Genomic DNA, 215,343 nt, shown 5'->3' with positions numbered 1-215,343 from the left:
AAGAAAAATGCCGGTCAGCTTAACTGACCGGCATTAAGCGAATTCGCTGCCTTTTTCCTATTATAAGCTGGCGTTACTTTGCCAGCTTTTGCTGCATGGCAGCAACCACAGATGGAATATCCAGCATTTCTTTTTCGCCTGTGCGACGGTTTTTGTATTCTACCTGTTGGTTGTCGAGGTTACGCTCGCCAACGACGATGCTGTGCGGAATACCCATCAGCTCCATATCGGCAAACATCACGCCGGGCCGCTCTTTACGATCGTCAAACATCACTTCAAAACCGGCGGCAGTCAGTTCGTTGTATAACCGTACTGTGGCTTCTTCAATCCGCACCGATTTATGCATATTCATTGGTATTAATGCAATTTGAAATGGCGCTATCGCATCCGGCCAGATAATGCCGTAATCATCGTGGTTTTGCTCGATAGCGGCGGCAATAATGCGCGATACGCCGACACCATAGCAGCCCATGGTCATGATCTGGTGTTTGCCTTCTTCGTTTAATACGCCGGCTTTTAAGGCCTGAGAGTAGCGATCGCCTAATTGGAAGATATGGCCGACTTCTATACCGCGCTTAATCACCAGTGTACCTTTGCCGCAAGGGCTGGCGTCACCTTCAACGATATTACGCAAATCTGCCACGCTGTAATCTTTAATATCACGGTCCCAGTTAACACCGGTTAAGTGGTAGCCGTCTTTATTGGCGCCACAGATAAAATCTGCTAAATGCGCCGCGCTGCGATCAACAATAACCGGCAGTGGCAAGCCCACCGGCCCCAGTGAGCCCGGGCCTGCGCCGATAGCCGCGCGAATTTCTTCTTCGCTGGCAAACACCAGCGGGCTTTGTACCTGCGGCAGCTTTTCGGCTTTAATTTCGTTCAGTTCGTGGTCGCCACGCAGTACCAGAGCAACAAGAGTCTGTGGTGCCTTGTCATCGGCTTTGGCGGCATAAACAATCAGGGTTTTGCTTACCAGCGCCATATCCTGCTTTAGCAGAGCTGCAACATCCGCCACGGTTTTGGCATTGGGTGTGGCAACTTCTGCCAGAGTTTGTGTCGCAGCACCGCGTTCACCTTTAGGTGCTAAGGCTTCGGCCATTTCAATATTGGCGGCGTAATCACTTTCGTCGGAAAATGCGATAGCATCTTCGCCGGACGCGGCCAGCACATGGAATTCGTGTGACATACTGCCGCCGATAGCACCGGTGTCGGCCAGTACCGGACGGAAATCCAGGCCTAAACGGGTAAAAATATTGCAGTACGCCTGATACATGGCGTCATAAGTTTGCTGCAGGCTGTCCTGGCCTAAATGAAACGAGTAGGCATCTTTCATTAAAAATTCGCGCGCGCGCATGACACCAAAGCGTGGCCGGCGTTCGTCACGGAACTTAGTCTGAATTTGATACAGGTTCAGTGGCAGTTGCTTATAGCTGGTGATTTCGCGCCGCACTAAATCTGTGATCACTTCTTCGTGGGTCGGCCCCAGCACAAAATCACGGGTGTGGCGGTCTTTAAAGCGCAGTAACTCGGCGTCCATTTTGTCCCAGCGGCCGGACTCCTGCCACAGCTCCGCCGGTTGCACCATCGGCATTAATACTTCAATAGCGCCGGCTTTGTTCATTTCTTCGCGCACAATTTGCTCAACTTTACGCAGTACCCGCACGCCGGTAGGCAGGTAAGTGTACATGCCGGAGGCAACACGACGCACCATACCGGCGCGCAGCATAAGTTTGTGGCTGATAACTTCGGCATCGGCCGGGGTTTCTTTTACGGTAGATAGTAAGTACTGACTGCTGCGCATCGTATTCTCATATGTCGTGCTGAAAAATTGCCGCCATTCTAGCAAGGCGGCAGGGGCAATTCTATTGGAGTTTTATCTGGTGTTTAATCAGTTTGGGGCTGACTTGCCGGCCCTGTTGCATGCCGCCAACCGAATAGATGTCGCCATCTATATCCACAAGACCGCGTAAGTCCATTACAGCTGTGGTATCAGCCGCTTTAAGCCAGCGTTGCTCTGCTAACGAAAATACCCATACCTTGCTGTCAGGCTCTGACGGTGTGCCATTGTAGCCAATACCATTGTAGTTATACGGGTTAGTGGTGCCGCCGATAAACACCAGCATATCTTTGCCATCAATTTTGGTGTTAATACCAGCCATACGGTAACGAGCAGTGCCGGTAGGATGCGGAATGATACGCCAGTCGATTTGGTTAGCATTGCTGCCTACTGTGCCGAGGTAACAGGCCGGTTCACTTTTATATTCACGTTTTTTATCAGCGTAATATTGCAATGCCACACCATCACAGACCAGCATCCGGTTATCAGCCATAGCACCGGCTAAGCCAAATACCGATTTGCCGGGAAACGGCGTGGCCTGTGACCAGCGCTGGGTAAAGTTATCAAATACCTGTACCAGGTTGACATTGCCATGATCGCTCCGGCCGCTGACAAGATAGATGTAACGGTTCTGGTAGGTTAACGCGACAGCGTCATCTACCGGTACCGGAATATCATTCAGTTTGGTGTAGCGTTTGGTTACCGGATCAATACGGTAACTGTCTACCGCGGTCTGCTCAGAGCCATCAGCATTAACGCTAAAACCGCCAAAGATAAAAAAGTTATTGTTAAGCGCTACTGCACTGGCAGCAATACGGCCGTTCACTTTTTGGGTGCTGGGCACGGCCGGCAGACTTTGCCAGTTAAATTCGCCCACGGTGTGCATCCAGACTTTATTGTGCACGTCGCTGTGTTGTTTACCCGGGCCTATGCCCATAAAGCTGGCAATATAGGTTTTACCGCGCACCGACGTTATCGCAACGGCGTTATTACTTACCGGCTCGGGTAAGTCGGGTAGTGTAGTGGCGGATACGGCAACACAGGTTGCTGCAGCTGCCAAACTACTCAGGTAGCTGATGGATTTCAGTAACATGGTTATGTTCTCCGTTTACGGTCCATTTAATATTGTAGTTATACAGTGTCATGCCGTAACTTTGTTCACCTTCGCGTTGTTTTTTATACGACGGGCGTGGATCTTGTTTTAGTACCTTTTCAATAAATACTTGTAAATCAGGATATTGGATTTGTTTTAGGCAGAACAGACTGGCTTGCTCAGCAAAGCTAACTGTCATCGCGGTTTGTGGTGCGGCATCGGCAAAACCGCCGGCTGCGTTTGGCAAGGCATCAGAATAAGGCAGGTAAGGCTTAATATCGATTACCGGCGTGCCATCAAGCAAATCAATACCACTGATTTTCAGCATCAGCTTACCGTTTTTGCGCTCAACGCCTTGCAGCTTTACCACTGACAGACCCACCGGGTTGGGCCGGAAAGTAGCGCGGGTGGCAAACACGCCTTTACGGGCATTACCACCCAGGCGTGGCGGACGCACCATAGGCGACCAGCCTTTATCTGCCGTCTCGTGAAACACAAACAGCAGCCATAAATGGCTGAAACTGTCGATACCGCGCAGAATAGCTTCATCGCTGTAGTCATCTTCCAGCACCAGATAACCGCTGGCCTCAGGAATAAGCCCCGGTTGGCGCGGAATCGCAAATTTTTGCTTGTAGGGCGACTGAATATAACCCACCACATTAAACTGATAAGACGCCATAAACTCCCGTGCAAACGCAGACAAAGCTAATCTGCGGTATTATGCGGCTTTTTGTCGAAACAACAAGTTAAGTCGAAGACATCTAAATGTCTTTGACGCCAGAGCACCATATGCGGTAAAAACTAACCAAGTATGAATAAGGTATACACAATATTATGGAACGTAAGGTCTTACTGACAGAATGCCCTGACTCCAAAGGGTTGATCGCGCAAATCACCAATATTTGTTATAAACACCAGTTAAATATCATCCGCAACACAGAATATGTTGACCCGGTTAGCGGCCAGTTTTATATGCGCACTGAACTTGAAGGCGTATTTAACGACGCTACGCTGTTGTTTGATTTAGACCGTGCTTTACCGCCGGGATCCGAGCGCAGCTTAGTCAGCCGTCGCGCCAAGCGCGTTGTAATCTTGGTAACCAAAGAAGCGCATTGCCTGGGTGATATTCTGATCAAAGTATTTGACGGCTCGCTGGCACTGGATATTGCTGCTGTTGTGGGCAACTACCCGCAGCTGGAGCAACTGGCGGCGCGGTTTGATTTACCCTATCACTATGTCAGCCATCAGGGCTTAAGCCGCACAGAACACGAAGCAGCGCTGCTGGAAGTGATTAAGCCTTATCAGCCGGAATATCTGGTACTGGCTAAATTTATGCGTATTTTAACGCCGGCCTTTGTAGCGCAGTTTCCGGATAAAATTATTAATATTCATCATAGCTTTTTACCGGCCTTTATCGGTGCTAATCCTTACCGGCAAGCGTTTGAGCGTGGGGTGAAAATTATCGGCGCCACGGCGCATTTTGTGAATGACGATTTGGATGAGGGGCCGATTATTCAACAAATGGTGGCACCGGTCGATCATAATTTCAGTGCCGACGATATGGCCCGCGCCGGTCGTGATGTAGAGAAATCAGCTCTGAGTAAAGCACTGCAACTGGTGGTTGAAGACAGGGTGTTCGTGCATGGCAATAAAACCGTGATCCTGTAACGGTTGATTTTACATTGCGGTGCTTTTCTCTGATACTTGACACAACATCATTGAGAGAGTATTAGCATGAAAACAGTATTGTTTTGGCTTAGTGTGCTGCTAAGTACCGCCGTTTTTGCAACTGAGCAAGGAGAGCTGCATCCAAAGCTGGAACCACTGCGGCCTTACCTTAATCAGCATTGGCAGGGAGATTTGACACAGCCTGGCGCTCAGACAACAGTGATTGACCGTTCGCTGTGGAGCCGTGCCTTAAATGGCCAAGCCATCAAGACGGTGCATTCGATTAATGATGGCCAATATGGTGGTGAGTCATTTATCTTCTGGGATGAAAACCAGCAAAGCTTGGCCTATTACTATTTCACCACCGCCGGCTTTTACACCCACGGCACTATGGAGTTTGATGCTCGGGTGGGTGAAATTATTGCACTGGAAAACGTTGAGAATAACCAAAACGGTATTACGCAGGTAAAATCATTCAGCCGCATTATGCCCGATGGTACTTTAGAGACGAAATCCAGCTACCTGCAAAACGGCAACTGGGTTGACGGCCACCGCGCCACCTACAAACCGGTAGCGCAGCAGCAGATTATTTTTAAATAGTTATTTTTCGCTAAGGCCGGAGTCAGTCAGATCTAAAGTGTAGATATCGTCAATTTTATCGGCACAGGAATGACTGACGCGCAGGTCTTTAACCCGACCATTGCGCAAACTGTACACCCAACCATGAATAGTCAGCGGCTGACCGCGCTCCCAGGCTTCCTGCACAAAACTGGTATGACACAAATTACGCACCTGCTCCATCACGTTTAACTCAATCAACCGGTTTAACCGTTCGCTGTCATCAGCGACCTGTTCCAATTCATCGCGGTGCATGGAATACACGTCTTTGACATTGCGCAGCCAGTTGTCGACAAAGCCGACACGCTGCTTGGTCATGGCGGCTTTTACACCGCCGCACCCGTAGTGGCCAACAACCAAAATATGCTTAACTTTCAGAATATCAATAGCGTACTGCAATACGGATAGACAGTTCATATCAGAGTGCAATACCAGGTTAGCAACATTGCGATGCACAAATAACTCGCCCGGTAACAAGCCGACTATTTCATTAGCCGGCACACGGCTGTCAGAGCAACCAATCCACAAATATTCCGGCGCTTGTTGCTCAGACAGTTGCTTAAAAAAGCCGGGTTGTTCTTTCTCAATCCGGTCGGCCCAATTTTTATTATTGATAAACAGTTGTTTAAAATCCGGCATAGTCCACCCTGATCAGAAAAAGTGCGCCAAGATAGCCGATCTTAGCCACTTTTAGAGCACCGACCAGCTGAAATTTGCTAAATTGGGCAAATTTCACTGCGCTTATTTAAGTTAACACAAACAGCTGACGGCCGGCTGACATTCTGACTATACTGTGGCGAGCATTGTTTCAAAACGGAATTTTACCTTGAATGGAGTCAAAATGATCCCTGTTATCCTGTCAGGCGGCTCAGGCACCAGATTGTGGCCTTTGTCCCGCGCCAAAAAGCCTAAGCAGTTTTTACCGCTGTTGAACGAAAAAAGCATGCTGCAAAATACGCTGTTGCGCCTCAAAGGCCTGACAGATATACAGCCGCCGATGATTATTTGCAATGAAGATCATCGTTTTATGGTGGCCGAGCAATTACGCGAGCTGGCAACGGCGCAACCGACTATTTTGTTGGAACCGGTCGGCCGCAATACGGCGCCGGCTATAGCCGTTGCTGCGCTGCAAGCCATGAGCGACGGCACTGATCCGCTGCTGCTGATATTGGCGGCAGATCACGCTATTAAAGATATTCCGGCCTTTCATCGGGCTGTTGAGTTGGCTATTCCTGCCGCAGAGCAGGGCAAACTGGTAACTTTTGGCATAGTCCCGACCTGTGCCCACACCGGCTACGGCTATATTCGCCGTGCCGACAGTGCTAAAGATGCGTTGCCACCAGAGGTTGCTGCGGTAGCGCAGTTTTACGAAAAGCCGGATCATGCCACCGCCAAACAGTTTGTCGACTCAGGCGATTATTTTTGGAACAGCGGCATGTTTTTATTTAAAGCCAGCCGTTTTCTGGCGGAGTTGCAGCAGTTTGCTCCGGCAATTATCAGCGCGGCAGAGCAGGCTTTGGCCGCGGCGGCCAAAGATTTGGATTTTATCCGGCTGGATAAAGCTGCCTTTGCTGCCAGCCCGTCCGACTCGATTGATTACGCCGTGATGGAAAAATCAACCAATGCCGCTATGGTAGCGTTGGATGCGGGGTGGAGTGATGTCGGCAGTTGGGATGCATTGTGGGACGTCATGGCCAAGGACGAGCGGGGTAACGCTTGTCGCGGTGATGTGCTGCTGGAGCAATGTAATAACAGCTATGTAAATGCTGAAGAGCGGCTGGTGGCGGTTATCGGGCTGGACGATGTGGTGGTAGTGGAAACCAAAGATGCGGTATTGGTAGCCAGCAAAGCCCATATCCAGGGGGTTAAGAATATTGTTGCGAAGCTGCAGAGTTATGGCCGCAGCGAGGTCGATTTGCACCGTGAGGTATTCCGGCCCTGGGGCAAATATGACGCTATAGATCACGGTAACCGCTATCAGGTTAAACACATTACCGTAAAACCCGGGGCCAAGCTGTCGGTACAAATGCATCATCATCGTGCTGAGCACTGGGTAGTGGTAAGCGGCTCGGCATTGGTCAGAAATGGCGACAAAGAGTTTATGGTAACTGAGAATGAATCTACTTACATTCCGGTAGGGGTGATCCACTCATTGGAAAACCCCGGCAAGATAGCGCTGGAGCTGATTGAGGTGCAATCAGGCAGCTATCTGGGTGAAGACGACATAGTGCGCTTTGAGGATAAATATGGCCGCAATTGATGATCCGCTTAGCTGTTTTAAAGCCTATGATATTCGCGGCAAGTTAGGCGATGAACTGAATGAGCATATTGCCTGGTGTATTGGCCGCGCCTACGCACAGATAGTAAAGCCAAAAACCGTTGCTTTAGGCGCTGATGTGCGGGCGACGTCAGAGCCATTAAAATTGGCACTGGCTTTGGGGTTAATGGCTGAGGGCGTCGCGGTAATCGACCTTGGTATGACTGGCACTGAAGAGGTGTATTTCGCTGCTCAGCATCTGGCTGTTGATGGTGCTATTGAAGTGACCGCCAGCCATAACCCGATTGACTATAACGGCATGAAACTGGTGCGGCATAATGCCAGGCCAATTAGCGGTGATACCGGACTGGGCGATATTAAAGCCGCTGCCGCTGTATTGCTGGCACAGCCGTTTCCCGAGCAGTCTTACCGGCAGTTTTGTCAGCAGAGCGCAGCGTTGGCGCAAGAGGCAAATCTGACGAGTAACGGTGTGCTGTACCGCAAGCTGTGCATCTTACCGGCGTATACAGCCCATATGTTGAGCTACATCGACATTAAAAAGCTTAAACCGATGCGACTGGTCGTCAATGCCGGCAACGGTGCTGCAGGTCATGTTATTGATGCAATTGAAGCGATATTTCAGCAGCAACACATTCCGCTACAGTTTATTAAAGTGCATCATCAAGCGGATGCAACATTCCCCAATGGCATTCCCAATCCGTTATTAACTCAAAACCGGGCAATAACCGCTGCTGCAGTGGTGGAAAATAACGCCGATTTTGGTATTGCCTGGGACGGTGATTTTGACCGCTGCTTTTTGTTTGACCAGCAGGGAAGCTTTATTGAAGGTTATTATATTGTCGGCTTGTTAGCGGCCGCTTTTTTACAGAAATACCCCGGCCAGAAAGTTATTCATGATCCGAGGTTGTACTGGAATACCCTGGCCATAGCACGACAACATGGCGGTGTAGCGGTAATGAGTAAAACCGGCCATGCCTTTATTAAAGAGCGCATGCGGTTGGAAGATGCGGTTTATGGTGGTGAAATGAGTGCGCATCATTATTTTCGTGACTTTGCTTATTGCGACAGCGGCATGATCCCCTGGCTGCTGATAGCTGAACTTATGTCGGTAACGGCAAAACCTTTGGCTGTATTAGTACAAGATATGATAAAGGCTTATCCTTCTTCCGGTGAACTGAATTTTCACATAGCGCAGCCGCAGCGCGCAATAAATCTGGTTAGATTAAGGTATATCTCTGAGGCGGAGTTAGTTGATCACACCGATGGTTTGAGTATGGAAATGGCTGATTGGCGCTTCAATATCCGTTGTTCGAACACCGAAAACGTGCTTAGATTGAACGTAGAATCAAAAGGTGAAGTACTATTAATGGAACAAAAAACCACCGAAATAGTATCAATCTTAACAGAAGCTGAATGAATGATATTATTTTAATGTGATCAGGCTTTATTATATCTTTCTTTTATGCAGTTAATTGCTTATCCTGTTACAACGAATTATTAAAGGAGATGGCAATGTCGATTTTATTAGAAAAGCGCGAATTGAAAAAAGCAGCAAAAGAGCTAACCTTAGGCAAGCTTACCGATGTAATTGATACGCTTAACAGCGTACTGGCGGAGCGTCAGAAAGAGGTCGAGTTGATTACTCAGTTGGAGCAATTGGCTAAATCACAAGGCTTTACGCTGGAGCAGTTGGGTTACAAACTGAATAATGAAATGGTGCTTGAATCAGCAGATCCTGCGGTACGTTCAGATAAAAGACCAACTAAGCCAAAATTCAAAACAATTAATAAAGACAGCCAGTACTTTTATGTAGAAAATGGTCAATTGCAGTTATTACGCACTCATACCATGAAGAAAGGGTTGCAAGACCGTGGTATTGACGTAGTGCCGGTGACAAAAGTAGATAAAAAGTATGCTAAGCAAATTGACAGCCTGATTACTGACGCTACAGCGCAGGCGGTAGAGAACTTTAACGCTAAAGTGGATGCCTGGAACGAGTGGGCGGCAGCGAACGGCGAAGAAATTCTGAGTAAAAAATAAGCGCTGCCAAATAACAAAACCCGGCAACTGCCGGGTTTTGTTATTTGGGCTTGGTATATTATTTGGGCTGAGCATCTAATGACTGACCATTCACCGTAATACTGTCGTCACTCATCAGGTACAGATATAACCACATTAAATCAGCCGGTGTTTTCAATAAATTGACATCTTCGCCCGGGTAAGCGCGACTGCGCATCTTAGTGCGGGTGGCACCCGGGTTAATGCAATTCACGCGGATACTGCTGTTATCGTATTCATCGGCTATTACCTGCATTAAGCCTTCAGTGGCGAATTTCGACACAGCGTAAGGCCCCCAGAAAGCACGGCCTTTACGGCCGACACCGGAAGAGGTAAATACTACCGAAGCATGCGGCGACAGTTTTAGTACCGGTAATAATGCCTGAGTCATCAGCATAGGTGCGGTGACATTCACTTGCATAATGTCCTGCCACGTGGGCAAGTCAATATGGTCAAACGGGCTTAGCACACCCAAAATACCGGCATTGTGTAATACGCCATCTAATTTACCGAATTCAGCTTGAATAGTGGTAGCCATATCACGATAGTGTTTGGCGGTAGCACCTTTTAGATCGAGCGGGATAATAGCCGGCTCTTTACCGCCGTTTTTGATTATTTCGTCATACACTGCGGTAAGCTTGTTAACAGTCTTACCTAACAGAATGACGCTGGCACCATAACGGGCATAGGTTAATGCTGCTTCTTTCCCTATACCGTCGCCGGCACCGGTAACTAATATCACTTTATCTTGGAGTGCGTCACTAGCTGCTTGATAACTTTGCATAAAATCTCACTTATTGCCGCAAAAACGGCGCCAGCATACGCGCAAATGATGAAATTTGCACCTTTCTTCGTTGGAACTGTATTTTTCAGCTAGCGATTTCTTTTAGTTTGAGTTAACTTTAACTGGTCGTAGCTGTTACAGGCTATAAGCACAACAGATTTCCAATAAGCAAGGTAACTATTTGCTTTGCAATAAAAAATAAAGTCAGGATAGGGGAGAAACTATGAACAAGCTGGCACTAAGCTTAGCTGTTGCACTCGCGTTGGGGTTAACCGGGTGTGGTGGCGAATCGTTAGATGATATTAAACAAGAAGAGCAGGGTAGCGTTAAGCCATTATCCCGTGTGGTGTTTGACCCCGCAGCTTCCACACCACGCTTATCTGTTCCAAATGATTTATTATTCCAATTTCCGGCAGAATTGCCTGACGGTACCAAACTCTATACTGACGGCACTTTATATATGCCATCTGAGCGTAATGCCTTGGGTTTACCGTTAGAAGCACCGGAATACGGTAGCGATCCATCCACAGCAATCGGCGCTTTAGATGGTTGGTCAACACAGCATCCGTACCCTATAGAAGTTGATCTAATTGGCGGCGCAGAGTTAGTTTTGGCATCTGTTCAGCAACCCGGTGCTGTACGTGTGTTTGAAATGGTAATGCAGGACCCGAGATCTACGGATGAAGATTGTGCCACAGCGAACCGTGGCTTTGCCTGTAAAGTGGTGGCTGAACTTACCTTTGGTGTCGATTTTGTTACTACGGTCAGTGGTAAAAATGTTGTTGTTGTGCCTTTAAAGCCTTTAAAAGCCAAAACGACTTATATCACTGCATTAACGTCATTAATTCAAGACGACAACGGCAATTCACTGGCACCGTCAACGTCATATGAATTAGTGAAACAAGATATCACTACTTTACCATTGAACACCCCTGCACAACGCGGTTTACAAGGTTTAATTAACAGCTTTGAAAACGTACTGGCCGCTGAAGGTGTTGATAAAGACACTATCGTTTACACTGCAGCTATGACAACACAATCTACTCTTGATGTACTGGCTACACTGAAGTCACTGATGGCAGCAGCAGGCTCACCTTATAATCCCGGTAGTATAGTTGTGGCAAATGAAGGTGCATTGTCTGACAGTGTGGGGCGCCCGGGCATCTCTGGCAATCCTATGTTTGCTAATGTCATTGAGTATAGCGGTACTGTTGACTTGCCGTATTATCTCGGTGTGCAAACTGCAGAAGCGCCAAAAGCACCATTAGAGACACGTTGGACTGCGCTGTGTGACAGTGGTGCTATTTTAGCGTCTCTACCTGAAACTGAAATTCCGGCAGCGGCGGTATCTGTGACTGATGGCCTGTGTGCACAATTAACTGCAAATCAGTCAATTCAATTACGTGATCTTGGTAAAGATACCCAAAAACACTTAACGAAATTTAATCCGATCCCTAAAGTTAACTCATACCAAACGGTTGACGTTATTATGACAGCGCCGAATGGTGCGGCACCGGCGGATGGTTGGCCGGTGGTTATACTGTCGCACGGTATTACCTCATGCAAAGAGAATATGCTGGCCGTTACTGCTGCACTTAGTCAGGCAGGTTTTGCTACGGCAGCAATAGATCAACCGTTGCATGGCTCACGTGGTTTTGCTGGTATTAATGCCTCAACCGGTTGCAACATTCAGGGCGGTAACGCTACTGTGTATATGAACCTGTCTAATTTATTAGTTACCCGCGACAATTTGCGTCAAAGCGTTGCTGATACATTGGCACTGCGGTTAGCACTGAATGATGTTACCGGTCTTGACCTTAACACGGCCAACGTGCAATTGCTGGGTATGTCATTAGGCTCTATTACCGGCGCTTCTGCAGTAGCATTAGCCAATATGCCAAGTGGCACAGCTATGGATGCGGCATACCGTATGAAATCAGCCGCGTTATCCGTACCGGGCGGTGCTGTTGCTAACTTCCTGCTGGAGTCAGCCAGTTTTGGCGCGCTAATCCGCGCCAGTATTGTGTTGGGAGCTGAAAAGTTGAAACCAGATTTTTTAACTTATCTTGGTGGAAATTCTAATTGTCTTGATGACGTAGATGATGCTGCAGCTTTTACTAACTGCGCTGCAGGTCAGATAGATGCTTATATTGACGGCGCTGCAGCACCTGTTAAAGCTGCCATCAGTGGCACTTTGGCGCAATTTGCTTTCGCTGCACAAACTATTACAGATGCCGGCGATCCAAATAACTATCTGCAATTGCTGGCCAGTACGGAAACACCGGTATATGTTGCAGAGGTAATAGGCGCTGATGTGAACTCAGCAACTTCTGACCGTGTAATTCCAAACCAAACGGTTGGCATGCAATTAGGCGGCACTGAACCATTCGCCCGCTTGTTGGGTGCTACTGCTATTAACAACGTTGCCGGACCACAGGCGCTGGCTGGTAATGTGATTGCCCGCTTTACTGCAGGTACTCATAGTTCGTTGCTTGACCCAACAAGCAGCGGTGCTGCCACTCAGGAAATGCAAACGCATATTGCTACTTTCCTTGCAAATCAGGGCGCTGCTCTGGTTGTGGCAAATCCGGCAGTGTTAGCGCCGGCGAACTAATCCATAGTAACAAACCAAAAGCCCGGCTCGCCGGGCTTTTTCTTTTGTGATAACTGGTTACAATGCTTAAAATCGTTTTGAGGACACAATATTGGAATTTTTATACGAATACGGTTTATTTCTGGCCAAGGTAGTAACCTTTGTTGTTGCAGTAGCCGTAATTATTGGTTTGATAGCCGGCGCGGCATTGAGTAAACAGCGGCCGAAAAAAGGCCAGCTGCAATTTACTGATATTTCCGCACAGTACCGCCGGCAAACTACAGAGTTACAGCAGCATTTGCTGGATAAAAAGCAATTTAAAAAGTGGCGAAAAACGCAGGCAGAACCCGGCGATCAGCACAAGCCGCGTTTATTTGTGGTTGACTTCAACGGTAGTATGGATGCCAGAGAAGCAGAAGCCTTGCGCGAAGAAGTTACGGCAATCTTGGCGGTTGCCGACAAAGCTGATGAAGTGCTGCTGCGGCTGGAAAGCGGCGGTGGCGTGGTGCACGGCTATGGTCTGGCGGCGTCACAGTTGGATCGCTTGCGCAAAGGCGGTATCAGCTTAACGGTAGCAGTAGATAAAGTGGCGGCAAGTGGTGGCTATATGATGGCTTGTATTGGCAACCGGATTTTAGCTGCGCCTTTTGCCATTGTTGGTTCTATTGGTGTTATCGCGCAATTGCCTAACTTTAATAAGTTGCTGAAAAAAAGCCACGTCGACTTTGAGCAGTTTACCGCCGGTGAGTATAAACGCACGGTAACCTTATTTGGTGAGAATACTGAGAAAGGCCGGCAGAAGTTCCAACACGAGCTGGAACAAACACATCAGTTATTCAAACAGTTTGTGCAGGATCACCGGCCACAGTTGGATATTGACGCCGTCGCCACCGGTGAGCATTGGTTTGGTTATCAAGCTTTGCCATTGCAACTGGTCGATATCATTCAAACCAGTGATGACTATATGCAGCAGCAATTGCCGCAGCGCAGATTATTTCAGGTGCAATATCAGTTGAAAAAAGGTATCGCAGAAAAAGTGGGTATGGGGTCGGCTAATATCGTGTCGCAGTGGTGGCAAAAAGTGCTGCAACACAGCTGGTTGCGTTAGCAATAGCAGGTAACAAAAAGCCTGCAACAGCAGGCTTTTTACTTAGTGAGAAATGAGTTAGCGCAGGTGGTGAAAATCGATATTTTCTTCTTTGCTACCGGCGTTTACATCGTCAAATACGGCTTGATCAAACGCCTTTTCACTTTTACCGACAATACAGGATACCATGGCATCGCCGGTAACATTTACAGCGGTGCGGGTCATATCTAACAAGCGGTCTACGCCGATAATCAGTGCGATGCCTTCCACCGGCAAACCGACCTGTTGCAACACCATCGCCAGCATAATAAGGCCAACGCCGGGTACGCCTGCGGTGCCTATAGACGCCAGAGTAGCGGTTAGCACCACCATCAGATAATCACCTAAGGTAAGGTCGACAGCAAATACCTGAGCGATAAATACTGTTGCTACTCCCTGCATAATGGCTGTGCCGTCCATATTAATAGTGGCACCCAGTGGCACTGTGAAAGAGGCAATACTGTTTTTAACACCTAACTTATTGGTTACGGCTTCCATAGTTACCGGCATGGTGGCATTGCTGCTGGATGTGCTAAAGCCAAACAGCGCAGCATCCTGCATTTTTTTGAAAAAAATCAGCGGGTTTAGTCCGGATAGCAGTTTAAGAATAATGCCGTAACTAACGATACCATGGATTAGCAAAACACACATGACGACGCCAAAATACTTTGCCAGACTGGCGATAGTCTCAAAACCCAACGTAGTAAACAGCTTTGCCATCAGAAAAAACACGCCATAAGGTGCCAGGTTCATCAACAGCGTAACCAGCTTCATAATAACGTCGCTAAGATCAGTAAATACTGCTGACAGTCTTTCGCCGGTTTTACCACTCATTGCCATCGCCAAACCAAATAACACAGCGAAGACAATAATTTGCAGCATATTGCCTTTCGCCATGGATTCGATAGGGTTGCTGGGAAAAATATTAATAAATACCTGCGACAGTGCCGGTGCTTCGCTGGGGTTAAACGTAGCGTCGGATTGCATTTGCACGCCTTCACCCGGAGCAATTACCAGCGCAGCAAAAATAGCCAGACTGATGGCAATAGCTGTAGTAATGAGGTACAAACCTATGGTTTTTCCACCAAGGCGGCCTAAACTGGAAGTGTCTGACAATGAACAGGTACCACAGACCAGAGAAACAAACACCAGCGGCACCACCAGCATTTTTAAGCTGGCTATAAAAATTTCACCACCGATATGAAATAGGCCATCAATAAACAGTGCTTTTAATGGTATATCTAAACCAAGCAGGTGCAATACGCGTTCATCCTGACCGGCTAACAGCCATTTAAAGAAAAAACCTACCGCTATACCTGCAGCCATACCTATTACAATGCGGGCGGTTAACCCCAGCTTCTTATTTCCTGTCATCACATCAAACTATTTGTAAACTTATAATGAGCTTAAGCCTAACAGGTTGGGCTTGTGAAAGGCAGCTACTGCTAATTTTTTTTTCAAAATTGCTGTGACGTTTGCCGGATTAATGGTTTAAGATACAGAAATAACAAAACTATATAATAAAAACAGCTAGGGAGAGTTTTCATGCGAAACATCCGGCAACTTTTTGTTGCGCTAATCGTTACAACACTGGCGGCGTGCGGCGGCGGCGGTACTTTAGATTCAGATGGTGGGACAGGTGGTGGTAATACACCGGTATACAGTTTAGCCCTGACGTTGGCTGATGCCAGCGGGACTGCTTCGTCAGATTTAGCTCAGGCGACCCCTTTAACGTTGACGGCAACATTAAGAGCAACTAACGGAGGAGTGATTTCAGGCCAAGTGATTAACTTCGCATTGAGTGACGAGCAACTGGCTACGTTTGGTAATGCTGCGGGAACTGCATTAACTAATGATGCCGGCGTCGCGTCTTTGCAATTATTAGTTGGCAGTAGAAGCGGCGCAGGTAATGTCACTGCCACTTATGAATCTGCAACTGCTGCTGCAGGTTTTGTGTCTTTAGGCGGTGATGGTGCCGTAACCTTAATTGCCGATACATTGCAGTTAGGTTCAGGAGCATCCGGCAAAGTAGAGTTAACTGCATTAGTAAGAGATAGCAGTAATGTTGTGGTGTCTGGTGTGCCGGTGGTTTTCTCCAGTGATTCAGGAGAGCTGGATCAGCTTGATACGACTACTGTTAACGGTATTGTCAGAGCTGTACTGACCACACAAACTGATAAAAATAACCGTGATATTGTTGTTACAGCAAAGGTACAGCAACAAACATCTGAGATTACCATTTCAGTGATCGGTACTTCGATTGAAATTGCGTCCCCGGGTTCAGTAGTTTTGGGCGACACAGCTACTATAGATGTGTTTCTAACTGATTCAAATGACAGCGGTATTGCCAATACCACCGTTGAAGTTACTTCGGCTCTGGGTAATACAATAATTAATCGCGCTCCGGTAACTGCCGGTGCTGCCGGAAAAGCAACTTTTACGTATGAAGCAGATAATCCGGGCGCTGACACAATAACTGTTTCTGCCTTAGGTACTTCTAATTCTGTTACGCTGAATGTTAGCCCTGACGAATTCGCTTTTCTTGAGGCGGTTGACGAAGGCGATAATGTTCTGGAAGTCAATTTAAATACTGCACAAGCGCTGGATGTTGAGTGGTTGGTAAGTGGCGCAGCTAATGCCGGTGAAAATGTTACTTTTAATACCACCCGCGGTGCTATTGCTGATATAGCTGCAAACTTAGCCAATAATGTTACTGCACAAGACACAACTGATGCTGCAGGCCGCGCGCAAACAGTGGTTCGCTCGCAGTTTGCCGGGCTTGCAACTATTAGTGCCACCGGCGGAACCGGTGCCGGTGCAGTCAGTGCTAAAAAGGTCGTAGAGTTTGTTGCGGTTAATCCGACTAAGATTGAGGCTCAGGCTTTTCCGACTCAAGTGGGGGCGGGTGAATCCAGTGCTATCCGTGCCATAGTACGAGACGCCAATAATAACCCGGTAAAAAATCAGACCGTAGTATTTTCTGTAGATAATGCTGCAGGTGGTGTTATTAGCACAGGTACAGCTGATACAAATTCACAAGGTATCGCCTCGACGGTGTTTACTGCGGATAATACAACCGGCGCAGGTGTCAATGGCCTGAATTTGGTTGTTAAAGCCGCACTGGAAGATAACAACGCTATTTTTGATGAAGCAAATATTGCTGTCGGTGACAGAAGCTTGTTTTTCCGGTTTGGCACGGGCAATACAATAACGAAGCCATCAGACAGCACTTATTCAAAACAGTTTTCTATTATTGTTACGGACAGCTCAGGCAATCCGGTGGCGAATCAAGCGCTTAACGTTGCAGTATCTCCGGTAGCCTACCGGAAGGGCGTTTGGGTAGAATCTCCTCCTGCCCCTGCCGCCTTTAAATCTTGGGCCACTCAGGTCTCAGTAGTTGATGGCTTTGGTAATCCGGTTAATTGTGTCAATGAAGATGCTAACTTAAACGGGGTTCTGGACGCTGGTGAAGATATTAATGCTGACGGCATTTTGACTCCGGGTAACCCGGTTGCAGTGCCCGGCACAGTAACTGCGAATGATACTGGTATAGCTGAATTTGTGATCACTTATCCGCAGGATGTGGGTGGCTGGTTAGATGTCCGGCTACAAGTATCAGGTTTCGCAGCCGGTACAGAAAACGTAGCGCATCGTGTTTATAGCTTACCGGTATCATCTGAAGATATTACGGATGAGAACTCACGTCCGCCGGCAAATCCTTATGGTTCTGCAGCCAGTTGCGCTATTGCAGATTAATGAAAATTAGAAAGAAAAAGGGAGCTGATTCAGCTCCCTTTTTTTACGCCAATTTTATTATTTATACTTGCTGGAACTGATATACCGAGCCCAGATCGAGGATTTGGGTTAATTCATCCAACGCTGTGCGTGATTCCAACAGTAATTGCGGATCAGCTAAATCAGCTTCGCTAACCTGGTCGCGATAGTGCTTATCTACCCACTGATTCAGTGTGGTAAACAACATATCGCTCATCAGTACATTTTGGTTAACGGCTTGCTTTTCCTGCTCACTCATTGCTACACGCAGACGCAGGCAGGCAGGGCCGCCGCCGTTTTGCATGCTTTGTTTCACATCATAGTAATGAATTTGCTTTATCGGCGTATTACGCTCTGTCAGCGCCGCCAGATAAGACGATACTGCTGCGCTGTCCTGACACTCTGTAGGGGCTATGATGGCCATTTCGCCATTGGCCAGTGTAATCACCTGGGTATTAAACAGATAGGTTTTAATCGCCTCTGCCACTGATACTTCACTGTTGAGTACTTCTATCAGATGCAGCTCGCTGTCGTTACCAAACTTACGTTGCAGTTCGTTGAGTTTGGCTTGTGAGTCGACAAAGGCTTGCTGGTGGTAAAACAGTACGTTTTGGTTACCTACTGCAATAACGTCGTTATGAAACACGCCCTGATCGATAACATCCGGGTTTTGTTGCATATACACCACATGCTCGTCACTTAAACCATGCAACCGTGCTACGGCTTCACAGGCTTCCAGTGTATGGCGCGCCGGAAAGCGCTTTGGTGCCGGTTTGCTGCTGTCAAACGCATAACGGCCAAATACAAACAGTTCTACGCCACGCTTACCATAAGCGCTGCAAAGTCTGGTATGATTCGCGGCGCCCTCATCACCGAAGTGATCATTGTCGGGTAAATGTGTATGATGCGCGAAATGCTCGGGGTTGCGGAACATGGCCTGTAAAATTTTGCCGGTGGTAACCGGCTCCAACGAGCGGTGAAACTTGTTGGTCAGGTTAGCAGGGGTAAAGTGCACTTTGCCATCAATGGTATCGGCAGACGGCGATATGGTTGCTGCATTAGCGGTCCACATGCTGGAAGCTGAGCATACTGCTCTGAGTACCGCTGGCGCCTGTTTGGCCGCTTTTTCTATTACCTGTGCATCTGAACCGGTAAAACCGAGACGGCGTAAGGTATAGACATCAGGGCGCTCTTGCGGGGCTAAAACACCCTGCACCATGCCAAGGTCATGCAAAGCTTTCATTTTGCTTAAGCCTTGCTTTGCAGCCTGACGTGGGCTGGAGCTGTTTTTAGCGTTAGATAACGAGGCAACATTGCCGATAGATAAACCGGCATAGTTATGAGTTGGCCCTACCAGGCCATCGAAGTTTGCTTCAAAGAATTTCATTTTTGCTTTATATCCTTTATTTGGAATGGGCACTGTTTTTATTATTTTTGCGGCCGCTGAGGATGCTTCATTCGGTCTGGCGAACCTTTCGCCAGACAGCTCTTAAATTGAGCTGGTTTGCATAATAATGAGTTTATTCACTTGTCACAACTGCGGTTTACGGATATACGTTAAAAAAGCAGCATAATTGACATGCATAAAATGTTAGGGATCTCGGGATTAAGATGGCGAAATCACTGGTTATAGTCGAATCACCGGCAAAAGCGAAAACGATCAACAAATACCTTGGCAAAGACTTTATCGTTAAGTCCAGCGTGGGCCATATTCGCGATTTGCCCACCAGCAGTACTAAAGACAAGGCTGCTGCGAACAAAACGCTGAGCAAAGAAGAAAAAGAATACCAGGCGCTGGTAGACCGCATGGGTATAGACCCTGCGCATGGTTGGAAAGCGCGCTATGAAGTTTTGCCCGGTAAGGAAAAAGTGGTTAAAGAGCTCAAAGCGCTGGCTGAAAAAGCTGAAACCGTTTACCTGGCAACGGACTTAGACCGTGAAGGGGAAGCAATAGCCTGGCATTTACAGGAAATTATCGGTGGTGATGAGCAGCGTTTTAAGCGGGTTGTGTTTAACGAAATTACCAAAAATGCCATTCAGAATGCCTTTGAAGAACCCGGTGAAGTAAATGTAGACCGCGTAAATGCACAACAAGCCAGACGGTTTCTCGACCGTGTGGTCGGCTTTATGGTATCGCCGCTGTTGTGGAAAAAAGTCGCCCGTGGTTTGTCTGCCGGCCGCGTGCAATCTGTCGCAGTGCGTTTAGTGGTAGAGCGTGAGCGCGAGATCAAAGCCTTTGTGCCGGAAGAATACTGGACAGTTGCCGCAGATACCTTAACAGTGGCCAAACAGGCGTTGCAACTGGATGTAACCAAGCAACAGGGCAAAGCCTTTAAACCGGCAAATAAAGCCGAAGCAGATGCCGCCTTAGCCGTGCTGAATAAGGCCGGTTATAAGGTACTTGAGCGTGAAGACAAACCCAGCAGCAGCAAACCGCAAGCACCTTTTATAACGTCCACGTTGCAGCAGGCGGCCAGCACGCGACTGGGCTATGGTGTAAAGAAAACCATGATGCTGGCACAGCGTTTGTACGAGGCCGGCCATATTACGTATATGCGTACCGACTCGACGAATTTAAGTGCGGATGCGGTAAGCGCTTGCCGCGACTATATCAGTGCACAGTTTGGTAAAAAGTATTTGCCGGAACAACCGCTGAGTTACGGTAGCAAAGCTAATGCGCAGGAAGCGCACGAAGCAATCCGGCCTTCAGATGTAAACGTATTGGCCGGTAGTCTGAGCGATATGGAAGCCGATGCGCGTAAACTGTATGAATTAATTTGGCGCCAGTTTGTGGCGTGCCAGATGCCGCCGGCATTGTATGACGTCAGCAATATTATTGTGCAGGCAGCAGACTTTGAATTAAAAGCCAAAGGCCGTGTACTGCGCTTTGATGGTTGGACTAAGGTGCAGCCGGCAGTTAAGCGTAAAGACGAAGAAGACAGCTTGCTACCGGACGTTAAACCCGGTGAAATGTTACAACTGCAGCAATTAAACAGCGCGCAGCACTTTACCAAGCCGACAGCTCGTTTCAGTGAAGCCAGCCTGGTCAAAGAGCTGGAAAAGCGCGGTATCGGCCGGCCATCTACTTACGCTTCTATTATTTCGACCATCCAGGACCGCGGTTATGTGCGGGTAGAGAATAAGCGTTTTTATGCCGAAAAGATGGGCGAAATTGTTACCGACCGTCTGGTTGAAAATTTTAACGACCTGATGAACTACGACTTTACCGCCAACATGGAGCTGAAGCTGGATGACATTGCTAATGGTCAGGCGCAGTGGCGTAAAGAGTTAGACAGCTTTTACGGTGATTTTTATCAGAAACTGAAAACTGCAGAAAACGATCCTGAGCAGGGTGGTATGCGGGTAAATCAGTTTGTGTTAACTGACATTGTTTGCCCGACGTGTGGCCGGCCTATGGGCATCCGCACAGCCTCTACCGGGGTGTTTTTAGGCTGCTCGGGTTACAACCTGCCGCCGAAAGAACGTTGCACCACCACCATGAATCTGGTGTCCGGCGATGTGGCAGTCAATGTCAGCGATGAAGATGAAATGGAAACCGAGGCGCTGCGACAGAAAAAACGTTGTGCCAAATGCGGCACAGCGATGGACAGCTATCTCATTGACGAGCAACGTAAATTGCACGTATGTGGTAATAACCCGGCATGTGATGGTTACCAGGTAGAGCAGGGTAGCTTTAAAATTAAAGGCTACGACGGCCCGCTGATCGAATGTGATAAGTGTGGCAGCGATATGCAGTTAAAATCCGGCCGCTTCGGTAAGTATTTTGGTTGTACCAATACCGACTGTAAAAATACCCGCAAGCTGCTGCGCAGTGGCGAAGCTGCACCGCCAAAAGAAGATCCGGTGCATTTGCCGGAGCTGAAGTGCGAAAAGTCAGATGCTTACTTTGTACTGCGTGATGGCGCCGCCGGTTTATTCCTCGCTGCGTCTACCTTTCCGAAGTCACGCGAGACACGGGCGCCGTTGGTGGCGGAACTGGCGAAGTACCGGGCTCAGTTATCACCTAAGTTCTATTACCTGGCCGATGCGCCGGTAAAAGACCCTGAAGGTAACCCGGCGGTAGTGCGCTGGAGCCGTAAGACTAAGCAGCAGTATGTGATGTCGGAAAAAGACGGCAAAGCTACCGGTTGGTCTGCATGGTATGAGGGTGGTAAGTGGGTTGTCACTAAAGCCTGATGTTGCGGTAATGGCGAAACAAAACGGGCCGCTATTGCGGCCCGTTTTTAAATTGGTTGCACTACCATTTGCGTTTGGGTGCAAACAGCTCGTCCAAATCTTTGTTTTCTTTTTCTTCTTTTTTCTCGCGATCTCTTACATTGCCTTCTTTCAATTGGCTGGCAATGTCTTCCAATCCCTGCATAATTTCTGATTTACGCATCAATACATAGTCGTCCTGATGCGGGGTGCTGCTGAGGGCTGTCAGGGCTTTTTCGAAATACTGCCTGGCAGAACCGAGCATATTGTTGGTTCTGGCCTGATTGCCGCGTTTAACTTGGCTTTCAACATTAATACGCAGTTGCAGCACTTCAAGCCGTTTATCTTCCTGAATTACCATCTGCGTGTCGATATTGCCTCTGGCATGCTCACCGCGCAGCACGGTGCGCAAGCGCTTAATGCCTTTGATCATAGCAATAAGCTGTTGGTCATTGTCCGGTAAGGTCACCGTTTCTGCCACCGGGCTGCTATCGGCGCTATTGTCTGTCAGGCGGCTCTCAGTATCCTGCAAACGCTGTTTAATATCGCGCGCGCCGGGCTCCAGTTCAACCATAGCTTTGAGCGCTGTCGCGGTGCGTTTCAGCAACATTTGTTGCAGCGCAGCAGACAGCGGCACATTGGCGGCGTTCACCATCAACTCTTCGGTGTCTTCCAGCATGGCGCGCAATTTACTGAACTCAGCACGTTTTAACGTGGCCAGACGCTCTTTATGTTGTTGAATAGCATTCACTATTACCGCTATAACAACCAGAGCAACGACCAGCGTTATTATTAAGGTTAACAGCATTGAAACCTCATTAAGGACAGAACCTGACTGTCATATTAATCATAAAACCGCTGAAATAACAGTTAACTGTATACTTCATGGCAAAGTTAACCGGAACACACCACCACCGTATCTGCCGCCATTACGCAGTTCAACCGTACCCCGCACGCCTTTATTGTTGTGCGCACGTGCAATAAGCTTAGCAAAAAATATTCCAAGTCCGGTGTGATTGTTGGCCAAATCCGGCGTATTCATATCAATAGCATCGCTGTTAAGCATAAACTGCGGAAAACCGCCGCCATCGTCATGCACTTCCAACACCAGTAGCTGTTGCTGTTGGCTAATGCTAAGCAAAATACGCCGGTTACAATAGCGCAGTGCATTAGCTACAGCGTCATTAAGCAGGTTCATCACCAGGTCATAGTCAAAAAACCAGTGCAGGTTATCCGCCAACTCTGTTTGCAATTGCAGCTGACGTTGTTCGGTGTAAAACTGATTTTTCAGCACCAGCTCTTCTGCGATATCGGCCAGATAGTGCTGATCAATCTGCACCGGTAGCTGATTACGTTCCAACCGATACAGCGACAACAGTTGCAGCAGGTTGGAGTTCAGCCGGTTGGCTTCATAGTTCAGCCGTGCCAGTTCATCGCGGGCGTCGCCGGACAGCTGAGCACTTTCCTGCTGGATCAGTTCAGTAGACTGGATCAGCATGCACAATGAGTTCTTCATATCGTGAACAGTTGAAGCCAGCACTGAAGCAAAATCAATGGCCGGTACAGTTTTACTCATTTGGGCTCCTTAGGATAACAACGCTATGGTCACAAAAGTGGCCGGCAGCCACTATAGTTTTAGCTACCATTAGTTATAGCGGCAAGGAAATTAAAAATAAGTTGGAATATCTTGCCAGACAGGTATATTGAGCAATGATATGCCATTACCGGATCTGTGACACATGAAATTGCAACAGCTGCGCTATATCGTTGAAGTGTTGAACCATAACCTGAATGTTTCTTCAACTGCTGAAAGCCTTTATACCTCGCAGCCGGGGATCAGTAAACAAGTGCGCATGCTGGAAGACGAGCTGGGTATCCAGGTGTTTGGCCGCAGCGGCAAGCATTTAACCCACGTTACCCCGGCCGGTCGCGATGTAATTGACATTGCTCAGCAAATTTTGGCGAAAGTCGAAAGCATTAAAGCAGTAGCAAAAGAGCACACCTTACCTGATCAGGGTAAGTTAAATATCGCCACTACTCATACCCAGGCCCGTTATGCGTTGCCGCCGGTGATCAGCGGTTTTATGCAGAAATATCCCAAAGTATCTTTGCATATGCACCAGGGCACGCCACAGCAAATTTCTGAGGCAGCTTCGCGCGGTGATGCCGACTTTGCCATTGCTACCGAAGCCCTGCATTTATATAACGATTTGGTTATGTTGCCTTGTTACCACTGGAATCGCAGTGTCATTGTGCGTAAAGATCACCCGTTGCTGCAATTGGGCCGCAAAATCGCAGTGGAAGATGTTGCACAGCACCCTATTGTTACTTATGTATTTGGTTTTACCGGGCGTTCTGAATTAGACAGAGCTTTTGCCGCTAAAGGGCTTGAGCCGAAAATCGTGTTTACCGCCACCGATGCTGATGTGATTAAAACCTATGTCCGGCTTGGTTTGGGTGTGGGGGTTATTGCGTCTATGGCAATGGATAAAGAGCTGGATAAGGATTTGGTCGCTATTGATGCCAGCCATTTATTTGATGCTTCCACCACTAAAATCGGCTTTCGTAAAGGTGCGTTTTTACGTACTTATATGTATGATTTTATTGAGCGTTTTGCGCCACATTTAACCCGTGACGTGGTCGAAAAAGCCAATATGCTGCGCAACCAGGAAGAAATCGATCGCATGTTTGCCAGATTCGAATTACCGGTGCGCTAACCGGAGCAATATAATGTATGCACTGTTCGGGTAATTGCAGATGATCCCTGTAGAGCTGATTTTACTGCTGTTAAGTCCGTTGTTTGTTGGCTTTATTGCCTGGGAATGGTATCACAGCAAACAAGCGGTACCGGCCCGTTACCGTTGGCAGGACACGCTGGCCAATGCCGTGTTGGCGCTGTTGCATCAGGGCAGTGATATGCTGGCATTGTTATTGTTAATGCCATTTTTTCTCTGGCTGTATCAATTCCGCTGGTTCGATATTGAATTAACCGCCGGCACAGTTGCGGTAGCTTTTTTGCTGCAGGACTTTCTCTACTACTGGTTTCATCGCGCCTCACATCACATCCGCTGGCTGTGGGCCTCGCATGTAACCCATCATAGCTCAAGGTTGATGAACTTCAGTACGGCGCTGCGGCAAAGCCTGACTTATCCGCTGTCCGGTATGTGGTTGTTCTGGACGCCGATGATCATCGCCGGCTTTTCGCCCACTACTGTGTTTGCGGTAGTGGCGCTGAACCTGGCCTTTCAATTTTTTGTTCATACTCAGGCGGTGCGCTCATTGGGGGTATTAGAGTGGCTGTTTAACACACCATCGCATCACCGGGTGCACCATGCCTGTAACCCGCTTTATATCGATAAAAACTTTGGTGGCGTACTGATTATCTGGGATCGGCTGTTTGGCAGTTTTGTTGCCGAGCTGGACGACGAGCCTTGTCGCTATGGTATTACTGACGATTTTCAATCTGATAATCCGTTAACTATTACCTTTTATGAATGGCGCCGTATGTGGCGGGATTGTTTGGCGCAGCCGTCATTAGGCGGTATTGTCCGTACCTTGTTTGGTGCGCCGGTGAAACCACCGCCGGCAACAGCGCAAAAAACGTTATCCGGTGGTTAAATTCTGATTTTTTCGGCTGCTTTTTTGTTTAACCGGCAAAAGCAGCCGTTATGCACTAAGCTTGAGGCAATCTGATAACGCCTTGAGGTTTAATATGAAAACTTACACCTTGTTAGTCGTTGTACTGTTTTTGACTTTAACCGGCTGTAAACCCGCCATCCAAGATGCAGCACCACCTGCCACAGAAACCGCAACCGTCGTAGAACAACCGAACTGCAATATGACCATGGGCATGGATGCATGGGAGCCTTACCAATATGTCTCTGTCGGCAATACGGTTACCGGATTAGATGTCGAGTTGGTTCAGGCCGTAGCCGAAGGTATGCAATGTAAACTCGACGTTGTACAGGGCAGTTGGCTGGAATTACTTACCTTGCTGAAAGAAGGCGAAGTGGATTTTGTGCTTGGCGCATCAAAAACGCCGGACCGGGAAGAGTTTGCCTATTTTTCGGAGCCTTACCGCGAAGAGCGTTTTCAGCTGTATGTACGCAAAGGCCAGTCAGATTTACCCTTTACTGATTTGAAAGCCTTTATCGCGGCCGGCCATAAAGTCGGCATTGTCAATGAGTATTTTTATGGCGATGAAGTGGCGGCGTTATATGCTGATGAGGCACACAAAGATAAATTTGTCGGTGCCATTATCAGTGAGCTGAATATGGCCAGATTGCTGGATGAGGAAATCGATGGCTTATTGGAAGACAGCTTTGTCGGCGCTTCCATTTTACGGCGTAAAGGGCTGGATAAGTATATTCAGCCACACAGTATCAGCCTGGGGGCGTCAGATGTTTATGTAATGTTCAGCAAAAGCTCGGTAACAGAGCAACAGGTGCAGCAGTTTAACCTGGGCCTGCAGCAACTGCGCGACAATGGCAACTACAACCGTATTGTCGATAAGTACCGCAATTAAACAGATTGAAATTGTTGTTGTAACAAGCCGGCGGTGAAGCCGGCTTTTAAGTAAAAGCCCCGTGGCAAAGTACGGATTGGTTCGCCTTCAGCGCCGACAGCCGCAGTAAGTGCCTTACTGTTAGCTGCTTTGGGCCTTAACTGCAAAATTTTGCCCTGAGCCCCGCGAATAGACGCAATGCCCCCTAAACTGATTTGTTCCATCAGCTCTTCCCAGTCCTGCTGCAGCGCAAGTTGTTGCTCAGCATTGGGTTGCCATAAAAACGCCGTACCTACCATGCGCTCTGCCAGCGGGATGTTGCGCTCAGCCAGAATAGGCACCCACAACACACGTTGCAATTTTTGGCACACCCAGGACTCATGCCATTGCTGACCGGCAATACCCGTAAGCGGTGCAACACACACATAAGTGCTTTCCAGCGGTTTACCTTGCTGGTTAACCGGCAAGGTTTTCAGTTCAACAGCTAAATGCGGGAAATCCGGCTCGGCTTTTGAGCCGGCACTGGCGCCTAAGATTTGCTCTAACAATTGGCCGACCCAGCCTTTATCTTTTTGCAGGTTTTGTGGCACTGTCAGCTGCAATTGCGCGGCAAGCTGGCCTAATGTCATCCCGGCCAGAGCGGTGCTGCGGGCCAGCAATTCGTCAAGTGTTGCAGGAGAAGCAGGCATAATAGTCATTTAAAGCAAACGTTGGAATACGCTAGCATTTTTTCACTTAATTTACTGCTTAAAAACGCAGCAAACTAACTTACTCACAGCAAAAACCAGATTGGTGTTGTGTCAGTATTCCTGTAATTCATTGAAATAGTTTGAAAAAGTAAGATAAAAACCCGGGTGCTGCCTGGCATATTCAGAGTTATGCAGTGGTTAAACTGATAGTGTGCACAGTTTTATCAACAGTCTCTGTGAAAAAGTGCACATTGCCTGATGTTCTGCAGTGCTTGCTGTGGATAACTGTGTACAACCGACGTTGAAAATACCGTTTGCCCAAGTCCTGACTTTATGAAAGAATCTTTGACATATTGTTTTAAGATCCGCCAGAGGTTTGTGTGATCGATGCCGAAGGTTTTCGGGCCAATGTCGGCATAGTGATTTGTAACCACCAGGGACAGGTGTTTTGGGCAAAACGGTATGGTCAGCATTCCTGGCAATACCCACAGGGTGGCATTGATGACGGCGAAACGCCGGAACAAGCAATGTTTCGTGAATTACATGAAGAAGTGGGCCTGACGGCTGAAGATGTGGAAATTATTGCCACAACGAAGCATTGGTTAAGGTATAAACTGCCGAAACGGTTAATTCGCAAAGACAGTAACCCTGTGTGTATAGGCCAGAAGCAAAAGTGGTTTTTGCTGCGTTTGACCTGCGCTGACGAAGATGTAAATTTACTTAAAACCACGCATCCTGAATTTGATAGCTGGCGCTGGGTCAGTTATTGGTATCCGGTGCGCCAGGTTGTAGCGTTTAAGCGTGAAGTTTACAGAAAAGTCATGAAAGAGTTTGCTCCGGTCGCTTTGCCGTTTATCCGCCGTGAAGGCAAGAAAAAGAGTTAGTAAAGCAGGTTAACCGCTGAACTGAAGATGGGGCTCTTATGTTAGGCCAGTTAAGGCGAATAGTTCAGGATGTAGCACAAGAGCCGGTGCTTCAAAACGCATTAGCCGGTTTAGTCTCAAGTGTTAAGCAGGCACTGGCAACCGAATGTTGCTCAGTGTACCTGGCTGATTATGAACAACAGCACTTTATGCTGATGGCTACTGACGGCCTTAATCCTGATGCTATCGGCAATATTGCTATTGGCTTTTCTGAAGGCTTAATTGGCTGGGTAGGCCAGCGTGAAGAGCCCATCAATCTTGCCAAAGCGCATTTACATCCACGGTTTAAAGTTACCCCTGAGGTAAGTGAAGACCGTTTTTCTGCCTTTTTAGGCTGTCCTATTATTCATCATCGCAAAGTGCTGGGCGTGCTGACTATCCAGCAGGGCGCAGACCGTGTTTTTAATGAAGATGAAGAATCGTTTTTAGTTACGCTTGGGGCCCAGCTGGCATCAGTGCTGGCCAATGCTGAGATGCGTCAGGCCGTCAGTGAAACAACCGCTGGCCATACTCAAACCGGGCAGCTTAAAGGTTTACCCGGTGCGCCCGGTATCGCCATCGGCGAAGCCTTTGTACTGGAACCGGCAAATGATTTTAATGCCATTTCGCTCAAGCGCTCAGAAGAGCCGGAAAAAGAACTGGCGCATTTTTATCGTGCAGTAAAAATAACCAAAGCAGAGTTTAACCGGCTGGCCGAGCGCATGAGCGGCCATTTACCGCCGGACGCACTGGCTATTTTTGACGTATATCATCAGTTACTTGATGCCGCCAGTCTCGGGCGGGAAATAGAGCAACAAATTGCTCAGGGCTGGTGTGCCAAAAGCGCATTAAAACGGGTGGTAGAAAAGTTTGCCCGCCAGTTTGATGATATGGACGACCCTTACTTGCGCGAGCGCGGCACTGACATCCGGGATTTGGGCCAGCGGGTGTTAAATAATTTGCTGGATACCGAGCAGCGTAAAATTAAGCTGCCGGCCAAAGTGGTGTTGGTAGCCGACAATGTTACCGCAACTATGCTGGCAGAAGTGCCGCGCGAGCAATTGGTGGCAATAGTGTCGCTTAAAGGCTCGGTTAACTCGCATGCGGCTATTATGGCGCGTGCGCTGGGTATTCCTGCGGTAATGGGCGTAGACGAGCTGCCACTGCTGCATTGGCAGAGCCAGCGCTTGATAGTCGATGGGTACCAGGGGCATATTTTATTGTCGCCGGTAGAGGCGATATGCGCCGAATACCAGCGTTTAATCAGTGAAGACGCGGCATTAAATGCCCGTTACCTGGCCGAAATAGCCCTGCCGTCGAAAACCTTGTGCGGCGCCGGGTTTAACCTGATGGTAAATTCCGGTTTAGCCATAGAACTGGAAACCACAGAGCCGCAATACACCGGCGGCGTGGGTTTGTATCGCACAGAGTTTCCTTTTATTATGCGCAGCCGGTTTCCGACGGAGCAGGAGCAAATAGAGCTGTATCGTAAGGTGCTGGAGAATTACCCTGATAAACCGGTGATAATGCGCACGCTTGACGTAGGCGGCGATAAGGCTTTGCCTTACTTTAGTATTATGGAAGAAAATCCGTTTTTAGGCTGGCGCGGTATCCGTTTAACGCTGGATCATCCGGAAATTTTCCTGGTACAAATCCGCGCCATGTTAAAAGCTAATCTGGCGCTGGATAACCTGCATATTTTACTGCCGATGATCACTGACCTGGCCGAGGTGGACGAGTCAATTCGCTTAATTAAACAAGCCAGTTTTGAAGTCAGTGACGAGTTAGCGATTGATTTACCCAAACCGAAAATTGGCGTAATGATTGAAGTGCCGTCGATTATGTATCAGTTGCCTGAGTTAGCGCGCAAGGTAGATTTTTGCTCTATCGGTACCAATGATCTAACCCAGTACTTATTAGCAGTAGATCGCAATAACCCCAGAGTGGCCGGCTTATACGATGCTATGCATCCTGCGGTATTGCGTGCGCTGCATCAACTGGCACAGCAGGCAAACGGCTTGCAGTTTCCCATCAGTGTTTGCGGGGAGCTTGCCGGCGAGCCGGCAGGCGTGTTGCTGCTGGCGGCGATGGGGTATGAGAGCTTTAGTATGAACAGCAGCAATCTGGCAAAAATAAAATGGCTGCTACGCCGGGTAGAAATGTCTGAGCTGGCCTTATTGCTGCCTGAAGTGTTGGCCTGTCCGTCGGCTAAACAGGTGCGCGCGCATATTCAACGCTTTTTAGAGCAAAAACAATTATTAAGTCAGTTACGTGCCTGATGCTGTGCCGGTTACAATAACAGCTTACTACACCGGCTGGCGTTTTCCGCTTACAGGAACATTGTGTTAACCATTACTCTGCTTGCTTTGTTAGTTGGTGCTTTAGTTGGCTTTCTGGCCGGACTACTTGGAATTGGCGGTGGCCTTGTTATAGTGCCGGTACTGGTTATGCTGTTGCCGGCCTATGGCGTTGTGCCGGCTGAGCAAGCCATTCTGATTGCCGTGGCCACTTCGCTGGCGTCTATTATTGTTACCGCGACATCATCGGTTTTAGCACATCATCGCTGGGGGGGCGTGCCCTGGTCGGTAGCAGGCGCTATTATGGCCGGTGCCGGCATCGGTGCCTGGAGTGTCGGTTATCTGGCACATAATATCAGTGGCGCTTTATTACAGCTGATTTTTGGTGGCGCAGTGTTATTGTTAGCGCTGCGAATGTTGGGCTCACGTTCTACTGTTGGTAAAAAGCCGCTGCCCGGCAAAAGTGTTTTGGTAATGATTTCCGCCGTGTTAGGCGGTATTTCCAGTTTACTGGGCATTGGCGGCGGTGCTTTGTTTGTACCTGTGCTGAACTACTTTTCTGTTGATATGCGCCGTGCCATTGGCTGTGCCGCCGCCAGCGGTATTGCTATTGCGGTGTTCGGTACACTTGGCTACGTTATTGCCGGCTGGCAACACTACCGGTTGGCGGATGGTTTTATCGGTTATATTTATTTGCCGGCGTTGCTGGGTATAGTGGCCACATCGGTATTTACGGCTCCGCTTGGCGCCAGGTTAACGCAAACTTTGCCGGTGCTTACAATTAAGCGGGTGTTCGGGGTTTTCTTACTGCTGGTATCAGCAAAAATGATGTTTAGTTAAGGGTAGTTATGGCTTCTGGTTTTATAACATTTCCGCAGATAGACCCGGTGATTTTTTCTATCGGTCCGATAAGCCTGCGTTGGTACGGGTTAATGTATCTTATCGCTTTTGCTATTGCCTGGTGGTTGGCAAACCGCGCCGCTAAAAAGCCGGGCTCCGGCTGGACAGAGCAGCAGGTCAGCGATTTATTGTTTATCGGCTTTCTCGGCGTGGTGCTGGGCGGCCGTGTTGGTTATGTCTTGTTTTACCAGTTTGAACTGTTTATCAGTGAGCCGTTATATTTATTTAAGATTTGGACCGGAGGCATGTCGTTTCACGGCGGTTTACTGGGCGTATTGCTGGCCATGTTCTGGTTTGCCAAACGTAACAATAAGCCTTATCTGCAGTTGGGCGATTTTGTGGCACCGTTAATACCACTTGGCCTGGCGGCCGGGCGTTTAGGTAATTTTATCAATGCCGAGCTGTGGGGGCGGCCAACCGACGTGCCTTGGGCGGTATTGTTTCCGGGAGCCGGCCCCTTGCCCCGTCACCCATCGCAGTTGTACGAGTTTGCACTGGAAGGTGTGTTGTTATTTATCCTCGTCATGCTATACCGCCGCTTTAATCCGCCGGCCGGCAGTTTAGGTGGCTTATTTTTAGCCGGATATGGCGCCGCCAGATTTAGCGTAGAGTTTTACCGTGAGCCGGATGCACACCTTGGCGTATTATCGGCAGGCATGTCGATGGGGCAGTGGCTGTCCCTGCCAATGATTATTGCCGGGGTAGCACTGATAGTGTATGCCAATTTCAGCAAGACAAAACTGACGAAGCAGGGTAGTAAAGCATGAAGCAGTATCTTGATTTAATGCGCCATGTGCTTGAGCATGGCCATAAAAAAACCGATCGCACCGGTACCGGTACCATCAGCGTGTTTGGCTACCAAATGCGCTTTGATTTGCAGCAGGGTTTTCCGCTGGTGACCACCAAAAAATGTCATCTGCGCTCTATCATTCACGAATTGCTGTGGTTTTTAAAAGGTGAAACCAATATTGGTTACCTGAAAGACAATGGCGTGTCTATTTGGGATGAGTGGGCCACAGCCGACGGCGAGCTGGGCCCGGTGTATGGTGCGCAGTGGCGCAGCTGGCAGGCGGCAGATGGCAGTGTTATTGACCAGATAAGCCAGCTAATCAGTGATATAAAACGCACGCCGGACTCCCGTCGTCTAATCGTCAGCGCCTGGAACCCGGCAGTGCTGCCGGATACTTCGGTGTCACCCAAACAAAATGCCGCCCTTGGCAAGCAGGCATTGCCGCCGTGCCATACCTTGTTTCAGTTTTACGTTAACGACGGTAAGTTGTCTTGTCAGTTGTATCAGCGCAGCGCAGATATTTTTCTTGGCGTACCCTTTAATATTGCCAGCTATGCGCTGTTAACGCTGATGGTCGCGCAGGTATGCGATTTAGCGCCGGGTGATTTTGTGCATACCTTCGGCGATGCGCATTTGTATTTAAATCATTTGGAACAGGTTAATACGCAGCTGGCAAGAGAGCCTTACCCACTGCCGCAAATGCAGTTAAATCCTGCTGTTAAAGATATTTTTGGCTTTAGCGCTGCTGACTTTACGCTGCTGAATTATCAGGCCCACCCGCATATTAAAGCACCGGTGGCGATTTAACGCCAAAACCCCGCCGCTGTTTCTGGCCCGTAATTTGCTTAAGCATTGCAGGTCAGAAGCAGAGGTTGCTCATGAAAGTCATAATTTACCGTGTACTGGCAGTATTGCTTGCCGGTTGCAGTGTTGCAGGTTGCAGCAGTGTAACGCCGGCGGGGCAGGCGGCAAAGCAGCCTGCGCTTAGCGAATACCCCTTGCATTATTATACCCAACAGTTAGCCGACAGCCTGTTTACTCAGGTGCCGGCACAAAGCACGTTGGCCCGGCCGGCAGCAGAAATTGCGGTAGCAACGTTTTTGCCGGTAAACAGTTTATCCCTGATTGCGGCCGACGACGCACAAATACAGCTGGCGAATCAGCTTAGCGAAAGTATGCTTACGCATGCGCGCCAGCGCGGTTTTGTCGTTTATGATTATCGTCTGCGCGAGCAACTGCTATTACAGAGCGATCATGAACAGGCACTGTCGCGGCAACTGGCCGATATCGGCAACCTCAGTGATGCCGACACCTTACTGGTGGGTACCTATACCGTAATGGAGGACGGGATGCTGTTAAATGCCCGGCTGATCAGTATCCGTAACAAACAAGTATTGGCAGCGGCCAGCGGCTTTGTACCGCACAATGTGCTGTGGAGCCGGCAACAGGTTGGTAAACGTGGCGATAAGCTATACCGGCAACGATATACAGGAGAACAACGATGAAACAGATATTACCTGTGTTAAGCATACTGCTGTTGGCAGCTTGCGCCCGTAACACCACAGAGCAAGCGGTAGTGATGGCACAGCCCGAGCGAGATCAACGCCTGGCCGGCGTATCGCACTTTCAACGCACCGCAGCTGATACCTCAAGCCATGCTTTGCCATTACTTACTGCCAACGAGTATTCGCGGGTATTGGTGCATGAATTAATGTCAAACCACCGTGCCGCAGAAGAAACCGGCATGGTTGGTGTCACCGATTTTGCTTATGTCGATACCGCGCTGGATCAAGGCTCAGTGCTGAGTAACCATTTAAGTGAAGCTATAATGTACGACTTGCATAAGTTTGGTGTGGCAGTGCTGGACTATAAAGTGACCGACTATATCCGTGTTACACCAGGCGGTGATTTCGCGCTGAGCCGTGATTTCACCGAGTTAAACGCAGAGCAACCCATTCGCTTTGTGGTTACCGGCACCATGACAGCACATAAGCAGGGTGTGCTGATCAACGCCAGATTAATCCGTATTGATAACAAACAGGTTATTTCTGCAGCCAGGACTTTTATGCCGGAGCAGGTAGTGCGGGCAATATTAAGCCAGCGTGGCGAAGACCGGCTGAAACTGAAGCAAGGTTAACGCATTTTCAGCTAAAGAAAGTCGCTGTTGCCGCCGATAGCTTACTGAATAAGGTATTCAGTAAAGGCAGAGGTAGCAATGAAAGTATATGCAGTATTGGCGGGACTGTGCTGTTTGGCCGGTTGTCAGGTATTTAGCCCCACAGCGCAGCCGGTTACTTGTCAGGCTTGCTCCTCACCAGACGCAGAGGCTGAAGCGGCTACAGCGTTATTAACGCAAGAGCAGCAACTGCAGCAGTTAGCCGGCGGCAATTATCTGCCGGCGGCAATCGCCAGACCCACTAAACCGTTGTCAGATTACGCCGCCGACCTGGCGCTGCAACTCATGTTGTCCATGCAGTACGATACAGCAGAACCTACCATCGCCATCAGCTCCTTTGTATTATTTGACGCAAACCTGGATGATAGTAACGCCCTGGGCAATCAACTGGCCGAACATCTGTATATGCAATTGCAACGCTTAGGCGTGAAAGTCGCCGATGTTAAATTGGCACGGCAAGTTCGTGTTACGCCGCGCGGTGATTTTGTCTTCAGCCGCGGAGACTATCTGGACATGCAACAACAGGCCACTTATGTACTCAGCGGCACTATGCTGCAGGACAATGCCGGTACAGTAGTAAACGCCAGGGTTATGCATTTAGTGTATAAAACCGTGATCGCCAGCGGACAAATTCATATCCCGCAATTTGTATTGGCTGCGTCCTTCGCACGGCAAACTATTTAGTTTAAGCCGCTGCAATGCCGGCCGGAATAGTTTGGAGTTGAAAATTAACAGGATTCATTCGGGGGCGGAATGTTAGTTAGCAACAGAAAGTTGAGTTTTGAAACGCCTAAACCAAATGCTCCGGATAATGCAGCCGGGGCGCCGGTTAATAACAGTAAAAATGACGCTAAGGCCGCTGAAATTGGCCTGAGCCAACAAGGACAGAATCTGAATTATTTGTATCAACAGTCACTTAGTTCAGCTAAACAAAACCCTTCCCCTGTTTACATTAGTGTAGATAAACGCGTTGAATTAGTTACTGAGTCGGTAAATGAAATTGCCGGGCAGTCAGGGTATGAATACACACCAGAGCAAATAAAAAGAGTAGTAGAAGATGTTGTTAAAGAGATTAACATCAAAGAGCTGCCGCGCGGGGATGTAAATGCGGGCAGCGGTTCAGTGTATGCGTTTCTTAGTGGCACCGATAAAGCTACATTGGCAGATGCCTATCAGCATGCGTTGGATAATAACAGCAGTTTAGACGATGTACGTTTTGCTGCGTTCAGTTTGGCAAGAAGCAGATTTATAGAGGCAAAAATAAACTCCGGAACAACCTGGGCTGTACATAATCCGAATGAAAGTACGGGTACAGTCAAGTCTGACGATGTTGAAAAGGCAGCCCTACGGGAGGAAACAATAAGGTCCGGATCTGATTACGTTAAATCACTACCTGAACAGCTAAAAAAGCGCGGGTTGTTTCAGTCTAACCCTTTTTTGCAAAGTCCGTTATTGCAAGATGTGTCATCTGCTCAGCTGATGCATAAAGTACCTTCCTTTCTTAGTGGAAAAGTAACCGAAGTAAACTATAACACAGCGTACAGCAGAATTTGACACTGGCAGTGGTAATGCACTGCCAGTGCTCAAATGGTAAGAGTTACGCAAATTTATTACCTCTGATTTATATGGCGTTATGTGTAGCTATGATAAATTGAACCCTGCTAAAACAGGCTTGAAATGCGCGGCTTTGCTCTCCGGTATCAGCCAGGCACAGACCTGAACAGACAGCGCAGGATAAATCTTATGACTACACCCGTTAAGCATGCCGAACTTACCGCTCAACAAGCCATGCGCTATAGCCGGCAGCTCATGTTGCCGGCGTTGGATTTTTGCGGCCAGGAGGCGTTACTGGCCAGCAAGGTATTACTGGTTGGTATGGGCGGTTTAGGCTGCGCCGCCGCGCCATATTTAGTGGGCAGTGGTGTTGGTAGCATAACACTGGTAGACAATGACACTATCGACAGCAGCAATTTACAGCGACAAATACTGTACCGTGAANTCGACAGCAGCAATTTACAGCGACAAATACTGTACCGTGAAGCTGATATCGGCCAGAGTAAAGCCGGGCAAGCGGCAGCTGGCTTGCGTCAGTTAAATTCTGAAATTGATATAAATGCTTTGCAACAGCGCTTAACTGCTGATGACTTAGCGCAGCTGGTGCCGCAGTTTTCAGTGGTACTTGACTGCAGCGACAACCTCACTACCCGCAATGCCATTAACGCCGCCTGTGTTAAAGCCAAAGTGCCGCTGGTCTCCGGCGCCGCTATTCGTTTTGAAGGCCAGGTTGCCAGCTTTAGTATGCAAGGCGACGGCGCCTGCTATTACTGTTTAAGCCAACTGTTTGGCGATCAGCAGTTAAGCTGCATGGAAGCCGGTATTTTAAGCCCGGTAGTGGGTATCATCGGTACTATGCAGGCGCTTGAGGCAGTAAAAATTCTCGCCGGTGTCGGTACACCGCTGTATGGTAAGTTACAGCTGTTTGATGGGTTAACCAGCCAATGGCGCCGGTTTAACCTGGCTAAAGATCCCGGCTGTAGTGTATGCGGTAACCAGAGCCAAGATAACGCTGTATAGCCGCTGGCAAACTCAAAAATTGGATTGAGATGAAACTACGACGATTGATAAAACCGGTAGCCATAGTAGCCAAATTGGCTTGCCTGCCTGGTATTTTTCCGGCCCTTTGTGTAGCGCCGGCTTTGGCTGACACAGTGTATTTAGTACGCCATGCTGAAAAACACATTGCAGACAAAGATCCGGCGCTTACTGCCTGTGGTCAGGCGCGTGCCGAAGCCCTGGCGACCAGCCTGGCGGGCGTTAAATTGGCCGCAGTTTATGCCACACCCTATCAGCGCACACAGCAAACTGCCGCTGCAGTGGCTCAACAGCAGCAGCTTGATATAACGCAGTACGATCCACGTCAGCCAGAGGTTTTGCTATCGCAGTTAAAGGCGCAAACCTTGCCGGTATTAGTGGTCGGGCACAGCAATACGGTGCCTGAGTTAGTGAAGCAGTTAAGCGGTATCGCCATGGCTGCGCTGACAGAGCAAGACTATGATCTGTTATATCAGGTTAAACTGACTGCACCGGCCAGTGTCAGCATCAGCAGGCAGAGTTTCCGCTGTAAACAGGTGGAATAAGGCTGAAATAATCAGCTTAGCTAAGCTATTCCGCCCGTTGCCACTAAAACGTTTTGCTGCAAAGGTGTGGTGTGCAGATACTCCTTCGTTAAGCTGCGGCAGATCAAAGTTAACACGCTAAACCGGCTCTATACTAGCGCTTTGCAACCTTAGCTAAGTGTAATAACAGAGGTACAGATGGCGCCGGATATAAACAAGCTGCAGTGGGACCCACAGTTAATTGGCAAGTACAATATTAACGGCCCGCGTTATACTTCTTACCCCACCGCGCTGGCACTAAGCACCGATTTTGAGCAAACACAGATCCAAACTGCCATCAGCCAAAGCTTAAACGAGCTAAGCCTGTACCTGCATATCCCGTTCTGCCATAAGCTGTGCTACTACTGCGGCTGCAATAAAGTAGTGACCCGACATCAGCATAAAGCTGATACTTATCTGGATGCGTTAGCTCAGGAGATGGCGTTTTATGCGCCGTTGCTGGACACTAAGCGTATTAACCAACTGCATTTGGGCGGCGGCACGCCGACATTTTTAACCGAACTGCAGCTAAGCCGCTTAATGGCATTGTTGCACAAGTACTTTAGCATTAACCCGGATGCTGAAATCAGTATTGAAATAGACCCTCGCAGTTGCAGTGACGCTAAGCTGCGGCATTTACGCACGTTGGGGTTTAACCGGGTCAGCTTTGGCGTGCAGGATTTGGACGAAAAAGTGCAGATTGCCATTAACCGCGTGCAGGATACCGACCTTATCCGCCATCAGGTGCAGCTTAGCCGAACGCTCGGCTTTAGCTCAATTAATCTTGACCTGATTTACGGCCTGCCGTATCAGCAAGCAGTCAGCTTTAGCGAAACAATAGAGGAAATTATCCGTTTAAACCCGGATCGTATCTCGTTATTTAGCTATGCGCATCTGCCGCAGCGCTTTGCTGCTCAGCGTAAAATAAGCGATGCCAGCCTGCCGGATGCGCCGTTAAAGCTTGAGCTGATGCAGCTGGCGATAAACCGCTTTGTCGGCGCAGGCTATCAGTTTATTGGTATGGATCACTTTGCAAGGCCGGACGATGCACTAGCCAAAGCGCAACAGGCCGGTAAGCTGCAGCGTAATTTTCAGGGCTATACCAGCGCCGGCCAGGATGCGCTAATTGCCCTGGGCGTTTCCGGCATCAGCCAGGTAAGCGGGGTACTGTGGCAAAACAGTAAAGACTTGCCAGCCTACTATACGGCGATTAGTGCCGGCGATTTGCCTGTAGAGCGCGGCTTTAGTTTAAATGCCGACGATAAACTGCGCGCCGCGTTAATCAGCCAGCTTATCTGTCACTTTGAGTTGAACATCGAAGCTTTTAGTCATAAATGGCGGGTGAATGGTTTTTGGCAATATTTCGCCGATGCCTTAGCACGCTTGCAGCCGTTTATGGAGGACGGTCTGGTTGAGATATACGCTGAGCGTATTAAAGTTACCCACGCAGGCCGGCTATGGGTTCGCAGCATCTGTGCTTGTTTTGATGCATATTTAGCGCCGGGAGGGCAACAGTACTCTAAGGTAGTTTAAGACGCTGTACAGGTAAGTCCGGCAGAAACTTTTCTGCCGGGAGCACGCAAACGCTGCTATGCACAACAAGCTTTGCATGGAAAAGTTGTTTGAGAAAGCGGCGGAAACAATTAAAGGTACACGTGGTTTTCAAGAGAATCAGACCATATATGACGGGGATGTACTGTCTTTTGGCTGCCCCAGCAGGAATCGAACCTGCAACTGCCCCTTAGGAGGGGGCCGTTATATCCATTTAACTATGGGGCAACGGCGCGAAAGTGTAGCAGAGAGCGCCGGCGTTGGGAACCTGAGCTGTTAATAACCGCTGCTTTTCCGTACACTTACCACATCACCCGGTTGAATATGTTGCAATAGTTGTTGCTCTGTACTGACGGCCTGCGCGTTACGATCGTTCAGGTTTGTTACCTGCAACTTAACCGGGCTTTGTAACAGGCGTTTTATCTGCGGACTGCCGGGGTTGCGTTGCAACTGAAACAGCTGCAGTTCGTCACCTTGCTGTAAACCATGCATTTCGCCCAGTGCCAGTGTGATCTGGTTGTTTTTTACCTGAACTACCGTGCTGAGTAGCGGTTCGCATTGCAGCTGTTGCTGTACATCTTCAGCCACGGCTTGCAGTACCTGGTCGATTTTTTGGCCATAGGGCATTTGCCAGAATGCCTGACTGTGGCTAAGCGGAGTATTGTTGCTTTTATAAGGCCAGGAGGCACTGGTACGGTACTCCTGCTGATGCACTGTACTTTGCTCGAATAAGTCATACAGTGTGATTTCTATCGCGAAGAAGCGCTCTTTCTGATCTTGCTGCCAGAAGCGGCTGGTGGTTTGGCCGAGCGATAAATCGTTGATAGCGGCACTGAGCACATAACGGTGGCCGTCGTTAAATAAACGGTCAGTATCCGGGTATACCAGTTGCTGTGGCGTTATGCTGTGGCTAAAGCGGGTTACCAGTGCGGTTGGGCTGTAGTCACGTAAATGGCGCTCCAGTTGCGTTGTGGCGTCGATACCTAATTCGAATAGCCGGCCATAAATAGCATCTTGCCTGGCGCGCAGTTGCACCTCGCCCAGCAATAAGGGTTTGCGGTAAGTGTTGCCAACGCAGCCGGACAACTGGGGTTCTATATCTACCCGTATGCTAACGCTGATGACATTGCCGCTGCGGCTTTCTGACAGCAGTTGCAACTGCTTAATTTCGCCGTTACTAACTACGCCAAGCTGCTCTGTCTGCAACACGCCGTTAAGCATTTGCTGCGTGCTGCTGAGGCTGGCGCCGGCAAACAATGCGGCGCGTTTTACCGCATCATCAATAGCGGCTTGTCTGGCGGCTTCGGTATTGCCTTGCTCAACAATGGCCTGGCCGGTGGCTTCATACCAATCAGCACTCAGGCCGGTACTGAAAAGCGTCCAGGCAAGTACACTGAACATAACATGATTTTTCATAACTTCCTTAGCCATAGCCAGCGTTTTAATCTTGATAATTAAATAAGCAAAATACATGCCTGAATGCTGGCGCGGATTTTGCTTTTAGTTAAAGAGAACTAAAGAGAACCATAAAGAGCACTGGTTTAACTCAAGGTACCATCAGGGGAAATATTATGAAGCTGTTACTAAGTGCCGGTATCGTTGGCGTTGTGCTGCTTGGCGGCTGTTCACCCTTATATAACCGCCATGTGGAGTATGCCGATGTCAGGCCGGAAGCCTTTCCGCTGATACGTGCGGTAGGGTATGCACCTATCAGTGCGCAACACGGGGCAAATGCCGAACACAAAATGCTGGCAGCGATGAAAGCCTCTAAGTTAGACGCCTACCGTGAGCTGACTGAGATTGTGCATGGCCAAAAAATTGACGCCGGCAATAAATTGCAAAATATGGTGTTGCAGGACGAAAAACTGTCAGCATCTGTACAGGGCGTGATCACCGGAGCTAAGGTCGTTAAAACCTATGCGGTGGATGATGTCTATATTACGGAGCTGGAGTTGGATTTTGAGCAGGTGTATCAGGTGTATCAAAACACCAAACCAAGACAAACCATTAAAAGTGTGCGGTACTATTATTAAAAAACGTATTAAAAAGGGAATTAAGCTGGGGGGCTAAGTAAGGCGGGAGCGGCTGATGCAGCGGGCTGTTCCAGCTTTGCTGCTCAGGCTTTAATACCCTTACCTTTATTCTCTACTGCAGGTTTGCCTTTGCTGGTATAGGTTAAGCCTGCTTTGCCTCTGCTGGATAATAATTCTGTTTTAAACCGCGCCAGCGTCAGTTGACTTTGCTCTAATGTTTGCTGGTTAATATCGTTTTGGCGTTTGCACTCGTCTAACAAAACATCCAGTGCGGCGACTTTTTCTTTAAACCAATCCTGCTGTTTGTGCTGTTCTAACTCCGGTGCTGCAGCCAACCGCCTGTCGGTTTGTTGCAGTTGGTTCAGCGTGTCAGCTTTAGCGTGGGTTAATTGTTCCAGCGTGGCGATGTCACGGGCGGACAGGGCGGCAAGTTCTTGCCGTAACAACAACAGCAGCTCATCCAGATGCTGCTGTTGCTGGTTTAACAGGGTGATGATGGCACTGGCAGTGTCGGTCATTTTTTGCTGAATATTTCGCTTTCAAACTGCACAATACGGCGCGCCAGTTGCTCAACATTAATTTTGTACTTACCTTCAGCAATTGCCTGCTTAATTTTATCGACCTTTTCCTGGTCAATGCCACTGCTGTTACCGGCTTTTTCAGTCAGTTTAGAAAACTGCTGCGCTTGCGGGGTAATAGACACAGAATCTTGTTTCTGGTTAGCAGCCTGGCTGGCATTTTGCTGCACAGTCGCCTGCTGACGCTGAACATTTTGTTCAACTTTGTCAGTTTTAACTTGCGGCGTATTTTGCAAGTTGTTGATATTAATAGCCATGTTCGGACCTCATCACCTTAATACAGTTCCTTATGTTCAGGTTAACGGCGTTAAACAGCAAAACTTTAGTAAAATAATCAAAATTTAACGCTGACACGGTTTACGGCAGTTACCTCGGCAATTATTGCCCGCTTCGACTGACGATTTAACACGCTGATGGTATCACCAAGGCTGCCATCATTTTGTGCTATGCCGGTTGCCGCTACCTGCAGTCCGTTGTCGCTTACTGATATTGTAACAACATCTCCCTTACAGACAAGGCAAAGATCCTGCAAGGTGATAATTTGACCTAAAGACAGCGATTTTTTGCTTTTTGCACCAATAATCAGGCTTTCGTCGCTAACCAGGCTGCCGCGGACAAAGCGTCGTTCACGGCTGTCTGTTGTCAACATATCGGCACTGATCAGTGTACCGGTAGTAATATTTTGCGTCATCACCACGGTACGGACAATTTCGTCTATTCTTACCGGAACATACAGCAGCCAACTTTGTTCTGTATTGCAACGCAGTTGGATGGTATTTTGCCGCTGAGTGATATCTTGCGACAAACTCAGTTGTAGCGGGTTACTGCAGTGCTTGTCACCGATACGGTTATCCAATGGTGTTATGTTTATCTGCAGCTCCCCCAGGCGTTCCTCTACCTGTTGTTCCAGCCAGGTTGCGGCAAGCTCAGTCAATTGACCCGGAGTATAACTTTGCGGGTCGGCGGCGCGCACTGTATTGCTAAAGCATAATGCGGCAACAGTAACGGTAAGTGTCTGTTTAAATAAATTTTCGTACTTTTTCATAAGGTTTCGGCTATGCTTTATTGGCCAGGGGTTATAACATAGCGCAAAAAGTTGACGCTATAGCTAGATAACCGCTTTGTGTTGTGACACTAAGCAAGAATCGATCCTGAATGTATATAGAGGAGTTGCCGATGGCGAGTATTCTGGACTCGGTAAACCAGCGCACCCGGTTAGTCGGGCAAAACCGGCTTGAGTTGTTGCTGTTTAAGCTGGCAGGCCGTCAGCGCTACGGTATCAATGTGTTTAAGGTGCGCGAAGTGTTACAGTGCCCGCCGTTAACGGCTATTCCGAGGCAAAATAAGTTTGTGCGCGGTATTGCCCATATTCGTGGCCAGACTATTTCAGTTATTGATTTAAGCCTGGCCACCGGCGGCAAGGCCATTGAAAATACCAAAGACAGTTTTATTGTGATTGCAGAGTATAACCGTTCGGTTCAGGGCTTTTTGGTTAATTCGGTCGAACGCATTATTAATATTAACTGGGAAGCTATTATGCCGCCGCCCAAGGGCACCAGTGGCAAGCAGAGCTACCTTACTGCGGTAACCGAGATAGACAAAGAGCTGGTTGAAATTCTTGACGTGGAAAAAATTCTGGAAGAAATTTCGCCGTCACCTACCGCTCTTACCAAAGAGTTAGACACGCAAAGTATTAGTGCTGACCTTGGAGAAAGGCTTATTTTGATAGCAGATGACTCTGCTGTAGCTCGTAACCAGGTAAAACGAGCGCTTGAGGTGTTAGGTGTAAAGATGCACCTGGTAAATAATGGCCGCGAAGCGCTGGAGTATTTGCAGCAAGTGGCAAAAGAGTGCAAGGAGTCGGTAACGGAAAAAATCGGTTTACTGATTTCTGATATAGAAATGCCGGAAATGGACGGCTATACCCTGACAGCCGAGATTAAGCTGGAGCCGAAATTAAAGAAATTGCATGTCATTTTGCATACTTCGCTCAGCGGTGTATTTAATCAGCAAATGGTACAAAAAGTTGGCGCAGATGATTTTATCGCTAAATTTAATCCGGACGAGTTAGCCGGTTCTGTAGAAAAGTGGCTGCATGCTGATTAATCGTTAAGGATAACCGGTGCCAAATAAAGACCTGCAAGATAAAGAATATGTGTTGTTCCGCGATTTTCTGGAGCAACAGTGCGGTATTGTGTTGGGTGAAAACAAGCAGTATCTGGTAAAAAGCCGGCTTGGTCCTTTGATGCAACGTTTTTCTGTGGCGTCACTGTCTGAGTTGGTCAGTAAGACGTTAAGCCCGTTTGAACGTCAGCTACGGTCTGCTGTTATTGATGCCATGACGACCAATGAAACATTATGGTTTCGTGATACCTATCCGTATGAGCTGCTAAAAAAACAAATTTTGCCGGAGCTGGAAAAAACTTGCCGCACCGTCAAAATTTGGTCAGCTGCCAGCTCCAGCGGCCAGGAGCCGTATTCTATTGCTATGACGGCAATGGAATATCAGCAAGCCCGGCCCGGCGCCTTTAGTCTGGGGGTTAATATCCTCGGCACCGATATTTCCAATACCATGCTCGAACACTGCCAGCGCGGTGAATACGACGGCCTTGCGCTATCACGCGGTTTATCGCCGGAGCGGCGCAGTAAGTTTTTTGAAGACAGTGGCAAAGGCATGATGCGGGTAAAAGACCCGGTGCGCAAAAACGTCAGCTTTCGTCATCTTAACCTGTTGGATAGTTACACTCTGTTGGGTAAATTCGACATTATTTTTTGCCGCAATGTGCTTATTTACTTCTCTGCTGATGTAAAAGCAAAAATTATCCGCCAGTTCGCCCAATCACTGAACCCGAAAGGCTATTTATTTCTCGGTGCGTCCGAGTCCTTATCTAGCGTTAACAGCGATTTTGAGATGATCCGCTGTAATCCGGGTATTATTTACCGTAAAAAGACCTAGCATGCTCCCTTCTTAAAATATTTGGCCTGAGTTTTGCATTTGTTTTGCCATCGGTAATTCAGAGGTGGCAAAAAAATGGCAATCAGTTTTGAAAAAGCATTTGGTATGCACCCTGAAGCCATGCTGGTTCGTGATCGGCGGGCTCAGGTATTAGCAGAAAATATCGCCAATGCAGACACGCCCGGCTATAAAGCCAAAGACGTGGATTTTCAGCAAGCGCTGAATAATGCCAAAGCACGTCAATCCGGCGCTATGGCGCGAACCCATGAAAAGCACTTTCATATCTCTACCGCCGCACGGCACGAAACCCAATTTCGCAACCCGGATCAACCCGACACCGGTGATGGCAACAGCGTAGACATTCATCGCGAGCGTAACGCCGTGATGCAAAACAGTCTGGAATACCAAACCAGTATGAGCTTTCTTAATTCCCGTATCAGTGGCCTGAAAAAAGCCATTACCGGCGGAGGACAATAATCATGAGTGCATTCAATATTTTTGATATCAGTGGCAGCGGCATGACAGCCCAGTCGGTACGGATGAATACCACCGCCAGTAACATTGCCAACGCTAACAGTGTCAGCAGCAGTGTGGACCAAACCTATCGTGGCCGTCACCCGGTATTCGCTGCCGAGTTGTCAGAGGCTAAGCGGCAACAGGGTGATGCCAGCGTTGGTGTTAAGGTGTTAGGTATTGTTGAATCCGATGCGCCGTTAAATGTGGAATATGCGCCCAATCATCCGCTGGCGGATGAAAACGGCTATATCTACAAGCCCAATATCAACATTATGGAAGAGATGGCGAACATGATGTCGGCATCGCAATCTTATGAAACCAATGTGCAAACCGCCGAAGCGGCCAAGCAAATGGTCATGCGCACCTTGCGCTTAGGCCAGGCAAACTAAGGGCACGATCATGACCACTAATGTAAATAACAATACTGCCCTGGATGGCATGTATTGGGATAACAAAGATAAAACACCGGATAAAAATAACGGTGCTTTAACGCAGTCAGATTTCTTTGCTTTGCTAACGCAGCAACTGGCGTTTCAGGATCCAACCAAGCCGGTAGAAAACGATCAGATGATTGCTCAGATGACCAACTTTACTATGGCTGACGGTATTGGATCTTTGAACGAGAGCTTTAAAGGCTTCGCCGAGAGCATGTCGTCAAACCAGGCGCTACAAGCTTCGTCTTTGGTTGGACGCAGTGTCTTGACACAATCAGACGAAATTGTGTTTACCGGTGAAACCCTGGCGCGCGGCAATATCGAACTGGATAAACCGGCCACGCGGATGAAAATCAGTATCGAAAATGAAAAAGGCGAACTGATCCAGAGTTTTAGCGTTGATAATCCGAAAGTGGGTAAAAACGAATTTATCTGGGATGGTACTCATACCGGCTCCGGCGCGTCATCTGGTGGCAGCTCAGCTGAGGGTGATGAGATCCCGGCTGATGGCGATGATGAAGAGGTTATCGACAGGGTTAAAGCCGGTGTCTACAAAATTAAAGTTGATGTTAGTTATAGCGATGGTACCAATGCCAGTTTACCGGTGAATGTCTATACCCCGGTAGGCAGCGTTAGCATGAACGGTACCGGTGGCGGAATTATGTTAAACCTGATTGGCCTTGGCGCCGTGAAATTAGGTGATGTGTTAGAAGTTTCTTACGGTTAACAGTGAGCTGAGGTGAATTATGAGTTTTAATATCGCATTAAGCGGCATTGCCGCAGCACAAAAAGATTTGGATACGACGGCGAATAATATCGCTAACGTTAATACTACCGGCTTTAAAGAGTCACGGGCAGAATTTGCCGATGTGTATGCCACATCCATTTTCGCCTCCGGCCGCACTAAAGTGGGCGACGGTGTAACTACCTCTGTAGTGGCGCAACAGTTTAGTCAGGGCTCGTTACAATTTACCAATAACTCGCTTGATATGGCGATAACCGGCGAAGGCTTTTTTGCTTTAACGCCGGATATTCAATCGCGGGATTTAACCTATACCCGTGCCGGCGCCTTTAAACTAAATAAAGATAATTTTATTGTTGATAATAACGGCAATTTTTTGCAGGGCTTTGCCGTCGACCCGTTGGATGGTGACAACCAGTCTGTTAGCTTAAGCACTGCTGCACCGATTACCATACCCACTACCGCCGGCGCACCGCGGGCAACCAACAATATTTATATCAATATGAATCTGGACTCGCGAAATGTACCCACAGATGCGTTACCTTTTGATGCGACTGATGATGCAACCTACAATGATTCTACTTCTATAACGGTGTACGACAGCTTGGGCGAGTCTCATACCGCCACTATGTATTTTCGCCGTACAACTACTACGCCACCGGCCAACTCCGAATGGGAAACCTTTGTGGTATGGGATAATGTAACTGCAGCGCCGTTTCAGGGGGATAATTTAGAGTTCGACTCCAGTGGTAACTTGGTTGGGGTTGCTCCGACATTGGTTATGCCTTTTGCTGTATTAAACAACCCGTTAAATGGTTATCTGAAAAACGGTGCGCAGTTCCAGGCAGATGTGGTAGTCAACTTTCGTGATGCGGCCGGTACCAGCAGGCCTACCCAGGTAGCGGGCGACTTTGCCCCTACCAGCTTAAGCCAGGATGGTACTACAGTCGGTAGCTTAACCGGGGTGGATATTGATGCTTTTGGTCGCGTATTAGCCAGTTACAGCAACGGTGATTCAGCTTATTTAGCCCAGGTAGCATTGGTGCGTTTTGCCAATGTGCAGGGCTTAAAGCAGGTAGGTAATACCTCATGGAAGCAAACCATTACTTCCGGTGAGCCTATCGGTGGCCAGGCCAATACCAATACCTTTGGTGCTATTAATGCCTCGGCATTGGAGCAGTCTAACGTTAACCTGACGACAGAGCTGGTGGATTTAATCAGCGCGCAGCGTAACTTCCAGGCCAACTCACGGGCATTAGAAGTTAACAGCACCTTACAACAAACTGTACTTCAAATCAGATAATTAAATTTTAATATTTATTTAATTGTCATTTGTTTCTGTTTTGGTTAACCTCCTGTTTCTTTAAATAGGAGGTTTTATGCTTTTTATCAGATACTTAATATTAGTTACTTCTTTTTTATCTGCTTTGGCAGTAAAAGCTGAAGAGATTGTCGATATTGTTAATACACATAGTTATACCCTGTACAATAAGGCTACTACGGTAGTCAGAGAGTTTAATATTGCCCCGCAACCGGGGTTTGCTAACCTCACTATTGCCAGTGCTACATTTTGGTCAGATAGTCCGTTTGTTATATGCAGCATGAGAGTTTATCATCCTGGCGGCGGGCTGTTGCAAAGGGTAAGCTGCCAAGGTCAGGGAAATGATACCCGTATTTTATCGCCGTCTGTTGATGCCAGTAGCGGGTTAAGAGTGGAAGTTGCGCTGCAGTACTTTGATAGTGAGCTGCCGGCTAATGTGACAAAAAATTATAGCTTCAGCAGCCGGTTCCGCTTTTCAGATACGGTAGATACCGGTGAGGTCATTGAGCCGGAGGAACCTGAAGAGCCGGTGGAGCCTACTCCGCCTGCCTTTTTATCGGATTATCAGTCTAAGAATAGCTCTATGGGGCCAAGCAGCTATGCGACCCAATCTTTTATGTTCCGCCGCGATGAAGCCTACCCGGCACTGGTGGGGTTTAAACTCACAAGTAGTTACACAGCTACCGTGGTTACTTGTACGCTTCAGGTTATTGGCTACAAAACAGTTGATGGTATCCGGGTTGGAGAGTCGCTATTATCGGATAATTGCAGTAACCGCAACCGCAAGTTATATCTGATAAAGACGCCGGATAATCCGACAGATTTTGAACAAGTTAACGTGACGGTGAGATTTCATAACCGGCATGTAAGAAACTCTGCTTTTCCCCTAAGTACGTTTGAGCTTATAAAAGGCGCTATTGATGATACAGATGCTGATGGCTTGCCTGCCTGGTATGAGGAATACTTCAATTTATCTGACAATGATTATAACGATGCTTTTATAGACAGTGATGGCGATGGCTACAGTAATATTGATGAGTATTCAGGTGGTTCTGATCCCACAGATGCTGCCAGTATTCCTGCGATGTAACTGAAAAACGTGTTTAAAAAAGGCCTGCATGATGCAGGTCTTTTTTTTGGCCTGGTTATTGCTAGATAAAACACATAGTTTTTATCTGCGGAGCACGTGATGGATCGTCTGTTATATATCGCCATGAGCGGTGCCAAAGAAAATATGAACAGTATTGCGGTACGGGCCAATAACCTGGCCAATACCGGCACTGTAGGCTTCAAAGCCGATTTTGAACAGGCCAGATCGATGCAGGCCTTTGGTGAAGGTTTGCCCACCCGCGTGTTCTCGTTGACGGAGCAACCAGGTCAAAACTTTGACGCCGGCGCAATTATTATGACTGAACGCGAGTTAGACGTTGCCATTCAGGGCGATGGCTGGCTGGCTGTACAGGCACCGGACGGTAACGAAGCCTACACCCGCGGCGGCAATTTGCAGATCAGTGCTACCGGCATGTTGGAAACCTCATCCGGTTTGCCGGTAATGGGCGATGACGGCCCGATCCAGTTACCGGTACCACTGGCAAAAGTGGAGATTGCACTGGATGGCACCATCAGTGTGTTACCGCAAGGCGCACCTGCTGATGCTATTGTGCCGGCCGGCAGAATTAAGTTGGTACGGCCGCTGAACAGCGAGATGGAAAAAGGCAACGACGGCTTGTTCCGGCGTAAAGACGGCCAGATTGCGGAAGCTGCAGTGGATGTCAGCCTGCTTAAAGGCGCCATTGAGAGCAGCAATGTCAATGCGATAGGCGAGATGACTTATATGATAAGCCTGCAGCGTCAGTTTGAGCTGCAGGTAAAGATGATGAAAAGCGCTGAAGAGATGGACCGTCAGCAAAATCAGTTACTCAGAATAGTCGGCTAATAAGCTGAATAAGCGAAGGGCGCAGGCCCCGGGAGGCACACATGCATCCAGCATTATGGATCAGTAAAACCGGTTTAGACGCCAAACAGCGTGATATCTCGGTGATTTCAAACAACCTGGCAAACGCCAGTACTGTTGGCTTTAAAAAGAGCCGCGCGATATTTGAAGACTTGCTGTATCAAAACGTTAATCAGCCGGGTGGGGCATCATCGCAAAATACCGAGTTGCCTAACGGTTTAATGATTGGTGCCGGTACCAAGGTGGTGGCAACACAGAAAAACTTTACCCAAGGCAATATGTTAACTACGGATAACAGCCTGGATATGATGGTACAGGGCCATGGTTTCTTTGAAATCCTGATGCCGGACGGCACCATATCTTATACCCGCAACGGTCAGTTTACTGTAGATGATGAAGGTAACCTTGTGACATCAGGTGCCGGCTATCAGGTACAGCCAAACATTGTTATCCCGCCGGATGCGCGCAGTATTACCGTGTCACAAGATGGTCAGGTGTCTGTGCAACTGCCCGGGCAAGGAGAGCCTGCAGTATTGGGCCAACTTACGGTAACCAATTTTATTAACCCGGCCGGTTTGGAGCCGATAGGGCAGAACTTGTTTAATGAAACCGGCGCCAGTGGCGACCCGGTGCAGGGGATTCCCGGTTTGGAAGGCCTGGGTATTATTGTGCAGGGCGCGCTGGAAACTTCAAACGTGAATGTTACTGAAGAGCTGGTAAGTTTAATTGAAAGTCAGCGGGTGTATGAGATGAACTCCAAAGTGATTTCGTCGGTAGACCAAATGCTTGGCTTTGCTATTCAGCAGCTGTAACAGGAGGCTTTATGTTACGCATTATTACCGGATGTTGTGTGCTGCTGTTGGCAGGCTGTGCTTCATTGCAGGAGCCTCAAGCCGACGACCCTTACTTTGCGCCGTTAATGCCCGAACCGCCATCGCGGCCACTGGTGCAAAACGGCTCGTTGTTTGCGCAAAATCACTCCAACAGCCTGTATTCGGATAATAAAGCGCGGCATGAAGGCGACATTATTACCGTGGTGTTAAAAGAGCGCACCCAGGCCAGTAAAAATGCCAAAACTGAGATGAAAAAAGACAGCTCTGCCTCGTTTGAGCCAATAATCGGCCTTGGCGGGCGCAATGTATCGGCGGCCGGCAATGTGCTGCAGTTTGGTGCCGATTCGTCATCAGATTACAAAGGCGATGCTAAGGCCGATCAAAGCAACAGCCTGGTCGGCGATATCTCGGTTAATGTGTTACAGGTACTGAATAACGGTAATCTGGTGATCCGCGGTGAAAAATGGCTGACCTTAAATACCGGCAAAGAATATATCCGCTTAACCGGGGTGATCCGCTCTTCTGACGTTGATGTGAACAATACCGTAGAGTCGACCAAAATTGCCAATGCCCGCATTGAATACAGTGGCACCGGCGCGACCCATGGTGGCCAATCACCCGGTTGGTTGAGCCGGTTCTTTAACGGCCCGCTGTGGCCTTTCTAGGAGAGATGTAATGAAAGGCATATTGTACCCGCTGTTGTCGTTGCTGTTATTACTGGCACTGAGCCCGGTTAATGCTGCACGTATTAAAGATGTAGCAGATGTTGAAGGCGTACGCAGTAACCAACTGGTCGGTTACGGCCTGGTTGTGGGCTTGCCCGGCACCGGTGAACAAAGCCCGTTTACCGAGCAAAGTTTTCGCACCATGCTGAGTAACTTTGGTATTACGCTGCCCGGCAATATGAAAGCGCAAATTAAAAACGTCGCTGCTGTTGCTGTGCATGCCGAATTGCCGGCGTTTGCTAAACCCGGCCAAACATTGGATATCACTGTGTCGTCGGTTGGTAGCGCAAAAAGCCTGCGTGGCGGCACCTTAATGCAAACTTTTTTAACCGGTTTAGATGGTAATGTTTATGCGGTGGCACAGGGCAGCCTTATTGTCAGCGGCTTGGGCGCAGAAGGGTTAGATGGCTCGCGTATTTTGGTGAATACACCTACTGTCGGCCGTATTCCGAATGGCGCCATGGTGGAACGTGAGGTGATATCACCCTTTGCGCAGGGGGATTTTATTACTTTTAATCTGAAGCGCTCAGACTTTACTACCGCCAAGCGGCTGGCTGAGGCCATTAACAGCTTTATGGGACCGGAAACCGCTTACTCGATGGATGCGACGTCGGTACAGGTAAGAGCGCCGCGTGATATCAGTCAGCGTGTGTCCTATTTGTCTACGCTGGAAAACCTCAGCTTTGAGCCTGGTGATCATTCTGCCAAAATTATTATTAATTCGCGTACCGGCACTATTGTTATCGGCAAAGAGGTGCGTTTGTTCCCGGCAGCGATAACCCATGGCGGCTTAACGGTAACTATTGCCGAAAACCCCCGTGTAGTGCAGCCTGAGGCTTTAGCTGGTGGCCAGACCGCGATTGAAGAAAACACTATTATTGATGTGCGACCGGATCAATCGCGGATGTTTAAGTTTGACCCGGGTGTAACCCTGGATGATTTAGTACGTACCGTTAATGCCGTAGGCGCTGCGCCCGGTGATTTAATGGCCATCCTGGAAGCGCTGAAAGAAGCCGGAGCTATTCATGGCGAATTGGTGGTGATCTGATATGAGCCTGACGCCCAACAATGTGTCTTATCATGACCTTGCCAGCCTGCAGCAAATCAGCAGCAATTCGGCTAAGGATGAAAAAGCGGCGTTGCGTCAGGCAGCACAGCAGTTTGAATCGATTTTTTTCAGTATGTTGCTCAGCAGTATGCGAAAAGCCAATGCCGGTTTTGAAGTAGACGGCATGATGAACAGTCAAACTACCAAATTTTACCGTGACATGCATGACAGCCAAATGGCTACCGATCTGGCACAAAAAGGCGCCTTAGGTTTAGCCGATTTACTGGTGCAGCAATTAAGCCCGGCCTTGGGGGGCAGTGCGAAACCGGAAGAAAAAGCGGAAAAAACACTGCAGATGCCAACGCATATTCTGCCGGCACGTAAAATAAACACCGCTGGCGCTACAGCAAACCCTGTACAAGCTGCAATACCAGCGGCGGCGCCGGTTAACGCGCCGGATGATACGGCGACAGACTGGCAAGTGAGCAGCCCGGCTGATTTTGTCAAAAGTTTATTACCGGCGGCAAGGCAAACTGCCAAAGCACTGGGGCTGGATCCATTGGCGTTAGTGGCGCAGGCTGCGCTGGAAACCGGTTGGGGCCAGCGGATGATTAAAACCGCACAAGGCGAAAACAGCTTTAACCTGTTTGGTATTAAAGCCAATAACGGCTGGCAAGGGCAAACGGCGGTAGTGGATACGCTGGAATATCGCGGCGGTGTGGCGAAAAAAGAGCAAGCCAAATTCCGTGCTTATGACTCGCCGGCGCATAGCTTGCAAGACTATGTCAATTTTATCGGCAATAGTGCGCGTTATCAGGATGCGGTAAAAGTGACGACTGATGCAAAAGCCTATTTTGAGCAACTGCAGGCAGCAGGTTATGCCACCGACCCGGCTTATGCGCAAAAAATTATGGCGGTATATCAAAGCCCTGTTATGCAGCAGCTAAGAACAGAGCTTGATGATACTCAAGAAAACAGTGTTGGTGCCGATTAATAACTGAATGGGCGCAGCACAGCGGCGCCAGCGGAGAGAGCAATGTCAGACAATTTACTGAGAATAGGCACGTCGGCTATTTTGGCTAACAGCACCTTACTCAACACTACCAGTAATAACATTGCCAACATTAATACTGAAGGCTACGTGCGTCAACGCACTGAATTTGAATCACAAATTCTCGGTCTGGGGGTAGGTAAAGGCACTACAGAGCGTTTAGTCAGTGATTTTACGTTAAAGCAACTGCGTCGTGATACGTCTAACTATAGCTATGCCCAGCAGTACGTTACTGAAGCCAACCGCGTTGATGCCTTGTTTTCTAACCCCGCCAACAGCATCGCCACCGGTATTAATGACTTGTTTAAGCAGTTTCAAATTGCCAACAATGAGCCGGCTACCTTAGCCAACCGGCAACTGATTATCGGCAGCTCCCAGGCATTGCTGGATAAATTCTCTACCTTGTCCAGTTTGGTACTGGATCAGGAAAACTTTGTTAACCAACAACTGGATATCTACACCAGTGAAACTAACGGTTATATCAAACAAATTGCGGATTTAAACCTTGAAATTGCCTCATTCGGCACAGGCAACAGCCGGCCGGTACCATTGGATTTGCTCGATAAACGCGATTTGGCCATCAAAAACCTGGCAGAAATGGTGGAAATTCGTACCCTGGATGCAGATAACGGCGAAAAGCTGGTATTTCTCGGCACGGGGCAGTCATTGGTGGTTGAGCGCGGCCAGTTTAATTTGGTGACTCTGCGCGGTGATCCTGACCCTTCACAGCGCGATCTAAAGCTGCAATTGGCAGGGAACACCAGCGTGGAGCGTGATATCGATATCGAGGCCCTCGGTGGTAAAATCGGTGGTCTGCTGAAATTCAGAGAAGAAATTCTGGTACCAACGCAAAACCGGCTTGGCCAGTTGGCTCTTTCGATGACTGACGCCATGAACAGCCAAAACCGCTTGGGTATGAACCTTAACGGTGAAATTGGCGGAAATTTGTTTACCCTGCCGGTAAGCAGTGGCTTTGCGTTATCAAGCAATGCCGGCACCGGAGCCGTTACGGTAGCAATAGAGCAGGGTGAGGGCGAAAGTTTACCACCAAATGATTTTTTGCTGACGGTTGAGGCTGGCCAGGTACGGATCCAGGCTATTGATGTTAAAGGTGAGGTAATTGTTGGCTCGGATAAGGTGGTTCCTGTCGGTGGCTTTCCGGTCACTATAAGTTCTGCTGATGCCGGCGGCGATTTATACGGCCTGGAACTTACCTTAACCGGCGCGCCGGCTGTAGGCGATCAGTTTGAACTAAAACCACTGAGTACCGCCTCCAGAACGTTAAATTTGGCGACAACGCGGCCGGAAGACATCGCCCTGGCCTCGCCGGTGCGGACAGAGTTTACCGTAACAAATTTGGGTAATGCTCAGGTTGAAGGCTTAAAGGTAACTGATACCACACCGGCAACGTTACCGGCTTATGGCTTTGATACGCCGTCTGGTTTAATTAACGGCCCCTGGACCATGACTTATGTTGGTGGCGATACCTTTGAAATCGTCGACAACCTGGGTAACCCTGTTGCCACGGCCGCTTTTGGCTCGAACCAGTATCAGGATATTTTTGCTCAGGCCGGGGTGCCGGTTGGTTTTGATTTCTCGGTTACCGGGGTGCCGGCTATCGGTGACACCTTTAATATCAGCTTTAACGACGGCGGTTTTAATGACAACCGCAATGGTCTGGAATTGTCGGCACTGCAAACTGCGCAAACCACGCGGTTAAACCCGCTGTCAGTGCCGGGTAGCGTTAACTCGGTTAGCTTCAATCAGTCTTATGGTGATATGGTCAGCCTGATTGGCGAACGTACTAATCAAGCACGCAATAATGAAGCCGCCGGCAAAGCTTTGTTAGAACAAACCACCGCCTGGTATGAGTCATTATCCGGTGTAAGTTTGGATGAGGAAGCCTCTAACCTGGTGCGGTTTCAGCAAACCTATGCGGCGGCAGCCAGGATCATTTCAACGTCGCAAACGGTGTTTGACACCTTGTTATCGGCAGTGAGGTAATGATGAGATTATCTTTTAATATGAAGTTTAATGCCGGCTTAGATGGCATCTTAAACACCCAAAGCAAGATGAACCGTGCTCAGGACCAACTAACTAAGCAAACGCGTATTTTAACACCGGCAGATGACCCTGCAGCGTCGGCTAAGGTGCTGGGGTTAGATCAAAACCTGGAACAGGTGGCGCAGTTTCAAAACAACAGTGTATTGCTGAAAAACAATCTGGCACTGGAAGAAACCGTGCTGACCAATATGCGCACCTCCATTGACAAAGCGCGATCCTTGGCAATTGCCGCAGGTAATGGTACTTACACGGAAAGTGATAGAAAAGCCGTGGCGCAGGAGTTAAAAAACATTCAGGTAGAGTTGGCGGATCTGATGAATACCCGCAATGCTGAAGGCGGTTATATTTTTTCCGGCTTTCAGGATAAAAAACAAAGTTACAGCTTTAACCAGGCTACCGGCATTTATGAGTTTCAGGGCGATGATGGTCAAAAAGCACTGCAAATATCGCCAACCATTGCCTTGCCCGGCAACGATAGCGGTAAAATGGTATTTGAGAACGTGGATGCCAGGTTTAAAAATACCCCGGCAGTGATCAGTGCCGGCGGCGCTACTGCGGCAGAAGTTTCGGTAACTGATCAAAGTCAGTTTGACGCTTTTTATAAGCAAAACTATGACAGTCTGACGCCGGCCAATAATGATTTCAGTGTAGCGCTGACCGCACCGTCAAATTATGAAATTTTGCAAAATGGTGTTGCTCTGGTACCGCCGGTAACCGGGGCTTTTGTTGCCGATGCACCCATTCAGTTTAACGGTTTAACTATCACGGTAAGTGGCGCTGCCGCTGTACCGGGCCAGATTGACTTTTCGTTGCAAGCACCGGAAAAGAAAAACATTCTCACCACTATCGGTGAGTTTATTACCGCATTGGAAAACCCGGGCCTGAGCAGTTTTGAGTTTAACGAAGCCATTAGCGACGCTATTACCCAGGTTACGTCCTCGGCGTCTACTATTGACAGCTCTTTGTCGTCTATTGGTGGCCGTGTCAATGTGCTGGACAGTGTGTTTGGTACTAATGAAGATTTAACCATTAACAATAAATCCTACCGGGCCGATTTATCCGAGGTAGATTACGCCGCCGCTTTGACTGAAATCACCAAACAGGAAATAGCCTTGGAAGCCATTTCCAATACTTTTGTTAAGGTGTCCGGGGTAAGTTTGTTTGACTATATCCGCTAAGTAAGCAGTGCCGGATAAGCTATCCGGCGCTAATGATGTAAAATTCTGTAAAAAAATACTCAAGTTTCCACTGCCGGTTCCGATACATAAGTATCAGGTGATAAACCCGAACAACAACCGGGTTTACGCAACAGAACAACAGTTGGGAGCACTATCATGGCTTTATACGTAAACACCAATACTTCATCATTAAATGCCCAGCGTCAGCTGTTTAATTCCGGTAACTCACTGGATACGGCATTTAAACGTTTATCATCCGGTTTTCGTATTAACAGTGCTGCTGATGATGCCGCCGGCTTACAAATATCTAACCGTTTGACCAGCCAAATCAATGGTTTGGATCAGGCAGCGCGTAACGCTAACGACGGTATTTCATTGGCGCAAGTAGCAGAAGGCGCGATGGAAGAAATTACCAACTCGTTGCAGCGTGTTCGTACCCTGGCGATCCAGTCGCAAAACGGTATCAACAGTTCAACCGACCGCGCTGCACTGCAAAAAGAAGTGGCGGCGTTAAAAGCAGAGATGAGCCGTGTTGCTTCAACCACTCAGTTTGGTACGCAGAACTTGTTGGCCGGTGGCTTCTCAGCTACTTTCCTGGTGGGCGCCAATGCCGGGCAGAATATCGATATTAAATTGTCACGGACAGGTGGCTACGGTACAAATGCGTTGGGCTTAAGTGCGCTGAGCGTATCGTCAGTAGGCGGTGCTTCAGCTGCCTTAGCACTGATTGACACGGCTATCGGTGTGATTGACGGTACCCGTGCTGACTTGGGTGCGATTCAAAACCGCTTCCAGGCGACGATCCGTAACTTAACCAATATCTCTGAAAACGTTTCCGGTGCCCGTAGTCGTATTCGCGATACCGATTTTGCCAAAGAGACGGCTGAGTTAACCCGTACACAGATATTGCAGCAAACCAGTACCACAGTATTGGCGCAGGCTAACCAGCGGCCGCAGGCAGCATTGAGCTTACTGCAAGGTTAATAAACTTACTTTCTAAAAGCCACTTTATAGTGGCTTTTTCTATTTTCACTATTTTTTTATGTTTAAGCGTTTATTTATATAAATTATCTAAAGTTTTATGTTTATTTTCCGATACATAAATAGCACGATGATATAGCAAAAATCGCCATTCAGGCGGCTGCTGTTAGTGTTTAATTAGGTATCAGGAGAGTTAATATGGCTTTGTATGTCAATACCAATACTTCATCATTAAATGCCCAGCGGCAGTTGTTTAATTCCGGCAACTCACTGGATACGGCATTTAAACGTTTATCATCCGGCTTCCGTATTAACAGCGCTGCTGATGATGCTGCCGGTTTGCAAATATCTAACCGCCTGACCAGCCAGATAAATGGCTTGGATCAGGCAGCACGTAATGCTAACGATGGTATTTCGCTGGCTCAGGTGGCCGAAGGTGCGATGGAAGAGATCACCAACTCTTTACAGCGTATCCGAACCCTGGCTATCCAGTCGCAAAACGGCATCAACAGTTCAACTGACCGTGCTGCACTGCAAAAAGAAGTCACAGCGTTAAAAGCCGAAATGAGCCGGGTTGCTTCAACCACGCAGTTTGGCGTAACAAATCTGTTAGCCGGTGGCTTTTCAGCGTCATTTTTGGTCGGCGCCAATGCCGGGCAGAATATTGATATTAAATTATCACGCACAGGCGGCTACGGTACAAATGCGTTGGGCTTAAGCGCCCTGAGCGTATCGTCAGTAGGTGGTGCTTCAGCTGCCTTAGCGTTGATTGACACGGCTATTGGTGTAATAGATGGTACCCGTGCTGACCTGGGTGCGATTCAAAACCGCTTCCAATCGACGATCCGTAACTTAACCAATATCTCTGAAAACGTTTCCGGTGCCCGTAGTCGTATTCGCGATACTGACTTTGCCAAAGAAACCGCAGAGTTAACCCGTACACAGATATTGCAACAAACCAGCACCACGGTATTGGCGCAGGCCAACCAGCGGCCACAGGCAGCGTTAAGTTTACTACAGTAAGTTTCAGCGCTCTGACAAAGCCGCCTTTTGGCGGCTTATCTTTTTGATATTAAATAATAAATTAAAGAAATTAGTTGTCCGGCCGATACAAGATTAAGTCAGGAATTTTATCTTATCGCACAGTAGTTACCGGCTGTGACAGGAATAGTGCTATGCCTTTAGTTGTCAATACTAATCAGTCTTCACTGGCGTCTCAGCGCTTGCTTAGCAATGCCACAAGCGGCTTAAGCACCAGCTTTGAGCGCCTTACCTCTGGCTTTCGTATTAACCGGGCGGCAGATGATGCAGCCGGGCTGGTGATTAGTAACGTGTTGACCAGCCAGGTAAATGGTTTAGACCAGGCGGTGCGTAATGCTAACGATGCCGTGTCACTGGTGCAGGTTACCGAAGGCGCAATGGACGAAATTGCCACCAGCCTGCAACGTATGCGCGTGCTGACCATTCAATCTGAAAACGGCATTAATACCACTGCAGATATTGCTGCGATTCAACAGGAATATGATGAGCTTGCAGCTTCTATTCAAAACATTGCCGATAATACTGAGTTTGGCGGCATTAAACTGCTTGATGGCAGTACCCCTTCGGTTATTTTTCAGATTGGCGCTAACGCCGGCCAAAAAATTGAAATTGATTTATCAACCGGCTATGGCAGCGGTGCCACCGGTTTAAACGTCGCAGCGGTGCAGTTAGGGGTCGATGATGCGGCAGACTCACTGCTGGCTTTGGATCAGGCTATTCTGGCGATTGATGTTGGGCGCACAGATTTAGGCGCCTGGCAGAATGTGCTGACTACTACTATCCGTAACCTGAGTAATATCAGTGAAAATGTCTCTGCATCACGCGGGCGCATTCGGGATACCGACTATGCCAGAGAGACAACCGAGCTTACCCGGACACAAATAATTCAGCAAAGCAGTACTACAGTGTTGGCACAGGCGAATCAGCGGCCTCAGGCTGCATTAAGTGTCTTGGGTAACTAGATATCGCCGAAAATTTTTACAAAGCTACTTTATGTTGCTGATATTGAATAGCTTTTTATTTTAAATCAAAAAACACAAAAATTTTTAATTATTTCGCTAAAGTCACAGAAGTTACGGCCGATAAACTGGTTAAGCCAAGTTGCAGCTTGGCTCAATTAACGGGATAACCGTATTTTTAATCATAGTCGTTAAGTAGCTTGCTACCGAGGACTAAGGAGTGACTCATGGCTTTATACGTAAACACCAATACGTCGTCACTGAACGCACAGCGTCAGTTGTTTAATTCAGGCAATAATCTGGATACCGCTTTTAAGCGTTTGTCTTCAGGTTTTCGCATTAACAGCGCAGCTGACGACGCTGCTGGCTTACAAATCTCTAACCGCTTAACCAGCCAGGTAAATGGCTTGGATCAAGCAGCCCGTAATGCCAACGACGGTATTTCAGTAGCCCAGGTTGCTGAAGGCGCGATGGAAGAGATCACTAACTCTTTGCAACGTGTTCGTACGCTGGCAATCCAGTCGCAAAACGGTATTAACAGTTCAACTGACCGCGCTGCACTGCAAAAAGAAGTAACAGCGTTGAAAGCGGAAATGAGCCGTGTTGCTTCTGTAACACAGTTCGGTACGCAAAACCTGTTAAACGGTTCTTACTCAGCGTCTTTCCTGGTAGGCGCAAACGCCGGCCAGAACATTGACATTAAGTTATCCCGTACCGGCGGCTATGGCACCAATGCATTGGGCTTAAGTGCGTTGAGCGTATCTTCAGTAGGTGGTGCTTCAGCAGCTCTGGCGTTGATTGATACTGCTATTGGTGTAATTGACGGTACCCGTGCTGACCTGGGTGCGATCCAAAACCGCTTCCAGTCAACGATCCGTAACTTAACCAATATTTCAGAGAACGTATCAGGCGCACGTAGCCGGATCCGTGACACTGATTTCGCCCGTGAAACTGCAGAATTAACGCGTCAGCAAATTCTGCAACAAACCAGTACTACGGTATTGGCGCAGGCTAACCAGCGGCCACAGGCAGCTTTGTCCTTATTGGGTTAAACTAATACGCGTAGTGGTGAAGGCTTTAGCTAAAGCTTTCACCCTGCGCGCCGATAAAGGAACAGACTATGAGCAGCATAAACGCCAATAATTCAACCGCGCTGAGCTATACGCCAAACGCGGAAAAGCCGGCTAAGCCAGCGGCAAAGATTGAGCAAGAGCCGGTGGTTGCAGTTACACCACTACAACAAAGCAAGCCAGAAGTTGCAGTAAGCCGCACCGAACTGCAAAAAGCAGTGGATGTGGTCAATCAGGCGGTTGCTTTAGAGCAACGCTCCTTGAGCTTCTCGATAGATGATGTGTCGGGCCGTTCGGTGATTAAAGTGGTAGACTTTGAGACTGATGAGCTGATAAAACAAATTCCGTCAGAAGAGTTGTTAAAGGTAGCGCAGGATATTAAGCGGTTACAGGAAGAAATGGGGCAGTCCATTGGCCTGTTAATCGATAGCAAAGTGTAGAGGGTTATTATGTCGGGTATTAATTTTTTAGGTTCGGCTTCCGGGCTACCGCTTGAAGAGCTTGTCAGTACGCTGGTAAAGGTCGAGCGCGACAGTAAACTGGGCCGTATTGATACCACTAAAACGACGTTAAATGCCTCGCTGTCCGGTGTTGGACAACTGAAGTCTGCGCTGTCGGCATTCCAGGATGCGATAAAAAAATTGGGTGGCAATAATTTAAATGCCCGAATTGCTACAGTAACGCAGCCCACCGAAAATAAAACTTATATTGAAGCATCGGCATCCGGTACCGCCGTGGCAGCCAGTTTTGATATAAAAGTAAACCAGTTGGCATCAGGCAGCCGGCTTGAAAGTGCTGATTTAGCCTACGGCTCTGCCGATGACGTTATCTCCACCACTGATGGTACACTGACATTAACTGCCGGCAGTAAAAGCTTCGATGTTGAAGTAACTGCGGGTATGACACTAAACCAACTGCGGCAGCAAATTAATGCCCAGAGCGATAATTTTGGTATTAATGCCAATATTATTAATGCAGGTGGTACAGTGGGTACCAAGCTGGTGTTAACCTCAAATGAAACCGGTGCCGGCAATGATTTGGTGATCACCAATAACAATGCTGAGCTGGATGCTATCTCAACAGTACCCACCGGGGCAACAGCAGGTTTAACGGCAAGCCAGGTAGCGCAGGATGCCATTATAGAAATTGACGGCATTATTGCTACCAACAGCAGCAATACTTTCACTAACGCTATTCAGGACGTCAGCCTGACAGTGAAAGCAGTTACACCTGCTGGTAACAATGCCACCGTCGATATCGCTACCGATAAAGAAGCTGCTGAAGAAAACATTCAAAATTTTATTAATAATTTTAACGTACTGGTTGATCAAATAGCAGATCTGACCAAAAGCCGGACCTTGGGCTCTGACGGTAAAACGGTTACTGCAGAGGGTGGGGCGCTGGCGGCTGATTCGTTGCCGCGTTCTGTTATGAATCAGCTTAAAGGCATGTTGGGTGGCGTGGTAGGTGAGTCAGGTTCAGAGCTGGCGACCTTGTACTCTATGGGCATTACATTTAATGATGACGGCAAGTTGGAAATCGCAGCGACGTCAGCGTTTGGTGCTGATTCCGGTCGTGTCCGGTTTGATCGTGCCCTGAATGAAAATTATGATGGCGTCGCGGCTATTTTCGGCGGTGACACCGGCCTTAGTGCCAAATTAGATGAGTTTATGTCGCAATTTACCGAAGCCGGCGGCATTATTGCCGGTAAAGAGAACTCGTTAAAAATTCAATTAGATAAAAACACTAAAGATTTGGAAGCTGCTAACCGATATATAGAAAGCTTTGAGCAAACGCTACGCAAACGCTATACCGCCCTTGATGCATTATTGGGCTCGATGCAGAATATGGCATCAACGGTAACGTCGCAACTGGCAAGTTTGCCTGGATTTGGAACCAATAAATCGAATTAGTGGGGCATGTTATGAGTTACGGAATTAAAGCTTATAAAGCGGTGGGTATTAAAGATGATTTGGCGGTAGCTGATCCACATCGTGTTATTCAGCTGTTGATGCAGGGCGCACTGGAAAATATGGCCAAAGCCAAAGGTTGTATCGATCGCAAAGACTTTGCCGGTAAGTCTGAGGCGATTTCTAAAGCCATCAATATTATTTCTGCCTTGCAGGGCTGTCTGGATATGAGCGCCGGCGAGATTTCTGATAACTTGTTTTCGTTATACGATTTTATGCTTAACCACCTTATTCAGGCCAGCCGGGATAAAAGTATCAGCAAGCTGGATGAAGTAATGGAAATTTTACTGACCATTAAAGGCGCTTGGGATCAAATTCCGGTAAGTGATCGTGAGAAGGGTTACCAACTGCAGGCGCAAAAAAATCAGCCGTTAGCTGTTGGTGCCTGATGCCGGTAACTGAAACGGTTAAACAATGCGCAGCTTTGCGCGCCGACATTGACCGCTTAATACAGCAACCTGACTATGATGTAGTTCAGGTTGCTGTTTTGCTTGAGCAATTAAATCAGCACTTGTGCCAAAATACTCCCCCGCAGGACAATATTGCCTCTTTTGCCGTGTTTCTGCAGCAAAACCTTGACTGGCTACAGGCAACAATGGCAAAACTGTCTGCAGATAAAGACGCTGTAGCTGGCAACATGCTGGAAATTAAAAAAGGGCAGCGCGCCCGGCATAGCTACGGCCAACATAACTAACTATTAAAATCAGGCTCTTGCATGCTGAAGTATATTAATTATCAGCTGGACTCAGATGATGCTGCCCAAGCTGCGTCTGAACAAAAAGTTGCTGCCGGCATAAAGCAGCGCTTTAATAATAACCTTCAGGCGTTATCTCAATACATTCCCTCCGTAGTGCCGATAATTCAGCAACACAGCATGCAGCAATACTCGGTATTTTGTACCCGGGCGGCGGAGCTGAATATTGTCGATTTTGCTACCGGCCGTGTTTGGTACAGCGAAACGCCGTTTATTGAAGTGGCGCGCGAAGTCGACAGCTTTTGCCGTAATGCACCTTACGTTGAGCTTGATACTGTCGCGATGCCAACGCAGCCAGACAAACCATGGCCGGTTGAGGCTTTACCGCCGCAGCCTGATGTGGTGGTTATGCTGGGGTTGGGGCTGGGCTACCAAATAAATGCCCTGTTGCAAAAGGCCAGTGTTAAATATCTTATTGTGTATGAGCCTAATGTGGATACGCTGATTTGCTCGGTGCAGGCCAATGATTGGCGGCAATTGTTTGCCGCGGCAGAAGCGGCAGGCACGCAGATTTTTCTGCAATTGGAAAATGATGGCAGCTCGGTTGGCGAAGATTTGGCAGAACTGCGCAGTGTTGCTGATTTTAACCGTATCTACCTGTACCGGCATTATTGTCACCCGGTGATGGATAAAGTAGCAGAGCATTTATTTGCTCACAGCGGCCGGCCGGAGCAACTGCTGGGCAGCACTACGCAGTTTAGCGCCTACGAAGATTTTAATGATTATGTCGCCGAACGCAGTGTTAATGTGTTGGGTAACCAGCAGCCAGGTGCTGCGGCAACGGCCGACGAATTATACCGGCGCAATATGACGGCGCTGAAGAAGTTTTATCCCAAAGTGCATGATGAAATAGACAAGCATCAAACTACGCATTGGCAAGCGGCAACCGATGAAAATGGCCAAAGCAATTTATACCATCCGCAGCGCAAAGCGTTTTTTTATCAGGATCTTGAGGCCGAATCGGCCCGTTTGCTGGAGCATTTTACCCGGCAGCCGTATAAAGATGATGTGCTGTTAGGTCAGACTTCTGTTGATAAATTCAGCCACTACATTCATTACTCGCATATAGCGCAAACCCAGCCGCTGATTAATAAACAACTGAAACAGAAAATTCAGTTACCGCAAGAAGTCGACTCATTGATTATCTTTGGTGTGGGCTTGGGTAAGCATATTCAGTTGCTTACCGAACAATATCAAATCAGCAACCTGTATATTTGTGAGCCTAATTTAGACTTTTTTGCCGCCAGCCTTAAGGTAACGGATTGGGCCGCTGTATTTGAGCGGGCAGAGCAAAATGGCCTGCGGATATACCTGAACCTGGGCGGCGATGGCTCAACCTACTTTTACGATTTAATGGCGCAGTTTTACCAGGTCGGCGCTTATTCTATTGCCAATACTTACATGTTTTGCTCTTACTTTAACCAAAAGATGCATAAGGCGATTGCTGATTTACGCGCTGAGTTAAAAGTAGTGTTGGCGCTGGGTGAATATTATGATCATTGCCGTTACGGTATCGCGCACACCTATAACAGCGTGGCTAAGCAACATAAGTTTTTGCAGTATGACAACAGCAGTTATCGCAATTTACCGGCATTGAACCTACCGGTGTTTATTGTGGGCAATGGCCCGTCGTTAGATAGCAGCTTTAGCTATTTGCAGGAACATCGCGACAAGGTGTTGTTGATCAGTTGCGGCACGGCATTATATTCATTGTACAAAAAAGGCATTAAGCCGGATTTTCATGCCGAGGTTGAGCAGAACCGTTCTACTTACAACTGGGTTAGTCAGGTTAAAGATAGCGATTATTTAAAGGATATCCGGCTGATCAGCGTTAACGGTATTCATCCGGATACAGCAGAGCTGTTTAAAGACACCTTGCTGTGTTTTAAAGACGGTGAATCATCGACGAATTTTTTCGATATACGGCTGAAAAAGCAGGGCGTGCATGTCGCATCGCTGAGTTATGCTTACCCGACAGTGACTAATTTGGTATTAAACTACGCTTTAAGGTTAGGTTTTAAAGTGTTTTATCTGTTTGGTGTTGATCTGGGGTACGCAGATGTACGTCATCACCACTCTCAAGCGTCGGCATACTACCGTAATGACGGCTCAGAAGTGTATGACTATCAGCAAACTCATGGCGGCGGTATGCCGGCAAAGGGCAATTTTTTACCTTATGTGTTTACCAAGCCTGAATTTGATATGTCACGTAAACTGCTGGAGCAGGCGATTAGCAAAGCCGGACGCAAAGTAGAGATTTACAATTGCAGTAATGGCGTAAAGATTGACGGCGCAGTGCCACTGCAGCCGGATAATATTTTGTTTAGTGATTTACCGCAAAATAAAGATCAGGTGCTGCAACAGTTGATAGATACAGCGTACTATGCGGATTTGTCTGCTTATGCCAGCCCGGTTTTTGACCAAATCGACTTTGCTGCTTTTCGCCGTACCCTTGACGCCTGGCTGGCGCTGTTTGACGAAGACATTTGCACTCAGGAACAAGCCAAAGCTTTTATTGCCAGCCAGTGGCGCTTGCTGCAAAACGCAGCCCGTGACCCATCCGATCCAACCTTTTATTTGTTCTACGGCAGCACTAACTACTTCGGCGGTCTGATGACAAAAATCGCTTCCTGTATCAGCGATGATACGCCGGAGATCTTGCCGGTGTTTAGTCAGGTAATGCACGTATGGCGCGACTATGTGCAAAGCGCCGGCGAGCAATATGAGCAGCAACCGTTAAAGTTTGATGATGTCGATGTGCAACATTTATTTGCCAAAAGCTGATACGTTATTTTTTTGACGTTTTATTTGCGTGGAACAGCAATATTTTGCACGTGGCGCGCAGAACCCGGTCATTTTATTCTCTGCAAAAGATGGCGTTATCTTTGCATGAAAAAGTGCACTATAGTTTAGATATTGCGCTGAATGGAAAGGAATAAATGACGATTGCCGAGAGTAAACAAACAGCTGTAATCTTAATTGATTGCCAGGATAGTGTTGGCGATGATGCGTACTTTAATACTGCGGCCCCGCAGAACAATGTGCTGGTGTTTAACTGCAGCACCAAAGACTATATAGAGCCTTTATTGTCTGCGCTGCGGGCTCATTACGTAAAGTTTAACGCCGTAAGCTTTGTGACTAATAATGCTGGTATACATACAGAGCTAACCCGGTTTTTTCCCGAGTTGTTCCGCGGCATCCGTTTTATAGAGCAATTGCCATTACCACTGACAAAAACTGACATGACAGAGTTGATGTCGGTTGCTATGACCCTTTCGCCTTTTGAATTGGTGCCGGCTGAACCGTTGGTATCGACAGAATTTAATCAGTTAAAGAATTTCTTTTTATTAGATGAAAGACTTACCGATATTGCTGAGCATGAATCAATAAGCCAGCTTACCGCTGCTTTTATTGCCGGGTTACAAGACCAAAAATGCGCATTTTCTGTCTATACACAGATCCGGTTGCTGAATTTTTATGCCAATAGACTAAACAAATATGGTGAGGTCTATTTTAAAAGTCTGTCATTAAAACTGGGCGACACTAATGTCAGTATTTTACATTTGTGGCAATTGGTGTCTGATAGTCGCTTTACACTTAATCAGCGGTACTTTATCTATAATCAACTTCTGTCATTGGAGTTTAGCGGAACGTTAAAAAACAAGTCTGATTTTAATACCCGTTTTACCGCATATAGCCATGTGGTACGGGAATTTGCTTTGCAATTGGGGCTCCCCGGCGCTTTTATTGATAAAGAAGAGCGAAATCCCGATATCGTGTTTGTTTTTATTGCACAGTTTCTCAGCCCCAGGCATGCTCCAAGTAAAATTGTATTAGAAACCATTAAAGCGCTGTGCTTATCTGCAAACAAGCAGGTTGTGTTAATAGACACCTGCGAGCTGTTGCCCACGAGCGGCGCTTTGCCCTGGTACGATGCCGCATACGGTAGCAGGGGGGGATACAATGCTGAAACACTGACTTATGAGGGCGCGCGTTTTAACTATCTCCAACTCTCTGCCGGCATGCCTAATCTTGTCGAGATAAACGGTGTGATTGAGTTGATTAAAACGTACAAGCCGTATTTCACCATAACAGTGGGCGAGAGTATTACTGCCGATATCATCAGCCAACTTGTGCCTAATGTGGTGGTACCAACAGTGTCGCGGTTGCCTCATACCTTAAGCCAATACAGGGTTTTCAATAAGCGTTTTATTACAAGTGCTGACGAAGTGCCTGAGTGCTTGCAGCAGGGTATTTTGTCTGTGGACATGTTACCTGAGCGCACTTTGGCGCAGTCAGAGCTTACACGTGATCAATTTGGTATACCCCGCGATAAAGTAGTATTGGCCGTGCCGGGTAACCGGCTTGATGCGGAAATAGACGATAATTTTATTTCTATGCTGTTGTGTATCTCCAGCGATAGCTACTTTGTGGTATTCGCCGGGGTTTTTAATGACTATGAAGATTATTGCAATAGATTTCCTGTGCTGCGCAATATCTCTGTTTTCGTGGGTTATCAGGAAGACTTTCCGGCATTTATAAAGCTGGTTGATCTATATGTTACACCACAACGTGTTGGTGGCGGTTTAACTGCATTGTGTGCATTAAGTATGTCGGTACCGGTTTTAACGTTGAAATATGGTGATACTTACTCGTTTGCCGGTGATCTTTTTGCCTTTAACACGTTGCACGAAATGGGCAGTTTAATCAGTGCTGTCTGCAATGACCTTGCGGCATTAGATGCGTTGAAAAGTAGCGCTTTGCAACGGTTTGTTGAGCTTGAGGCTCTTAGTGATAAATATACAGATCTGTTTGACAATGTGGTGAATGGGCCATTGTTTAATGTAGCGTCTGTTGTGGCAAGGAGTGACTGAATGAAGCGTGTAGCTATTACGCAGTCAAATTACATACCGTGGCGTGGCTATTTTGACCTGATTGCATCGGTAGATGAATTCATATTGTATGATGATATGCAATATACCCGAAGGGATTGGCGCAACAGAAATAAGATAAAGACCGGGCAGGGAACTTGTTGGTTAACGATTCCTGTTGAGGTAAAAGGTAAATACTTTCAGAAAATTAAAGATACCAAAGTATCAGATAGAGATTGGTATAAAGCACACTGGCAAACGCTTTCACAAAGCTATAAACGAGCAGGGTATTACGCTGAGATCGCCGCTTGGCTTGAGCCTCTGTACCTGGCCAAAAATCAGGACATGCTGTCAAATATAAACTTCACCTTTATTGCCGCGATATGCCGCTACCTGGGCATCAATACTACTATCTCAACGTCTTCTCAATACCAACTGATTGACGGAAAAACTGAACGATTGGTCGATATTTGCCGACAGGCCGGCGCAACGCTTTATGTATCAGGCCCGGCGGCGAAAGATTATCTCGATGTAGCCTTGTTTGAACAACAGGGTATTGATGTCGGATGGGCTGATTACGACGGTTATCCGGCGTATCCCCAACAATGGGGCGGGTTTGAGCCTTTCGTCAGTATATTAGATCTGTTGTTTAACTGCGGTCCTGATTCACTTCTCTATATGAAAAGGCCAACGGATTCGCTGATCAAATATGAGGGCAAAGCATGAAAGACAATAGTGGCATTATCAGCCAGGTATCTGAGTATTACTCAAGTAAGCTTTGTGAGCATGGCACAACCCCTCAGGGCGTTGATTGGAATGGCGCAGAGGGACAATTTCTGCGTTTTGAGCAATTGAACAAGGTTATTTGCAACAGCGGAAAGTTTACGTTAAACGATATTGGCTGTGGCTATGGTGCTTTCTACGATTTCCTGCGGACAAAATACAGCTCTTTTGATTATGTCGGCGTTGATGTTGCTGCCAATATGATTTCAGCGGCCCGGCAGCGCTATATTGGTTCAGAAAATGCAAAATTTCTCTGTGGTACCGTACCGGAAGTCGTGGCTGACTTTACTGTGGCCAGTGGTATTTTCAATGTCAAATTGGAAAACTCTATACATGATTGGAAAAGTTATGTGTTTGAGACTATTGCCATTATTGATAAATTCAGCACCAAAGGGTTTGCCTTTAATTGCCTGACATCGTACTCGGATGCTCAGAGAATGAAAGATGGGCTTTTTTATGCTGATCCCTGTGAATTGTTTAACCATTGCAAAATACATTACGGCCGGAATGTTGCTTTATTGCATGACTATAATCTGTTTGAGTTTACGATTATTGTGAGGAAGTCATGAAAAATAAATTAGTTATATTTGGTTCGGGCGATATCGCACAATTAGCACACTACTATTTCAGCAATGACAGCCTCTATGATGTAGTGGCCTTTACTGTCGACAGCGAATACAAGACGGTTGAAGAATTTTGCGGTTTACCTGTAATAGCATTTTCTGAGCTGAAGGCATTTTTTTCACCAGAGGATGTCAGCGTGTTTGTGGCGTTGAGTTATTCGAAATTAAATGCTGTAAGAAAAGAGAAGTACTTCGCAGTCAAAGCTATGGGATATCCCCTGGCCAGTTATATCAGCAGCAAGGCAACAGTGTTAAACCAGCAGGATATCGGAGAGAATTGCTTTATTCTCGAAGACAACACCATTCAGCCCTTTGTTAAAATTGGTAATAACGTGACCTTGTGGAGTGGTAATCATATCGGCCATCACTCGATAATACGGGATCACACTTTTATTGCCTCACATATCGTTGTATCCGGCGGAGTAGATATTGGTGAGCAATGTTTTATCGGCGTTAATGCGACATTGCGTGATCATATTCGGATTGGCGACCGCTGTGTTATTGGTGCCGGTGTATTATTGCTGGCTAATGCAGAAGCTGATGGCTTGTACAAAGGCACTGCTACAGAGCGATCTGCATTACCAAGTTCGGGGTTGCGTAAAATATGACATTTCAGCCTGAGTGGAAAAAGTTGGGTTTGCTATATACCCCTGAAGGCAAAACCCGTCATACAAAACTGGTCACACATGCGGCTAACCCCTTAGCATTACATTTGGCTGATGATATCTTTCGGGTATTTTACAGTGGTAGAGACGAGCAGAACCGCTCTTCTGTAGGGGCAGTAGATATCGATATTGTTCGCGGCGAAGTGGTTAAGGATCATTTTGAACCTTTTCTGATACATGGTGCTGCCGGCAGTTTTTTTGCTGACGGCATCAGTATTGGCAATCACTACCGGGTTAACGGTTCAACTTTTATTCTCTTTATGGGTTGGCAAACCCCGTCGGAGGGGCATTGGCGGGGTGATATTGGCCGGATAACCGTGGCTGAAGATTTGACATTGCAAGTAACCGACAGCCAACCCTATTTGGCTTTGGATACGGATGATCCTATCAGTTTGTCTTATCCCTGGGTTATGCAAACCGCACCTGAGTGTTATGACATGTGGTACGGTTCAACTCTTACGTGGGAAGCAGAGAACGGTGAGATGGTTCATATCATCAAGCATGCGCAGTCTGCCGATGGCGTTAGCTGGCACAAGACCGATTCAGCAGTACCCTATCAGCTAAACTATGCGCAGGTGTTTTCCAGACCGTCAGTCATTAAAAGTTCTGAGCATAGACTGGATATGTGGTTTTCTTACCGTTGCGGTACAGGGCAGAAATACCGTATTGGCTATGCATATAACACTGGTGAGGGTTGGCAACTGGCCTTGAACAACAGTGGTATCGATGTCTCAGAATCTGGTTGGGATTCAGAGATGATTGAGTATCCGTTTGTGTTTCAGCATAAAAGCAAAACTTACATGCTTTACAGCGGGAATGGGTATGGCCGTACTGGCTTTGGTCTGGCGGTTCTTAACACGCCGTAAATACGCATCTGAAGGTCCTTAAACTATGGATGAAGGCAAAATTCCAACGCAGAGCTATGGCATTCTTGAGCAGAAGCAGGTGCTCACTGACATTGAAGAAATCAGGGAGCAATTTTTAACCAACGGCTATGCTGTTTTGGATGCTGGCTTGTCCGGTGCAGACATTGCCACTATACAAGCGGATTTTGACACCCTTTCACAGCGTTATATTACGCATTATGGTAGCGACAAGTTGAAAAGTTGTGATGAGTATCACACGATAAGAGCGCCGCTATTGTTTGAGAACAGCGATACGTTTTTACGCTTAGCGTTAAACCCTGTACTGCTCGAATTCGTCAGTAGTGTTATTGCAGGGAGTTTTATCCTTAACCAGCAAAATGCAATTACGAATCCGTCAAGGCAACCTTATAATCAGGGAAAATGGCATAGAGATTTGCCTTATCAACACTTTGTAAGTTCACGGCCTATCGCGGTAAATGCGCTGTACTGTGTCGATGATTTTACCAGTGATAATGGTTCTACCTATGTTTTACCTTTTTCTCATCTGCGCGAAGAAATGCCCTCAACGCGGTATATCAAAAACCATGCTGTTCAGATATGTGCAAAAGCAGGCCGGTTTATAGTGATTAATTGTATGACTTTCCACACCGGCGGTTTTAACCTCTCCCCTTCAGATCGTCGCGCAGTCAATCACTTGTTTAATATTCCTTTTTTTAAGCAGCAAATAAAAATACCCGGAAATTTATCTGCAGAGGGTTTAAATGAGCAACAGAAAAAAATTCTCGGTTTCGGCTTCGACGAAATACCGTCTGTTGATGCTTTTATCGGGCAGCGGCTACAGCGCCTTTGATGATTAAATACAGGGATAACAGCATGCAAATTCCTTTTAACAAACCTTATATGACAGGTAAGGAAATTCAGTATATTGCCAAAGCGCATGAGCTTGGTAAGCTGGCCGGAGATGGTGACTTTACCGCTAAATGTCATGACTGGCTTGAGCAGCAGACCGGTTGCAACAAAGCGTTGTTAACCCATTCGTGTACTGCGGCACTGGAAATGGCGGCTATTCTGTTAGATTTGCAGCCGGGCGATGAAGTAATAATGCCATCCTATACTTTTGTATCCACGGCCAACGCCTTTGTTTTGCGCGGTGCTGTGCCTGTTTTCGTTGATATCAGACCCGACACACTGAATATTAATGAAAAGCTGATTGAAGCGGCTGTTACGGCACGCACCCGTGCCATAGTGCCTGTGCACTATGCCGGTGTGGCATGTGAGATGAGTGAGATTTTGCGCATTGCCAAAAAACACAATTTGTCAGTGGTAGAAGACGCTGCACAGGGCGTAATGTCGACTTACAACGGTGTACCGCTTGGCACGATAGGCGATATAGGTGCCTACAGTTTTCATGAGACAAAGAATGTCATTGCAGGAGAGGGCGGGGCCTTATTGGTAAACCGGCCTGATTTAGTTGTAAGAGCCGAGATTATCCGTGAGAAAGGTACCGACAGAGCACGGTTTTTCCGCGGTGTGGTCGATAAGTATACCTGGCAGGATATTGGCTCTTCATTTTTACCTGGCGAGATTATTGCTGCATTTTTGCTGGCTCAGCTGGAAGACGCTCAGAATATAACGGCACTGCGGCTGGCGCGCTGGGATTATTATCATACTCTACTGGAGAGCGCGGAAGCAGAAGGCTTGCTCACAAGGCCGACAGTGCCTGCGCATTGTGGCCACAACGCCCATATGTACTATGTGTTACTGCCATCTCAACTCGAGCGGCAGGAAGTTATGGATAAACTTAAAGAGAAACTAGTCAGTACAGTGTTTCATTACATACCATTGCACAGTTCTCCCGCGGGGCAACATTTTGGTCGTGCTGCGACTACTATGGCCGTAACGGATGATGCGTCTGCACGAATTTTGCGCTTACCGCTGTGGGTCGGGCTTACCGACGAGCAACAAGAGCATATCGTGAGTGTACTGCTGAGCAGTATCAATGAGCTTATCCATGGTTAGCTTTATAAATCCTCTGAAGCTTCACAGACACAGTGTTAAATGTCTGCAAAAGCGCGAAGGTCTGATAACTGATATCAAACGAAACTTATATTGGCTCTTTGTTTGCCGTAAATAACTTTGGCAGAAGAGATAAACTGGTACGGCAATTCCACATAGGCGACATCTGAGTTCGAAATAGCTATATCAACGGCCTGGATCATCGGCGACCCCTTTCTTACCAGAATTACGTCAGACCAGTCAGTATTGGTAAGTGCAAGCGGGATAAAATCTGTGCGTTTCATAAAGCTTGTCAATGCTTCCAGAACGCCAAGATTTTGTTTAGTACCCGCATCACTGTGACAGCAGTCATTCAGTATCATAAAGCCGTGAGGTGCTAATAGTTCTTTATAGTACATCAAGTCGCGTAGTACGTATTCGTACTGGTGGCTTGCATCGACATAGATAAGATCAAATTTGTCTATACCGGTGGCGGGACGTATTTTATTTATCGCTTTAATTGTATCGTCCCTAATCATGGTGACATTGCTAAAGTCGCTAAACTTAACTAAACATTCTTCGTATATTTTGTCAAAAGTTGACTGTTCGTTAAGAGAGCCGCCAAAGTAGTAGGAATAGGTTTCAACCGGATTTATCCAGGGTGGCAAAGTGTCAAAAGGGCTATAGGTTTTTGTAATATCTTTACTCCAACTATCAATCAGCACCATGTGCTCCGGAGATAAAATATTATACATATTAAGTGCGTTTTCACCCCTTAATACGCCCAGCTCAGCAATCAAAGGTTTCTTATCGTATGCATCAAATACAGCTTTGACGACATGTAAAAAAAATTCTCTGTTAGCATTGCAAACTTTCATATAGCCACCCGTTAATTAAAAAAATCACAGATAACCAGCAATTTTTATGCCGCTATTTATATATACTGGCTGTAGATCATACTTATGCCGTAAGACGTGTATCAGGTCTCCAGCAGAGCACCCTGTCGTTTATAAACAGCTAAAATTAGTCTGGTTTTTTTATTCCCGGTGTCATCTGATTGACTATGGGGTGTATGATAACAGTACTAAGCCGATGGCCGGATTTGATTGTACGACTACAGAGGAAGAAAAATGAAAACCGATCGCACTTTCGAGTTAAAACAGGCGTTGTTAAATGAATACCACTCTGCAGTAGACAGTGCGGCGGATACTGATGGAAAGGGCGGCTTTGTTGATTTAACCGCTGATCAATCAAGCAATGACAAGCTAAACAAAGCAATGTACGACAATTCACAGTCTGTTGAGATATACAGAAATTTTCTTAACTGGCTGTTTGCTACCTTTGACATAGCGGAAATGGATTTTCGCAGAGACTGCTTTGAACGACTGGGGAATATCACGGGTAAAAAAATACTGATCACCAGTTGCGGACTTGGAGAAGATATTAAGGTCGCGGCAATGTTGGTGGGTAAAGATGGATTTGTGCATGCACAAGACCTCAGCAAGCATTTCATTTCTCTGGCGGCAGACAAGTATTCTGCGGAAAATATTGTGCTTACTGTTTCCAACGCCTTAGATCTCCCCTACAAGGATGGCTATTTTGACGCCGTATTCCACTTTGGCGGAATAAACCTTTTTGGCGATATCAGGCTGGCGATATCGGAAATGAACAGGGTGTGTAAAATTGGCGGAACCATTCTATTTGGTGATGAATCTGTCGCTGAGCATTTAAGAGCAGATGATTACGGCAAGATGTTTATGGAGAATAATGCCCTTTGGCAAGAAAAAGTACCACTTGAACATCTGCCATTATGTGCATCTGACATAAGCCTGAGTTACGTTTTAGGCAATTGTTTTTATCTTATCAAGTTCACTAAATCTGCCCAATTGCCTTACGCCGATATTGATATAGAGCATGTGGGTTATCGCGGCGGCTCTGTGCGCAAACGGTATTTCGGAAAGATTGAAGGTATTGCGCCGGATTTAAAAAATTCACTCTACGAGCTTGCTAAGAAAGAAGGCAAATCTGTCAGCAAAATTATCGAAGAACTGATCAAAACCAGGTTGTAATGGAAAAGTCCGGAAGCAGTCAGGTGTTGTTATAAAACAGCCACTTGCACAGAGAATTTTATAGCCGTGGTTTAGCAATAATATTCTCTGACAAGTAATCTTTATAACTGCAGTCGGGCATTGTTTGCATTTGCTTTAATACCTCTTCGCGTGACAGCCAGCCGTTCAGATGAGCAATTTCCTCCAGACAGGCAATTTGATAGCCTTGCCGTTTCTCGATGGTTTCGACAAAGGTAGAGGCTTCTGACAAGCTTTCATGCGTGCCGGTATCCAGCCAGGCAAAACCACGGCCGAGTAATTCAATTTTCAGTTGTTTTTGTGCCAGGTAAGTCTGATTTACTGCGGTGATTTCTAATTCGCCTCGCGCTGAAGGGCGCAGAGTTTTAGTAATATCAACCACATTGTTGTCGTAAAAATACAGCCCGGTAACGGCATATTTGCTTTGCGGTTGTGCCGGCTTTTCTTCTATCGATTGCACCTTAAAGTCGCTGTCAAATTTGACCACGCCAAAACGTTCCGGGTCTTTTACCTGATAACCAAAGATCACGGCACCCGGCAGGCGGCTGCGTGCCCGGTGTAATTTGGGGGTAAAGCCCTCACCATAAAAAATATTGTCGCCCAGCACCAGACACACTTCGTCATTGCCGATAAATGGCTCTGCAATCAGAAAGGCCTGAGCGATACCTTCAGGTTTATGCTGTACAGCATACTGCAGACTAATACCGAATTTGCTGCCATCACCCAGTAAGCGCTGAAATGCGGCTTGTTGGTCAGCAGTGGTGATCAGAAGAATATCGCGGATACCCGCCAGCATCAGAACGGATAAAGAGTAGTAAATCATCGGCTTGTTATGAATAGGCAGTAGCTGTTTGGAAATGCCCAGCGTAATAGGGTAAAGCCGGCTACCGGTACCTCCGGCCAGAAGAATTCCTTTCATAAAACATCCTGTTGCAAGGTAATGTGAATGTTAGACAGGGGTCTGGTATTCATAATACATAATGCCATTATGCGTGCTGTGATGAGCTAATCCGGCATGTTGCGCAACCTTTACTGACGCTGTATTGCCGGGCAGAATTTCAGCGACTATTTTTCCTGTCAGTTGGCTTACCAACAATTTAACCATAGCTTTAGCTAAGCCTTTACCACGACACTCCGCAGCAACTGTCCACGAGATTCGATGACACTCTGCTGTTGAATCGACTCTGGCAGTGCCAACCGGCTGGCCGGCATATTCTGCAATATACAGCCGGCGCTGCGGATCACTCAGGCTTTGTTGTAACCAATGTATATGCTGCTGCGCAGTCACGTGTTCTGCATTAAGGCTGAAGCGCCGTGTATCGGGGTCATTACGCCATTGCAACAGGCGATCAGCGTCGTCCATAGTAGCTAAACGCAGCCTGACAGATACCCTCATGCTTCAGATTAACTCCCAACTAAGCGGCGTGCCCATCGTCACGTCCTGTTTTACTTTACGGCCAAGAAATTGTGGCAAATATTTCGGTTCCAGGCCAAGCCCGGGCCGCACAGAGCGCAGGTTTTCTGCGGTAAATATATCTCCGGCTTGCATATCTTTAGCAATATAGAGCGAGCGCCGGTGTATGCGCGAGGCTATCTCTTTATCGGTACAGCCGTAATGCACTTTACCTAAGGCATCTTTAGCTTTACGACATTCCGATACCAGTAAACTGAACTCGTCCGGTTCCATAGAAAAGGCTGAGTCTATGCCACCTTCGCTGCGATCCAGCACAAAGTGTTTTTCAATTACGGTAGCGCCGAGGGCGACAGCAGCTACGCTGACACCAATACCGGCGGTGTGATCGGATAAGCCAACCTGACAGTCAAACAGCGCCGCCAGGTGTGGAATAGTGTTTAAGTTGGCGTCGATAGGGCGCGCCGGGTAGTTGCTGGTGCATTTTAACAAGATAATGTCGTTGCAACCGTTACGTTTCAGCACGTCAACGGCTTCTGCTAATTCAGCTTGGGTGGCCATGCCGGTTGAGATGATCACCGGCTTGCCGGTGCGGGCAACGGCAGCAATTAAGCCATGATCGATATTTTCAAACGAGGCAATTTTATAGCAGGGCACATCTAACTGTTCCAGATAGTCTACCGCGGTTAAATCAAATGGTGAGCTAAAGGCCAACATGCCTAACTCTTTTGCACGGTCGAACAGCGGCTTGTGCCATTCCCACGGTGTCATCGCTTGTTGATACAGGCTGTACAGCGAACTGCCGTGCCACAGGCTGTCGGGGTTATCAATAAAGAATTCGTTGTCGTGTACATCCAATGTAATAGTATCCGGCGTGTAGGTTTGCAGCTTAATCGCGTCGGCACCGCACTTTGCTGCCGCTTCTACCATCAACAATGCTTTGTCCAGGCTTTGATCATGATTGCCGGATAATTCGGCAATAATAAACGGCGGTTGATCCGGTCCTACCGCGTGTTTGCCAAGCATAATTACTGCCATTGCTTATCCTCGTTAGCCATCTGTGTTGTTCAGCGAGTTTATTATAGTGTCAACGACCAGTGGTGTGCCTGCGGCAGCCGGTATCAGACCGGCTGCCGTTTGGCCCATACTATCAAGCAGTGCCGGTTGCGACAGGTAATAGCATAGTTGCTCTGCAAAGAACTCTGCTGTCATATCTGCAGCCTGTCCCAACCACACACAGGCGCCAAGCTGGTCAAGATAAGCCGTTGTCGCCTGCTGATTTTCGGCAACGGTAACAACCAAACCCGGCAGAGCACTAATACACCTTTCCCAATGACTGGCACCACCACCACCAAGCATGAGTCGCGCCTGGTGCATTAACTTCGCCATATAGTTACATTGCACATGTAACTTCATATCGGGCAGGCTTGCAGTAAGCTGTTTAATTTCTGCATGCCACGGGTTATTCGCTCCAATTACTATATCGGCAGAAATATCGCTTAGCTTTAGTTTATCAATGGCTTTAATTGCCAGGCTGGTTAAGTTTTGCTCATCGCTGCCGCCAAAACCGATCAGGATCCGGCCGCGAACGCGCGGTGCCGCCGGCTGATAAAACTCTTCCCGCAATAACGCATAACGTGGCCCGGCCATGACTTTACAGTGCGCCGGCACCAGTTGGCTGTAGCGCTGCTCTGCGTTGGGTAACAGGTTTTGATCCAACAAAACGTCACAGTCATACACACGATTGGCCAGGTCATCTATTTGCATAATATGCCGGCAACGGCATCGCAGTTGCCGGCAGTAATCCGCTGCCAGCGCATAGTGATCTACAATCAGCAGGTCATAATTCTGTGTGAGTTGTGCAAGGGTTGCAGTTGCATCTGCCGTTTCAGTAATAAAAACATCCGGTAATGGCAGTACCGTAAAGCCCTGGCTGCGGATAACATCCGCTAAATGGCCTGCTGTTATCCGGCAGGCAAATTCGCAGCTTGCCCCTTGCTTATGTAAAGCCTGTGCCAGTGTCAGGCAACGCATAACATGGCCTGATCCCAGGGTAACAGAAGCGTCAGTGCGAAACAGCACCTTCACTGCGCAGGCGCCTGTAACAGTTGATATAACAACTCAGCACGACGCCAATCTTCAGCAGTATCAATATCCTGTACCAAATGAGCCGGTAACAGCAGCATTCGCGAACCGGGGCCGAATACGGCTTTAGTGGTATCCAGCCAGGTATCAGCGGTTGCCCAGTACAGTTGGCCGGCATCATGGAATGTCTCAGCCAGATCCTGTGAGCGCTGCATAATGTTGGCCGGGTCAAACGGCACTACGCCGCCTTCTGGGGTTTGCAGCAAGGCGCGCTGAATGGGAAAAGAAAAACGGGCTGCGCTAAACACATAACCGGCTTTACTGCTTAACAGCATCCGGTATGCCCCTGCAATACGTTCGCTGTCTAATAACGGGGTAGTTGCATAGATGCAGGCACAGTGGCTTAGCGGCCAGCCCAGTTGCTGCAGCTCCGTAATAGCGTTACGTATTACGTCTGTGGTGCCGGTAAAATCATCTGCCAGCTCTGCCTTGCGCATAAACGGTGTTTCTGCACCGTACTTGCGTGCTATGGCGGCTATTTCGGCATCATCGGTTGATACCACCACTTTGTCTACTACACCGCTGTTCAGTGCTGCTTTAATGGGGTAAGCCAGCATAGGCTGGCCACAGAAGTCTTTAATGTTTTTGCGTGGTATGCGCTTACTGCCGCCACGGGCCGGAATAATGGCCACTCTCATTGCAGCAGCTCTGTCAGTTTATCGGCGATATATTGCTGTTGTTCGCCGGTTAATTCCGGAAACATCGGCAGGCTGATAATGCGCTCATAAAAATCTTCCGCCAGCGGAAAATCACCCCAATCAAAACCCAATTGCTGATAATAGGGCTGGGTGTGGATAGGAATATAATGCACATTTACGCCAATACCGGCTTCACGCAGGCCGTCAAATACCGCTTTGCGTTTGGTTTTGTCATCCAGCCGGATAATATATAAATGCCAGGCGCTGATGTTGGTATCATCCAATGCCGGTAAGCCCAGTGGCAGCGCTGTTAGCAAACGGTCGTAGTTGGCGGCCAGCAACTGGCGTTTTTGAATAATCGGCAACAGACGCAGGCTCTGGCTTAAGCCTAAAGCGGCTTGCAGATCGGTCATGCGGTAGTTAAAACCCAACAGCAATTGCTGATAATACCAGGCGCCGTGCGCCGGCTCGGTCATCAGGTTCTCGTCGCGACTGATACCGTGACTGCGCAGCAGGCGCATTTTATCAGCCAGCTCTGTGTTGTTAGTCAGTGCCATGCCGCCTTCAGCGGTGGTAATAATTTTTACCGGATGAAAGCTGAATACCGTAATGTCGCTGTAACGGCAGTTGCCTACCGGTTCATCCTGATAGCTGGCACCAACTGCGTGCGAGGCATCTTCAATAATGCTGAAACCAAACTCATTGGCCAGATAATGTATTTGCTGCATATCGCAGCTGGCACCGGCCAGATGTACCGGTATCACGACCTGGGGCAGGGTGTCGTTGCTGCGTGCCAGTTCCAGTTTTTGCCGCAGTTTATCTACCGCCATATTGCCGCTGTCGGGCTCTATATCGACAAAATCCACATTGGCACCGCAGTAGCGCGCGCAATTGGCCGAGGCAACAAAACTGACCGGCGAGGTCCAAACCCGGCTGCCCGGCCCAACGCCCAGCGCCAAACAGGCAATGTGCAGTGCAGAGGTTGCGCTGTTTACCGCCACAGCATGTTGCGCTGTGGTCAGTTCACATAATCGTTGCTCAAACGCCGGCACCGCCGGCCCCTGGGTTAAAAAGTCGCTTTGCAGTACTTCTGTAACCGCATCAATATCAGCCTGGCTGATGTGCTGACGGCCGTAGGGGATCACAACATGGCATCCTGATTAAATTGGCGCATTTGCTCCACACTGAGAAAATCCGGGTTGGTGTCAGATACATACTCAAAACCCGGCGGCACCAGCTTACCGTTTTCGTTTAACGCATTGCTGGAAAAATCATTGCTGCGGTTAAAGAACTTAATTGCCGGCGCAATAACAAAGTGATCGTCAAATTCAAAGGTATGATAAGACATGTCTCCCGGGCACATCATTTCATGCAGCTTTTCACCCGGGCGGATACCGATTTCTTTTATCGGCAAGTCCGGCGCCATGGCTTTGGCCAGATCGACAATGCGGATAGAAGGAATTTTCGGCACAAAAATTTCACCGCCGAGCATACGTTCAAAGTTCTTCAGCACGAAATCGACACCCTGCTGCAGGCTGATCCAAAACCGGGTCATCTCAAGGTGAGTAACCGGCATATGATCGTGGTTTTTATCAATCAACTGCTGAAAAAACGGCACAACCGAACCGCGGGAGCCAACAACATTGCCGTAGCGCACCACTGAGAAACGCGGTTTAGCACCGCCGGAGATATTATTAGCGGCAATAAATAATTTGTCAGATGCCAATTTAGTTGCGCCATATAAGTTTACCGGGTTGGCGGCTTTATCGGTCGACAGTGCTATTACTTTTTCCACGCCGTTTTCAATGGCAGCGTTGATCACGTGCTCGGCACCGTTGATATTGGTTTTAATGCACTCCATCGGGTTGTATTCTGCCGCCGGCACCTGCTTTAACGCCGCAGCATGAATAACGTAATCCACGCCGTGCATCGCCCGCACCAGCCGGTGCTCGTCACGCACATCACCAATAAAGTAGCGCATGCAGCTTTGATTAAACTTTTGCTGCATTTCGTACTGTTTTAATTCGTCGCGGGAATAAATAATGATTTTTTTCGGCTTGTAACGCTTAAGCAGAGTTTCAGTGTACTTATGGCCGAATGAGCCGGTACCACCGGTAATTAAGATTGTTTTGCCGTTAAACATAAGCTGCCCTCAGGAACCACGCATTTTAGCGAATTGCCGTTTCGTCCGACTTTAGCATAAACTGTGCCGCCGCTTCTAACATATTCAGATTAAACAGTTTAATTGTAATAAATCGTGAAGATTTTGTGCTGCCACTCAATTAATAGCGCTTTATTGTCGCTTTGACTAAACTATAACCAGGTTTTCAACGAAGTGGTGCCAGGATGAAAGTTAATACTCAAGGCAGTCTGAATACGTTAAATCAGGCGCAGTTGCAACAGGAAAGCCTGTTAAAAAAGCTGGCGACAGCAAAACGCATTAACAGCGCTGCCGACGATGCTGCCGGCTTACAGATAGCTAATCAACTGAGCAGCAGTATTAACGGCAAAGGCCAGGGCGAACGCAACCTTTATGACGGCGTGTCTTTGGCGCGGGTTTATGAGCAGGGCTTGCAGGGTATCAATGATAACCTCGGCGAGTTAAACCGTTTAGCCGTCGCCGCCGGCAATGGTATTTACGGTGAGCAGGAGCGCGCAGCCCTGCAGGCTGAAGCTGATCAGTACACGGCTAATATTCAACAGTCTATCGATAACACAGAATTTGCCGGTAAAAAGCTGTTTGACCAGGACGGCGCTTTAAGCTTTGGCACCGGCTCGGGCAGTTTGAGTTTTAACACGGTAGATGTCGCTGCCGGCCTTAATGCGCAGAACATTTTCAGTATCGATCTAAGCTCTGCCGGTAGTGCAGAAGCATCGCTGAGTAATATTCAGCAGTCATTGGATTACATCGGCGGTTTGCAGGCAGACGCCGGGGCGTCAATTAGCAGCTTCAGCTCGGCCGCCAGCAACTTAAATGGTCAGCAAATTGCCGAGTCTGCCGCCCGCAGCCGGATTGAAGATTTAGACTTCGCCCGCGCCAGCAGTGATAAGGCCGCAGCGGATATACTGGCGAACACCTCTGTTAGTGTGGCGATGCAAGCCAGGATGCAGCAGCAACAAGCGTTAAACTTATTAGCCTGAGTGAATTTTACCGGCGCTATTTTTTTGACACAGCGTCAAAAAAATAGCGTATTACCTTGCATGCTGTTTTGTGCGCAGTACAATACAGTTAAAAGCATAATAAAAGCAGCGGCATGTCAAATAGTCTTTCCCTTTACATCGTTGATGAACACAGCAACCGCAGCAGCCGGTTGAGTACAGTGTTAAGCTTTATTAACGAGCCGCATCAGCAGCTCAGCGTAGAGCTGTTGCAGCAAAAACTTAAACAAGATGGTCCGGGTGTGGTGCTGTTGGGCGCCTTAGATAACCAAGAGCATGCGCAGTTGCTGCAGAGCTTTCCGGCCACGGCATTTTTACTATTGGGCGAAACGCTACAGCCGTTACTGCAATATGCTAATGCGGTAGGCTTACTCAGTGAGCCTTTTGCTTATGCCTCGCTTACTCAGTTGTTGCGTGACAGCCAGCAATATCATCGTTTACTGCCACTGCAACGCCAGCAGGATGCGGCGGTAAAATTTGATGGCATGGTTGGCAATACTGCCAGTATGCAACAGGTGCGCTTTCTTATTCAGCAAGTAGCCAAAACCGATGCCAATGTGTTGGTGTTAGGACCGTCCGGGACCGGTAAAGAAGTAGTGGCGCGCAATATCCATTTATTATCGCATCGTGCTGCCGGGCCCTTTGTGCCGATTAACTGTGGTGCTATTCCGGCAGAATTGCTGGAAAGCGAATTATTTGGCCACGAAAAAGGTGCTTTTACCGGGGCTATTTCAACCCGTAAAGGCCGGTTTGAGTTGGCGCAGGGCGGCACACTGTTTTTAGACGAAATTGGCGATATGCCACTGCCGATGCAGGTAAAACTGCTGCGCGTATTGCAAGAGCGTACCTATGAGCGCGTCGGTGGTACCCAGGCGATTAAAGCCGATGTGCGCATTGTTGCTGCTACGCACCGCAACCTGGAGCATATGATTAGCGATGGTAGTTTTCGCGAAGACTTATATTACCGTCTGAATGTGTTTCCGATCGAAACACCGTCGTTGCAACAACGCGCGGAAGATTTACCGCTGTTAGTACAGGAATTAATGCGCCGGTTAGAGCAAAGCCATCAGGCGCGGGTTAAGTTTACCGAGCGGGCTATTGAAAGCCTGCAATTGCACAGTTGGCCCGGCAATGTGCGTGAACTGGCCAACTTGCTGGAACGGATGGTTATTATGTATCCGGATCAGGTGGCGGATGTCGCCGAGCTGCCGGAAAAATACCGCCACCTTGATGTCGACAGCTATGTGCCGCAATATCCGGAAAGTTTACAGGAGCGGGATCTGCTTAATGAGCTGTTCAGCGCTGACGACGAAGATGATACCGACGATGCTGCTACGGCATTTTTTGTCGCCGATGCTGAATCACAGCATTTACCGGAGCAGGGGCTGGATTTAAAAGAATATCTGGCAGAGTTGGAAATCCGCTTTATTTCCCAAGCGTTAGAGCGCCATGAGTTTGTCGTGGCGCGCGCAGCAGAAGTATTGGGCCTGCGCCGTACTACTCTGGTAGAAAAAATGCGTAAATACAACCTCGGTAAAGACGAATAATTAACGCTGTCAGAGAATTGACAGAGTTAACTTATTAATAAATAAGCTTTTATAGCTGGCATAATGCCTGCATTAGCTCCCCGTAGATAAAGCTGTCTCAGGGGAAACTAATGACAACGGCAAACGCATACGATTTTACGCCATCCAACCTGAGCCGTCGCTCTCACAGCGCGCGGCCCGGGCTGCAATTACTGTCATCAGAATTACAAGACCCTATTTTGCAGGCATTACCGGCAGCGGTGATCCTGCTGGATCAGCGTGGCCAGGTGTATCAGGCCAACCCTGCGGCCGTCAGCATGCTGGGTGAGCCTTTAGTCGGGCAGCGTTGGTTTGCGGTGATCAGCCGTTGTTTTCGTCCGCGTAGCGATGATGGTCTGGAAGTATCGTTAAAAGACGGCCGGCTGGTGAAACTGGAAATCAGCGCCTTACTCAGCCGCACCGAATACACTGAACCCGGTCAGCTTATTATGCTGACAGATTTAACCCAAACCCGACAGTTGCAGGGGCGCCTGAGCCAAATGCAGCGCTTATCTACACTGGGTAAAATGATGGCCTCACTGGCGCATCAAATCCGCACACCCTTATCGGCCGCTATGCTGTATGCACAAAACCTGGGTAATCCCAGGGCAACACTGCAGGTGCAACAGCAATTTCAGCAAAAACTGTTATCCAGGCTGCAGGACTTAGAGCAGCAATTAAATGACATGCTGTTGTTTGCCCGTAGTGGCACTGCGCAAGCGGTGACGCCTGTTAGCTGTAAAGAACTGGCAGAGCAGGTTGTTACTGCTACCGATGCTGTTCTGCAGCAAAGCAAAGCAGTGTTAACCGTTAGCGTGGCAGAGCCTGCTCTTACTGTACTGGGTAATCTGAGCGCCTTAAGCGGTGCGCTGCAAAATTTAATTTATAACAGCGTGCAAGCCATGTCGGCTGCGACACAGGCCGATGTTGCAAGGGTACAGCTGACTATCGCGCCTGCTGCCTGCGGCATGCTGTCTGTTCAGGTTACTGACAATGGCCCTGGCGTTGCAGCGCATTTACAAAACAGCTTATTTGACCCCTTTGTTACCGGTCGTGCTGACGGTACGGGGCTTGGGTTAGCTGTGGTGCAGGCGGTGGCCGCGGCGCACAGCGGCAGTGTGCAATATCACAATATTGCCGGCGGTGGCGCTTGCTTTGAACTGTTATTGCCGCTACATGCATCGACAACAGAAACCGAGCAAGGGAGTGCAGCGTTATGAGCCAGTGTATTTTATTAGTTGAAGATGACGCCGGCCTGCGTGAGGCACTCAGCGATACGTTGCAATTGGCTAACTACCAGCTGTGTGCGGTAAGCAGTGCTGAGGAAGCCTTGCTGTGTTTACAGCAGCAGAGCGTGCAACTGGTGATCAGCGACGTACAGATGGGCGCCGTATCCGGTTTTACCTTGTTAAAAACGCTGCGCAGCCAGTATCCGCAAATTCCGGTATTAATGATGACCGCTTATGCCACCGTGCAGGCAGCAGTTGAAGCCATCCGGTTGGGGGCTATTGATTATCTGGCTAAGCCATTTTCGCCGGAGGTATTGCTTAGCACCGTCAGCCGTTATGTTGCTCAGGAAGCGGTTGCCAATATTGAACCTGTGGTTGCGGCGCCGGCCAGTAAACAGCTGCTGGCACTGTGCGCCAGAGTGGCGCGGACTGACGCCAGTGTGATGATCAGCGGCCCCAGTGGCTCCGGCAAAGAGGTGCTGGCGCGCTATATTCATCAATTGTCAGCACGCAACAGCGGGCCTTTTGTGGCGATTAACTGTGCGGCGATTCCGGAAAATATGCTCGAATCGACACTGTTCGGTTATGAAAAAGGTGCCTTTACCGGCGCCGTAAATGCCTGCCCGGGTAAATTTGAGCAAGCCCAGCAGGGTACCTTGCTGCTGGATGAAATTACCGAAATGGATCTTAACCTGCAGGCCAAGCTGCTGCGGGTATTACAGGAGCGCGAAGTTGAACGTTTGGGCGGTCGTAAAACCATCAAGCTGGATGTGCGCATCCTGGCTACCAGCAATCGTAATTTAAAGCAGGCGGTGGCACAGGGGGAATTTCGTGAAGACTTATTCTATCGCTTAAACGTGTTTCCGCTGGTATGGCCGGCGTTGTGCGAGCGGCCGGAAGATATAGTGCCGCTGGCGCAGCATCTGCTGCAACGCCATTGCCATCATAACGGCCGCAGCCAGGTAATATTAACGCCGGCTGCGGCACAGCGTTTACAGCGCTACAGTTGGCCCGGTAACGTGCGTGAGCTGGACAACGTTATGCAGCGGGCATTAATTATTGCCGCCGGTGATGAGATTGATGTGGATGACATTATGTTGGAGCAGGCTGATATGTTGCCGCCGGCCCGCGAGCCGGCTTTAGCGGCAGCAGCCCGGTTTGATGTGGACAGCCTTACTGAAGATGATGCCGACGAAGGCAATGACGACAGCGGTGGTGCTTTTAAAGCGTCGGTACATGAGCAAGAGCACCGCATTATTCTGGCGGCAATGAAAGCCTGCGCTAACCGGCGCAAAGAGGTGGCAGAAAAGCTGGGGATCAGTGACCGCACCTTGCGTTACAAGCTGGCGCGTATGCGTGAACATGGCATCGACCTGCCGGCGTAAGCCGTAAAAGCCCTCAGAAAGAGGGTTTTTTCTTATATAATTCAGTAAATTAAAATATGGCACAACTCCTGCTTTAGCTGGTGTAACGGTAACAGCAGCAATTTTTTGACAGGTGTCGCTATGAATATCAAAGGTCAGGCCCTTTACGCCGAAATGCAGTCGATGGTTAATCAAACCCGGGCTGTCGGCAATGAGCTGAAACTGCAAAATGCGGCAGAAGTAAATCCCAGCCAAAGTGATTTCAGCAGTATGCTGACCAGTGCACTGAGCAAGGTAAATAACCTGGCTCAGGAAACCGGCCAAATGCGCACTGCCTTTGAAATGGGCGACAAAAGCGTATCGCTGGCGCAGGTGATGATCGCCAGTCAGAAATCCTCATTAGCTTTTGAAGCAACGGTGCAGGTACGCAATAAATTAGTTGAAGCCTACAAAGACATTATGTCGATGCCGGTATAACGGAGGGATAAGCAGTGGCTGAGAATCAATCCACCGAGCTGGCACTGTCTGGTAACGAGTACAGCGGCGGCGAGCAACAGGAACAAAAACCGGGTTTTGTCGGCTCACTGGGCGGCGGCACGGACCTCGTGCGGCAAATAACGCTGATTGTGGCGTTAACTATCTGTCTGGCTATCGCTATCTTAATTATTATGTGGGCGCGCCAGCCTGAAATGCGCCCGTTGGGTACCTTTCCGACAGAAGAACTGATCCAGACACTGGATCATTTAGACGCGCAGAAAATTGATTACAAGCTCGAAGGCAATGTGGTCATGGTTGCCGAAGATCAGTTCCAGAATATTAAATTATCGTTGTCCCGTGCCGGCCTGGCGAAAGAGCCGTCAAGTGGTACCGAATTTTTGCTGCAGGACAGTGGTTTCGGTGTTAGCCAACGGTTGGAAATGGAGCGGTTAAAACACAGCCGTGAACAACAACTGGCCCGCACCATTGAAGAATTACAAAGCATCGCGCGGGCGCGGGTGTTACTGGCTATTCCGAAAGAAAATGTCTTTGCCAGGGTAGAAAAGCTGCCGTCGGCTACGGTACTGGTTACCGCCCGCGGCGGCACTATGGTACGCGACAGTGAAGTGGATGCCATCGTCGATATCGTAGCTTCTGCTGTGCAGGGCTTATCGCCGTCCAGAGTAACGGTAACTGATCAGAACGGCCGCCTGTTAAACAGCGGCTCGCAGGATGCCGGTTCAGCCCGTACCCGTAAAGAGTATGAGCTGCAGCGCACCCGTGAAGAAGAATACCGCCAAAAAGTCGACTCCATTTTAATGCCGGTACTGGGCTATGGTAACTATACCGCTCAGGTTGACTTACACATGGATTTTACTGCTACCGAGCAAACGCAAAAACGTTTTAACCCGGATTTGCCGGCCGTACGCAGTGAAATGACCATTGAAGAAAACAGTGTTGGTGGGTTAAGTGGCGGCATTCCGGGCGCCTTGTCTAACCAGCCGCCGTTAAACTCTAATATTCCGGAGCAGGCTACCGGCGGCAATGCGCAACCGGTGATCCCTGGTCGCAACCACAAAGAAGCCACCCGCAATTACGAGCTGGACACGACTATCAGTCATATTTCACAGCAAAGTGGAGTGATCCGCCGCTTAAGTGTGTCAGTGGCAATTGACTATGTGGCCGGCGAAAACGGCGAACCGCAGCCGCTTGCTCAGGCCGAGCTGGCCAATATCCGTCGTCTGTTGCAAGGCGGTGTCGGTTTCGATGCCCAGCGCGGTGACATGATAGAAGTGATCTCCGTGCCCTTTATGAAAGATGCGGTAATAGAAGAAGCTGTACCGGCATTTTATGAAGAGGACTGGTTCCTGCGCGTTGTGCGCTTGGCCATCGGTGGCCTGATTATTATCGTGCTGATATTGGCTATAGTGCGGCCGATGCTGAAAAAACTGATTTACCCTGAAGATACCAAAGATGCTTATGACGAAAATGCGCTGAGCAGCGGGCTGGATTTAGGGGATGATACTATCGACATGCTAAGCTCATCTTTTGATGAGAACGCAGTGGGCTTTGCCGCCGATGGTACCCTGATGTTGCCGGACTTGCATGGCGATGATGACTTATTACGCGCAGTTCGGGCTCTGGTAGCAAATGAGCCGGAATTATCCTCTCTGGTAGTGAAAAACTGGTTGGCTGAAGATGAGTAGCATAGAAGCAACAAAACCTGCCTTTGATGTAGGTAAACTGGACGGTGTTGAAAAAGCCGCCATCTTACTGCTGAGCTTGTCAGAAGAAGATGCTGCGCAGATTTTAAAACACCTGGAGCCAAAACAAGTGCAGAAAGTGGGTTTGGCGATGGCGCAGATGACCGATCTGAACCAGGCGAAAATCTCTGCTGTGCACCGTTTGTTCATTGAGCAAATTCAGAATTTCAGCACTATAGGCTTCCAAAGCGAAGAGTTTATCAAGCGTGCCTTAACTGCAGCGCTGGGTGAAGAAAAAGCCGCTAATCTGATTGACCAAATTGTACTGGGTGGCGGTGCTAAAGGTCTGGATTCACTGAAGTGGATGGACTCCAAACAGGTTGCCAATATTATCCGTAACGAGCACCCGCAGATACAGACGATCGTGTTGTCTTATCTGGAGCCGGAGCAGTCGGCGGAAATTTTATCGCAGTTCCCGGAAAAGGTGCGGCTGGATTTAACCATGCGTATTGCCAACCTGGAAGAAGTACAACCGGCAGCGCTGCAGGAGTTAAACGAAATTATGGAGAAACAGTTTGCCGGTCAGGCCGGTACGCAAACGGCGAAAATGGGCGGCTTAAAAGCGGCAGCCGATATCCTCAACTATATGGATACCAATATTGAAGGCCAGCTGATGGATTCTATCCGTGAGCATGACGAAGAAATGGCGCAGCAAATTCAGGACCTGATGTTTGTATTTGAAAACCTGGTGGATGTGGATGACCGCGGTATTCAAACCTTACTGCGTGAAATTCAGCAGGATGTGCTGATGAAAGCACTGAAAGGTACCGACGAAAACTTGAAAGAGAAAATCCTGAAAAACATGTCGAAACGGGCAGCTGAATTGTTAACGGATGACCTCGAAGCCATGGGGCCGGTGCGGGTCAGTGATGTTGAGGCAGCGCAAAAAGAGATTCTGTCAACTGCGCGGCGCTTGTCTGATGCCGGTGAAATTATGCTTGGCAGCGGCGGTGGCGATGACTTCCTCTAAGTTAACTGAGCCGAACCATGATTGATGACGCCTTTAAATATAAGCGGCCGTTTTCGCCGGATGAAGCCACCGATGAGCAGCTGAAGCAATGGCAAACGCCTGAGCTGACGTCTGACAAGCGGGTAGATCCGCAACGCACCAATGCGTTGAATAAAACCCGGCCGGTAGCAAAAGCGGCGCGTCAAGAAGAAGACGAAGAGCTGGTTGTCAAACCTTTGACTGCTGAAGATATGGAGCAACTGCGCCAGGCTGCTTATGATGAAGGTTTTGCTGTCGGTAAAGATGACGGTTTCAGTAAAGGCTACGGCGAAGGGCGCGAACAAGGCCAGCAAGATGGTTTGGCTCAGGGCGTAGCTGAAGGTAAAAAGCAGGGGCTGGCGCAAGGTGAAACCGAACTGCAGGAAAAGCTGCAACAGTTAACGGCCTTACTGGACCAACTGCAGCAACCGCTGGCGAATGTGGATGAACAGGTACAACAGCAATTGCTGCAGCTTAGCCTGGCCATGGCCCAGGCGGTTATCGGCGTTGAAGTAAAAACTAATCCACAGGTGATACTGCAGGCGCTGGCGGAGGCCACTGCAGCATTACCTTTAGATGCTAGCCAGATGTTGATTAAGCTTAACCCGGCCGATATCGCTGTTATAGAGCAGCATTACGGCAAAGATGAGCTGACACAGCGCGGTTGGCAATTGCGACCGGAGCCGGCAGTAGAGCAGGGCGGGTGCCTGGTACATAGCAGCCGCTCCAGCGTCGACCGTTCGTTAACACAACGGCTGCAAAGCAGCCTCGAGCATTTCTTACAGCTGCAGCAACATGCACAGCAGCCGGATGTTGAGGAATAACATATGGCCGACAGCGACACCCTAAGCCATTTTTTGCAACAACAGCACGCTTATGTGCACGGCTCAAAACCGGCCGTAGCCGGGCATTTGGTCCGTGTTGTTGGCCTTACGCTGGAAGCTACCGGCTGCAGCGCGGCTATTGGCCAGGCTTGTAGCGTAGAAACGGCGCGCGGCGCCATTATGGCCGAGGTTGTCGGCTTTGCTAACGATCGTATTTATCTGATGCCCAAAGATGATGTTGCCGGCGTGGTGCCGGGTGCAAAAGTTACGCCGTTGCTGAATTTTAAAGGTGTACCGCTGAGTATGAATTTACTTGGCCGTGTTATTGACGGTGTCGGCACACCGCTTGACGGTAAAGGCCCTATTGCAGCGCAGCACTATGGTGGCGGCAAAGGTAAACCGATTAACCCGTTGCAGCGCCGGCCGATAAAACAGCCGCTGGATGTCGGCGTGCGCTCTATTAACAGCATGATCACTGTCGGCAAAGGCCAGCGTATGGGCTTGTTTGCCGGCTCCGGCGTGGGCAAAAGCGTGCTGTTGGGCATGATGACACGGGGCACCAGCGCTGATGTCATCGTGGTTGGTCTGGTAGGCGAGCGTGGTCGCGAAGTAAAAGAATTTATTGATGAAATTTTAGGGGACGAAGGTAAAGCCCGGTCAGTGGTTATTGCCGCTCCGGCCGATGTATCACCGCTTATGCGGTTAAAAGGCTGCGAAACGGCGGTGCAGGTGGCGGAGTATTTTCGTGACCAGGGCCTGGATGTACTGCTGCTGATAGATTCCATCACCCGTTACGCTCAGGCGCAGCGCGAAATAGCCCTTGCAGTAGGTGAGCCACCGGCCACCAAGGGTTATCCGCCATCGGTATTTGCCAAATTACCGGCACTGGTAGAGCGGGCCGGTAATGGTAGCGGCAGCCAGGGCTCGATAACGGCATTTTATACCGTACTATCGGAAGGTGACGATCTGCAGGATCCGATAGCCGATGCCTCGAGGGCAATTCTGGATGGCCATATCGTATTGTCACGCGCGTTGGCCGATGCCGGCCACTTTCCGGCGGTAGACGTGGAAAAATCCATCAGCCGTGTTATGCCGGCGGTGACCAGCCCCGAGCATCAACAAATGGCGCGTACCTTAAAGCAGCTGTACTCCGGTTTTCAGCAAAGTAAAGATCTTATCGCTATCGGCGCCTATGTGCGTGGCAGTGATCCGCAATTGGATAAAGCCATCGGCATGATGCCGAATATAAACCGCTTTTTGCAGCAAGGTATGCACGAAGTGGTGGGCTATGACGACAGCTTGCAAAGTTTGGCGCGGCTGGTGCCGGTAAGCGGGAGTAACGGCTTGTGATAAACCATCGTTTTAATATGCTGATCAAAATTCAGCAGGACAGAGAAGAAAAACTGCAGGCGCACTTTGTTAAAGCGCAGCAGTTTTATCAGCAGGCACAGCAGAAGTATCAGGGGCTGGCGAACTACCGCACCGAGTATATTCAACAAAGCCAACAGCAGGGTAGTGCCGGGTTGCAAAGCCGGCAATATAACCAGTTTGTCAGTTTTATCGGTAAGTTGGACCAGGCGATACAGCAACAAGGTCGTGCTGTACAACAAGCTCAGGCCGCCGCAGAGCAGCGTAAACAAAGTTGGTTAGCCATGCAGAAAAAGCGCAAAGCACTGGAATTGTTAGTGCAGCGTAATGACGCCGCAGAGTTACAAAAGCAGCTGCAACAAGAGCAGCGTAATGCCGATGAATATGCCAGCCAGCAGTTTATGCGCCGTCTGGCCGCCGAGCCTTTGCTGTAGCGGTTTTACATTTTGGCCTGAAATTTGAATGGATATTGGTTATCACCTTGTAGTGAAAGTAATACAACATGAGTCCGGCAGCAGCTGCCGGCAATCGGGAGAGTGGTATGGCACAGGGCTTACAATTATCCACGCTGATGAGCGGTGCAGATCAGGCGCTGCGCTTTGACGGCGCCGGCGGCACAGATGCTGAGCAGGCAGAGTCCGCCAGCGGCAGCAGCTTTGGTGAATTGCTCAATGGCATGGCATCAGCGGCAACCGATAAGGTGCAAGGCGGGAAATTGCGGCAACTTCCTGCCGGTATCAGTTTATTGTCCGGCGTAAGCCAGGCGTTGGCGGCAGCAAAAGCCGGCAGTACTGAAACCACAGAACTTACCGATGCCAACATGCTGCTGAGCGCAGAGCAAGAGCTGCAAACTGATATGGCAGATGCCGACGCCGCTTTGCTGGCCGCCAGCTTATTGGGACAAATAGCGCTGAAAGACAAAACACCACTGACGGATGCTGAAGCTAAAGCCGTTGCGGCGGAGCTGGCTATTATGCTGCAAACACAGACAGATGGCACTGAGCAAGGTGCTAACGCGGAAACAGAGGGCGCTGATACCCTGTTAACCACACAACAGCAAGCCGTGTTAAGTGCCACACAAGGTGAAGCTAAGCCTGCAGCTGCAGCTGCAACAGCTTTAGCTGAGCAACCGCTGGAGGCGAAGTCGCAGACAGCACCTGTTGATGCAAAACAGCTTAAGGCAGAGCAGACAGAAACTGCACTTAGTATGACAGATGCAGCCAGCGGCGATATCGAAGCCGCTGAGGCTGTGACAAAGGCGGCGCAGCCGGTCAACCTAAATGAGGTGGCAAGTGCCGCGGGTAGCGCCCCTGGCAACACGCCGGCAGAGCGCAATACTTTGCTCAGCGCGGCTACTGAAGCGGAGCAGCAAGCCAATCTGCAACAAAACAGCGCCGCACTACAACCCGATGCAGCAGCAGGTGATAAAACAAAACCGGAGCTTGTTGGCAGTGCTGTCGCAGATAAGAGCAGCCAGAGTGTTAAACTGACTGCGATGGCCGAAAATGGCACTAAGACCGGTTCAGATAGCAGTGATGGCAGCGCCAAGCAGAATTCCGGGCAACAAAATTCGCCGCAAAATCTGATGGCACAGCTGGCAGCTGACAGTCAGACGCAGGCACAAGACAGCAGCGTTGCGGTGAAAACTACCGCAGAGCAAGCCGGTACAGCGCGCAGCGAAGCGGCATTTAGCCATAATTTACAGGCCGCAGAGCAGCGACAACAATCCGGCTTACAAAAAACCGCTGCTAAAGCACCGGCAGAGCAGTTGCAACAAAGCCTGAACTTGTTGCAGCAAGATGCCGCCGGTCAATTGCGCGAGCGGGTAAACCTGATGGTGCGGCAAAATATTCAGGTAGCGGAAATCCGGCTGGATCCGGCCGGGCTTGGCCAAATGCAAATAAAAATAGATATGCAACAAGACCAGGCGTCGGTGCAGTTTATTGTGCAGCAGCCGCAGGCTAAAGAATTGTTAGAGCAGCAGTTGCCGCGTTTACGTGAGATGTTGCAGCAACAGGGCATAGTGCTTGGCGAGGGCAATGTGCAGCAGCAAACGCAACAGCAGCAGGAACGTCAGTTAGCACAGGGCAATGGCCGCGACTCCGGCATGCAGCAAACGGTTGCTGAAGATACTGAGCTGCAATCGGGTAGCGTTAGCGTAACAGCGGTAGTCAATGAGCGTCTGGTGGATTATTACGCGTAAAGCACGCTAAAGGCGCAAATTGTCCGGCAGTGATTTACATTGCCGGCGACAGATGAGCATAATAATGCCAAATAACCTTACAGGTAGCATGAGATGGCCGCAGAAAAAGATTTAGTGATTGCCGATGGCGGTAAAAAGAAAAAGTTAATCCTGATAGCCGGTGGTGCCGCTGTTGTAGTCGCGTTGGCGATAGTGGGCTTTATATTGTTTTCCGGTGGCGGCTCAGCGCCTGCCGGTGGCAGTGACGATAGCGGCCAAACTACCGCCGTCGCCGGGGCAGAGCAAAGCAAAGGCAGTGCGCTGTATGTGCCGATGCCGCGGCCTTTTGTGTTTAATGTGCCGGGCGCTTCGCGTGACCGTATGGTGCAAATTAAAGTGCAGTTACTGGTGCGCGGTAACAACAACGAAACCATTGCTATGCGGCATATTCCGCTGATAGAAGGCAGCTTGTTGCAAACCTTCAGTTCGGCTAATGCCGATGAGTTGGTTACTGTAGCGGGGCGTGATGCATTAAAGAACAAAGCATTAAGTGATTTACAACAAGCCATGATTGAAGTGGTGGGCTCGGTGGTGGTAGATGAAGTACTTTTCACCGGTTTTGTAATGCAATAAGAGTGAGCAGCCGTGACCGATTTACTGTCACAAGACGAAATTGATGCGCTGTTACATGGCGTTGATGACGTTGAAGAAGAAGAAATAGACGATTCCGGCGGTGGCCGGGGCCGCTCTGCCATGGAGTACGATTTCTCGTCGCAGGATCGTATTGTGCGTGGCCGTATGCCAACGCTGGAGATGGTAAACGAGCGGTTTGCCCGGCATATGCGTATCAGTTTATTTAATATGATGCGCCGTACTGCTGAAGTGTCGATTAACGGCGTGCAAATGATTAAGTTTGGCGAATACGTGCATACGCTGTTTGTGCCTACCAGTTTGAATATGGTGCGGTTCAGGCCGTTAAAAGGCACCGGCCTTATTACCATGGAAGCACGGTTGGTGTTTATCCTGGTGGATAACTTTTTCGGCGGTGACGGCCGCTATCATGCCAAAATAGAAGGCCGCGAATTTACCCCTACCGAGCGGCGTATTATTCAGATGCTGCTGAAGTTGATTTTTGAGGATTACAAAGAAGCCTGGGCACCGGTAATGGATGTGTCTTTTGAATACCTCGACTCAGAAGTAAACCCGGCCATGGCGAATATCGTCAGTCCGACCGAAGTGGTGGTAATAAGCTCCTTCCATATTGAACTGGACGGCGGCGGCGGTGACTTCCACGTAGCCCTGCCTTATTCCATGCTGGAGCCGATCCGTGAATTGCTCGATGCCGGGGTACAAAGCGACAAAGAAGATACCGACTTACGCTGGAGTAAGGCACTGCGCGACGAAATTATGGATGTAAAGGTCGACTTAACCACCAAAATGATGGATTTCGATCTGTCACTGCGCCAGATTATGGAACTGCAGGCCGGTGATATTATTCCGATTGAAATGCCGGAACACATTACGGTGTTGGTGGAAGATTTACCCACCTACAGAGCCAAACTGGGCCGCTCGCGCGAGCATGCGGCACTGAAGATTATTGAAAAAATTAAACGGCCTGAATCAGTGAAATCTGAGATGAATGTATTCACTAAAGGCGGGCGTCGGCTTGACAGCGACGCCGATATTTCTGAACTAGAGGCCGATCTGAACTTGTCAGATCGCGACAGAAGGTAAACAACATGGCTGATGATAAAGACACAATGGACGAATGGGCTGCAGCAATGGCTGAAGCTGAAGGTGATGGAGACGGTGCAGAGGCTGTTGAGCTGGAAGAGCTACGTGATGAAAAGGCCGATATTACGGTAGATGAAAAGCGTAAGCTGGACACTATTTTAGACATTCCGGTAACCATTTCGATGGAAGTGGGCCGTGCTAAAATCAGCATCCGTAATTTATTACAGCTGAACCAGGGCTCGGTAGTGGAGTTAGAGCGGGTAGCCGGTGAACCGTTAGATGTGTTGGTTAACGGCACCTTAATTGCGCACGGCGAAGTGGTAGTAGTAAACGACAAGTTTGGTATTCGCCTGACTGACGTAATCAGCCAGATTGAACGGATTAAGAAGTTACGTTAATGCGCATATTTTATGTTTTAAGCTTAAGTTTGGCGTTACTGGCGGGGCCTGTTGCTGCCGGGACTTCTGATGCAGTAGACAATAATGCGGTTGCATCTGAGCAGCAGGCTGAGTCTGAGCCGAAAACAGAGGCAGCGTTACAGCCGGGATCTGTATCGGCAGCTGAAGCGAAGGCCGGCACTGAGCCGGTAAAACCGGCTGATGCCGGCGCGCAGAACAAAATTCCGGCACTTAGCCCGAAAACTGAAACAGGCGACGGCGAGCGTCCCTCTGCCGGGCTGGGACTGGGTAAAATGGCGCTGTCGCTGGCCATCGTGGTTGCTATTGTAATTGCGCTGGGTTGGGCGTTCAAAAAATTGACGCTGCGCATGCCCGGTAGCCGGCATATAAAAATTATTTCCAGTATGCCGCTAGGGCCGAAAGAGCGCTTGTTAGTTATTGAAATGCAAGGGAAACAGCGGGTTTTAGGTGTTACGGCAAACAGCATAAATTTACTGTTTGAACTGGAAAATTCACTGCCTGAAGAAAAGTTGGCATCAGACTTTCATACACAGTTGCAATCTTTGCTGAAAAAATAGTGTGAACTATGTTGCGACTGTTGTTCGTGGTGCTGGCCCTGCTGCTGAGCCCCGATGTTCTGGCTGATAACGGTGCCTTATCAGCCGTTACCGTTACTACCGCTGCCGATGGCAGCCAGCAATACAGCGTAACGCTGCAAGTGCTGGCGATGATGACAGCACTGAGCTTTATTCCTGCCATGGTCATTATGATGACCAGTTTTACCCGCATTATCGTGGTGCTGGCCATTCTACGCCAGGCTATAGGTTTGCAGCAGTCGCCGTCGAATCAGGTGTTAATCGGCATTACGCTGTTTCTGACCTTTTTTATTATGGCACCGGTATTTAAAACCGTTAACGACACGGCTATTCAGCCCTACCTGAGTGAAGAGATTTCACCGGTACAGGCGCTGGACGCTGCTATAGCGCCGGTTAAAGCTTTTATGTTGCACCAAACCCGTACTAAGGATCTGGACACCTTTGCCCAGATAGCCGGCCATGAGATTGCCGCATCGCCGCAAGATTACCCCATTACCATCGTTATTCCGGCTTTTATTACCAGCGAGCTGAAAACCGCTTTTCAAATTGGTTTTATGTTGTTTATCCCGTTTCTGATTATTGATTTGGTGGTCGCCAGCGTGCTGATGGCTATGGGTATGATGATGTTATCACCGATGATTATCTCCTTGCCGTTTAAGCTGATGATGTTTGTGTTAGTTGACGGCTGGCTACTGGTAATGGGTACCATGGCTACCAGTTACGGAGTAGGCACATGAGTCCGGAGGTGTTTGTTGATGTATTACGTGATGCGCTGTTTCTGGTGATCCTGCTGGTTAGCGCCATTATTTTGCCGTCGCTGTTTGTCGGTTTAATTGTGGCGGTGTTCCAGGCTGCTACCTCAATTAATGAACAAACCTTAAGCTTTTTGCCACGCTTAATTGTCACGATATTGGCGCTGATGTTTGGTGGCCATTGGTTTACCCGGGTCATTATGGAGTACACCCATGAACTGATCCTCAGTATTCCCACTGTAGTAGGGTAACGACAATGGATTTTCCGCTGCAGCTGTTGATGCAAACCCTGGCGGACTACCTGTTGCCTATGTGTCGTGTTACCGGCATGTTTTTAATTATGGCCGGCATCGGCGTGCGCAACGTGCCTATGCGGATAAAAACCGGTTTAGTGGTGATGATCACACTGATTATTATGCCGACACTGCCGCCGGTCGTTAATCCTGATTTGATGTCCGGGCAAATGTTTTTGGAAGTGTTGCTGCAACTGATGATTGGTTTTGCGCTGGGTTTTATTTCACTAATGTTTATTACCACCTTTGTGCTGGCAGGTCAGTTGCTGGCTACGCAAACCGGTTTGGGTTTTGCATCGATGGTTGACCCGGCCAGTGGTGTTAACGTGCCGGCTATCGGTCAGTTCTACCTTATTTTGGCCACCTTACTGTTTTGGGTGTTTGATGGTCATTTAATTATGATCCAAATGCTGGTATTCAGCTTTGACACCTTACCGATTAACGGCCAGTGGTGGGAAGTAACCAGCTATTGGACCGTGGTTGAGTTTGGTGGCTGGATGTTTGCTACAGCGCTGGCGATTGCACTGGCGCCGATAGTGTCGATGCTGGTGGTCAATTTATCTTTCGGCATTATGACGCGGGCGGCGCCGCAGCTGAACATTTTCTCTATCGGTTTTCCTATTACCATGCTGGCCGGCTTAGTTATTTTATGGCTGACACTGGATACCTTTTTATTCCATTATGACAAACAGTGGCAGCACAGTATTGATTACAGCTGCCGGCTGATTGGTTGCTAAGCACAAGGCTCTGTTATGGCAGATGAAAGCACCGAAAAGACCGAACAGCCCACGCCCAAGAAGCTGCAAGACGCAGCGGAAAAGGGCCAGATAGCACGTTCGAAGGATTTAGGCACCGCATTCGTATTAATAGGCAGTGCGGCTGCTCTGCTGGTGTTTGGCAAAATGCTGGCGATGGCGATGCTGGATATTTGTCAGCGTATGCTGCGGCTGAACCCGAAAGATATTTTTGAGCCCAACTCCATGTTTACCGCCTGGGGCGCTGCCGGCGAAAAACTTGTCATTCCGTTAGGCGGCATCTTTGTGCTGATCCTTATTGCCGCATTTTTGGGTAATACCTTGCTTGGCGGGTTTAACTTCAGTTTGCAAGCCGCAGCGCCGAAAGCCAGCAAAATGGATCCGATGAAAGGTTTTAAACGCATGTTTGGCCTGCAGGCGTTGGTGGAGCTGCTTAAAAGTATTTTAAAAGTAATAGTGGTAATGGGAATTGCCTACCTGCTGCTTAAAGTGTTCTTCGCTGACATTATGGCGCTGTCGTTGATGAGCGAGCCAAACAATATTGAGTCAGCACTGTATTTTCTGGCCTGGCTGTTTTTAGGCTTGTGCTCCAGTGTGTCAGTGATTGCCGTTGTAGATGCGCCTTATCAAAAATGGAATCATATTAAACAGCTGAAAATGTCATTGCAGGAAATTAAAGACGAGTTTAAAAACTCTGAAGGCGATCCGCAAATTAAAGCCCGCATCCGCCGCACGCAAATGCAAATGTCGATGAAGCGCATGATGCAGGAAGTGCCCAAAGCCGATGTTATTGTGACCAACCCAACCCACTATGCGGTAGCGCTGAAATACGATCAGGGCAAGTTCCGTGCGCCGGTGGTGGTAGCTAAAGGCGTGGATGAAGTGGCGATGCATATCCGTAAAATCGGTAATGAGCATAAAGTACCGGTAATTGAATCGCCGGGCCTGGCGCGGTCAATTTTTTACACCACACAGCTGGATCATCCTATTCCGGAGCAGTTATTTGCGGCAGTTGCCCAGGTGCTGGCCTATGTGTATCAGCTGAAAATGTATAAAAAAGGCAAGGGCAGCCGGCCGAAAACGCTGGCGAAAGAGCTGCCAATTCCGGACGATTACCGTCACTAATTCTGTAATATCCGTAAACAAAACGTGTGCTGAGTTATCAGCTTGCACGTTTTGGAACACTTCTTGCTGACACCCTGTATTGCGCCAATTTACTGTCAGGGTTGTTATGCAGTTAGCCGGTTATTTTACTAAGTTCGATCGCTCCCGTTTTGCTTTTGCAAAAGGCCTGGGCACGCCGCTGTTTATCCTTGCTGCGTTGGCAATGGTGGTATTGCCATTACCGCCGATGCTGTTGGATATGTTGTTCTCCTTTAACATTGCGCTGGCATTGGTGGTATTACTGGTGACGGTTTACACCATGCGACCGCTGGATTTTGGTGCTTTTCCGGCTATTTTGCTGGTAGCCACCATTATGCGTTTAGCACTGAACGTGGCCAGTACCCGGGTAGTGTTACTTGAGGGCCATAACGGCGGTGATGCTGCCGGTAAAGTAATTGAGGCCTTTGGCTCTGTGGTTATCGGCGGTAACTATGCTGTCGGTATAGTGGTGTTCTTAATTTTAATCATCATCAACTTTGTGGTAGTAACCAAAGGTGCCGGCCGTATTGCTGAAGTATCTGCCCGTTTTACTCTGGATGCGATGCCTGGTAAACAGATGGCGATTGACGCCGATTTAAACTCCGGTCTGATTACCCAGGAAGATGCCCGTAAACGCCGTGACGAAGTTACCAGTGAAGCTGACTTTTATGGCTCGATGGACGGTGCCAGTAAGTTTGTTAAAGGTGACGCCATCGCCGGTATTGTTATATTGGTGATTAACCTGGTGGGCGGTTTGTTTATTGGCATGATCCAGCATGGTTTGTCTTTTGGCGACGCGATGGAAATTTATACGCTGCTTACCATAGGTGATGGCCTGGTGGCGCAAATACCGGCGCTGTTATTGTCTATCGGCACTGCCATTATCGTCACGCGGCAAAACAAGTCAGAAAATATGGGCGAGCAAATGACGACCCAGCTGGGTAACAAACAAGTGCTGTTTGTTGCAACCGGCGTACTGACTCTAATGGGTATTGTACCCGGCATGCCGCATTTCGCATTTTTAACCTTAGCTGCCGTGGTTGGCGGTATGGCTTATCTGATGCATAAACGTGCGCAACAGAGCCAGGCTGAACTTGTTAGTCGCAATACGGCAGAGCTGACACCGGTAGAATCCGGAGTGGTAAAAGAGATTGGCTGGGATGATGTGCAGGGCGTCGATACCATTGGCCTGGAAGTCGGCTATCGCTTGATACCCCTGGTAGATAAATCGCAGGGCGGCGAACTGCTTAGCCGGATTAAAGGTGTACGGAAAAAACTGTCACAGGAGCTCGGTTTTCTTATTCCTGCGGTACATATCCGTGACAACCTGGATTTGGAGCCCAACAGCTATCGCATGACATTAATGGGCGTAACCAGTGGCGAAGGTGAGCTGCGCCACGACAACGAGCTGGCGATTAACCCGGGCCAGGTGTTTGGCACAGTAAAAGGTGTAGCAACTAAAGACCCAGCCTTTGGCCTGGAGGCAGTATGGATAGCCAAAGATCAGCGAGAGCACGCGCAAACACTGGGTTATACGGTTGTGGACGCCGCCACTGTTGTGGCTACGCATTTAAGCCAAATTTTAACCAATCATGCTGCCAGCTTGCTGGGGCATGAAGAAGTGCAAAATCTGCTGGATATGCTGGCGAAACATTCGCCGAAACTGGTCGAAGGCCTGGTGCCGGATACCCTGGCACTGACCACGGTAGTTAAAGTGCTGCAAAACCTGTTGCAGGAAGGCGTGCCGATCCGCGACATGCGTACCATAGTACAGACCCTGGTGGAGTATGGTGGCAAGAGCCAGGATGTCGATGTATTGACGGCGGCATGCCGGATTGCACTGCGCCGCTTAATCGTGCAGGAAGTGGGCGGCAGCCGTAAGGAAATTCCGGTTATTACCTTCGCACCTGAGCTGGAGCAAATGCTGCATCAATCAATGCAGGCGGCCGGTAATGATGGTGCCGGCATTGAACCCGGGCTGGCCGATCGTATTCAACAGTCGCTGCAGGATGCGCATCAGAACCAGGAACTTAGCGGTGACAGCGCAGTATTATTAACGTCAGGAATTTTACGCTCAGTTATGGCACGATTCGTGAAGTACACCATACCAGGCTTGCGGGTATTGTCCTACCAGGAAATTCCCGACGATAAACAAATTCGTATTGTCAGCGTTATTGGCCAGGCGAACTAGGAGTTAACGGATGAAAATCAAACGCTTTGTGGCAAAAGATATGCGTACTGCCTTAACTGAGGTAAAAGAGTTCCTTGGACCTGACGCCATTATTTTGTCGAATAAAAAGGTGGCCGGTGGCGTTGAGATAGTCGCGGCAATTGATCATGACGCAGCCGCGGCAGTAAAGGCAGCGCCGGCATTAGAAAAGCGCACCGAGCCGCGGTTTGCGGTAACCGTTGCTGATGATGATAATGACAGTACCATGGGCTCCGGTGATGCAGCCGGAACTGCTGAGGCACCGGCCGACTCGCTTAAGGCACTGCTGGCACGGCAGATGATTAAGCAGCAGGTTAATTCGCAGTCTGCGGCGAAACCCCAGTTGCAGGCGCAAGCGGCCGCTGTGCGCAGCCCACAGTTCGAGCGTCAAACTTCCGCCGTGGCGCAAGGCGGTAGTACATTGCAGTTGAACGAGCTCAGCAAGCAGCAAGAGCAGCAAGCTAAACTGGTGCAGCAACAAATGGATGCCATGCGCAACGAGATGTTGTCAATGCGCCAGTTATTGCAGCATCAGGTGTCGGGCTTAATGTGGCAAGACCTGGCCCGGCGCGAACCGGTGCGGGCGTTAGTCATCGAAAACCTGCAACAGCTGGGCTTGTCTGAGCAGGTCGCCGATCAATTGGCGTGTTTTATGCCGGAAGAGCTGAACAGCGCTGACGCCTGGGATGCGGCATTAGAGTTATTAGCCGGCCAGCTTAGTACCACTAATGATGATATTTTACGTCGCGGCGGTCTGGTGGCGTTGGTTGGTCCTACCGGTGTGGGCAAAACCACTACCGTTGCCAAGTTAGCCGCTGAGTTTGCCAAACGCCATGGCGCTGATCAGGTGGCGCTTATTACCACTGACAGTTACCGTATCGGTGCCTTTGAACAGTTAGCTACCTTTGGCCGCATTATCGGTTGTCCGGTGAAGCAAGCCAAAGACAGTGATGAGTTGGCGTTGTTAATTAATCAGTTACAACAACGTAAACTGATATTAATCGACACTGCCGGTATGAGCCAGCGTGATGTACGGTTAGCGGAAAAACTTGCCGGTCTGGTGCATAATAGTCGTGTCAAAATAAAAAGTTATCTGGTATTGTCTGCCACAGCACAGGCTCGGGTTATGCAGGAAAGCGTAACACATTTCAAACGCATACCTTTGTCTGGTTGTATTTTCACCAAACTTGATGAATGCTTAAGCTTAGGTGAAGTCATCAATGTTGCTATTCAGAATGCGTTACCTGTCAGTTACCTGACCAATGGCCAGCGCGTACCTGAGGATATCGCCGTTGCTGAAGCACGGTTGATGGTGCAACAGGCAGAAAAATTAAGAATCGCACACAGTAGTACGGGTCATCAGTGGTACAACGATGAGATGAACCGCGCGGATGGAACCTATGCATAGTCATGACAATATCGACGATCAAGCCAATGGCCTGAGAAAAATGAATAAGCAGATGGTAAAAGTAATATCAATTACCGGTGGTAAGGGCGGCGTGGGTAAAACCAACGTTACGCTAAACCTTGCCATGGCACTGGCCCAGATGGGCAAACGCGTGCTGGTACTGGATGCTGACCTTGGCTTGGCCAATTGTGATGTAATGCTCGGCCTGCGGGTAGAAAAAAACCTGTCACACGTGCTGGCAGGCGATGTAGGGCTTGATGACATTATTATCGACGGCCCTTTCGGCATCAAAATTATTCCCGCGACATCCGGCTCGCAAAATATGACTGAGCTGGCACCGGCAGAGCATGCCGGCCTTATCCGTGCTTTCAGTGAATTAAAAACACCGGTAGATGTACTACTGGTAGATACGGCAGCCGGTATTTCCGATATGGTGCTAAGCTTCTCCCGTGCTTCTCAGGATGTAATGGTGGTGGTATGTGATGAACCTTCATCAATTACCGACGCTTATGCACTGATGAAAATACTCAGCCGCGACCATGGCGTAGATAAATTTAAAATTGTCGCCAATATGGTGCGCAGTTTAAAAGAAGGCCAGGAACTGTTTGCAAAATTAACCCGCGTAACCGATCGTTTTCTTGATATAAGTCTGGAATTGGTCGCTACTATCCCTTACGACGAAAACGTGCGTAAAGCCGCGCGCAAGCAAAAAGGCTTTGTCGAGGCGTTTCCGAAGACACCGGCCAGCATGGCAATTAAAAGCCTTGCGTTAAAAGCCGGCAAATGGCCGCTTCCGGCAACGGCATCCGGCCATTTGGAGTTTTTTTTGGAGCAACTGGTGCAACCTCAGGTTGATCGGGGGATAGCGTGAACAGCAAAGTTGCAGCTTATGGCGGTATTGACCATATGCAGCAGTTGGTCGAGCGTCACGCTCCGCTGGTAAAGCGCATCGCCTACCATTTAATGGCGAGGTTACCTGCCAGCGTGCTGGTAGACGACCTTATTCAATCCGGCATGATAGGCCTGATTGAGGCCGCTAAGAATTTTGATGGCAGCAAAGGCGCCAGTTTTGAAACCTTTGCCGGCATTCGTATTCGTGGCGCCATGTTAGATGAAATGCGCCGTGGCGATTGGACGCCGCGCTCAGTGCACCGTAATGCCAGGTTAATAGCAGAAACCATTGCTGCGCTGGAAGCGGAGTATGGTCGTGATATTAAAGATACAGAAGTTGCTGAAAAACTTGATATATCTATAGATGAATACCATCATATGCTTAGCGACATCAGTAGCGGCAGAATTATAGGTATTGAAGATCTCGGTATTTCGTCAGATGTATTGGTAACATCCGGTGATACAGATAGCGATCATTTGTACGAAACACAAGCAAATGAAACTTTCCACCAGGATTTAGCGAAAACAATCAGTAATTTACCTGAGCGTGAAGCATTAGTACTTTCGCTGTATTATAATGACGAGCTAAACTTGAAAGAGATCGGGGCGGTACTGAATGTTAGTGAGTCCAGGATCAGTCAAATTCATAGTCAGGCATTAATCAGGTTAAAAGCCAGAATGCAGGATTGGTTGTAACCTATTCTGAGATAAAAATAATATCTCGTCGGAGGGGATTTTGGATAAAAACATGAAGATTCTTGTGGTAGATGACTTTTCAACCATGAGACGAATTATAAAAAACCTGTTACGTGACCTTGGTTTTACAAACGTGTCTGAAGCCGACGATGGTAGTACGGCTTTGCCTATGCTGCAAAACGGCGATTTTGATTTCGTGGTAACAGATTGGAATATGCCGGGTATGCAAGGCATCGATCTGTTGCGTGCTATTCGTGCTGATGCCAAGTTAAAGCATATTCCTGTGCTGATGGTAACGGCAGAAGCGAAGAAAGAGCAAATTATCGCCGCGGCGCAAGCCGGCGTTAACGGTTATATCGTCAAACCCTTTACTGCAGCCACGCTGCAAGAGAAGTTAGCTAAAGTATTTGAACGCATCGGCTAACCGTAACTGACAAAGGAGCATAGCCATGTCTGCAATTACGGCGCCTTTAATTTCTCTGGACCAGGCTCGGGAGCTGGTACAGCTGCTGGAAATGGGTGAGCATGACTCTGCCAACGAATTGGTACAGCAACTTGCTGTGCCAGGTTCATCAGAGTTGTTTGCTGAAGTAGGTAAGTTAACTCGCCAGCTGCACGACTCATTAAAAAATTTCCAGATAGACCCCTCACTGAATAACCTGCTTGAAGAAGATATCCCGGACGCTAAAAAGCGTCTTAATCATGTTATCGATATGACCGAGCAGGCAGCCAACCGCACCATGGACGCCGTAGAATCTTGCCTGCCTATTGCTGATCAAATCAGCCAAAAGCTGGGTAGTATTCAACCGCAATGGCAAAAGCTGATGCAACGCCAAATGCAGTTGGGCGAGTTTAAAGTGCTGTGTCATAACCTGGATGCTTTTTTTCAGCAAGCCAGTGGTGACTCCAATACGCTAAACTCATTGCTGACGGACGTTCTGATGGCACAAGACTATCAGGATTTAACCGGGCAAATTTTGCGTCGGGTTATCGAGCTGGTGCGCGAAGTTGAAGAAAGCCTGATTGGTTTGCTAACAGCATTCGGCCAATCAAGCTTGATGGTGCCTGCTGCTGAAGCGAAACCCGCAAAAAGCAAACCCAAGGCGCATGAAGCAGAAGGGCCTATTATTGACGCAGCAGAGCGCGATGATGTGGTAAGCGGTCAGGATGACGTCGATGATTTATTATCCAGTTTAGGTTTTTAACAGAGGTGTCATTGCATGAGCTTTGATATGGATGAAGATATACTGCAGGACTTTCTGGTTGAAGCCGGTGAAATCCTCGAATTACTGCAGGAACAGCTGGTAGAACTGGAAAATAATCCGGATGATGCCAATTTGCTTAATGCAATTTTCCGTGGTTTTCATACAGTAAAAGGCGGCGCCGGTTTCCTGTCATTAACTGAGCTGGTCGATGCCTGCCACGGTGCAGAAAACGTATTTGATATTTTGCGCACCGGCAAACGTCGCGTTACGCCGGAATTGATGGACGTTATTTTGCAATCACTCGACAGCATCAACGAAATGTTTGTCGAAGTGCAGAATCGCCAACCGTTAACCCCTGCATCTCCAGCCATACTTGAAGCTTTACATCACTATAGTGAACCGGAATCCGCATCTAACCCTGCACCTGCAGTGGCTAAGGCTGCACCTGCACCGGCAGAGCCTGAACCGGTAGCGCCTGCCGCAGGCGGCAGTGTTGATGATATTACCGAAGAAGAATTTGAACGCATGATGGACGAGCTGCACGGCAAAAAAGGCGCGCCAGCTGCCAGCTCTGCTCCGGCAAGTCCGGCTCCTGCGAGCCCGGCAGCCGGCACGTCAGGCAGTGACGACATTACCGACGATGAATTTGAATCTATTCTTGATCAACTGCACGGTAAGGGCTCCTTTATTCCTGATAGCGCAGCAGCAGCCGGCAAAGACACTGCACCACCTGCCGCAAGCCAGGATAAGGCGGCGAAGAAATCCGATGACGAAATAGACGACGCCGAATTTGAAGCCTTGCTGGACCAATTACATGGCAAAGGCAAAGCACCGGTAGAAGTGGCATCGCCAGCCGTAGCAGCTGCACCGGTGGCCGCCGCACCAACCAAAGCTGTGGTAGCAGAAAGCAAAGCGGCACCAGCTGCACCGGCTGCGGCTGATAAAGCCGTTGCTGCACAGCAAGCCGCGCAGGTAGAAACCACAGTGCGGGTAGATACCAAACGGCTGGATCAGATCATGAACATGGTCGGTGAACTGGTGTTGGTGCGTAACCGGCTGGTTAGCTTATCTACTACTGCGCAAAATGAAGAGATGAGCAAGGCCATTTCTAATCTGGATGTGGTTACTGCTGACATTCAGGGCGCGGTAATGAAAACCCGCATGCAGCCGATCAAGAAAGTGTTTGGTCGCTTCCCGCGGGTAGTACGTGACTTAGCGCGCTCTCTGCAAAAAGACATTGAGCTGGTGCTGGAAGGTGAAGAAACCGATCTGGATAAAAACCTGGTAGAAGCTCTGGCCGATCCTTTAGTGCACTTGGTGCGCAATTCGGTAGACCACGGTATCGAGATGCCGGAAATCAGGCAAAAGGCCGGTAAAAACCGTACCGGTACCGTGAAGTTAGCTGCGGCGCAGGCCGGTGATCATATTTTACTGACTATTCACGATGACGGTGCCGGTATGGATCCGGAGAAGTTGAAGGGCATTGCCATTAAGCGCGGTATTTTAGATACCGACGCCGCTGCAAGAATGTCAGATACCGAAGCGTTTAACCTGATTTTTGCGCCTGGTTTTTCTACCAAAGAACAAATTTCTGACATCTCCGGCCGCGGTGTTGGCATGGATGTGGTAAAAACCAAGATCACGCAATTAAACGGTACTGTGCATATTCACTCTAAAATGGGTGAGGGCACCTTACTGGAAATCAAAGTGCCGCTAACACTGGCTATATTGCCCACTCTGATGGTTATTGTTGGCAAGCAAACCTTTGCTTTACCGCTGGCCGGCGTCAGCGAAATTTTCCATCTCGACTTAAATAAAACTAACGTGGTTGACGGCCAGTTAACGGTTGTGGTGCGTAATAAAGCCATACCGCTGTTTTTCCTCGAACATTGGTTGGTAAAAGGCTCAGATAAAAAACGCCGCCGTGAGCAGGGTCATGTGGTGATTGTACAAATTGGCACCCAGCAGGTTGGCTTCGTGGTCGACTCGTTGATAGGCCAGGAAGAGGTGGTGATCAAGCCATTGGATGCCTTATTGCAGGGGACGCCGGGTATGGCTGGTGCAACCATTACTTCCGATGGTGGTATAGCACTGATCCTTGATGTGCCTAACCTGCTGAAACATTACGCGAAGAAATCAAAGATCAAGTTTGATCGCTTCAACAAAATTAATGCCTAAAGAGAGATAACTATGGCGATTAAGGTGTTAGTGGTCGATGATTCCAGTTTTTTTCGTCGCCGCTTGACAGAAATCCTGGCAAAGGATGGCGATATTGAAGTTATCGACACCGCCAATAACGGCAGAGAAGCTGTAGATAAAGCCTTAGCGTTAAAGCCGGACGTTATTACTATGGATGTGGAAATGCCGGTGTTAGACGGCATTTCTGCTGTGCGCGAAATAATGCAGCAACAGCGTATCCCTATTCTGATGTTCTCCTCGTTAACGCATGAAGGGGCAAAAGCTACTTTTGACGCCCTTGAAGCCGGAGCGGTAGATTTTCTGCCGAAAAAATTTGAAGACATCGCCCGCGATAAAGACGAAGCCGGGCAGTTGCTGCGCGACAGAGTTAAAGCCGTAGCACGTAAACGCCAGCCGGGCAGAACGGGTTTTAGCAGCACCATCGCTGCACGCACTGAAACACCGGCGCCGCGGTTAAGCGAGCGTCCGGCATTAACCCGTACCGCCTTTGAACGACCAAAGCTTAGCGACAGAGTCACTGCGCCGGCGCGCAGCGGCACTTTCCATGCCAGCGGTAAGAGTTATAAGTTAGTGGCGATAGGTACCTCTACCGGCGGTCCGGTGGCATTGCAACGTATTATTACTGCATTGCCGGCCAACTTTCCGCTACCCATCGTATTAATTCAGCATATGCCGGCTGCCTTTACCGGCGCTTTTGCCCAGCGCTTAAATTCGTTAGCGAAAGTGGAAGTACGTGAAGCTGTCGATAATGATGTGCTGCGGCCTGGGGTGGCGTATCTGGCACCCGGCGGCAAACAAATGTTGATTGAAGGTAACGACCGCGAAGCACGGTTACGCATTAAAGAAGATGACTCGCCGCGCATTACATTTAAACCCAGCGTAGATATCACCTTTGCCACCGCAGCTAAAGTGTACAGCGATAAAGTACTGGCGATAGTATTAACCGGTATGGGTGCCGATGGCCGTGAAGGGGCCCGGTTGTTAAAGCAAAGCGGTGCACGGATTTGGGCTCAGGATGAAGCCAGCTGTGTGGTGTACGGTATGCCGCAAGCGATAGCTGCAGCCGGTTTAATGGATGTAGAAGTTAGCCTGAACGAAGTAGCAACCCGCCTTATCACGGAAGTGACGCATGGATAAGCTGGCCATCAGCGGCTTTTTGTTAGCGGTGCTGGCAGTTGCCGGCGGCTTTGTTATGGAAGGTGGTGCCTTATCCACCTTGTTGCACTTTCCGGCGTTTTTAATTGTAGTTGGCGGCACCGTCGGTGCAGTTATGCTGCAAACACCTTTTAATCAATTCCGCCTCGGGTTAAGTATGTTACCCTGGGTGATTCGTCCGGCGCAGTTGCCGCTGGAGCACACCGCAGAACGTATAGTGCAATGGGGCAGTGCAGCTCGCGGCAGCGGTTTTCTTGCACTGGAAAATGATGCTCTGGCAGAACATGATGCGTTTTTACACCGTGGTCTTAATTTATTGGTAGACGGTGTAGAGCCGGCGGTGTTGCAAGATACCCTGGATGCAGAGCTGACGCTGGAGCGCGAGCGTTTGCTGCGTGGGGCGCGAATTTTTGATGCCATGGGCGGTTACAGCCCGACTATTGGTATTGTCGGCGCGGTGTTGGGTCTTATTCAGGCGATGTCGAATATTTCTGAGCCGGAATTGCTTGGCTTGGGTATCGCTACCGCTTTTGTTGCCACTATTTATGGTGTCGGTTTTGCTAACCTGGTGTTTATTCCGGTGGGCAATAAGTTAAAGAGCCTGGTGCAGCAACGCACGCTGTACCATGAACTGATCGTCGAAGGGTTGGTGTCGATTGCTCATGGTGAAAATCCACGTAATATTGAGCGTAAGCTGGCCGCTTACCATCCGGGTTAAGCAAGTATGTACCGGCATAAGCAAAAACATCAGCACGTAGAGCAAGAACAGCTTGACCGTTGGCTGGTGTCTTATGCCGATTATATGACACTGATGTTTGCGCTTTTTGTGGTGTTGTACGCCATGTCTATTGTAAAAGAAGAGCAATACAATGTACTGGCAGATTCTATTACCCGTATGTTTGAAAAGCCGGAGCAATCCGGCACCGGAGTGCCTGGCAGTGCGGTGTTAACCAAACCGGCACCGCAAAGTGAGCTGGAGTTATACGGCACCTCACTGGAGGAGGCCAAAGGCCCTGCTCTGGTTGCAGATGCAAAGCAGTTGTCAGAGGTTACGGCGAAACAGTTAGGCAGCCCATTACAATCTGTGGAGCAAAAGTTAACCCGCGCGTTGGCTAACCTGCTGGAGCAGGGCCTGGCAAAAATACAGCAGGATGAAAACTGGCTGACGATTGAACTGAGTAGTGGTTTACTGTTTGCCAGTGGCAGCGCCACAGCAACGGCGTCGGCACAGACATTGTTGGCTGAAATTACCAAAGTGATTAATCCAATCAATAATTTTATTCGTGTGCGTGGCTACACTGATAATCAACCGATTAACAACGAACTGTTCGCCTCTAACTGGGAATTGTCAGTAAGCCGGGCAACGTCAGTGCTGCGTATGTTAGAACGTTTGGGCACAGCACCACAGCGTATGGCTATTGAGGGTTTTGGTCAGTATTATCCGTTTAGCGCTAATGACAACGCGCAGGGGCGGGCCGCAAACCGTAAAGTAGTTATCGCGATTTCGCGCTACGGCTATGCCGAACAGCAGCAAACAACCAACAGCGATGAAAACGCTGAAAATGACGCCTTGCAGCGTCAGCTGGAACAGATCTCGCAACAGGACGGCAGTATCAGAGTAATCGCCCTACCCGGCGGTGGTATTCGTATTACTACGCGGCAAGACAACCCGGATGCGCAGCCGGAGCAACAACAGGAACCCTGAAGTGGTAATTTGGACGGTAGCAAATCAAAAAGGTGGTGTAGGCAAAACCACCACTACAGTAACCCTCGGCGGTTTGTTGGCGCAGCGTGGCTATAAAGTGCTGCTGGTTGATACCGATCCGCACGCGTCGCTGACGTACTATTTTGGCATCGATGCGGAAGAACTGGAAGTCAGCGTATACGACATGTTTATCCGTGGTAAAGACATCACCAGCGAAGAGATTATGCAATCACTTTGCCCCAGTGGTGTAGCCAATTTAGATATTTTGCCATCATCTATGGCGTTAGCAACCCTGGACCGCTCGCTTGGTAATAAAGGCGGTATGGGGCTGATGCTGAAAAAAGCACTGCAAAAAGTTAAAACAGAATACGATTACGTACTGATCGACTGCCCGCCGGTAATGGGCGTGTTAATGGTAAACGCCATTGCTGCCTGCGACCGTATTTTAATTCCGGTGCAAACCGAGTTCCTTGCTTTAAAAGGCCTGGAGCGCATGATTGCCACTATGGCACTAATGCGTACTTCACAGAAAAAAGATTACGCCTACACCATTATTCCGACCATGTATGACAAACGCACTAAGGCATCGCTGGAAGCGTATAAAGAGCTGAAAGCCAAATATCAGGACAGGGTTTGGTCGGCTGTTATCCCGGTAGATACCAAATTTCGTGATGCCAGCCTGGCACAAACCCCGCCCAGTGAATTTGCCTCGGCATCGCGCGGTGTGTTTGCCTACAACACCTTGCTGACTTATTTACTGCAACTGGCACCGGAGTAACGGATGAGTAATTTAATTGCCAGCCAGAAAGTGATGCAGCATTATCTGTCAGCCTTACTGACAGAGGATGATACTGATGCCGTAGTGCTGGCAGAAGAGAAAAAGCAGCAGCTTAATGCTTTGTTGTCACAGGCGGTGGTAACAGCGCCGGCAGTGAAAACTGCGGTAAAGGCTGCGCCGGCAGATGCTACGCTGGCAGATAATGCAGCGTTGGAAACCCTCAAAGCTAAATTTGCGGCGGCAGAACAGGCACAAAGCCTGGCACAGCGTGATATCCCGGTCGCTGAGCGCATTGCTCCGGTAGCGCCGGCAGTTAAAGCGGCTATACCGGTAGCGGCGAAAACGCAGCTGAAAGATTATCGTCAGGGCCGGTTTCAGGCATTGTTTTTCGACGTTGCCGGGTTAAAAGTGGCGGTGCCGTTAAAAGAATTGGGCGGTATTCATCAGTTGGGTAATGTCAGCAGCCTTATCGGTAAACCTGAGTGGTTTAAAGGTGTTATGCTGTATCGTGAACAAAAAATAAATATTGTTGATACCGCGCGCTGGGTAATGCCGGAAAAATATGATCAAACTTTGCAGCAAAAGCTAAACTATCAATATGTTATTATGCTGGGTAACAGTAACTGGGGCCTGTGCTGCGAAACCCTGATTAACACCTATGTACTGGAACAGGATGAGGTGAAGTGGCGTGAGGCAGAAGGCAAACGTCCGTGGATGGCTGGTTTGATCAAACAGCATATGTGCGTACTGATTGATGTTGACGCTATGATTGATTTATTAAACCGGGGGCTGGATATCAGTGCTTAACCGGAAAAGCTATTTATACAGGAGCTGTGCATGAGTAATTTAACCAAGCAGTCTGCCAACAAAAACGTAGCAGCCGATGTCGTATTACAGTGGGTAACATTTAAGCTGCAGGATGAAACCTACGGTATTAATGTTATGCAGGTGCAGGAAGTGCTGCGCTATACCGAAATTGCACCGGTGCCGGGCTCACCGGACTATGTACTGGGTATTATTAACCTGCGTGGCAATGTGGTAACCGTTATTGATACCCGCTCCCGCTTTGGTTTAGCGCCGGCCGATGTTACCGATAATAGCCGTATTGTGATTATTGAGGCAGAAAAGCAAGTACTCGGCATTATGGTCGATAGTGTGGCCGAGGTGGTGTATTTAAAATCATCCGAAATTGATACTGCGCCTAATGTTGGTACCGATGAAAGCGCGCGTTTTATTCAGGGCGTATCCAACCGTGAAGGCGAGTTACTTATTCTTGTTGACCTGAACAAATTGCTCAGCGAAGAAGAGTGGGAAGAAGTAAACTCGATCTAGGAACCCTTATGTGGCTTGGTGTAGCAATTCAAACCGGCCTGTTGTTGCTGTTTGCGGTCGGTATTTATATGTGGCTTGGCCGGCAGCAGCGGCAACAGCAACAGCAGCAAAGCGCGCTGGAGAAACGGTTGGAGTATGCGGCTAAGCAATTGGCCGGTAGTCAGCTTGAAGTAGAAGAGTTACGTGCCGGTATTATTGGCGTCGGCCAACGGGTGCTGCAACTGGATAGCGGGCTTAGCCAGCTTAGCGAGCAGCTAACCGCACAACTGCAGCAGTTGGCTGATAAACAGCAGGCTTTGGAACTGACAGATCCCGAGTCAAAGATATACAGCCGTGCGATGAAAATGGTGCAACTGGGCGCTGATCTCGATGAAATCATGCGCGAATGTGAACTGCCGCGTGCGGAAGCTGAATTGCTGTTTAACTTACACCAGCAAAAGCAGCAAGGCTAGCTTTTAATATCAATGCGCTGGTGAATATTGTGCCAGTTGTCCGGAAATTTCCCCTGCAGTACATATGAAAAGGCGATAAGCTCAGCAATCACAATATACAGTTGGGCGGGGATCTGTTCGCCTAACTGCAGTTGGCCCAGTAATTTACTCAGCTCATCATCCTGATGCACCAATACACCATGCTCACGTGCCAGCGCAATCATCTCCTCTGCCAACTGGCCATGCCCTTTAGCAGTAACAGTAGGCGCTTTTTTACCTTCATATTGTAAGGCTGTCGCCGTGCGCTCGCGGCCGCTTTTCTGTTCACTGTCTGTCATAGTTCTGTTTATACCTTAACTGTAAGTAAGCTGTTAGCCCTTGGCAATAAGCTGTCGGGTATTTTTCCCAGTACGCATTCTGCCTGACTTACTTCAAGCCCCTGGGCGTTGCAGCGGTCTTTCAGCAGCGGTAAAAACTGCTCGGCCAACTGTTTGGCGTGCTGCTGCTCTGTATAAAACTGCAGCTGCAATTGCTGTTGTTGCAGTTTTGCTACCACCAGTAACTGGCCTAACTGCTGCAAATCAAATTTCATTGTCAGCTGCCATTGTGTTTGTTTTTCGCCGCCTTGCTTACCATCGGCTTCGCGTTGCTCTACCTGCAACTGGCTGAATACTGACTGGCCCGCCAGTTGCAGTGGCAATTGCAGCAACAGCTGTTGCTGCGCAGCGTTATTACTGTCTAAGGTGGCTAATTGGCTTTGCTGCAAAGTACTGCTGTGACCGGCTAATTGGCGCAGCAGGTTGCCGGCCTGAGCGGGTTCCAGTTGGTTAACTAATTGCACCAAACGCTGGTTCGCCGGCATAGTGGCCAGTGCAGGCGGACGTTGCAACAGGTTGCCCAGCAGCAGTTGAATTGCCGCTGCCAAAGCACCGCCACTGCTTTGCACCGTCGCTGCCGGCTGCAGTGGCTGAAACTGCAGTAGCGATGCCAGTTGCTGCGTAATGTGTTGCGGCGTTTGTACTTTGGCGCCATCCGGTTGGCTTTGTCGCAATAGCTGTAATATCTGTTGCACCGGCTCCGGTAAGTCTGCTGTGCCGGCCAGTGGATCTGCAGTGGCCGGCAGTAATGGTAATAAGTGTCGCCAGGCTTGCTGTACGGCTTGTTGTGCTGTTTGTTGCAAGGCTGCAGAGGTATTGGAGGCATTTAGCGGTGTTTTTTCGTTACTGCTTTGGTTTGGGCTGGCGACAAATTGCAGCGGCCGGCTGATATCGTCTGCCGGCACGTTTATTTTGCTGCTAACGGGCGCAGTACTTAGCTGCAGTTGCCATTGGCCGGTTTGTTGCTGCAATTGCAACTTATACTGTGCCGGCAAGGCTGCTGGTGCTGCTGACAACACGGATTGCAGTGCTGACTGCAGCATCGGGTTCAGTTTAGTGGTATCAGCGGTGCCGGCTTGCTGATTAAATAGTCTTACCAATTGCTGTAATACTGCCGCTTGCTCAGATTTTTGTAACGTCACGCTGTTGCCGGTCGTATTGCCTTGATTAGAGTGCGCCGGCACCGCGATTAAACGCAACTGTAAGTCTGTAGTGCTGGTATCCAGTTTTAGCATTAGCTGTGCTGTAGCACCAGACAACAACGGTAGCATAGCGCTGAGCGCTTGCTGTGTTTGTGTGGATAACGGCACCGGGTTAAAGCCGGGCGCTGCCAGAGTAACGGCAGCGGCAGCTGGCAGCAGCCTGGCCGGTATTGTTGCTTGTGCAGTCGTGCTGCCGGGCACTGATATCGCCAATAACTGCCGCACTTGCGTCGCCGACAATGGAATGCTCAGAGTGTTGACGGCTGTTTGCAGTGTCAACTGCAGCTGACCGTTAGCCAGTGGTTGAAACTGCAGCTGCAGCTGTTGCAAGCTGCCCTGTGGGTTTACCGGTATGGCCGGAAGCATGGCTTGCACTGCGGCGCTGGCTGATGCCGGTAAAACAATATGCAGCGCGCCCTGCGGCGAGGGTAATTGCAACCGAAAGCGGCCATCGGTTAACTGTTGCACCTGGCTTTGATACACCTCTGCCAGCATCAGCTTAATTGCAGGGCTATCAGGCTTGTTGCCCTGCAACGGCTGCAACAGTTTATCCGGATTGATCTGGTTCATGTTTTTACCTGTTTTGCTTTGGTCCGCCATGCTGCTGCATTCGTATTATGCCGTCAATATGGTAATATGCGCGCAATTTTAACCGTCGTCGATAGTCAGAGGTTAGACATTAAACCACAGCCTTTTCACGTTTCAACCGCTCAGCCTTTGCTTGAAGGCCGCGAGTTGTGCTGTATCCGTCAGGACAGGGTGTTGTTTGAACAACAAAACCTGGTACTGCGCGCCGGTGAGCTGTTACAGGTTGCCGGTAAAAATGGTGCCGGTAAAAGCTCGTTGTTACGTATTTTGGCCGGATTGGCGCAGCCTGATGAAGGCGCGGTATATTACCGGCAGCAAACCTTAGCACAGGCCGGCGCAGGCTACGCCGCTGATTTATGTTATATCGGCCACCAAAGCGGTATTCATGAGCAACTTACTGCGCTGGAAAATGTCAGTTTTTGGCGTACAGCGTCGGGTGTGGCCGCGGCAGACGATTTTACGCTGCTGGCAAAGTTAGGGCTGGCGGGGCTGGAAGATATTCCTTGTCGTATGTTGTCGGCCGGGCAGCAACGCCGGGTGGCATTGGCACGGTTGTGGTTTGTAAAACGGCAACTGTGGATTTTAGATGAGCCTTTTACTGCACTGGATCAGGGCGCCATTGCAATGTTGCAACAGCACTTTTTGCAGCACCTGCAATCAGGTGGCGCGATAGTGCTAACCACACACCAACCACTGCAGATCACTTATGAGGCGTTAACCACGCTGGAGCTGGTTTACCGATGGTAACCTTATACCGTTTTACGCAGCGGGAGCTTCGCTTACTGGCGCGGCAAAAAGCCGACTGGCTTAATCCGCTGTTGTTTTTTGTCATTGTGCTCAGCTTGTTTCCGCTGGGCGTGGGGCCAGAGCCTAACTTATTACGTATTATGGCGCCGGGCATCGTCTGGATAGCGGCGTTGCTCAGTGTGCTGCTGGCGGCAGAGCGGCTGTTTAAAGACGATTACCGTAACGGTGTCATAGAACAGTTAGTGGCGGCACAACAGCCATTATTGAGTTTTGTGTTGGCGAAGTTAATTACCAATTGGCTTAGTACCGGTCTGCCGTTGGTGTTGCTGTCGCCGCTGGTGGCCTTGCTGCTTAACATTGATCAGGCCAGTTTAGTCGCCATGGTGTTTACCTTATTGCTTGGCACGCCATTGCTGAGCTTACTCAGCGTAATGGGTGCAGCACTTACAGTATCGGCCGATAAAGGCGGCATTTTACTGGCACTGCTGATACTGCCACTGTATATTCCGTTGTTAATTTTTGCCAGTGCAGCAATAGAAGCTGCATCCATGGCGTTACCGTATCATGGGCAGCTGGCAATTATGCTGGCAATGTTGTTGTGTGCAATGGCGTTGATCCCGCTGGCGGTGATCAGTGCATTAAAATTGAATGTGAGCTGATATGTTTAAGTGGTTGCATCCTTATGCCAAGCCTGAGACCGTTTATCATTTGTGCGGCCGGCTGTATCCGTGGTTAATGGCGTTAGCCGTGTTGCTATTGTTGTTGGGTAATATTTGGGGCCTGGCCTTTACCCCGCCGGATTATCAGCAAGGCGACAGCTATCGCATTATTCATATTCATGTGCCTTCGGCCATTATGTCGATGGGCACATACTCTGCTATGGCTATTGCGGCCTTTACCGCTTTGGTATGGCAGGTAAAAGTTGCTCAATGGTCAGTACTGGCGCTAGCACCGGTGGGCGCGGTGTATACCGCTATCGCACTGATTACCGGCATGGCCTGGGGCAAGCCAATGTGGGGCACCTGGTGGGTATGGGATGCCAGATTAACCTCTGAGCTTATTTTGTTGTTTTTGTATCTGGGCGTGATAGCGCTGAGCGGTGCTTTTTCTGACCGGCAAACCGGGGCTAAAGCCGCTTCTTTGTTAGCAGTGATCGGCGTGATTAATTTGCCGGTGATCCATTTTTCTGTCGAATGGTGGAACACTTTGCATCAGGGCGCGTCTATAACCAAGTTTGCCAAGCCGTCGATCGATCCCAGTATGCTGTGGCCGCTGTTGATCAGCATCCTGGCGTTTAAAATATTAATGTTAGCGTTGCTGTGTTTGCGCCTTCGCAATGCCATTTTACAGAACGAGCAACACCGGCCCTGGGTAAAAGCGCTGGCGGGAGGACACTAAATGCATTTTCAGTCGTGGGCAGAGTTTTGGGCCATGGGCGGTTACGGCCTGTTTGTCTGGCTGTCATTTGGTATTACCTATTTGTTGCTGGTTGGCCTGGTGGCTTACAGCCATTATCAGCATAAGCAGTTTAAACAGCAGCTGGCCGCGAGGTTAGCGCGTGAGCAACGGGTTAAGCAGTATCAGGAGCACACAGAGTAATGCAATCAAGACGTCAGAAACGCTTATTTGCGGTTTTACTGGTTATTGGCCTGTTAACCGGCGCTGTGGCCGCTATGTTGTATGCCTTGCAGCAAAATATTGATCTGTTTTACACGCCATCGCAGTTGGTTGAAGGTTTGGGCAAAGACAAAATTAAGCCACAACCCGGCCAGCGCCTGCGTATTGGCGGTATGGTAGTGCCAGGCTCCGTACAGCGGGACCCGGACTCGCTGAAAGTCAGCTTTGATTTGGTCGACACCGGCCCGGTGGTGACAGTAACGTTTGAAGGTATCTTGCCGGATTTGTTCCGTGAAGGTCAGGGCATCGTGGCCCAGGGCACATTAGTGGACCAGACAACCATCGCCGCTACTGAAGTACTGGCCAAACACGATGAAGAATATATGCCACCGGAAGTGGCCGAAGCATTAAAAGGTATCCGGCATGTACCGCCGTCACAGCTGCAACAAAAAAACAGCGACGCCAAGCCAGCAGAAGGACGTTACTAGATGATAGTTGAAGCCGGTCAGTTGGCGCTTACCTTTGCTTTTGCGCTATCGGTTCTGTTGGCCATAGTGCCGTTATACGGCAGTTTTGTCGCTAACCAGCGTTTGTTACTGCTGGCAAAGCCGCTGGCGCTGGGCCAGTTTGTGTTTTGCTTACTGGCGATGCTGGCACTGATTTACGCCTTTCGCAGCAGCGATTTTACCGTAATTAATGTGGCGCAAAACTCCAGCTCCACCTTGCCCTGGTATTACCAAATTACCGCCAGCTTTGGCTCGCACGAAGGTTCCATGCTGCTGTGGGTATTAATGCTGGCCGGCTGGACTGCGCTGGTGGCGCAGTATTCCAAAGCGCTGCCGTTGCTGTTACAAGGCCGTATTTTGGCCATTCTCGGTATTATTTTGGCTGGTTTTATCGCCTTTTCGCTGTTTATGTCTAACCCGTTTGAGCGTAGTCTGCCGTTTTATCCGGTAGAAGGGCGCGACCTTAACCCCTTGTTACAAGACTTTGGCATGATTTTACATCCGCCTACCTTGTATATGGGCTATGTTGGTTTTGCAGTGGCTTTTGCCTTTGCCATTGCGGCGCTGATGAGCGGCCGCTTTGACAGTATTTGGGCGCGTTGGGTGCGGCCCTGGGCTTTGGCAGCCTGGTTATTTTTAACCTTGGGCATTATGCTCGGCAGTTGGTGGGCTTATAACGAATTGGGTTGGGGGGGCTGGTGGTTTTGGGACCCGGTAGAAAATGCCTCCTTTATGCCCTGGCTGGCCGGTACTGCGCTTATTCACAGCCTGGCGGTAACGGAAAAACGCGGCACCTTTAAAAGCTGGACTGTGCTGCTGGCGTTGGCGGCTTTTGCGCTTAGTTTGGTCGGCGCCTTTTTAGTCCGCTCCGGCGTGTTGGTATCGGTGCATTCTTTTGCCACCGATCCCGGCCGCGGTATGTACCTGCTGGTGTTTTTATTGTTAGTGGTTGGTGGTTCTTTACTGTTGTACGGCCGGCGGATGCACTCAGTACGCAGCCAGGCGCGCTACCAGCTGTTCTCACGCGAAATGCTGCTGTGGGGCAATAATATTTTTCTGCTAACCGCCTGTTTAATCGTATTCCTCGGTACCTTGTTCCCGCTGTTTCATAAAGAGTTGGGCTTGGGGTCTATTTCTATCGGTGAGCCGTTCTTTAATCAAATGTTTTACTACCTGACCATCCCGTTTGCTCTGATGTTGGGGTTAGCCCCCTGGGTACGCTGGAAGCAACAGCAGTTAGCACCGTTAATTAAACCCTTTAGTTTGCTGGCATTAGCGGCGTTAACTCTGGCTTTGGGCGTTATGGCCAGCATGCAAACGGTGCAGGCTAATCTGGCATTAATGGGCTTATTGCTCGGTGCCTGGGTAGGTATTTCCGCGCTGGCGGAAGTAACACTGCGCATTCGTCAGTTTGGCTCTGTCGGCAAAGGTATCACTAAGTTAAATGCCAGCCACTACGGTATGACACTGGCGCATATCGGCTTTGCCGTATTGGTGGTAGGCGTGGCGATGACTAAAACTTATACCGTAGAGCGCGATGTACGCATGCAGGCAGGCGACACTGCTCATGTAGCCGGTTACGACTTTACCCTGGTGGAAGTTTATGAGCTTAACGGCGCCAACTTTGGTGGCCAGGCCGCCGAGCTGGATGTGCGTAAAGACGGCCGTTACCTTACCCATTTACACGCAGAAAAACGTTTTTATCGTATTCAGCGCACCATTATGACGGAGTCGGCGGTGCACGCCAGGTTAAGCCGCGATTTATACGTGTCGCTGGGCGAAGAGTTGCCCGGCAATGCTTGGGCGATGCGTATTCAGGTTAAACCTTTTGTACGCTGGATTTGGCTTGGTGGCTTATTAATGTCATTCGGTGCTTTGCTTGCTCTGGCAGATAAGCGTTACCGGCGCAAAACCTCAGGGCAGCCAACGGAGCCTGCTAATGCGTAAAGTATTGTTTTATGTGCCTTTGGTGTTATTTCTGGCATTAGCGTTGTTTTTACTCAGCGGCTTGTTTTCCGATCCGCGCGAGCGGGCCTCAGCGGCACTGGACACGGCATTGCCGGATTTTGCTCTGGCGGATTTGATGCAACCGCAGCATATCTGGACACCGGAGCAGCTGCGTGGCGAAGCCTTTTTGCTGAACGTGTGGGGCACCTGGTGCCCAACCTGTAATGCAGAGCTGGGCTATTTAACCGAGCTGCGTAGCCAGGGCGTTAAAATTGTCGGCCTGTATTATGAACTACCGCGCGACCCGGCATTTGACGCCCCGTTCGACTTAGCGGTGCTACAGCAGGACGTAACACAAAAGCTGGCCCAGCATGGCAACCCGTACCAATTTAATATTCTCGATTTGCAGCGTAGCCTGGCACTGGATTTAGGCGTCAGCGGAGCGCCGGAAACCTTTATTATTGATGCCAACGGCGTAGTGCGTGCACACCATATCGGTGATATCAACCCGCAGGTATGGCGTACTAAGTTGGCGCCGCTGTATCAGCAATGGAGCCAACCATGATGCGGATACTTGGTGTGTTACTGCTGTTGTGCGCTGTAAGTGGCCAGGCGCAGGAAATACTCAGCTTTGAAAATGAAACCGAACGCCAGCTGTATCAGCAGCTCACGGCAGAGCTGCGTTGTCCGCAGTGCCAAAATCAGAATATTGCCGACTCTCATGCCATTGTCGCGGTAGATATGCGGCAAAAAACCTATCAATTGGTGCGGGAAGGCCACGACAGGGCACAGGTACTGGATTACATGAAAAACCGCTACGGTGATTTTGTGCATTATCAACCACCGTTAAACCGTTATACCTTATGGCTGTGGTTATCACCGCTGCTAATGTTACTGGCATTGGCCGGCGCCGGTTTGTATCGCCGGGTACAGCAAGTACCGCAAGATGCGCAAAGTGCCGGGGCAGAGCAACAAGGGCTTGAAAGCGAGCTGGATCAGCTTATCGACCGTTACCGGAGTAAAAAAGAATGATGTGGCCGTTGTTTATTGCTGCTTTAAGCATGCTGTTGTTAACAGCGCTATGCCTGTTTTGGCCACGGCGCAGTGCGCAATTAGCGCTGCAAACCCCGGCACAGTTATTTGAAGAGCGCTTGCAATTATTGGCCCTGGCGCGCGATGCCGGCGAGCTGGCAGAGCAGGATTTTGACAGCGCGGCACAAGAGCTGAAAAGCCAGTTTGTCTTACAGCAACAAAATCAGCTGCAACAAGATAACCGCGCGGGTTGGCCGGTACCGGCGATATTACTACTGCTGGTGGCAGTTATAGTCGGCGGCGTTTACGCGCTTAATGGGCATTACCGGCAGTTACACGACTGGCAGCAAGCGCAACAAAATCTGCAGCAATACGGTGAGCGTGCATTGTTAAACCAGGGCGAGCCGTTGTCAGAGCAAGAAGTAGAGCTGTTTGCATTGGCACTGCGTACACGGTTAGCCAACGAGGGCGACGACGCTGTGGCCTGGATGTTGCTGGGCCGTATTCGTTTGTCGCAAGGTGCGGTTGAGCAGGCGATAGATGCCTTTGAGCGCGCATTGAGGCTGACACCGGAGCGGGCACCATTGCTGCTGAGCTACGCTCAGGCGCTTATTTTACTGGGTGATGATGATAGCCTGGCGCGGGCAGGCAGGGCAGTAGCAAGAGTGCTGAGCCGTGAAGCGCAAAACAGCGATGCGCTGTCGTTGATGGCGCTGATAGCCTATGAGAAAGGCGATATGGCCGAGGCCACAGCCGCGTGGCAAATGTTATTACAGCAATTGCCGCAAGATGACCCGCGTTATGATGCGGTGCAGCAACGCCTGGCTGAACTGGGCGTAGCAGATGCAACTGCCGGCCGGCAAATCCGTGTTAATTTGTATGTGGCACCAGAGCTGAAACAAGCTAACCCGGACGCCAGCTTGTTTTTATTCGCCCGTGCGGCAGATGGCGCAGCGTTACCGTTAGCGGTGCAACGTATTCCGTTACCGGAAGGAGAGTTGCAACTGGTGTTAACGGAGCAAATGGCGATGCAAAGCGGCTGGAGCCTGGCAAATTCCGACCAGGTGCAGGTAGTGGCGCGAATGTCATTGTCCGGTACAGTAGAACAACGGCCGGGAGATATTCAAACGGTGTCTGATGTATTAAATTTTGACGAGACAACACTGACAATAACTTTAAAACTGGAACCTTAATATGCGGCCTTTTTTATCGCGTCATCTTTTATTGGCAGTGGCTCTGCTGGTTTTGTCCGGTTGTGCGGCTAAGCCTGTGGCGCCGGAGCAGGCTGCTGCGTCAAGTGTAAGCCAGGCTGCTTATACTGATCCGCGTGACCCGCTGGAAACCATTAACCGGCCGCTGTGGGATTTTAACTACGATATTCTCGACACTTATCTGTTGCGCCCGGCTACTGTGGGTTACATGACAGTAGTGCCGAAACCGGCGCGTAAGGGCCTGGTTAATGCGGCAAATAACCTCGCAGAGCCGGCCAGCTTTTTAAACGGTATGTTGCAAGCCAAGCCGTCACGCTCTGCGGTAAGTGCGGGGCGTTTTTTAGTTAACAGCACCCTGGGTTTATTTGGTTTATTTGATGTGGCGACTAAAATCGGCCTGGTAGAGCAGCAGGAAGACTTCAGCCAAACTATGGCAGTATGGGGCGTGGGTGACGGCCCTTATCTGATGCTGCCGGCCCTGGGGCCAACCACAGTGCGCGGCACCACCGGCGGCCTGGTCGACAACCTGTATTTTCCGCTGGGGCTGCTTAATACGCCGCTGACGCTGACCCGCGCTTTAATTGGCGCGCTGGACAGCCGTGAGCAGTTAATGTCGATGGAAAGCCTGCTGGAAGAGTCGCTCGACCCTTATGCATTTATTAAAGAGTCTTATTATCAGCGGCAGCAGTTTAAAATATACGACGGTAACCCACCGCAGCAGGAAGAGCCGGAACTGGACGAAGATATTTTCGATGATCTGCTGGACGATCTGTAACATCAGTGGCACTAAACTTTTTAGTGCCGCTTAAAACCAATTCTGAAACCACCCCAGTGCCGGCCGTTAACATAAACCGGCACGGATAAGTCGTGTAAAATCTCGCCGGTATCCCGCTTATAGGTTTGCAGCAACATGGTTTCGGTGTGGCTGCCGCAGCGGCTGCCGGTACGGTCACTGAAAATACGTTTGGTGCGGTTTTGCAGTAAATCTTTGTCATAATTCCCGGTTAACGGCTGGCAGAACTTCTTATTATGCGTCGGGAAATAGCCCTTTCTGTCCACGGCACCGGCGTACAATACATTGGTATGCCTCGTTAAAATGGGCTCCTGAATCGTCGGAAACTGCTGATCGGTAAAGCTGTCGTAGCCGGTATGATATTTCGGTGGATTACTGCCGCTGATTTGCTGGTATTTTTCAGCAAAAACAGCGTCTGCTGTCAGTTTGTTATCGGCAATAGCCTTGCTGAACAGTTGGCCAATCTGGTCCGCTGCCTGTTGTGCTTCGCGCAAAATGTCGCTGTAAAAACTGTGCTCACTAAGGCTGTTCAGTTCGCGGTAAATGCTTTCGGTTTCTTCAGATAAGCTAATTGCCTGGCCGGCTACAGATTGGCCTTTATCGGTAATACTTTGCAAAGTGCGGCTGATGTTATCCACCGATTGCGCCAACGATACGCTGGTGCGGTTCAGTTCGCTGCCGGCTTGCTCAATTTGGCCGAAGGTGTCAGAAGATTGGGCAATCTGGCGGTTAATGTCAGTGAAGCCGGCGGCTACTCCGGTTAACTCTTGTTGTACCGCGGTGCCGCTTTGTTGCAGGTTTTGCATTTGTGCGGCGGTATGTTGGCTTTGTTGGCGGATATCGGCCAACATGGTGGCGATATCCTGCGTAGCTGCAGCCGTTTTCGCGGCCAATGCCCGCACTTCATCTGCTACCACGGCAAAGCCGCGGCCTTGCTCACCGGCACGTGCAGCTTCTATAGCGGCATTTAACGCCAGTAAATTGGTTTGGCCGGCTACCGTGTTGATAACTTCAGTAATGTGTTGGATATTGTCGCTACTGCTGCGCAGCTGCTCAAGGTCCTGCGCGGCTTTTCTGACTTCCTGCACCAGGTTGTTAATATTTTGCACTGAGCTGCCAAGCAGGGTATCGGCCTTTGCCGACGCGCTGGCGGTATGCTGTAAGGTTGCCCCGATAGATTGCAGCGATTGGGTAAGCTGCGAGCTGGTGCTGGCCAGCATATTGCTGACATCGGCTATTTTTCCGCTGTCTTCACTGCTGTGCTGAATGTCTTTAATCAGGCTATCAATGTAAAACGACACTTCGGCTGAGCCGATAGCCATATTTGACGTGGCAGCGGTGATTTTATCTGCGGTGTCAGCCAAAGCGGCTTTGCTGTTATCTGCCGCCGGGCTTACGCCTGCATCGGCTGTTGGCCAATACAGGTACAGTAATAACAATACCGCGCCGCCGAGTAACGGCCATACGGCAGAGCCGCTAAGTGTAAATGCGAGAGTTTGCACCAGCACAAACGCCAATACCAACAACGCAGGTTTAAGCTTGATGTTTTGCATAAGCGTCTCTTATTTCGACAAAAAAACTACCAATGCAGCAGTGTTGGGAAAAACACAGCAGCTGTCAATTCAGCTGTCGCCGGATAAGACTAAAGTCTGATAGCCACTTAGCTGCATTTATTCATAACGCAGCGCATCTATCGGCTGTAAGCCGGCAGCTTTGGTGGCGGGATAATAGCCGAAAAAAATACCAATCAGGCAGGAAAACCCCACGCTCATCAGTACGACATGCAATTCAATAATAGCGGTTAAGCCGGCAAAGTGCTGCAATGACAAACTAACGGCTACTGCCAGCGCTAAGCCGATGGCGCCACCCAGGCCGCAAAGTAGTACCGCTTCGATCAGAAATTGTTTCATGATCACTTTGGGCTCAGCGCCTACCGCCATGCGCAGGCCAATTTCGCGTGTACGTTCGGTGACCGACACCAACATAATATTCATAATGCCGATACCGCCTACCAGCAAGGATACTGAGGCCACGGCTGCCAGCAGGCCATTAAAAATCTGCATGGTTTCCGAACGGGTTGCGATCATTTCTGATAAATTGCGGATACGAAACGGCGGCTCGCTGTCAGTGCTGCGCAAGCGCTGACGTAACAGGCTGTCCATCTGTTGCTCTACATCGGCCATATCGCGCTCATCTTCTACCTGAACAATAATCGAGCGCACCGCTTTGGGGCTGGATAACGTCAAGCCGGCAATACGTTTACGCACCGTATCCAACGGCATAAAAATAAGGTCGTCCTGGTCATTGCCCTGAGTATTCTGGCCTTTGCCGTTAAGTACGCCAATAATGGTTACCGGCATTTTATTCACCCGTACGGTTTGCCCTAAAGCGTCGCCGGCACCAAACAGCTCGCGTTTTACGGTTTGGCCTATTACTGCTACCCTGGCGGCGCTGGCTAACTCGGTGTCGCTGAACGTGCGTCCTTCAACAACCTGCCAGCTTTGTGCCGCATAAATGCGGTTATCCACACCATGAATTTCCGGTGCCCAGTTCATATTGCCGTAGATTAACTGGCCGCTGGCACGCATGGTTGGCGCGGCAACATTGACCTGCGGAATTTGTTGTTCAATCGCCAGCGCGTCCATTTCGGTTAAACCCTGGCTACTGCCGCTGGCTTCACGGGCGCCGCCGCTAAAACGACCGCGGGCAAAGATCACAAATACATTGCCGCCCAGGCTTTTAATTTGCTGATCAACGTCATAGCGGGCGCCGGCGCCCAGCGCCAACATAATAATTACCGCTGCCACGCCGATAATAATACCCAGCATGGTTAAAATACTGCGCAACAAATTTACCCGCAGTGCCACTGCGGCTACTTTAAACAGTGTTAAGGTATTCATGCGGATACCTGCGCTAACCGTTGTTGGCGAAATTGCTGCAGCGCCACAGCGGCGTTTTGTGGCTGTGTTTTTTTATCTGCAATAAGCTCACCGTCGCGAAATGTCAGCTGGCGGCCGGCAAAGGCAGCAATATCCGGCTCGTGTGTCACTAATACGATGGTTTTACCTTGCTGATGCAGCTGTTGAAATAACTGCATGATCTCCAGCCCGGTTTCACTGTCCAGTGCGCCGGTGGGTTCATCGGCCAGCAGCAATGCCGGCTGGTTTACCAGTGCCCGCGCTATGGCTACCCGCTGTTGCTGGCCGCCGGATAACTGCGCCGGATGGTGGTCCATGCGCTGTGCCAGGCCAACCAACTGCAAACACTCGGTAGCACGGCGGATAGCCTCATGTTTCGGCGTATTACTGTACAGCAATGGCAGCATGACGTTGTCCAGGGCAGTGGTGCGCGGCAGCAAATTAAACTGCTGAAATACAAAACCAATGTACTTGTTGCGTACCCGTGCCAGCTGCGCTGCGCTTAAGCGGCTGACATCGTCGCCCTGTAATAAAATCCGGCCCAGGCTGGGCGAGTCTAAACAACCCAGCAAGTTCATAAATGTGGATTTACCGGAGCCGGACGGGCCCATTACTGCAACAAATTCGCCGCCGGCAATATTGATATCCACGCCTTTTAAGGCACGCAAATGCTGGCCACCCATTTGATAGTGTTTTTCCAGCGCCAGGGTGGCGATAACTGCTGTGGTCATGGTTAATCTACCCTTACTGCGCGTACTATTACCGCATCGCCGTCTTTTACCTCACCGCTCAGTACTTCGCTGTATTCATCGTTACTCAGGCCAATGCGGATGTTTACCGCCTGTGGCTGGCCGGTATTATCCAGCAACCATAGCTGTGCTGCGGTGCCGGTAGCACCTTTCTGCCTTGTTGCGCGCCGCTCATCGGTAAGCTTAAGGTATTGTTGATATTCCGGCTCAGAAAGCAGCATTTGCAGTTCATTCTGCAGTTTTTGCCGCTCGCGGCTAAAGGCCTGACGTGCGTCAGCCATCGGGTTGTCAGCACCTTGTGCTCTGGCTTGCTGCAGGTTATCTCTGAAGGTGTCATATAACCGGCGCACCTTAGCGGCTTTTTCAGCGTTTAACTGCAAACTGTTAATCAGCTCTGCTGCCTGGTCTGGCCGCTCGCCGGCGGCCGGGCTGTTACTGCTGCCGGCCGGTTTAAAGCGCAGTGCCGCATTGGGTACCCGCAACACCTGTGTTTGCTGGCCGCGCACAATATTTAAATTGGCCGTCATGCCCGGCAACAACAGTTGTTGCTGATTAGGGGCGTTAATAATGACTTTGTAAGTCACCACGTTGTTGGTATTGGTGGCGGCTTTGCGCACCTGGGCTACGCTGCCGCGAAAATGCTGTCCGGGATAGGCATCAACCTGAAACCTTACTTGCTGGCCTTGTTGTACCTTGCCAATGTCGGCTTCATCAACATCGGCCTCGATCTGCATCTGTGACAAATCCTGCGCTATGGTAAACAGCGTCGGCGCCGACAGGCTGGCAGCAACGGTTTGGCCGGTGTCTACCTGGCGGTCAATTACGGTGCCGTTAACCGGCGAGCGGATAGTGGTGCGGTCTAAATCCAGTTGTGCTTGCTCCAATTGAGCGTTGCGCTGCAGCAGCTGGGCTTGTGCGCTTTGAATTTGGGCATCGGCCAGTAAAATTTGCGCCTGCGCGGTTTCAAATGCTGCCAGTGCGTCATCCAGTTCACTCTGATTACTGAGTTTTTGCTGTACCAATTGTTGTTGGCGCTTAAACGCGCGTTCGGCACGGGCCAGTTCGGTATTCGATTTGGTCAGTGTCGCCTGTTGTTGCGCCAGGCTGGCTTGGGCCATTACCACATCGGCCTGCGCCTGGCGTAATTTAGCTACGTAGCTGCGGTCGTCCAGTTTGGCAATGGCCTGACCCTGGCTGACATCGTCATTAAAATCAACGTACAGCTCAGTTATCAACCCCGATACTTCGGTACCCACTTCCACGGTGACCACCGCGCGGGTAGTGCCGGCAGTATTTACCACACTTTCAATATCGCCGCGGGCCAGGGTTTGGGTTTGATACTGTATTTGCTGTGGCTCAGCACCGGCAAACAGCCAAAAGCCGGCAGCAACACTTATTACAACAACGGCAGACATCAGATAACGCAAAGCTTTTACTCCGTAAAATTGTTCCTGCTTACTATAACCAGCTGCGCGCGGCGGGCAAAGTCAACGGGGGTAAAGGTTATGTAAAGGCAATACAAAATTAGCTATTGTATAAACAGTTGCTCTTTTTCGTGAATAATGCCGTACTATAACTATGCCGTTGTGTCATTAGGGGAATGTTATGTACAGATCTTTTGTTCGTAAGCTGTCAGCTGTTGTGTTGTTAGCTGCCGGCTGCTTTCAGTTACAGGCGACTCAGTTGCAGACGACAGAGCAGCGCCTTATCCTTACTTTCGATGCGCAGGTAAGCGCCGGTAGTGTTGATTTATCGCCGGCACAGCGTTCAGGATTGGCTAACAGCAAACAGGCCAGGCTGCAGTATTTTAACCATTTACCACAACTGGCGGTGGTGGCATTGTCAGCCGGTAGCGATGTAGATGCCGCTATTGCGCAGTACAGTGCCATGCCGGGTATCGCCGCGGTAGAGCGCGATGAGCGCGTATATAAAACAGCAGAGCCAAATGATCCCGGCTTTGCAGAGCAATGGCATTTAAAAGCCGGCAGCGGCATTAATGCGGTGGATGCCTGGGATCAAACTACCGGTGATAATCAGCTGGTAGTGGCGGTAATTGATACCGGCATTGATTACACCCATGGTGACCTGGTGGATAATATCTGGCAGAACCCCGGCGAAACTGCAGCTGATGGCATTGATAATGACGGCAACGGTTATATTGATGATATTCGTGGTATTAATCCGGCAGATGACAGCGTCGACCCGATGGATGATGACGGCCACGGTACTATAGTTGCCGGCATTATTGCAGCGGCCGGTAATAACAATAAGGGCGTTACCGGAGTTAATTGGCAGTTAAAGCTGTTGGCGTGCCGCTTTATGGACATTAACGGCTCCGGCTTTGTCAGCGACGCGATAAAATGTCTGGATTACGTGCTGGATTTAAAACTAAACCATGGCATCAATATTGTCGCAACCAATAACTCCTGGGGTAGTGGTTCTCAGTCCCAGGCTTTGTATAACGCCATTGCTGAGCACAACGCCGCCGGCATTTTATTTGTTGCCAGCGCAGGTAACAGCAATTCACAAGCCAAGTTTTACCCGGCCGCCTTCGATTTACCCAATGTAATCAGCGTGGCAGCGCATGATGAACAGGGCGTAAGAGCCGACTTTTCCAACTATGGCCGCGACTGGGTGGATATTTCTGCGCCTGGTGTAGCAATTTTATCGTCTACATTAGATGATGACTTTGTTCTGGCGTCCGGCACCTCGATGGCATCGCCAATGGTGACAGGTGTGGCAGCTTTATTAAAAGCGGCAGAGCCGGCGCTGACTATGCAGCAACTCCGGGCTCGCATTTTGGCCTCCGGGGTGCCGGCAACAGACGCCTTGCTGGCTGCACAAACGGCCAGCGGTAACTTTTTATTAGCCAGTGGCCCTGGCCAAAGCGGCGCATTAAATTGTGTTAATCAGCAACTGCAACGGCGGATGTTGCCGGCCGCGGCTTCCCTGTCCGTTGCGCCAAACAGCAGTATTGGCATTGAATTGTTAAGCATAGATTGTGACGGCAACAGTGTAGCTGCCACGGTTACCGCCGGTGTTGCCAATACACCGGTAGCTATTGCCGACAATGGCGTAGCGCCTGATACCCATGCCGGTGATGGTATCTATAGCGGTAACTGGGTGTTTGACGGTAACGCTACTACGCTCAACTTTCCTGATGGCGCAGTACAAATTCAGCCCCGCAATGACAACTACTGCAGCGATAATAATGTCAGCGAAATTCCGCTGGCTGAGTGTAATGCCCTGGTGCAATTGTATTACGATACTCAGGGCCAGAGCTGGCAGCAGCAAGATAACTGGTTAACCAATAACTTACCCTGCGGCTGGTACGGTATTACTTGTACCGGTGGTCGTGTTACCGGTATTAAACTGGATGACAATCGCTTATTCGGTAGTATTGCTGCCGGTTTTGCTCAGCTGACAGAACTGCAACGTCTTAATCTGAGTTATAACAGCCTTACCGGCACCTTCCCGCAGGCAGTACTGCAACTGAGCAAGTTGCAGCGTCTGGAGTTGTGGGGTAATGCATTGGAAGGTACTTTACCGTCAGCCTTAGGTAACCTGTCGGCGTTGGTTTGGCTGGACATATCATTTAACCGCTTTAGTGGTCAATTACCGGCTACGCTTAGTAACCTCAGCAATTTGCAGCGTTTGTTTGTCGAAGATAACCAGCTGTCCGGCGCTGTGCCGTCCGGTTTGGGACAATTGTCGCAGCTTGGCATGTTATGGCTGGCAAACAACGGTTTTTCCGGCACCCTGCCGCAAACCCTTACCAATTTATCTCAGCTGTTCTCCTTGCGGTTTGACGGCACAGAGCTTTGCGCCCCGATTAACCAGCAATTTAATGATTGGTTAGCCGGGCTGCAAGAGCTGGAAGTTAACGCCGATTGTGATAATACAGCACCGCTGGTATCTGCCGGCGCGGCGCAGACGGTGGCGAGTGGCGCAGTGGTGCAATTGCAAGCCTCAGCAACCGATGCTGACGCTAATCCGTTAACGTACAACTGGCAACAAACAGATGGCCCTGCCGTTACGCTTAGCAGTACCACGACACTTGGCAGCAGCTTTACCGCACCGACAGTCAGCAGTGTAACTATTTTACGTTTTAGCTTTACCGCTGATAATGGCATTACCGCCAGTAGCAGTAATGTTGCCATAACCGTAAACCCGTCAAATAGCGGTGGCGGCAACGGGGGGGGAAGCAATAATGGCGCTAACAATGGCGGTAGCGGTGGTGGCAGCAGCAGTGGCTGGTGGTTAGCCGCCCTTGGCTTGTTATGCTGGCGCCGGCCAACACAGCCGGGCTAAAGCCACTACAATGCCCGGCTGTGTTGGCCGGGCGGCAACAAATAAACATATATAACAACGCATAAAAACAGGGTAACAGTACAGGGTGAAACAGTTTTTCTTAACGATTTTGTGTTGCTGCAGTGTCTCTGTTGTTGCTGATACCCATGTCAGCAATAGCTATGTGGCGCCGCTGATTGCCGACTTTGATCAATATTTTGCCGGTCAGTTAACGCAGCATGATATTCCGGGTGGCGCTTATGCCATAGTGCAGGGCAACAGAATTATTGCTACCGCCGGATTTGGTGTACGCCAGCAAGGCAGTATTGAGCCGGTAGACCCTTATACTGTTTTTCGTATTGCTTCAGTGTCAAAAACCTTTGCCGGCGGCCTTGCCGGCATTTTGGCGGCAGAGGGGCATTTCAGTTGGGACGATAAGCTGGTGGATTACCTGCCGGGCTTTTCGTTCAAAACTAAGCGCTACAATCAGCAGTTAAAACTGGCGCATTTATTGTCGCAAAGTACCGGTGTTATGCCCAATGCTTATGACAATCTGATTGAAGCCAACTTACCGCTGGAGAGCATACTGCCGCAATTTAGTAAAATTGATCCGCTGTGCCCGCCAGGTCAGTGCTATGGCTATCAAAATGTGTTGTTCAGTTTAATTGAGCCGGTTATTGAACAGTCTACCGGTAAAAGCTACGCCGAATTAATGCAGGAGCGTATTTTTACCCCGTTACAACTGCCCACCGCATCGGTAGGGTTGGATGGTTTTTTCAGCACTGAAAACCGTGCCATGCCGCATGTCAGAGCGCGTGGCAAGTGGCATGACGTTGAGGTGGCTGAGAGCTACTATCGCTTTAGTCCGGCTGCCGGCATTAATGCCAGCGCCATAGATTTAGGCTACTGGCTGATAGCACAACTGGGGCACAATCAGGCGGTATTCCCCGATGAATTACTGCAGCAGCTTACCGGCAAACGGGTGAAAACCCGCCGTGATCTGCGCCGTAAAGAATGGCGCCGCTATTTAACCGATGCGCACTATGCTCTGGGCTGGCGGGTTTACCAGTTTGGCCAGGATGAGCTGATTTATCACGGTGGTTGGGTAAAAGGCTATCGCGCCGAAATTGCCTATTCGCGCGAGCATCAGTTGGGGTTAGTGATGTTGATTAACGCTGAATCGAACATGATTAACGAGCTCGGCACCTATTTTTGGTCCGGTATGCTTACCGCTATCCGCCAGCAACAAACGGCCGATGCCAGCGAGACTGATTTTTCTACCGTGCAGGATTAACTGTCTGTTAGTTTCACCGGCGACCAGTTGTAATTGTAAATGTGTTTAACTGCAACTGGTGCCAGTCAGCTGTTATGGACGCACAGCAATTACCTCTATTTCTACTAACATGCCCTCTGCTACTAAACCGGCTATTTGAAAAGCCGAACGGGCCGGCAAATTGGGTTGTTGTTTGGTACCGAAAAACTGCGTATAACCACGCATAAAACCGGCAAAATCCATCTTACCGTCCAGCGCTTCATCGCCCACCAGAAATACCGTCATTTTTACCACATCTGCCATGCTCAGCTGTTTGCTTTTCAGGCTGGCTTCAATCTGTGTCAATACATTTACCGTTTGTTGTTCGGTATTGCCCCAGTAAGCGGCAGAGTTTTTTTCTGCGCTGCTATCCAATGGCGACGGTACCTTGCCGCTTTCATAGATCACAGCTTTAGCCGCAGGCACTTCTACTGCTGCGGCTATCGGAAAGCTGCTGTTATTCGGCAAAGGGTAGCGGGTTATATCCGCAGCCTGGCTATAACTGCTGAACACCAGTACCGCTGCAGTGCAAAAACTCAGTTTCATTTATGTATCCTTATTATTTTGAGGAAGAAGCTAAAGTGTCAATATAGGCTACTACATCATCAATAGCCTGCTTGTCCGGCAGGCTTTGCGCAAACGGGCGCATAGTGCGGCCGTAGGTATCGTCTGCCTGGTTACCGCGCCAACCATTTCTGAAAGCAATAAGTTGCTGCGCCAGATACCCGGGTTGCTGACCAGCCAGCGGCGGTGCCTTAAGTTGGGCGTTACCTTCGCCATTGCTCCCGTGGCAGGCCCGGCAAGTCTGGTACAACAGCCGGCCGTGCTGCACATCATGTTCTATGCTGCCTGGTGTTGGCTTTGCCACCGGCTTAATACTGCGGATAAAAGCAATGGCCTGATGTATTTCGGTATCGCTCATGATGCCGGCAACAGCTTGCATTTCTTTGCCGTGCGTATCATCCTGCGCCCCACCGCGCCAATTGTTGCGAAAAGCGACAAACTGCTGCTGCAAATACCAATCCGGCAGTATGCTCAGGTTTGGTGCTTGTATGGCAGCATTGCCCTGTGCGGCAGAGCCGTGACAAACCAAACAATAGCGGGCGTTTGGTTGCTGCGAGTCGGCCACGGCGGCATTACTCGGTAAAAACGCCACCGACAGCAGCACTATAAGCAGTTTGTTCATGCCATAACTCCTGTGCTGTGTTTTTTGCCGCGTGTCGCTTCGCGGCGTTCAATGTCTGCTAATGCATGCCACGCTGAGCGCACTGCACCTTCCTGCCAGCCAGGATGCATACTGAGTTGATCGCCAATTAAGTAGTGGTTTCCGGCCGGCGCCTGCAGTTGCGCAAAGCCGGTTTTTTGTAACTCTTCTGACCATACTGCACCGCAGCCAAGCATATGGTTCATCCGTTGCCAACAAACACTTACGCCGCTCTCAATATACTGCGCGTAGTTGGCGTGTACTTTAGTCCCCTGAGCAATGGCTGCCGCTATCCGCTGCGGGTGTGTCATCGCAGCAAAGCGGTCCGAGATTTCCGGTACCCAGCTGTAGGCGCCAAGCAAAATGCCTTTGGCCTTAAACGCATCATGGTGCGGGTACCAAATTTGCGTAATGTCCTGGTTAGTCCAGCTGATGCCGCTGTAAATATCTTCCTGCTCCCAAAAGCGCTGCTTTGCCTGCAAGCCTATTTTGGTTAGTTTGCCACGGCCCAGCCGGCGCATCACGGCAAGATAAGTAGCCGGTAAATTACTCTCAATACCACTAACCAATTGCGCAGGTATGCAATTCAGGCAGTAGTCGGCTTGCTCTGTGTGGTGTTCACCTTGCCGCAAATAAGTCACTGCCACACCTTGCGGTAGCAACTGAATATTAGTCACCTGACAGTTAAGCTGAATATCAGTTGTCAGCTGGCGTAAAAAGGCCTGAACTATGTTGTCCATACCGCCGGCGGGAGTCATTAATGCCGGAGCCTGGTCGGCTATTTCGGCAAAGTGCATAGCACCGGCGGCAAAATTACTGCGCAGTAAATCTGCCAGTGGCCTGGTTGGTTTTATGACGCCCGGTGCGGTAATTCCGCCGCTGGCATAACCGGCTCGTTCTGAGCCACGATAACGCAGATCAGCTGTTAAATCGCCGTAGGCTTTGGCAAAGTCGATAAACTTTTCCATGTCCTCTGCATTAAAAGGTAATTCTGCTGTTGCAGCAGCGCCGGCAGATTTTGCCAGCAATTCACCGATAAAGCCGCGCACATCAGCTTCGTACTCACGAATGCGCAGCGGTTTGCCGCCGAATACGGCATCATCCTGGGTGTAGCAATTTTTGTTGTGATTACTGAACAACTGCAAATCGACACCGAGAGTGCGGCAATAATGCAAAATAGCACTGTGGTGTGCCGGAATACGGGCTGCACCGGCGTTAAAATACAGGTTGGGGGCGGCGTCAAACGGGCAAATTTGCGGTGCACCAAGCTCGTCAATAAAATCGCCGTGGCGCAGTGTCATTACTCTGCCGCCAACGCGGTGTGAAGCTTCAATAATCCTGCAGCTGTAACCGGCGCGCTCTAACTCATAAGCCGCGGTCAGGCCGCTGATGCCTGCGCCTAAAATTAATATTTTGCGCTGCTGTCCTGCTAAAGGCTTAAGTGTCACCGGGCTGGCTTTCAGTGGCGTTGTCGTCAAACCAAATAAGCCGGCGGCGTGCAATACCGCTGAGCTGCCACCGGCTTTGGCCAGCAGATTCAGGCATTGGCGCCTGGTTAGGGGGGCTTTAAGGTAGTTATTCATAAAGAACGAATTCCGCTGTAAAAACGGCACTAAGCTGATGTCAGCTTAGTGCACGAACCGGTTTTCCGGTACGTCAGAACTGGTATACAGCCCGCACGTAGTACATACCGCCGTTGAAGCCGTAAGGCGTAGTCGTCGGGTATTTTGCCCCGGCTATGCCGCCATAGGGGTTTTCGTCCGGATACTTGTTAAAGGCGTTTTGTGCACCCAACACCAGCTCAAGCTCTGCAGTAAGCTTATAACCCAGTTCCAGGTCAACTGTTACAGCAGAACCTTCGTCAATAGGCAGGCTGCCGTCATCCAAATGCGCTTCCCAGAACGAGCCATAGTAGTTAAGCCGGGCCAGGGCCCGCCAGTTGTTCTCTTCGTGGCTAAACGACAAGCTACCCCGGGTGTTGGGCAAGTTTTCTTCTAACTGGCGCACTTTGGTTTCGCCGACGTTGGTGGTTAACGGGTCCAGCGTAACTTCGGTATCGTTCCAGTTAAACACCAGGTTTAGTTTGCTGCGGCCGCGGCCTATATCTATATCCTGGCTTACCACCAAATCGATACCCTGAGTGCGGGTATCAAAGTCATTGGTAAAGAACAAAATACTGGAATAACTGCTGGCGTCACTTACCCCCATAGCCAGCAGGGCAGCGATATCCTCTTCCTCTAATGTCAGCGGCGAGGTTTGGCTTAAACGGTCGGTTACTTTAATGTTGTAGTAATCCAGCGACACGTGCGTTGTCCCCAGGTTCATTACCGCACCGAAGGAGAAGTTTTCTGACTCTTCCGGTTTTAACGGCTTACCGCCTTTTTGAATCGAAATAGGGTTGTCCGGCGGCAAGGTTGCCTGATCTTCCAATCCGTTCGGACCAAAAGCGGTAGTCACGTTAATCACTTTGCTCTGGCCGATAGTCGGTGCCCGAAAACCGGTGCCTGCGGCAGCACGCAGCGAAAAACTGTCCGTCAGATGATACAGCGCCGATACTTTCCAGTTCGTGGTATCACCGAAATCGGTAAAATCCTCATAACGCAGGGCGCCGTTTAACATCAGGTCGTCGGTAACCCAGGCTGAAGCATCAGTGTAGAACGACAGGTTACGCCGGGTAAAAACACCGGCGGCTTCCGGTTTAAAACCGGGAAAGCCGTTAGAGCCTATGCCAAAACCCTGGCTGGCCAGCGGCCCTACGGTAAAAGACGGCACATCACCTGCTTTTACTTCAAAGATATCTTCGCGCCACTCCACACCACCGGCCAGTATTAATGGTTCAGCCAGGCCGGCGTCAAATTCACGGAACATATCCAGGTTCAGGCCAATTTCGGTTTGCACATAGGTGCCGGGATCAAATGAGGTTGGCGTTTCCGGACCCATCGACGGGTTAATGGTGTTGCTGATAGAAAAATCTGCCTGACTGCGACCATAAGAGGCACTCATATCAAACATAATATCGTTGAGCCATTCGCCTTTTACGCCACCGGCAATAGAGGCATCATACACGGTGCCACCAAAGCGTGGGGTAAAGCCGCCGGGCAACATTTCGGTAAAAGCCCAACAGTTTGCATCCGCAGTTATGGCGGCCAGATCGGCAGCTATGGGAATACCATTTTCATCCAGGCGCAGTGCCGGGCAACTGACACCATCATCCGGGGTCAGGTCACCTACCAGCACAGTATCGTATTCTACATCGTCTACGGTAACCGGTGAGCCTTGATATACACCGCTGCGGTTGGTTGGGTTGCGGTAATAAAAGCCGCCTTCTACTTCGCGTTTGGCATAGTTGCCAAAGGCATAGGCGTCTTTGCCGTTACCTAAGTCCAGCTCAAAGTTGGCAAACAGTTTTAAATCGTCTTTAATTTGCGGCGAGCCCCAAATTTGCGCGGGGTTGGCTACTGCGGTATTACCGGCGGCAATTAGCCCGGCGGCATCATCCCGTTGCACACTGCGGCTGGTTGCATCGGCGGTGCGGTATTCAAAACTAAAGTTGGCCGAGCCTTTGTCAGTAAACGGCAAGCCGATATTACCGGCAAATTGATCGCTGGCACCGCCATCGTAGTATTCCCCCCATTTTGCTTCCAGCATGCCGCCTTCACTGGCGTTTTTCAGTTGGAAGTTCAGTACCCCGGCAATAGCATCCGAGCCATATTGTGCTGCAGCACCATCGCGCAGCACTTCGACCTGGCGAATAGCAATGGCTGGGATCACGGAAATGTCCGGTCCCTGGGCTCCGTCCGAAATACCACCGCCTAAGAAGGCGATAACAGCGGCACGGTGGCGGCGTTTACCATTTACCAGCACCAGTGTTTGGTCCGGACCCAAACCCCGCAGGTTGGCCGGGCGGATCAGTGTTGCGGCGTCGCTGATAGGTTGAGCATTAATATTAAAGCTGGGCACCATAGTGCTCAGCAGATTCAGCATGTCGGAGTTACCCTGGTTGGTAAACTCTTCACCGCCGATAATGTCTATAGGTACCGGAGATTCGCCCACTGAGCGTGGTGCAGACCTGGAACCAACTACCGCAATTTTTTCTACCGGTTCAGCGTCGCTTTGCGCCGCCTCATCTGCCCACGCTTGCGGTTGGGAAAGCATCGCCATTGCGACTGTGCCAAAAAGCGCAACTTTGATGCAGTGTGCTACTGAATTTTTATTATATTTCATCTGTGTTCCCATATTCGTTAATCTTTAATTAAAAATGATTAATATCAAATTGTTGAAAGATGAAAACGCCACAATTTTTTGCGCTTCAGTAGCATTAATGCAAAGAGTGTGCGCAAATTTTGCGCGCCTCGCCTGCGAAGGTGTAGCCAGGGGAGGGGTTGGTTAACGATAGTTAATTAAATTAATTAACAAAGTGGGGTGTAGCGCTTACATTTTCTGGGGCTAAGACAAAACATGCTGTTAATAAAGCGGCGGGAAATAGCCGGAAATTTTTTTCGGCTAGCAGGTATATAAGCAATATATGTAGTAAAAACAAACTGCTGGACACCCCATAACAGGGCAAAATGTGCAGTGATGGTGCGTAACAGATTGCACTGTTAGTGCCCGGCTGTTAGCGGTGCTTTTTGGTACACATCCAGCTGAAAGTCGACATCAATTTGCGGCAGCGTGGCGGCAAATTGCTGTTTTTGCTCTGCGCTGAATTTCCACGCCAGTGGCACCATTTGTATCAGTGCCAGCACGTCTGCCGGTTGGCTGAAACTCAGCTGATATTGCAGCCGTTGCCGGCTCAGGTGGCTAAAACCGTTAATGGCTTCCACATCGTCGCTGTGCAGCCGCACCGTGTCGTACACAGCTTGTTTTATTTGCAGCAGATGCTGTGGGCCGGGCGTTACCGTAACCAAATGGCCGCCGGGTTTTAACAGTCGTTGCAGCTCTTCCGGTTTAGACGGCGCATAAATGCGCACTATGGCGTCAAAAGACTGCGCCGCAAACGGCAACTGGTACACACTGGCCACACTAAACTGAATAGCACTGTTGGCTTTGGCGGCAAACTTAATCGCCGCTTTGGAGATATCAACGCCATATACTGTCGCGCCCGGCAGTGCTTGTTTAACCTGCGCCGTATAATAACCCTCGCCACAGCCGGTATCTAATATGCTTTTTGCTGCCAGCGGGGTTAGTGTGTCACATACCGCCTGCGCCAGCGGGGCATACCAACCGGCATGCAAAAAGGCCCGCCTGGCTAACATCATCTCTTTGTTGTCGCCAGGGGCTTTAGAGTTTTTTTGCTGCACCGGCAGTAAATTAACATAACCTTCGCGGGCAATATCAAAGCTGTGACGATTGGCACACTGATACTGTTTATCATTAAGCGCCAGCGGATTTTGGCACAGCGGACACAGGTACATAGCAACTTCCGGCCGGAAAAAAGGCCGACAGTGTAGCAGCACAGCAGTGTTTTCGGCAAAGGCTTGCTATACTGGCGGCATTGTTAATTTAGCCTCGTGTCGGGTGATAAGCTGCTGACATGAACAAGCTGGCCGGTTAGAACCTGCTGCGCACAGCCAAAGAGTGTCTGAGTGAGCGCGCAAGCGTGAGCGAGTTGCTTTGGCGAGCACAGCAGTGTTGTAACGCAAGGCCTGCGATTACACTGATGTTGATACCGGAGCACCAATGCAGGATTTAGAATTGTGGACGCTGGACGAGTTATGTGACCACGCATTTGATATTTTTGAAGAACTGGCGTCAGAAAACCTGACCGCAGCAGACTACACACTTTACCAGCAACACTATGAAGCACGCGGCTATGTCGACTTAGCCATTCCGGGTGAAGACTGGGTAGAAATGATGATGCAGGATCTGGAACCCGAGCTGCACTACGAAGCACAAATAGGCTTAACCGGAGAAAACGGCGAAGCAGATATCGTGTTAGCGCGTATTCTGTTAAGCCGCGAAAAACACGAAGCGTTATGTCATGCCCAATGGCGCGGTCAGTAAAATAAGGTGGCGCGGCCAGTAATATGTAAAAAGTGGCGTGGCCAGTAAGTTATTTTTACATCACCCCAAATAAAAAGGGTCGGCATTGCCGACCCTTTTGCGTTAATGCACGCCGTGCATACGTTTTCTCAACCAGGGGCTGATAAACAACATAAATACACCAAAGCCTACACCGACATAACACAGAAAGCTGAACAGCTCCGTGTAACCTGCCAGCGCCGTGCTTACTTCAACTACTTCGCCGGCCGGCACATCTATCGCTGCCAGTTTCGCCAGTTGAGTCGCCAACAATTCTGAGTATGCCGTAGCCAGGAACCAGGCACCCATCATAACGCCAACCACTTTAGGCACCGCCAGCTTGGTTACTGCCGATAAACCTACCGGAGATAAACACAGCTCGCCCATAGTGTGCAGCGCATAGGCCAGAATCAACCACCAGGCGGCAACATAACCGGCTTCATTCGGAAACTGCGCGCCCAGCACCAGAGCACCAAAGCCTAAACCGGCCTGAATAATACCCAGTGCAAATTTAACCGGGGTACCGGGTTCTAAATTGCGTTTTGCCAGAAAAATCCATAACCAGGCAAACAACGGTGCCAGGGTAATAATAAAAAAGGCGTTTAAAGAACCAAACTGACCGGCTGTGGCGTCATAACCCAGCACATTGCGGTCCATTACGCGGTCGGCATACAGCGTCATTGACGAAGCAGATTGCTCAAACAGCGCCCAGAACACCACGGTCGACATCGTCAGCACAATCAGCACTATCATGCGGTCGCGCTCTTCTTTGGTACACTGGGTAGTAATAAACCAAATTATGCCAACCAACACGATAAACGACATACCCAGCAAAGTACTGTGTACTACAGCGTTGTACTGTACCAGTTGCCATACAACGGCCAGTGCCGGCAGCGTTGTCAGATAAATCAGCCATTCACGGTTAATACCGGCAAATACCTTTTCCTTTAACAGCGCCGGATTTGCTGGTTCGGCATAGCCATACAGGTATTTTTGTCCGGTTAAAAAGATAATTAACCCCACCACCATACCAATACCGGCCAGGCCAAAGCCATAACCCCAACCGTAAGTTTCGCCTAAATACGTCACGCTTAAGGTAGCAATAAAAGAGCCCAGGTTAATACCCATATAAAAGATGGTGAAGCCGGAGTCACGCCGCGCATCTTCTTTACCGTACAGCTGGCCGACGATAGTGGAGATATTCGGTTTTAAAAAGCCGACACCCATAATGATCAGCGCCAGCGAGAAGTAAAATACCTGAATAGCGCCGGTATCCTGTACCACTACACCGTCTTGTACATAGGCCTGAAAGCCCTCATACGCCAGGCCAAGGTGGCCAAGACATAGTAAAACAGCACCAAAGGTAACGGCTTTGCGCATACCTAAGTAGCGGTCGGCCAGCATGCCGCCGATAACCGGCATGGCATACACTAAACCGGCATAACTGCCCAGCACATCCAGGCCGCCGGCATCACTGAATAAATGGTACTTTGTTAAATACAGTAACAGCAGGTATTTCATGCCGTAGAAAGAAAAGCGTTCCCACATTTCAGTGAGAAAGCACACATAAAGCCCGACCGGGTGGCCGAGAAATTGCGGCTGGTTGGCATTCGCCACCGCAACAGTGTCAGTTGTAGTCATGGGATCCCCGGAATTATTAGAATTATCTGCTTCTTTAGTTAATGCTGAAGCTCAGCGGATTATGCAGATGTTCCGTGGTGTTGTCATCTGTTGGCGCAGTACTAACGGACAAAATGCATAAAAATGCGGTTTTGTTGCAGCTTGCCGCCTCAGTTCGGAAACAACTGCCGGCGCACAGCGGCAAAATTTTTGCGGCACAGTGCAAAGGTTAGCGGGCGGGTAATGGCAGGGTAGGCCAGCACCAGCAACACTATATAGCCGGCAATAGCCCAACCCTCAGCACGGGCTATTAATAAAAACAACGGCACCAGCACCAGCAGCTTAACGATATTCAGCGTAATTTTAGTCGGTACCGGCAGTTTATCTGCCGCGCTGCGGATCACGGCCATGCGCTGGGAAAAGCTTAACCCGGCAAGTTCGGGTATTTTTTGACTGTTCAGGTATAACATCTTCAGATCCTTATCTTTGCCGTCGCTAGTTTAGCGGTTCTTACTATCGCTTTAAAAGCGCTTTTGGTAAGCTTTACGCCAATTGCACAATCAGGGATCTTTGATGATAAAAGTACTCAGCGTATTTGGCACCCGGCCGGAAGCCATCAAGATGGCACCTTTAGTTAATCTGCTGAAACAACAAAGCGATATCGACAGCCGTGTTTGCGTTACCGGCCAACACCGGGAAATGCTCGACCAGGTACTGCAATTATTTGATATTAAACCAGAGTATGACCTGGCTATTATGAAAGCCGGCCAGGATTTATATGACGTAACCACCAGCATACTGCTGAATATTAAACCGGTGCTGCGTGATTTTAAACCCGACGTGGTATTAGTGCACGGTGACACCAGCACCACCTTTGCTGCAGCACTGGCCTGTTATTATGAAAAAATTGCCGTTGGCCATGTTGAGGCAGGTTTGCGCACCGGTAATATCTACAGCCCCTGGCCGGAAGAAGCTAACCGCAAGCTTACCGGCGCTATTACGCGGTTTCATTTTGCTCCTACCGACACCTCAAAACAAAACTTGCTGAATGAGCAGGTTAACCCGGCACATATCGTAGTAACCGGTAATACCGTTATTGATGCGTTGCTGCAGGTAGTGAAAAAAATCGACAGCGACAGCGCCTTAAGTGCCGGTTTTGCTAAGCAGTTTCCGTATGGTCAGAACGGCCGCCAGCTGGTGTTGGTCACCGGGCATCGCCGTGAAAGCTTCGGCGCCGGCTTTGACAATATTTGTGCAGCACTAAAACAAATCGCTGTGCAATTTCCGGATTGCGATATCGTCTACCCGGTACATTTAAACCCCAATGTGCGTGAACCGGTATTCCGCTTATTGTCTGATGCACCGAACGTACATTTAATTGAACCCCAGGACTACCTGCCGTTTGTTTACCTGATGAGCCGCAGCACCCTGGTGTTAACCGACTCCGGCGGTATTCAGGAAGAAGCGCCATCGCTGGGTAAACCTGTACTGGTTATGCGCGATACTACAGAGCGGCCGGAAGCTGTGGCCGCCGGTACCGTAAAACTGGTGGGCACCAACCAGGCGCGTATTGTAGAAGAAGTCAGCAAGTTGCTGACCGACAAGTCATACTATGACAGCATGAGCTTTGCGCATAACCCCTATGGTGACGGCAACGGCTGTCAGCGTATTATTGACGCCATTAAAACAGACGTTAGCAAAGCGTAACGCCGCCGGCTGAAGACGAGATACTAATGCATAAATTACTGACAACGCAGCATAAGTGGCTGGTAACAGGTTGCGCCGGTTTTATCGGCTCCAATTTGCTGGAAACCTTGCTTAAAGCCGGCCAGCAAGTCGTGGGGCTGGACAACTTTGCCACCGGCCATCAGCGTAATCTGGACGAAGTACAGGCGCTGGTTACTCCTGCGCAGTGGGCTAACTTTAGCTTTATTAACGGCGATATCCGTAATCTCAGCAGTTGCCAACAGGCCTGTGCCGGCGTTGATTATGTGCTGCATCAGGCTGCGCTTGGTTCGGTACCGCGTTCAATTAACGATCCCATTACCACTAACGACACCAATATCGGCGGTTTTTTAAATATGTTGGTTGCCGCCAGAGACGCCGGGGTAAAACGTTTTGTTTATGCGGCGTCCAGCTCTACTTATGGTGATCATCCGGCACTGCCCAAGGTTGAAGACGTTATCGGCAAACCCTTATCACCTTATGCTATTACCAAGTATGTAAACGAGCTGTATGCCGATGTGTTTTCCCGCAGCTACGGTTTTCATTGTGTCGGCTTGCGCTATTTTAATGTATTTGGCCCACGGCAGGACCCCAACGGCGCTTACGCCGCCGTGATCCCGAAATGGACTGCCGCCATGATAGCCGGGCAAGATGTGGTAATTAACGGTGATGGTGAAACCAGCCGCGATTTTTGCTTTGTGGCTAATGCGGTGCAAGCCAATATTAAGGCGGCTCTGGCTAATATTGAACAAAGTGAAGTGTTTAATGTGGCGGTAGGCGACCGTACCAGCCTTAACAGCTTATTTAATGCCATTGCCGCCACCCTGGCCGAAAACGGTGTGCAATACAGTAAAACACCGGTTTATGCGGCATTCCGGCCGGGCGACGTGCGCCATTCTCAGGCCGATATCAGTAAAGCCACGACTATATTGGGCTATCAGCCGCAGTACCGTATTCTCGATGGTTTAAAACAGGCGATGCCCTGGTACATTAAGCAGCCATAAATCAAAGCACAGTAACCAAAATAACGTAAACGGACTTACACAGGATTTTAGTATGAAAGATATCGCACACAGTCAAATAGCTATTATCGGTTTGGGTTATGTCGGCCTGCCGCTGGCGGTCGAATTTGGTAAGCATTACCCTACGCTGGGCTTTGATATTAACAAAGCCCGTGTTGCCGAGCTGCAACAAGGCCTGGACCATACGCTGGAGGTCAGCAGCGACGAGTTGGCTGAATCCGGCCAGCTGAGTTACAGCTGCGAGCTTGACGACTTGCGCCGCGCCAATGTGTATATCGTTACGGTACCTACACCAATAGACGAACATCGCCAGCCGGATTTAACGCCACTGATTAAAGCATCCGAAACCTTAGGTAAAGTGATTAAAGCCGGTGACGTGGTTATTTATGAATCTACCGTGTACCCGGGTGCCACAGAAGAAGACTGTATTCCGGTTATCGAGCGCGTATCCGGCTTAAAATACAATGTCGATTTCTTTGCCGGCTACAGCCCGGAGCGGATAAACCCTGGCGATAAAGAGCACCGCGTTACCACCATTAAAAAAGTCACCTCCGGTTCAACGCCTGAAGTAGCAGAGTTTGTTGACAGCCTGTACCGCAGCATTATTACCGCCGGTACCTACAAAGCCAGCTCTATTCGGGTAGCAGAAGCGGCTAAAGTCATTGAGAACACCCAGCGCGATTTAAATATCGCCCTGATTAACGAACTGGCAGTAATCTTTAATAAACTGGGTATCGATACTGAAGAAGTATTATTAGCGGCCGGTACCAAATGGAACTTCCTGCCGTTTCGGCCGGGCTTAGTCGGCGGCCACTGTATTGGTGTCGACCCGTACTATTTAACCCATAAAGCCCAGGCTATCGGTTACCACCCCGAGGTAATCCTCGCCGGAAGACGCATTAACGACAGCATGGGCCGTTACGTGGTTAGCGAGCTGGTTAAGGTCATGGTAAAACGCCGTATTCATGTAGCCGGCGCCAAAGTGCTGGTACTGGGGTTAACCTTTAAAGAAAACTGCCCCGATATCCGCAACACCAAGGTGGTAGACATTCTGGCCGAGTTAAAAGAATACGGCGTAGAAGCCGATGTGTTCGACCCCTGGGTAGACGCTACAGAAGCGCAGCATGAGTATGGCCTGCAGCTTATAAAACAGCCACAACAAGGCATTTACGATGCGGTAATACTGGCAGTAGGTCATAACGAGTTTCGCCAGCTTGGCGCCGCCGGTATTAAAGCCTTAACCAATAGCAGCGGTATAGTGTACGACTTAAAATACGTACTCAGTGCTGCCGACAGCGACTTACGGCTGTAAGCCGCTATCATGCTTCTACTGCGGCGCTGCGCTATAGTCTGTACATATTTAGTAAATATCCGTAACTGATGAACATAACCCCAACCAAATTACCCGGCAGTTTACTGTTTGAACTGCCGCGCTTTAGTGATCAGCGTGGTTTTTTCCAGGAAAACTTCCGTGCCGCTGCTTATCAGGCAGCCGGAATTACACAGCCGCTGCTGCAGGATAACTGGTCGCGCTCGGTAAAAGGCGTGCTGCGCGGTATGCATTTTCAGCGCACACAGCCACAGGGTAAGTTAATCAGTGTGCTGCGCGGTGAAATTTTTGATGTCGCCGTCGATATCCGCCCCGGGTCAACCAGCTTTGGCCAATGGCAGGGCATAGTGCTGTCAGAACACAGCGCACAGCAGTTATGGTTGCCGCCAGGCTTTGCCCATGGCTTTTTGGTGTTATCCGATATTGCCGACGTGCTGTATAAAACCAGTAGCTACTATAACAGTGCCGACGAGGGCAGTTTTTGCTGGAACGACAGCGACTTGGCCATAGCCTGGCCGCAGCAGCCAACGCAGTTATCCGCGAAAGATGCTGCGGCACCGGCTTTTTATCAGGCACTGGCATGAAACTGCTGTTACTGGGTAGCAATGGCCAGTTAGGCCAGGCTTTTTTACACCAACTGCTACAATTGCAACAACAGCGGTCACAGTTTCAAAGCCTGGCGTTAAGCCGCAATCAGCTGGATATTACCGATAGCGTAGCCCTTGCTGCGCAAATGGCCGCGTACCGGCCGGATATAGTGCTTAATTGCGCCGCTTATACCGCGGTAGATAAAGCAGAGCAGCAAGCTGATGCCTGTTTCGCGGTAAACAGCAGCGCAGTGCAACAATTGGCAACGCTGTGTCAGCAGCACAACAGCTTATTGGTGCAGTTCTCTACCGACTATGTATTTGCCGGCACAAGAGCGCAGCCCTATACCGAACAACAGGCTACTGCGCCGCTTAATGTGTATGGCCACAGCAAACACTCAGCAGAGCAGGCAATACAGGCGGTTTGCAGTAAGTATTTAATTTTCCGCAGCAGTTGGCTGTTTAGTGAATATGGCCATAACTTTTACCGCACTATGCTGCGGCTGGCACAACAACAGCTTGCGGCGGCAGAACAAAGCCCGGCACAGCCGTTATCGGTAGTTAATGATCAGTTTGGTTGCCCAACCTATGCCGGCGATCTGGCAGCCATAGTGCTGCAGTTGCTGCAGCGTTATCAGCAGCAGGGCAGTTTAGCCTATGGGGTTTATCATCTGGCGGGGCAGCCTGCCATTAGCTGGTATCAGTTTGCTAAAGCCATTTTTGCTAACCAGCAACCGGCTATCACAATTGTGCCGGTTAGCAGTGCCAATTACGCCGGCGCAGCAACGCGGCCGGCCAACTCGGCGCTTGACTGCACAAAATTTTGCGATACGTTTGGCATAGCGCCGCCGCAATGGCAAGCGGCATTACAGCAATTAAAACAGGCAACACTATGACAATTCTGATTACCGGCGGCTGCGGCTTTATCGGCTCGGCATTAATTCGTTATCTGCTGCAACATACTGAACATCAGCTTGTTAATCTGGACAAACTAACCTATGCCGCTAATCCTGCTGCTCTGGCAGAGATTGCCGGTAATCCGCGTTATCATTTTAAGCAACTGGATATCTGCGATGCCGCTGCGCTGCAGCAGGTGTTTACACAGTATCAGCCAACGGCAATTATGCATCTGGCGGCAGAAAGCCATGTCGACCGTTCAATTGCCGGTGCCGCCGGGTTTATCGAAACCAATATCAATGGTACTTTTCAGTTGCTCGAAGTAAGCCGTCACTACTTCCAAACGCTGTCCGGGCCGACAGCACAACAATTTCGCTTTTTGCATATTTCTACTGATGAAGTGTACGGCGATCTGGCCACAGCCGCTGCACCGGCATTTACCGAGCAAACGCCTTACGCGCCTAGCAGCCCTTATGCTGCCAGCAAAGCCGCCAGTGATCATCTGGTACGCGCCTGGCACCGCACCTATGGTTTGCCGGTTATTATTACTAACTGCTCAAACAACTACGGCCCCTGGCAGCACGCCGAAAAATTGATCCCCAATACCATCAGCAAAGCCTTAAGCGGGCAACCGATACCGGTATATGGTAACGGCGAACAAATACGCGATTGGTTGTACGTAGAAGATCATGTGCAGGCGTTATGGCAGGTACTAAACTGTGCTGAGGTGGGTCAAAGCTACAATATCGGCGGTCATAACGAACAAAAAAATATAGAGGTTGTCAAAGCCATCTGTGAATTAATGGATGAATTTTCCCCTATGCACCAGCGTGGTTACCCACTAAACACTAAACACTCATCACTAATAACTTATGTGCAGGACCGTCCCGGCCACGATGTACGCTATGCCATAAACAGCAGCAAAATTCAGGCTGCACTAAACTGGCAGCCGCAGCATAACTTTATTGCAGGGCTGCGTCGTACCGTACAGTGGTATTTGCAGCAGCCGGGTTTTGCCCGGTGAATGCAGCCGACAAACAATGGTATTTATTATATTGCAAACCGCGGCAAGAGTTACGGGCGCAGCAACAGCTGGCTAATCAGGGCTACGGCTCATTTTTGCCGCAAATAACGCAGCAAAAGCTGCGTGGTAATAAATGGCTGCAGAGCACTGAGCCGATGTTTCCGCGTTATCTGTTTTTACATCTGCCGGTCGGGCAGGAGCTGAATATCAGTGCCATTCGTGCTACCCGCGGCATTAGCGATTTTGTCCGCTTTGGTGCACAGTTAGCCCGGGTGCCGGCAGCGCTTATTCAGCTGCTTACCGAGCAACAAATACAGCTGAAACAACAGCCGCAAGATACTTCGCTGAAAAAAGGTGACGAAATAAGCATAGTTAACGGCCCGTTCAGTGGGTTACAGGCAGTGTTTAGTAGCGCCGATGGCGATAAACGCAGCAGCATTTTAATCAGCATGCTGGGGCAGTGGGTAGAGGCGGCTGTAGACAACAGCCAAATAGCGGTTAAAAACAATACCGGCGGTTAGCACTGTTACAAAAGTAAGTAATAATATTCGATTAATCAGCCAAAAAACGGTAACATTCTGCAGTTTTTCCGGATAAATGTCGCCTTAAAGTGGCTGTAGCAGCCGCGACAAATAACAAGGTTTCACACCATCAGGCATTAGGGTGCTGTAACCTAATGGCGGTAGCGTGTTTAAACGGTCTTGTAAAACGAATAGTAACGCTGTTTGAATCACTAACAACACTGGAGTTTGCGGGTGCTTAAATTTGTAAAAAGTCTTCTACTAACGCTAACGGTCAGCATGGCTGCCCTGGCACCTTTAGCGGCAGTTGCTCAGGCCATATCGCCGGCAATGCTGGAGCAATTCAAAATGTTACCGCGCGCAGAGCAAGAGCGTTTGGCGCGGCAATATGGCATCGACCCGGCCATGCTGCAACAAAACGGCAGCAGCTCAACCGGTCTGGTGGACAAAAACAGCACTCCGCAGCAGCTTAATCAACCCCGCCGGGAAGCTGAGTTGCTGGCTGAAATGGAAATGGACGGCAAAAAGAAGTCAACTGAGCCGAAACGTTTTGGCTTAAGCTTATTTGATGCCAATATCAGCACCTTTGCCCCGGTGTCGGTAATGCCGGTGCCGGACAATTATATCCTCAGCGTTGATGACGAGTTACAAATACAGCTGTACGGCAAACAAAGCTCAGAATTAATGCTCAGTATTAACCGCGACGGCCGTATTGTAATTCCGGATGTTGGCCCGGTTACCGTTGGTGGTTTAAGCTTTAATCAGGCTCGGGAGTTAATTACTGAGCGTGTACGCCAAAGCATTATCGGCGTTGAAGCCGCCGTAAGTATGGGGCCGCTGCGCACCATTAATATTTTTGTCGTAGGCGAGGCTAAATACCCGGGCGCTTATGCTGTGTCAGCGCTTACTACTGTTACCCAGGCGTTGTTTGTTGCCGGTGGTGTATCCGATATTGGCAGCCTGCGTGAAATTACCGTAAAGCGCGCCGGTAAAACGGCAAGCGAATTCGACCTGTACGATTTACTGTTACGTGGCGATAGCCGCAGCGATATCCATTTGCAAAACGGCGATGTCGTCTTTGTTGCGCCGGTAAAAGCCATGGCCGAAGTAAAAGGCGAAGTAAAACGGCCGGCCCTTTATGAATTAAAGCCCACTGATACCCTTAGTAGCCTGCTCGGTATGGCCGGCGGAGCCGCCGCCGGAGCTTCTTCGCGTACCGCAGTATTAGAGCGTTTCAGCAATAATGCCCGCAGTTTGCAAAACCTTGACCTGACCAACAGCACGGTACAACAACAAGCGGTGCAAAACGGTGATGTACTGCGCATCGCGGCGGCATCAACACAAATTCAAAATCAAATTATTGTCGCTGGTGCTGCAACGCGACCAGGGTTTTATGCCTGGCATGACGGCATCAGAATTACCGATTTAATCCGCCACCATTGGTCAGATTTACTGCCAACAGCAGAGCTTAATTATGCCTTAATCGTGCGTGAAGCTACGCCCGGTACTATCAGTGAGTTGCTGCATTTTAGCCCGGCCAAAGCGCTGGCTGCGCCCGGTAGTGCACATGATCTGCAACTGGCGCCACGCGATAAAGTGCTGCTGTTTCACTACGCCGACCAAATGTATAGCCGCAATAAGCTTAACCAATATTTGCGCGATACTATTTTGGCAAAAATAGACGATAACCAAGACCAACGCTGGTTAATGCAGGATTTATCAAACGCAGCGCTGGAAAAAGTGCAGGCCGCTGATTTGCCGCCGCAATTAATAGTTGCAGATGCACCCGCCAACGGAGCAGCAACTACGGAAGGGGCAGTATTAAGCAAAACACAGCAAGATGACTTACTGCTTGCTGAGCTGAAAAACCTGTTTAATGACATCTTTAGTGACAACGACAAGCTGCAGTTAAGCCAGCACCTTAGTCGTACAGAATTATTATATCCGGTGCTTAAACAGTTAAAAATGCAGGCGCGGGTAGATAACAACCTGGCGCTGATCTCCGTTACCGGTGCGGTGCGGGTACCTGGTGAATACCCGCTTACCCGCAATGCTAAGGTAGCAGACCTTATCAACGCCGCCGGCGGCTTAAACGATGCCACCTATATCAGCCGTGCCGAGCTTAGCCGCACAGTACGTCAGAATACGCAGCAAAATGGTATCAGCGTGCAGCATATCAATATTAACCTGCAGCAGGCCTTACTTGGCGGTAACGATAATATTGCCTTACACAACCGTGACCGCTTAAATGTATTCAGTACCCCGGGTTGGCAAGACAAACGTGAAGTACTCATTGAGGGCGAAGTGCGCTTCCCCGGCACCTATATTATTCAGCAAGGTGAAACTCTATCACAGGTTATCGCCCGCGCCGGAGGGGTAACTAACAGTGCTTTTGTATTTGGCTCGGTGTTTACCCGCGAGCAGGTAAAAGAAAAAGAGATAATGCAATATGCCAAGTTGGTTGAGCAATTAAAGTCTGATGTAGCAACCCGTGCCTTATCCGCAGAGCGGGCTAACATTACGCCTGCCGACGCAATGAAAATGATTGAAGAGCTTGAAAAACTGCAGCCAATGGGGCGTTTGGTTATCAACCTCGAACAAGTTATGGCGGCTAACCCGGCTTACGATATGACGGTAGAAAATGGTGATCGTTTATTTGTGCCCCGGCTAAACCGTGCTGTTACTGTACTGGGCGAAGTGCAACATGCCGGTACCCACAGGTTTGATGCAAGGTTATCGTTGGATGAGTACTTAAACCTGGCGGGTGGCCTGCGTAAACGCGCCGATGGCGATCGTACCTATGTTATCCGCGCAGACGGTTCGGTTATGGTGCCTAACACCGGTTGGTTTGCTGTATCCAGTGATCAGTTAAAACCGGGCGACACCGTTATTGTACCGCTGGATACCGAGTATAAAGACAGCTTAAGTTTGTGGTCACAAGTGACACAGATTTTTTATCAGAGTGCTATTACCATCGCTGCGCTTAATTCGTTTTAATCAGAAGCGGTGACTCGCAGCCCGCAGCTGGTAATCAGCTGCTAAAGCTGCAGTGACTAGTTGACTGCGGCAACAGTGACGAGTTACGCGTCACTGCTCTTAATAAAGTTACTGCTTGCCTTGCAAGCTGGTCACCGCTGGCACAGCCAGCTGGTTACTAAATACAACAAACAGTTACCGCTCCGAAACGGAGCTGATGACTAAATAAAAACAGTTACTGTTGCCGCAGGCAACTGGTTACCGTTCGCAAAGCGAACTAGTCACTGCTGGCAAAGTCAGCTAGTAACTACTGAAGGAATATCATGACTGAAAATGCTCAACCCCGGCAGCCAGCCGACGACGAAATCGACCTGCGTGAATTGTTTACCGTAATCTGGCGTGGTAAATGGATTATTATCGCTACAACTTTTGTATTTGCTGTGGCTTCGGTTTTTTACGCATTAAGTTTGCCAAATATTTATAAAAGCGAAGCTTTACTTGCGCCGGCAGCTGAACAAAAAGGTGGCGGTTTACCCGGGGAGTTAGGTGGCTTAGCTGCGCTTGCGGGCGTAACTATTGGTGGTGCCGGTGAAGTAGACAAAACAACCTTAGCTATCGAAATTATGCAATCGCGTGAGTTTGTTGGTCGCTTTATTCAAAAATACGATATTTTGGTGCCGTTATTTGCCGCAAAAGAGTGGCAAGCAGATACCAACGAGTTAATCATTGATAACACTGTTTTTGATGTGGCCAGCCAAACATGGGTGCGTGATGTAAAGCCGCCGCTTAAATCTGAGCCATCAATGCAAGAGGCACATAAAGTTTTTATGGAGGTTTTCAGCGTAACTACTGAAAAGACATCTGGTTTAGTACTGGTTGCTGTTGAGCATCAATCGCCCTACATCGCTAAGCAATGGGTAAATGCGTTGGTACAGGATATTAACGACGAAATGCGACGCCGCGATATGCAAGAAGCACAGAAAAGTATTGCTTACCTGAGTAAACAAATTAATGAAACATCATTGTCAGAGATAAGAACCACCTTATTTTCGCTAATTGAAGAGCAAACTAAAACCCTGATGTTAGCCAGCGTGCGGGACGAGTATGCTTTTCAAACTATTGACCCGGCGATAATACCCGAAATGAAATTCTCACCCAAAAGAGCACTTATTGTGGCGGTTGCTACAGTTTTAGCCGGTATGCTGGCTGTATTTGGTGTGTTATTAATCAGCTTATTTCGTAAGCAAAGCTAGAACAGTACATTATATTTGGATAATTTTATGAAAAAGAAAGCGTTAATTACCGGCGTGACCGGACAAGATGGTTCATACCTCGCTGAATTTTTGCTGGAAAAAGGCTATGAAGTACATGGCATTAAACGCCGCGCATCATCCTTTAACACACAGCGTGTTGATCATATCTATGAAGACCCGCATGTTGATAATCAACATTTTATTCTCCACTACGGAGACCTTACTGATACATCAAATTTGGTACGCATTATTCAGCAGGTGCAGCCGGACGAAATTTATAACCTGGGTGCACAAAGTCATGTAGCTGTGAGCTTTGAAGCTCCCGAATATACGGCTGATGTAGATGCAATGGGTACTTTGCGCATATTAGAAGCTATTCGTATTTTAGGTCTGGAAAAAAAGACCCGTTTTTATCAAGCATCTACTTCTGAGTTATATGGTTTAGTGCAGGAAACACCACAGAAAGAAACTACGCCGTTTTATCCGCGTTCTCCTTATGCTGTTGCCAAAATGTATGCTTATTGGATCACCGTAAACTATCGTGAAGCTTATGGCATGTACGCCTGTAACGGCATTTTATTTAATCACGAGAGCCCACGCCGCGGAGAAACATTTGTTACCCGTAAGATTACCCGTGGTTTGTCAAATATTGCCCAAGGCCTGGAAAGCTGTTTATTTATGGGTAATATGGACGCATTGCGCGATTGGGGCCACGCTAAAGACTACGTGCGTATGCAATGGATGATGTTGCAGCAAGAGCAGGCAGAAGACTTTGTTATTGCTACCGGTGTGCAATACTCTGTCCGTCAGTTTATCAGCTGGTCAGCCAAAGAATTAGGGATTACTCTGCGCTTTGAAGGTTCAGGTGTAGATGAAGTAGCTATTGTCGATGCTATTGAAGGCGTTAATGCTCCGGCGTTAAAAGTGGGTGATATTATAGTAAAGGTTGACCCACGCTATTTCCGCCCGGCAGAGGTTGAAACCTTGTTGGGTGATCCTACCAAAGCTAAAGAAAAATTAGGCTGGGTGCCGGAGATTACCACTCAGCAAATGTGCACGGAGATGGTGGCCGAAGATTTAAAAGCCGCTAAACGTCATGCTCTGTTAAAGCAACATGGTTATGAATTACCGGTGTCAGTGGAATAAGTCTGGTTTTCCAAGCTACAAGCCACACTGTATAGCTGTGTGGTTTCTGTTTTGAGGTACGCATGAAAAACGTTTTTGTAGCCGGCCATAATGGCATGGTAGGTTCTGCAATTGTCAGGCAGCTGACAAATTATGCTGACGTAAATATTATTACCCGCAGCCGAAAAGAGCTTAATTTAACCAACCAGGCAGAGGTGCAGGCCTTTTTTGCTGAGCAGGCGATTGACCAGGTATATCTGGCTGCAGCTAAAGTAGGTGGCATTATTGCCAATAACACCTACCCGGCTGAGTTTATTTACGATAACCTGATGATAGAAGCCAACATCATTCATGCAGCGCACAGCAATGATGTGCAGCAATTATTGTTTTTAGGCTCAAGCTGCATATATCCCAAGTTAGCTGCTCAGCCAATGTCAGAAAATGCGTTGCTTAGTGGTACTCTTGAGTCCACTAACGAGCCTTATGCTATTGCCAAAATTGCCGGCATTAAACTATGCGAAAGTTATAACCGCCAGTATGGCCGTGATTACCGCAGTGTGATGCCAACCAATTTATACGGCCCGAACGATAATTTCCATCCTGACAACAGCCATGTTATTCCGGCATTATTGCGCCGTTTTCATGAGGCAAAACTTGCCAATGCGTCAGAGGTTGTAGCTTGGGGTAGTGGTTCACCGATGCGTGAGTTTTTACACGTCGACGATATGGCCGCTGCCAGTATTTTTGTTATGGAGCTGGATAAAGTTACTTACGAAGCTAATACCCAGCCTATGCTAAGTCACATTAATGTGGGCACCGGTGTAGATTGTACCATTAAGCAGCTCACTGAAACTGTAGCTAAGGTGGTAGGTTACACTGGCAATATCGTTTGGGATACCACTAAACCAGATGGTGCACCACGTAAGTTAATGCAGGTAGACCGTTTGAAAGCCCTGGGTTGGCAGTACAGTATTGGTCTTGAGCAAGGCCTGGAGCATGCCTACCAATGGTTTTTAGCTAACCAAAGCAGTTTCAGAAGCTAATGTTGCCTATTGACGATTTTAAAGCGGTAGTGTCAAATGCGCCGCTTTTTGCTATCGACTTAGTGGTCGTTAACTCTGCACAGCAGTTGTTGGTCGGGCTCAGAAAAAACGCCCCGGCCAAAGGCTTTTGGTTTGTGCCCGGTGGCAGGGTGTATAAAAATGAAACTCAGCAGCAGGCGTTTGCGCGTATTAGCAAGCAAGAGCTTGGCGTAGCCTTAAATATCGATAACGCTCTGCTACTGGGGGTGCATGACCATTTTTATACCGACAGTATCTTTGGTTGCAATATTTCAACCCATTACATTAATACGCCGTATTTGCTGCGGATTAATGAGCAAGACTTAGTATTACCAACCGAGCAACACAGTGAATACAAGTGGGTTGCGTTGTCGACACTTACACAAGATGCCAGCGTGCATCAATTTAGTAAGGTATTCTTGCCGGGGTTAATACAAGCGGGTTACCGCCAGAGTGAGTCTGCCAATGCTAAGTAAAATAATCAGCCTGATGAAGCATCGGGGGTTTTTACGTTATTTTAAAAACACCAGTTGGATGATGGCAGAGCAGGGACTGCGATTAATTTCAGGCTTGTTTGTTGGTATTTGGGTTGCCCGCTACTTAGGGCCCGAGCAGTTCGGTATTTTTAGTTACGCGCTGGCTTTTACGGCTATTTTTGCAGGTATTGCCAAGCTTGGCCTCGACGGCATAATGGTGCGCGAGCTGATCAACCAGCCACAGCAGCGTGACGTGTATATGGGCACGGCGTTTTGGTTAAAAATGGCTGGCGCTTGCTTTGTAATGGCACTAATAGCCGTTATTCTGCCGTTTACGTCTAATGACGCTACCACTAAGTTATACATTTTTATTATTACAGCCGGCTTGGTATTTCAAAGCTTTGAAGTGGTTGATTTTTACTTTCAATCACAGGTTATGGCTAAGGTAGTATCGCTTTGTAAGGTAATACAGTTAACGCTGTCATCAATGGTAAAAATTTACCTGGTGCTAAGTAGCGCAGATCTGGTTTGGTTTGTACTGGTAACAGCGTTTGACACCGTAACCCTTGCGATATGTTATGCCGCTGCGTACAAATTTAAACAACAAACAGTCTTTTATAAGTGTTTCAGTTTAACCATAGCCAAGCGCTTACTTAAAGACTCATGGCCACTGATTTTTTCAGCGATTGTCGTCATGATTTACATGCGAATAGATCAGATAATGATAAAAGAAATGCTTGGTGACTATGAAGTGGGTATTTATTCTGCCGCAATCAAATTAAGTGAGGCTTGGTATTTCATACCTACTATGATCACTGCCTCATTATTTCCAGCAATACTAAGCGCCAAAAAAAATGGCGAAGTTTTATACAGTAAGAGACTTCAAAACTTGTACACCTTAATGTTCATTTTGTCTCTTTCTGTTGCGATACCGGTAACGTTACTCAGTAATTGGATTGTGTTGTTACTTTATGGCTCGGAGTACTCAGCTGCAGCTAGCGTACTGACAATTCATATCTGGGGAGGTGTCGTAATTAGCTTAGGTTTGACGCGAGGCAAATGGATACTTGCAGAAAACCTGCAAAAGTATGCATTTTGGTTCCTTTTCGTAGGTTTAATCGTTAACGTTATTGGAAATAGTTATTGGATACCAAAATATGGTATAGAAGGCGCAGCATATGCTTCCGTTATAGCACAAGCTGCTGGTACTTTTGTTTGTCCATTAATCTTTACAAAGACTCGTAAGTCATTCTTTATGATGGTTAAAGCAATTACATTTTTTTCTATATATGAGTCAGTAAAAAAAGGGTTTAAATTTAAAAATGGGTAAAATAATAGGCTTTTATATTGGCAAAGAAGAGACTAAGTTTAACCCTGATATTTTTGCTGTCGGTTTGTCAAAGCAAACACTATTTCATGCAGGATACTTCATCACTGTTTGGGGGGTGGACCCATTAAATTTAGACCCGTCAATAGGTTATATTTCTCTGGCTTTTGATGGGAAAAGCGATTTAATGGACAGAAATGTAGTAATTGAATTAGCTGTAGACTCAGTTAACGTGAAGAATGATTGGCTTGGCTCAATCCCTGTTTTTTATAATGCTAAAGAAAAAGTGGTTTCCACGATTTGTAATTTATGTCTTTTTAATAAAGAAACAGATCTTCAGGGGATTGCAAACTACTTCTCATTTGGTTACAACGCATTCGAAAGAACTGTTTTTAAAGATGTAAAATTTCTACGTTATTTATCCGAGATAAAAGTTAGCCAAGATTCACTAGAGGTATCTTACAAAGAAGATCCAGTATTGGATGCTGATTTCGAAACAGAATGTACTGAAGAAAGTGCTGTAATCGAAATGATGCAGGCCTATATTTATGAGCGAGAATCTAGCACTAAGGGCGATATAATATTGCCTACTTCAGGTGGTTATGACAGCAGAATACTTAACTACTTTGTACGAGAAAAGTCCAGAATACGAAGCTTTACATACGGAATTAGTAAGTCCCAATTTAATTCCTTTGAGGTTGTACACGCAAAAAAAATATCAGAAATTTTTAATACAAAATGGAACTGTATTCCACTAACAAATTTCCATGATTATATCGAAGACTGGTTCAAATTATACGGCTTCTCTACTCATCTTCATGGAATGTATCATATTGAATTTTATAAAAAAATGCTGGGTGAAAATCAATTCAGCAGCCCTAGTTTTCTCAGCGGTATAATTGGTGATGCATGGGCCGAAGCTGGAAAATTTAAGAAAGTTGATTCTGTCGATGATATAACAGCTTTAGGTTACTCCCATGGTATGTCGTTGGCAGAGAGTCATTCAAATATTAAATTAACGACAGAGGATAAGGTTAACTTTTATAATCAAGTAAAGAACTATATAGGTTCAGACAAAGTTAAAGCTGTAATGGCAATGAGGCTCAAGTTACAGTTGATTTCTTATCTTACGCAGATTCCAGAGTACTTCGGACTACCTGTTTGGACACCTTTTTTAAACTTTAATATAGTGAAAAATATAGTTAATTTGCCAGATAGCCGGCGTATTAAGAGAGCTTGGCAGGTAGATTTATTTAAACGAACAGGATTGAATTTAGAAGACATGAGTTTGCGTTCTAGCAAAGTCAATAAGTTAAATTATATCATCGGTAAAAAAACTGATTTTGAGCCACTTGATGCTAATTTATTGTCTGAGTATGCAAAAAAAGAAAGAATAAAAGAAATTAATGAGACGTTACATGGCGAAACGGTTTGGCAGGAATTTATAAGTGAACTTCTATACGTGCCTAAAGTTTCAGGTGTTTTAAGACGGTTAGGTTATAAAAATAAATTTCTTATAGCCTTGAACGAATACTATGTATTGAAAGCGCTTGAAAAAGGTCTTAAATATGAGCGTTAAGATTTTCGCCTGCGGTGATGTAGTTAATTCACTAGGAAACGTTGATTGGTTGTCGCCGGGATTAATTGATGCTATCAAAAACGCAGACTTCGCTGTAGCAAACTTTGAGGCGCCTATTCAGACTGATAATATGACAGCCATACCCAAAGCTGGACCGCATTTGTATCAGTCGGCTAAATCTATTGAGTGTCTTAAAAATGCTGGATTTACGCATGTAAGTCTTGCTAACAACCATATCTATGACTTCGGCGAGCTTGCTTTTCGAAACACTGTATCCGCCCTGACGGACAATGGTATCAGTTATATAGGTGCATCATTTAATTTTGATGACAGCTATAAACCCAGGATAGTTGAAAAGGACGATCTGAAGGTAGCGATATTTGCAGCGTGTGAGAACGAATTTGGCTGTCATTATGATGAGGGATTGCAGCGCTCTGGCTATGCTTGGTTATTACATCCACGTCTTGATGCTGAGATAAAAGCTGTTAAAGCGTCAGTAGATTTTGTGATATTGATTGCGCACGCGGGCGCTGAGAACATCCCAATTCCGATTAAAGAATGGCGTCAGCGCTATAAAGTGTTGTGCGATTTAGGCGTTAATGTCCTTATCGGACATCATCCTCATGTTCCACAGGGCATAGAGGTTCACAATGGCAGCTATATATTCTACTCGTTAGGCAACTTTTATTTTGATTGTGTAGGTTTCGAGTGTAAAAGCGACGACAGTTACAGTGTGTTGTTAGAGTTTTTTGACAATGGTTCTTTTTCGGTTGATTACATCTTTCATAAAAAGGACAAAATGACTGTTTCTCGTGTCTCAGAGTCATCCGTCAGTTTTGATCTTTCTTCACTAAATAGAATGTTATTTGATGGCTATGACGGTTTTAATGATAAAGTTTCTTTAGATCTATTTCACTCAAGCTATCTCAACTACTATTACAACGCTGTCGGTTTGCAACCAGGCTTAAAAGGGGCATTTAAATATTTTATTAAGTCTTTGTTGGGTAAGCAGGACAACAATACTGCAGGTCGTGGGTTGCTTTTGTTACATAATATAAGAATAGACACACATAGATATGTTGTGCAAAGAGCGTTGAGCCTAAAGTATGAACAATAATCTTGCGCCCATAGTACTGTTTGTCTATTCACGGCTAGAGCACGTAAAAAGCACTATAGAGGCTCTTTTAAATAACGATCTAGCTGAATATAGCGATTTACTTGTCTACTCTGATGGTGCAAAGAGCGATAGCGACCGGGCTAATGTACAACTAGTTCGAGAGTATTTTCATTCTGTAACCGGCTTCAAGTCTGTTACTGTAATCGAGCGTTCAGAAAATCTTGGTTTGGCGGCAAATATCATCGATGGTGTGTCTACAGTGACGGCAAAGTATGGCAAAGCTATTGTTCTTGAAGATGACATAGTAACAAGCCCTCAATTTCTCAAATTTATGAACTACGCCCTGGATTTTTACCAGGATAAAAAATCGGTCTGGCATATTAGCGGTTGGAACTATCCAATTGATCCTACTTCGTTGGGCGATGCTTTTTTATGGCGTGGTATGAATTGTTGGGGGTGGGCGACTTGGCAAGACCGCTGGCAGCACTTTGCTAAAAATCCTGCCAGGCTGCTTTCTGAATGGACAACGACTCAAAAACAGCGTTTTGATTTAGAAAATAGCGGTGTTTTCTGGTCGCAAGTTGAAGACAACTACTCAGGCAAACGCAACACTTGGGCAATTTTTTGGTATGCGACTATTTTTGAACACAATGGTTTGTGTTTAAATCCTTCAGTTACATATGTACACAACGTGGGCCATGATGGTAGCGGTGAAAACTGCGGCACTGTTGATGTTTATGCGGGTAGCTTGCAAAGCCAGGATAAGACTCCCGAGCTACCAACAGTTTATGAAGAATCCACGATTGCATTGAGTAGAATTAAAGCCTTCTATAAAGGGCTTCAAAGACCGCTGCTAGTTCGCGTTATTAATAAGATAAGTAGATCTGTTTTAGGTAAGAATATCATTTAATGAAAGTCGTCATAGTAAATACTCACGATATCCAAGGCGGAGCAGCTAGAGCTGCATACAGGTTACACAGGGCACTGCTAGGTGCAGGTGTAACTAGTAAAATGCTGGTTCAAACGAAGAGTAGTGATGATTATACGGTTCATGGCCCTGTCAGTTTTTTTGAAAAGCTAACGGCAAAGGTGCGCCCACATTTAGACCGTCTTTATTTAAAATGGTACCCTAACCGCACTGGTATTCTTTTTAGTACAGGGTTGTGTGGAAGCCGAAAAATAGTTGACCAAATCAATGCGTTAAAGCCAGACGTTGTTCATCTGCACTGGATTAACGAGGGATTTTTGAAGATTGAAGACTTGGTAAAAATTAAAGCGCCAATTGTCTGGAGTCTACACGATAATTGGGCTTTTACCGGTGGTTGCCACATTAAATGGGATTGCGACAGCTATCTGAAATTGTGCGGCAGTTGCCCTCATCTTGGTTCGAATCGACTAAACGATTTAAGCAAGTCGCTTTTTGAAAAAAAAGCGCGGATTTATAAAAGTTTACCGAATTTAACTGTAATTGGCTTGAGTAAGTGGATAACTGAAAGTGCCAGAAACAGTGCGCTGTTTTCCTATCATAGAGTAGTTAACCTACCTAACTTGATTGATCCAAGCGACTTTTTCCCAATAGACAAGCAGCTAGCAAGACGCATTCTTAATCTGCCCCAGGATAAAAAGCTGATCTTGTTCGGGGCTATGAGCGCCTTAAGTGATGTAAATAAAGGTTTTAATGAACTGAGTGCTGCGTTAAAAAAGATTAGAAATGACGACTGTGAACTAGTGGTTTTTGGTAGTGGAAAACCTGAAGTGCCGCAAGATTTTAAACAAGCAACGCATTACTTGGGTAGGTTGCACGATGATATCTCGCTGCGTTTGGTTTACTCAGCAGCTGATGTAATGGTTGTTCCAAGCCGTCAAGAAAATTTGTCCAACGCTATTATGGAGTCGCTGGCGTGTGGCACGCCAGTAGTGGCTTTTGATATAGGTGGAAATAGTGACATGATAACTCATGGTATGAATGGGTATCTCGCCAAGCCTTTTGATATTAATGACTTGGCTAGTGGAATTGAGCTTAATTTTGTCTCAACAGATTCACTTATTAAGCAAAAGAAAATTAGCAGCGATATTAATATACGATTCGGTTCCAGTGCTATTATTCAAAGTTACAAGAGTTTGTATAGGTGTGTTCTTGAGAATGATAAATAATAATTTTTTATTTGGTATTAAAGTTTGATAAAAATTATTGATAATATATTATGTTTTTTTATTATTTTTTCTGTTGTTTTTAGGCCGTCTTTATTTTCTGAATCATTTTCTACGATTTTTTTGGTTTTTATTCTTTGTGTTCTTTGCATGGTGAGGTCAAGAGAATTCTTATTTTCTTTCTTTAGTGTCTATAGGGCTACGTTTTGTGTTTTGCTTTTTTTTATTATTTTTTACGCAGCTAGCGTTGATTTCCTAGAACAAGGTTACGTTAGCCTTATGACATCGATGACTGGTTACATGATTAGGGTCGCATGTTATCTTTTGGTTGGTCATTATATAGCAAGATATATAGTGGTAAACGATTGGCAAAAGCTTTCAAAATTTCTTTTTTATGCAGTGGTTTTTCAATTGCTGATTGCTTTCATTATGCTTTTATCGCCTGATTTCAAACGTTTCTTCTCTGTTAATGTTGCAGGTTTTTCTGGCTCATCTAAGTTTTTAAGTGAAGACTTTTTTGGTATTAGGAATTTTGGTTGGTCTCTAGAACTTTTCTATACAGGTCCAGTAGCAATTGTCATGATAGCAACATTGCTAAGCTATGGGCGTAAAAGATTAAATTGGTTTCTATATTATTTTGGGGCGATACTTGTTGCTATTATTAATGCACGAATTGCTATCGTTTCCCTGCCTTTCTTGTTTTATATTCGCTACGGTATGTTTAAATCGATGGTTTTCGGTTTGTTTTTTCTTTTTTTGTTGGTGCTGCTGATTTTTAGTTTAGATATAAGCTTGTTAGATAATTTTAAAGCTGAATTTCAAGGCGGAAGATCGAGGACACTTGATATTCTTTTAGACTCTCATGTTCAAATGCACTTAAGGTCTATTGAAAACTTCACTGGACTTGGGCTTATGGTTTATTCAAATTCAGAGGCACCTTTTCACTCAGATATTGGTTGGATCATAGCGCTTCATTATGGCGGTTGGATATTTTTATGCATGATGATAGCATTTTTCTATCTATTGTCAGTTAGAGCATTCCGAGGGAAAGGTGCAATTTTAATGGCATTTTTAATGTTGATAATGCTTGGTGTCAAAGGACCAGTATTTGCGGGAAATGGGGTTATTGCTCTTTTTGCTATTTTCGCATCTATGGGTGGTTACGATAGACGAGTTTTTTTCAGGAAAAAAGATGAAAATTAGCATAATTACAGCTACTTATAACTCTGCTGCTTGTCTTCCAAATTTGATTAGTTCTTTGAAAGCGCAGACTCACAAAGACTTCGATTGGGTAGTTGTTGATGGTGGATCTACCGACGGAACTAGAGATTTGTTAGAAGAATCTAAGGTGGGTTTAAATGTCAAATTCATTTCTGAACCCGACTTTGGTATATACGATGCTCTTAATAAAGGTATCAAACTTTTATCGTCAGATTATTACTTGGTAGTAGGTTCTGATGATGTTCTCAGTCCAAATTGTATTGAGCAGTATTCAAAAGCGATTAAAGAGCATAAAGAAGTAGATTTTGTAACTGGAAACGTAAAATATGGTAATCGCACATTGACAGTGAAGAGCGCTAGCAGTGCTATTTCAGGCGCTTGGTCATTTGTAACTTGCCATTCTGTTGGCCTGGTTGTTCGTCGTTCTCTTCATGAACAGTTTGGTTACTACTCTCGTTACTTCCCAATAGCAGCTGACCAGCTTTTTATCAAAAAAGCCGTCCTTGGAGGGGCTAAAGTAAAAACGCTAAACTTTATAGCCGGTGAATTTGGACAGGATGGCTTGAGTTCGTCAAACGTTTTAGGCCATATTACAGAGACGTTTAGAGTCCAATATGAAACAGAGCGATTTAAAACGCTACAAATCATGCTCTTTGTTATGAGGCTGGTCAAAAATAAGCTGTTGGGGCGTCTTTAATGGTTTTAGTTGGTGTGCCGGTTTTATATGGCGAGCTAGAGAATTACAAAGAAACTCTGTTGCAGTCTATTTCAAACTTTATTGATGTGTTTTCAGAGCAGGTAAGGTTTTTAATCGTAGTTCAGTCGAAGAGCAATATATCTTTACCCAACTGGTTGTCGCATCATCGTTATGTGGTAGTAAGAGTAGTTGATTGGTTATCAGTTTCACGGGCGCGGAATTTATGTCTTGAATTTGCTCAGGTTAAAAGCTTCGAAAAGATCATATTTCATGATGCCTCTCTTATTTATCCACGTGCGGTTTGCGAGTTTTTTCATAGTAATTACAGTGAAGCTTTAGTTAAAGCCTGTGCTGATTTTGGAGACGAAACGTCTCACGGCGAGCATCCCATAAGTAGGGTTAGGAAAATTGGTAAGATTGCCGACTATTATGTCTGGCTTTACATGTTTTCTGTTAAGTCTATATCTCATAAGTTTGACGAGAGTTTTGGACCTGGTGAATTCACAACTTATAAGTCAGGAGAGGACTTTCTTTTTATGGCTGCTTTTTTTAAAGCGTTCGAAAAAAGGCCAGTGCTGGAAATAACATTTCCAAAAATTTGGCATCCAGCTAGACCCAAAGATCTTTCTAAGCACCTTTATTACGCTTTAGGTCAGGGTAAACTGTTTCAGGTTTTGCTTAAAAAATATTTTGAAGTGAAGTATTTTTTTTGGTTTTTGTTATTTATCGGTAATGCGATTTTCCGTGTAGTATTTTTTAAGCCTAATTCTTTCAAAATTCTTAAACAAAGACTAAAAGGCTTTTTTAGTTAAAGGAAGTAATATGATCCTCCCCGTTATTATGGCCGGTGGTACCGGCAGCCGTTTGTGGCCTTTATCACGTGATTTGATGCCTAAACAGTTTTTAAAACTGAACGGCGCAGACACTATGCTGCAAGCCACGGTAAAACGGTTAAAAAATCTTGATGCTTTACCACCTTTGGTGATTTGCAATGAAGAACACCGCTTTATTGCGGCTGAGCAGCTGCGGCAAATTAACCAGCTGGACCACAATATTATTTTAGAACCTGTTGGCCGCAATACTGCACCGGCAATTGCGCTGGCAGCGCTTGCTGCAGCTAAAAAAAGTCAGGATCCGCTATTGCTTGTATTAGCCGCCGACCATGTCATTGCTGATACGCCCGCATTTGAGCAGGCTGTAGCGCAGGCGCAGCAATTAGCTAAAAACGATAAACTGGTAACCTTCGGTATAGTGCCTACGCATGCTGAGACCGGCTATGGCTATATTTGCCGCGGTGAGGCCACAGCCAACGCTTTTGCTGTTAAGCGTTTTGTGGAAAAGCCCGATGCTGCGACCGCAGAGCAATATATTGCCGGTGGCGACTACTATTGGAACAGCGGTATGTTTATGTTTAAAGCCAGCCGTTATCTGGCAGAGCTTAAACAGCACCGGCCGGATATTTATGAGGCTTGTGAGCAAGCTATGGCTGAAGTTGACCCGGATCTGGATTTTATTCGCGTGAACAAAGAAGCCTTTGTCGCTTGCCCTGATGACTCAGTAGACTATGCCGTAATGGAGAAAACAGCTGCTGCGGTTGTGGTGCCACTTGACGCAGGTTGGAGTGATGTAGGCAGTTGGTCATCTCTTTGGGATATCAGCAGTAAAGATACCGATGGCAATGTGTGTAATGGCGATGTACTTAATGTAGGTAGCAAAAACAACTATGTGTTTGCTGAAACAGGGTTAGTTGCTACCGTTGGCTTGCAAGATGTCGTTGTTGTGCAAACGAAAGATGCTGTGCTGGTGGCTGCAAAAGATAAGGTGCAGGATATTAAAAAAGTGGTTCAGCAGCTTAAAGCATCCGGCCGCAGCGAACATAGAATTCACCGTGAAGTTTATCGCCCCTGGGGTAAGTACGATTCTATTGATAATGGCGAACGTTATCAGGTAAAACGCATAACGGTTAAGCCCGGTGAGAAGTTGTCTATTCAAATGCATCATCATCGCGCCGAGCATTGGATAGTGGTATCGGGCACTGCAAATGTCACTGTAGATGGTAAAGATACGTTGTTAAGTGAAAATCAATCTGTATATATCCCGCTCGGGGCAATACATGCATTGGAAAACCCCGGTAAAATCCCGCTGGAACTGATTGAGGTGCAATCCGGCTCCTATCTGGGAGAAGATGACATAGTTCGGTTTTCAGACCGTTATGGCAGGGCCTGAATATGACCGCCTCGGTTAGCCGGATTATAGCGAAAAGTAATATAGCGTTTGGTACCAGTGGCGCCAGAGGGTTGGTTGTTGATTTTACTGATCAGCATTGTGCTGCGTTTGCTCAAGCCTTTATTGAGGTTATGCGCAACACTTTTAGCTTCAACAGTATTGCGATTGGTATAGACAACCGGCCCAGCAGTGTAGCCATGGCCGCCGCTTGTGCCGGTATGGCGCAAGCGTTAGGATTGCAGGTAAGTTATTATGGTGTGTTACCTACACCAGCGCTGGCTTATAAAGCAATGCAGGATAAGGTGCCGGCAATTATGGTTACCGGTAGCCATATTCCGTTTGACAGAAACGGTCTTAAGTTTTACCGGCCTGATGGCGAGATTAGTAAAGCAGATGAACAGGCAATCCAGGTTGTAGAGTCTGTTTTAGTGCCTTTCTTGCCGGTTATGTCCATTGTAGATAAAGCAGGTGTAGAAGCATATATTCAACGTTATTTGGCCGTATTTGCCAAAGATTGCTTAGCAGGAAAACATATTGGTATTTACGAGCATTCCAGCGCTGGCCGCGATATCTATCAGCCGATATTCGAAGCACTGGGGGCTAAGGTAACGCCTCTGGAACGAACCGACACCTTTGTACCTATTGATACCGAGGCTGTTACCCGTGAGGATCAGGTAAAAGGTATCAACTGGTCAAATCAATATGGTTTTGACGCTATTTTCTCTACTGACGGTGACGGCGATCGCCCTCTTATAGCAGATGAAAACGGCCAATGGTTACGCGGTGATATAGTAGGCCTTCTTTGCGCCAAGGCTCTGGGTATTCAGAGTCTTGCTGTGCCTGTTAGTTGTAATACAGCCATAGAGCAAGCCGGAGTGTTTTCCAAGGTAGTGCGCACTAAAATTGGTTCGCCCTACGTTATTGCCGCCTTTGAACACTTATCGGGCTCTGTTGCTGGTTTTGAGGCCAATGGCGGGTTTTTACTTGGCTCTGAAGTGATTGTTTCCGGCCAGCGGCTTAAAGCGCTACCAACCCGCGATGCTCTATTACCCGGATTGGCATTACTGGCTTTAGCTGGTGAACAGCCACTATCGCATTTAACTCAAGCGTTACCACAACGTTACACGGCCAGTGATCGCTTACAGCAGGTTCCAACTCAGTGGAGTAAAGACTTTTTGGCCACAGCAGCTTTGGACCCGAAGGAATTAATTGCTCAGTTAGGTCAAAGCGCAAGGGTAGTAAAAAGCGTAGATCAAACGGATGGTTTACGGTTGCAGTTTGCAGATGGCGATATTGTGCATTTGCGGCCTTCAGGGAATGCACCTGAACTGCGTTGTTATACCGAATCTGTAGATCAGGTCGATGCCAGCAATCTGGTACAAGTGATTCTTAACGCAGTGAAAGGATTACTGAAGTAAGATGAAAATTTCAATTATTACAGTGTGTTTTAACAGTGCTGCGACTATTCGCGATACCATCGAGTCGGTTTTGGCGCAGGATTATGCTGATATTGAATACATTATTGTCGACGGCGCGTCACGTGATAATACACTGGACATTGTAAATGAGTATCACGGTCGCATAGCTAAAGTGGTGAGCGAGCCGGATAAAGGGATTTATGATGCCATGAATAAAGGTATTCAGTTGGCAACCGGCGATGTGGTAGGTATTTTAAACTCAGATGATTTCTTCACGTCCAGCCAGAGTGTTAGCAAGTTAGCTGCTGGTTTTGTCAACGATGTAGACGCAGTATACGCAGATTTGATTTATGTAAAACAACACGACAAAGCCAAATTTTCCCGTTTGTATAGTTCTGCAGGTTTTGCACGCTGGAAAATCCGTTTTGGTTTTATGATCCCGCACCCTACGTTCTATGTAAGAAAAGCATTGTTTGAAAGGTTAGGCTACTACAAGCTGGATTATCGAGTCGCCGCTGATTTTGAGCTAATGGCGCGTTTTTTTAAAGCCAATATCAAAACCCGCCGTGTTGATACTGTTGTGGTATCGATGCGCGAAGGAGGAATAAGCTCTGCCGGAATAAAGTGGCGTATTCATCAGAACATGGAGATATCACGGGCGTGCAACGAAAATGGCATTTTCACTGTGCTTCCATTGTTGGTTATAAAATTACCGTTTAAATTATTGAGCTTTTTCAAAAAGCCAGGTTTATCGGAGCACGGACGTGACTAATATTTTGCTGACAGGTGTGTCCGGTTTTGTTGGTCGCGCAGTGTTGGATGCGCTTATACAAACTGACGTCACTATAACGGCGCCTGTGCGTAAAGCGCTCTCTGATAGCACTTTGCCGAGACTACAACAGACAGAGGTTGCTGACCTGTCAGATATTGACGCAAGTCTGTTTCATTTATATCAGCCTGATATTGTGATCCATATTGCTGCTAAAGCTCATGTTGTCGATGCATCTTTAACTGAATTCAGAGAGCTAAATACGAAGGCTTCGCTAAATATAGCAAGGGCGGCGGCTGATGCGGGAGTACGGCGTTTTATCTTTTTAAGCTCTATTGGCGTAAATGGTATCAACAGTACTGAGCCTTTTAAGGTAACTGACACGCCAGTGCCGGTAGAAGATTATGCGCTATCGAAGCTTGAAGCTGAAATTGGCCTCAGGCAAATTGCGGCTGATACCGGTATGGAAGTAGTCATAATAAGGCCGCCGCTGGTTTATGGCGCCAATGCACCGGGTAACTTTGGTAAGCTTGCTAAACTTGCACAGAAAAACCTGCCGCTACCGTTAGGCGCTATCCATAATAAGCGCAGCCTGGTGGCACTGGATAACCTGGTCGATTTAATTGTTACCTGTATTGATCACCCCAAAGCCGCAAACCAAACCTTTTTGGTTAGCGACGACGAGGATGTATCTACCGCTGAATTACTGCAAATGATGACTCGCGCCGTCGGTAAAAAGCCAAGGTTGCTTCCGGTGCCGGTAAGTTGGCTTAAACTGGCCGGTAAGCTGACCGGCAAATCTGCGGTAATTGACCGGTTGTGTGGAAATTTACAGGTAGATATCAGTCATACAAAACAAACGCTGGGTTGGACGCCGCCGATAACGGTGGAAGAGGGGATTGCTCGCTGCTTTAACAGCGGTGACAAGTGACTCGCCGCAGAATGCGGCTGGTGACTAGTTGCTTTTAGCAACGGTGACCGGTTTTCAAAGGTGGAGAGTGGTTAGGACGAGTGCTAAGTGTTGAGTTGTTAGTGGTTAGTGCTGAGGGTTGAGTTTTCAGTGGTTAGTGTTGAGTGCTTAATGTTGTGCCATCAGGATATTTAAGGTTCGTTTGTTCGTTTTAACATTCCGGGGAGCATATTATGGGTGAAGAAGTTCGTTGGCATCAGCGGTTTCAAAACTATCAGAAAGCCCTTGGGCAGCTGGTTTCTGCATTATCACAGCACGATGAACGCGCTGAAGCGCTGATAAAAGAAGGTATTTTACAACGTTTTGAGTTTACTCATGAACTGGCTTGGAAAGTACTGAAAGATTATCTTGAGTATGAGGGGCACCAGGGCATTACCGGTTCCCGCTCTGCCAGTCGTTTAGCCTTTTCGCTTGGATTGGTTAGTGATGGACAGGTTTGGATGGACATGATTGAGAGTAGAAATCGTACAGTGCATACCTATGATGAACGTGTTTTAGAACAGGAGTTTGCCAAAGTACAGCAAGCTTATGCTCCGGCGTTATCTGAGCTGGCTATTCGTATGCAGCCATTACTATGAGCCACGGGCTGCCGGAGTTAACTGTAGCTAAGCTGCTAGGTGTTTTTGCCCGTCACCCGGAAATTGAGCAGGTGATACTGTATGGCTCCAGAGCTAAGGGAAACTACCGGCCTGGTTCAGATATTGATCTGACGTTGCTAGGGCTATCCTGCGACGAAAATACTTTGCGTCTTGTTATGCGTGAGTTGGATGAGTTGAATACGCCGTATTTGATGGATGTTTCTGTGTATCATCAGCTGCTATCAGAAGATCTGAAAAGACATATAGCGGATTTTGGTAAGGTGTTTTATCAGCGCGCATTGTAGTGCTGAGTGTTTAGTGTTTAGTTGTGAATGGTTAGGGCTGTGGCTAAAAGCTTGTTAGCTGGTTAAACTTGGTGCGGTGGGCTAAGGAGGTTAAGTTATGCGTCTGACTGATCAGCAACAAGAAATTATTAAGCAAGTGCTGTTAAAACACTTTGGTAAAGGTTCCGAGCTGCGGCTTTTCGGTTCCAGAGCTGACGACAACGCCCGTGGTGGGGATATTGATCTTTACATTGAGCCTGAGTTACGTGCCGCTGACGATATTGTTGAGGCCAGACTTAATGCTTTGGTTGAATTGCATATGGCACTTGGTGAGCAGAAAATTGATCTGGTGATAAATCGTAAGGCTGGCACCGTTTTACCAATCTATAAAATTGCCAAAGAGACTGGTATTCGTTTATGAATAAGGCGGTATTTAAGGGCATAGTTGATATCTGCCTGACACATGCAGAGCGTTTGCGCTGGTCTATGCAGCATTTGGCTGACAAAAAGCCATTTACTGCGGCGCGTTTGTCGAAGCTTACGGATATTGAACTTGCGGTGTTTGACCAGTTTATTGTCAGGTTTTCTAAATTGCAGGATGCTATGGGCGCAAAGCTACTGCCTGCAATAATAGAGTTAACGCATGAAGAAGGTGAACTTAATACCTTTATTGATAAATTGAACCGGCTTGAAAAGATTGGTGCGCTGGACTCTGTTGAGCAGTGGCTGAAGCTGCGTGAAATGCGTAACCAATTTGCCCATGATTACCCTGATGATCCTGAAATTCAGTCAGCATTACTTAATAAAGCTTTTGATATGGCTGACCAGTTATTGCAGAGTCTGGAGCATGTAATTCGCTTTGCTGCTAAGTACAGTAGTTAGTGTTGAGTTGTGAGTGTTTAGTGTAGGGGCGCGCATTTGCGCCCGGTAACAAGCTCGCTATGTGAGCGGTCACCAAGCCCTTTAGGCCGGTCACTGCTGCGAAGCAGCTCGTCACCTGCGGCTATGCCGCATCGTCACTATTTTTTATTTTGAGGTTCTATGCTGATTCGTTTGTTGGATATTATTTTTGCTTTTTGTGGCTTGGTGTTTGGTTTTCCGGTGCTGGTTATCTTAACTATTGTTGGTTTGTTTGATACCGGCTCGCCGATATTTCGCCAGCAGCGGGTAGGGCGGCATAAAAAGCCGTTTACGTTGGTAAAATTTCGCACTATGAAACCGGATACGGCTCATGTTGCCAGCCATTTGGCCAGCAGCAGTGCGATAACGCCTTTTGGTGGCTTTTTGCGTAAGAGCAAGCTGGATGAACTGCCGCAGTTGTGGAATGTATTAAAAGGCGAAATGAGCCTGGTAGGCCCGCGGCCTTGCCTGTTTAACCAGCAAGAATTAATTAACGAGCGCGAACAGCGCGGTGTATTAAATGCCCGGCCCGGTATTACCGGCCTGGCACAGGTAAATGACATTGATATGTCGACCCCGCAGCTGCTGGCCGAGACCGACGCAAAAATGCTGGCACAGCTTACGGTAGCAAACTACTTTAAGTATATTTTTATGACAGTGGCCGGTAAGGGCTCAGGTGACAGAGTTAAAAAGCAGTGACTAGTTCGCTATGCGAACGGTGACTAGCTGACTACGTCAGCGGTAACTAGTCGGCTTAGCCGACGGTCACTAGCTCGCTATGCGAGCGGTCACTGCTGCGCAAGCAGCTCGTCACCGTTTTTAAAAAGGATTTATACATGCACTATGATTTAAGAGTGTGGCAATTGGCCATGGATTTGGTGGTTCAGGTTTATGCGGTTACTAAGCAGTTTCCTGATAGCGAAAAGTATGGTCTGGGCTCGCAAATGCAGCGTGCAGCGGTGTCTGTACCCAGCAACATAGCTGAAGGAGCTGGTCGTGAAAGTAATGCTGACTTTTTGCGTTTCTTAACAATTTCACGCGGTTCTTTAAGTGAGTTGGAAACCCAGCTGTTGATCGCGCAGCGCTTAAATTATGTGGCTGATGTGAGTGAGCAGCTAAATAAAACTAAAGAAGTCTTCATGCTGTTGAAGGGATTAGTTCGAAAACTGAAAGCGTGACTAGCGTGCTTTGCAGGCAGTGACAGGTAACGAGTTCGCGGTGCGAACAGCAACAAGCCAGCTATGCTGGCGGTCACTTGTCACTTGTCACTGTTGCCTCTGGCAACTCGTCACTAGCGACAAAGTCGCGAGTCACTAAATAAGGACACCGGATGTCGACTTTATACCCCACCCCTCAATTTATCCACCATGGCGCTGTAGATGGTGTTACCGGTTCTTGCCATGAGTATCGTTTAGCCGATGACTACGGCGTACTTATTGATTGCGGCTTGTTTCAGGGCGCTGAGGTATCAAACTCAGGTTCTGCTGTGGCGCCGCAAATTAACTTTGCTATTGAGCATATTAAAGCGCTGATTGTTACTCATGTGCATATTGACCATGTAGGGCGCATACCGTATTTGCTGGCTGCCGGCTTTACCGGGCCGATATTTTGTACTGCGGCATCGGCGACGTTATTACCGCTGGTGCTGGAGGATGCGTTAAAGGTAGGTGTTACCCGTGATGAGGCATTAATTAATGCCTTTTTAGCCAGGGTGCGCCGCCAGTTGGTGGCTTGTGATTTTAAACAATGGCAGCCATTGCCGGTATTTAGCGGCACGGCTTCAAACCGGGCCAATGCCGGGCCAGAGCTACGGTTTCAGAGTGCCGGGCATATTTTGGGTTCGGCCTATGTAGAGCTGCGGCATAAAACGCCGGCCGGCAGTTGGTTTAAAACGGTGTTTTCCGGCGATTTGGGCGCCCCCTATGCACCCTTGCTGCCCGCGCCCAAGCCACCTTATGCGGCAGATGTGGTAGTAATAGAAAGCACCTATGGTGATCGCGAACACGATAACCGCCGTGCCCGGATAAAACGCTTAGAACAGGTGCTGCTGCACGCTCTGCAAGACAACGGTACTGTGTTGTTTCCGGCTTTTAGTATTGGCCGCACTCAAGAGCTGTTGTATGAGCTGGAGGCAATTATTCACCGCTTGCGCGGGCAAAAAATTCACCGGCAGTTACGCTGGGATGAGTTGCAGATTATTGTCGACTCGCCATTGGCGGCAAAATTTACCCGTGCTTACGATGAGCTGAAACAGTGTTGGGACAGTGAAGCCAAACAGCGTTTAAAGCAAGGCCGCCATCCACTGAGTTTTGCCCAGCTGCATACCGTAGACAGCCACACTCAACATTTGGATTTGGTGCAATTTTTGGCGCGCAGCAAACAGCCGGCTATTGTGATTGCTGCCAGCGGTATGTGTGAGGGCGGCCGGGTCGTAAATTATTTAAAAGCCTTATTGCCGGATGCTGCGCATCAGGTGGTGTTTGTCGGTTATCAGGCGCGCGGTACTTTGGGTGCTGCAATACAACGTTTTGGCCCGCAGGGCGGCTATGTCGATATAGACGGTGAGCGCATTAGTATTGGCGCTGAAATTATTACGTTAAGTGGCTATTCAGCCCATGCTGATAAAACCGGTTTAGTAAGTTTTATCAGCCGGATGCGGCGAAAACCGCTGCAGGTACGCATAGTGCACGGTGATAAAGGCGCCAAAACAGCGTTACAACGGGCTTTTTCCGAGTTGGGGATCAGTGCTATTATTGCCAGCCAGGATTGAGTGTTTAGTGTTTAGTGGTGAGTGTTTAACTAACAATTTACACCTCACCTCTTAACACTCACAACTTATATTGCACAACTTAAAACTCAAAAAAGGGATGTTATGTCTGGTTTAAAAATTGCTATTGCCGGTACCGGTTATGTCGGGCTGTCCAATGCCATGTTACTTGCGCAACACAATGAAGTGGTCGCGCTGGATATCGTGCCGGAAAAAGTAGCACTGCTGAATGCGAAAAAATCGCCGATTGAAGACAAAGAAATTTCGGATTTTCTGGCTAATAAAGCGCTGAATTTTACCGCTACGCTGGATAAGCAGGCATTCAGCAATGCTGACTTTGTTATTATTGCCACACCCACCGATTACGATCCGCAAACAAATTACTTTAATACCAATAGTGTTGAAGCGGTGATCCGTGATGTGCTTGCTATTAACCCTAAGGCGGTAATGGTCATTAAATCTACTGTGCCGGTCGGTTTTACGGTTGCTGCGCGGCAGAAATTTGGTACTGATAATCTGATATTCTCGCCGGAGTTTTTGCGTGAAGGCCGCGCCTTGTACGATAATCTGTACCCGTCAAGAATTATTGTCGGCGAACAAAGTGAGCGGGCACAGCGTTTTGCTGCCTTATTGCAAAAGGGCGCCATTAAGCAAGACATAGCGGTATTGTTTACCGACAGCACTGAAGCCGAAGCCATTAAGCTGTTTTCTAATACTTACCTGGCAATGCGGGTAGCGTATTTTAACGAACTGGACAGCTACGCTGAAAGCCATGGCTTAAATGCAAGGCAAATTATTGAAGGTGTAGGCCTGGATCCGCGCATTGGCAGCCATTATAACAACCCCAGCTTTGGTTACGGTGGTTACTGTTTGCCCAAAGATACCAAGCAGTTGCTGGCCAACTATCAGAATGTACCAAACAACATAATGCAAGCGATAGTGGATGCAAACCGCACCCGCAAAGACTTTGTGGCGGAGTCTATATTGTCCCGTAACCCTCATGTGGTCGGGGTTTTTCGTTTGGTAATGAAATCCGGCTCAGATAATTTTCGTGCTTCGGCCATCCAGGGTATTATGAAACGCATTAAGGCCAAAGGTGTTGAAGTGGTGGTGTATGAGCCGGAACTACAACAGGATGAGTTTTTCCGCTCGCGGGTGATTAAAGATTTAGCTGAATTTAAACGCATATCTGATGTAATAGTAGCAAACCGCCGCAGTGACGCTTTAGCCGATGTAGAAGCAAAAGTGTACACCCGTGATTTATTTGGTAGCGATTAAGGTAACGGCAGTGACGAGTTCGCGTTGCGAACAGTAACGAGCTTGCTTTGCAAGCAGTAACAAGCCAGCTATGCTGGCGGTCGCTTGTCACTGTTGTCGTTGGCAACTCGTCACTAGCGACGAAGTCGCGAGTCACCGGCAGCGCAGCTGCGTGTCACTCGTCATTGCTTTTGAAAAATTGGAGTTTAAATGAAAGTACTAAAAGCGGTTATCCCGGTTGCCGGGCTTGGTACCCGTATGCTACCGGCTACTAAGGCGATACCGAAAGAAATGCTGCCGGTAGTGGATAAACCGCTTATTCAGTATGTGGTTAACGAGTGTATAGCCGCCGGTATTAAGCAAATTGTGCTGGTAACCCATTCGTCGAAAAACTCGATTGAAAACCATTTTGATAAAAGCTTTGAGCTGGAGTCGATGCTGGAAAAGCGGGTTAAGCGCCAACTGCTGGATGAAGTACAGGCAATATGCCCCAAAGACGTGACTATTATGCATGTGCGCCAGGGCGAAGCTAAAGGCCTGGGCCATGCGGTACTTTGTGCCTTGCCTTTGGTAGGGGAGGCGCCGTTTGCTGTGGTACTGCCGGATGTGTTGGTAGACAGTTACGACAGTGATTTACGCCGCGAAAACCTGGCAAAAATGGTGCAACTGTTTGAACAAAGCGGTACCAGCCAGGTAATGGTAGAGCCGGTGCCGCATAATCTGGTGAGTAACTACGGTATTGCCGATGTTGCCGGCCATCAAGTGTCTGCCGATATGTCGGTAAAAATGGCTGCTATTATAGAAAAACCGGCTTTGGATGAGGCGCCGTCAGATTTAGCCGTGGTAGGCCGTTATGTGTTCAGCCGTAATATCTGGCAGTGCTTAAAGCGCACACCTGTTGGTGCCGGCGATGAGATACAGCTAACCGATGCTATAGCTATGTTAATGCAACAAGAGGCGGTTAATGCCTACCATATTGCCGGCCGCAGCCATGATTGCGGTAATAAATTGGGCTATATGCAGGCTTTTGTAGAGCATGGCTTGCGTGATAAACATTTGGGGCCGCAATTTAACGCCTGGCTTAAACAGTTGCTGGTGAAGCAGTAGCCTTGCATGCTTTATATTAATAAATGCTATACTTTTTAAATTTTAAATATCAGCACTGTGTTTATTAGAAAACAGGTGTTATGAGGTATTAGATGCTGGCTTGGTTATTGGGCTTACCGCGTTCCGTAAAACGACTTGTATCTGTATGTGCAGATATGTTTTTCTTAATTATGTCGTTGTTTGCCGCTTATTTTCTCACGCAATACAACGTGCATTCCAATGTGCCGCAAATAGCGCTGGCATTTTCTATCACCTTGCCGGTTACCTTATTTATTTTTACCAAGCTGGGCTTGTACCGTGCCGTTATCCGCTATATCGGCCAGCATGCTTTGGGGGCGGTGTTGGCAGGTATTGTAAGTAGTGCCTTTGTGTTGGCGCTGCTGTTTGGCGTGTTTAATGTGCATGACAAAGGCAATTTAATTTTTGTGTACGCTATTTTGGCGTTAATCAGCTCGGGCGGTGTACGCTTACTGGCACGGATGTTTTTAGTGCAGCGCAATAACGGCCATAAAGAACGGGTGTTAATATACGGTGCCGGCTCTTCCGGCCGCCAACTGGCGCATGCGCTGATGAACGGCGAGCAATATCACCCGGTGATTTTTGTTGATGACGATACCACCTTGCAGCGTTCGACCATTTTGGGTATCCCGGTGGGGGCGCCGGCGCAGATTACTGCCTTGTTAAAAAACTATAATATCAGCCGTATTTTACTGGCGTTGCCTTCGGCCAGCCGTGCCAGACGGCGTGAAGTATTGGATGCCCTGGAAGAGCTGCCTATTCCTGTGCAGTCTATTCCCGGTATGAGCGACCTGGTAGACGGCTCGATGCGGATTGATGAGCTGCAGGATGTAAAAATTGAAGACTTGCTGGGGCGTGATCCGGTAGCGCCCAAAGTAAAACTGATGCAGGCCAATATTCAGCATAAGGTAGTGATGGTTACCGGTGCCGGTGGTTCTATCGGCTCAGAATTATGCCGGCAAATTATTAATTATGAACCTGCGGTACTGGTGTTGTTTGAACTGTCTGAATTTGGTTTGTACAACATAGAACAAGAGTTAGCCAATACCATTAGCCAGCGTGAGCTCGGCATTAAATTGATTCCGGTAATGGGCACGGTGCAGCGTAAAAACCGGCTGGAAACGGTGATGCAGGCCTTTAAAGTGCAAACGGTTTACCATGCCGCCGCTTATAAACATGTACCGTTGGTGGAATACAATGTGGTAGAGGGCGTGCGCAATAATGTGTTCGGCACCTGGTACGCGGCCGAGGCAGCCATTAATACCGGAGTTGAAACCTTTGTATTAATTTCGACCGATAAAGCGGTGCGGCCAACCAATGTAATGGGCGCGTCAAAGCGTTTGGCTGAGTTAGTGCTGCAAGCATTGGCGCAAAAACAAAATAGCACACGGTTTTGTATGGTGCGCTTTGGTAATGTATTGGGCTCCAGTGGCTCTGTGGTACCGTTGTTTCGGGAGCAAATTCGCCGCGGCGGCCCGATAACCGTAACCCACAAAGATATTATCCGTTATTTTATGACTATACCGGAAGCCGCGCAGTTAGTGATTCAGGCCGGGGCTATGGGCCAGGGCGGTGATGTATTTGTGCTGGATATGGGCGAGCCGGTTAAAATTGCTGATTTGGCCAAACGCATGATCCACCTGATGGGGCTTGAAGTTAAAGACGATATACACCCTAACGGCGATATAGAAGTGCATTATTCCGGCCTAAGGCCTGGCGAGAAACTGTATGAAGAATTATTGATAGGCGAGAATGTTCGTGAAACAGCACACCCGCGTATTATGGCTGCCGATGAAATATGCTTAAGCTGGGATAAAATGCAGGCATTATTGCAGCAGTTAGATGTTTACTGCGAAAATTTTGCTGTAGAGCAAATTATTGAGTTATTCCGCCAATCGCCTACCGGCTTTAATTACAGCTGCGCGAGTAGCGATTTGGTGGTAAAGGCCGGTTGCGACAGTACAGTTGATTCGCCGTTGTTGGTAGTGCATGCTGAACCCGCACCTGTAAAGAAATATATTGCTTAACAAGGACTTACTGTGAGCTATAGCGGTTCCGGCATTTTATTTATTTATTAACTGTAAAAAAGTTATGTTTTTGTCGCTTTTCAGGTTGAGCTAGGCTTTTTTTTAGTTTATGCTGCGTACAAGTCTGAATTCAGGTTTCTTAATGAGGGAAAAAGTATGAAAAAATTAATTATTGCTGCAGCGGTTTTAGCATTTGCAACTGGCGTTAACGCTCAAGATGTTGCCGGCGGCGCAAACGCTAAAGAAGGTACTATCGGCGGTGTTGCTACTACTACTGTAGCTGCCGGTGTTGTTGGTGTTGCAGTTGCTGCAGCTGTTATTTCTAACAACCGTGGTTCTTCAACTTCTAACCCAGCTGCTACCTGTGATACGCCTGCTGAAGATGTAGGTGGTGGCCAATGTGTTCGTGTTATCGTAACCGGCACCGGTACTAACACTTTTACTGCTACTCAAGCGTACGCTCCTTCAGTTAAGTAATTTTCTGGAGTTTGCTTATAAGCCGCCTTAAGGCGGCTTTTTTATTGCTGGGGATAACCAGTTTTCTGGGAGAACCTGTGTGGAAAAATCTATGTTAAAACCCTTTATCTTTGCTATGGCTTGCTTTTTTTTATCTTCCTGTGCCGGTACTTATCATTCCTATATTGACAACATTAAGCTTGCTTTGGCGGATACTCCGGACGTGGAGTTGTCTTTGGACGAAGTGCTGAGCGCTAAATCTGATTTACTTTATGTTACCCATGGTGAGCGCGCCCGGGCGGCGATGGCGCTAATGTTTATTGAAGCCGGCCAGCAAAAATGGGTGTCGGCAGATAATGCGATGTTAGCAATGGAGCAAGGCCGTATCGTACGCACCTTAGGTTTTGGCCGGGATTTACTTTACCTTACAAATACTGCCGCAGACCCAATAGCCCGATATAGTACTATACATGCGCAAAGCAGTTGGCTCAGGCTGGCAGATTGGCAACATGGCGAGTATGGTTACCCGCTTAAATCCCGTTTTGAACTGGTGCCGGGCCAACAACTGGAATTTTTTAACCGCACACTGGCCACTACCCTGGTGATTGAATATGTTACTTACCAGGCAGAGCCGAACTATGTGCGCTTTGACAACGAGTGGAAAAACTATTTTTGGTTTGATGCCGCCAGCGGCGCCTTGCTTAAGAGTGAGCAAACATTAGCACCTTTTCGTGAGCCGGTTAGTATGACTTATATCAGCCGTATTGCCCGCTCTGTCCGTGATAGCGCTTCGCAGGTAAAGACTAATGAATAAACCGGTAATTAAAACCTTGTATTGCAGTGCGGCGCTGTTGTCGTTTGCAGGTATGGCACAGGTTAATGTGCAGATTAACGGTGCAGAGTATAATTTTGCCGGCAACCCGCGTTTAGCTGAGGTTTTGGCGCCGGTGGCGTTGCAGGCTAAGTGGTATTGGCCGGCTGCAACACTGTATAAGTTAAGTAGCAATACAGCACAAATACAGCGTGAACAGCTGCTGCAAACGCTGGTTGATATAAAGACACGCTACTCTGGCAACACTGAACTGCAAACGGTATTGGCATCAATTGAGCGCCAGGTTAAAGCCTGGCGTTTGGCTGAGCGCGTTGCAACGCAGATTGACTATGATTTTGCACGGCTGCGGGAGCAGATGAACCCGCGTTTTGACAATGGTAGTTATTTACTTAAGTTACCGCTAAGGCCACAGGTTGTGCAGGTATTTGGTGCTGTGCAACGAGAAGTAGCGGTTACGCATCAAAGCAGTGCGCCCGTATCACATTATTTACCTGATATTGAGCGCAGCCCGCTGGCCTCTGACGACGAAGTAATATTATTGCAGCCGGATGGCAGTAGGTTGGCAGTAGGTGTCGCGTATTGGAACCAGCAACATATTGAAGCTATGCCAGGCGCACAGCTATATATTCCCTTCAAAACTCAGTTGTTCAGCGCAGATCTGGTGTTACTGAATCAACAATTGGAACAGCTTGCGATGCACAGGATTTTGCCATGAGTGTTAGCCGTACTGTCGTTTTTTCTTATTCTGCTGCATGTTTGGCGTTGTCAGGTGTTAATACCGTTGTAGCTGCGCCTGCAGAGGCTGAGCACAGCTGGCAGCTGCCGGCTTCGGGTGTGTCGCAAATGGCACATGGTGGTGTCGGTTTAATACAAACCCCCACTGCGCGAATGGCGCCGGCCGGTGATTTATCGATTAACTATACCGACAATGAAGAATATCGCTTGTGGTCGGTTAGTATTCAGTTATTTGACTGGATGGAATCTACCGTACGTTATACCGATGTGCGCACACGGCTATACAGCGATGATCCCGGCTTTAGCGGCGATCAGACACTTAAAGATAAAGGTATAGATGTTAAGTTTCGCTTATTGCAAGAAAGTACTTATTTACCGCAGGTGTCGGTTGGTTTCCGGGATTTTGGCGGCACCGGTTTTTTTGAAAGCGAGTTTATTGCCTTAAGTAAACAGTGGGGCAACTTTGATTTTCACCTCGGTATGGGCTGGGGTTATCTGGGCAATGCAGCCAATACCAGTAACCCGTTTTGTGACATTAAAGACAGCTTTTGTAGCCGGCCGGGCGGCTTTGGTGGCCAGGGCGGCAAAATTGATTACGACCAGTTCTTTAAAGGCCCTGCCTCATTATTCGGTGGTGTGGAATACCAAACCCCGTGGCAGCCACTGCGCCTAAAGCTGGAGTACGAAGGTAACGATTACCAAAATGACAGAGCCGGTGATTTGCTGCAAGACAGTGCATGGAATATCGGTGCAGTGTACCGTTGGGGTAACTTTAACTTTGATTTAAATTATCAGCGCGGTAATACCCTGGGTTTTGGCGCGCACTATAAGATGAATTTGCATACTGCCAGCCAAATTAAAGTGCAGCCTGCACCGCGTGTTATTCCGGACGATACGTCAGCTCAACAGTATCAACATGATCGGTTGCGTGAAGCGTTGTATACCGAAGCCGGCTTTGTGTTGCGTGGCAGCCACTCCGGGGAAAATGAATTTATTATTTACGGCTCGCAAGTTGGCTACCGTGATTTGGAAGAAGCGGTAGAGCGTATCGGCCGGGTATTGGCGACAGAGTTGCCTGATACTATTGAGCGTTATCGTATCGTTACCTTTTCCGGCCATTTACCGATGGTTGAAACGGTGGTTGATGCTGGAGATTTTATCAGCGCTGCGCGTTATGACAGTTTAACTACTGATATAACATCTACCTATGTGCGCCACCAACCGGCAGCCACAACCATGATGCATGCTAATATCCCGAATTACCGCGGCTTTTATACCGGCCTGGAAACATTTTGGATCCAAAGTTTTGGTAGCCCGGAAGCGTTTTATATGTATCAGGGCGGCGTATTTGTTTCCGGTGGCTATCAGTTGGCCCGCACTGTAAGTGTAAATGCGACTGCCAAAGTAACTTTATTGGAAAACTTTGATAAGTTTAACTTTAAGGTAGATAACCAAAACACGCCGTTGCCACGGGTGCGCTCTTTTATCCGCGAATATGTAACCGGTCGTACCGTGAGTATGGAGAACTTGTTCGTCAGCTGGCAAGATGAGCTGGTATCTGATTGGTATGCGCAGGCTTATGGCGGTTACCTGGAAACCATGTACGGCGGCGTTGGTGGTGAAGTGCTTTATCGTCCGGTAGACTCTGATTTTGCAGTGGGTGTTGATGTTAATTACGTGCGGCAACGTTCGTTTGAAAATGATGTTGATTTTTTTGATTATAAAACCCTTACAGGGCACCTTAACGTTTACTGGCAGCCGGAGTTTTTGCCTGATACACGCTTAACTTTTAATATCGGCCGTTTCCTTGCTAAAGATAAAGGCGTAAATATAGATTTCGCCAAACGCTTTGACAGCGGCATTATTGTGGGTGCTTATGCTGCTATTACTAATGTATCGGCAGCCGACTACGGTGAAGGCAGTTTTACTAAAGGTTTTTACTTGTCTATTCCGTTTGATATGTTCTCACTGCGTCCGTCAACCGGCCGCGGTACCTTGCCTTGGGTACCAATTGCCCGTGATGGTGGTCAATCGCTGAACCGGCCAATCCGGTTAATTGATTCGACTGAGCAACGTTCGCCGTTTTACGACTAACAGAGATTGCAGTTGATAAAAAGGGTAGCTATTTAGCTGCCCTTTTTTATCAAAGGCCATAATACGGCTGCGGTCGGGGTCTTTGGCTTTATACCGCATGTTGTCAGCGGCTTAAGTCCAGAGCGATTTGCTCAGTGCCGCTATGCTATCCGGGGTGTCTTGCAGCAGCCAGTCACAGATGGCGCTGGCGACATTAGGGTATTGCACGGTATTAAGGTTGGCCGGCGTATTAAGCCAATTGGCAACAATTTTAGTGCTGAGGCTATTGCTTCGGCTGGCCAGCTGCAGTTGCTGTAACGCCAGGGCGTTAGATTCCTGCTCCATTTGGCCGTGCAGCGGTTTTACCATGATCTGCTTTTGCAGTTGCAAGGCTTCGCTGATTAGCTCGAAGCCGGCGTTACTCAGTACATGGCTGCAACTGGCTAAATCGGCTTTAAACGCCTGCAGCGCCGGCGGATGAGTATGGATATGCCCCAGTTTGGCTTTGCTTAATCCCGGGCCATACAGATAAAAACGGTATTGGCTAAGCGGTGTCAGCATGGCAATAACCTGTTGCTGATCTTCAAAGGGTAAATACACCAGCACTTTATTGGCTTCAACAGCTGCATTGTGCTCAGCTTCGTCGATAATAGGCGGCAGAATGGGCTGGTTAAAATGGTGCCAGTGCAGGCCGAGCTGATATTGTGCCGGGGCAAAATGCTTAAACACCAGTTTGCTCATCAGATTGGCGTGCTCCATCGGGATGTCATGCAAAAAGGCGTACTGATGGCCAATGGCAAAGCTGGCTTTATTTTGCTGCTTTGCTGCTTGGGCGGTTACTGGTTCAAAGTCGGTGAGTACCAGGTCGTAGCTGCTTAAATCCAGCGCTTTGATATCCTGTTGCAGGGTGCGGATTTGCGCCTGCCAAAAGCTTTGCCAGTAGTTAACCTTGCCGTTTTGCGTAACAAAGGTTAGGCCACGTTTTAGCTGATAATTGCCAAACTGCTGCATGTCGAACAGTTGGTCTGCGGGGCGGCCGGAGAACAGGTAGTCTACCTGTACCCCGGCTTTGGTCAGATACTTCCCCATGGCGCGGGCGCGACTGATATGTCCGTTACCGGTAGCTTGCACACCATAGAGAATTTTCATCTGTTACTCCGTTTGTTTATCCTGCCAAACCAGGGCTTTAAAATGCTCGCGGCACATAGAGACATAGCTTTCATTGCCACCTATTTGCACTTGCGAGCCGGTAGTGGCGGCGTTGCCGTGTTCATCCAGCCGCACAACAAAGTTAGCTTTGCGGCCACAGTGGCAAATGGTTTTCAGCTCAACTAATTTATCAGCCCAGGCTAACAGTGCTTCGCTGCCGGCAAAGGTTTCGCCTAAAAAATCGGTGCGCAGGCCAAAGGCCAACACCGGTATATTTAATTCATCTACCACATCGGTTAGCTGGCGCACCTGGGCTTTGGATAAAAACTGCGCTTCGTCTATTAATACGCAATCCAGCCGCCCCTGCGTTTTCAGCTGCTGCACATGGTTGATAAAGTTAAAGCTGCTATCAAAAATATGTGCATCCATTGCCAAACCAATTCGCGAGCTAACCTTGCCCAAACCAAAACGGTTATCCAATGCAGCGGTGTAAATAGCCACTGTCATACCTCTTTCCTGATAGTTGTAAGCACTTTGCAGTAAAGAGGTCGATTTACCGGCGTTCATTGCCGAGTAATAAAAATATAATTGCGCCATGACGTCATCACGTTAAAAAAAAACACAACGCAGTATAACCGCAACCACAGATAAAATATAAACGCCTGAGATGACAGATTTAAGACGCTGGCATCTTTCGCTTTGCTGCATTAAGCTCTGTGCGGACTAAATGTGGAGAATAAGATGGAAAAACTGATATTGCTGCCGGTATTTGTGCAGGTATTGCTCACCAGCGTGGTAATGGTGTTGATGGGCCGGCGCCGTATTTGCGCAGCAAAAAATAAAGAAATAAGCGTAGCGGCATTTAAAACCATGAACCTGACCGGTGCCAACGAGCAGGTAATTGCTACCAGCCGTAACTTTGATAATCAGTTTCAAATGCCCATGTTGTATTTATTCAGTGTGCTGTTTACCCTGCAACTGGGGCTGGCAGACGTTGCTTATGTAGCGCTGGGCGCGGCTTATGTGCTGTTGCGGGTGCTGCATACGGCGGTACATATCGGTAGTAACACAGTGCGTTTGCGCTTTAATGTGTTTTTACTCAGCTGCGCTGTGCTGTGGGTTATATGGCTGCGGTTGTTATGGCAGGTGTTGGTTGGCTGATTAATGCTGGTATATTTTTCGTTGTTTTGTAGCGGCCTGTTGGCCGCTACGTTGTTTCCGGCGTCCAGTGAAGTGTTGCTGCTGGCATTGCTGCAACAGGGCTACAGCCCATTGTGGCTGTTTGTTGCCGCTACTGCCGGTAATACGCTGGGCTCTTGTATTAACTGGTACCTGGGGCGTAAACTGCTGCTGTTTCAGCATAAGCGCTGGTTTCCCTTTTCCGCTGCGGCTATGGGCAGGGCACAGCTGCAGTTTCAGCGTTTTGGCAGTTGGAGTTTATTGTTTGCCTGGTTACCGGTGGTGGGCGATCCGCTAACCTTAATAGCCGGCATGTTAAAGGTACGCTTTAGCCTGTTTTTGCTGTTGGTGTTGTTAGGTAAAGCCGGCCGTTATGCAGTGTTAATTGGCTTTGCTAATGCGCTGCTGGCGTAATTATTATTGGTAAAAGGCTGCCGGATCCGTCATCATTAGCAGCATTACTGATTTGCTTAACAGGAACCTATCATGGAATACCAATTAACCGCTGACGAGATTAAACGCATTACCGCTTTAGATGCAGAGCAGCGTTATACCTATTTTATTCAGGCAGTGGCGGATCTGGAAAAAATCTGGATTTTAACCGACGAAGAAGGCTTTGTACTGGTAAGCGCCGAAGATGAGCGTTGTATTCCGGTATGGCCACATGCTGAGCTGGCAGAGCAGTGGATTGAAGGCGAATGGGAACATTGTACCGCCCAGGCGGTAGATGTTGATACCTGGTTGGATAAGTGGACATCGGGCTTAAACGGTGATGAATTAGCTATTGCAGTGCTGCCGGATGCCGACGGCCCTGGCGTAGTGGTAATGCCGGAAGAGCTGGCAGAAACCCTGATTAATGAAATGCAGGAAGACTAAGCCGTTAAGCGCTATGTTTTATGCAAAAATGCAGCCGTAAGGCTGCTTTTTTAATTGGCCAACTCGTTGCCGGTTGCGGTGTTGCTGGCAAAGGCTAATAAGTTATCGCTGGTTATCTGGCAAATCTCCTGTAACGCTTCGCGGGTGAAAAACGCCTGGTGGCCGGTGATCAATACGTTAGGGAAGGTAAGTAAGCGCTTAAACACTTCATCGTCAATGACCTGTTCAGACAGGTTTTCAAAGAACAGATCGGCTTCCTGCTCGTACACATCCAGCCCCAGGTAACCAATTTTGCGCTGTTTTAAGCCGGCAATAACCGCTTTGCTGTCGATTAGCGCACCGCGGCTGGTGTTAATCAGCATTACGCCATCTTGCATGCTACCGATGCTGTAGTGGTTAATAAGGTGCTTGGTGTCGGGCGTCAGCGGGCAGTGCAGGCTGATAATATTACTTTGGGCGTACAGCTCTGCCAGCGGCACATAACGGCCACCCAGCTCCTGTATCAGCGGGTTTTGCACAATGTCATGACACAGCAAGCGGCAACCAAAGCCATGCAGTATCCGGGCTGTGGCCAGGCCAATACGGCCGGTGCCGATTAAGCCGACGGTTTTACCAAACAGGTTAAAACCCAGCAGGCCGTCCAGCGCAAAGTTGTCATCGCGTACGCGGTTATAGGCTTTGTGAAGTTTGCGGTTAAGGCACAACATCAGCCCTATGGTGTGCTCGGCGACGGCTTCAGGCGAATAAGCCGGTACCCGTGCTACACGAATACCCAGCGCTTTGGCGGCGTCCAGATCAACATTATTAAAGCCGGCACAGCGTAGCGCCACCATTTCAATGCCCATTTCAGACAATTGCTGCAGTACTGCTGCATTTAAATCGTCGTTAACAAACACACAGACGGCATGGCTGCCGGCTGCCAGTTTTGCGCTGTCGCTGCTTAAGCGGCTGTCAATATAAGTAAACTGCAGGCTGCTGTCTGCCCACTGGCTAAACCCTTCCCGGTCATATTTTTTCGCGCTGAATACGGCAACTTTCATGGCTTTTCTCCCATTTGTTGCCGTACAGCTTAGCGCATAACACCTGGCGGTATTTAGCGCTGGATCAAATTTACAGCAAGTCAGCTATTGATTGCGCAATGCTGGCAGGCTTGGTGCGTGGCGCATAGCGCTTTACTACTTCACCGTCTTTGTTGACCAAAAATTTGGTGAAGTTCCACTTAATGGCGCGGGTTTTCAGCAGGCCGCGGGCACTGTCTTTTAAGTGCTCAAACAACGGAGATGCGTCTGGGCCGTTGACCATCAGTTTGGACATAACCGGAAAGCTCAGGCCGTAGTTAATTTCACAAAACTGCTGAATATCGCTGTCGGAGCCCGGTTCCTGGCCGCCAAACTGGTTACACGGAAAAGCCAGGATCACCAGGCCTTTATCGTGATACTGCTGGTACAACTGTTCCAGCTCTTTATATTGTGGTGTAAAGCCACACTGGCTGGCGGTGTTTACAATAAGCAGCACCTTGCCACGATAGCGGCTTAAATCGACTTCGTTACCGGCTGCGTCTTTTACTTTGTATTGATGCACATTGGCCATGCGGATCCCTTAGTTAAAATGCTTTTCATTGTGTACGGAACTTTGTAAGCTTTGCGCCACAGTATGTCACAGATTTAAGTCATTAATATGTCAATTAATAGTGAGAACAAGGTCGCATTTATCGGCTTGGGCGTTATGGGCTACCCGATGGCTGGCTATCTGCAGCAAAAAGGCTATCAGGTAACGGTGTATAACCGCACTGCAGCGAAAGCAGAAAAGTGGGCCGCGCAGTATGGCGGCAACTTTGCCCAAACGCCCGCTGCTGCGGCACAAGGCGCTACACTGGTGTTTCTTTGCGTGGGTAACGACAACGATGTACGTTCGGTGGTGTATGGTGAGCATGGCGTTTTGGCCGGCATGGCCTCAGGCTCGGTATTGATAGACCACACTACCGCCTCAGCTAATTTAGCACGTGAGCTGGCACAGGCGGCTAAGCAGCAGGGCATCGGCTTTTTAGATGCGCCGGTATCAGGTGGCCAGGCGGGGGCTGAAAACGGTGTACTCACGGTGATGACCGGTGGCGAGGCCAGCGACTTTGCTAAAGCCGAAGCAGCAATAATGAGCTACTCACGCTGTGCTAAATTATTGGGCCCGGCAGGCAGTGGCCAATTAGCGAAAATGGTGAATCAGATTTGTATCGCAGGCGTAGTGCAGGGCCTGGCTGAGGCACTGAATTTTGCCCAAAATGCCGGTTTAGATGCGGCTGCCGTAGTAGAGGTAATTTCACAAGGTGCCGCCTCATCCTGGCAGATGCAAAACCGCTCGCTAACCATGCTGCAAGGCAAATACGATTTCGGCTTTGCGGTGGACTGGATGCGTAAAGATTTGGGCATAGCACTTAGCGAAGCGCGCGAAAACGGCAGCCACTTGCCGCTAACGGCGTTAGTGGATCAGTTCTATAGCGAAGTGCAGCAAATGGGCGGTAACCGCTGGGATACTTCCAGCCTGCTGGCGCGGTTAAAGCGTTAACCGCAAAAAGGGGCATGTCGCTAAAGGTTGGATAAATTTACGATCTAACTGAATACGCCATGCTCCAAGCGGCCTATTAAGTCTAACACTTGTTGCGTTTCAGTTTCGCTACTAAGCATATTCACAGGAGCTTTATCGCCAAGGCCGTATACAGGTTCGTTCAGCCATTTATGAGTGGCAGCCATGTCGCCGTCAAATAAGTTGCTCGCAGCGAATTGCACAGCCTTGTAGTTGCGCAACTCTGCTTCGCTAGTTTTGTTTTTTACTTGTTTAGTCATAGTGTTTGCATCGATGTTTTATCAGCTTTAAGCCTATAACCAGATCTTATTTTGGTCAAAAAAAGAGCGCTAAGACCATCACAATCTTAGCGCTCTTAAGAGATTAAAGCGGTAACTTAGTTAAACACCATCTCTGGTATATCGCCTTCGATAACCAGCTTGCCGGCGGTTTTTTGCTTAATTTCTTCTACCGAAATACCCGGCGCGCGTTCCAGTAAGTGGAACGCGCCGTTACGTACTTCGAGTACGGCTAAGTCGGTGACGATTTTCTTCACGCAGCCAACGCCAGTCAGCGGCAGAGTGCAGTCGGTTAGCAGCTTGCTGTTGCCGTATTTGTCGGCGTGAGTCATGGTTACAACAATGTTTTGTGCACCGGCGACTAAGTCCATCGCGCCGCCCATGCCTTTTACCAGTTTACCCGGGATCATCCAGCTGGCGATATTGCCGTTTTGATCCACTTCAAAGGCGCCCAGCACGGTTAAATCGACATGGCCGCCGCGGATCATGGCAAAGCTTTCCGCTGAGCTGAAAATCGCCGCGCCTTTAATGGCCGTGACGGTTTCTTTGCCGGCGTTAATCATATCGGCGTCAATTTCGTCTTCAGTCGGGTAGGGGCCCATACCGAGCAAGCCGTTTTCTGATTGCAGCATCACTTCAATGCCGGCCGGCACATAGTTGGCCACCAGGGTTGGAATACCAATACCTAAGTTGACGTAGTAACCGTCTTGCAGCTCTTGCGCCACGCGCATGGCAACCTGTTCACGAGATAAAGCCATTGTTGCCTCCTTAACCTTGACGGACCATACGACGTTCAATGCGTTTTTCAAAGTTGCCTTTAATAACGCGCTGTACGTAAATACCCGGGGTGTGAATTTGTGATGGTTCCAGCTCACCCGGCTCGACTATCTCTTCTACTTCAGCCACGGTAATTTTACCGGCGGTGGCCGCCATCGGGTTGAAGTTCATTGAAGTGTGACGAAACACCAGGTTGCCGTAACGGTCGGCTTTCCATGCACGTACTATGGCAAAGTCGCCGGTAATGGCCGGTTCTAACACGTAGTGACGGCCGTCAATTTCACGGGTTTCTTTACCCTCGGCAACCGGGGTGCCATAACCTGTTGCTGTGAAAAATGCCGGTATACCAGCACCGCCGGCGCGCATTTTCTCGGCCAGGGTGCCTTGTGGTGTAAGCTCTACTTCCAGTTCGCCGCTGAGAAGTTGTTTTTCAAACAGGGCGTTTTCGCCAACGTAAGAGGCAACCATTTTTTTAATTTGCCGGTCTTCCAGCAAAATGCCCAGACCAAAGCCGTCTACACCGCAGTTGTTAGAGACCACGGTGAGATCTTTGGTTTTCATTTTTTTGATCTGAGCAATTAAGCCCTCTGGAATACCGCATAAGCCAAAGCCACCGGCAATAACGGTCATGCCGTCCTGCAGGCCTGCCATGGCGTCTTCGTAGCTATGTACGACTTTATTAAACCCTGCCATTTGTTGTCCTCTGTCCTCTGTTCTCTGCTGAACTATCTGTTGCGAACTGCTCTTCGACTGCGCGGCTGCTGCGTGAAGTTTTTTCTGCGACACGCCATAAACCATCCATGGGGCTCGACTCCGGCCATCCATGGCCTCCAACGGTCGCTGAAAAAATCACATCCGCATCCGCTTACATCTGTGCCAAGGTAAGTGCGCAGTACACTTTGACCGGAACCGTGTTTTTCATGGATGAAAAACAGGAGCCTACAGGGACGTATTTACGGCGTGTTCCGGCAAAGTAGTACGGAGTGATTACCGTGTTCGAAGAACCTTAGTTGTTGCTGTTAACTAACTACCAGTTTGCGTGCACTTGGCCCTTAGCGCCAATCCTACTTTAGAACTAGGCTGTTTCCCCAGCTTGTCGGTAATAAACCAGCCGGCTTTGGCCAGCGCAGTTAAATCGATACCGTGTGAAATGCCAAGGCCGTTTAGCAAATACACCACATCTTCGGTGGCAACATTGCCTGACGCACCGGCAGCGTAAGGGCAGCCGCCTAAACCGGCAACGGCGCTATCAATCACAGCAATGCCGCGGTTTAGCGCCACGTAAATATTGGTTAACGCCTGGCCGTAGGTGTCGTGAAAATGCACCGCCAGTTTATCCACCGGCATCATGCTTAGCACCGCGTCCAGCATCGCATTGACTTTATCCGGCGTGCCAACGCCGATAGTATCGCCCAACGAGATTTCATAGCAGCCCATCTCTAACAGGGCTTTGGCGACCAATGCCACTTCGGTAGGGGCAACGTCACCCTGATAAGGGCAACCGACGACGCAAGACACATAGCCACGCACTTTAATGCCGTCGGCTTTGGCTGCTTCTACTACCGGCGCAAAACGTTCCAGGCTTTCCGCTATGCTGCAGTTAATGTTTTTCTGGCTGAAGGCTTCAGACGCCGCGCCAAAAATGGCTACTTCAGTGGCACCGGCAGCTTTGGCCGCTTCATAGCCTTTTAAATTTGGCGTCAGCGCAGCATAGGTAACACCGGCTTTACGTGTAATGCCGGCAAACACGCCTGCGGAGTCCGCCATTTGCGGCACCCATTTCGGCGAGACAAAGGCGCCGCTTTCAATGTAGCTATGGCCGGCCGCGGTTAGCATGTCAATTAGGGCGATTTTATCTTCTGTGGCTACCGCAGCCTCGTTTTGCAGGCCATCACGCGGGCCTACTTCAACCAGGCGTACACTTGTTGGTAAACTCATGCTTCCTCCGGGCTAAAATCAACCAGTTCGGCGCCGTCTTTTACCAGATCGCCGGCGGCGTAAAATACTTCATTCACCACACCGTTTTTCGGCGCTTTAATGCTGTATTCCATTTTCATCGCTTCCATAATCACCAGCGTATCGCCGGCTTTTACGGTTGAGCCGGCTTTGGCCATTACCGCAACGATAGTGCCGTTCATCGGTGCGGTTAAGCTACCGGCGTGATCTGCGCCTTCCATCTCAGTAGTGACTTCCGTCTGGTAGATAAAGTCATAACGTTGATGTTTGATAAACACACTGAAGGTATCGGCATAGCGGCTTACCCGCACCTTGGTACGGTGATCGCCCAACACGGCACTTAGTTCATCGCCATTAAGCTCGGCGGTGCAGCAAAGCTGTTGGCCTGCCACGTCAATCACATAATGTTGCTGCAGTTGCTGCACTGTTAGTTGTGTGCTGTGCTCACCATGTTGCAAGGCGATGTTTACCGTTGGCATTTCATTTAACCGCCAGCCATGGCTGAATTGCCAGGGGCTTGAACCGTTGCTGCTTTGCGGTGCTTTTTGCTGCTGTAAAATAAACAGCGCAGCCAATACCAGCGCCTGATTATTTTCTTTATTGGCCGGCGCAAATAAGCTTTGCTGATGTTTGTTGATAAAGTTGGTATCAAGCTCGGCGGCTTTAAACGCCGGGTGCTCGGTTAAGCTGGTTAAAAAGCTTAAGTTAGTGGTAACACCGGCAATACGATAATCGTCCAGCGCACGTAACATGCGGGCGATGGCGCGGTCGCGGCTTTCATCCCAAACAATCAGCTTGGCGATCATTGGATCGTAAAACGGCGACACTTCATCGTTTTCCACCACGCCGGTATCCACCCGCACATGACGGTTGGCTTCAGGCTGACGTAAATAGGTCAGTTTACCGGTTTGCGGCAGGAAATCGTTATCCGGATCTTCAGCATATACCCGCACTTCAATCGCGTGGCCATCGAGTTGAATATCATCCTGCGCCAGTGGCAGTGTTTCGCCTGCGGCGACCAACAGTTGCCATTTGACTAAGTCCTGGCCGGTGATCATCTCGGTAACCGGGTGTTCTACCTGCAGCCGGGTGTTCATTTCCATAAAGTAGAAAGAACCGTCTTCGTCGAATAAAAATTCCACCGTACCCGCGCCACGATAATCAATGGCTTTGGCTGCCTTAACTGCCGCTTCGCCCATGGCTTTACGCTGTTCACTGCTAAAGTTCGGCGCTGGCGCTTCTTCAATCACTTTCTGGTGGCGGCGCTGTATAGAACAGTCGCGCTCGGCTAAGTAAACCGCATTACCGTGGTTGTCGGCAAATACCTGAATTTCAATATGGCGCGGCTTAGTTAAGTAGCGCTCGATCAGCATTTTATCATTGCCGAAACCAGCTTTGGCTTCACGCCGCGCACTGGCTAAGGCATCATTAAACTCTTCTTTTTTCCATACCACACGCATGCCTTTACCGCCGCCGCCGTAGGCCGCTTTCAGCAGTTGCGGGTAGCCGATACGCTCTGATTCTTTGCTTAACAGCGCATCGTCTTGATCGTCACCATGATAGCCCGGCACCAATGGCACGCCGGCTTTGGCCATAATGTCTTTGGCTGCGCTTTTTGAACCCATGGCGGTAATGGCACCCACCGGTGGGCCGATAAACACCACGCCGGCTTCCTCACAAGCTTTGGCAAAGTCTTCGTTTTCCGATAAAAAGCCATAGCCCGGGTGAATCGCCTCTGCACCGCTTTGTTTGGCGATGGCGATAATTTTATCTGCACGCAGGTAAGAGTCTTTGCTTGGGGCCGGGCCTAACAAATACGCTTCATCGGCCATGCGCACATGGCGGGCATTGGCGTCGGCTTCTGAATACACCGCTACGCAGCGGATGCCGAGTTTATGTGCGGTGTCGATAACGCGGCAGGCAATTTCGCCGCGGTTGGCGATTAATATTTTACGAAACATTATGCGTCTTCCTTGCCGAGCCAGGCCGGTTTACGTTTTTCTAAGAATGCGCTTAAGCCTTCCTGACCTTCCGGTGATACCCGGATTTCAGCAATCGCTTGCTCAGTATGAGCAATAACATTGTTGCTGATCTTACGGTTATAAATATTATGAATAAGCGATTTAGCAGCACTCAGTGCTGCCGGGCTGTTTTGCAGCAGGGTATTAATCATGCTTTTTGCGCTATCGCTAAGCTTGCCCTCACTAACTACTTCATGCAGTAAGCCCAGTTGTTGCGCTTTGGCGGCCATAAAGCGCTCGGCTGTTAAGAAATAACGCCGGCTTTCGCGCTCGCCAATGGCGCGCATTACGTAGGGGCTGATTACCGCCGGAATAAGGCCAATGCGTACTTCACTTAAGCAAAAACTGGCATTCTCTTCGGCGATGGCGATATCGCAGCAGGCGACTAAACCCAGGGCACCGCCAAAAGCCGCGCCTTTGATTAATGCGATGGTAGGTTTAGGGAATTTATCCAGCCGGTGCATTAAGGTGGCAAGCTCTGCGGCGTCGTTTAAGTTTTGCTGATAATCTTTTTGCGCCATTGAGCGCATCCAGTTTAAGTCGGCACCGGCAGAGAAGTTTTTGCCGTTGGCGGCCAGCACCAATACCCGTACTTCGTCGTTATTGGCTAAGTCTTTCAGCACGGCGATAAGCTCGGCTATCATGGCATCGTCAAAGGCGTTATGCACTTGTGGCCGGTTTAGCGTTAAGGTGGCTACGCCGCGCGGGTCGATACTGACTTCTGTGTAAACCTGGTTCATTTTTTCTCCGAAAGTGTTAATGCAACTTGAGACTGCATTTCTTCGAAATCGCGGTTGCTGCGTGAAGTTTTTTCTGCGACACGCCATAAACCATCCATGGGGCTCGATTCCGGCCATCCATGGCCTCCAACGGTCGCCGAAAAAATCACATCCGCACCCGCTTGATATCCGATGCAGCAAGCGCGCAGTGCACTTTGCTCAGAACCGTGTTTTTCAGGGACGAAAAACACGAGCCTACAGGGATGTATTCACGGCGTGTTCTGACAAAGTTGTACGGAGTGATTGCGATTGTCTGCATCATAGTGGCATCACATCCGAAACACGCCAAAACGGCTCTCTTCAATCGGTGCATTCAGCGCAGCGGCTAATGCCAGCCCCACTGTCATCCGCGTTTGTGCCGGGTCGATAATACCGTCATCCCACAAGCGACCACTGGCATAATACGGGTGGCCCTGTTTTTCATACTGCTCAATAATCGGCTGTTTCAGCGCTTTCTCCGCTTCCGCCGACAGCGTTTCTCCTTTACGGGCTAAACCGTCTTTGGTCACCTGCGCCATAACGCCGGCTGCTTGTTCGCCGCCCATTACCGAAATACGGGAATTGGGCCACATCCACATCATGGTGGGGTCATAGGCGCGGCCGCACATACCGTAGTTACCGGCGCCATAACTGCCGCCAATCAACACAGTAAACTTTGGCACCTTGGCACAGCTTACTGCCATCACCATTTTAGCGCCGTGCTTGGCTATGCCTTCGGCTTCGTATTTCTTACCCACCATAAAGCCGGTAATGTTTTGCAGGAACAACAGCGGAATTTTGCGCTGGGCGCACAGCTCAATAAAGTGCGCGCCTTTTTGTGCCGACTCTGAAAACAGAATGCCGTTATTGGCGACAATGCCTACCGGATAGCCGAAGACGCGCGCAAAACCGCACACTAAGGTAGCGCCGTAGTATTGCTTAAATTCATCAAAGTCTGAGCCATCGACAATGCGGGCGATCACTTCTTTGACATCAAACGGTTTGCGTAAGTCAGTGCCGACTATGCCGTATAACTCTTTGGCGTCATACAGCGGCTCTTGGGCCGGCTTAACATCCATAGGCTGCGGGGCAGGGCGGTTTAACCGGCTTACTGCGTTACGTGCTAGTTGCAGTGCGTGCTCATCGTTCAACGCATAGTGGTCGGCCACACCGGAGATTTTACAGTGCACATCAGCACCGCCCAGCTCTTCAGCGGAGACTTCTTCACCGGTGGCGGCTTTTACCAGCGGCGGGCCGGCTAAAAAGATAGTGCCTTGCTCTTTTACGATAATGCTTTCATCGGCCATCGCCGGTACATAAGCACCGCCAGCAGTACACAAGCCCATTACCACAGCAATTTGCGGTATGCCTTTAGCCGACATATTCGCCTGGTTAAAGAAGATACGGCCGAAGTGCAGCTTGTCGGGGAATACGTCATCCTGACGCGGCAGGTTGGCACCGCCTGAATCGACCAGATAAATACATGGCAGGTGGCAGCGCTCGGCAATCTCTTGTGCGCGTAAATGCTTTTTCACGGTAAGCGGGTAGTAGGTACCGCCTTTTACCGTGGCATCGTTGGCGACAATCATGCACTCGACGCCGTTAACGCGGCCGATACCGGCGACCACACCGGCGCTGGGTACGTAATCGTCGTAGCATTCCCAACCAGCAAACTGGCCGACTTCTAAAAACGGTGAGCCCGGGTCAAGCAGCTTTTGAATGCGGTCGCGCACAAACAGCTTACCGCGTGCAGTATGCCGTGCAATCAGCGCTTCGCCGCCACCGAGTTTAATTTGCTGTACTTTGCTTTGCAGATCATCGACCACGGCCTGCATGGCGGCGGCGTTTTTCTGGAAGTCCTCAGAGCGAGGATTGATTTTGGAGGTAATTCTGGTCACTTAAGTCACCTTATACCAGAGCTGGTTAGACAAAGCGGAACCGGAACAACTAAGCAGACGATCAAGAGCGAATTTGGGAGAAATTCGCGGGTCTGCGTGTTGTTACGGTGTAAGCTTTGGCCTGCACCGGACTTAGATTCACGGCTTCGCTGCTCTCACACATTTAACACACTCGCCCGTTCGGCTCTCCCAGCCTCACTTTTGATCGCTCGTTTAGTTAAATCTGCTACGCGCTTCGCCTCGTTCAACGTTCTATTCAGTTACTGCTATTTTTGGCGGTGCGGAACCGTAACAACTTAGCAGACGATCGAGAGCGAATTTGGGAGAAATTCACGGGGCTGCGTGTTGTTACGGTGGAAGCAGCCGCTTCCACCAGCGTTTCGCCTTAAAACCTTAGTTTGATTCGGTAAACAGTTCCCGGCCAATCAGCATACGGCGGATTTCCGAGGTACCGGCACCAATTTCGTACAGCTTGGCATCGCGCAGTAAACGCCCGGTAGGGTACTCGTTAATGTAGCCATTACCGCCCAGCAACTGAATTGCATCCAGCGCCATCTTGGTGGCCAACTCTGCTGAATACAGAATAACTGCCGCAGCATCTTTACGCGTGGTTTCACCACGGTCGCAGGCTTTAGCTACCGTATAAACGTAAGATTTTGCTGCGTTCATCTGGGTGTACATATCAGCCAGTTTGCCTTGTACCAGTTGGAACTCACCAATGGCTTGGCCAAACTGCTTACGGTCATGGATATACGGCACTACCACGTCCATACAGGCTTGCATAATGCCCAGCGGACCGGCGGCTAATACTACGCGCTCGTAATCCAGGCCGCTCATTAATACTTTAACGCCACCGCCAACCTGGCCCAGTACGTTTTCTGCCGGTACTTCGCAATCTTCAAACACCAGCTCGCAGGTGTTAGAGCCACGCATACCCAGCTTGTCCAGCTTCTGCGCTGTACTAAAACCTTTAGTGCCACGCTCAACAATAAAAGCAGTAATGCCTTTAGAGCCGGCGTTAATGTCGGTTTTGGCATAAATTACATAGGTGTGTGCATCCGGGCCGTTGGTGATCCACATTTTATTGCCGTTTAAAATGTAGTTATCGCCTTGCTTTTCAGCGCGCAGCTTCATGCTAACCACGTCTGAACCGGCGTTGGGCTCGCTCATAGCTAAGGCACCGATATGCTCGCCCGAGCACAGCTTAGGCAGATACTTCATTTTCTGCGCTTCAGTGCCGTTGCGGAAAATCTGGTTTACACACAGGTTGGAATGCGCACCGTACGATAAGCCAACCGAGGCAGACGCGCGGCTGATTTCTTCCAGTGCTACTACGTGCTCCAGATAGCCTAAGCCTGAGCCACCGTATTTTTCATCGACGGTAATGCCCAGCAGGCCTAAGTCACCGAATTTGCGCCACAGCTCATTCGGGAACTCATTTTTTTCGTCAATATGGGCGGCGCGCGGCGCGATTTCTTCGCGGGCAAAGGCGTTAACCTGCTCGCGGATCATATCGACCGTTTCACCTAAATCGAAATTAAGCCCTTTATAACTGCTAATCATTGTGGATCCCCGTTTGCTATGTTTTTCAACCGCTTAAGCGGTCTTGTGTTGTTTGGCGTCGGCTAAGGTATCGCGGCAACGTTTTTCAACGGTGACCAGTTCCATCAGCACAACTTTGATATCGTCCAATTGCTGATGCAGCTCGGCTTTTTTCAGCTCTATCAGCTGCAACATGGTACTTAATTGGGTGACGCTGCTTTTATCCGCGTCATATAATTCAAATAACTGGCCGGTTTCGGCCAGGCTAAAACCCAGGCGTTTGCCGCGTAATATCAGTTTTAACCGCACGCGGTCGCGCTTGCTGTAAATACGGGTTTGGCCGTTACGTAAAGGCGTGATCAGCCCCTGATCTTCATAAAAGCGAATACTACGGGTAGTAATATCAAACTCTTTGGCCAGTTCGCTGATGCTATATGTTTTTTCTTCTTTTTCTGTCATATCCGCCTTCCCCGAAAACGCAGTCAATATAAGTGAAGTTTACGTAAAGGTAAAGCTGAGGCAACGCTGCTGCGTTGACAAAATGGCCATTTCAAGCGGCTTTGTAAAGCAAAAATGCCAGTTTGCACTGGTCAGACTGTACACTTTGCTGAACCAAAGCGGCGGCACACTACCATAGTGTTAGGTGGTTGACGTTGGCGTAAACGTAAATTTGGTGTAGGCTCTGGAGCAACTTTTTAGCCGACAGCTTTTTCAGGAGAACTTCATGGCTACCGACAACATTGTAATCGTTGCTGCTACACGTACTGCTATGGGCGGTTTTATGGGCGGCTTAACTGATGTGGATGCTACTGTATTGGGTGCTACTGCTATTAAAGCAGCGTTAGAGCAGGCCGGTTTAAGCGGCGACAAGGTTAGTGAAGTGATTATGGGCAACGTGCTGCCAGCCGGTTTAGGCCAGGCACCGGCACGCCAGGCGACATTAAAAGCCGGCTTACCGTTATCCGCTGGCGCCACTACCATTAATAAAGTATGTGGTTCAGGTTTAAAAGCCGTGATGCTGGCTAACGATTTACTTAAAGCCGGTAGCGCCGATGTGGTTGTAGCCGGTGGTATGGAGTCGATGAGCAATGCGCCGTACCTGCTGCCTAAAGCCCGCGGTGGTTACCGTATGGGCCATGGCGAAATTAAAGATCATATGATGCTGGACGGCCTGGAAAATGCCTACGACGGCAAAGCCATGGGCTGTTTTGCCCAAGGCACAGCAGATGAAAAAGGCATCACCCGTGAGCAGATGGACGCCTTTGCCGTGCAATCTACCACCCGCGCCCAGCAAGCAATTGCCAGCGGTGCCTTTAACAACGAGATTACCCCGGTAACCTTTCAAACCCGTAAAGGTGAAATGACTTTTGCGATAGACGAGCAACCGGGTAATGCCAAAATCGACAAAATTCCATCGCTGCGTCCGGCCTTTGCCAAAGACGGCACTATTACTGCGGCTAACTCCAGCTCTATCTCTGACGGCGCAGCTGCGCTGGTTTTAATGCGCGAGTCTGATGCTAAAGCACAAGGTGCTAAGCCGTTAGCGCGCGTAGTAGCACATGCCACCAACTCAATGGAGCCGGCACTGTTTACCGTAGCGCCGGTTGGCGCGATGCAAAAAGTGCTGCAAAAAGCCGGCTGGGATAAACAGCAGATAGATCTGTGGGAAATTAACGAAGCTTTTGCCATGGTAACCATGCTGGCCATTAACGAGCTGGGCTTAGATGAGAGCAAAGTAAACGTTAACGGCGGCGCTTGTGCGCTGGGCCATCCTATCGGTGCCTCAGGCGCGCGTATTCTGGTTACCCTGATCCATGCGCTGCGTAACCGCGGTTTAACTAAAGGCGTGGCGTCACTGTGTATCGGTGGTGGTGAAGCCGTAGCATTGGCTGTGGAAGTTTTATAAAACACATATTAACCGTCAGCAGCATTTAATTACTAAACATATAACCAGCTGGCGGCATACCCAAACAATCGGGAGAAGCAACATGACACAACAGGTTAAGCATTTTATCGACGGCGAGTTTGTCGCACCAACAGGTGACAAACTGATCGCTGTTACCAACCCGGCAACACAAGATGTGATTGCTCAGGTGGCATGTGCCACAGCGGCAGAAATGGAACGCGCTATCGAGTCGGCCAAAGCCGCCTTTTTAACGTGGAAAGAAGTGCCGGTATCGGAGCGCGCCCGTTTAATGATGCGCTTTGCTCACCTGTTAAAAGAACATCAGGGTGAAATTGCTGACATTATCTGCCGCGAACTGGGTAAAACAGTAGAAGACGCCAAAGGCGATGTCTGGCGCGGTATCGAAGTAGTTGAACAAGCGGCTAACATTCCGTCATTAATGATGGGTGAAACGGTAGAAAACGTGGCTCGCAGTATCGACACCTACAGCTATATTCAGCCACTGGGTGTGTGTGCCGGTATTACGCCATTTAACTTCCCGGCGATGATCCCGCTGTGGATGTTCCCGATGGCCATTGCCTGTGGTAATACTTTTATTTTAAAACCGTCTGAGCAAGACCCGATGACGGTAAACAAAATTGCCGAGCTGTTTGTACAAGCCGGTGCGCCAAAAGGCGTATTACAAGTTGTACACGGTGCCAAAGAGCAGGTTGATGCGATTTTGCATCACCCGGATATTAAAGCCATTTCGTTCGTTGGCTCGGTAAATGTTGGCCAGTACATCTACAAAACCGGTACAGACAATTTAAAACGCGTACAGGCCTTTGCCGGTGCGAAAAACCATATGGTTATTATGCCGGATGCCAACAAGCAGCAGGTGGTTAATGCTCTGGTTGGTGCTTCTGTTGGCGCCGCTGGTCAGCGCTGTATGGCAATCTCTGTAGCCGTATTTGTTGGTGCTGCAGCAGATTGGATCCCTGAAGTGGCCGCGGCCATTGGTAAAGTACGGCCGGGTGTGTACACCGACCCTAACGCTGCTTATGGCCCGCAGATCAGCCCGCAGGCGCGTGCCCGGGTGTTATCGTTAATTGAGCAGGGCAAGAAAGAAGGCGCTACTTGTGTGCTGGATGGCTCTGACTGCAAAGTCGACGGTTACCCGAACGGTAACTGGGTAGGCCCAACGGTGTTTAGCAACGTCACTACCGATATGGAAATTTATAAGCAGGAAATTTTCGGTCCGGTATTAACCACTATGCAGGTTGGCTCGTTGGCTGAGGCATTAAAAGTGGTAAACGATAGCCCGTACGGTAACGGTACTTCTATCTTTACCGCCAGCGGCGCGGCAGCACGTAAGTATCAGCATGAGGTGGAAGTAGGCCAGGTAGGTATTAACATTCCTATTCCGGTGCCACTGCCGTTTTTCTCATTTACCGGCTGGAAAGGCTCGTTCTACGGCGATCAGCATGCTTACGGTAAGCAGGCAGTGCGTTTTTATACTGAGACGAAAACCATTACAGCGCGTTGGTTTGACGACGATATTCCGGTTTCCGGCCCGAATATGTCGATTAACTTACGGTAAAGCAGCATGGGGCCTGATTTTAGTCAGGCTCAGGCCTGCACACTTTACACGCCGACACGCCATAAACCATCCATGGGGCTCGATTCCGGCCATCCATGGCCTCCAACGGTCGGCTTAGTAAAGTCTGCAGTCCTTCTCATATGCAGGTTCAACACGGTTAACAAGGCGAAGTGCGGAGTAGATTTAACTAAGCGAGCGATCAAAAGTGAGGCTGGTGGTCCGACATTTCGGAGAGCCGAACGGGCGAGTGTGTTAAATGTACGGAAGCAACGAAGCCGATTGGATAGACAGGACCAACTATGAATTTCAATTTAACAGAAGACCAACAAGCCTTTGTCGATGTGGCCAAACAGTTTGCCGAACAAGAACTGGCGCCACACGCAGCGCAGTGGGATCGTGAGCATCACTTTCCTAAAGACGTCATTCAGAAAGCCGGCGAACTGGGCTTTTGCTCATTGTATACGCCCGAAGAAGATGGCGGCATGTGCTTGTCGCGGTTAGACTCCTCGATTATTTTCGAACAATTGTCGATGGGCTGTACGGCAACGACCGCCATGCTGACCATTCACAATATGGCCACCTGGATGATTGCCAACTGGGGCACTGCAGATGCGAAAGCAGAATGGATGGAGCATCTGGTTACCGGCCAGAAATTAGCCTCGTACTGTTTAACCGAGCCAGGCTCGGGCTCAGATGCGGCCAGCCTGCGCACCAGTGCGAAAAAAGATGGCAACGAATACGTATTAAACGGCTCGAAGATGTTTATCTCCGGTGCCGGTGAGACTGAAGTTTTGGTAGTAATGGCGCGCACCGGTGAAGCCGGGCCAAAAGGCATTTCAGCCTTTATAGTGCCGGCCGATGCCAAAGGCGTTATTTACGGTAAAGCCGAAGAGAAAATGGGCTGGAACGCTCAGCCAACCCGTTTAATCACTTTTGAAGATGTGCGCATTCCGGCGCATTACCTGCTGGGGAATGAAGGTGAAGGTTTTGGCTTTGCCATGAAAGGCTTAGACGGCGGCCGGATTAATATTGCTACCTGCTCTATTGGTACCGCACAGCAGGCGCTTAACACGGCGCGCAACTATATGTTAGAGCGGCAGCAATTTGGTAAGCCACTGGCAGCATTTCAGGCGCTGCAGTTTAAGCTGGCCGATATGGCCACCGAGTTGGTGGCAGCGCGGCAGTTGGTGCGCTTAGCGGCGTTTAAGCTGGACCAGAAAGACGGTGAAGCTACCGCTTATTGTGCGATGGCGAAACGCTTTGCTACTGATGTTGGTTTTCAGGTGTGTGACCAGGCGCTGCAGTTGCATGGCGGTTATGGTTACATTAAAGAATACCCATTAGAGCGGCATTTCCGTGATGTGCGCGTGCACCAGATTTTGGAAGGTACCAACGAAATTATGCGGCTGATTATTGGCCGGCGTTTACTGGATGAAGCCGCAGGCGACATTCTTTAAGTAGCAGATGAATTCAAGCTGGGGGAACAGGATTGTTCTAAGCCGACCGTTGGAGGCCATGGATGGCCGGAGTCGAGCCCCAGGGACGGTTTATGGCGTGTCGGTGTGGGCAATGCTGTTTCACCGGGCACGCTGCATAAACTACGCCCATATCAGGAGAGAATAATGGCTCAACTAAAACTCGAAAAACGCGGCCACACGGCGCTTATTACCATGTCTAACCCGCCGGCCAATACCTGGACGCGTGAAACCTTGACGCAATTGCGTAACGCAGTAAAAAGCCTCGATGAAGACAAAAATATCTATGCGCTGGTGATCACCGGTGAGGGCGATAAATTTTTCTCTGCCGGCGCCGATTTAAAGCTGTTTGCCGATGGCGATAAAGCCGTGGCCAGCGACATGGCGCGCATTTTCGGCGAAGCCTTTGAAACGCTGAGCAACTTTAGTGGCGTATCTATTGCCGCCATTAACGGCTATGCAATGGGCGGCGGCTTAGAAGTGGCGCTGGCCTGTGATATCCGCATTGCCGAGCAACAAGCACAAATGGCCCTGCCGGAAGCTAAGGTTGGCTTGTTGCCTTGTGCTGGTGGCACGCAAAACCTGGCCTGGTTAGTGGGTGAAGGTTGGGCGAAACGGATGATTTTATGCGGCGAGCGTATCGGCGCTGAAAAGGCGCTGCAAATTGGCCTGGTAGAAGAAGTGGTAGCCACCGGTATGGCGCTGGAAACGGCACTGGTGCTGGCCGATAAAGCGGCTGAGCAAAGCCCTTCGTCGGTTACGGCCTGTAAAAAGCTAATTCAACAAGGTCGCAGCGGCAGCATTCAAAGTGCCTTACCACTGGAGCGCGAGCTGTTTGTCGGCTTGTTCGACACCAAAGATCAGGTAGAAGGCGTGCAGGCATTTTTAGAAAAACGTAAAGCCAACTGGGTGAACGGCTGATGAGCGGCGTTAATGAGGTGGTGCTGTATCAGGAACTGGCAGCACAAAACGGCAAAAAGATTGGCGTGGCCACACTTAACTCAGAAAAGTCGTTAAATGCGCTTAGCTTGCCGATGGTAGAGTCGTTATTACCACAACTACTAGCCTGGCAGGCTGATAGCAGCATCAGTATGGTATTGCTGCAGGGCGCGGGCGATAAAGCCTTTTGTGCCGGTGGCGATATCCGCGACTTATATAAAGCCATGCTGGATAAACCCGGTGCCTATGCGCCTTATGTTGAAGACTTTTTCACTAAAGAATACACACTGGATTATTTAATCCACACCTTTGGCAAGCCGGTGCTGGTGTGGGGCAATGGCATAGTAATGGGTGGCGGCCTCGGCTTAATGGCCGGTGCGTCGCATCGGGTGGTTACCACCACCAGCCGTATAGCGATGCCGGAAATGGCGATTGGCTTGTATCCGGATGTCGGTGCCAGCTGGTTTTTAAACCGTATGCCAGCGGGTTGTGGCCTGTTTTTAGGCTTAACCGGCGCCTCTATTAACGCTGCCGATGCTAAGTTTATTGGCCTGGCCGATAATTTCTTATTGCATGAACGCAAAGCCGCGCTGGTGGAAAAGCTGCTGACAGTGAAGTGGGGCGATACAGTAGCGCTGAATCACCAAAAACTCAGCGATCTGCTGCGTAGCGAGGAAGATCAGTGCCGTACCCAAATGCCGCTGAGTAATATCCGGCCGCATCAGGGCGAAATTGAAAAGCTCGCCAAACACGACAATCTGCAAAACGTGATCGCTGCAATTAATACTATGGCCGGTGAAGACAAATGGCTGCAAAAAGCCAAAGAATCGCTGGCCTATGGTAGCCCGATCACGGCGCATATCGTGTTTGAGCTGCTAAAGCTGGGCCAGAGCAAAATTCTGGCTGACAGCTTTCGCTTAGAGCTGGGTTTAAGTGTGCAGTGCGGTAAGCTGGGTGAATTTACCGAAGGCGTACGCGCTTTGTTAATGGACAAAGATTTACAGCCGAAGTGGCAATATAAAACCGTAAGCGATGTGCCGCAAAGCGTGATTGACGAGCTGTTCCGCTCACCGTGGAGTGCCAACGAGCATCCGCTGCGCGAACTGGGTCAACCGGATAACTGATTAGGAGCAAATATGGCGAAGGTTGCATTTATAGGCTTAGGCAATATGGGTGGCCCTATGGCCATCAATCTGGTGAAAGCCGGCCACGCCGTTACGGCGTTTGATTTATCGGCAGCGGCACTGACACAGGTAAAAGCCGAAGGCGCTGTGGTTGCCGCCACAGCTTTAGAGGCGGTAACAGGCGCTGAGTTTGTTATTTCTATGCTGCCGGCGGGTAAGCATGTACTGGGTTTGTATCTGGGCGAGCAGGGTGTGGCAGCTAATATCAGCAAAGATGCGCTGGTGATTGACTGTTCAACCATTGATGCCGACAGCGCGCGGAAAGTTGGCGCTGGCTTGGCGGCACAAGGTATCGCCTTTATCGACGCACCGGTGTCCGGTGGCGTTGGTGGTGCCAAAGCCGGTACCTTAACCTTTATTGTCGGCGGCGATGCGGCGCACTTTGAGCGTGCGAACACCGTGCTTGGCAATATGGGTAAAAACCTGTTTCACGCAGGTGATGTTGGCGCCGGCCAAGTTGCAAAAATTTGCAACAATATGCTGCTGAGTATTTTAATGGTCGGCACCTCAGAAGCGCTGCAAATGGGTGTGGATAACGGCCTGGATCCGAAAGTGCTGTCAGACATTATGCTGAAAAGCTCCGGTCGCAACTGGACCTTAGAGCTGTATAACCCCTGCCCGGATGTGATGCCCACTGTGCCATCCAGCAACGGTTATCAGGGCGGTTTTATGGTCGATTTAATGGCGAAAGATTTAGGTCTGGCGCTGGAGGCGGCAATGCAAAGTAACAGCAGCACCCCGATGGGCGCACTGGCACGTAGCTTGTACGTGGCGCACCAGCGGGCCGGTAATGGCAAACTGGATTTTTCCAGTATTTTTAAACTGTTTGAAAAGAAAGCAGGTTAGCTTGAGCTTTATGGTGGCAGTTGGATAGAGCGACTGCCACTGCGTACATTTTTTGTCAGACACGCCGTAGATACGTCCCTGTAGGCTCCTGTTTTTCATCCATGAAAAACACGGTCTGCCAAAAAAGTACATCCGTGTCAGCCTTAGTGCTAACCGGAACCTTAAAAGTATTTAATAGAGCGGAGTGATGAGCTCCGTTCCAAACAAGATGATAAGCCTGCGCGAAGATACTTTTTGCTCAAGACCGTTGGAGGCCATGGATGGCCGGAGTCGAGCCCCAGGGAAGGCTTGTGGCGTGTCGCAGCAAAAATGTTCGTAGCGCAGGCGATTACGGAGAAAGTCAGATGAACCTGCAAAACAAAACCATCGTTATCACTGGCGGCGCACAAGGCTTAGGCCTGGAGATGGCCCGCATGTGTGCGAATGAAGGCGCCAAACTGGCATTAATTGATATGAATACCGATCAGTTAGCTGCAGCCAAAGCAGAGCTGGGCGCTACAACCACAGTGCAAACTTACATTGCTAACGTAGCCGATGAAGCACAGGTAGAGGCTACCTTCATGCAAATCGACAGTGATTTTAACGGCATTGACGGCCTGATTAACAACGCTGGCATTTTACGTGATGGTTTGCTGTTGAAATACAAAGACGGCGAGCTGCAAAGCAAGATGTCATTGGCGCAGTTCCAGTCGGTTATCGACGTAAACCTGACCGGCGTGTTTCTCTGCGGCCGCGAAGCTGCGGCAGTGATGGTAAAACGCGGTACCAAAGGCGTGATCATTAATATGTCCAGCGTCGCCCGCGGCGGCAATATGGGCCAAACCAACTACGCCGGCTCTAAAGCCGGCGTGGTGGCGATGACCGTAACCTGGGCGCGTGAGCTGGGCCGTTTTGGTATTCGTGTCGGCGCTATAGCACCGGGTGTGATTCGCACCGCCATGACCGATGCGATGAAACCGGAAGCCCGTGACCGTTTAGTGAAAATGAAACCGGTAGGGCGCTTAGGCGAAGCCAGCGAAATTGCCCATACCGCCAAATACATTTTTGAAAACGACTTTTTCACCGGCCGGGTAGTAGAAATCGACGGCGGCATTAGCATGTAAGCTGCGTTCGTATCGTAATGGAAAGGCGCCACGGCGCCTTTTTTAATACTCAGTTGCTAACTTTAAGCTTTGCTTGAGCAGAGGGTGGTACTACAACGCTGGTGCGCTGCCCCAGCCACACTCCAAGCAGTACCAGCACCATACCGGCACTTTGCAGTAATGTCAGCTTTTGTTGCAGCACCAGTGCGCCCAGTACGGTAGCACTTAGCGGGCTAAGCAGGCTAAGGGTGGTTACGGCTGTTGCCGGCATCTTCATTACACCGCGCAGCCAAAACACATAGGTTAAGCCGGTGCCAATTAAGCCCAGCCAGATATAACCGAAAATGTTTGTCAGGCTAAGATGTGCCGGTAAGGGTTCAAACAGCAAGGCCAGTGGCAGTAAAAACAGGCCGCCGGCTGTGAGCTGCCAACTGGTTAATACCATGGCGCTGGCCGGTGGTAGCCATTTTTTGGTCAGCAAGGTGCCACAAGCCATGGCAAAGGCGCCTGTAGCAGCGGCCGCTACACCGATAAAGTCCAGTTTCGCGGCTGGCCCTAATACCAACATGGCCACACCGGTTAAACCACACAGCGCGGCAATCCAGCTTAGCATGCCGGTTCTGGCCTTTAGTACCGCCCAACCCAGTAATACCACTACCAATGGCTGAATAGCACCTACAGTAGCCGCCACGCCACCGGGTAAACGATAAGCTGCCACAAACAGCAGTGCCTGAAAAATACCAATGTTCAGCATACCCAGCAGAGAGATTTTGCCCCACCAGCCTTTAGCCGGTAGCTGGCGCAGGCACAGTAGCATTAACAGCCCCACCGGTAAGGTGCGAAGCACTGCCGACAGTAACGGTACATTGGGCGGCAGAAACTCCGTGGTAACCAGATAAGTGCTGCCCCAAATTAAAGGTGCTGCTGCGGTTAAAAAAATATCAAACCAGCGGGCTGGCGGTGCGGCTGAACTCATTGAAAACTCCTGAAATAAGCGGATTAAAAAGCACTAAGCTAAGCGCTTGTTGCAAACCACAGGCACTGTAAAAGCTCAACCTAGCTTAAGGTCAACCGTTTTATATGACCGCACTTAAAAAATTGCACACCGGTTAGTCGTGGTGTATTTTTGATGCAGTTATGCACCAAATGCAAAGGTGAACGTTATGACCCGTCAGAGCATTACCCTGAGTCAGCCAAATGATGAATGGCTGCAGAAACAAGTGAGTGAAGGCGCTGAGTACAGCAGCAAAAGCGAGCTGATTAACGAGCTTATCCGTAATGCCCGTCGCGCAGAGGCAATTAACCAGAGGTTGGCTTTAGCTGAGCAAAGCGGTTTTATCAGCCAAAGTGCAGAAGATATGTTACAGGAGTTTAAGCAAGGTTTAGCTAAGCATGTATAAAGTGCGGCTGTCTAATCTGGCGAAAGAAGATTTGCGGCGCATTTACTATTATGGCGTACAGCACTTTGGCCAGCAGCAGGCCGATAGTTACTTTTATACTTTTTTCAGCATGTTTGAGCAAATTGCTAAAAATCCGCTTTTATACCAATAAGTAGATCATATCCGGCCCGGTTATCGGCGTTGCCTCTGTGGTGTTGACAGTATTTATTATCGCATCGACGGTAATACGGTAGATATTATGGCAATACTTGGCTCGCAGGATTTGCAGCCCTGGTTACCTTAACGCTTTATTGTGTGGTAGTTTAACTGATAAAAACTGAGTACATAACAGGGAACCCACTATGAAAATCAGCCTACTGCTCGCCACGCTGTTATTAACACCAACTCTGGCCCTGGCCGACGACAAAGCCGAACTTACTGCAATACTGGGTGAGTTTTTAGACGGCGCCACCCGCAACGATGCCGCTATCCACAATAAATACTGGGCCGACGAGCTGATTTACACCAGCTCCGGCGGCACCCGCTTTGGCAAAGCCGAACTGATGCAAAGTGTTACCAGCCGCGGCATATTAAAGCCCGAAGAGATCGACACCGTATACAACAGTGAAGATTTGCGCATTATGCAGTACGGCGATACTGCTGTGGTGGCTTTTGTGCTGGTAGGCAGGTCGGGCGTCGATACCAAACGCTATTTAAACAGCGGTACCTTTGTGCGCAAAAATGGCCAATGGCAGGCAGTAAACTGGCAAGCTACCATTAAAGCGGAATAACCCAAACGCACGGGACAGCCGGTTAACGAAGATGTTGTGAAACACTTTTTATTGATATACGACACCGCGGCAGATTATTTGCAGCGCCGTGCTGAATTTCGTTCTGACCATCTGGCAGTGGCTTGGCATGTCGCGCCGGGCGCGGGGAGTTACCGCTTGGCGGCTGGCTCGGTGCTTTACCTGTATTAAGTGGGTTTTACCAGCCTTAACCATCTGAGTCTTTAGCGCGTTGTCTCAGCTGCGGGTGTTGGTTTAAAACGGTCGTTAGGTATTTGCCAAAGCGAGAACGGTTGTCATCACTCAGCTCGCTTTGGCTTAACAGTTTAATGGCGGCACGGCTGTATCGCAGTGTGAACTCATTTAAGGTGACGCCTTTACTCATGGTCTGTAAAATATTCAATGCCAGGGTAGGGTTAGTACGCATAAAATCAAAGGTTTCAGCAAATAACTCGATTGCCCGGTTGTACTGCCCTTGTTGGTAGGCGTAGCTGGCTTCATTGTTAATTTGCTTGATTTTAACTTTAAGCTCGTCATGGCGTTCTTGCTCGATATTTTTCATGATGCGCTGGGTTTCGGTCAACATGTCGTCATCTTTAAGCAAGGCGGCCATCTGCTCTATATAATGCTGACTGGCGTATAAGTCGCCCAATTCAAAATACGCTTTGGCAGCATCCAAAGCTGAATCAGTGGTTGTGTGTTCATCTTTATTTAACGGTACTTCCTGAATCATTTTACGGGCTTTGGCAAGTTCGCCACGGGCTGCGACAATACGGGTTTTTAGCAAGGCAGTTTCGCGCTGATGTTTTTTTATATCAAAACGTTTAGGCAAGGCGCTTACCAATCGCTCGGCATGACCCAGCATCACAGCGCGGTCCAGAGTGTTAACGCAGTAGGCCTGGTCCAGAATGGCACGAGCCTGGTTTAGATAATTGTCTACATTATCGTGGCTGGAATGACGTGCCTCGGTTACCAGTCGGGTACAAATGCGCACGCATGCGGCCTTATCACTTATGATGGATGCCAGGTTAGCCAGTGCTCTTTGTCGGGTAATGTTTTTGGGTGACAACAACACAGCACGCTGCAAGGTCTCAAACGCTTTTTCATAACGCTGATACTTAATATACAGTCTGGCCAGCCAGTCAAGTGCTTCCACTTTGGTATCGTCAAACTGAGTTAAATCGGCAAGTTGTAGTTCGGTATCTTCCCAGCGATCCTGGTAAAAACAAGCAACAGATAAGCCTAATCTGGCCCAGTTAAGTGTTTTTTGTCCGGCAAGCTGCTGATAAAATTCCTCAGCTTCTGCATAACGTTTTAGCTTTAACAACAACTCACCTTTAATGCGAGCTGCGGCAATACTATGCTCATTATCCCGACTAATCACACTGTCGCACTCTTCAAGTGCCAACGCATAATCACGCTCATACAGGGCGTAATACACTTTACGCAAACCAATGCGGCCTTTGATAGCTCTTACTATACGCTCTTCCAATGCGGGGGCAGAAAAAGGTTTTAACAGGTAATCATCCGGTTGCAGCTCTATCAGGCCATGTACTATCTGGCGCTGGTTTTCTGCGCTGATAACGATAAAACAGCAGAGTGGGCTTAACAGGCGTTCATGCTTAAGTACTTCAAACAGTTGATAACCGTCTTTACCATCACCGAGGTTAATATCACACAGGATAAAGTCGAACGGGATTTCATAACATTTGGTGATCGCCTCGTTGGCATCGCGTGCCAGGTGGATAGCATCAAAACCCAGTTGTTGTGTCATGCTTTTAATAGAGGCTCGAACAGGAGAGCAGTCGTCAATTATCAACAATTGTTTACAGCGAAAAAAACTGGCGTCCATCGGAGCTTCAACAATTGTTTATCTGAATATATACCGATACTAGATGAAGCCGACGACTGGGTAAAGGTTGTCTTATACTTTGTTGCAGCATAAAGATCCGGTAAAGACGACTCAACGTACAGGATTTGAACAACAATGAGGATTAAACATGCCTTACCATCGAGCCAACCATTTAAATCATCAGGATGTACGCATTAACGAGCTCACCATTCACTCGTTTGAAATGGGCGTTTATCTGGCAGAAGCCGACTACGACGGCCGCAAAGCGTTTTTAGTTGATGAAGACAACAAACCACAGCAGTTTCACAGCATTGATGAAGTAAAGCTGGCTCTGGACCGCTGCACCATCTACAAAGCGTATTTAGTGCACCAGTCGGCTTATGATGAAATGTGTGGCGGCGCTGAAAAAGTCGATAACACCTTAAAAGTGCCGCTGTTTTTGCCGGGCGTTGGGTAATACCTTAGCCGATAGCCTGGTACAGCCGCTGCCACATGGCAGTATTTTGCTGTTTTAACGCTGCAGCTTGTTGTTTTACTACGGTAGCCAACGCGTCTTTGTTATCCAGCAGTTGCTGCAAAGCACTGAGCAGGCTTTGCTCGCTCAGCTCGGTTACGCAGTAATCTCCCATGCCAAAGTCGGTCATCATGGCGTGGTATTTGTGGCTCCAACTGGTCGCAATACAGGGGACGCCCTGGCTTAGCGCATTTACCGCGCCGTGAAAACGTGAGCTTATTGCCAACTCAGCCTTGCCGATAAAAGCTTTTACCGCCAGCGGATCATCAATTTGTACTATGGTGCACGGCGCTTTAGCGGCAATTTCAGCACACAGTTCGGCATCTTCTTTACCTTCATGGTTTACCAGTACACATTGCATACCCGTTGCCGAGAGCTTATTAGCGGCAGCGGCAAAGGCGGCGATATAGTCGTTGCGGTGCTGCTCTGCACCGGCATGGTTGAATTTAGACACTACCTTGTTATTCGGAATAAGTGCAGCATAAGGGCCGTTAACAGGCGGTATTTCATCATTGGCGCGCGCAGTTAACCCCACGGTGAAGTCCGGCGTCAGTACTACCGAATCCGGCAGGTTTGGCACACAGCTTTGCAAGTGTTGCAATGACACCGGATCGCGGACAAAAATCAGCCTGGCGTGGTTAATAATATCGCGCATTGCAGCTTTGCTGTCGTCGGTTTTAAACGGGCCAAAGGCTTGTGGCATAAATACAAAAGGTTTACCGGCTTTGGCAAAACGCACCACTTCTTTGGCGGTATTTTGTAAAAACCGCAGTGGCCACTGATCGCCATAAGCAAAGCCGCTGGCTTCCAGCACTAAATCCACTTGTTGTTCGCTTACCATGCCATAACGGTTAAACAGCCGCTGTACTGCACCCGGTAATTTGCCGATAAGTGGCGTTAAATCCAGACCGCCGCGGCGAAATGACAGCTTTTGCCAGGCGCCTAAGCGGGCGCGTTCCACATAAGGCAAGTTTGGTCCCGGGGACAGTACCAGCTCAACCGGTTGTTTAATGCCTTTCAGCCCTTCCAGGCTGGCTAACAACATTAAGTAGGCGCCTTTATTGCGAAACTGTACGCCTTTAATTTCAACGAAAAGTGGTTTGCTCATAGATAAACCTTGTTAGTGAGTGTCTTTACGACGCACGGTAATAAGTTGCCATAGCTGGCCGCGGGTACTTTTGGCCAGCAACAGGAAAAAGAACGACGCATAGGCATAGGATATTAATGTGGCCCACGCTGCGCCAACAATACCCATGCTCGGAATAAGCCATAAATTTAAACCGACATTAAGCAGGGCACCAACACCGTGGCTTAGCAGCGACAGTGGCTCCTGCTCGGTAATAAGTAAGTGCTGGCTGATTAAATAGCGCACAAAGATAAAACAGCCAGCCCAGATATGAATGCGCAGTACCTCAACGGCGGCGGCAAAACTGTCGCCAAATAACAGGCTGATAATCCAGGGCGCGGCCAGCGACATCAGCACGGCGATAGTAAAGGCGGCACTGAAAAACAGCAGGGCAAAACGGCGCAACTTTAAGTAGTAAGCGGGTTTGCCCAGCTGATAGGCTTTTAGCATATCCGGATAATAGCGCGCTGCTAAGGTCGCCGGAAACACATACCACAGCTCAGATAGACGGCTGGCGGCGGCATAAATACCGGCCTGCTCGGTGCCGGCAATAGAACCTATCATCACAATATCGATTTTCAGGTAAATTACCGACACTATGCCGGATAACCACAACCAGGAAGAGCGGCGCAGCAGCTGTTTGGCTTGCTGCCAGTTAAACCAGCGTGGGTGATAACCGGGCCAGCGCGCTTCGTTTTGTTTAAATGGCTGATGTTTACGCCGGTAAATAACATATTGCGCCATACCCACCAGTAAAAACTCGATACCGGTTAGCAGCAACAGGCTGGCAATACCAAAACCGCTGTACAGCAGGGCCAGTTTAACGCCGAAGCTCAACAGCGATATTGCTGATTTAACATAGGCGACGCTGCGAAACGTGCCCTGATAATTTAAGTAAAATTCAAATAGTAAAAAGCCGAAAAACGCTTGCAGTAAAAATAATACCAGAATAGCAACGGCGGTATTGCCGCTAAACATGGTGGGGTAGAGCAGATAAAACGCCAACAGCATTAAGCTGCCGCCCAGCAGCCCCAGCGCCAGCCGGATACTGATGGCGCTGTACAACATGGTCATTGCCGCATGGCCGCTGTCATGCTTTACCATCTGGCGAACCACGATATTGTTCAGCCCCATGCTGGTTATCGGCACTAAAAACGCGCTCCAGGCCATCACAATCGAATAGACGCCCAGCTCGCCGGCGCCCAGCATACGGGCGACAAATACCGTTAATACGGCGCCGGCAGCCAGCTTCACCAACTTGTCACCCAGCATTGCCGTAGCGCGGGCCATTAACAGCTTTTTAATGATGTTCACTGCGTTAACTGTCCTTACTTAATACGTCGCTATTTACTTCACCGCCCTTGGCTGGCGCTGTTGCAGTCGCTTATGGCGAAAGTGCGAGATAATACGCCAGATATGTTGTAGCAGATACAGGTAACCGCCAAACAGCGCGATAAACAGCAGCAACATAAGTGGCTCAGGCAGCAGCAGGTATTCACCGATAATACCGATACAGGCAAAAATACAGGCCAGGGCGGTAATAAGCGCCAGTGATTCGCGTGAGCTTAAGCCCAACCGCAGTGAAATATGGTGCAGGTGCTCGCGATCGGCCTGAAACGGCGATTGTCCTTTACGAATACGCCGTACCATAATGGCAATCATATCCATCAGCGGTATGGCGATGATCCACAGCGCTGTCACCGGCCGAAAGCTGGCACTCTCACTTTGGGTGCCGATGATCAGCAACCATATTACGCTCAGGCCAATTAACATGCTGCCGGCATCGCCCATAAAAATACGCCGGCCGGGTACCAGGTTCAGGTTGCACGCCAGGTAAGGTAGTATTGCCAAGGCTAACGTCAGTGCGAAACCGGCATATAACTGTTGGCCCCATAACGCCATAAAAATAGCGATACTGACAAAGCTGACCAGGCTTAACATGCCGGCCAGGCCGTCGATGCCGTCGGTCATATTAAACGCATTAATAGCGGCGATAACGGCAATCAGTGTTACCGGCAGCCCCAGCACGCCAAGCTCTATTACACCCAGGCCAAACAAATTACCCAGACTGGCGATATGCAAATCCAGGCTGTATGTCATGGCCAGCCCCACCAGCGTTTGTACCGCCAGGCGCAGCTTTACGCTTAAATCGAGGTAATCATCAAATACGCCCAATACCAGAATAACGCCGCTACAGGCCAGATAATAAAACGGCTGTATATTGCTGTCGGCAAACAGCAGCATGGCAATGGCCAGGCCACAGTACGTCGCTATGCCGCCGATTAACGGTACCGCCCCCTGATGCTGCTTGCGCCCGCGCGGTACATCTACCAGCCCCACGCGCACCGACAACGGATACAGTAACGCGATGGCTGCGCAGGCCGCAAACAAAGCAGTAATATAAAGACTAATATATTCAGACATTTAACTATCCTGGTTGGCTCAGGGTTAACAGCTATTCAGCCGGGCGTCAGCTACAATCGGTTTTACTGGCGCTATTCCGGTTGTAGCGCAATGCGCTATAAACTAAGTGTTTTTCCGGCGGACAACAAGTATTGTACATAGTCCGCCAGCGGTTCAGGGTGATATTTCAGCGTGCAGGCAGCAAAGAGTAACATTTTAATTATCAGCAATATGGGCCCTAAGCCTTCATCACCGTTTCAGGGCAAGTTTGTTCACAATCAGGTGTGGGCGTTAGCTGCGCTTAATCCTGCCTATCATTATATGCGCTGGCACAGTGACTCTTTGCTGAACAAGTGGTTGAAATATCCGGTTTTCGCGCTCGATTTTCTCTGGCGCTTTGTGTTAAGCCGGCGCCGGTTTGATATAGTGCATGTGCATTATTTTTACCCGACTATCTGGCTGGCGCTGTTGTATAAGTGGCTGCGAAATCCGAAAGTGAAAATTGTAGTGACCTGCCACGGCAGTGACATTTATTTGTATCAGCCACCCGGCAAAGCCTATCGTTGGTGTGCTGCCAGGGTGTCGCAGTGGATTTTTGCCAGCAAAGCCCTGGCGCGGCAGTTCAGTTTGCCAACGCAACGCGCTAAGGTGCTGCCGGCCGGCATCAGTGAATTGTTTGGCCAGGCCAAGCAACTGAGCTGGCAGGAAAAAACGATCGAT

General features: G+C 48.8%; 210 protein-coding genes and 1 tRNA gene (1 of these 211 cut by a window edge). 157 read left to right on the top strand and 54 right to left on the bottom strand.

The window, feature by feature from the left end:
- Positions 1-73: 73 nt before the first annotated feature.
- The 3 genes from HRH59_RS07320 to tsaA all read right to left on the bottom strand — a co-directional run bounded on the left by HRH59_RS07320 (position 74) and on the right by tsaA (position 3,633).
- On the bottom strand, positions 74-1,801 hold the full coding sequence (locus tag HRH59_RS07320; RefSeq protein WP_173500614.1) for a proline--tRNA ligase: 1,728 nt from the start codon (positions 1,799-1,801) through the stop codon (positions 74-76).
- Positions 1,802-1,862: 61 nt separating this feature from the next.
- Positions 1,863-2,930 (bottom strand): Kelch repeat-containing protein, encoded by a 1,068-nt coding sequence (locus HRH59_RS07315; RefSeq protein WP_173500613.1) that lies wholly within the window; start codon positions 2,928-2,930, stop codon positions 1,863-1,865.
- A complete protein-coding gene (tsaA, locus tag HRH59_RS07310) occupies positions 2,899-3,633 on the bottom strand; it encodes a tRNA (N6-threonylcarbamoyladenosine(37)-N6)-methyltransferase TrmO (protein ID WP_231702420.1) in 735 nt (244 codons plus the stop codon). The genes HRH59_RS07315 and tsaA overlap by 32 nt, the downstream gene beginning before the upstream one ends.
- A gap of 131 nt (positions 3,634-3,764) precedes the next feature.
- Between tsaA and purU the strand changes: the two genes are divergently transcribed.
- The gene (purU, locus tag HRH59_RS07305) at positions 3,765-4,598 is read left to right on the top strand and encodes a formyltetrahydrofolate deformylase (protein WP_173500612.1); all 834 of its coding nucleotides are present in this window, start codon (positions 3,765-3,767) and stop codon (positions 4,596-4,598) included.
- Between the two features lie 66 nt (positions 4,599-4,664).
- Complete coding sequence (locus tag HRH59_RS07300) at positions 4,665-5,198, top strand: hypothetical protein (RefSeq protein ID WP_173500611.1); 534 nt, start codon at positions 4,665-4,667, stop codon at positions 5,196-5,198.
- Here the strand turns inward: HRH59_RS07300 and can are convergent, their stop codons facing one another.
- Entirely contained in the window at positions 5,199-5,855 is a 657-nt protein-coding gene (can, locus tag HRH59_RS07295; protein ID WP_173500610.1) for a carbonate dehydratase, read from the bottom strand. It lies immediately after the preceding gene.
- Positions 5,856-6,057: 202 nt separating this feature from the next.
- Between can and HRH59_RS07290 the strand changes: the two genes are divergently transcribed.
- From HRH59_RS07290 to HRH59_RS07280, 3 genes are all read left to right on the top strand, one after another.
- On the top strand, positions 6,058-7,476 hold the full coding sequence (locus tag HRH59_RS07290) for a mannose-1-phosphate guanylyltransferase/mannose-6-phosphate isomerase (RefSeq protein ID WP_173500609.1): 1,419 nt from the start codon (positions 6,058-6,060) through the stop codon (positions 7,474-7,476).
- Positions 7,463-8,911: a phosphohexomutase domain-containing protein gene (locus tag HRH59_RS07285; protein WP_173500608.1), complete on the top strand. Its 1,449-nt coding sequence runs from the start codon at positions 7,463-7,465 to the stop codon at positions 8,909-8,911. Before HRH59_RS07290 ends, HRH59_RS07285 begins: the two co-directional genes overlap by 14 nt.
- A 95-nt stretch (positions 8,912-9,006) precedes the next feature.
- Positions 9,007-9,534: an H-NS family histone-like protein gene (locus HRH59_RS07280; protein ID WP_173500607.1), complete on the top strand. Its 528-nt coding sequence runs from the start codon at positions 9,007-9,009 to the stop codon at positions 9,532-9,534.
- 58 nt (positions 9,535-9,592) lie between these two features.
- Here HRH59_RS07280 and HRH59_RS07275 read toward each other — a convergent pair whose 3' ends face one another.
- On the bottom strand, positions 9,593-10,336 hold the full coding sequence (locus HRH59_RS07275) for a YciK family oxidoreductase (protein WP_173500606.1): 744 nt from the start codon (positions 10,334-10,336) through the stop codon (positions 9,593-9,595).
- Between the two features lie 223 nt (positions 10,337-10,559).
- Here HRH59_RS07275 and HRH59_RS07270 point away from each other — a divergent pair, with 223 nt between their 5' ends.
- A complete protein-coding gene (locus tag HRH59_RS07270; protein ID WP_173500605.1) occupies positions 10,560-12,950 on the top strand; it encodes a VolA/Pla-1 family phospholipase in 2,391 nt (796 codons plus the stop codon).
- A gap of 91 nt (positions 12,951-13,041) precedes the next feature.
- On the top strand, positions 13,042-14,037 hold the full coding sequence (sohB, locus tag HRH59_RS07265) for a protease SohB (RefSeq protein ID WP_173500604.1): 996 nt from the start codon (positions 13,042-13,044) through the stop codon (positions 14,035-14,037).
- 57 nt (positions 14,038-14,094) lie between these two features.
- Here sohB and HRH59_RS07260 read toward each other — a convergent pair whose 3' ends face one another.
- Positions 14,095-15,429, bottom strand: a complete 1,335-nt coding sequence (locus HRH59_RS07260; protein WP_173500603.1) for a dicarboxylate/amino acid:cation symporter — start codon at positions 15,427-15,429, stop codon at positions 14,095-14,097.
- A gap of 171 nt (positions 15,430-15,600) precedes the next feature.
- Between HRH59_RS07260 and HRH59_RS07255 the strand changes: the two genes are divergently transcribed.
- Positions 15,601-17,811, top strand: coding sequence for a beta strand repeat-containing protein (locus HRH59_RS07255; RefSeq protein ID WP_173500602.1), 2,211 nt, complete (start codon positions 15,601-15,603; stop codon positions 17,809-17,811).
- A 61-nt stretch (positions 17,812-17,872) separates the two neighbouring features.
- Here the strand turns inward: HRH59_RS07255 and astB are convergent, their stop codons facing one another.
- Positions 17,873-19,216: an N-succinylarginine dihydrolase gene (astB, locus tag HRH59_RS07250; protein WP_173500601.1), complete on the bottom strand. Its 1,344-nt coding sequence runs from the start codon at positions 19,214-19,216 to the stop codon at positions 17,873-17,875.
- 224 nt (positions 19,217-19,440) lie between these two features.
- On the opposite strand from astB, the gene topA reads away from it, so the two are divergent.
- Positions 19,441-22,026, top strand: coding sequence for a type I DNA topoisomerase (gene topA, locus HRH59_RS07245; protein ID WP_173500600.1), 2,586 nt, complete (start codon positions 19,441-19,443; stop codon positions 22,024-22,026).
- A 61-nt stretch (positions 22,027-22,087) separates the two neighbouring features.
- Here topA and HRH59_RS07240 read toward each other — a convergent pair whose 3' ends face one another.
- Entirely contained in the window at positions 22,088-22,852 is a 765-nt protein-coding gene (locus HRH59_RS07240; RefSeq protein WP_173500599.1) for a hypothetical protein, read from the bottom strand.
- Between the two features lie 75 nt (positions 22,853-22,927).
- Complete coding sequence (locus tag HRH59_RS07235; RefSeq protein WP_173500598.1) at positions 22,928-23,620, bottom strand: sensor histidine kinase; 693 nt, start codon at positions 23,618-23,620, stop codon at positions 22,928-22,930.
- Positions 23,621-23,783: 163 nt separating this feature from the next.
- On the opposite strand from HRH59_RS07235, the gene cysB reads away from it, so the two are divergent.
- The 3 genes from cysB to HRH59_RS07220 all read left to right on the top strand — a co-directional run bounded on the left by cysB (position 23,784) and on the right by HRH59_RS07220 (position 26,569).
- A complete protein-coding gene (cysB, locus tag HRH59_RS07230) occupies positions 23,784-24,761 on the top strand; it encodes an HTH-type transcriptional regulator CysB (RefSeq protein ID WP_173500597.1) in 978 nt (325 codons plus the stop codon).
- A gap of 40 nt (positions 24,762-24,801) precedes the next feature.
- A complete protein-coding gene (locus tag HRH59_RS07225; RefSeq protein WP_178089491.1) occupies positions 24,802-25,662 on the top strand; it encodes a sterol desaturase family protein in 861 nt (286 codons plus the stop codon).
- Between the two features lie 94 nt (positions 25,663-25,756).
- Positions 25,757-26,569, top strand: a complete 813-nt coding sequence (locus HRH59_RS07220; protein WP_173500596.1) for a substrate-binding periplasmic protein — start codon at positions 25,757-25,759, stop codon at positions 26,567-26,569.
- On the opposite strand, the gene mutH is transcribed toward HRH59_RS07220, so the two are convergent.
- Positions 26,566-27,237 carry a DNA mismatch repair endonuclease MutH gene (mutH, locus tag HRH59_RS07215; RefSeq protein ID WP_173500595.1) on the bottom strand — a complete coding sequence of 224 codons (672 nt, stop codon included), beginning with the start codon at positions 27,235-27,237 and terminating at the stop codon, positions 26,566-26,568. The two genes, HRH59_RS07220 and mutH, sit on opposite strands and share 4 nt — an antisense overlap.
- Positions 27,238-27,617: 380 nt before the next feature.
- Between mutH and rppH the strand changes: the two genes are divergently transcribed.
- The 12 genes from rppH to hemN all read left to right on the top strand — a co-directional run bounded on the left by rppH (position 27,618) and on the right by hemN (position 38,990).
- A complete protein-coding gene (gene rppH, locus HRH59_RS07210; protein WP_173500594.1) occupies positions 27,618-28,121 on the top strand; it encodes an RNA pyrophosphohydrolase in 504 nt (167 codons plus the stop codon).
- Positions 28,122-28,159: 38 nt separating this feature from the next.
- The gene (gene ptsP / locus HRH59_RS07205) at positions 28,160-30,418 is read left to right on the top strand and encodes a phosphoenolpyruvate--protein phosphotransferase (RefSeq protein ID WP_173500593.1); all 2,259 of its coding nucleotides are present in this window, start codon (positions 28,160-28,162) and stop codon (positions 30,416-30,418) included.
- Positions 30,419-30,481: 63 nt separating this feature from the next.
- Positions 30,482-31,276: a sulfite exporter TauE/SafE family protein gene (locus tag HRH59_RS07200; protein WP_173500592.1), complete on the top strand. Its 795-nt coding sequence runs from the start codon at positions 30,482-30,484 to the stop codon at positions 31,274-31,276.
- Positions 31,277-31,284: 8 nt separating this feature from the next.
- On the top strand, positions 31,285-32,103 hold the full coding sequence (gene lgt / locus HRH59_RS07195) for a prolipoprotein diacylglyceryl transferase (protein ID WP_173500591.1): 819 nt from the start codon (positions 31,285-31,287) through the stop codon (positions 32,101-32,103).
- A complete protein-coding gene (locus tag HRH59_RS07190; protein ID WP_173500590.1) occupies positions 32,100-32,933 on the top strand; it encodes a thymidylate synthase in 834 nt (277 codons plus the stop codon). Before lgt ends, HRH59_RS07190 begins: the two co-directional genes overlap by 4 nt.
- Positions 32,934-33,004: 71 nt before the next feature.
- Positions 33,005-33,631, top strand: coding sequence for a FlgO family outer membrane protein (locus HRH59_RS07185; protein WP_173500589.1), 627 nt, complete (start codon positions 33,005-33,007; stop codon positions 33,629-33,631).
- Positions 33,628-34,263, top strand: a complete 636-nt coding sequence (locus HRH59_RS07180) for a FlgO family outer membrane protein (protein WP_173500588.1) — start codon at positions 33,628-33,630, stop codon at positions 34,261-34,263. The genes HRH59_RS07185 and HRH59_RS07180 overlap by 4 nt, the downstream gene beginning before the upstream one ends.
- Positions 34,264-34,341: 78 nt before the next feature.
- Entirely contained in the window at positions 34,342-34,986 is a 645-nt protein-coding gene (locus HRH59_RS07175) for a FlgO family outer membrane protein (protein WP_173500587.1), read from the top strand.
- 69 nt (positions 34,987-35,055) lie between these two features.
- Complete coding sequence (locus tag HRH59_RS07170) at positions 35,056-35,856, top strand: hypothetical protein (RefSeq protein ID WP_173500586.1); 801 nt, start codon at positions 35,056-35,058, stop codon at positions 35,854-35,856.
- A 123-nt stretch (positions 35,857-35,979) separates the two neighbouring features.
- Positions 35,980-36,876, top strand: a complete 897-nt coding sequence (locus HRH59_RS07165; protein ID WP_456239046.1) for a HesA/MoeB/ThiF family protein — start codon at positions 35,980-35,982, stop codon at positions 36,874-36,876.
- A gap of 29 nt (positions 36,877-36,905) precedes the next feature.
- On the top strand, positions 36,906-37,439 hold the full coding sequence (locus tag HRH59_RS07160; RefSeq protein WP_173500584.1) for a histidine phosphatase family protein: 534 nt from the start codon (positions 36,906-36,908) through the stop codon (positions 37,437-37,439).
- A gap of 177 nt (positions 37,440-37,616) precedes the next feature.
- The gene (gene hemN / locus HRH59_RS07155) at positions 37,617-38,990 is read left to right on the top strand and encodes an oxygen-independent coproporphyrinogen III oxidase (RefSeq protein ID WP_178089490.1); all 1,374 of its coding nucleotides are present in this window, start codon (positions 37,617-37,619) and stop codon (positions 38,988-38,990) included.
- Between the two features lie 171 nt (positions 38,991-39,161).
- Here hemN and HRH59_RS07150 read toward each other — a convergent pair.
- Together HRH59_RS07150 and HRH59_RS07145 are read right to left on the bottom strand one after the other, a co-directional pair.
- Positions 39,162-39,236 (bottom strand) — tRNA-Arg (locus HRH59_RS07150).
- 48 nt (positions 39,237-39,284) lie between these two features.
- Positions 39,285-40,424 carry a flagellar assembly protein T N-terminal domain-containing protein gene (locus tag HRH59_RS07145; protein WP_173500583.1) on the bottom strand — a complete coding sequence of 380 codons (1,140 nt, stop codon included), beginning with the start codon at positions 40,422-40,424 and terminating at the stop codon, positions 39,285-39,287.
- A gap of 155 nt (positions 40,425-40,579) precedes the next feature.
- Between HRH59_RS07145 and HRH59_RS07140 the strand changes: the two genes are divergently transcribed.
- Positions 40,580-41,041 carry an LPP20 family lipoprotein gene (locus HRH59_RS07140; protein WP_173500582.1) on the top strand — a complete coding sequence of 154 codons (462 nt, stop codon included), beginning with the start codon at positions 40,580-40,582 and terminating at the stop codon, positions 41,039-41,041.
- An 83-nt stretch (positions 41,042-41,124) separates the two neighbouring features.
- On the opposite strand, the gene flgN is transcribed toward HRH59_RS07140, so the two are convergent.
- From flgN to flgA, 3 genes are all read right to left on the bottom strand, one after another.
- The gene (gene flgN, locus HRH59_RS07135) at positions 41,125-41,559 is read right to left on the bottom strand and encodes a flagellar export chaperone FlgN (protein WP_173500581.1); all 435 of its coding nucleotides are present in this window, start codon (positions 41,557-41,559) and stop codon (positions 41,125-41,127) included.
- Complete coding sequence (gene flgM, locus HRH59_RS07130; protein WP_173500580.1) at positions 41,556-41,876, bottom strand: flagellar biosynthesis anti-sigma factor FlgM; 321 nt, start codon at positions 41,874-41,876, stop codon at positions 41,556-41,558. Before flgM ends, flgN begins: the two co-directional genes overlap by 4 nt.
- Positions 41,877-41,953: 77 nt before the next feature.
- On the bottom strand, positions 41,954-42,664 hold the full coding sequence (gene flgA, locus HRH59_RS07125) for a flagellar basal body P-ring formation chaperone FlgA (RefSeq protein ID WP_173500579.1): 711 nt from the start codon (positions 42,662-42,664) through the stop codon (positions 41,954-41,956).
- 131 nt (positions 42,665-42,795) lie between these two features.
- On the opposite strand from flgA, the gene HRH59_RS07120 reads away from it, so the two are divergent.
- The 30 genes from HRH59_RS07120 to rffA all read left to right on the top strand — a co-directional run bounded on the left by HRH59_RS07120 (position 42,796) and on the right by rffA (position 73,043).
- A complete protein-coding gene (locus tag HRH59_RS07120) occupies positions 42,796-43,725 on the top strand; it encodes a chemotaxis protein CheV (protein ID WP_173500578.1) in 930 nt (309 codons plus the stop codon).
- A gap of 16 nt (positions 43,726-43,741) precedes the next feature.
- Positions 43,742-44,575, top strand: a complete 834-nt coding sequence (locus HRH59_RS07115) for a CheR family methyltransferase (RefSeq protein WP_173500577.1) — start codon at positions 43,742-43,744, stop codon at positions 44,573-44,575.
- 75 nt (positions 44,576-44,650) lie between these two features.
- Entirely contained in the window at positions 44,651-45,052 is a 402-nt protein-coding gene (gene flgB, locus HRH59_RS07110) for a flagellar basal body rod protein FlgB (protein ID WP_173500576.1), read from the top strand.
- Between the two features lie 2 nt (positions 45,053-45,054).
- Positions 45,055-45,480: a flagellar basal body rod protein FlgC gene (gene flgC, locus HRH59_RS07105; RefSeq protein ID WP_173500575.1), complete on the top strand. Its 426-nt coding sequence runs from the start codon at positions 45,055-45,057 to the stop codon at positions 45,478-45,480.
- Between the two features lie 10 nt (positions 45,481-45,490).
- Positions 45,491-46,252, top strand: coding sequence for a flagellar hook assembly protein FlgD (locus tag HRH59_RS07100; RefSeq protein ID WP_173500574.1), 762 nt, complete (start codon positions 45,491-45,493; stop codon positions 46,250-46,252).
- Positions 46,253-46,271: 19 nt separating this feature from the next.
- Positions 46,272-47,570 (top strand): flagellar hook protein FlgE, encoded by a 1,299-nt coding sequence (gene flgE, locus HRH59_RS07095; RefSeq protein WP_173500573.1) that lies wholly within the window; start codon positions 46,272-46,274, stop codon positions 47,568-47,570.
- Positions 47,571-47,646: 76 nt separating this feature from the next.
- Positions 47,647-48,678: a thrombospondin type 3 repeat-containing protein gene (locus HRH59_RS07090; protein WP_173500572.1), complete on the top strand. Its 1,032-nt coding sequence runs from the start codon at positions 47,647-47,649 to the stop codon at positions 48,676-48,678.
- Between the two features lie 99 nt (positions 48,679-48,777).
- Entirely contained in the window at positions 48,778-49,524 is a 747-nt protein-coding gene (locus HRH59_RS07085; protein WP_173500571.1) for a flagellar basal body rod protein FlgF, read from the top strand.
- Positions 49,525-49,565: 41 nt separating this feature from the next.
- On the top strand, positions 49,566-50,354 hold the full coding sequence (gene flgG, locus HRH59_RS07080; protein WP_173500570.1) for a flagellar basal-body rod protein FlgG: 789 nt from the start codon (positions 49,566-49,568) through the stop codon (positions 50,352-50,354).
- 11 nt (positions 50,355-50,365) lie between these two features.
- Positions 50,366-51,040, top strand: coding sequence for a flagellar basal body L-ring protein FlgH (gene flgH / locus HRH59_RS07075; RefSeq protein ID WP_173500569.1), 675 nt, complete (start codon positions 50,366-50,368; stop codon positions 51,038-51,040).
- Between the two features lie 10 nt (positions 51,041-51,050).
- Positions 51,051-52,148 carry a flagellar basal body P-ring protein FlgI gene (locus tag HRH59_RS07070; RefSeq protein WP_173500568.1) on the top strand — a complete coding sequence of 366 codons (1,098 nt, stop codon included), beginning with the start codon at positions 51,051-51,053 and terminating at the stop codon, positions 52,146-52,148.
- Position 52,149: 1 nt separating this feature from the next.
- A complete protein-coding gene (gene flgJ / locus HRH59_RS07065; protein WP_173500567.1) occupies positions 52,150-53,142 on the top strand; it encodes a flagellar assembly peptidoglycan hydrolase FlgJ in 993 nt (330 codons plus the stop codon).
- A gap of 42 nt (positions 53,143-53,184) precedes the next feature.
- Complete coding sequence (flgK, locus tag HRH59_RS07060; RefSeq protein ID WP_173500566.1) at positions 53,185-55,203, top strand: flagellar hook-associated protein FlgK; 2,019 nt, start codon at positions 53,185-53,187, stop codon at positions 55,201-55,203.
- The gene (gene flgL / locus HRH59_RS07055; RefSeq protein ID WP_231702419.1) at positions 55,203-56,441 is read left to right on the top strand and encodes a flagellar hook-associated protein FlgL; all 1,239 of its coding nucleotides are present in this window, start codon (positions 55,203-55,205) and stop codon (positions 56,439-56,441) included. The genes flgK and flgL overlap by 1 nt, the downstream gene beginning before the upstream one ends.
- Positions 56,442-56,597: 156 nt before the next feature.
- The gene (locus tag HRH59_RS07050; RefSeq protein ID WP_173500565.1) at positions 56,598-57,425 is read left to right on the top strand and encodes a flagellin N-terminal helical domain-containing protein; all 828 of its coding nucleotides are present in this window, start codon (positions 56,598-56,600) and stop codon (positions 57,423-57,425) included.
- A 195-nt stretch (positions 57,426-57,620) separates the two neighbouring features.
- Complete coding sequence (locus tag HRH59_RS07045; RefSeq protein WP_173500564.1) at positions 57,621-58,445, top strand: flagellin N-terminal helical domain-containing protein; 825 nt, start codon at positions 57,621-57,623, stop codon at positions 58,443-58,445.
- Positions 58,446-58,597: 152 nt separating this feature from the next.
- Positions 58,598-59,425 carry a flagellin N-terminal helical domain-containing protein gene (locus HRH59_RS07040; RefSeq protein ID WP_173500563.1) on the top strand — a complete coding sequence of 276 codons (828 nt, stop codon included), beginning with the start codon at positions 58,598-58,600 and terminating at the stop codon, positions 59,423-59,425.
- Between the two features lie 224 nt (positions 59,426-59,649).
- Entirely contained in the window at positions 59,650-60,474 is an 825-nt protein-coding gene (locus HRH59_RS07035) for a flagellin N-terminal helical domain-containing protein (protein ID WP_173500562.1), read from the top strand.
- Between the two features lie 68 nt (positions 60,475-60,542).
- Complete coding sequence (locus HRH59_RS07030; RefSeq protein WP_173500561.1) at positions 60,543-60,932, top strand: flagellar protein FlaG; 390 nt, start codon at positions 60,543-60,545, stop codon at positions 60,930-60,932.
- Between the two features lie 9 nt (positions 60,933-60,941).
- On the top strand, positions 60,942-62,405 hold the full coding sequence (gene fliD / locus HRH59_RS07025; RefSeq protein ID WP_173500560.1) for a flagellar filament capping protein FliD: 1,464 nt from the start codon (positions 60,942-60,944) through the stop codon (positions 62,403-62,405).
- Positions 62,406-62,416: 11 nt separating this feature from the next.
- Positions 62,417-62,851 (top strand): flagellar export chaperone FliS, encoded by a 435-nt coding sequence (gene fliS / locus HRH59_RS07020; protein WP_173500559.1) that lies wholly within the window; start codon positions 62,417-62,419, stop codon positions 62,849-62,851.
- Positions 62,851-63,156, top strand: a complete 306-nt coding sequence (locus HRH59_RS07015; protein ID WP_173500558.1) for a hypothetical protein — start codon at positions 62,851-62,853, stop codon at positions 63,154-63,156. Before fliS ends, HRH59_RS07015 begins: the two co-directional genes overlap by 1 nt.
- A gap of 21 nt (positions 63,157-63,177) precedes the next feature.
- Positions 63,178-66,000, top strand: a complete 2,823-nt coding sequence (locus tag HRH59_RS07010; protein WP_173500557.1) for a motility associated factor glycosyltransferase family protein — start codon at positions 63,178-63,180, stop codon at positions 65,998-66,000.
- Between the two features lie 155 nt (positions 66,001-66,155).
- On the top strand, positions 66,156-68,090 hold the full coding sequence (locus HRH59_RS07005; protein WP_173500556.1) for a glycosyltransferase family protein: 1,935 nt from the start codon (positions 66,156-66,158) through the stop codon (positions 68,088-68,090).
- A complete protein-coding gene (locus HRH59_RS07000) occupies positions 68,091-68,813 on the top strand; it encodes a WbqC family protein (protein ID WP_173500555.1) in 723 nt (240 codons plus the stop codon).
- Entirely contained in the window at positions 68,810-69,439 is a 630-nt protein-coding gene (locus HRH59_RS06995; RefSeq protein WP_173500554.1) for a class I SAM-dependent methyltransferase, read from the top strand. Before HRH59_RS07000 ends, HRH59_RS06995 begins: the two co-directional genes overlap by 4 nt.
- Entirely contained in the window at positions 69,436-70,101 is a 666-nt protein-coding gene (locus tag HRH59_RS06990; RefSeq protein ID WP_173500553.1) for an acetyltransferase, read from the top strand. The genes HRH59_RS06995 and HRH59_RS06990 overlap by 4 nt, the downstream gene beginning before the upstream one ends.
- Complete coding sequence (locus HRH59_RS06985; protein ID WP_173500552.1) at positions 70,098-71,024, top strand: hypothetical protein; 927 nt, start codon at positions 70,098-70,100, stop codon at positions 71,022-71,024. Before HRH59_RS06990 ends, HRH59_RS06985 begins: the two co-directional genes overlap by 4 nt.
- Before the next feature lie 25 nt (positions 71,025-71,049).
- Positions 71,050-71,874, top strand: a complete 825-nt coding sequence (locus HRH59_RS06980) for a phytanoyl-CoA dioxygenase family protein (RefSeq protein ID WP_173500551.1) — start codon at positions 71,050-71,052, stop codon at positions 71,872-71,874.
- Positions 71,875-71,897: 23 nt separating this feature from the next.
- Positions 71,898-73,043 carry a dTDP-4-amino-4,6-dideoxygalactose transaminase gene (rffA, locus tag HRH59_RS06975; protein ID WP_173500550.1) on the top strand — a complete coding sequence of 382 codons (1,146 nt, stop codon included), beginning with the start codon at positions 71,898-71,900 and terminating at the stop codon, positions 73,041-73,043.
- Between the two features lie 74 nt (positions 73,044-73,117).
- Here rffA and HRH59_RS06970 read toward each other — a convergent pair whose 3' ends face one another.
- Entirely contained in the window at positions 73,118-73,897 is a 780-nt protein-coding gene (locus HRH59_RS06970; RefSeq protein ID WP_173500549.1) for a class I SAM-dependent methyltransferase, read from the bottom strand.
- A 252-nt stretch (positions 73,898-74,149) separates the two neighbouring features.
- On the opposite strand from HRH59_RS06970, the gene HRH59_RS06965 reads away from it, so the two are divergent.
- The gene (locus HRH59_RS06965) at positions 74,150-75,088 is read left to right on the top strand and encodes a class I SAM-dependent methyltransferase (protein WP_173500548.1); all 939 of its coding nucleotides are present in this window, start codon (positions 74,150-74,152) and stop codon (positions 75,086-75,088) included.
- Positions 75,089-75,146: 58 nt separating this feature from the next.
- On the opposite strand, the gene rfbA is transcribed toward HRH59_RS06965, so the two are convergent.
- From rfbA to pseB, 7 genes are read right to left on the bottom strand one after another with little or no spacing between them, the layout of a single operon-like run.
- A complete protein-coding gene (rfbA, locus tag HRH59_RS06960; RefSeq protein ID WP_173500547.1) occupies positions 75,147-76,025 on the bottom strand; it encodes a glucose-1-phosphate thymidylyltransferase RfbA in 879 nt (292 codons plus the stop codon).
- Between the two features lie 30 nt (positions 76,026-76,055).
- Positions 76,056-76,502 carry a GNAT family N-acetyltransferase gene (locus tag HRH59_RS06955; protein WP_173500546.1) on the bottom strand — a complete coding sequence of 149 codons (447 nt, stop codon included), beginning with the start codon at positions 76,500-76,502 and terminating at the stop codon, positions 76,056-76,058.
- A gap of 3 nt (positions 76,503-76,505) precedes the next feature.
- Positions 76,506-77,555 (bottom strand): pseudaminic acid synthase, encoded by a 1,050-nt coding sequence (gene pseI / locus HRH59_RS06950; RefSeq protein WP_173500545.1) that lies wholly within the window; start codon positions 77,553-77,555, stop codon positions 76,506-76,508.
- Between the two features lie 12 nt (positions 77,556-77,567).
- Positions 77,568-78,605, bottom strand: coding sequence for a UDP-2,4-diacetamido-2,4,6-trideoxy-beta-L-altropyranose hydrolase (gene pseG / locus HRH59_RS06945; RefSeq protein ID WP_173500544.1), 1,038 nt, complete (start codon positions 78,603-78,605; stop codon positions 77,568-77,570).
- Positions 78,602-79,300, bottom strand: coding sequence for a pseudaminic acid cytidylyltransferase (pseF, locus tag HRH59_RS06940; protein ID WP_173500543.1), 699 nt, complete (start codon positions 79,298-79,300; stop codon positions 78,602-78,604). The genes pseG and pseF overlap by 4 nt, the downstream gene beginning before the upstream one ends.
- Entirely contained in the window at positions 79,297-80,445 is a 1,149-nt protein-coding gene (gene pseC, locus HRH59_RS06935; protein WP_173500542.1) for a UDP-4-amino-4,6-dideoxy-N-acetyl-beta-L-altrosamine transaminase, read from the bottom strand. Before pseC ends, pseF begins: the two co-directional genes overlap by 4 nt.
- Positions 80,442-81,443 carry a UDP-N-acetylglucosamine 4,6-dehydratase (inverting) gene (gene pseB / locus HRH59_RS06930; RefSeq protein ID WP_173500541.1) on the bottom strand — a complete coding sequence of 334 codons (1,002 nt, stop codon included), beginning with the start codon at positions 81,441-81,443 and terminating at the stop codon, positions 80,442-80,444. The genes pseC and pseB overlap by 4 nt, the downstream gene beginning before the upstream one ends.
- A gap of 203 nt (positions 81,444-81,646) precedes the next feature.
- Between pseB and HRH59_RS06925 the strand changes: the two genes are divergently transcribed.
- The 33 genes from HRH59_RS06925 (at position 81,647) to HRH59_RS06765 (ending at position 113,920) form a co-directional block, all read left to right on the top strand.
- Positions 81,647-82,441 carry a flagellin gene (locus HRH59_RS06925; RefSeq protein WP_173500540.1) on the top strand — a complete coding sequence of 265 codons (795 nt, stop codon included), beginning with the start codon at positions 81,647-81,649 and terminating at the stop codon, positions 82,439-82,441.
- A gap of 113 nt (positions 82,442-82,554) precedes the next feature.
- A complete protein-coding gene (locus HRH59_RS06920; protein WP_173500539.1) occupies positions 82,555-84,006 on the top strand; it encodes a sigma-54 dependent transcriptional regulator in 1,452 nt (483 codons plus the stop codon).
- A gap of 110 nt (positions 84,007-84,116) precedes the next feature.
- Positions 84,117-85,244 carry a sensor histidine kinase gene (locus tag HRH59_RS06915; protein WP_173500538.1) on the top strand — a complete coding sequence of 376 codons (1,128 nt, stop codon included), beginning with the start codon at positions 84,117-84,119 and terminating at the stop codon, positions 85,242-85,244.
- Positions 85,241-86,638, top strand: coding sequence for a sigma-54-dependent transcriptional regulator (locus HRH59_RS06910; protein WP_173500537.1), 1,398 nt, complete (start codon positions 85,241-85,243; stop codon positions 86,636-86,638). Before HRH59_RS06915 ends, HRH59_RS06910 begins: the two co-directional genes overlap by 4 nt.
- Before the next feature lie 120 nt (positions 86,639-86,758).
- Positions 86,759-87,094, top strand: a complete 336-nt coding sequence (gene fliE / locus HRH59_RS06905) for a flagellar hook-basal body complex protein FliE (RefSeq protein WP_173500536.1) — start codon at positions 86,759-86,761, stop codon at positions 87,092-87,094.
- Positions 87,095-87,108: 14 nt separating this feature from the next.
- Entirely contained in the window at positions 87,109-88,800 is a 1,692-nt protein-coding gene (gene fliF / locus HRH59_RS06900; RefSeq protein ID WP_173500535.1) for a flagellar basal-body MS-ring/collar protein FliF, read from the top strand.
- Positions 88,793-89,827 (top strand): flagellar motor switch protein FliG, encoded by a 1,035-nt coding sequence (gene fliG, locus HRH59_RS06895; protein WP_173500534.1) that lies wholly within the window; start codon positions 88,793-88,795, stop codon positions 89,825-89,827. Before fliF ends, fliG begins: the two co-directional genes overlap by 8 nt.
- A 17-nt stretch (positions 89,828-89,844) precedes the next feature.
- Complete coding sequence (gene fliH, locus HRH59_RS06890; protein ID WP_173500533.1) at positions 89,845-90,669, top strand: flagellar assembly protein FliH; 825 nt, start codon at positions 89,845-89,847, stop codon at positions 90,667-90,669.
- Positions 90,670-90,672: 3 nt separating this feature from the next.
- Positions 90,673-92,019: a flagellar protein export ATPase FliI gene (gene fliI / locus HRH59_RS06885; protein WP_173500532.1), complete on the top strand. Its 1,347-nt coding sequence runs from the start codon at positions 90,673-90,675 to the stop codon at positions 92,017-92,019.
- Positions 92,016-92,471 (top strand): flagellar export protein FliJ, encoded by a 456-nt coding sequence (gene fliJ / locus HRH59_RS06880; RefSeq protein ID WP_173500531.1) that lies wholly within the window; start codon positions 92,016-92,018, stop codon positions 92,469-92,471. Before fliI ends, fliJ begins: the two co-directional genes overlap by 4 nt.
- 107 nt (positions 92,472-92,578) lie before the next feature.
- On the top strand, positions 92,579-94,240 hold the full coding sequence (locus HRH59_RS06875) for a flagellar hook-length control protein FliK (protein WP_173500530.1): 1,662 nt from the start codon (positions 92,579-92,581) through the stop codon (positions 94,238-94,240).
- A gap of 93 nt (positions 94,241-94,333) precedes the next feature.
- Positions 94,334-94,852 carry a flagellar basal body-associated protein FliL gene (fliL, locus tag HRH59_RS06870; RefSeq protein ID WP_173500529.1) on the top strand — a complete coding sequence of 173 codons (519 nt, stop codon included), beginning with the start codon at positions 94,334-94,336 and terminating at the stop codon, positions 94,850-94,852.
- A gap of 12 nt (positions 94,853-94,864) precedes the next feature.
- Positions 94,865-95,953: a flagellar motor switch protein FliM gene (gene fliM, locus HRH59_RS06865; protein WP_173500528.1), complete on the top strand. Its 1,089-nt coding sequence runs from the start codon at positions 94,865-94,867 to the stop codon at positions 95,951-95,953.
- Positions 95,954-95,958: 5 nt separating this feature from the next.
- Positions 95,959-96,351 (top strand): flagellar motor switch protein FliN, encoded by a 393-nt coding sequence (gene fliN / locus HRH59_RS06860; RefSeq protein ID WP_173500527.1) that lies wholly within the window; start codon positions 95,959-95,961, stop codon positions 96,349-96,351.
- A complete protein-coding gene (gene fliO / locus HRH59_RS06855; RefSeq protein ID WP_173500526.1) occupies positions 96,351-96,929 on the top strand; it encodes a flagellar biosynthetic protein FliO in 579 nt (192 codons plus the stop codon). Before fliN ends, fliO begins: the two co-directional genes overlap by 1 nt.
- A gap of 8 nt (positions 96,930-96,937) precedes the next feature.
- Complete coding sequence (gene fliP / locus HRH59_RS06850; RefSeq protein WP_173500525.1) at positions 96,938-97,684, top strand: flagellar type III secretion system pore protein FliP; 747 nt, start codon at positions 96,938-96,940, stop codon at positions 97,682-97,684.
- Positions 97,681-97,950, top strand: coding sequence for a flagellar biosynthesis protein FliQ (gene fliQ / locus HRH59_RS06845; RefSeq protein WP_173500524.1), 270 nt, complete (start codon positions 97,681-97,683; stop codon positions 97,948-97,950). The genes fliP and fliQ overlap by 4 nt, the downstream gene beginning before the upstream one ends.
- 5 nt (positions 97,951-97,955) lie before the next feature.
- Complete coding sequence (fliR, locus tag HRH59_RS06840) at positions 97,956-98,729, top strand: flagellar biosynthetic protein FliR (protein ID WP_173500523.1); 774 nt, start codon at positions 97,956-97,958, stop codon at positions 98,727-98,729.
- A 15-nt stretch (positions 98,730-98,744) separates the two neighbouring features.
- Positions 98,745-99,872, top strand: a complete 1,128-nt coding sequence (flhB, locus tag HRH59_RS06835) for a flagellar biosynthesis protein FlhB (RefSeq protein ID WP_173500522.1) — start codon at positions 98,745-98,747, stop codon at positions 99,870-99,872.
- Positions 99,873-99,978: 106 nt separating this feature from the next.
- The gene (gene flhA / locus HRH59_RS06830) at positions 99,979-102,081 is read left to right on the top strand and encodes a flagellar biosynthesis protein FlhA (protein WP_173500521.1); all 2,103 of its coding nucleotides are present in this window, start codon (positions 99,979-99,981) and stop codon (positions 102,079-102,081) included.
- A 10-nt stretch (positions 102,082-102,091) separates the two neighbouring features.
- Positions 102,092-103,507, top strand: a complete 1,416-nt coding sequence (gene flhF / locus HRH59_RS06825) for a flagellar biosynthesis protein FlhF (protein ID WP_173500520.1) — start codon at positions 102,092-102,094, stop codon at positions 103,505-103,507.
- A complete protein-coding gene (locus HRH59_RS06820) occupies positions 103,500-104,378 on the top strand; it encodes a MinD/ParA family protein (RefSeq protein WP_173500519.1) in 879 nt (292 codons plus the stop codon). The genes flhF and HRH59_RS06820 overlap by 8 nt, the downstream gene beginning before the upstream one ends.
- On the top strand, positions 104,375-105,094 hold the full coding sequence (locus HRH59_RS06815; RefSeq protein ID WP_456239045.1) for an RNA polymerase sigma factor FliA: 720 nt from the start codon (positions 104,375-104,377) through the stop codon (positions 105,092-105,094). Before HRH59_RS06820 ends, HRH59_RS06815 begins: the two co-directional genes overlap by 4 nt.
- 52 nt (positions 105,095-105,146) lie before the next feature.
- Positions 105,147-105,518 (top strand): chemotaxis response regulator CheY, encoded by a 372-nt coding sequence (gene cheY, locus HRH59_RS06810; protein ID WP_206109480.1) that lies wholly within the window; start codon positions 105,147-105,149, stop codon positions 105,516-105,518.
- A 25-nt stretch (positions 105,519-105,543) separates the two neighbouring features.
- Complete coding sequence (locus HRH59_RS06805) at positions 105,544-106,299, top strand: protein phosphatase CheZ (protein ID WP_173500518.1); 756 nt, start codon at positions 105,544-105,546, stop codon at positions 106,297-106,299.
- Between the two features lie 15 nt (positions 106,300-106,314).
- Positions 106,315-108,477, top strand: coding sequence for a chemotaxis protein CheA (locus HRH59_RS06800; protein WP_173500517.1), 2,163 nt, complete (start codon positions 106,315-106,317; stop codon positions 108,475-108,477).
- A gap of 12 nt (positions 108,478-108,489) precedes the next feature.
- Complete coding sequence (locus HRH59_RS06795) at positions 108,490-109,635, top strand: protein-glutamate methylesterase/protein-glutamine glutaminase (RefSeq protein WP_173500516.1); 1,146 nt, start codon at positions 108,490-108,492, stop codon at positions 109,633-109,635.
- Positions 109,628-110,371, top strand: a complete 744-nt coding sequence (locus HRH59_RS06790; protein WP_173500515.1) for a flagellar motor protein — start codon at positions 109,628-109,630, stop codon at positions 110,369-110,371. The genes HRH59_RS06795 and HRH59_RS06790 overlap by 8 nt, the downstream gene beginning before the upstream one ends.
- A gap of 6 nt (positions 110,372-110,377) precedes the next feature.
- The gene (locus HRH59_RS06785) at positions 110,378-111,358 is read left to right on the top strand and encodes a flagellar motor protein MotB (protein ID WP_173500514.1); all 981 of its coding nucleotides are present in this window, start codon (positions 110,378-110,380) and stop codon (positions 111,356-111,358) included.
- A 1-nt stretch (position 111,359) separates the two neighbouring features.
- Positions 111,360-112,136 (top strand): ParA family protein, encoded by a 777-nt coding sequence (locus tag HRH59_RS06780; protein WP_173500513.1) that lies wholly within the window; start codon positions 111,360-111,362, stop codon positions 112,134-112,136.
- Positions 112,137-112,139: 3 nt separating this feature from the next.
- Positions 112,140-112,943, top strand: a complete 804-nt coding sequence (locus HRH59_RS06775; protein ID WP_173500512.1) for a chemotaxis protein CheW — start codon at positions 112,140-112,142, stop codon at positions 112,941-112,943.
- 30 nt (positions 112,944-112,973) lie between these two features.
- On the top strand, positions 112,974-113,468 hold the full coding sequence (locus HRH59_RS06770) for a chemotaxis protein CheW (protein WP_173500511.1): 495 nt from the start codon (positions 112,974-112,976) through the stop codon (positions 113,466-113,468).
- An 8-nt stretch (positions 113,469-113,476) separates the two neighbouring features.
- Positions 113,477-113,920 (top strand): DUF2802 domain-containing protein, encoded by a 444-nt coding sequence (locus HRH59_RS06765; protein WP_173500510.1) that lies wholly within the window; start codon positions 113,477-113,479, stop codon positions 113,918-113,920.
- Here the strand turns inward: HRH59_RS06765 and HRH59_RS06760 are convergent.
- Entirely contained in the window at positions 113,917-114,237 is a 321-nt protein-coding gene (locus HRH59_RS06760) for an EscU/YscU/HrcU family type III secretion system export apparatus switch protein (RefSeq protein WP_173500509.1), read from the bottom strand. The genes HRH59_RS06765 and HRH59_RS06760 overlap by 4 nt on opposite strands.
- Positions 114,238-114,245: 8 nt before the next feature.
- Positions 114,246-116,048 carry a flagellar hook-length control protein FliK gene (gene fliK, locus HRH59_RS06755; RefSeq protein ID WP_173500508.1) on the bottom strand — a complete coding sequence of 601 codons (1,803 nt, stop codon included), beginning with the start codon at positions 116,046-116,048 and terminating at the stop codon, positions 114,246-114,248.
- A 66-nt stretch (positions 116,049-116,114) separates the two neighbouring features.
- Between fliK and ccmA the strand changes: the two genes are divergently transcribed.
- The 10 genes from ccmA to HRH59_RS06705 are packed head-to-tail and all read left to right on the top strand — an operon-like array spanning position 116,115 to position 123,901.
- Positions 116,115-116,813 (top strand): cytochrome c biogenesis heme-transporting ATPase CcmA, encoded by a 699-nt coding sequence (ccmA, locus tag HRH59_RS06750; RefSeq protein ID WP_173500507.1) that lies wholly within the window; start codon positions 116,115-116,117, stop codon positions 116,811-116,813.
- A complete protein-coding gene (ccmB, locus tag HRH59_RS06745; protein WP_173500506.1) occupies positions 116,807-117,472 on the top strand; it encodes a heme exporter protein CcmB in 666 nt (221 codons plus the stop codon). Before ccmA ends, ccmB begins: the two co-directional genes overlap by 7 nt.
- Position 117,473: 1 nt before the next feature.
- Complete coding sequence (locus HRH59_RS06740; RefSeq protein ID WP_173500505.1) at positions 117,474-118,211, top strand: heme ABC transporter permease; 738 nt, start codon at positions 117,474-117,476, stop codon at positions 118,209-118,211.
- Positions 118,212-118,412, top strand: coding sequence for a heme exporter protein CcmD (ccmD, locus tag HRH59_RS06735; protein ID WP_173500504.1), 201 nt, complete (start codon positions 118,212-118,214; stop codon positions 118,410-118,412).
- Positions 118,412-118,918: a cytochrome c maturation protein CcmE gene (gene ccmE, locus HRH59_RS06730; RefSeq protein ID WP_173500503.1), complete on the top strand. Its 507-nt coding sequence runs from the start codon at positions 118,412-118,414 to the stop codon at positions 118,916-118,918. The genes ccmD and ccmE overlap by 1 nt, the downstream gene beginning before the upstream one ends.
- On the top strand, positions 118,919-120,883 hold the full coding sequence (locus tag HRH59_RS06725; protein WP_173500502.1) for a heme lyase CcmF/NrfE family subunit: 1,965 nt from the start codon (positions 118,919-118,921) through the stop codon (positions 120,881-120,883).
- Complete coding sequence (locus tag HRH59_RS06720) at positions 120,876-121,448, top strand: DsbE family thiol:disulfide interchange protein (protein WP_173500501.1); 573 nt, start codon at positions 120,876-120,878, stop codon at positions 121,446-121,448. The genes HRH59_RS06725 and HRH59_RS06720 overlap by 8 nt, the downstream gene beginning before the upstream one ends.
- The gene (locus tag HRH59_RS06715; protein ID WP_231702418.1) at positions 121,445-121,915 is read left to right on the top strand and encodes a cytochrome c-type biogenesis protein; all 471 of its coding nucleotides are present in this window, start codon (positions 121,445-121,447) and stop codon (positions 121,913-121,915) included. The genes HRH59_RS06720 and HRH59_RS06715 overlap by 4 nt, the downstream gene beginning before the upstream one ends.
- Complete coding sequence (gene ccmI, locus HRH59_RS06710; protein WP_173500500.1) at positions 121,912-123,108, top strand: c-type cytochrome biogenesis protein CcmI; 1,197 nt, start codon at positions 121,912-121,914, stop codon at positions 123,106-123,108. Before HRH59_RS06715 ends, ccmI begins: the two co-directional genes overlap by 4 nt.
- 1 nt (position 123,109) lies before the next feature.
- On the top strand, positions 123,110-123,901 hold the full coding sequence (locus tag HRH59_RS06705) for an MlaA family lipoprotein (protein WP_173500499.1): 792 nt from the start codon (positions 123,110-123,112) through the stop codon (positions 123,899-123,901).
- A gap of 20 nt (positions 123,902-123,921) precedes the next feature.
- Here HRH59_RS06705 and HRH59_RS06700 read toward each other — a convergent pair whose 3' ends face one another.
- The 4 genes from HRH59_RS06700 to HRH59_RS06685 form a co-directional block, all read right to left on the bottom strand.
- Positions 123,922-125,472 carry a methyl-accepting chemotaxis protein gene (locus HRH59_RS06700; RefSeq protein WP_173500498.1) on the bottom strand — a complete coding sequence of 517 codons (1,551 nt, stop codon included), beginning with the start codon at positions 125,470-125,472 and terminating at the stop codon, positions 123,922-123,924.
- Between the two features lie 117 nt (positions 125,473-125,589).
- The gene (locus HRH59_RS06695) at positions 125,590-126,819 is read right to left on the bottom strand and encodes an ABC transporter permease (RefSeq protein ID WP_173500497.1); all 1,230 of its coding nucleotides are present in this window, start codon (positions 126,817-126,819) and stop codon (positions 125,590-125,592) included.
- Positions 126,816-127,568, bottom strand: coding sequence for an ABC transporter ATP-binding protein (locus tag HRH59_RS06690; protein WP_173500496.1), 753 nt, complete (start codon positions 127,566-127,568; stop codon positions 126,816-126,818). Before HRH59_RS06690 ends, HRH59_RS06695 begins: the two co-directional genes overlap by 4 nt.
- A gap of 2 nt (positions 127,569-127,570) precedes the next feature.
- On the bottom strand, positions 127,571-129,013 hold the full coding sequence (locus HRH59_RS06685; RefSeq protein WP_218573478.1) for an efflux RND transporter periplasmic adaptor subunit: 1,443 nt from the start codon (positions 129,011-129,013) through the stop codon (positions 127,571-127,573).
- Positions 129,014-129,191: 178 nt separating this feature from the next.
- On the opposite strand from HRH59_RS06685, the gene HRH59_RS06680 reads away from it, so the two are divergent.
- Positions 129,192-131,897, top strand: coding sequence for a S8 family serine peptidase (locus HRH59_RS06680; RefSeq protein WP_173500495.1), 2,706 nt, complete (start codon positions 129,192-129,194; stop codon positions 131,895-131,897).
- Positions 131,898-131,982: 85 nt separating this feature from the next.
- Complete coding sequence (locus HRH59_RS06675; RefSeq protein ID WP_173500494.1) at positions 131,983-133,170, top strand: serine hydrolase domain-containing protein; 1,188 nt, start codon at positions 131,983-131,985, stop codon at positions 133,168-133,170.
- A gap of 72 nt (positions 133,171-133,242) precedes the next feature.
- Here HRH59_RS06675 and HRH59_RS06670 read toward each other — a convergent pair whose 3' ends face one another.
- The 5 genes from HRH59_RS06670 to rlmA all read right to left on the bottom strand — a co-directional run bounded on the left by HRH59_RS06670 (position 133,243) and on the right by rlmA (position 139,806).
- On the bottom strand, positions 133,243-133,734 hold the full coding sequence (locus HRH59_RS06670; protein ID WP_173500493.1) for a RidA family protein: 492 nt from the start codon (positions 133,732-133,734) through the stop codon (positions 133,243-133,245).
- Between the two features lie 13 nt (positions 133,735-133,747).
- Positions 133,748-134,374, bottom strand: a complete 627-nt coding sequence (locus HRH59_RS06665; RefSeq protein ID WP_173500492.1) for a c-type cytochrome — start codon at positions 134,372-134,374, stop codon at positions 133,748-133,750.
- Positions 134,371-135,975, bottom strand: coding sequence for a flavin monoamine oxidase family protein (locus HRH59_RS06660; protein ID WP_173500491.1), 1,605 nt, complete (start codon positions 135,973-135,975; stop codon positions 134,371-134,373). The genes HRH59_RS06665 and HRH59_RS06660 overlap by 4 nt, the downstream gene beginning before the upstream one ends.
- Before the next feature lie 73 nt (positions 135,976-136,048).
- Entirely contained in the window at positions 136,049-138,616 is a 2,568-nt protein-coding gene (locus HRH59_RS06655; RefSeq protein ID WP_173500490.1) for a TonB-dependent receptor plug domain-containing protein, read from the bottom strand.
- Between the two features lie 377 nt (positions 138,617-138,993).
- Positions 138,994-139,806, bottom strand: coding sequence for a 23S rRNA (guanine(745)-N(1))-methyltransferase (gene rlmA, locus HRH59_RS06650; RefSeq protein ID WP_173500489.1), 813 nt, complete (start codon positions 139,804-139,806; stop codon positions 138,994-138,996).
- Positions 139,807-140,071: 265 nt separating this feature from the next.
- On the opposite strand from rlmA, the gene HRH59_RS06645 reads away from it, so the two are divergent.
- Positions 140,072-140,395, top strand: coding sequence for a DUF440 family protein (locus tag HRH59_RS06645; RefSeq protein ID WP_173500488.1), 324 nt, complete (start codon positions 140,072-140,074; stop codon positions 140,393-140,395).
- Between the two features lie 102 nt (positions 140,396-140,497).
- On the opposite strand, the gene HRH59_RS06640 is transcribed toward HRH59_RS06645, so the two are convergent.
- Positions 140,498-142,054 carry a peptide MFS transporter gene (locus HRH59_RS06640; RefSeq protein ID WP_173500487.1) on the bottom strand — a complete coding sequence of 519 codons (1,557 nt, stop codon included), beginning with the start codon at positions 142,052-142,054 and terminating at the stop codon, positions 140,498-140,500.
- Positions 142,055-142,203: 149 nt separating this feature from the next.
- On the bottom strand, positions 142,204-142,503 hold the full coding sequence (locus HRH59_RS06635) for a DUF6170 family protein (protein ID WP_173500486.1): 300 nt from the start codon (positions 142,501-142,503) through the stop codon (positions 142,204-142,206).
- 103 nt (positions 142,504-142,606) lie between these two features.
- Here HRH59_RS06635 and wecB point away from each other — a divergent pair, with 103 nt between their 5' ends.
- The 38 genes from wecB to HRH59_RS06445 all read left to right on the top strand — a co-directional run bounded on the left by wecB (position 142,607) and on the right by HRH59_RS06445 (position 182,560).
- Positions 142,607-143,740, top strand: a complete 1,134-nt coding sequence (gene wecB, locus HRH59_RS06630; protein WP_173500485.1) for a non-hydrolyzing UDP-N-acetylglucosamine 2-epimerase — start codon at positions 142,607-142,609, stop codon at positions 143,738-143,740.
- Between the two features lie 26 nt (positions 143,741-143,766).
- Entirely contained in the window at positions 143,767-144,762 is a 996-nt protein-coding gene (locus HRH59_RS06625; protein WP_173500484.1) for an SDR family oxidoreductase, read from the top strand.
- Between the two features lie 52 nt (positions 144,763-144,814).
- Positions 144,815-146,092: a Vi polysaccharide biosynthesis UDP-N-acetylglucosamine C-6 dehydrogenase TviB gene (tviB, locus tag HRH59_RS06620; protein WP_173500483.1), complete on the top strand. Its 1,278-nt coding sequence runs from the start codon at positions 144,815-144,817 to the stop codon at positions 146,090-146,092.
- Between the two features lie 68 nt (positions 146,093-146,160).
- Positions 146,161-146,694: a dTDP-4-dehydrorhamnose 3,5-epimerase gene (gene rfbC, locus HRH59_RS06615; RefSeq protein WP_173500482.1), complete on the top strand. Its 534-nt coding sequence runs from the start codon at positions 146,161-146,163 to the stop codon at positions 146,692-146,694.
- Entirely contained in the window at positions 146,691-147,593 is a 903-nt protein-coding gene (gene rfbD, locus HRH59_RS06610; protein ID WP_173500481.1) for a dTDP-4-dehydrorhamnose reductase, read from the top strand. Before rfbC ends, rfbD begins: the two co-directional genes overlap by 4 nt.
- Positions 147,590-148,618 carry a dTDP-glucose 4,6-dehydratase gene (gene rfbB / locus HRH59_RS06605; RefSeq protein WP_173500480.1) on the top strand — a complete coding sequence of 343 codons (1,029 nt, stop codon included), beginning with the start codon at positions 147,590-147,592 and terminating at the stop codon, positions 148,616-148,618. The genes rfbD and rfbB overlap by 4 nt, the downstream gene beginning before the upstream one ends.
- A complete protein-coding gene (gene rfaH / locus HRH59_RS06600) occupies positions 148,615-149,139 on the top strand; it encodes a transcription/translation regulatory transformer protein RfaH (RefSeq protein WP_173500479.1) in 525 nt (174 codons plus the stop codon). The genes rfbB and rfaH overlap by 4 nt, the downstream gene beginning before the upstream one ends.
- A gap of 234 nt (positions 149,140-149,373) precedes the next feature.
- Positions 149,374-152,136, top strand: a complete 2,763-nt coding sequence (locus HRH59_RS06595) for a polysaccharide biosynthesis/export family protein (protein WP_331460156.1) — start codon at positions 149,374-149,376, stop codon at positions 152,134-152,136.
- Between the two features lie 302 nt (positions 152,137-152,438).
- Complete coding sequence (locus HRH59_RS06590) at positions 152,439-153,368, top strand: Wzz/FepE/Etk N-terminal domain-containing protein (protein WP_173500478.1); 930 nt, start codon at positions 152,439-152,441, stop codon at positions 153,366-153,368.
- Between the two features lie 27 nt (positions 153,369-153,395).
- Positions 153,396-154,514, top strand: coding sequence for a GDP-mannose 4,6-dehydratase (gene gmd / locus HRH59_RS06585; protein WP_173500477.1), 1,119 nt, complete (start codon positions 153,396-153,398; stop codon positions 154,512-154,514).
- A 62-nt stretch (positions 154,515-154,576) separates the two neighbouring features.
- Positions 154,577-155,536 carry a GDP-L-fucose synthase gene (gene fcl / locus HRH59_RS06580; protein WP_173500476.1) on the top strand — a complete coding sequence of 320 codons (960 nt, stop codon included), beginning with the start codon at positions 154,577-154,579 and terminating at the stop codon, positions 155,534-155,536.
- Positions 155,536-156,030: a GDP-mannose mannosyl hydrolase gene (locus tag HRH59_RS06575; RefSeq protein ID WP_173500475.1), complete on the top strand. Its 495-nt coding sequence runs from the start codon at positions 155,536-155,538 to the stop codon at positions 156,028-156,030. The genes fcl and HRH59_RS06575 overlap by 1 nt, the downstream gene beginning before the upstream one ends.
- Complete coding sequence (locus HRH59_RS06570) at positions 156,020-157,360, top strand: flippase (RefSeq protein WP_173500474.1); 1,341 nt, start codon at positions 156,020-156,022, stop codon at positions 157,358-157,360. Before HRH59_RS06575 ends, HRH59_RS06570 begins: the two co-directional genes overlap by 11 nt.
- The gene (locus HRH59_RS06565; RefSeq protein WP_173500473.1) at positions 157,353-158,936 is read left to right on the top strand and encodes a hypothetical protein; all 1,584 of its coding nucleotides are present in this window, start codon (positions 157,353-157,355) and stop codon (positions 158,934-158,936) included. The genes HRH59_RS06570 and HRH59_RS06565 overlap by 8 nt, the downstream gene beginning before the upstream one ends.
- On the top strand, positions 158,926-160,053 hold the full coding sequence (locus tag HRH59_RS06560; RefSeq protein WP_173500472.1) for a CapA family protein: 1,128 nt from the start codon (positions 158,926-158,928) through the stop codon (positions 160,051-160,053). The genes HRH59_RS06565 and HRH59_RS06560 overlap by 11 nt, the downstream gene beginning before the upstream one ends.
- Positions 160,043-160,963, top strand: a complete 921-nt coding sequence (locus HRH59_RS06555; RefSeq protein ID WP_173500471.1) for a glycosyltransferase — start codon at positions 160,043-160,045, stop codon at positions 160,961-160,963. The genes HRH59_RS06560 and HRH59_RS06555 overlap by 11 nt, the downstream gene beginning before the upstream one ends.
- Positions 160,963-162,207, top strand: a complete 1,245-nt coding sequence (locus HRH59_RS06550; RefSeq protein WP_173500470.1) for a glycosyltransferase family 4 protein — start codon at positions 160,963-160,965, stop codon at positions 162,205-162,207. The genes HRH59_RS06555 and HRH59_RS06550 overlap by 1 nt, the downstream gene beginning before the upstream one ends.
- Positions 162,208-162,483: 276 nt before the next feature.
- Positions 162,484-163,407: a hypothetical protein gene (locus HRH59_RS06545; RefSeq protein WP_173500469.1), complete on the top strand. Its 924-nt coding sequence runs from the start codon at positions 162,484-162,486 to the stop codon at positions 163,405-163,407.
- The gene (locus HRH59_RS06540; protein WP_173500468.1) at positions 163,397-164,122 is read left to right on the top strand and encodes a glycosyltransferase family 2 protein; all 726 of its coding nucleotides are present in this window, start codon (positions 163,397-163,399) and stop codon (positions 164,120-164,122) included. Before HRH59_RS06545 ends, HRH59_RS06540 begins: the two co-directional genes overlap by 11 nt.
- On the top strand, positions 164,122-164,934 hold the full coding sequence (locus HRH59_RS06535) for a hypothetical protein (RefSeq protein ID WP_173500467.1): 813 nt from the start codon (positions 164,122-164,124) through the stop codon (positions 164,932-164,934). The genes HRH59_RS06540 and HRH59_RS06535 overlap by 1 nt, the downstream gene beginning before the upstream one ends.
- Positions 164,935-164,944: 10 nt before the next feature.
- Positions 164,945-166,348, top strand: a complete 1,404-nt coding sequence (locus HRH59_RS06530) for a mannose-1-phosphate guanylyltransferase/mannose-6-phosphate isomerase (protein ID WP_173500466.1) — start codon at positions 164,945-164,947, stop codon at positions 166,346-166,348.
- A 2-nt stretch (positions 166,349-166,350) separates the two neighbouring features.
- Positions 166,351-167,766, top strand: coding sequence for a phosphomannomutase (locus HRH59_RS06525; RefSeq protein WP_173500465.1), 1,416 nt, complete (start codon positions 166,351-166,353; stop codon positions 167,764-167,766).
- Between the two features lies 1 nt (position 167,767).
- Positions 167,768-168,538, top strand: coding sequence for a glycosyltransferase family 2 protein (locus HRH59_RS06520; protein ID WP_173500464.1), 771 nt, complete (start codon positions 167,768-167,770; stop codon positions 168,536-168,538).
- Entirely contained in the window at positions 168,531-169,466 is a 936-nt protein-coding gene (locus HRH59_RS06515) for a UDP-glucose 4-epimerase family protein (protein ID WP_331460155.1), read from the top strand. The genes HRH59_RS06520 and HRH59_RS06515 overlap by 8 nt, the downstream gene beginning before the upstream one ends.
- A gap of 212 nt (positions 169,467-169,678) precedes the next feature.
- Positions 169,679-170,083, top strand: coding sequence for a nucleotidyltransferase substrate binding protein (locus tag HRH59_RS06510; protein ID WP_173500463.1), 405 nt, complete (start codon positions 169,679-169,681; stop codon positions 170,081-170,083).
- A complete protein-coding gene (locus HRH59_RS06505; RefSeq protein ID WP_173500462.1) occupies positions 170,080-170,388 on the top strand; it encodes a nucleotidyltransferase domain-containing protein in 309 nt (102 codons plus the stop codon). The genes HRH59_RS06510 and HRH59_RS06505 overlap by 4 nt, the downstream gene beginning before the upstream one ends.
- Positions 170,389-170,485: 97 nt before the next feature.
- The gene (locus tag HRH59_RS06500) at positions 170,486-170,788 is read left to right on the top strand and encodes a nucleotidyltransferase domain-containing protein (protein ID WP_173500461.1); all 303 of its coding nucleotides are present in this window, start codon (positions 170,486-170,488) and stop codon (positions 170,786-170,788) included.
- Positions 170,785-171,249, top strand: coding sequence for a hypothetical protein (locus HRH59_RS06495; RefSeq protein ID WP_173500460.1), 465 nt, complete (start codon positions 170,785-170,787; stop codon positions 171,247-171,249). Before HRH59_RS06500 ends, HRH59_RS06495 begins: the two co-directional genes overlap by 4 nt.
- Before the next feature lie 159 nt (positions 171,250-171,408).
- The gene (locus HRH59_RS06490; protein WP_173500459.1) at positions 171,409-171,966 is read left to right on the top strand and encodes a sugar transferase; all 558 of its coding nucleotides are present in this window, start codon (positions 171,409-171,411) and stop codon (positions 171,964-171,966) included.
- 137 nt (positions 171,967-172,103) lie between these two features.
- Positions 172,104-172,445, top strand: a complete 342-nt coding sequence (locus tag HRH59_RS06485; RefSeq protein ID WP_173500458.1) for a four helix bundle protein — start codon at positions 172,104-172,106, stop codon at positions 172,443-172,445.
- Between the two features lie 152 nt (positions 172,446-172,597).
- On the top strand, positions 172,598-174,037 hold the full coding sequence (locus HRH59_RS06480) for an MBL fold metallo-hydrolase (RefSeq protein ID WP_173500457.1): 1,440 nt from the start codon (positions 172,598-172,600) through the stop codon (positions 174,035-174,037).
- A 102-nt stretch (positions 174,038-174,139) separates the two neighbouring features.
- Positions 174,140-175,312 (top strand): nucleotide sugar dehydrogenase, encoded by a 1,173-nt coding sequence (locus tag HRH59_RS06475; RefSeq protein WP_173500456.1) that lies wholly within the window; start codon positions 174,140-174,142, stop codon positions 175,310-175,312.
- Between the two features lie 189 nt (positions 175,313-175,501).
- A complete protein-coding gene (galU, locus tag HRH59_RS06470; protein ID WP_173500455.1) occupies positions 175,502-176,398 on the top strand; it encodes a UTP--glucose-1-phosphate uridylyltransferase GalU in 897 nt (298 codons plus the stop codon).
- A gap of 155 nt (positions 176,399-176,553) precedes the next feature.
- Positions 176,554-178,443 (top strand): polysaccharide biosynthesis protein, encoded by a 1,890-nt coding sequence (locus HRH59_RS06465; protein WP_231702417.1) that lies wholly within the window; start codon positions 176,554-176,556, stop codon positions 178,441-178,443.
- A 156-nt stretch (positions 178,444-178,599) separates the two neighbouring features.
- Positions 178,600-178,920: a hypothetical protein gene (locus HRH59_RS06460; protein ID WP_173500453.1), complete on the top strand. Its 321-nt coding sequence runs from the start codon at positions 178,600-178,602 to the stop codon at positions 178,918-178,920.
- 91 nt (positions 178,921-179,011) lie between these two features.
- Positions 179,012-179,713, top strand: coding sequence for a YjbF family lipoprotein (locus HRH59_RS06455; protein WP_173500452.1), 702 nt, complete (start codon positions 179,012-179,014; stop codon positions 179,711-179,713).
- Positions 179,706-180,446 carry a capsule biosynthesis GfcC family protein gene (locus HRH59_RS06450; RefSeq protein WP_173500451.1) on the top strand — a complete coding sequence of 247 codons (741 nt, stop codon included), beginning with the start codon at positions 179,706-179,708 and terminating at the stop codon, positions 180,444-180,446. The genes HRH59_RS06455 and HRH59_RS06450 overlap by 8 nt, the downstream gene beginning before the upstream one ends.
- Entirely contained in the window at positions 180,443-182,560 is a 2,118-nt protein-coding gene (locus tag HRH59_RS06445; RefSeq protein ID WP_173500450.1) for a YjbH domain-containing protein, read from the top strand. Before HRH59_RS06450 ends, HRH59_RS06445 begins: the two co-directional genes overlap by 4 nt.
- Before the next feature lie 111 nt (positions 182,561-182,671).
- Here the strand turns inward: HRH59_RS06445 and HRH59_RS06440 are convergent, their stop codons facing one another.
- Positions 182,672-183,688 carry an MJ1255/VC2487 family glycosyltransferase gene (locus HRH59_RS06440; protein WP_173500449.1) on the bottom strand — a complete coding sequence of 339 codons (1,017 nt, stop codon included), beginning with the start codon at positions 183,686-183,688 and terminating at the stop codon, positions 182,672-182,674.
- 3 nt (positions 183,689-183,691) lie between these two features.
- Positions 183,692-184,285, bottom strand: coding sequence for a thymidine kinase (locus HRH59_RS06435; RefSeq protein ID WP_173500448.1), 594 nt, complete (start codon positions 184,283-184,285; stop codon positions 183,692-183,694).
- Between the two features lie 144 nt (positions 184,286-184,429).
- Between HRH59_RS06435 and HRH59_RS06430 the strand changes: the two genes are divergently transcribed.
- The 3 genes from HRH59_RS06430 to HRH59_RS06420 all read left to right on the top strand — a co-directional run bounded on the left by HRH59_RS06430 (position 184,430) and on the right by HRH59_RS06420 (position 185,743).
- Positions 184,430-184,849 carry an MAPEG family protein gene (locus HRH59_RS06430; RefSeq protein ID WP_173500447.1) on the top strand — a complete coding sequence of 140 codons (420 nt, stop codon included), beginning with the start codon at positions 184,430-184,432 and terminating at the stop codon, positions 184,847-184,849.
- Between the two features lie 3 nt (positions 184,850-184,852).
- Positions 184,853-185,281 (top strand): YqaA family protein, encoded by a 429-nt coding sequence (locus HRH59_RS06425; RefSeq protein ID WP_218573477.1) that lies wholly within the window; start codon positions 184,853-184,855, stop codon positions 185,279-185,281.
- 72 nt (positions 185,282-185,353) lie between these two features.
- Positions 185,354-185,743: a DUF2750 domain-containing protein gene (locus tag HRH59_RS06420; protein ID WP_173500446.1), complete on the top strand. Its 390-nt coding sequence runs from the start codon at positions 185,354-185,356 to the stop codon at positions 185,741-185,743.
- Positions 185,744-185,793: 50 nt separating this feature from the next.
- Here the strand turns inward: HRH59_RS06420 and HRH59_RS06415 are convergent, their stop codons facing one another.
- Together HRH59_RS06415 and HRH59_RS06410 are read right to left on the bottom strand one after the other, a co-directional pair.
- The gene (locus HRH59_RS06415) at positions 185,794-186,783 is read right to left on the bottom strand and encodes a 2-hydroxyacid dehydrogenase (protein ID WP_173500445.1); all 990 of its coding nucleotides are present in this window, start codon (positions 186,781-186,783) and stop codon (positions 185,794-185,796) included.
- 70 nt (positions 186,784-186,853) lie between these two features.
- Positions 186,854-187,333, bottom strand: coding sequence for a glutathione peroxidase (locus HRH59_RS06410; protein ID WP_173500444.1), 480 nt, complete (start codon positions 187,331-187,333; stop codon positions 186,854-186,856).
- Between the two features lie 87 nt (positions 187,334-187,420).
- On the opposite strand from HRH59_RS06410, the gene HRH59_RS06405 reads away from it, so the two are divergent.
- Entirely contained in the window at positions 187,421-188,302 is an 882-nt protein-coding gene (locus HRH59_RS06405; RefSeq protein ID WP_173500443.1) for an NAD(P)-dependent oxidoreductase, read from the top strand.
- Positions 188,303-188,346: 44 nt separating this feature from the next.
- On the opposite strand, the gene HRH59_RS06400 is transcribed toward HRH59_RS06405, so the two are convergent.
- The 9 genes from HRH59_RS06400 to HRH59_RS06360 all read right to left on the bottom strand — a co-directional run bounded on the left by HRH59_RS06400 (position 188,347) and on the right by HRH59_RS06360 (position 198,009).
- Entirely contained in the window at positions 188,347-188,580 is a 234-nt protein-coding gene (locus HRH59_RS06400; protein WP_173500442.1) for an antitoxin Xre/MbcA/ParS toxin-binding domain-containing protein, read from the bottom strand.
- 116 nt (positions 188,581-188,696) lie between these two features.
- Entirely contained in the window at positions 188,697-189,356 is a 660-nt protein-coding gene (locus HRH59_RS06395; protein ID WP_173500441.1) for a CoA transferase subunit B, read from the bottom strand.
- A gap of 10 nt (positions 189,357-189,366) precedes the next feature.
- On the bottom strand, positions 189,367-190,068 hold the full coding sequence (locus HRH59_RS06390; protein WP_173500440.1) for a CoA transferase subunit A: 702 nt from the start codon (positions 190,066-190,068) through the stop codon (positions 189,367-189,369).
- Positions 190,069-190,398: 330 nt separating this feature from the next.
- Complete coding sequence (locus tag HRH59_RS06385; protein ID WP_173500439.1) at positions 190,399-191,313, bottom strand: hydroxymethylglutaryl-CoA lyase; 915 nt, start codon at positions 191,311-191,313, stop codon at positions 190,399-190,401.
- Positions 191,310-193,292 (bottom strand): acetyl/propionyl/methylcrotonyl-CoA carboxylase subunit alpha, encoded by a 1,983-nt coding sequence (locus tag HRH59_RS06380; RefSeq protein ID WP_173500438.1) that lies wholly within the window; start codon positions 193,290-193,292, stop codon positions 191,310-191,312. Before HRH59_RS06380 ends, HRH59_RS06385 begins: the two co-directional genes overlap by 4 nt.
- Positions 193,292-194,092: an enoyl-CoA hydratase/isomerase family protein gene (locus HRH59_RS06375; RefSeq protein WP_173500437.1), complete on the bottom strand. Its 801-nt coding sequence runs from the start codon at positions 194,090-194,092 to the stop codon at positions 193,292-193,294. The genes HRH59_RS06380 and HRH59_RS06375 overlap by 1 nt, the downstream gene beginning before the upstream one ends.
- Positions 194,093-194,400: 308 nt before the next feature.
- A complete protein-coding gene (locus HRH59_RS06370) occupies positions 194,401-196,008 on the bottom strand; it encodes a carboxyl transferase domain-containing protein (RefSeq protein WP_173500436.1) in 1,608 nt (535 codons plus the stop codon).
- A 393-nt stretch (positions 196,009-196,401) separates the two neighbouring features.
- Positions 196,402-197,571 carry an isovaleryl-CoA dehydrogenase gene (locus HRH59_RS06365; RefSeq protein ID WP_173500435.1) on the bottom strand — a complete coding sequence of 390 codons (1,170 nt, stop codon included), beginning with the start codon at positions 197,569-197,571 and terminating at the stop codon, positions 196,402-196,404.
- Positions 197,572-197,604: 33 nt separating this feature from the next.
- Entirely contained in the window at positions 197,605-198,009 is a 405-nt protein-coding gene (locus tag HRH59_RS06360; protein WP_173500434.1) for a MerR family transcriptional regulator, read from the bottom strand.
- 265 nt (positions 198,010-198,274) lie between these two features.
- On the opposite strand from HRH59_RS06360, the gene HRH59_RS06355 reads away from it, so the two are divergent.
- The 7 genes from HRH59_RS06355 (at position 198,275) to HRH59_RS06325 (ending at position 206,582) form a co-directional block, all read left to right on the top strand.
- Positions 198,275-199,456 (top strand): thiolase family protein, encoded by a 1,182-nt coding sequence (locus HRH59_RS06355; protein WP_173500433.1) that lies wholly within the window; start codon positions 198,275-198,277, stop codon positions 199,454-199,456.
- A gap of 82 nt (positions 199,457-199,538) precedes the next feature.
- Complete coding sequence (locus HRH59_RS06350) at positions 199,539-201,035, top strand: CoA-acylating methylmalonate-semialdehyde dehydrogenase (RefSeq protein ID WP_173500432.1); 1,497 nt, start codon at positions 199,539-199,541, stop codon at positions 201,033-201,035.
- Positions 201,036-201,334: 299 nt separating this feature from the next.
- Complete coding sequence (locus HRH59_RS06345; protein WP_173500431.1) at positions 201,335-202,492, top strand: acyl-CoA dehydrogenase family protein; 1,158 nt, start codon at positions 201,335-201,337, stop codon at positions 202,490-202,492.
- A 165-nt stretch (positions 202,493-202,657) separates the two neighbouring features.
- Positions 202,658-203,431 (top strand): enoyl-CoA hydratase, encoded by a 774-nt coding sequence (locus HRH59_RS06340; RefSeq protein ID WP_173500430.1) that lies wholly within the window; start codon positions 202,658-202,660, stop codon positions 203,429-203,431.
- A complete protein-coding gene (locus HRH59_RS06335; RefSeq protein WP_173500429.1) occupies positions 203,431-204,573 on the top strand; it encodes an enoyl-CoA hydratase/isomerase family protein in 1,143 nt (380 codons plus the stop codon). The genes HRH59_RS06340 and HRH59_RS06335 overlap by 1 nt, the downstream gene beginning before the upstream one ends.
- 12 nt (positions 204,574-204,585) lie before the next feature.
- On the top strand, positions 204,586-205,479 hold the full coding sequence (mmsB, locus tag HRH59_RS06330) for a 3-hydroxyisobutyrate dehydrogenase (RefSeq protein WP_173500428.1): 894 nt from the start codon (positions 204,586-204,588) through the stop codon (positions 205,477-205,479).
- Between the two features lie 344 nt (positions 205,480-205,823).
- The gene (locus HRH59_RS06325) at positions 205,824-206,582 is read left to right on the top strand and encodes an SDR family oxidoreductase (RefSeq protein WP_173500427.1); all 759 of its coding nucleotides are present in this window, start codon (positions 205,824-205,826) and stop codon (positions 206,580-206,582) included.
- Positions 206,583-206,631: 49 nt separating this feature from the next.
- Here the strand turns inward: HRH59_RS06325 and HRH59_RS06320 are convergent, their stop codons facing one another.
- Positions 206,632-207,537, bottom strand: coding sequence for an EamA family transporter (locus HRH59_RS06320; protein ID WP_173500426.1), 906 nt, complete (start codon positions 207,535-207,537; stop codon positions 206,632-206,634).
- 187 nt (positions 207,538-207,724) lie between these two features.
- Between HRH59_RS06320 and HRH59_RS06315 the strand changes: the two genes are divergently transcribed.
- The 4 genes from HRH59_RS06315 to HRH59_RS06300 all read left to right on the top strand — a co-directional run bounded on the left by HRH59_RS06315 (position 207,725) and on the right by HRH59_RS06300 (position 208,920).
- A complete protein-coding gene (locus HRH59_RS06315) occupies positions 207,725-207,961 on the top strand; it encodes a ribbon-helix-helix domain-containing protein (RefSeq protein WP_173500425.1) in 237 nt (78 codons plus the stop codon).
- On the top strand, positions 207,954-208,112 hold the full coding sequence (locus HRH59_RS19265; protein ID WP_231702416.1) for a type II toxin-antitoxin system RelE/ParE family toxin: 159 nt from the start codon (positions 207,954-207,956) through the stop codon (positions 208,110-208,112). The genes HRH59_RS06315 and HRH59_RS19265 overlap by 8 nt, the downstream gene beginning before the upstream one ends.
- 190 nt (positions 208,113-208,302) lie before the next feature.
- Complete coding sequence (locus HRH59_RS06305) at positions 208,303-208,731, top strand: nuclear transport factor 2 family protein (RefSeq protein WP_173500424.1); 429 nt, start codon at positions 208,303-208,305, stop codon at positions 208,729-208,731.
- Positions 208,732-208,767: 36 nt separating this feature from the next.
- Entirely contained in the window at positions 208,768-208,920 is a 153-nt protein-coding gene (locus tag HRH59_RS06300; RefSeq protein WP_173500375.1) for a YciI family protein, read from the top strand.
- Between the two features lie 16 nt (positions 208,921-208,936).
- Here HRH59_RS06300 and HRH59_RS06295 read toward each other — a convergent pair whose 3' ends face one another.
- Positions 208,937-210,580 carry a tetratricopeptide repeat-containing response regulator gene (locus HRH59_RS06295; RefSeq protein ID WP_173500423.1) on the bottom strand — a complete coding sequence of 548 codons (1,644 nt, stop codon included), beginning with the start codon at positions 210,578-210,580 and terminating at the stop codon, positions 208,937-208,939.
- 148 nt (positions 210,581-210,728) lie between these two features.
- Here HRH59_RS06295 and HRH59_RS06290 point away from each other — a divergent pair, with 148 nt between their 5' ends.
- Positions 210,729-211,037 (top strand): DUF6482 family protein, encoded by a 309-nt coding sequence (locus tag HRH59_RS06290; RefSeq protein WP_173500422.1) that lies wholly within the window; start codon positions 210,729-210,731, stop codon positions 211,035-211,037.
- 4 nt (positions 211,038-211,041) lie between these two features.
- On the opposite strand, the gene HRH59_RS06285 is transcribed toward HRH59_RS06290, so the two are convergent.
- Genes HRH59_RS06285 through wecA form a run of 3 tightly spaced genes read right to left on the bottom strand, consistent with a single transcriptional unit; the run spans position 211,042 to position 214,644 of the window.
- Positions 211,042-212,202, bottom strand: a complete 1,161-nt coding sequence (locus tag HRH59_RS06285) for a polysaccharide pyruvyl transferase family protein (RefSeq protein ID WP_173500421.1) — start codon at positions 212,200-212,202, stop codon at positions 211,042-211,044.
- 12 nt (positions 212,203-212,214) lie between these two features.
- A complete protein-coding gene (locus tag HRH59_RS06280) occupies positions 212,215-213,534 on the bottom strand; it encodes a flippase (protein WP_173500420.1) in 1,320 nt (439 codons plus the stop codon).
- Between the two features lie 33 nt (positions 213,535-213,567).
- Positions 213,568-214,644 (bottom strand): UDP-N-acetylglucosamine--undecaprenyl-phosphate N-acetylglucosaminephosphotransferase, encoded by a 1,077-nt coding sequence (wecA, locus tag HRH59_RS06275; protein WP_173500419.1) that lies wholly within the window; start codon positions 214,642-214,644, stop codon positions 213,568-213,570.
- A gap of 171 nt (positions 214,645-214,815) precedes the next feature.
- On the opposite strand from wecA, the gene HRH59_RS06270 reads away from it, so the two are divergent.
- On the top strand, positions 214,816-215,343 hold the 5' portion of the coding sequence (locus HRH59_RS06270; RefSeq protein ID WP_331460154.1) for a glycosyltransferase family 4 protein. The gene runs 528 nt beyond the window's last position; the window shows 528 of its 1,056 coding nt (coding positions 1-528); its start codon is at positions 214,816-214,818; the stop codon falls past the right edge of the window.

This window comes from Rheinheimera lutimaris (genome assembly GCF_013283795.1).
Classification (GTDB): Bacteria; Pseudomonadota; Gammaproteobacteria; order Enterobacterales; family Alteromonadaceae; genus Alishewanella; species Alishewanella lutimaris.
This window is presented reverse-complemented; position numbering and strand designations above follow the sequence as displayed.

Bases quoted from the DNA above. Each gene is read 5' to 3' on its own strand.
- flgE (WP_173500573.1), top strand. From the start codon at position 46,272: ATGAGTTTTAATATCGCATTAAGCGGCATTGCCGCAGCACAAAAAGAT.
- HRH59_RS07120 (WP_173500578.1), top strand. From the start codon at position 42,796: ATGGCGAGTATTCTGGACTCGGTAAACCAGCGCACCCGGTTAGTCGGG.
- HRH59_RS06475 (WP_173500456.1), top strand. From the start codon at position 174,140: ATGTCTGGTTTAAAAATTGCTATTGCCGGTACCGGTTATGTCGGGCTG.
- rffA (WP_173500550.1), top strand. From the start codon at position 71,898: ATGCAAATTCCTTTTAACAAACCTTATATGACAGGTAAGGAAATTCAG.
- HRH59_RS06540 (WP_173500468.1), top strand. From the start codon at position 163,397: ATGAAAATTAGCATAATTACAGCTACTTATAACTCTGCTGCTTGTCTT.
- HRH59_RS06990 (WP_173500553.1), top strand. From the start codon at position 69,436: ATGAAAAATAAATTAGTTATATTTGGTTCGGGCGATATCGCACAATTA.
- HRH59_RS07145 (WP_173500583.1), bottom strand. From the start codon at position 40,424: ATGAAAAATCATGTTATGTTCAGTGTACTTGCCTGGACGCTTTTCAGT.
- HRH59_RS07220 (WP_173500596.1), top strand. From the start codon at position 25,757: ATGAAAACTTACACCTTGTTAGTCGTTGTACTGTTTTTGACTTTAACC.
- HRH59_RS07240 (WP_173500599.1), bottom strand. From the start codon at position 22,852: ATGCTGTTAACCTTAATAATAACGCTGGTCGTTGCTCTGGTTGTTATA.
- HRH59_RS06645 (WP_173500488.1), top strand. From the start codon at position 140,072: ATGCAGGATTTAGAATTGTGGACGCTGGACGAGTTATGTGACCACGCA.
- HRH59_RS07170 (WP_173500586.1), top strand. From the start codon at position 35,056: ATGTTAGTTAGCAACAGAAAGTTGAGTTTTGAAACGCCTAAACCAAAT.
- flgA (WP_173500579.1), bottom strand. From the start codon at position 42,664: ATGAAAAAGTACGAAAATTTATTTAAACAGACACTTACCGTTACTGTT.
- HRH59_RS07300 (WP_173500611.1), top strand. From the start codon at position 4,665: ATGAAAACAGTATTGTTTTGGCTTAGTGTGCTGCTAAGTACCGCCGTT.
- HRH59_RS06625 (WP_173500484.1), top strand. From the start codon at position 143,767: ATGCATAAATTACTGACAACGCAGCATAAGTGGCTGGTAACAGGTTGC.
- HRH59_RS07315 (WP_173500613.1), bottom strand. From the start codon at position 2,930: ATGTTACTGAAATCCATCAGCTACCTGAGTAGTTTGGCAGCTGCAGCA.
- HRH59_RS07050 (WP_173500565.1), top strand. From the start codon at position 56,598: ATGGCTTTATACGTAAACACCAATACTTCATCATTAAATGCCCAGCGT.
- HRH59_RS06325 (WP_173500427.1), top strand. From the start codon at position 205,824: ATGAACCTGCAAAACAAAACCATCGTTATCACTGGCGGCGCACAAGGC.
- HRH59_RS06575 (WP_173500475.1), top strand. From the start codon at position 155,536: ATGTTGCCTATTGACGATTTTAAAGCGGTAGTGTCAAATGCGCCGCTT.
- gmd (WP_173500477.1), top strand. From the start codon at position 153,396: ATGAAAAAGAAAGCGTTAATTACCGGCGTGACCGGACAAGATGGTTCA.
- HRH59_RS06915 (WP_173500538.1), top strand. From the start codon at position 84,117: ATGACAACGGCAAACGCATACGATTTTACGCCATCCAACCTGAGCCGT.
- rfbC (WP_173500482.1), top strand. From the start codon at position 146,161: ATGAACATAACCCCAACCAAATTACCCGGCAGTTTACTGTTTGAACTG.
- HRH59_RS06460 (WP_173500453.1), top strand. From the start codon at position 178,600: ATGAAAAAATTAATTATTGCTGCAGCGGTTTTAGCATTTGCAACTGGC.
- HRH59_RS06760 (WP_173500509.1), bottom strand. From the start codon at position 114,237: ATGACAGACAGTGAACAGAAAAGCGGCCGCGAGCGCACGGCGACAGCC.
- astB (WP_173500601.1), bottom strand. From the start codon at position 19,216: ATGAAATTCTTTGAAGCAAACTTCGATGGCCTGGTAGGGCCAACTCAT.
- pseF (WP_173500543.1), bottom strand. From the start codon at position 79,300: ATGAGAGTGGCCATTATTCCGGCCCGTGGCGGCAGTAAGCGCATACCA.
- HRH59_RS07255 (WP_173500602.1), top strand. From the start codon at position 15,601: ATGCGAAACATCCGGCAACTTTTTGTTGCGCTAATCGTTACAACACTG.
- HRH59_RS06355 (WP_173500433.1), top strand. From the start codon at position 198,275: ATGGCTACCGACAACATTGTAATCGTTGCTGCTACACGTACTGCTATG.
- HRH59_RS07185 (WP_173500589.1), top strand. From the start codon at position 33,005: ATGAAAGTCATAATTTACCGTGTACTGGCAGTATTGCTTGCCGGTTGC.
- HRH59_RS07005 (WP_173500556.1), top strand. From the start codon at position 66,156: ATGACGATTGCCGAGAGTAAACAAACAGCTGTAATCTTAATTGATTGC.
- HRH59_RS07290 (WP_173500609.1), top strand. From the start codon at position 6,058: ATGATCCCTGTTATCCTGTCAGGCGGCTCAGGCACCAGATTGTGGCCT.
- HRH59_RS06480 (WP_173500457.1), top strand. From the start codon at position 172,598: ATGTCGACTTTATACCCCACCCCTCAATTTATCCACCATGGCGCTGTA.
- HRH59_RS06520 (WP_173500464.1), top strand. From the start codon at position 167,768: ATGAAAATTTCAATTATTACAGTGTGTTTTAACAGTGCTGCGACTATT.
- ccmE (WP_173500503.1), top strand. From the start codon at position 118,412: ATGCAATCAAGACGTCAGAAACGCTTATTTGCGGTTTTACTGGTTATT.
- HRH59_RS06410 (WP_173500444.1), bottom strand. From the start codon at position 187,333: ATGGCCAATGTGCATCAATACAAAGTAAAAGACGCAGCCGGTAACGAA.
- fliQ (WP_173500524.1), top strand. From the start codon at position 97,681: ATGAGTCCGGAGGTGTTTGTTGATGTATTACGTGATGCGCTGTTTCTG.
- HRH59_RS07090 (WP_173500572.1), top strand. From the start codon at position 47,647: ATGCTTTTTATCAGATACTTAATATTAGTTACTTCTTTTTTATCTGCT.
- HRH59_RS07320 (WP_173500614.1), bottom strand. From the start codon at position 1,801: ATGCGCAGCAGTCAGTACTTACTATCTACCGTAAAAGAAACCCCGGCC.
- HRH59_RS06665 (WP_173500492.1), bottom strand. From the start codon at position 134,374: ATGAACAAACTGCTTATAGTGCTGCTGTCGGTGGCGTTTTTACCGAGT.
- flgK (WP_173500566.1), top strand. From the start codon at position 53,185: ATGTCAGACAATTTACTGAGAATAGGCACGTCGGCTATTTTGGCTAAC.
- HRH59_RS06315 (WP_173500425.1), top strand. From the start codon at position 207,725: ATGACCCGTCAGAGCATTACCCTGAGTCAGCCAAATGATGAATGGCTG.
- fliL (WP_173500529.1), top strand. From the start codon at position 94,334: ATGGCCGCAGAAAAAGATTTAGTGATTGCCGATGGCGGTAAAAAGAAA.
- flgG (WP_173500570.1), top strand. From the start codon at position 49,566: ATGCATCCAGCATTATGGATCAGTAAAACCGGTTTAGACGCCAAACAG.
- HRH59_RS07015 (WP_173500558.1), top strand. From the start codon at position 62,851: ATGCCGGTAACTGAAACGGTTAAACAATGCGCAGCTTTGCGCGCCGAC.
- HRH59_RS06555 (WP_173500471.1), top strand. From the start codon at position 160,043: ATGAACAATAATCTTGCGCCCATAGTACTGTTTGTCTATTCACGGCTA.
- wecB (WP_173500485.1), top strand. From the start codon at position 142,607: ATGATAAAAGTACTCAGCGTATTTGGCACCCGGCCGGAAGCCATCAAG.
- HRH59_RS07000 (WP_173500555.1), top strand. From the start codon at position 68,091: ATGAAGCGTGTAGCTATTACGCAGTCAAATTACATACCGTGGCGTGGC.
- HRH59_RS06690 (WP_173500496.1), bottom strand. From the start codon at position 127,568: ATGACCACAGCAGTTATCGCCACCCTGGCGCTGGAAAAACACTATCAA.
- HRH59_RS06490 (WP_173500459.1), top strand. From the start codon at position 171,409: ATGCTGATTCGTTTGTTGGATATTATTTTTGCTTTTTGTGGCTTGGTG.
- HRH59_RS06350 (WP_173500432.1), top strand. From the start codon at position 199,539: ATGACACAACAGGTTAAGCATTTTATCGACGGCGAGTTTGTCGCACCA.
- HRH59_RS06635 (WP_173500486.1), bottom strand. From the start codon at position 142,503: ATGTTATACCTGAACAGTCAAAAAATACCCGAACTTGCCGGGTTAAGC.
- rfbB (WP_173500480.1), top strand. From the start codon at position 147,590: ATGACAATTCTGATTACCGGCGGCTGCGGCTTTATCGGCTCGGCATTA.
- ccmD (WP_173500504.1), top strand. From the start codon at position 118,212: ATGCATTTTCAGTCGTGGGCAGAGTTTTGGGCCATGGGCGGTTACGGC.
- HRH59_RS07260 (WP_173500603.1), bottom strand. From the start codon at position 15,429: ATGACAGGAAATAAGAAGCTGGGGTTAACCGCCCGCATTGTAATAGGT.
- fliN (WP_173500527.1), top strand. From the start codon at position 95,959: ATGGCTGATGATAAAGACACAATGGACGAATGGGCTGCAGCAATGGCT.
- HRH59_RS06785 (WP_173500514.1), top strand. From the start codon at position 110,378: ATGTACCGGCATAAGCAAAAACATCAGCACGTAGAGCAAGAACAGCTT.
- HRH59_RS07030 (WP_173500561.1), top strand. From the start codon at position 60,543: ATGAGCAGCATAAACGCCAATAATTCAACCGCGCTGAGCTATACGCCA.
- HRH59_RS06430 (WP_173500447.1), top strand. From the start codon at position 184,430: ATGGAAAAACTGATATTGCTGCCGGTATTTGTGCAGGTATTGCTCACC.
- HRH59_RS06450 (WP_173500451.1), top strand. From the start codon at position 179,706: ATGAATAAACCGGTAATTAAAACCTTGTATTGCAGTGCGGCGCTGTTG.
- HRH59_RS06545 (WP_173500469.1), top strand. From the start codon at position 162,484: ATGACATCGATGACTGGTTACATGATTAGGGTCGCATGTTATCTTTTG.
- HRH59_RS06920 (WP_173500539.1), top strand. From the start codon at position 82,555: ATGTCAAATAGTCTTTCCCTTTACATCGTTGATGAACACAGCAACCGC.
- HRH59_RS06740 (WP_173500505.1), top strand. From the start codon at position 117,474: ATGTTTAAGTGGTTGCATCCTTATGCCAAGCCTGAGACCGTTTATCAT.
- HRH59_RS06720 (WP_173500501.1), top strand. From the start codon at position 120,876: ATGCGTAAAGTATTGTTTTATGTGCCTTTGGTGTTATTTCTGGCATTA.
- HRH59_RS07275 (WP_173500606.1), bottom strand. From the start codon at position 10,336: ATGCAAAGTTATCAAGCAGCTAGTGACGCACTCCAAGATAAAGTGATA.
- flhB (WP_173500522.1), top strand. From the start codon at position 98,745: ATGGCAGATGAAAGCACCGAAAAGACCGAACAGCCCACGCCCAAGAAG.
- galU (WP_173500455.1), top strand. From the start codon at position 175,502: ATGAAAGTACTAAAAGCGGTTATCCCGGTTGCCGGGCTTGGTACCCGT.
- HRH59_RS07140 (WP_173500582.1), top strand. From the start codon at position 40,580: ATGAAGCTGTTACTAAGTGCCGGTATCGTTGGCGTTGTGCTGCTTGGC.
- HRH59_RS06530 (WP_173500466.1), top strand. From the start codon at position 164,945: ATGATCCTCCCCGTTATTATGGCCGGTGGTACCGGCAGCCGTTTGTGG.
- HRH59_RS06415 (WP_173500445.1), bottom strand. From the start codon at position 186,783: ATGAAAGTTGCCGTATTCAGCGCGAAAAAATATGACCGGGAAGGGTTT.
- HRH59_RS06465 (WP_231702417.1), top strand. From the start codon at position 176,554: ATGTTTTTCTTAATTATGTCGTTGTTTGCCGCTTATTTTCTCACGCAA.
- HRH59_RS06765 (WP_173500510.1), top strand. From the start codon at position 113,477: ATGTGGCTTGGTGTAGCAATTCAAACCGGCCTGTTGTTGCTGTTTGCG.
- HRH59_RS06775 (WP_173500512.1), top strand. From the start codon at position 112,140: ATGAGTAATTTAATTGCCAGCCAGAAAGTGATGCAGCATTATCTGTCA.
- fliH (WP_173500533.1), top strand. From the start codon at position 89,845: ATGATTGATGACGCCTTTAAATATAAGCGGCCGTTTTCGCCGGATGAA.
- flgB (WP_173500576.1), top strand. From the start codon at position 44,651: ATGGCAATCAGTTTTGAAAAAGCATTTGGTATGCACCCTGAAGCCATG.
- HRH59_RS06980 (WP_173500551.1), top strand. From the start codon at position 71,050: ATGGATGAAGGCAAAATTCCAACGCAGAGCTATGGCATTCTTGAGCAG.
- HRH59_RS06715 (WP_231702418.1), top strand. From the start codon at position 121,445: ATGATGCGGATACTTGGTGTGTTACTGCTGTTGTGCGCTGTAAGTGGC.
- HRH59_RS06670 (WP_173500493.1), bottom strand. From the start codon at position 133,734: ATGAAACTGAGTTTTTGCACTGCAGCGGTACTGGTGTTCAGCAGTTAT.
- HRH59_RS07070 (WP_173500568.1), top strand. From the start codon at position 51,051: ATGAAAGGCATATTGTACCCGCTGTTGTCGTTGCTGTTATTACTGGCA.
- HRH59_RS06570 (WP_173500474.1), top strand. From the start codon at position 156,020: ATGCTAAGTAAAATAATCAGCCTGATGAAGCATCGGGGGTTTTTACGT.
- fliR (WP_173500523.1), top strand. From the start codon at position 97,956: ATGGATTTTCCGCTGCAGCTGTTGATGCAAACCCTGGCGGACTACCTG.
- HRH59_RS06970 (WP_173500549.1), bottom strand. From the start codon at position 73,897: ATGAAAGTTTGCAATGCTAACAGAGAATTTTTTTTACATGTCGTCAAA.
- HRH59_RS06925 (WP_173500540.1), top strand. From the start codon at position 81,647: ATGAAAGTTAATACTCAAGGCAGTCTGAATACGTTAAATCAGGCGCAG.
- HRH59_RS06365 (WP_173500435.1), bottom strand. From the start codon at position 197,571: ATGATTAGCAGTTATAAAGGGCTTAATTTCGATTTAGGTGAAACGGTC.
- HRH59_RS07190 (WP_173500590.1), top strand. From the start codon at position 32,100: ATGAAGCAGTATCTTGATTTAATGCGCCATGTGCTTGAGCATGGCCAT.
- HRH59_RS07045 (WP_173500564.1), top strand. From the start codon at position 57,621: ATGGCTTTGTATGTCAATACCAATACTTCATCATTAAATGCCCAGCGG.
- HRH59_RS06795 (WP_173500516.1), top strand. From the start codon at position 108,490: ATGGCGATTAAGGTGTTAGTGGTCGATGATTCCAGTTTTTTTCGTCGC.
- HRH59_RS06995 (WP_173500554.1), top strand. From the start codon at position 68,810: ATGAAAGACAATAGTGGCATTATCAGCCAGGTATCTGAGTATTACTCA.
- ccmI (WP_173500500.1), top strand. From the start codon at position 121,912: ATGATGTGGCCGTTGTTTATTGCTGCTTTAAGCATGCTGTTGTTAACA.
- mutH (WP_173500595.1), bottom strand. From the start codon at position 27,237: ATGCCTGCTTCTCCTGCAACACTTGACGAATTGCTGGCCCGCAGCACC.
- flgL (WP_231702419.1), top strand. From the start codon at position 55,203: ATGATGAGATTATCTTTTAATATGAAGTTTAATGCCGGCTTAGATGGC.
- HRH59_RS06640 (WP_173500487.1), bottom strand. From the start codon at position 142,054: ATGACTACAACTGACACTGTTGCGGTGGCGAATGCCAACCAGCCGCAA.
- HRH59_RS06285 (WP_173500421.1), bottom strand. From the start codon at position 212,202: ATGAGCAAACCACTTTTCGTTGAAATTAAAGGCGTACAGTTTCGCAAT.
- mmsB (WP_173500428.1), top strand. From the start codon at position 204,586: ATGGCGAAGGTTGCATTTATAGGCTTAGGCAATATGGGTGGCCCTATG.
- HRH59_RS06320 (WP_173500426.1), bottom strand. From the start codon at position 207,537: ATGAGTTCAGCCGCACCGCCAGCCCGCTGGTTTGATATTTTTTTAACC.
- HRH59_RS06420 (WP_173500446.1), top strand. From the start codon at position 185,354: ATGGAATACCAATTAACCGCTGACGAGATTAAACGCATTACCGCTTTA.
- HRH59_RS06535 (WP_173500467.1), top strand. From the start codon at position 164,122: ATGGTTTTAGTTGGTGTGCCGGTTTTATATGGCGAGCTAGAGAATTAC.
- topA (WP_173500600.1), top strand. From the start codon at position 19,441: ATGGCGAAATCACTGGTTATAGTCGAATCACCGGCAAAAGCGAAAACG.
- rlmA (WP_173500489.1), bottom strand. From the start codon at position 139,806: ATGTACCTGTGTCCGCTGTGCCAAAATCCGCTGGCGCTTAATGATAAA.
- HRH59_RS06955 (WP_173500546.1), bottom strand. From the start codon at position 76,502: ATGAGGGTATCTGTCAGGCTGCGTTTAGCTACTATGGACGACGCTGAT.
- HRH59_RS06400 (WP_173500442.1), bottom strand. From the start codon at position 188,580: ATGACTAAACAAGTAAAAAACAAAACTAGCGAAGCAGAGTTGCGCAAC.
- HRH59_RS06985 (WP_173500552.1), top strand. From the start codon at position 70,098: ATGACATTTCAGCCTGAGTGGAAAAAGTTGGGTTTGCTATATACCCCT.
- flgN (WP_173500581.1), bottom strand. From the start codon at position 41,559: ATGACCGACACTGCCAGTGCCATCATCACCCTGTTAAACCAGCAACAG.
- HRH59_RS06790 (WP_173500515.1), top strand. From the start codon at position 109,628: ATGGATAAGCTGGCCATCAGCGGCTTTTTGTTAGCGGTGCTGGCAGTT.
- fliS (WP_173500559.1), top strand. From the start codon at position 62,417: ATGAGTTACGGAATTAAAGCTTATAAAGCGGTGGGTATTAAAGATGAT.
- HRH59_RS07010 (WP_173500557.1), top strand. From the start codon at position 63,178: ATGCTGAAGTATATTAATTATCAGCTGGACTCAGATGATGCTGCCCAA.
- HRH59_RS06425 (WP_218573477.1), top strand. From the start codon at position 184,853: ATGCTGGTATATTTTTCGTTGTTTTGTAGCGGCCTGTTGGCCGCTACG.
- ccmA (WP_173500507.1), top strand. From the start codon at position 116,115: ATGCGCGCAATTTTAACCGTCGTCGATAGTCAGAGGTTAGACATTAAA.
- HRH59_RS06910 (WP_173500537.1), top strand. From the start codon at position 85,241: ATGAGCCAGTGTATTTTATTAGTTGAAGATGACGCCGGCCTGCGTGAG.
- HRH59_RS06485 (WP_173500458.1), top strand. From the start codon at position 172,104: ATGCACTATGATTTAAGAGTGTGGCAATTGGCCATGGATTTGGTGGTT.
- HRH59_RS06360 (WP_173500434.1), bottom strand. From the start codon at position 198,009: ATGACAGAAAAAGAAGAAAAAACATATAGCATCAGCGAACTGGCCAAA.
- fcl (WP_173500476.1), top strand. From the start codon at position 154,577: ATGAAAAACGTTTTTGTAGCCGGCCATAATGGCATGGTAGGTTCTGCA.
- HRH59_RS06295 (WP_173500423.1), bottom strand. From the start codon at position 210,580: ATGGACGCCAGTTTTTTTCGCTGTAAACAATTGTTGATAATTGACGAC.
- can (WP_173500610.1), bottom strand. From the start codon at position 5,855: ATGCCGGATTTTAAACAACTGTTTATCAATAATAAAAATTGGGCCGAC.
- HRH59_RS06560 (WP_173500472.1), top strand. From the start codon at position 158,926: ATGAGCGTTAAGATTTTCGCCTGCGGTGATGTAGTTAATTCACTAGGA.
- HRH59_RS06565 (WP_173500473.1), top strand. From the start codon at position 157,353: ATGGGTAAAATAATAGGCTTTTATATTGGCAAAGAAGAGACTAAGTTT.
- HRH59_RS06705 (WP_173500499.1), top strand. From the start codon at position 123,110: ATGCGGCCTTTTTTATCGCGTCATCTTTTATTGGCAGTGGCTCTGCTG.
- HRH59_RS07035 (WP_173500562.1), top strand. From the start codon at position 59,650: ATGGCTTTATACGTAAACACCAATACGTCGTCACTGAACGCACAGCGT.
- HRH59_RS07040 (WP_173500563.1), top strand. From the start codon at position 58,598: ATGCCTTTAGTTGTCAATACTAATCAGTCTTCACTGGCGTCTCAGCGC.
- hemN (WP_178089490.1), top strand. From the start codon at position 37,617: ATGGCGCCGGATATAAACAAGCTGCAGTGGGACCCACAGTTAATTGGC.
- HRH59_RS06500 (WP_173500461.1), top strand. From the start codon at position 170,486: ATGCGTCTGACTGATCAGCAACAAGAAATTATTAAGCAAGTGCTGTTA.
- HRH59_RS06510 (WP_173500463.1), top strand. From the start codon at position 169,679: ATGGGTGAAGAAGTTCGTTGGCATCAGCGGTTTCAAAACTATCAGAAA.
- HRH59_RS06695 (WP_173500497.1), bottom strand. From the start codon at position 126,819: ATGAATACCTTAACACTGTTTAAAGTAGCCGCAGTGGCACTGCGGGTA.
- flhF (WP_173500520.1), top strand. From the start codon at position 102,092: ATGAAAATCAAACGCTTTGTGGCAAAAGATATGCGTACTGCCTTAACT.
- HRH59_RS06340 (WP_173500430.1), top strand. From the start codon at position 202,658: ATGGCTCAACTAAAACTCGAAAAACGCGGCCACACGGCGCTTATTACC.
- purU (WP_173500612.1), top strand. From the start codon at position 3,765: ATGGAACGTAAGGTCTTACTGACAGAATGCCCTGACTCCAAAGGGTTG.
- ccmB (WP_173500506.1), top strand. From the start codon at position 116,807: ATGGTAACCTTATACCGTTTTACGCAGCGGGAGCTTCGCTTACTGGCG.
- HRH59_RS06405 (WP_173500443.1), top strand. From the start codon at position 187,421: ATGTCAATTAATAGTGAGAACAAGGTCGCATTTATCGGCTTGGGCGTT.
- HRH59_RS06305 (WP_173500424.1), top strand. From the start codon at position 208,303: ATGAAAATCAGCCTACTGCTCGCCACGCTGTTATTAACACCAACTCTG.
- fliP (WP_173500525.1), top strand. From the start codon at position 96,938: ATGTTGCGACTGTTGTTCGTGGTGCTGGCCCTGCTGCTGAGCCCCGAT.
- HRH59_RS06680 (WP_173500495.1), top strand. From the start codon at position 129,192: ATGTACAGATCTTTTGTTCGTAAGCTGTCAGCTGTTGTGTTGTTAGCT.
- HRH59_RS07175 (WP_173500587.1), top strand. From the start codon at position 34,342: ATGAAAGTATATGCAGTATTGGCGGGACTGTGCTGTTTGGCCGGTTGT.
- HRH59_RS07085 (WP_173500571.1), top strand. From the start codon at position 48,778: ATGGATCGTCTGTTATATATCGCCATGAGCGGTGCCAAAGAAAATATG.
- HRH59_RS06550 (WP_173500470.1), top strand. From the start codon at position 160,963: ATGAAAGTCGTCATAGTAAATACTCACGATATCCAAGGCGGAGCAGCT.
- rfbD (WP_173500481.1), top strand. From the start codon at position 146,691: ATGAAACTGCTGTTACTGGGTAGCAATGGCCAGTTAGGCCAGGCTTTT.
- wecA (WP_173500419.1), bottom strand. From the start codon at position 214,644: ATGTCTGAATATATTAGTCTTTATATTACTGCTTTGTTTGCGGCCTGC.
- HRH59_RS06455 (WP_173500452.1), top strand. From the start codon at position 179,012: ATGTTAAAACCCTTTATCTTTGCTATGGCTTGCTTTTTTTTATCTTCC.
- HRH59_RS06335 (WP_173500429.1), top strand. From the start codon at position 203,431: ATGAGCGGCGTTAATGAGGTGGTGCTGTATCAGGAACTGGCAGCACAA.
- cysB (WP_173500597.1), top strand. From the start codon at position 23,784: ATGAAATTGCAACAGCTGCGCTATATCGTTGAAGTGTTGAACCATAAC.
- HRH59_RS06725 (WP_173500502.1), top strand. From the start codon at position 118,919: ATGATAGTTGAAGCCGGTCAGTTGGCGCTTACCTTTGCTTTTGCGCTA.
- HRH59_RS06590 (WP_173500478.1), top strand. From the start codon at position 152,439: ATGACTGAAAATGCTCAACCCCGGCAGCCAGCCGACGACGAAATCGAC.
- flgH (WP_173500569.1), top strand. From the start codon at position 50,366: ATGTTACGCATTATTACCGGATGTTGTGTGCTGCTGTTGGCAGGCTGT.
- fliI (WP_173500532.1), top strand. From the start codon at position 90,673: ATGGCCGACAGCGACACCCTAAGCCATTTTTTGCAACAACAGCACGCT.
- fliK (WP_173500508.1), bottom strand. From the start codon at position 116,048: ATGAACCAGATCAATCCGGATAAACTGTTGCAGCCGTTGCAGGGCAAC.
- HRH59_RS06290 (WP_173500422.1), top strand. From the start codon at position 210,729: ATGCCTTACCATCGAGCCAACCATTTAAATCATCAGGATGTACGCATT.
- HRH59_RS07285 (WP_173500608.1), top strand. From the start codon at position 7,463: ATGGCCGCAATTGATGATCCGCTTAGCTGTTTTAAAGCCTATGATATT.
- HRH59_RS07160 (WP_173500584.1), top strand. From the start codon at position 36,906: ATGAAACTACGACGATTGATAAAACCGGTAGCCATAGTAGCCAAATTG.
- HRH59_RS06770 (WP_173500511.1), top strand. From the start codon at position 112,974: ATGAGTAATTTAACCAAGCAGTCTGCCAACAAAAACGTAGCAGCCGAT.
- HRH59_RS06395 (WP_173500441.1), bottom strand. From the start codon at position 189,356: ATGGCTTTATCTCGTGAACAGGTTGCCATGCGCGTGGCGCAAGAGCTG.
- flgM (WP_173500580.1), bottom strand. From the start codon at position 41,876: ATGGCTATTAATATCAACAACTTGCAAAATACGCCGCAAGTTAAAACT.
- HRH59_RS06345 (WP_173500431.1), top strand. From the start codon at position 201,335: ATGAATTTCAATTTAACAGAAGACCAACAAGCCTTTGTCGATGTGGCC.
- rfbA (WP_173500547.1), bottom strand. From the start codon at position 76,025: ATGAAAGGAATTCTTCTGGCCGGAGGTACCGGTAGCCGGCTTTACCCT.
- fliD (WP_173500560.1), top strand. From the start codon at position 60,942: ATGTCGGGTATTAATTTTTTAGGTTCGGCTTCCGGGCTACCGCTTGAA.
- HRH59_RS06375 (WP_173500437.1), bottom strand. From the start codon at position 194,092: ATGAACCAGGTTTACACAGAAGTCAGTATCGACCCGCGCGGCGTAGCC.
- HRH59_RS07235 (WP_173500598.1), bottom strand. From the start codon at position 23,620: ATGAGTAAAACTGTACCGGCCATTGATTTTGCTTCAGTGCTGGCTTCA.
- HRH59_RS06440 (WP_173500449.1), bottom strand. From the start codon at position 183,688: ATGAAAATTCTCTATGGTGTGCAAGCTACCGGTAACGGACATATCAGT.
- ptsP (WP_173500593.1), top strand. From the start codon at position 28,160: ATGTTAGGCCAGTTAAGGCGAATAGTTCAGGATGTAGCACAAGAGCCG.
- HRH59_RS07100 (WP_173500574.1), top strand. From the start codon at position 45,491: ATGACCACTAATGTAAATAACAATACTGCCCTGGATGGCATGTATTGG.
- HRH59_RS06380 (WP_173500438.1), bottom strand. From the start codon at position 193,292: ATGTTTCGTAAAATATTAATCGCCAACCGCGGCGAAATTGCCTGCCGC.
- HRH59_RS06965 (WP_173500548.1), top strand. From the start codon at position 74,150: ATGAAAACCGATCGCACTTTCGAGTTAAAACAGGCGTTGTTAAATGAA.
- tviB (WP_173500483.1), top strand. From the start codon at position 144,815: ATGAAAGATATCGCACACAGTCAAATAGCTATTATCGGTTTGGGTTAT.
- HRH59_RS06800 (WP_173500517.1), top strand. From the start codon at position 106,315: ATGAGCTTTGATATGGATGAAGATATACTGCAGGACTTTCTGGTTGAA.
- cheY (WP_206109480.1), top strand. From the start codon at position 105,147: ATGAAGATTCTTGTGGTAGATGACTTTTCAACCATGAGACGAATTATA.
- HRH59_RS06445 (WP_173500450.1), top strand. From the start codon at position 180,443: ATGAGTGTTAGCCGTACTGTCGTTTTTTCTTATTCTGCTGCATGTTTG.
- flgJ (WP_173500567.1), top strand. From the start codon at position 52,150: ATGAGCCTGACGCCCAACAATGTGTCTTATCATGACCTTGCCAGCCTG.
- fliO (WP_173500526.1), top strand. From the start codon at position 96,351: ATGCGCATATTTTATGTTTTAAGCTTAAGTTTGGCGTTACTGGCGGGG.
- fliG (WP_173500534.1), top strand. From the start codon at position 88,793: ATGAGTAGCATAGAAGCAACAAAACCTGCCTTTGATGTAGGTAAACTG.
- HRH59_RS06805 (WP_173500518.1), top strand. From the start codon at position 105,544: ATGTCTGCAATTACGGCGCCTTTAATTTCTCTGGACCAGGCTCGGGAG.
- HRH59_RS06820 (WP_173500519.1), top strand. From the start codon at position 103,500: ATGCATAGTCATGACAATATCGACGATCAAGCCAATGGCCTGAGAAAA.
- HRH59_RS06655 (WP_173500490.1), bottom strand. From the start codon at position 138,616: ATGAAATATAATAAAAATTCAGTAGCACACTGCATCAAAGTTGCGCTT.
- HRH59_RS07180 (WP_173500588.1), top strand. From the start codon at position 33,628: ATGAAACAGATATTACCTGTGTTAAGCATACTGCTGTTGGCAGCTTGC.
- HRH59_RS06505 (WP_173500462.1), top strand. From the start codon at position 170,080: ATGAGCCACGGGCTGCCGGAGTTAACTGTAGCTAAGCTGCTAGGTGTT.
- HRH59_RS06385 (WP_173500439.1), bottom strand. From the start codon at position 191,313: ATGAGTTTACCAACAAGTGTACGCCTGGTTGAAGTAGGCCCGCGTGAT.
- HRH59_RS07225 (WP_178089491.1), top strand. From the start codon at position 24,802: ATGATCCCTGTAGAGCTGATTTTACTGCTGTTAAGTCCGTTGTTTGTT.
- HRH59_RS06525 (WP_173500465.1), top strand. From the start codon at position 166,351: ATGACCGCCTCGGTTAGCCGGATTATAGCGAAAAGTAATATAGCGTTT.
- HRH59_RS07270 (WP_173500605.1), top strand. From the start codon at position 10,560: ATGAACAAGCTGGCACTAAGCTTAGCTGTTGCACTCGCGTTGGGGTTA.
- pseI (WP_173500545.1), bottom strand. From the start codon at position 77,555: ATGGCAGTAATTATGCTTGGCAAACACGCGGTAGGACCGGATCAACCG.
- flgC (WP_173500575.1), top strand. From the start codon at position 45,055: ATGAGTGCATTCAATATTTTTGATATCAGTGGCAGCGGCATGACAGCC.
- pseB (WP_173500541.1), bottom strand. From the start codon at position 81,443: ATGTTTAACGGCAAAACAATCTTAATTACCGGTGGTACCGGCTCATTC.
- flhA (WP_173500521.1), top strand. From the start codon at position 99,979: ATGCAGTTAGCCGGTTATTTTACTAAGTTCGATCGCTCCCGTTTTGCT.
- HRH59_RS19265 (WP_231702416.1), top strand. From the start codon at position 207,954: ATGTATAAAGTGCGGCTGTCTAATCTGGCGAAAGAAGATTTGCGGCGC.
- HRH59_RS06435 (WP_173500448.1), bottom strand. From the start codon at position 184,285: ATGGCGCAATTATATTTTTATTACTCGGCAATGAACGCCGGTAAATCG.
- lgt (WP_173500591.1), top strand. From the start codon at position 31,285: ATGGCTTCTGGTTTTATAACATTTCCGCAGATAGACCCGGTGATTTTT.
- HRH59_RS07280 (WP_173500607.1), top strand. From the start codon at position 9,007: ATGTCGATTTTATTAGAAAAGCGCGAATTGAAAAAAGCAGCAAAAGAG.
- HRH59_RS06875 (WP_173500530.1), top strand. From the start codon at position 92,579: ATGGCACAGGGCTTACAATTATCCACGCTGATGAGCGGTGCAGATCAG.
- HRH59_RS06495 (WP_173500460.1), top strand. From the start codon at position 170,785: ATGAATAAGGCGGTATTTAAGGGCATAGTTGATATCTGCCTGACACAT.
- HRH59_RS06660 (WP_173500491.1), bottom strand. From the start codon at position 135,975: ATGAATAACTACCTTAAAGCCCCCCTAACCAGGCGCCAATGCCTGAAT.
- HRH59_RS06390 (WP_173500440.1), bottom strand. From the start codon at position 190,068: ATGGCAGGGTTTAATAAAGTCGTACATAGCTACGAAGACGCCATGGCA.
- HRH59_RS06700 (WP_173500498.1), bottom strand. From the start codon at position 125,472: ATGCAAAACATCAAGCTTAAACCTGCGTTGTTGGTATTGGCGTTTGTG.
- fliE (WP_173500536.1), top strand. From the start codon at position 86,759: ATGAATATCAAAGGTCAGGCCCTTTACGCCGAAATGCAGTCGATGGTT.